Here is a 230,686-nt window from a genome sequence, read left to right as displayed (position 1 = left end):
TTGTGACAATAGCGATGGCTGCAAATAATCCGACGATCGCCACCAGGAATATGATGATTTTCTTCAATCTAGTTTTCCTCCTTTATTGCTTTTAATACGATAACACTTGAAATGAAGATGATGATGAACCCCAAGAGCGCAAGGAACGGAATCGTGATAAAACCAAACAGGTTGATGTATTCACCTGTACAAGGAACGCGTCCGCAGGCTGGGGCATTTTCAGACAGGATTGAAACTTTTTGGATAGAGTAGTGATAAATGGAAACGAGAAGGCCGATGCCGGAAAAAATCGTAGAATATAATGCCGCTTTAAAATCTTTGCGTACATAAGCCACTCCTAATAAAATCACCATCGGGTACATTAATATACGCTGATACCAGCATAGTTCGCATGGCTCGTATTTCATGATTTCAGAGAAGTATAAACTCCCCATCGTGGCAATCAGGGAAGAGGCCCAAGCCAGGAATAACAGAGAATCTGCTTTTTTATTCATATAGAATTCCTTTCTACGTATATTCTATCAAATTATAGTATGATATTATTATAAAAGTAAAATGAGAAAACTTTATGAAGAAATGTGATATTTTTTTAACGATTTGTGCAAGCGATTGCAGAAAGCATTTGCTTGATACTGGCAGATTCAACAGGAGGAAAACATATGACAAAACAATGGTGGAAAGAATCGGTCGTCTATCAAATTTACCCTCGCAGCTTCATGGATAGCAACGGTGATGGCATCGGGGATATTAAAGGAATCATCTCTAAATTGGACTATTTGAAAACACTGGGCATTGATGTGATATGGTTATCCCCTGTTTATGAATCCCCGAATGATGATAATGGATATGATATTAGCGACTATAAAAAAATCATGGATGAGTTCGGCACGATGGCTGATTGGGAAGAAATGCTTGGAGAAATGCATAACCGAGGTATGAAGCTTGTGATGGATCTTGTGGTGAATCACTCTTCCGATGAGCACGGCTGGTTTGTGGAATCGAGGAAAACAAAGGATAATCCATATCGTGATTATTATATATGGCGTGAAGGAAAAGACGGTAAAGAGCCGAATAACTGGGAATCAGTATTTAGCGGTTCTGCCTGGGAATATGATGAGGCGACAGAAGAGTATTTCTTACATCTCTTCTCGAAAAAGCAGCCGGATCTCAACTGGGAAAATCCGAAGTTGCGCCGGGAAATCTATGACATGATGAAATTCTGGCTGGATAAAGGAATCGACGGTTTCCGCATGGACGTCATCAACTTTATATCGAAAGTGCCAACGTTACCAGATGCACCGAACCCAGAAGGCAAACCGTATGCTTCCGGTCATGAGTACTTTATGAACGGTCCACGCATTCATGAATTTCTCCAGGAAATGAATCAGGAGGTCCTCTCCCATTATGAGGCGATGACGGTTGGTGAGATGCCGGGTGTGACACCGGAGGAAGCCGTGCTTTATACAGGTGAAGACCGCAATGAAGTCAATATGGTATTCCAGTTCGAGCATATGGATGTCGATTCGGGTCCGGGAGGAAAATGGGACGTCATTCCATTCGATCTTGTGAAATTGAAATCAATCCTGACTAAATGGCAAACAGAACTTCACGGTAAGGGCTGGAACAGTCTGTATTGGAACAACCACGATCAGCCAAGAATCGTCTCAAGACTTGGACAAGATGGGGAATATCGAGTGAAATCTGCGAAAATGCTTGCGACCCTCCTCCATATGATGCAGGGGACGCCTTACATTTATCAAGGGGAAGAGCTTGGTATGACGAATGTCCGTTTCTCTTCCATTGATCAATATAAGGATATCGAAACATTGAACATGTATCGGGAAAAAACAGCCCAAGGTATGGACCCGGAAGAAATCATGAAATCTATTTACGTAAAAGGAAGAGACAACGCAAGGACTCCTATGCAGTGGGACGGCACGGAACACGGTGGCTTCACAGAAGGGGAGCCATGGATCGCCAGTAACCCGAACTACAGAGAAATCAATGCCGAAAAAGCCTTAAACGATCCGGAATCCATTTTCTACTACTATCAAAAGTTGATCACCATCCGCAAAAAGCATGCCATCATTCCATACGGATCGTTCGAGCTTCACTATGCAGATCACCCTTCCGTCTATGCCTATACGAGAACATATGAGAATGAAAAGATCCTCGTTCTTTGCAATGTGTCAGGAGAAGAGCAAATCATCGACAACATCGCTTCCTTTGATATCACTCAAGCAGAAGTCCTCATATCAAACGAAGGGCTGCATGAAAAAGATGCATTTACTTTAAACCCTTGGGAAGCAACGGTGTATTATTTTAAAGGATAGCATTAAATGCAGCATCCATATGAATGGGTGTTCCTGTTTCAAAAGTTTTTGTTTAGTGCTAAAGATCTGTGAAAAATGATAACCAGGTTGATTGAAGCGAGCACCTGGAGCGGAAATCCACCACTACTGGCTTTACAAGAATATATTAAGATAAATCATATTTCTTCAAAAAATCCTCCCCCCTTTGCTAAAATAAAAGAAATGCACTGTCATGAACTTCGTTTCAACAGTGCACTATAAGGGTATATAATTCAGGTATTTTATGAAGGAGTAGATCATAGATGGCAGAAAAACTGGACTTATCACAATTTGAAAAGAAAATGATCATCCGTCCAATGGAACATAAGGACATTCAAGATATCATCAATATGCAGTCTGTCTGCTTTCCGGGGATGGACCCATGGAAAGTGGAGCATCTGGAAAGTCACCTGGAAGTGTTCCCGGAAGGTCAGCTCGTAGCAGAATTAGATGGGGAGATCATCGCATCATGCTCGAGTCTGATCATCAACTTTGATGAGTACGACGACCGCCATACATGGGATGATGTAACGGATAATGGTTACATAACGAACCACAATCCCGATGGCTATAACCTATACGGGATCGAAGTGATGGTGCACCCTGATTACCGGCGCATGAAGGTAGGCCACCGTTTGTATGAAGCCAGAAAGGACCTTGCGAGGCAGTGGAATTTAAAAAGTATCATCATCGGGGGACGTATCCCGAATTATCATAAACATTCTGATGAAATGTCTCCAAGGGAGTATGTGGATTCGGTAGGGCGTCACAAGATTTACGATCCAGTCCTTTCGTTCCAGCTTCTGAATGGATTCACCCTGATGAGGATCAATCCGAACTACCTGCCGGATGATAAGCGGTCCCATAAATACGCCACATTGATGGAATGGAATAATGTCGACTACCGTCCATCCAGCAAACGTCATTTCAAGACGAGCTACCCGGTCCGGATCTGTGTCGTTCAATATATGATGCGGAAAATCAACTCCTTTGAAGAGTTTGCCAATCAGGTGGAGTACTTTACCGATGTGGCTTCCGATGCGAAATCAGATTTTGTGGTGTTCCCTGAGATTTTCACCACCCAGCTCATGTCATTTTTGAACATTCAATCACCAAGCCTTGCAGTAAGACGGTTGACTGACTTCACAGAGGATTATATTGAGTTATTCACGGACCTTGCTGTTCGGTACAATGTCAACATCATCGGGGGTTCACACTTCGTCAAGGAAGAAAACGATGAGATCTACAATATTGCCTATCTCTTCCGTCGTGATGGGACGATCGAGAAGCAATACAAAGTTCATATCACACCGAATGAACGGAAATGGTGGGGAATCAGCCCAGGGGATTCTGTCAGGGTCTTCGATACGGATTGCGGGAAGATCGCGATTCAAATATGCTATGATATTGAATTCCCAGAGCTTGCCCGTATCGCTACAGACAAAGGGGCGAAGATCATCTTCACCCCATTCTGTACAGAGGACCGTCAAGGTTATCTTCGCGTCAGATACTGTGCCCAGGCCCGTGCAGTGGAGAATCAAATCTATACAGTCATTTCCGGTACGGTCGGAAATCTTCCACAAACGGAAAATATGGACATCCAATATGCCCAGTCCGGCATTTTTGCACCGTCCGACTTTGAATTCGCACGTGACGGAATCGTGGGCGAGACCAACCCGAACATCGAAATGGTCATGATCGGAGACGTCGACCTCGAAGTCCTCCGCCGCCAGCGCCAATCAGGCACCGTCCGTCAGCTCAAAGACCGACGCCATGATGTCTATGGAGTGAATTATAAGAAGTAATGCACATCAAATGGCCCTGCTGAATTGTTCAGCGGGGCTTTATCTATGAAAGCATTTTTTACCATTCATCTATAAATATATCGTGGGAATATGATCATTCATGATATTTCTAATTGTACACTTATAAAGGGAAGGTGCTCAACTCACGCCCCGCGGAAAGCGAGCACCTGGAGTGGAAATCAACCAGCACTCGCTTATTAATCAACAAAACATACTAATTCTTTCAAATGAAAATTATGCTAAAATAAGGATTAAACGAATCTTGTCGACATGTGACGGATTGTTTTAGAAGGAATTCTACAATATATGATAGAATTCATTATTATACAGCATTAGGAGGGGATCGTTTTGAGTTGGAAAACATCTTGGGAAAAATGGAGCAGCTACTTACATCTGGACAAAGAAGTCAATGAACTTCTAGAGTCAATGAAAGACGACGAAAAGTCCTTGGAAGACGCATTTTACAAAAACCTTGAATTCGGTACGGGTGGAATGAGGGGAGAAATCGGTCCCGGAACCAATCGGATGAACATCTATACAGTCAGAAAAGCCTCTGAAGGACTGGCGCGATACATAGAAGAACAAGGTCAGGAGGCTAAAAATCGCGGAGTTGTAATCGCTTACGACTCCCGTTATAAATCACCTGAATTTGCCATGGAGTCAGCGAAGACCCTGGCAACCCATGGCATCCAAACATATGTCTTTGATGAATTGAAACCGACACCGGAGCTTTCATTTGCCCTGCGGCAGCTAAATGCCTTCTCCGGGATCGTGGTGACTGCTAGCCATAATCCGCCTGAATACAATGGGTATAAAGTGTACGGGGAAGATGGTGCTCAACTTCCTCCACATGTAGCGGATGCAGTGATCGGGAAAGTGAATGCCGTTGAAAACGAACTGGAAATCCAGGTTCAGACCGAAGAAGAATTAAAAGCAATAGGCCTGATTAAAATGATCGGGGAAGACATCGATCAATCATATCTGGAACATTTGATTTCGATTTCCGAGAAGCCTCAAATCGCCAAGGAAACCGATTTGAAAATTGTCTTCTCACCACTGCATGGCACTGCCTTGAAGATGGCAGAAAAAGGTTTGAAAGCATTAGGATATGAGCAAGTTCACATTGTAAAGGAACAGGCAATCCCTGATCCTGAATTTACAACAGTGAAGTCTCCGAACCCTGAAGATAAAGCGGCATTTGAATACAGCATCCGTGACGGGAAGGAAATCGACGCGGATATCCTGATTGCGACGGATCCCGATGCAGACCGCTTGGGTGTAGCAGTAAAAGGGGAAACTGGCGAGTATATCCTCCTTACCGGGAACCAGACAGGTGCCATCCTCTTGGATTATATTCTTGCCCGCAAACAGGAAAAGAATATGATCCCTGAGAACGGCCGGGTATTCAAAACCATCGTGACATCCGAATTGGGCCGTAAAGTAGCTGAGCATTATGGAGCTTCAGTCGAGGATGTACTGACAGGTTTTAAATTCATCGGTGAAAAAATCAAGCAATACGAAGAAACAGGTGAGTATTCATTCTTATTCGGATATGAAGAAAGCTATGGATACTTGATCGGCGACTTCGCCCGTGATAAGGATGCCATTCAAGCAGTATTGATGGCGGCGGAAGCGGCTGCATACTATAAAAAAGAAGGCAAGACGCTATACAATGTCTTGCATGATTTATTCGAAAAACACGGATTCTACCAGGAAGGACTGAAGAGTCTGACCCTGAAAGGAAAAGAAGGGGCCGAACAAATTCAGGGGATCCTGAAGGACTTCAGGAACGAACCGTTAAAAGAAGTGGCAGGCTTACGTGTGGTTTCTTCAGAGGACTACAAAACAAGTAAGAAAATGGATTTGGTATCAGGTGAGGAATCCTCCATTCATCTGCCTTCTTCCAATGTGTTGAAATATCATCTTGAAGATGGATCTTGGATCTGCCTCCGTCCATCAGGGACCGAGCCGAAGATCAAGTTCTATTTCAGCGTGATCGGTGAGACTGAAACTGATAGCGATGATAAATTGCAAGCTCTGCAGGATGCCATCATGGCGAAAGTCGAGACGATGATCCGTTCGTCTGTAGGGAAGGCGTAAACCTTTTCATCCTTCTAAAACAAGAGATGTGTTCCTGCATCTCTTGTTTTTTGGATTGTGATGGGAACGTGTGTTTTCGGTCAATGGTCGTAGAATGGTATCATTCTTTTTGATAATACCGGATTTATGTGAAATCTATATAATAGTAGTATAGGATCGGAGAGGACGATGAACATGAATTCTGAATCCCTTTCAAATATCGGACTTTTGAAAGAGATAGCCGAGTTGCTGAACAACGAAACAGAGCTTGATTCCATGCTTTCAGGTGCACTGAAGAAGCTGATCAGGGGTTCAAGCTTTACAACAGGGTGGATCTTCTTCATTGATAAAGAAGGAAGCCACGAACTTGTTTCTTATGAGAATCTGCCGGAATCCCTCTCAGACCGTCAATGTGAGCCGATGAAAAAAGGCGGGTGCTGGTGTGTGAATCGATTTCGAAAAGGTAAACTCACCAAAGCGTCCAATATTATTGAATGTCAGCGGATCGAGCAGGCCATCGAAGAGAACAGGGAAGACACAGATGATATTACACATCATGCGACGGTCCCCCTCCAGTCCGGGGATGAGTCCTTTGGGTTATTGAATGTCGCAGCACCGAACAAGACTCACTTCTCCACAGACGAACTGGCGCTTCTTGAATCGGTTGCCTTCCAAATCGGGTCCGCCATCAAGCGCATCCTGCTCACGAAAAAAGAGCAGGAAGTCGCGTTGATCGGAGAAAGGAACCGACTGGCAAGAGACCTTCATGATTCGGTCAATCAATTGTTGTTCTCCCTTACGTTGACGGCAAGGGGAGGGGCAGAAATGACCGGGGATGAAGAGGTAAAGGATACGTTCAGAACGATTCAAGGGTTGGCTCAGGAAGCCTTATCGGAAATGAGGGCCCTCATCTGGCAATTGAGACCCCATGGACTTGAGAATGGAGTCGTAGAAGCTTCTAAAGGATACGCAGAGATGCTTGGATTGACCTTGGAAACGAAAGTGGAAGGAGTCATCTCCTTAAGCTCTAAAATAGAAGAAGTGTTGTGGCGTGTCAGTCAGGAAGCACTGAATAATTGTAAAAAGCATTCCGGGGAGAAACGCATCCTCTATACATTGAAAAGTGAGTCGCAATCGATCCATCTGACGATTGAAGATAGAGGATACGGATTTCAATATGACGGAAAGCAGTCCCTGCCTTCAGTAGGGATCCAAAGTATGAAGGAACGTGTGAAAAGCATTGGTGGTACGCTGAAGATCGACAGTCAGCTTGGAAGGGGAACGGTCATATCAGTTCGATTACCGTATTAGGAGGTGCCGGGTAAATGATTAGAGTATTGATAGCAGATGATCACCACGTCGTGCGGAGGGGATTGGTTTTCTTTTTGAAAACACAAAAGGACTTTGATATCGTAGGTGAAGCGAAGGATGGGCAAGAGGCCGTTCGGATGGCTGGAGACTTGAAACCCGACATCATCCTGATGGATCTGATGATGCCGGTCATGGACGGCATCCAGGCGACCAGGGAAATTAAAAAGAAGTATCCAGACATTCAAATTCTGATGCTGACGAGCTTTTCCGACCAGAATCACGTGATTCCCGCTATAGAAGCAGGAGCGGCTGGATATCAGTTAAAGGACATTGAACCCGATGAATTAGTGAGCGGGATCCGAAAACTCCTATCAGGTGAAAATTCTCTTCACCCGAAAGCAACCAATCATTTACTGACAAGGATCACGAAACGAGAGCCTCCCCATAAAATTCATGAGCTCACCAAACGGGAGAAGGATGTTTTGATTGAGCTGACGAAAGGGAAGAGTAATAAAGAGATTGCTTCAAGCCTCTATATTACGGAAAAAACCGTCAAGACCCATATTTCGAACATTTTTTCCAAGCTGGAAGTGTCAGATCGGACACAGGCGGCACTTTATGCCGTGAAACATCAATTGACAAAAAATTAATCTGGAAAGGATTTTTATGACATGAACATCGTAATCATCAATGGAAGCCCGAGAAAACGCGGACGCACTGGAATTGCGTCAAGATTCATTGCAAGGACATATGATTGTGATCTTATTGATTTGAGTGATGGCTCCCTTCCACTCTACACGGGAGAACAGGAGCAATCGGAGGTCGCCGCCGTTCAATCTCTCAAGAAAAAAGTGAAAGATGCGGACGCCGTCATTTTAGCTTCCCCGGAATATCACAGCGGTATGAGCGGGGCACTCAAAAACGCACTCGATTTCTTAAGCAGTGAGCAATTTGCCCATAAACCTGTTGCGCTTCTTGCATGCGCAGGCGGGGGGAAAGGCGGTATAAACTGCTTGAATAATCTTCGGATCGTCGGTCGGGGAGTGTATGCAAATGTCATTCCGAAGCAGCTTGTTCTTGATCCCCACTGCTTTGATTATGAAAGTGATGGGCTATTGGAGGAACCTGCAAAGTTAGTGGATGACCTGATGAGGGAACTAAAGGTGTATGTAAAAGCAGCTGAACTGGTAAAAACTGAAATTTCGTCACAATGATGAAAAATCGGCATTTTGCCGGTTTTTTTTATGATGTTGTACGTGAAATAAATGATGCAACTCGAAATAAATAAAAGCTGATCCAATAGCGCATACTAATTGGATCAGCCGTAGGTGGAATTCTCTTTTTGTTACATCTCTGCAAAGGTTTCCTGGAGTGGTTGCTCGACACTAAAGGTGAAGTTTGCATGTTCGATATATCGTAAAAGCGTATAGAGATTACGCTCTACAACCGTGTAATCATTAGAAAAATGATACGCATGTAAGAAATGTTCAATTCTTTTTGAAAGAAGGTCATCCTTCGTTCTCACCATAAGGATCAACAGGTTATCCCATTCTGATCGGTGAGTGTAATACAAGGCCCGATCGTAATCGACTTTGTTCACTTGGTTTCCCTCCTTCTGAAGGGGTACTCCTATTGTGCACGAGAAAACGATATTAATTTCTCTGTAAAAGTTGGTACTGTTGCAAATGCTCGTTTTCCTTCTATTGGGTGTATAAAAACGACTGATTAATTCATCCTATGTAATGAAACGTAAATAGAGGTGATGAAAATGAAGAAAGCAATCGTGATGTTATCAACTGTATTTTTTCTGGTATTTTCAAGTCAGGCGCATGCCGAGCAGTCGGATTATAAGAAGTTTGGACGCATTGCGACAGCAGTCATCAAAGAGGACTATCCCGGGCAGCCTGTAAAGGATTATCAGTACCAGGGGCGCAAGAAAATGACGGAGAACAAAGTATCCGATGCCTTTGAATTTACCGTGCAGGAAAACAATGCAGAGAAAAAGGTCGTTGTAATCGTAGTACACGATCTGGACAATGAAAAGGTACTCAACATCTCGGTGAAGGAATAACGGGAACAGATGAAGTCTTCTTTGACTAAGGAGGCTTTTTTTGTTATAGGTGAGACTGGCCATTTCCCCATAAAACCTGCACCCGCATACCCATATGATGATAAACTAAAGTATTACTGCAAACTCACCACCAATTTGCTAAAATGAAATCATACATAAATCGTTTTGATTCTGAAAGGGGATCTTTGTTCCGATGTGATGCTGCTCTTTTCTTACCTATATATAAACTGAATAGAGGGAGGAAGAGATATGCATTCCAATGCATTTAGAAATCTGTGGTTCGGTCAGTCATTGGCCAATATGGGGGATATCTTCTATATCGTAGGGTTGATCTCCCTTGTATACAACATGACCGGTTCTGCTGTTTACATGACGGCTGTTCCTTTAGTGATCACCTTTTCACGATTTATCAGCAGCATGGCAGCACCTTTGTTGTTGAATCGTACACAGATGAGGAGCTTGATCGCGTATTCGCAAATGGGGAAGACATTTTTTTTATGCGTGTTCCTCCTAATGATAGTACTTAATATCGGGAATATATGGATATATCTCGTTTGTGCGAGTATCATTTCCTTTTTGGATGGTTGGGCACTGCCGGCGAGAAATGCATATGTGCCATTTCTGGTTAAGAGAGAGGAGCTTATGGGGGCGAATGGCTTCCTCTCAACCGTCGATCAGACGATTCAATTCTCAAGCTGGGCTTTGGGCGGAATTCTTTTAGCTGTCCTGAATGCAACGAATCTTTTTATTGTGGTGATCATCTTGTTCCTGGCCAGCACCTTTTTTATGCTTAAGCTGCCGGTCATTCCAAGCAGCACGCTGGAAGTTCGCAAGGTTTGGTGGCAGGAGCTTTTAGAGGGATGGTCTCAGGTTAAAAGTCGGAAAGGGCTGGTTCCCGTTTTTTGGATATACGGGCTGGAGTCGATTTCAGGGACCGTCTGGATTGCCGCCGTTCTTTATTTATATGTGGATCTCCTGCTTCAGCGGGGTGAAGAATGGTGGGGATTCATCAACTCAAGCTTCTTTGTCGGATTGGTCCTTGCCTCATATCTCATATTTAAGCTGCATGGCATCTTTTCAAAACACCGGCATAAGTGGCTCCCTTTCTGTATGGTCGTCACTTCAGGTGTCACCCTTGTATTTGCCTGGAATAAAGTTGCCGTGATGGCACTAATCTTGTCGTTTGTGTTCGGGTTGTTTGATCAAATAAAGAATGTAGTGCTTCAGACGTATCTACAGGAGAGTGCGCCACCTGAAGAGCTCGGGAAGATTTATGCTGCACAAGGGGCGTTAACCACTCTCTTGTTCGGCTTATCGTCAGTGGGGGTCGGACTTTTGCTGGAAGTCATGAGTGTTTCAATGGTTTTCACATGGTCTGCACTCCTGCTGCTCACTACACTCATCCCAGTAAAACTATTGCAAAAGAACCTGAATACGTAAGGTTGATAAGAAGGCTGTTCCCTGGATTGGGGGAACAGCTTTTTTAGGGTTATGCTTGTCGCCTCTGCCCAACCCGGCTCCGCTTTTCTATTGTCCAGCTCCAGGGGCTTGGGGCTCGAGGTCATAAGTCAAGCTGTCAAGAAGGTGAAAAGCACACCTTCATGCCACCTCGCCTTATGCTTGTCGCCCCAGTACGAGCCCCTTCCGCTTTTCTTTTCATCAAATCCCTATTCTTTTCATACATTTAGATAAGAGTATAAAGAGGGGGATGAAGATGAATTTAGAGGAGCAGAAGAATTTGCAGAATGCGATAGGGGAAATTACTGAGATAGCAGCCGGGTTTGGTCTGGATTTTTATCCGATGCGTTATGAGATTTGTCCTGCTGACATTATATATACATTTGGGGCTTATGGGATGCCGACACGGTTTTCGCACTGGAGTTTCGGGAAGCAGTTCCATAAGATGAAGCTGCAGTATGATTTGGGTTTGAGTAAGATATATGAGCTTGTGATCAACTCGGATCCTTGTTATGCGTTTTTGCTGGATTCCAATTCCCTCATACAGAATAAATTGATTGTGGCTCACGTTCTGGCACACTGTGATTTCTTTAAAAACAATGTCCGGTTCCAGAATACGAAACGGGATATGGTGGAAAGTATGGCGGCTACGGCTGAACGTGTGCGCAGGTATGAGATTGAACATGGGAAGCAGGAAGTCGAGAATTTCCTTGATGCGGTCCTTGCCGTGGATGAACACATCGATCCTTCCCTTATGCGCCCGAAGCTGTCGTGGACGCTGGATGATGTGGAGTGGGAAGAAGAAGAAGTGAGCCATGCGTCTCCTTATGATGATCTATGGTCCTTGGATGAAAAGCCAAAGAGCAGGGAAAAGAAGAAAGTGAAGAAAAAGTTTCCACCGCAGCCGGAAAAGGATATCCTTCTTTTCATCGAGCAGTATAGCAGGGAATTGTCGGACTGGCAGCGGGATATATTGACGATGATGAGGGAAGAAATGCTGTATTTCTGGCCTCAGCTTGAAACGAAGATCATGAATGAAGGGTGGGCCTCGTATTGGCATCAACGGATCATTCGTGAAATGGATCTGACAAGCGGGGAATCGATCGAGTTTGCCAAGCTGAATGCTGGCGTCGTACAGCCATCCCGTACACAGATCAATCCATATTATCTGGGTCTGAAGATTTTCGAAGATATTGAGGATCGGTTCGATAATCCGACAGAAGAAATGAAAAAACGGGGGGTAAAGCCTAATTCCGGTCGTGAAAAAATGTTTGAAGTGCGTGAAATAGAATCGGATATTTCCTTCTTACGAAACTATTTAACGAAAGATCTGGTGACGAGGGAGGATATGTATCTGTTCCAAAAGCAGGGGAAGGATTATAAAATTGTCGATAAAGAATGGACCCATGTCCGGGATCAGCTCGTGGGCATGAGGGTGAATGGCGGATTCCCTTACATCACTGTGAATGACGGGGACTACATGAAGAGCGGAGAGCTCTATCTTAAGCACTGGTTTGAGGATGTTGAGCTTGATATTAAATATTTGGAAAAGGTTTTACCTTATTTGCACCAGCTCTGGGGAAGACCGGTCCATATCGAGACCCATGTGGAGAACCGGGATATGCTATTTACGTATGACGGAAGGAGCGTCCAGCGAAAATATCTTTAATAAACCGGGAGTCGCATCAGGGAGAAGAATCCTGAGGCGGCCCTTTTTTGTTCTAAACATGGTGGACGGGTTTATACAATGTAGAGTAGACACTTATTGATTGAGGAGGAGATAGGATGGCGGATGTTGAAGTCTTTATCGGTGATTTGACTGACCGGACATTCCATTATGAGGGGGGAGACTGGAATCATAATTATCCGAAGCGGATCAGTCCGTTCTTTCCTAAAGGGTATGAACTGTTTTTTGCCCTGTTGGATGGCATTTACTATAAAAAATTCGAAGGCAGGCAGACAGACTGGGGGAGCCATACCTGCCTGATGTATCCTGATGAAATGCTGTCGGTGCTGGAAGACTACTATAAGAGAGAGCAGGATAATGATGAGGTGCAGCAATTGTTTCAATTCATTAAGAAGCTGGATCATGGACGGCAATACGGATTAGTGGCATGCGAAATGTCATGACGTGAAAAGGACAAACTGCGATTCTGGCAGTTTGTCCTTTATTGATTCAGCCCCTTCCGCTTTTCTTTATGCCCAGCTCCAGGGGCTTGGGGCTCGAGGTCATAAGTCAAGCTGTCAAGAAGGTGAAAAGCACACCTTCATGCCACCTCGCCTTATGCTTGTCGCCCCAGTGCGAGCCTCTTCCGCTTTTCTAAATTACATACTAATATTGCTCCGATCCGGAAACCGGGTATGGAGTCTTTCGGTAAAGTATAAAAACGATTTTTGGAAGATGGGACTTTGGATGAACGTATAAATAAACGTGAAAACGAAGACGGGACCGGAGAGGAGTAGACCGATCAGTAAGACGGTACACTCGCATATGATCCGGACTCTGCTGATGGAAAGATTGGTCAGGTCTGAAATGGTCAGCATAAATCCATCCCTTGGCCCCGTTCCAAGATGTGCAGCAGAATACAACCCGCCTCCAACCCCCATCAACAAAATGGCAGACAGGAGAATCAGGATGTCTGTAACCGGACCCGTTTGTGGAGGAAGCAAATCATAAAAAAGAAAAAAGTCAACGAGCATGCCGACCATTACTCCATTCAGGATCGTTCCGATTTGAATATATTTCCCCTTCAAGATAAGCGTGCCTGCTATGAGAGTGGCACCGACAATGATATTCCACGTTCCGATGGTCAGCCCGAACTTATCGAACAAAGCGATATTTAAAACATCCCATGGGTGGATGCCTAAGTATTGTACTTTAATGGACATGCTGATGCCATAGCTGAAAATAAGTAACCCGATTACAAAATAGCTGATCTGCCAATAGATTTTCATACTTTCTCCTTTTATCTGCCCGTCATCTTTACTCTAACATTATTTTACAATGAAAAGCTTTATGATGAAATGGTCCTTTTTTCATTCTGTTTATGATAAGTGAGGAATGGGACAATCTTACAAATTGTGGTTGATTCTTGTTTATACCGGTTTCTCCAAGGGGTATGGTCCAGTATGACAAGAAAAGGGGGAATAAGATGCAAACAGTGAAGTATGCTTGGAAAACGCTGTGGGGGTGGCATGATGATGTATTGGAGACGTTCAGGTTTTTCACATCAGGAAGTACTCCAGCCGGGGTAAATGGAGGGGTGCAGACGGATCGTTCTCCAGAACCTTCTGCAAATCCCGGACAGAAAGTCGGGTTTGTCTTAGGGCCGCTTTTATTCTTTCTCATCATCCTGTTCTTTTCTCCTGAAGGATTGTCCAAAGAAGCAGTGGCTGTCCTTGCAGGTACAGTCTGGATTGCGATCTGGTGGATTACGGAAGCGATCCCGATACCGGCTACATCCCTGCTACCGATCATTCTGTTTCCCGTTACCGGGGCACTGCAGTCAGGGGATGTCACATCTGCTTATGGGGATGGGACCATCTTTTTGTTTATGGGCGGGTTTATCATAGCGATTGCCATGGAAAAATGGAACTTACATAAGCGCATCGCCATGAACATCATCCTGCTGATTGGGACGAGTACGGAACGGATTGTCCTGGGGTTCATGCTTGCCACGGGGTTTCTGTCCATGTGGATTTCGAACACGGCAACGGCCATGATGATGCTGCCGATCGGAACCGCCGTGATTTACCAGGTGAATGAAAGCTTAAAGAAAGAGGGAGCGAATAGGACAGGGCACTTCAGTAAAGTCATCATGCTGGGGATTGCCTATAGTGCATCGATCGGAGGGTTGGGGACATTAATCGGAACGCCTCCGAACACCATATTCGCTGCAGTGGTGAAACAGCTCTATGGTATCGATTTCTCCTTTGCCAAGTGGATGCTGTTCGGAGTCCCTCTTGCCGTCATTCTTCTCATCGCTACGTGGTGGTATCTCATTAAAGTGGCGTTTCCTTTGAAAATAAAAGAATTACCGGGGGGAAGGGAAATCGTCGAAAAGGAAAACCGCTCCCTCGGTCGCATTTCATTTGAGGAAAAACTCGTTCTAACGGTCTTTACAGTCACTGCCCTATGCTGGATCACACGTTCCTTCTTATTGAACCAGTGGATCCCTGATTTAGATGACACGATCATTGCCATGACGGGGGCACTTGTCCTTTTCCTTCTTCCGGGAAGAAAAGAGACAAGGTTGATCAATTGGGAGGATGCGAAGAAGCTGCCGTGGGGAATCCTGCTTCTATTCGGGGGAGGTCTTGCCATTGCCAAAGGGTTCAAGGAAACGGGCTTGGCGGAATGGATCGGAAAGCAGTTGACGGTCCTTGAAGGTGTCTCCTTCATTATCATCCTTGCAGCTGTGACAACCTTTGTTATATTCCTGACGGAAATCACGTCCAATACGGCTACAGCTACGATGATGTTTCCTATTATGGCAGCGTTGGCTGCTGCTTTGAACGTTCATCCCTATAGCCTGATGGTAGCCGCCGGGCTTGCTGCATCCTGTGCTTTCATGCTGCCGGTTGCAACTCCTCCGAATGCCGTTGTCTTCGGGTCTGGCTATATCAAAATGGGGGATATGGTGAAAGCCGGAGTCTGGTTGAACTTGATTAGTATTGTGTTTATCACTCTATTGATTTATTTTGTGATGCCGCTCGTGTGGGGAGTGGACCTTGGTGCATTTCCTGAGCATTTAAAGTAAAAAAATCGGATCAGGTTTCTGATCCGATTTTTCTGTGCAGAATTACTGGGCTGTATATCCACCATCCAACACTACGGCTTGACCGGTTACGCCCTTTGCTTTGTCACTTGCAAGGAAGATGGTGTAGTCCGCAATTTCTTCTACTGATAGCAATCGTTTTTGTGGAACAAGGGGATAAATGACATCCTCCAATACTTTTTCAAGCTCAACACCACGGGTGGTGGAGATGTCTTTCAGCTGGTTACGGACAAGGGGGGTATCCACGTAACCGGGACACATAGCATTGACTGTAATCCCGTGTTCAGCTCCCTCTAAGGCCGAGACTTTGGTCAATCCGATGACACCATGCTTCGCGCTATTATAGGCAGCTTTTCCGGCAAACCCTATCAGGCCATTAATCGATGCCATATTGATGATCCGTCCGAACTTCTGCTTTTTCATATGTGGAAAAGCAAATTTTGTTGCGATGAATGGGGCGGTCAGCATGATCTTGATTAATAGTTCAAACTTTTCAATCGGAAAGTCCTCAATGGGTGAAACATGTTGAAGCCCTGCGTTATTGATCAGGACATCTATCCGTCCGTAGTGTTCCACGGTCTTATCAATTCCGGCCTTCACGTCTTTTTCACTGGTTACGTCACATTTTATGCCAAGGCATTCAAACCCTCTGCTTTTTAGTTCATCTACTGCTTCATCCAATCCTTCTTGATTGATATCGGACAGAACGACCTTTGCACCATTTTGGGCAAAATGTTCCCCGATTTCAAATCCAATCCCTCTTGCAGCACCAGTAATAAATACCACTTTGTCATTGACCATTTTGATTTCCTCCTCGAATTAGTAAATTCCCAGATTGGCTAAGATGATTGAGACGATTTCCGCGATTGTCGGAATAAGCAGCCCGACAACGGCAACATCTAGATATGAATCTTTATGAGTAAGTCCTGTGACGGCAAATAGGGTAAGGAGAGCGCCATTATGAGGCAGAATCGATGCGCCGGAAGAGATGGAAGCAATTCGGTGGAATGCTTCTGCGCTGATTCCGCTTGTCTGTGAAAGCTCATAGTATTTATCTCCCAACGCTTCCAGGGCAATTCCCATCCCTCCGGAAGCAGAACCCGTTATGGCAGCCAATGTTTGAACAGCGATTGCTTCTGAAATCACCGGATTCCCTTTGATGCCCAGGATGAGTTTCGTTAACGTCTTGAAACCGGGTGCCGCTGTAACGACAGCCCCAAACCCGACTGCGGCACTTGTATTGATCACGGCCATAACCGATCCTTTGGCCCCTCCATTGACAGCAGGAATGAATTTCTTATAATGTTTGAAATTAATGAGTAAAATTGAAAGGATTCCGACAAGAAGGGCAGTCAGGATGTTCCACTTGAACACATTCAATGTAACGACGACGATGACAAGGGGCAGAAACGAGAGATAGAAGTTCGGAAGCTCCGATTCTTTAATCTCTTTCACATCATTCCCGCCTTTGGGTTCAGTGAAAGCATCTCCCTTCCCCGTAAACTGCTTTTGACGCCATCTTAAATAAAAGTACCCTCCAACCGCCATGATTAATCCCCCTGTGATCCCAATGATTGGAGCGGCAGTAGGTGATGTCTTGAAGTAATCGATCGGTATCAGGTTCTGAATCTGGGGTGTACCCGGGATTGCGGTCATGGTAAAAGTGAATGCACCTAATACAAATGTCGGCGGCAGTAATTTTCGTGTAATATCCGCCTCTCTGAACATGGCGATCGCCAGTGGATAGATGGCAAACACCACCACGAATAAACTGACACCGCCATATGTCAATACCGCTGCAGCAATCAATACTCCCAGTATGGCCCGGTCTTTTCCGATAATGTTGGTGATTTTGTATGCAACGGATTGGGCGGCACCTACATCTTCCATCAACTTACCGAAGATGGCCCCAAACAGGAAGACGGGAAACCATTCTTTTGCGAAGTCCACAAATCCGGTCATATACGTTTCTGTATAGGCCGGCAGCAGATCGAGACCACTCATTAATGCAACTAAACCTGCAACCAACGGCGCGATCCAAATGATCGACCAGCCTAAATACGCTAAAACCATAAGCAGGATTAATCCAACGATGATGCTAGTCATAGTTCACCTCTTAACTATCTATTTCCGCTTATTTTTCCATTTATGAAAAGATTTATTCTTTGCTATCGTCTTGTGGAACATAAAAAAAAACGAACGGGCTCTTAGTGAGACTCGTTCGTTTCAGACGTGTTCTTTCTCATTTTGGTGACTTCCAGGTACTGAATATGGTGGCCGTCGATTTCCTTGACTTTAAAGCAATAGCCTTGTTCTTCGATCTTATCTTCAGGCATGACTTCATATTTTTGAGTGAGGAACCATCCTCCGATTGTATCGACTTCTTCCTCTTCAATCGAGATGCCCAGAAGATCATTCACATCTTCAATGAGCATGACGGCGTCGAAAATATAATGATCTTCTTTTATCTTCTGGACTTCAGGAATTTCATCGATATCAAATTCATCCCGGATCTCACCGACGATTTCTTCAATGATATCCTCCACGGTAACCAGGCCTGCCGTTCCGCCGTATTCATCAAGAAGGACGGCCATGGGGGAGCGTTCCTTCTGCAACTTGAGGAGCAGGGCTTTAATCGGGATGGTTTCAATGACGCGGATGACGGGCTTAATGAAGGAGGTCACATCCTCATGCTCGCTTTTATGATTCACGAGGGTCGTTAAGAGTTCCTTCACATTTACAACCCCAAGGATATTGTCCTTATCCCCATCCACGACAGGATATCTCGTATACCGCTCTTCCTTAATGACCGATAATACTTCATCAATGGTGGATTCTGCGGATAGAGTCACAATGTTTGTCCGGGGGACCATGATTTCCTTGGCGATTCGCTCGTCGAATTCAAATATCTTATTCACATACTTGAATTCGGAAGAGTTGATTTCACCGCTCTTATAGCTATCGGAAAGAATGATTCGGAGCTCTTCTTCCGAATGGGCGATTTCATGCTCTGAGGCAGGTTTTAAACCGAACATGCCCGTAAACACGCGTGCCGAACTATTCAAGGTCCAAATAAACGGATAAGCAATCCGGTAGAACCAAATGAGAGGCTTGGCAAATAATAAAGTGATTTTCTCAGCTTTTTGGATGGCAAATGTCTTCGGAGCCAATTCTCCTATCACCACATGCAAAAAGGTAATGACAGAAAAAGCCAGGGCGAATGAAATGATGTTTGAAATGGACGGATTTATATCAAACTTTTCAAATAGTGGGTGAAGCAGCGTTTCAATGGTTGGTTCTCCTAACCACCCAAGTCCAAGGGAGGTGATGGTAATCCCCAGCTGACAGGCAGAAAGGTATTCATCCAGATGGGAAATGACCCTCTTCGCAGCAACGGCGGTTTGATTTCCTTCAGAAACCAATTGATCGATTCTCGAACCCCTCACTTTCACAATGGCAAACTCAGAAGCGACGAAGAACGCTGTCAATCCGATTAACAGGGCAACAAGTAGTAAATTAATGAAAATATCCAAGTAGTAGAAGTCAAAAGAACGGGAAGTTGTCCCTTTCTTTCGCTTCAATCACCTCCTGTATAAAATAGTCATGATAACGTAAGAATTGAGGGACGTATGCCACTTGAAATCCTTTCGCATTGAGTATATCCTTTTAACGTATTACATTCCTATCCAATTTCGTTTGTCCGTTTATCATTGAAATGCAACACGCATTGGGTTATTCTGAAATATAACGATTAACCGGTTTGATTCATGATTTCATCATAATGAATATTTATGAACAAAACAATCATTTAGGATTCAAAACACTGGATAGTTGGAAAGGAGGACGATCATGGCAGACGTTTTTAATCAAGAGTTTGTTGTAGCCCTTATCATTGCCTTTTCGGTTTATATCATTTTAAGAGGAGTAGCCATTTTCTTTGGCAAAGCAGGAAAAGGGTATCTTGAAAACCTTCAATCCCAAACAGGACGGTTATACCTGCAATTAATTGGTGGCTACTATATATTATCAGGTGTATTGGGCCTGCTTATTCCTCGATTAGACTGGAAAACTGAAGACATCTACTTCGCCATCGCCATCTTCGCCATTACATCCGTTGTGTTCTGGGTAACACTTGACCTCTTCATGAAGCGCGAGCGGAAAAAGCTTCAACAAAATTAATCCTTCAGCGAGCCCCGGATTGAGTGTCCGGGTTTTTTTATGTTCGAAAATCGGCTTCCGGAGCCTTCCTGGCCATGCGTGTTTCCCATATTTTTGCTTAATGGGAGCGACGGTACGTATAATAGTATGTATGTTCTTAGAAGAAAATTGAAAGTGAGGGATATCATATGGGTCACGATCACAGTCATGGCCACAACCAAAATAAAAAAGCATTATTAATCAGCTTTCTTTTCATTTTTACTTTTATGATTGTTGAAGTGGTGGGGGGAGTGGTGACAAATAGTCTAGCCCTTCTTTCAGATGCAGGGCATATGCTCAGTGATGCAGCGGCACTTGGTCTTAGTCTGGCCGCTTTCTATATAGGGGAGAAGGCGTCGGATATGGGGAAGACTTACGGGTACAAACGTTTTGAAATCGTAGCTGCTTTTCTGAACGGCATCACCCTGATATTGGTTTCCCTTTACATTTTCTGGGAAGCTTACCGTCGCTTCATCGACATTCCCACTGTATCTCCCGGCATGATGATCATCGCCGTAATCGGCTTGATTGTGAACATCATTGTCGCCTGGATCCTGATGAAAGGGGACAACGAACATAATTTGAATGTCCGCAGTGCATTCCTTCATGTACTGGGGGATATGCTCGGATCAGTCGGGGCCATCATAGCGGGTCTTCTCATTTACTTCTTTGATTGGAATCTGGCAGACCCGATTGCTTCTGTCATCGTAGCGATTCTTATTGTCATCTCCGGATGGAGGGTGACGAAGGATTCCATTCATATCTTAATGGAAGGTTCTCCGGGAGATGTTGATATGGAAAAGGTGTCCAAGAGCCTGTCTCAGGTACCGGGAGTCATGGAAGTCCATGATCTTCATGTATGGTCCATCACTTCGGATTTTAAAGCTTTAAGCTGCCATGTCGTCGTAGGGGATGAAGTGAATCGGGATAGGATCTTAGTACAGTTATCAGCCCTTCTTGAACATGAGTTTGACATTCATCATTCTACCATCCAAGTTGAAGGGGAAAACGTGCTTGAAGGGCATCATCATAGTTGTACATGATCAGTTGGGAATATTATGCAGTATCCCTCTCATGATTGCAGTGACGGGGTTTTTTATAAGGTGATTCAAGTAAAATGGAAAACGAATGTTTATGTCTCTCCATGATTGGGGTATATCCTCAACTGGAGGGATGAACATGCTACATCAAGAAACGAAATCAGAACAGAACAAAACACCCGAACTTAAAAAAGACTTTTATATACAACAATTATTGAGGATCGGCGTCTATAAATCGTTCGGTAAGCAGCTCTATGAACTTTCAATGGATGAATTGCAGGATGTTTACCTTGAATATTATGTTGGTGGAGATATAGCTCAATAAAAAGACGACCCTTTAGAGAAAGGATCGTCTTTTTTCATGTGCGGTTATCGTTTAAGGTACATCATGTCCCATGGACGTCTGCAGGATTTCAAACCATTGATCATGGTTCAATTGGATGGAAAGAGAGTCGATTGCATGTTGGATCCGTTCTTTTTTACCTGAACCGACGATTGGCATGATGTTAGCCGGATGGTTAAGCAGCCATGCATATAGAACCTGGTCGATCCCCTTAGCTCCAGTTTCCTCCTGCACTTTCTTTAATGTATGTTGAAGACGGACGGCTTTCTCATCTTCGCCCTTGAAGATCGCTCCGCCTGCAAGTGGTGACCAGGCCATGGGAGCCACACGCTTTTCCTGACAGAGGTTTAACGTGCCGTCTTCAAAGTTTTCCAGGTGATAGGCGGATAATTCAATTTGGTTGGTAATCAATGGAAACGGCAAATAAGATTGAAGCATATTCCACTGATGACCTTTAAAGTTGGATACTCCAAAATGACGGACTTTCCCTTCTTCTTTTAATTGAGTGAAGGCTTCAGCTACCTCTTCGCCGTTCATGAAAGGATCCGGCCTGTGAATCAACAATAGATCAATGTAATCCGTCTTTAATTGTTGGAGAGAATGTTCAACCGAGGTGAGAATATGTTTTTTACTGGTGTTGTAGTGATGCGTCTTATGCTCCGGGCGATTGTCAGAAGGGAGGACAATGCCGCATTTTGTTACGATCTCCATTTTCTCCCGTAATGATGGTTGGAGGGCAAGCGCCTCACCGAATAAGGTTTCACATGTATAAGAACCATAAATATCGGCATGGTCAAACGTGGTGATTCCGTTTTCAATATTGTGTTGAATCAATGATAACGTATCTTCCTTGGACTGCTTCCAATCTGATAGTCTCCATAATCCATGAATGATCCTCGAGAATGATAAGTCTTCTGTCATTTGTATTCTTTGCATAGGTGAAACCTCTCCTCATATGGTATGTAGATATTCTTTCATAGTCATACTACATGTATATTACTATGTATTGAAAGGAAATAGAAATGATTGAACCTCTTCAGGATATTATTAGTCATTGGGGAATGGATCCCACTTCCATGAAAACGCTTCTTCTTCATCCTTATGTTACGGAAGTGAAGGCGGAAGGAAAGACCTTCTATTTGAAAAGAAGAGTGGATTCTTCCATTGAAAATCGAATGGAGGAGCTCTATCTAACCTCTTATTTAATGAGTCATCACCTGAACGTTGAATCTCCTATATTAACTTCCTCACAACTTCCATATGTAAAAGAAGGAGAGCAAATCTATTCTCTTTATGAGGCACTTGAAGGAGCGCCGTTGACGGATTTTTCTACCGACTCCCTGACAAATGCAGGAGCATACCTTGCAACCCTGCATCTCATCCTTAAAGAATATCGGTGCCATTATGAAGCGAAGGGCTGGGAGATTGAAAGGCATGTAAGAGAATGGGTGAAGGAGCTTGGCTCTGAGTCGATCGGCAGAAGGGGGCAAGGGATCCTATCAAGGATGAAGGGGTGGGGGTCTGTCTATGAGTGTTTGCCCCATCAATTCGTTCATAGCGACTACAATCCGGGGAATATTTTGATGAAGGGGTGGGAAGTGAGCGGGCTCATTGATTTTGAACGAATCCGTACGGCACCCCGGATTACTGACATCGGCTACTTCCTAGCAGGGATGCTCAAAGCGGTCCAAGTGGAGAAAAAGGACCATTCTATTAATTGGATCCTGGCGTTTATGAAAGGCTATGAAAGGCATGACCTTTTGACCGAAGGAGAGAAAAGAATCTTGCCATCAATAGTCATACTCTTTCTCCTGCAATATGCCTTTTTTACTTATTATAAGGGATATTCAGAAGCTGGTACTTCGTGTATGGGTTTCATCGAGGAGCTGTTTGCATCCGCTCAATTCCATGGAGTCTTTCAATATGAGAAGGAAAAGCTTGAATAACCTTTCATTCTATGGCAAAGTAGGGAGGAAGATAACGTTTAATTTCATATTCCAAGTGTAGGGGGACCGGAGTGGCCGGTTGAGATTGTATCCTTTAGATACTGACCCTTTGAACCTGAACTGGCTGATACCAGCGTAGGAAACATACTCTTAAACGATACACAACCTGTTTAACGATGCGTCCCGCGGCTGAAGCTTGGGGCGTTTTTTTATTGTATCCCGGACTTTAAGCCTCAAACAGCCATTGGTTTACATTCATTCTCAAGAATAAGCGAAGAATAATGGAATGAAACGTTACGACCGCAAAAGATCGAAGGAGGAATCATCATGAAAAAATGGATGTTCCTCATCTGCTCTGTACTTCTTTTATCCGCCTGTAACGGGGGAGAAGATGCAGCCGATGAGAAAAAGGACAATCTTAAAAAAGTAAGTGTCGTACTCGACTGGACACCGAATACCAACCACACCGGATTATATGTAGCGAAAGAAAAAGGCTACTTCAAGGATCAGGGATTGGATGTAGACATCATCCTGCCCGGAGAAGCGGGTGCCGATCAGCTCGTTGCATCGGGGAAAGCCGAGTTCGGTGTTGGATATCAGGAAGGTGTCACTCAAGCGAGGGTTCAAGATGTACCCATCGTATCCATAGCTGCCATCATTCAACATAATACGTCGGGGTTTGCTTCCCCGAAGAGTAAGGGTATTACAAAACCAAAGGATTTCGAAGGGAAAAGCTATGGCGGCTGGGGATCACCCGTGGAAAAAGCCGTTATGGATTCAATCATGAAGCAAGAAAACGCGGATGTGGAAAAAGTGAATTTCATAAACATGGGAGACACCGATTTCTTTACTGCCGTTAACCGAGACGTAGACTTCGCCTGGATCTATTATGGATGGACAGGAATTGAAGCTGAACTCCGCGGTGAAGAGTTGAACATGATGTATGTTAAGGATTATTCCGATAAACTGGATTACTACACTCCAGTCCTCACAACGAATGAAAAAATGATCGATTCAGATCCTGAAACGGTCAAGTCATTCATGGCAGCTGCTTCCAAAGGGTATCAATACACAATAGACAACCCGAAAGAGGCGGGGGAGATCCTATTAGATGCAGCTCCAGATCTTGATAAAGAATTAGTCATGAAGAGTCAGGAATGGCTCGCACCCAAATATAAAGATGATGCTGACCGATGGGGAGAGCAGAAACTGGAAGTCTGGGAGAACTATGCGTCATGGATGTATGAAAATGGTTTATTAGATAAGAAACTCGAAAGCAAGAAAGCATTCACAAACGAATTCTTACCAAAATAAGAGGTGAACAAAATGGGGAACGCACTTGTAAGCATACAAATTATCCCGAAGACAAAGAACGGTGAAGACGTGATTCCGTATGTGGATGAAGCGATCGCAATCATTGAAAAATCGGGAGTACGATATGAAGTCCATCCTTTGGAAACGACGATGGAGGGGGATCTGTCACAATTATTCAAGGTGATTGAACAGATGAATGAACGGATGATTGAAATAGGAAGCAAAAACGTCATTTCCCAGATTAAAGTATTGTACCAGCCGGATGGGATCGAAATGAACGATTTAACGGAGAAATATAAAGGATGAGGACTTGGATTTCAAAAGGATGGAGACCCTTCTTGGTCCTCATCCTTTTATTCATCATTTGGGAAGTGGCCATTAAACTCTTTGAGGTGCCAGCCTGGCTGATGCCATCGCCTTCAGAGATATGGGAAGAAGGAATCGCTTCGTGGTCTGAGTTCAAAGGGCATTTCTCATCAACGGCATTTCTGACGATCGCAGGGTTTGCGATTGGCTGTTCAATCGGGCTCGGGACAGCGGTGGTACTGCATCTCCTCCCTAAGGTAAGGGAAGCGATCTATCCCCTCATGATCCTGTCTCAGAATATACCCATTATTGTCTTGGCCCCTCTCCTTGTCATTTGGTTCGGATTTGGACTCCTGCCCAAAATCATCGTCATTACCTTGATTTGTTTCTTTCCTGTGGCGGTTTCGGCGATGGATGGTTTCAGGCAGACAAACGGAGAGTATATTCTTTATATGAAAATGTCCGGTGCAACCAAAGGACAGATTTTCCGGAAAGTGGAGTGGCCCCATGCACTGCCTTCTATCTTCTCCGGTTTGAAAATTTCCGCAACCTATAGTGTGATGGGTGCGGTCATTTCGGAGTGGCTAGGAGCTCAAAAAGGAATTGGCGTCTATATGACACTTGCATCCTCTTCCTTCAGGACCGACAGGGTGTTTGTCGCCATTTTCATGATCATGCTCCTCAGCCTGCTGTTTTTTGGACTCATCGTACTATTAGAAAAAATCATGGTGAAGTGGAATCGAAAGGAGGACAAATAACATGACGACGTTATCGATTCAAAATATGTCCAAATCCTTTGATGGTGAATTGATTCTCGATGATCTTTCCATTCAAGTGGGGGAAGGTGAATTCGTTTCCATCCTTGGTCCTTCAGGAAGTGGAAAGAGTACGTTATTTCACGTGATCGGTGGATTATTTGCACCCGATTCAGGAGATATAAAGCTCGATGGAGAGTCGATCAATGGCCGTAGAGGGTCCATTAGCTATATGCCGCAAAGTCCGTCCCTCTTACCGTGGAGGACGGTGATCGAGAATGTGATGCTTGGTCAGGAGTTGCACGGAAAGAGGGATAAGGAAATGGCGATGGGGATGATTGAACGCGCCGGTTTGAAGGGCTATGAGGACGCTTACCCTGAAGATCTTTCAGGAGGGATGAAACAACGTGTCGCATTTATTCGTGCACTGGTCAGCCCTCAATCCTTTTTATGCCTGGATGAACCATTTTCTGCCCTTGACGAATTTACCCGATTGGATATGCAGAGGTGGCTCCTTTCAATATGGGAAGAAGACTTAAGTTCGGTCCTGTTTGTCACTCATAATATCGACGAAGCCCTCTTCCTGTCGGACCGTATCATTGTGTTATCAACCAGACCGGCACGCGTGCAAAAGGAGTTCAACGTACCATTCCCGCGGCCGCGAGACAAAGAAATCCTTCTAACCGAAGAGTTCCTGAAATGGAAAACGGATATTTTTAAGGAATTATCTCAGTATGTGTAAACGATCTCTCATCGATGCTCATATTCACCTGGACTTATATAAAAAGGAAGAACGAGAAAAAATCCTGAAGGAGCTCGATCTCTACTCAGTAGAGGCTCTCATCTCTGTATCCTTTCACCTTCAATCATCCAAACAAAACCTTGCATTTGCGAAAGGGGACGGACGGATAAAGGCAGCTGCTGGTTATCATCCGGAACAAGAGCTTCCTTCGGATAGTGGGGTGGAGGGACTTTTAGCTTTCATTCGTAAGAATCATAAAGATCTGGTTGCAATCGGGGAAGTCGGGCTGCCCTATTACAAAATGAAAGAAGATCCCTCACTGGTCCTCGCTCCTTACATAGAGCTGTTGGAACGCTTTATCATTGAATCGAATCGGCTGAATAAACCCATCATCCTTCATGGAGTTTATGAGCATGCTCCCATCATCTGCGATTTATTGGAGAAGCATTCCATTTCAAAAGCTCATTTTCATTGGTTTAAGGGAGATAGTGAAACGATCGAAAGGATGATCCGTAATGGTTACCTCGTTTCTGTTACGCCTGATGTCCTGTATGAAAAGGAAATACAACAGCTGGTCAGAGCCTACCCGATCGAAGGGCTGATGGTGGAAACAGACGGTCCCTGGAGGTTTGAAGGAGTCTTTCAAGAAAGAATGACTCATCCTGGCATGATGCACCGCTCCATTGAAAAAGTGGCCGAATTAAAAAGCATGACAGAAGCAGCTGTATATAAACAATTGGTCAAAAATACAACTGAATTTTATGGTTTATAGAACAAACTTCTCCTGCGGTTAGTCAAGTGGGGGGAGTTTTCTTTTTGGGCTGTTGCTAATTAAACATCTTTTACCATCATATTTCTATCTCGATTGACAAAAAATGAAAGTAATGAATGATAGGAAAAGGTGAGAAAAATGGAATTGAACGATCACTATACGCCGTATCAAGCTGGAGATGTTGTTTACGTGATTTACCGTAACCCCCATACTCAAAGTGTAGCCAATATACAGGAAGCAGCTTTTGTGCACGATCCGGAAAACCCAGACGAATTAGCATTATTTTTATATGAAACCTATTATCCGTTAACGCACGAAGTAGCCGTCTATTCTTCAGAAGCAGAAGCAGAAGAGGCCTATTCACAATCATTTGGAGACCTTTAGGAGGGGATAATATGGTAAAACCGTTCGTGCCTCAATTGGTCTATTTTGAACCCAATGCACTGGATTACCCATTAGGGAAGCAATTAAAGGAAAAGTTTGAGAAGATGGATGTGGAAATCCGTTATACCACTTCCCACAATCAGGTTCGAAATCTGCCTGGGGATAATCATTTTCAAAAATACAGGATCGCCAAATCAACGTTAGTAGTGGGGGTTCGGAAAACGCTGAAGTTCGATACCTCCAAGCCGTCAGCTGAGTATGCCATCCCGTTTGCGACAGGGTGTATGGGGCACTGCCATTATTGTTATCTTCAAACCACGATGGGTAGTAAACCTTATATTCGCACGTATGTGAATGTAGATGAAATATTTGAAGCGGCAGATCGGTATATTGAGGAAAGGGCGCCTGAATTCACTCGTTTTGAAGCAGCGTGTACTTCTGATATCGTCGGTGTGGACCATCTCACACATACGCTAAAGCGTGCGATCGAACATTTTGGTGAATCGGAGTATGGTAAGTTACGTTTCGTCACCAAATTTCATCACGTGGATCATTTGCTGGATGCGAAACATAATGGGAAGACAAGATTCCGCTTCAGCATCAACGCAGACTATGTCATCAAGAATTTTGAACCGGGTACATCCCCACTGGATAAAAGGTTGGAAGCAGCCGGTAAGGTCGCCAGGGCAGGGTATCCACTTGGCTTTATCGTAGCTCCCATCTATATACATGAAGGATGGCAGGAAGGATATAAGCAAATGTTCGAACACCTCGAAGCCCACCTTCCGGAAGAAGCAAAGAAGGATTTAACATTCGAATTTATCCAGCACCGTTTTACGAAGCCTGCTAAAAGGGTGATCGAGAAGAATTATCCGATGACGAAGCTTGAATTAAATGAAGAAGAACGTCGATACAAATGGGGGAAATACGGAATCGGTAAGTATATATACCAGAAGGATGAAGAGCAGGAAATCAAGGATCATCTGTATGCTTATATGGAGAAGCATTTTCCGAAAGCGAAGCTTGAGTATTTTACGTAAAAAAAAGGGACTGACTACTTTTAACGTTCCGTTGTAATCAGTCCTCTTAATGTAATTGTGGGAGTAAATGCTCCAAATCCTTAACCCGCATAGCAATTTCGTCACAAATTTCCTGGTAGTGCACCCATTCTTCAATCAATGTCGCAGAACGTTTTCGTGGATTCGGTAAGTTCCAATAAATGACTTTTTCTTCTAATTCAGAGGGGAGTTCGATCTTATCATCATATTCTGTATCCTGAATCGCAACGATAACCGAGGCCTCACCAAGTTCCTTCATCTCAATGCGCGAAAGAGGAAATGAACTGATATCGATACATAATTCTTTCATTGCCAGGACGCTGAATTCTTCACGACTATCAGCAACCCATCCGGCACTTTTAAAAGACCAATCCGACACTTGGAGCTTCTCTGCCCAGCCCTCAGCCATCAAGCTGCGCTGTTGACTACTTGAAAGAAAATAGACTGTTTTATTCATAATCGTATGTTCCTTTCTATTTCATGCTGTTATTACTATTTACCCAATCACGTAAAAGATAATCCATGAAATGCGAAAAGAAATTTTTGGAAAGGCTTTCTTGGTAGAATGGATTCATTGAACTTCCTGAAATTATGAAATCCAACACCGGAATTCTAGTAAATTCGATGTGAATATCCGTCAACCTTCTTTCATTTTATAAAAAATCAGTATAATGGGGGAAGGAGAATGAAGTTCTGGGACGAACAAAGCAGCCGGGGGATGACAACAGAGAAATTCATTCATTAAAAGTTCTAAAAATTTTTGGTTTTATAAAAACGATATAAGGGTAATATCTTTATATTAATTGGAAGATTATAGGGAGGTACATCTATGAAATTTAATTTGACAACAAAGATTATTACTGCCTTGATATTAGGGGCCGTAGTAGGATTGATCCTGAACATTTTTGCAAAAGATTTATTCGATATATTAGATCCTTATCTGTTTACACCTCTAGGAAAGATTTTCCTCAACCTGATCAGTATGCTTGTCGTGCCGATTGTGTTTCTTTCCATCGTCCTTGGATCGGCAGGATTAGGGGACCCGAAGAAGCTTGGAAGAATCGGATTGAAGACGATCGTTTATTTTCTATTGACAACCTGTATCGCCATTGTGATCGGTTTGGCACTGGCATACATCATCGATCCGGGATTGGTGGAAGGAATCGACGCCTCCCAATCAGAGGGCTTTAAAACAGAAGAGGCTCCGCCTGTAGGCGAAACACTTATGAACATCATCCCTAAAAATCCCTTAACGGCCATGACTGAAGGCAATATGCTCCAGATCATCGCGTTTGCCATCTTCATAGGATTCGGATTAACGGCACTGGGTGATAAGACAAAAGGAATCCTGAAACTTGTGGAGCAAGGAAACGACCTGATGATGTATCTCGTGACCCTTGTGATGAAATTCGCTCCATACGGAACATTTGGATTGATCGCTTCGGCAATCGGCAGTCAGGGTTCCAGTGCCCTGAAAGCGATGTGGCTTTATTTCGTAGTCGTATTGGCGTCTTTACTCGTTCATGCAATTATTACGTATGGCGGAACGATACTCTTTCTTGCAAAGAAAAGCCCAATATGGTTCTTCAAGAATTTCAGTCCTGCCATGAGCGTTGGATTCAGTACATCAAGCAGTAATGCGACCCTCCCGATTTCAATGGACGTTGCCCAGCAGCGACTGGGGGTCTCTAAATCGGTAAGCTCCTTCGTCCAGCCACTGGGAGCCACGATCAACATGGATGGTACTGCCATCATGCAGGGGGTGGCCACTGTGTTCATCTCCCAGGTATACCATGTGGATTTATCCATGGAACAGCTGGTGACCGTCGTCCTTACGGCTGTACTTGCCAGTATCGGTACAGCGGGGGTGCCGGGAGTCGGGTTGATCCTCCTGGCCATGGTCTTAAGCAGTGTCAATCTTCCTGTCGAAGGGATAGGTTTGATCCTTGGGATAGACCGTCTATTGGACATGGCCCGTACATCCATTAACATCTCAGGGGATGCTGCATGTGCCCTGTTTGTATCCGAATCAGAGAAAAAACGGACCATTAAGATCCAGAGGGGCGAATCATAAACGTTCGCTCACTCATCGTCAAGCTGCAAGAAAAAAAGGTGAAATCAATCGATTTCATCTTTTTTTTGTAAAAAGAAGCGGGTCGTATTGGATAAGTATTTTCTCCATACGGATCCGACAGAATATTGGAGACGGACTTGGTGAAAAATCGGGTATGTTATCCTGGATAGTGAAAACCGCACAGTGATCACTGAAGTCCATTTAAGGAGTTGTTTTTCTTGAAAGTACTGATGATTGTTGCCCATCCGCGAACGAATTCCCTCACTTTTTCCATTACAAAGCATATTCAGAAAGGTCTGCATGACAAAGAATATAAGTCATCCATTTTAGATTTGTACAGGGAGGAATTTAATCCCCTGCTTGATGAAAAGGGTGAAGAAGAGTGGGATAACCCTATGAAAGGGAGGCCCTCCCATATTGTTGAGAAGGAAAGGAAGAAATTAAAGCGGTATGACGCCCTGATCTTTGTGTTCCCGATTTGGTGGTATGGTTTACCAGCCATTATGAAAGGGTATATTGATCGAGTCTTCACATATCCGGCATTCACTCAGGTCAATCCTCAGAAGGTTCTTTGGGTTGGGCTCGCAGGTGAAACGAAAGAGGAATTTGTTTCTAATGGTCATGATGAAACGTTGAGGCACCAACTAATAAAGGGAATTTCCGAAAAGATGGGAGTCATTGACAAAGAAGTGGAGATCTTTTTTGACACAATGGACAGGGATAAAAAATTTGATTATGAAAAAACTATGAATAAAGCGTATCTGCTTGGTACGTTATTTTGAATAGGGTGAGAAAAAAGTACTGTTTTTCAATAAATTTAAATAATTTTTTGTGAATAAATATTGAGTAATATTTGATATAGGACAAAAATATCGAATATTTACGTATATTTATTCATGTATTTATCCCTGTCAGGAGCAGATGACTTTAAAAAATTCTCGTTTATGGTATGATAATTCTTGTGTCTATAACAGCCGGGAAGTTAAAAATTAAAAAGTAAGTGTATAAAAAATACACTTAAATGCATAAGGAGGAGGTACTTGAGATGGGTGAAGAATTAACATTGGGAACCTGGTTATGGTTATTAATTCCGATGCCAACATTGATCATTTTATCAATCATTACTTTTTTTACAGAAAAAACAAAGGAGTAGATTATGGATATTAATATTCAAACGTTAACATCGATTATTATTTATTTAATTGGAATGGGTATTATTGGTTACATGGCAGCCAAGCTAACCAGCAATTTATCCGACTATGTGCTTGGAGGCAGGCGATTGACTGCCGGTGTAGCTGCCTTGAGTGCCGGATCTTCCGACATGAGTGGTTGGTTGATGCTGGGTCTGCCGGGTGCCGTTTATGCCAGTGGTATGGGGTCAATCTGGTTAGCGATTGGTCTATCAGTAGGTGCTTACTTGAATTGGCAATTCGTTGCAAAGCCATTCCGGGTTTATACAGAAGTGGCGAATGATTCAATTACAGTACCTGATTTCTTTGAAAATCGTTTTCACGATTCAAGCAAAATTCTTCGAGTTTTCTCTGCTATCATCATCCTGATCTTCTTTACGTTCTACACTTCATCGAGTTTAGTGGGTGGAGCAATCTTACTTGAAGAATCATTCAATATGGATTACCGATTAGCTTTATGGGTTGGTGCAGGGGTTATCCTATCTTACACGTTCTTTGGCGGATTCCTTGCAGCGAGCTGGACAGACTTCATTCAAGGGATCCTGATGTTCCTTGCTTTGATCATCATTCCTGTTGTAGCCGTTTACGAGATTGGCGGCTGGGATGCGACGGTAAGTGCCGTATCAAGCATCGATCCATCTTACTTGAATGTTTACACAGGAGCGACGTTTGTTTCAGTCGTATCGCTTCTTGCATGGGGCTTGGGTTATTTCGGACAGCCTCATATCATTGTACGTTTTATGGGAATTAAATCAACGAGAGAAATACCTAAAGCACGCTTGATTGGTATGGTATGGATGATTGTCTCCCTATTTGGGGCCATTTTCATCGGTTTCTCTGGGATTGCGTATTTTGCTGATTCACCGTTGGAAAACTCGGAAACGGTGTTCATTATGTTCTCACAAGTATTATTCAATCCATGGGTAGCAGGTTTCTTACTTGCGGCCATCCTGTCAGCGATCATGAGCACAGTGGATTCACAGCTTCTTGTTTCATCAAGTGCCCTGGCTCAGGATTTCTATAAAGCCATTTTCCGAAAAGAAGCAAGCCAAAAAGAAGAAGTATTGGTTGGTCGTATTTCGGTAGTGGTCATCGCCATCCTTGCCATTTTCCTTGGATATGACCGCGATAGCAAAGTGTTGGAATTAGTCAGTTATGCATGGGCTGGTTTCGGTGCTGCCTTTGGACCGGTCGTGATCTTGAGCTTATTCTGGAAACGCATGACACGTAACGGTGCCCTTGCAGGTATGATCACGGGTGCAGTAACGGTCATTGTATGGAAGCAGTTGTCTGGAGGACTCTTCGATGTGTATGAGCTCCTGCCTGGATTCATCTTGGCGACCATCGCAATCTTCATCTTCAGTTTTGTTGGTAACCCTCCTGCCAAAGAAGTTCAGGAAGAGTTTGAAACTGTTAAGTTGCGTTTAAAAGAATAACCAATGATCCAGAAAAGGACCCGATACGCTCGTATCGGGTCCTTTTCTTTGCATTATTTTATTTCCTCATAGTGTTCCAATGCTCTCTTTCTGGCTGCTTTATGATCGACGAGGGGATATGGATAATCTACTCCAAGGGTGATGTTTGCCTTTTTCAACACATCTTCGGGAGCTTCTGAGGGTTTGTGTATATACCGATTAGGAAGTTGACTTAGTTCAGGGACCCACATTCGTATATATGTCCCGTCTTCATCAAACTTTTCACTTTGAAGGGTCGGATTGAAGATCCGGAAGTAAGGTGCTGCATCGAATCCTGACCCTGAGACCCACTGCCACCCCATAGAGTTGTTGGCAAGGTCTGCGTCGATCAGTGTATCAAGAAACCACTCTGCTCCCCTTTGCCATGGGATGAGCAGGTGCTTCGTGAGGAAGGATGCCACAATCATTCGCACCCGATTATGCATGAAGCCGGTTGCCCACAATTCCCTCATCCCTGCGTCGACGATTGGATAACCGGTTTTGCCCTTTGTCCATTTCTCCCATCCTTCTTCATCACGTTGCCAATGGAATTCGGCAAACTTTTCATTTAGTGGACGTGTCGGTGACTCGGGATAATGGAAGAGGACTGAATAGGAGAATTCCCTCCATATAAGCTGCTTAATAAATGGTTCGATCAGTTTATCCTCCGTATCGAGGAGGGTATGATAGATTCTCCTGACGGAAATGATCCCGAGAGCCAAATAAGGTGACAAGGTGGAATGCAGTCCCTTGCCCGGGAAATCTCTACCTTCTGAATAATCATCTAATCTTTTAGTGAGGAATGAGTTCATTCTTTTGAATGCAGCTTCTTCACCAGGGTCCCATATGCTTTCCATGATGTGATACCAAGGGATGGCCGGAAGGAGATCCAAATCGTTTAGGACCATCCCCTCGTCTTGCAGCTGTGGAACCTCCATCTGTTTAAGAGCTTGAAGGGGTTTTGGGATTTCTTCTTTCCTGAGTGATCGGTAATAAGCTGAATACACCTTATATGGAGTGCCGTCATCCTTTTTAATTTTCCAGGGGGGAAGAAGGAGGGTTCCTTCGAACGTCTTGACCTGGATTCCTTCGGAGGATAGGGACTCGGCCATCGAACGATCCCTTTGGTAAGTGTCAGGGTCGTATGTCCGATTCCAGTAAACAGCTTTTGCGTTGGTGTTCTTCACCCATTTGGAAAGGACTTTTTCCACGTTCCCCTTATCCAGCCATAGTCTGCCGTTAATCGATTGAAGGCTATGTTGGTAGGCCTCGATATTCCGGTGCAGCCACCACTTCTTTGCTTCGCCCAGGGTGGTTTCCTCATCCAAAATATAAAGGGGGATCACGTCCCCTTCCTGGCAAGCTGCATAGAGAGCAGGGTGATCGTGAATCCTTAAGTCCTCCCTGATCAGAACGATGATGGGATCCTTCACCTTGATTCCTCCTTTGAAACGATGCTGGTGTTAGCGCATGTTTATAACATTATTAAATGCATTCTAAGTAAAAGTATAATGAATCAATGATTTGTATTCAAAATTCAATGGGTTGGATAAATGATGTTTGATTGGGATTGAAAACAGGTATGATATAGGTGTAATATTACACTATAAACAATTAAGGTGTGAAACCATGACAAAAGAAGAAATTATATTGATCATCTCTGATAAATTAAGGTTGGTACGGACAGAGGCGGGGTATACGCAGGATAAGATGGCTACTGTCATAGGGCTGTCGAAAAAAACACTCGTGCAGATTGAAAAGGGTAGGGTGATGGCCAGCTGGACCGCAGCCGTAGCGATTTGTGCGTTATTCAAGGATAGTGAAACGTTAACGACCAGTCTTGGTGGAGAACCCCTCGAAGTCATCGAGACCATCGCCCGGGAAGGCATTGATTATCGGAAGGAAAAAACACTTGGTGGAAAGATTTGGTGGAAGGATATCAAAAAGACCGACGAATACATTCTTCAACAAAATCTATTCAGCAAACATTATCGAATACTCGATGCAGAGGCCTATCGGATCTTTAGCAGCTTTGATGAGGAAAGCAGCTGTAAGCGATTGGAGGAATTAACGACTGAGCAGGATACATAACAAAGAGGAGGGACGGACCTTTAAAGGTCCGTCCCTCCTCTTTGTTGAATGCCTACTTTACCACCAGGACACTGGATTCACAGTTTTGTGTGACTTTTTCGCTTACACTTCCGAGTACCCATTTCTTCATGCCGGATTTACCGCTGCTTCCGACGACAACCAGATCGGCTTGTATTTCCTTGGCGTATTCACAAATGCGTTTCGCTTCGGAACCCGACAGGTGAATGTAGTTGGCATCCACTCCATGAGGAGACAGTTTTTCCCTGGCATTTACTAAATAGGGGTGAGTGGAAGAAGGTGTCTTGATTTCATGTCTATCTTCCTCACGAACTTTGTTGTCAGGAGAAACCGATAGATTCCCCATGTACTGGTTATCGAAACCGGGAGACGTATCAGCGAGTGCGTGAGTCGGTGTAAAATTGTCACGGGGTTCATTCGCTGTCTTTTCGTCTGAAATATGAAGCACGGTCAGTTTAGAGTCTATGGAACTTTTCATTAATTTCGATACTTCGTCTAATGCTTTTTTGCTGCCATCTGTTTCATCGTAAGCTAATAGAATATGTCTATACATAGTAATCACCTCAACATTGGGATATCTGTTGTTTACCCGTTTCAAGAATTTTTAATCTTCTTTGGCAGATTTCCGAGATGGGGCGGGGATTAAGTTGAAAAGCTCTTTTCACCAAGATTATGGTTATAATTACAAAATAATCTTAATACATGCTCTGACAATAAGCGTGAGCTACAGGGTGAGGAGAGCTGCTCCGCTTTCCACGGACGTCCGGCCGAGCCTCCTCAGCACAGTTCGCTTCCGGGGTCTCGGCACGACCGTTTTTCCATAGGAGTCTACGCACTTCTTCAGACAGCAACAAAGCCATTCGAAAAAAATAAGGAGCAGAATGGGGGGAAGATCCATTCTGCTCCTTCGCGTTCAATAATATAACTCAAATAATTGCAAGAATAATGTTTGGCTGATAGGGTCTCTCTTAAAGCATGCTGATGATCCAGCCAATAACAACAATTGCGCCAATGACCATTAAGATCGTACGTACCATGAAAATCACCTCGACTTATTGTATCGTGAAGAATGTTTTTTGTTTCTAACCGGTTAAAGTAAAGATACCCCGTTATCGAATGGTTAAAACATTCTCCCTCTGTTCGTTTAGCCAATTTACTCCTGCAGGTGTTATTTCAGTTCCGATTCTCCCTCTTTTGATGAACACGTATCCTAAATCCTGTAATTCATTCAATCTTGTCCTGATCTGTTGAACGGAGAGCGGGGTCGGACTTTGTTGGAGTGAAGAATGGATCTTAGCTCTGCTTGCCCTCTCTCCATTTTCAAAGAACCCCGCTAATGCAGTCAGGATATTGATATACTCTCGGGATTTAGTCATGGTGACCTCCGCCGGAGAATGGGTACCGTTAGTTTGCTCTTTTTCAGTAAAATTATGATCATTTCTCGGTAATTCTTGCAGTGTCAGCCTGTTGTGCCCGGCGACGGTCATCATATATAGAAGTGTATTTTTAAGTTCCCGAATATTTCCCTTCCACGGAGCTTTCTTCATGGCTTCCAAAACGGCACGGTCGATAGTGGTGATTTTACTATGTTCCATCCCGAGGAAGTGTTTGATAAGGAGTGGGATATCTTCACTTCTTTCCCTGAGGCTTGGAAGCTGCAGGGATAACACTTTTAATCGATGGTAGAGGTCTTCCCTGAACGTGCCATCAATGATTAAGGCTTGAAGTTCCTTGTTTGTAGCAGCGATGATCCTCACATCCACAGGAATATTTTTGTTTCCTCCGATCCTTCTGATTTCCATTTCCTGAAGGACCCTTAGGAGTCTCGCCTGAAGCTTTAAGCTGATATCGCCTATTTCATCAAGGAACAGGGTGCCTCCATCGGCTTGTTCGAATAAGCCCTTTTTGCCGCCCTTTTTAGCACCCGTAAAGGCGCCTTCCTCATACCCGAATAATTCACTTTCTAATAGATCTTCCGGTAAGGCACTGCAGTTAACAGCGAGGTATGGACTGTTCTTACGGGAAGAATCATTGTGCATGGCGCTGGAAAACAGCTCTTTCCCAGTCCCCGTCTCACCGTAAATCAAAACCGGCAGCTCACTTTTTGCGAGTTTTTTTGCATCAATTTAGTATCGTAAATAAGATGGCTGTTTCCTAATATACTGTCGAATGTATACTTGGCGACATACCCCCTTCGCTGGAGCTCGCGTTTCCGTATTTTCTCCATTTCTATGGTCTCTTCCATATCCTTGAAAGTTGCTACAATGACACCTTCAGCCTCCAAGCGGAAGCGATATACCAGGACATTCTGCTGCCGGAGCGTGAAATATTCCAAATCTTCATCCTGCTCTGAGGTGAGGAAATGATTAAGCTCGATGTTTTTGAACACCCTGCTCAGTTTCTTCCCTTTTGCGTGAGCGGCTGTGATCCCGGTCATTCTTTCGAGCACTTCATTGAAGACGGTGATTTCCCCATCCTCCTGAAAGGCGAGAATCCCGTCGTTAACTCCATCGACCACTTTATTTAAAAACTTGTTTAATGTTTCCGCCCGTCTGTTGATGGCACCGAGCTTCTGGCTGAGCTCAATGATTTTCCTTGTATAACGATCGGTCACGTCAAAGGTCAATCTCTCTGATAATTGAAAGTGGTGGATGATTTTCAAAATCGTATTCAAATCGATCAGTCTGACACCTATATCGATTTTTTTCGGGATGGAAGTGGGGATGCTCGCCATTTCGCCGGGTGAAACAGCTGTATCAATTTGACTCGTATCTCCTCCTCCTGATGGGGAGTAAGGAATATAGTCCACATGATCAATACCGAGGCGTTTTAAAGTAGCGACGGCTTCTTGAGCCGTTTCGATGAAGTCATTGACATAAAGGATCTTCTTTCCCGGAGGTAATTCAAATATGCGGTCTATATATTCATAATTAACCGTTCTGCGGGCTTTTATGATGGCACAGGAATCGAAATCGATATATTCCTGTACTTCGGAGGAAATGAGGGAAGAAGAATACACGATCAACGCATTCGTAAAATACGTTGGGATTCCCTCATCGCAGGCATAGCTTGTAATTTGAATCAGGTCGCCGAAAACGGATTGCAGCTGTTCTTTAAGGGCTATTTCTGTTTGTTTGGTACCGGCTAATAGAATGAATTCGCGTTTCATTGGATCCCTCCTAATGGTTAATAAAAGTTTAATGGTTATGAATAGTCTAACCCATATCAACCAATGAAGGAATTAAAGTTTATATTTTTCAGACAATTGAAGGTTGGCACGGAACTTGCATTTAAGGAAATGAAGCACATCAAAATGTCATATGGGGGGAAAAGAAATGGAGAGAGAACAAAAAGCATGGAAGGTGCCGCATACGTTTATCATTGTGTTTTTCGTCGTGCTGGCTGCGGCCATATTAACGTATGTCATACCTAAGGGACAATTTGTGACGGAAGAAATCACGTATATGCAGGATGGGGAGGAACAAACCAAAACGGTTTTAAATCCGGATTCGTTTAGTTATTTGAAAGATGAGGACGGAAATCTGATCAGGGAAGGAACAAGTCTTTTCGAACCGGGCGGGGGGATCGGTTTCCTGAATTATGTATTTGAAGGTTTGGTATCAGGGGATAAATGGGGATCTGCAGTCGGAGTGGTAGCCTTTATCCTCATTATCGGGGGAGCCTTCGGGATCATCATGAAGACAAGGGCGATCGAAGAAGGGATTCTCAAGGTAATCGATCGGACCAAAGGGAAGGAGTCCCTTATCATCCCGATCATGTTCTTTTTATTCTCATTAGGTGGGGCCGTCTTTGGAATGGGGGAAGAGGCCATCGCCTTTGCCATGATCCTCGTTCCAATCATGATTGCTATCGGCTATGATGCCATCACGGGGATCATGATCACGTATGTGGCGACTCAGATCGGATTTGCCACGTCATGGATGAATCCATTCGGGGTGGCCATCGCACAAGGAGTGTCGGGGGTACCTGTGTTATCAGGAGCTGGATTCCGAATCGTGATGTGGACAGTCTTTACACTGGTCGGGATTCTCTACACATGGAGATACGCCAACGCCATCCGAAAGGACCCCAAACGGAGCCTTTCATATGCTTCGGACGAATATTTCCGTAAAGAAGGTAAAGTGGAAAATTTACATGCAAGATTCACATGGGGGCACTCACTGGTCATCCTGACGGTAGCAGTGGGAATTGCCTGGATCATCTGGGGTGTTGTGGAGCATGCGTACTATATTCCCGAGATTGCGAGCCAATTCTTTACGATTGGTTTAGTTGCAGGGGTCATCGGAGTCCTGTTTAAATTAAATGGAATGACATGGGACGATGTCGCGAATGGTTTCATCGACGGTGCGAAAGATCTGCTGCCTGCAGCACTTGTGGTAGGTATGGCGAAAGGGATTGTTATCATCCTTGGGGGAGACGCGCCGGACGCACCTTCTGTGTTGAATACGGTATTATATGGAGCGGGACAAGTGGTAGGGGATTTCCCTGAGGCCATTTCTGCCTGGTGCATGTATGTCTTCCAGTCCGTTTTCAACTTCTTTGTGGTTTCCGGTTCTGGTCAAGCTGCCCTCACGATGCCATTAATGGCACCACTTTCAGATATCGCCGGCGTCACGCGTCAAGTATCGGTTCTTGCATTCCAATTGGGAGATGGACTGACAAACATCCTTGTTCCGACATCAGCCGCCCTGATGGGGACGCTCGGGGCAGCACGGGTCGATTGGGGCGTATGGGCTAAATTCATTCTTAAATTCATGCTTATTCTATTCGCCCTTTCATCCATTTTTGTCATAACGGCCACTCTCATCGGATATTTAATTAACCGTCCGGGTCATTAAAGAGACCCGCTGCTGTCATTAAAAGTATTGAAAGGAGCACCAATCATGCTGACATTAATTCAAAATGGGGAAGTTTATGCTCCGGCATATTTAGGTAAAAAAGATATCCTCCTCGTGGGGGATAAGATCGGATTCATTGAAGACAAAATTGAACTTCCAGAAGCATTTGTGGATATAGAAGTCGTGGATGCAACAGGGAAATTTATAGTACCAGGATTCATTGACTCCCATGTACATATCATGGGTGGTGGTGGTGAAGGGAGTTTCCGTACAAGAACCCCCGAAATTCAGCTTACCCAGGCTACAATGGCCGGGATTACCACGCTTGTCGGGGTCATCGGAACAGATGGGACAACGAGAACGATGGCGAGCCTTATAGCCAAGGCGAAGGGACTCGAGGAAGAAGGCATCACCTGCTATACGCAAACGGGTTCCTACCAGGTACCATTAAAAACGCTCACCGGCAAGATCGAGGACGATATCATCCTCGTGGACAGAATCATAGGAGTGGGTGAAGTGGCGATTGCCGATCATCGCTCCTCTCAACCGACGGTCAACGAATTAGCAAAAATTGCATCCGCTGCAAGAATCGGAGGAATGCTGTCAGGTAAAGCCGGCATTGTGAATGTCCATGTGGGGGATAGCTTTGATCATTTAGATTTGCTGGAAGAAATTGTTGAAACAACGGATATTCCGATCAAACAGTTCTACCCGACACATATTAACCGGAATGCCCATCTTTTTGACGCGGGGATCCGATACGCATTAAAGGGTGGATATGTGGACTTTACAACGAGTACCATCCCTCAATTTCTTGAAGATGGGGAAGTGAAATGCAGTCGGGCCCTTAAACGCATGCTGGATGCAGGTGTACCGGTGGAACAGATCACCTACACTTCCGATGGACAGGCTAGTCTGCCGGATTTTGATGAGGATGAAGAACTGATCGGTCTGCAGATCGGTCAGGTATCGAGTCTCTACAGTGAAGTGAAGGATGCTGTTTTGGTGGAGGGGATTCCGCTGGAAACAGCTATCAAGGTCATAACCTCAAATCCTGCCAAAATCCTGAAACTGAAAAATAAAGGCCGTGTGGAAGTGGAAAGGGATGCTGATCTCGTACTATTAGACAACCAAAGTCTCGAAGTGAGCTCGGTTTTTGCAAGAGGGAAGTTGATGGTTGAGAACGGAGAGGCCCTCGTGAAAGGGACGTTTGAATGAAGGCTGACTTTAAGAAAAGCTTGGAGCATTTGTGCTTCAGGCTTTTTTAATTGAATGAAGGATGGAGAAAATACCCGACCCCCATCCGACGCGAGACGGAGGAAAATACCACCAATGGACCCTCCTCCCCATAAGTGAATTTCTATATGATGGAGATAGTTAATCATTGATGGGAGACGGTATGTATGAAAAAAATGATAGAGATTTTTAAGAATCCGATATTTTTAAAATTATTTTTCGCAAACTTCACTTCGCATATGGGAAGTGTGATCGGCCTGACGGCGTTTATGTTTTATCTTTTGGATCGATTTTCTGATCAGCCCATGTATGCGTCTATTACAGAAATGATGTATTCAATCCCCACTCTTGTGGTGTTTTTCCTGGTGGGGGTGTTCGCGGATAGGATGGACCGTCAAAAAATCGCGTATCACTGTGATACGATCAGTGCGTTTCTCACACTGTTATTATTCGGAGCCATATTCATCGGGTGGCTACCACTGATCTTTGCCGTTCTTTTCCTTAGAAGCGGCGTGCAGAAGTTTTTCTTTCCGGCGGAACAAGGCATCCTGCAGGGGGTCCTTTCAAAGGATGATTATTCTACAGCAGCCGGATTGAATCAGATGGTGATGAGTTTGTTTATGCTGCTCGGAAATGCCGTTGCCATCTTTGTCTATTGGACCGCCGGGATTTACGGTGCCATAGCGGTGGATTTCGTTACGTTTATGATTTCAGCGATCTTGATTAGAAAATGTGTCATTCCAGAAGCAGTCCGGCTTCCGAATGGGAAGCATTCCTGGAAGGATTTGAACATTCAATCTGTCGCAAAAGATTTTACAGCTGGCATGAAGTATATCCTGAACCATAAGCTCCTTTTATCGTTGATAGGCGGGTTTATTGTATTCGGAATCGTGAATGGCGGATTCTCAGTGATTCCTATCTTTATATTGAAATATAAGCTGGCACCCGATTCTTATGAAGAATATTCGATTCTATTAGGTGTTGCATTCGGGGCCGGAGTGCTGATCGGAAGTATCTTCTCATCGATGCTGACTCAGAAATTCAAGCTTCATGTCCTGATTGTGGCAGGTCTGGTGATTTCGGGGACATTCATCATCGCTGCATCCTTTGCTCCGACCACGTGGATCTTCCTCGCGATCATTTTCTTGGCCGCACTCGGATTGCCACTCGTAAACATCGCGATTGGCGGGTGGATGCCGAGCATCATCGATCCTAAAATGATGGGAAGGGTTCAAGGGTGGATCAATCCACTCATGATGCTGTCTCAATCGATTACTCTTGGAGTCATAGCCGTCACATTCCCATCCACCGTCACCGTAGAAATGCTCTACTGGCTCGTAGGAGGCTGCCTCCTCATCGTAGCCGTATTCTATACCATCATCCTTCCGAAATACGTAAAAGAAGAAACACAATCAGCAGTGGTGAATGGATAGAAATTCAATCCCCTCTATTGAATAGGTAAGACTATTCGATAGAGGGGATTATTGTGCCAAAAATAGAATGAAAAATATTTTAAAAAAGTATAATGATTTTATGAACGATTTTTCTGTGTTTACGTCTTATCAATGAACTCACCGGATGGGGTGGATAGAAAGGACAGTAATGGATGGATGAGAGAGAATGGATTAAACTAGCGAAAAAGGGGAATCACGAAGCCTTTGCTCAGCTCTTTAGAGAACATTATCCTTTTCTAGTGAAATACTTGATCAAAGTGACGATGAACCGCGATCAGGCAGAAGATCTTGCCCAGGATACGATGGCTAAGTGTGTTGAGAAAATCCATCAATATAACGGGAAATCCAAATTTTCCACCTGGCTGATTTCAATTGCGACCAATCGGTATATCGACCTTCAGCGGAAAAAGAAGAGAGAAGAGACGTGGCAAAAGGAAGAAATGAATGGCAGGAAGCTGAAATGGGAATTGGAGTCAAGAAATGAGGAGTGGAATGATGTGTTAGCCGCATTGTCCACATTATCTGAAGATATCAGGCTCCCGATCATCCTGAAACATTACTACGGATATTCTTATGATGAAATCGCTCATATGACGGAAATTCCACCAGGCACAGTTAAATCGAGGGTTCATCACGGAATCACCCGGCTGAGAAAGGAGTTGAAAATAGATGGACAATGATCGTGAACAAGATGAATTAAAGAACTTACTTGGGGACGGTTTCCGGTCTATTGATGAGGACGTCGATCAAAACACGCCGAATCTGCAATGGTTTGAGCAATTCGTCGAGGAGAGGCAGGCGCAGCTTAACATTAGATTCAGACGGGATCTCATCATTTTTCTTCTTCTAGCCGCCTGCATCCTGACTTTATTTTCCCTTGCATTATTACAAATGCCCGTTTTATTTCTTCTTCTTCAAATCATCATCTTTCTGGGAGCATCGATTTTTACAGGGATTACCTATATGAAAAAGGTGAAGAGGACATGACGAAAGAAGAACTCTATATTTTACCCCTTGTCATCCCCATTCTTTTGACACAAAGCATTTATCTGTTCATCGATGCCCGTAAAAACGGCCACAATTACTGGTTCTGGGGAATTTGGGGATTGATACAGTGTCCATTCCCCATCATCTTTTATTTATTATTTGCTAAAAAAGTATGGAGGAAATTCAAAAGAATAGAAAAATGATGGTTCACGAAAGCTTAAGAATGTCATATAGTGTATAGAAAATTACTAATAAAGATAATATTGACACAATTCGTGTCATATAGTATGGTTATTAATGGAATAAAAAACATTAAATGAAATGGAGGGTTTGTGATGATGAAAGCGTATAGAGTTAAAGGAGCACCATCGGCTAGTCCAATCAATTTCATATCATCACATGACCAGTAACTCCTCACGATTTTATATGAATCAATGGGCACAGGTTATGAATGTAATCTGTGCTTTTATATGTCCAAAAACGAAGACGGACGTTCTAAAGGCGCAAATGATCCGGTTGGCCCACCTATGGGCTCTCCTGTATCTTGACCACCTTTGGACGTCCGTCTGTTTTATTTTCGGTGTATCCAGGGGGAATCCTTGATCACATATATATTCAATTTATTGAGGAGGAAATGAAGATGGTAATGGTTCAAATGAAGAAGAGGATGACGGCTGTGGAGACAGAAGGCGGATAGATGAGAAAGTTAACTTGAGGAGGTAGAGTGGGATGTTTAGTATTTTTAAGAAATTATCATGGTTTTTTATTGAAAATTGGAAAAGGTACACAGTCGCGATTGTCCTATTGACGATAGTCGGGATCCTTGATGTGATTCCGCCGAAGCTTGTGGGGAATGCCATAGATGACATTCATCTCGGTGCGATGACCTGGGATGTGGTTGGAAAGTATCTTTGGATGATAGCCGGGATTGCCATCATCTCGTACGGGATGACGTATGTGTGGATGTATAAACTGTTTGGCGGGGCCTTTCTCGTCGAGAGGCAGCTGCGCAGTAAATTCATGGGTCACCTCTTAAAAATGACCCCGACGTTCTTCGAGAAGAATCGGACGGGTGATTTAATGGCGAGGGCGACGAATGATTTGAAGGCGATCTCGATTACGGCGGGTTTCGGTGTGCTGACGTTGATCGATTCGAGCGTGTTCATGTTAACAATCCTGTTTACGATGGGATTTCTCATCAGCTGGAAACTGACGTTAGCGGCCGTTTTACCACTGCCGATCATGGCTCTGTTAATGAAGGTATATGGTGCAAGGATCCATAAGCGGTTCACCGAAGCGCAGGATGCATTCGGAGACATGAATGATAAAGTTCTTGAGTCGATTGCGGGGGTCAGGGTCATCCGGGCTTACGTACAGGAAAGGGCAGATGAAAAGCGATTCGCTGATATGACGGAAGATGTGTATAACAAAAATATTGGTGTGGCAAGGATCGATTCACTCTTTGAACCGACCATAAAAGTCCTCGTCGGATTAAGTTACTTAATCGGATTGGGCTATGGGGCCTACCTGGTATTCCATCAGAACATTACCTTAGGACAGCTGGTATCCTTTAATGTGTATCTCGGGATGTTAATCTGGCCGATGTTTGCGATTGGTGAATTGATCAATGTGATGCAACGGGGGAATGCGTCCCTTGATCGGGTTCAGGAGACACTCGATTATGTCCAGGACGTACAGGATAGAGAGAATCCTAAATCAATCGATTCTCCCGAACAGATCGGATTTAAGGATGTGGACTTCAAATATCCTTCCTCACAGGTACTGAACCTATCCAACATCAATGTGAACATTCATCAAGGAGGAACCCTTGGGATAGTCGGAAAGACAGGAAGCGGCAAGACGACTTTCATCAAGCAGCTTCTTCGTGAATATCCAGCGGGAAGTGGTTCCCTATCGATCGGAGGAATCCCGATTGATGACTTGTCCATTCAGCAGGTAAGGGATTGGATTGGCTATGTACCACAGGATCATGTTCTTTTTTCCAGGACTGTAAAAGAGAATATATTATTCGGGAAGCATGATGCAACAGAGGAAGATTTGGAAAAGGCGATAGAATTGGCTGATTTCAAGAAGGACCTCGAAATGCTGCCTGACGGGTTGTCCACTCTAGTAGGGGAGAAGGGTGTGGCTCTCTCGGGTGGGCAGAAACAACGGATTTCGATTGCAAGAGCACTCATCAAAAACCCTGAAATCCTGATCCTTGATGACTCATTATCGGCCGTCGATGCCAAGACAGAAGCAAAGATCATAGACAATATACGAACAGAACGTGAAGGGAAAACAACGATTATTACGACTCATCGTCTATCGGCGGTTCAGCATGCAGATTGGATCATCGTATTCGAGGATGGGAAAGTGGTAGAAGAAGGGGTCCATGAAGTGCTCCTCGAGAATGGCGGTTGGTATAAAGAACAATTTGACCGCCAACAAGTTGAAGATTCCTCACTAGAGGAGGTGGGCTCATGAAAGTCGGAAGAAAACTAACCGAATATGCGCTTGTTTATAAAAAAATCATCATAGCTGCCCTGCTGATGCTAAGTGTATCAGTGGCGGCGGAACTTGCTGGTCCATTCATTGCCAAAAAACTGATCGATGATCATATTCTCGGGATTGAATCGACCTGGTATGAAACGGTTGAGGGGAAAGAAGCTGTACCTTATGAGGGAACTTGGTATAAGCGTGATCAGTATTTCAGTGATGGAGAAACAAAAGGGGAAGACGTCCGTATCCTCCAGGTTGGCAGAGCGTTTTATTTCATTCCTGCCACCATTTACTTTGACGGGGAACGATCGGTGTCATCTGGGGAGATGACGATTACTAAAGGCGGTGAATCAGAAACCTATCCTGCTGAGAAGTTAACAGGGGATGAGCTTCTCAAGTTCTATAATCCGGAAATACCAAGGATCATCCGATTGATTGCCTTTTATTTCGGTTTGCTTGTCGTCGCGGCCTTTTTCCAATACGGTCAGCGGTTCTACCTTCAGAAGGCGGCAAACCGTGTTATACAAAAGATGCGTAATGATGTGTTTCAACACATCCAAAAGCTTCCGATCCGTTATTTCGATAATCTGCCGGCAGGGAAGGTCGTTGCCAGGATCACAAACGACACGGAAGCAATCAGGGACCTGTATGTAACCGTACTATCGACGTTCTTCTCCAGTACGATTTATATTATCGGGATTTACATTGCACTCTTTATTCTTGACGCTAAATTAGCGGCCATTTGCTTGATCCTGATACCGATCCTGATTGTGTGGACGTATCTTTATCGTATTTATGCGTCGAAATACAATCATATCATCAGATCGAAAGTGAGTGATATCAATGCCATGATCAATGAATCAATACAGGGCATGAACATCATTCAGGCTTTCAGCAGGGAAAAGAAAACGAACGAAGAATTCGAAGATCTGAACGAAACCCACTTCAAATATCAAAATAAACTATTAAGCTTAAATTCAATGACCTCCCATAACCTTGTAGGGGTATTAAGGAATATCACGTTCGTAGCGTTCATTTGGTATTTCGGTGGAGCATCGATCGGAGTGGGATCTGTTGTCACGCTCGGGGTCCTTTATGCCTTTGTTGACTACATCAACCGGTTGTTCCAGCCGGTGACAGGGATTGTGAACCAGCTTGCCAACCTTGAACAGGCACTCGTGGCGGGAGAACGGGTTTTCCAGCTGCTTGAAGAGACGGGGATCCCTGTGGATGATGGGAAAATGAGCAGATATGACGGGAATGTAAGCTTTGAGCATGTATTCTTTGGATATAAAGAGAATGAATATGTGTTGAAAGATATTACGTTTGAAGCAAACAAAGGGGAAACTGTTGCCCTGGTGGGACATACGGGTTCAGGAAAAAGCTCGATCATGAATCTGTTGTTCCGTTTCTATGATAGCAATGAAGGGAAAATCCGGATTGATGGAAAAGACATTGTCGATATTCCCTATCAAACGATTCGGGAGCATATGGGAATCGTCTTGCAGGATCCTTATTTGTTCACAGGGACGATTGCTTCAAATGTCAGTCTTGATGATCCAAGGATTTCAAGGGAGCAGGTAGAGGCGGCACTCAATGCTGTAGGGGCGGAAAAAGTGTTCAAAAACCTGGAGAATGGATATGATGAACCGGTGATCGAGAAAGGCAGCACCCTTTCATCCGGTCAACGCCAACTGATATCCTTTGCACGTGCACTGGCCTTTAATCCAGCGATCCTGATTCTCGATGAAGCGACATCAAGCATCGATACGGAGACTGAGGCCATCATCCAGGAAGCGATGGAAGTCCTGAAAAAGGGCCGGACGACCTTCATCATCGCTCACAGATTATCCACGATCAAGGAAGCCGATCAAATCCTTGTATTAGATCGAGGGGAAATCGTTGAACGTGGGAATCATGATGAATTAATGAAAAGGCTGGGCCGATATTATCAAATGTATCAGCTTCAGCAGGGATCTAAAGATAATCTGGCAGGATAGAAGAGGAAGGGCATCTGACGATAGTAGTCGGATGCTTTTTCTTTTAGGACTTGAAGATATACTGGTATGACGGGGAATCATCCATGTGTAAATACAATTTCCTGTTAAGAAAACAGGACTTTCGTGGGATTTTGTCGTTTTAAATCGAATTTCTCCCATTATCAATGTATAATTTAATTGATAAAAAAGTTTCATAAAGGGAGGATCCTATGATGGGATGGGCAATCGCCATTTTATTTGGGTCAGCAGTTGTGCTGCTCATTTTATCGTTTATTAAAACGACACAAACCAACTCGAAGCTTGAGCAACAGATAGAGCATGTATCCATTTCTGTATTGAATGACGTTCATGAACTCGAGAAACAGTTACGTAATATACAATTGGATGCAGAGATTACAGCCCAGCAGGCAGGAGCTGCACCTGCAGCATCCGAGGAGCGCGAATTGCTCCGTGAGATGCTTGATTTGTATAAAAGAGGTTATTCTGTTGAAAGTATTGCAGGGAAAACAAAGCTCAAGCCTAATGAAGTGGAGCATATGCTCGCGCCATTTATGGCTCAAAAGGGTGAAAGGGGCTTAGTGGCACAATGACAGTGACATCGAATTCATTGCGGAGCTTTGCTGGAGGCATCTTGATTGCCACCTCTTTAATTGGGGCTGTGTATCTTTTCGGTCCTTCGGAAGCAAGTAGTACCGGGAAAGAAGAACCTGCTGAAGTGCAAAAGCTGTCAGAGGATGAAATGGTGAATAAGCTGACTTCAAAAGGCTATGTCATACATACTGAAGATCAGTGGAACAAGCAGCTGAAAGCCATGAATGAAAAGCAGGAAGAGAATGCATCATCGGATAAGAAAGATGACGGTAAGGTGGTTTACAAAACGATGCTCACCGTTTCTACGGGTATGACAAGTATCGACGTAGGAAATGCTCTGGAACAAGCCAATATCATAAAAGATGGGTTGGATTTCTATAAAGAGGTAGAAAAGCGGGGGCTTGAGAACGAGCTGCGCCCAGGTACCTTTGACGTCGAAAGTGGAATGAGCACGGACGAAATCATTTCTGCCATCTTTAAATAATAGGAAAACGGGACTGATATTCAGTCCCGTTTTTTTATCCCATACTCTTAATAACAGATGCCAACCCGGCTTTTGATGAAGGACAGGTCTGACAGTTGTTTGTATATGAAGTCTCCTGTGTCATAAATGGAAATGCTTCTACCGCCTTCAGGAAGGACGTCTTGTTCCGTTCGGTAATTCCCGAGCCGTTCTCCATCCGGCAAATAGGTGGGACAAACGATGGTCCACTCCATTTCAGATGCCTGAAGCATGAGAAAGGCCCTTAGATGGTCTTCGGCCGCGGCTGTGCTCCTCCGTTTCGATTCACTCGACTGAAAACGGTAAAGACCATCACCCCTCCGCGCCTGGAGGATGCCCGCCGTCCCGCACGTAATGATCCGTTTCACCCCATAGGTTCTCATGGCTTTTAACAGGATTGGCATGCTATTTGTCAGGACATCCTGTTTATCTGTATTCAGGCAGCTGATCACGGCCTCTGAGCCTTCGATGGTCTTCATCACATCTTCTTCATTCAACACATCCCCGACAATTTCCGTACCTGGCGCGTCTTGTCCACTGCCTCTCCGTACTAATCGATTTACTTCATATTCTGACATAGCCCGTTGAAAGACTACGGAACCAACGCGGCCAGTACTCCCGAATAAAGCAATTTTCATATCGTGCCCTCCCGTTCCCTTATGAAAATAGTGTAACGTATAATCGGAAATTTTTACATGTTTGAGTATCCAGGGATACATACTAATGACGTGAAGAAAAAAATCTCGATATGAAACTTTTGTGTTGACTTATTTCTGGTAACGTTTTATGATGACATTCGTAACAAATTCAAATCCGATAAGAATAGTGGGGGTTTTACGATGAAAAAGTGGAAATTATCCATCATCATGCTGATCGCTTTATCCATGGTATTAGCTGCATGTGGTCAATCTAAAGATAAAGAGGAATCAAATGGTGATTCAAAAAAGACATCTCTTTACGATAAAGTAAAGGAAGATGGAGAATTACTTATCGGGACGGAAGGTACATATCCTCCTTTCACATTCCATGACGAATCAGGAAAACTGACCGGGTTTGATGTAGAAATCGCCCGTGAAGTAGCGAAGCGTCTCGGTGTCGAAGCGAAATTCCAGGAAACGCAATGGGATGCGATGTTTGAAGGCTTGAACTCCAAGCGTTTCGATATGATCGCAAACCAGGTGGGGATTCGTGAAGACCGTGAAAAGAAATACGATTTCTCTAAACCATATATCGAATCCAGTGCCGTAGTGGTCGTGTCAAAAGACAACAAGGATGTCAAATCATTTGAAGATATTAAAGGGTTGACTTCAGCTCAGTCCCTGACAAGTAATTATCGGGATATCGCTGAAAAGAACGGTGCCAAGATCCAAGGTGTAGAAGGTTTATCACAATCAATCCAGCTACTGGAACAAGGCAGGGTGGACGTGACTGTGAACGATAAAATTTCCATTCTTGATTACTTAAAGAAACAACCGAACGCCAAAGTGAAAATCGCTGCTGAAGCGGAAGATGCAGGTCAAAGTGGTTTCATGTTCCGTAAAGGGAATGACAAACTGGTTGAAGAAGTAAACAAAGCGTTAGAGGAAATGAAGGAAGACGGTACGTACAAAGAGATCTCTGAGAAATGGTTCGGAGAAGATGTATCTCCTAAGTAGCATATACCAGGATCCTGAAGCAATGATTGATATTTTACAAAGCTCCCTGCTTCCAATGTTAGAGGGAGCTTTGTATTATTCTATCCCTCTGACGCTGATTTCTTTTGCTTTAGGTATGATTCTGGCTGTACTCACTGCTCTTGCACGTCTATCAAATATATCGATTTTGCGGGGAATTGCCCGATTTTATGTTTCAGCAATACGAGGCACGCCTTTACTCGTGCAATTATTTATCATTTTCTATGGGTTACCTACCCTCGGAATCAAATTTGATCCATTCCCATCAGCCATCATTGCCTTTTCATTGAACAAAGGTGCGTACTCATCGGAAATCGTCCGTGCGGCAATTCAATCGATTCCGAAAGGCCAATGGGAAGCTGGATATTCGATCGGCATGACCTATTCACAGGCGTTGAAAAGAATCATCCTGCCGCAGGCGACGAGAGTATCGATTCCGCCATTATCCAACTCATTCATCAGTCTTGTGAAAGATACGTCCCTGGCATCCTTGATCTTAGTAACGGAAATGTTCAGGAAAGCCCAGGAAATCGCTGCGACGAATTACGAGTTCCTGCTCATGTATATGGAAGCAGCCGTGCTTTACTGGATCATCTGCTTTATATTATCCATCATACAAGGCCGCATCGAGAACAGGCTGGATCGATATATTGCCAAGTAATTTAAAAGGAGATTGAATATGATTTCCATAAAAGGATTAACAAAACGATTTGATCAGTTAGAAGTCTTAAAGGGGATGAACGTAGAAGTTGATAAAGGGCAGGTCATCGTCCTGATCGGCCCTTCAGGCTCCGGGAAGACAACTTTCCTCCGTTGTTTGAATGCCCTTGAAATCCCGAATGACGGGACCGTTTCAATAGGAGGAACGGCGGTTGACTTCACTAAGAAAGCATCCAAGCAGCAGCTTCTTCAACTAAGAAGAAAAACGGGGATGGTATTTCAAAATTATAATCTGTTCCCCCATATGACAGCCCTTGAGAACGTCATGGAGGGGCCTACGGTCGTCCAAAAGCGGAACAAGCCGGAAACAAGAAAGAAAGCCATCCAGCTCCTTGAAAAGGTGGGACTCGGTGATAAGGTCGATTACTATCCATTCCAGCTTTCTGGTGGGCAGCAGCAGAGGGTCGGCATCGCAAGGGCCCTTGCTATCGAGCCGGAAGTGATGCTCTTTGACGAGCCCACTTCAGCACTTGATCCCGAACTGATTGGCGAGGTATTGAAAGTCATGAAAGACCTTGCCGAAGAGGGGATGACGATGGTCGTCGTCACTCATGAAATGAGATTTGCCCAAGAAGCGGCGGATAAGGTCATCTTCATGGATGGGGGCTATATCGTCGAAGAAGGCTCCCCTCAGAAAGTGTTTGAAAATCCAAAGAATGAACGTACGAAGCAATTCCTTAACTTAATACAATAAGATCAAAAGATGAATGGGCGTGGGCTCATTCATCTTTTTTCATATCGTCAGCTAATACTAATAAACTTTTCAGAAAAAGGTTAGAAGAAACGTTTTAGTGGAAATATGGTAGTAGTTGGATCATTTACAGGGAGGAATGACAATGGAATACCGCATTGAACGTGACACAATAGGAGAAATGAAGGTGCCAAAGGAAAAATATTGGGGGGCCCAGACTCAACGGAGTAAGGAAAACTTCCAGATCGGTACAGAGAAGATGCCCATCGAGGTTACATATGCCTTTGCACAGTTGAAGAAAGCGGCTGCAGTCGTCAATCATTCACTTGGAAAGCTTTCTCAAGGGAAGATGAAGGCGATTGGTAAGGCCTGTGATGAGATTTTGGAAGGGACGTGGGATGACCATTTTCCCCTGGTCGTCTGGCAAACGGGAAGCGGTACACAGTCCAATATGAACGTAAATGAAGTAGTGGCTTATCGTGCCAATGAACTTCTCGGTGACAATGGCTCGGAGGAGAGGGTCCACCCCAACGATGACGTGAACATGTCTCAAAGTTCCAATGATACATTCCCGACGGCCATGCACGTAGCGGCGTATCAGGAAATTGAATCCAAGCTGTTTCCCGTGCTTCAGGAATTCATTGGAACACTGAAGGAGAAAGAAGATCTATTCCAGGATATTATAAAAATCGGCCGTACCCATCTCCAGGATGCCACGCCGTTGACTCTCGGGCAGGAAATCAGTGGATGGCGCTCCATGATGGAAAAATCCTATAGCATGACAAGAGAAAGTGTACAGCGTTTGGTCAACCTTGCCATCGGGGGAACGGCAGTCGGGACCGGGATCAATGCAGATCCGACTTTTGGCAGTAAGGTTGCGGCACAATTAGAGGTACAGACAGGCATCAAGTTCGTTTCCTCTGATAATAAGTTTCATGCCCTGACATCCCATGATGAAATCGTGTACGTCCACGGGGCCATAAAGGCATTGGCAGCGGATCTTATGAAAATTGCGAATGATGTCAGATGGCTTTCAAGCGGTCCCCGAAGCGGCATAGGGGAAATGACGATACCTGCCAATGAACCAGGCAGCTCCATCATGCCGGGTAAAGTGAACCCGACACAAAGTGAAGCCGTGACCATGGTCGCGACACAAGTATTTGGGAACGATGCAGCCATAGGCTTTGCCGCCAGTCAGGGAAACTTCGAACTGAATGTATTCAAACCGGTCATCATCTATAATATGCTGCAATCCGTAAGGCTGCTTGCAGATGGAATAAAGTCCTTCGATGATAAATGTGTGAAGGGACTAGAGGCGAATCGGGATGTCATCGAAGACTTTGTGCAAAGATCCCTCATGCTCGTCACGGCTTTAAACCCGCACATTGGATATGAGAAGGCGGCAGAAATTGCGAAGAAGGCCCATCAGGACGGGTCCACGTTAAAAGAAGCAGCCCTCGATTCAGGCTATTTGACAGAGGAACAGTATGATAAATGGATCGATCCGGCAGCAATGGTTCATAATAAATGATGGGAAAGCAAGGACTTAAATTTATCTAAGACATAATGAAACTCCCGGCCTAAAAGACCGGGAGTTTTATCCAATCATATTAAATTGGAGATTATTTTTGGTACCCGCCACCGATTTGTTGTTCAGCCATTTGAACCAGGCGTTTAGTGATTTCTCCACCTACAGAACCGTTAGCACGAGCTGTTGCATCTGGTCCTAATTGTACGCCGAACTCAGAAGCGATTTCGTACTTCATTTGGTCGATTGCTTGTTGAGCTCCTGGAGCTACTAGTTGGTTAGATGAATTGCTGCGAGATTGTTGCTGTTGCATAATCTGTCATCTCCTTAGAATGTATGAGTTTTTTTGGTTGGGTTAGCTGGAATTGCACCAGCCCGCTATTCCATGAGCGACCATCTTCCTATGGTGTAACCCATCGTGTGGGATTTAGAGAAGGCTTGTTGCTGCCTTGTTACTAGGTATTATGGTTTCTCTGAAGGATTATATTCAAGGTGATGACAGGGAATTTATTCCTATTAAATCCCTGCAAGTTTTCTACATAAATCACCATGATTGTAAAAAGGATAACACTATACAAAGATTTAGATTGAAAGTATGGTGACACATCATGAAAGCTTGCGCGTTATGTAACGGGATCGTTGAATACAGGGGACTTTGCAAGAAGTGTGGAGACTCGACAACGGATCAGGGGAGATATTATGATTTTTACGATGAGTATAGTGCGTATATGGAAATTCAGCACGTGCAATTAGCCGACGGCATTCCGAACAGCAGCTGCTCTGATACTTGTCTTCATCTTTTTACATGCATCAGGTGCGGGGAAGAAGAAGGGAAAAGTATAGACCTGACGGAATTTTAATAAAGAATGAGGCTGGGACAAAACCCTCCTCTGAAATGAAAAAGCCGGTAAAATTCTACGATGAGTAGAATTTTACCGGCTTTTAATTATTATTTGAATTAAAATAAGGACCTCTTCTGATAAAATAAAGTTACCACACCAAATCTCATCGGAAAGAAGGGTCCTTATGTTTAAAGATTATACCATGAATCAAATCGTTTTGCCTTTAGATGTGGAAATGAAATTACAAGAAAATGATATTGCCTTCCATGTCCATCATTTAGTGGAAAGTATCCCTCACAAAGTGTTCGAGCCATTTCTTCGAAATGAAGGGTGTCCCGCCTACCATCCTCGCATGATGCTTAAGATTATCTTATGTGCTTATTCACAATCGGTCTTTTCAGGACGCAAAATTGAAGCACTCTTAAAAGACAGTATCCGTATGATGTGGCTAGCACAAGGGTATGAACCAAGTTATCGCACCATCAACCGTTTCCGTGTTCAACCCGAAGTGAAAGAAGTCATTCGCGAATGTTTCGTCCAATTCCGTTGCCAATTAGTTGAAGAGAAACTGATAGATCAAGAAGCGATATTTATTGATGGCACAAAGATTGAAGCGAATGCGAATAAATTCACGTTTGTATGGAAGAAATCCATTGAGAAATATCATACAAGTTTAATTGAAAAATCAAATGAGCTATACACTGAGCTGCTTAAAAGTGAAATCATACCTGAAATTGAACGGGAAACCTCTGAACAATTGTCTGTGGAAGAACTCGCTCAATTGGTTCAAAAAGTAGACGAAGTCGTAACCAAATATGATAAACAAATTGAGTCCACCTCAGACATTCCAGAACGAAAAGCTTTAAGAAGTGAGCGTAAACATCCAAAACAAGTCCGTAAAAAACTGGTTGATTTTCTCTTGCGCAAACAGAAATACCAACAAGACTTAGAGACCTTTGGAACACGTAATAGCTAATCTAAAACAGATCCTGATGCGACTTTCATGCGAATGAAAGATGATTATATGAAGAACGGGCAATTAAAAGCTGGTTACAATGTACAAATCGCCACTGAAGGTCAATACACTTTAGCCTATAGTTTATTTTCAAACCCAACAGATACCCGTACCTTAATTCCATTTCTAGATAAGATTGAGCAGAATTATTTCGACTTGCCAAAACACATCGTCGCAGATGCAGGATATGGTAGTGAACAAAACTATAATGATATCCTTTCAAACAGAAAACGAGAGGCACTCATCACCTATAACTTATATCTAAAGGAACAAAAGAAGAAATATAAACAAAACTTATTTAACCCCGATAATTGGGAGTATGAAGAAGAAACGGATACATATACATGCCCTAATCAAAAACGTCTTGAATTTCAGCATTATTCTACTCGCCATGACCGTACAGGCTTTGAACGGAAGTTCAAAATCTATGAGTGCGAAGACTGTTTGGGGTGCCCTTTTCGTTCATCATGTACCAAAGCAAAAGAAGGTAATAATCGAAAACTGATGGTGAATGAAAAGTGGGAGCAGCAAAAAGAATATGTAAGGTCGAAGCTTTCAGAGGAGAAAACAGGAGCCATCTATCGAAAACGCAAAATCGATGTGGAGCCAGTTTTTGGATTCTTGAAGGCTAATTTACGTTTCACTCGATTTTCCGTTCGAGGAAAATCGAAGGTCGAAAATGAAATGGGCATCGCATTATTGGCAGTGAATTTGAGAAAATTCATTGCCAATAGCTAATCTGTAGAAGAATTTATGCGAGAAAATTAAAAAAGGTGAATTTGAGCACGCTCAAATTCACCTTTTTTTCTATTAGAGACTAGTTTTGTCCCAGCCTCATTTTCTTATCTACTTATCGGATTCTTGACTCAGACTCTGAATCAAAGAAATGAGCTTTATTCATATCAAATGCCAGGTCGATCGTTTGACCTGCAACGATATCTGTACGGGAGTCGACGCGGGCTACAAATTCTTGACCTTCTAATTGAGAATACAGCATCGTTTCAGCACCCGTTAATTCGGATACTTCAATCTTCGCCGTGATTTTCGCACCTTGAGCGGTATCCAGGAAAAGAGGTTCGTCATGGATGTCTTCAGGACGGACACCAAGGATGATGCTCTTTCCTACATGACCTTGTTCGCGAAGCACTTTCATTTTCCCTTCCGGTACAGACACTTTTGCATTGCCGATGACGAATTTCCCATCTTCCAGGGATCCGTGGAAGAAGTTCATGGCAGGTGATCCGATGAATCCGCCTACGAAGACATTTTCCGGTTTGTCGTATACTTCTTTAGGAGAACCAACTTGTTGGATCACACCATCTTTCATGACAACGATACGTGTGGCCATCGTCATCGCTTCTGTCTGATCATGTGTTACGTAGATCGTTGTTGTTTGTAAACGTTGGTGAAGCTTGGCGATTTCAGCACGCATCTGTACACGAAGCTTAGCATCAAGATTGGATAAAGGCTCATCCATCAAGAATACTTTCGCATCACGGACGATGGCACGGCCAAGTGCTACACGCTGACGCTGACCACCTGATAAAGCTTTCGGTTTACGATCCAGCAGTGCTTCAAGACCGAGGATCTTAGCCGCTTCCTGTACACGGCGGTCAATTTCCTGTTTATCGAACTTCCGCAGTTTAAGACCGAATGCCATATTATCATACACACTCATATGAGGGTATAGGGCATAGTTCTGGAACACCATTGCGATGTCACGGTCTTTAGGTGCCACATCGTTCACGCGCTTTCCATCAATGGAGAAATCCCCTTTGGATATTTCTTCGAGTCCGGCGATCATACGAAGGGTAGTGGATTTCCCACAGCCCGATGGTCCGACAAATACGATGAATTCTTTATCTTGAATGTGAAGGTTAAAGTCGTTTACCGCCGTTACCTTACTATCATAAATCTTGTGGATATTTTCTAATTTTAATTCAGCCACTTATTTTCTCCCCCTTAAAATGCAATCGTTTTCATCTATAGATTCATTGTAGAGAAAGCGGATTCAAAACGATATGGTCAACCTGCACAAAGTTGCCTAAACATTATTGGGCAGGTTGTCAGATTGGAAGCTTAAACAGGCAAAGTAGGCAAGGATCCCGCCTTGAAAGCTCTTAATATCTATATTTGTTTTTTCGATAAACTTATCAATCCGGTACTGGACGCTGTTCCGATGCATGAATAATGTCTTGGCCGTCTGACTGATATTGGATTGATTTTCGAGGAATGCCCTAATGGTGTGTATTTGTTCAGGATCCTCAGAAAAGGCGTCGGCGACCTTTTTAAAGAAATGCTCCTCCCACTCATGTGGAAAGTGGTGGAGGGCGAATTCAGGCAGAACCGTCACAGCGGACTGGATGAATGCCTGCTTATGAATGGTTCTGGAAAACGAAAATAACTCACGCTCACGGGCAAAGAATGCCGGGAGATGTGAATCGGCATCGTGAAACTGCCCTATGTAAAAAGAAGGACTGACGAAGAAGTCCGATTCAATGACATGGGAAATCGACAGCAGCTGTTCCTCATCCATGATCCACTCATGCTTCTTTTCTATGAGCAGTCCCATGTGATCAGCCAGGAAAACGAGGATGGTCCCGTGAGGTAATAAATGCTGGAACGCTTCTCTCAGTTGAAGCTGATCCCTGCCTTCCTTCAGGCTGAATTGAATGATGCGGAATTCTCCCTCATTCATTGAGGGGACCGGCCCGCTTTCCAATAAGTAAAGGTACCACTCGGCGGCACCGGGAGAATCATTCACGATTCCCGGTGAAGGGGTGATCTCTTTAAACAAGCAATATAATAAATCCAATTCCGACTGGGAAATCTCTGATTGATCGATCCCTATATATTCATCTTCTTGTTCGTTTGTAAACCAGACTTTCGTAGATTCAAGGCTTGTGGGATAATGATGCTGAATGATGGCACCAGGATATTTTTTACGTAAAGATGTAAACATGTGATCCCTCTTTGTTCATTATTATAGTAAAAAAGGTTATAATGACATTGTACTGAAATAGCTGGATTAATCAAAGAGTGCATAATTGCAAAAGTACAATAATTTTAATACTATTGTACAATGAATAATTCTTATGGGGTGTCCTGAATGGAATATACGAAAGAAGTAACGAATCGAATGAAACGTCTTGAAGGTCAGGTCCGTGGTGTATTGAAAATGATGGAGGATGAGAAACATTGTAAGGATGTTGTGACTCAACTCTCAGCCGTTCGTACTGCTGTTGACCGCACAATCGGCCTCATCGTGGCAAAGAATCTGGAAGCGTGCATACGCGAGTCAGAAGAAGAGGGCATAAAGGCAGAAGATGCGATCCAGGAAGCTGTCAATATGCTCGTTAAAAGTCGATAAAAGGTAAAAAGCTGCCAAGGAAGAATCCTGATTGGCAGCTTTTTTTGTCTAGCTCCGGCGGCTAGAGGCTCGAGGTCATAAGCCAGAAATGCCAAAAAGGCAAAGAGCGCCTTTCCGGCATTTCCGTCTTATGCTTGTCGCCTCTAAGCAAGCCGCCTCCGCTTTTCTAGTTGTCCAGCTCCGGCGGCTAGTCCCTCGAGGTCATAAGGCGAACCAACCAAAAAGGCAAAGAGCGCCTTTCCGGTTGGTTCGTCTTATGCTTGTCGGGCCTGACCAAGCCGCCTCCGCTTTTCTATTGTGGTGGTTCCTCATGATTGGTGATTTCGATCGCTTCTTCGATGTTGGTCGTGTTTTCCCTCATGTGGACGGAACCTCCGGACATCCCTTCGTTGATGAAACGGTCGACATCCAGGAATGCTTTTTCTTTTCCTTCGTAATTCGTATCAGGAAGGAATTGATCGTTCTTATTGTCTTTGTTCATGCTCATCAGCCTCCTTTCTTTAGTTTTAGAAAGGAAGCTGAAGTTATGCATGGAGCAGGATTAAATTCTTTCGGACTGGGGTATTATGTAATTTGCATCACTCATAAACATGGAAAAGCATCAGTTCATGCAGCTGCTTCTTGAGCATCTCTTCCTTGTCAGCCGGGGGATTGGGGCCGGTCCATTCGATTCTTCCGTCTTTATGGTATGTTCCTGTATATTTCGTCCCGCTGAAATAAAAGGAAAACGTCCAGCCGGGGAGCTGTTTATTTTCGTACATGTTCTTAAATTGAAAATGTTGGATCATCATTTGTCACCTCCATTCATATTGTAAACGTTTTAACCCTGGCTGTGTAGGACCGGCCGTGAAATGTATCATAAATGGAAGGCCTCTCTAATAGAATTTACTGAAGAGATAGGGGAGGGACGAAGAATGAATTCGTTTATTCGTGATTTAGAGAAGGCGATCAGTGATGAATGGACAGGTTATTATTTCTATAAAGAGCTAAAAGCGCGGACCAATAATCCACTGTATGTGGAGTTTATTGAACACGCTCAAAAAGACGAAAAAGAACATTATGAAATGTTTCAATATCTTCATTATTTATTGACGGGAGAGTATTATGAGCACAAGAAAGAAAAGGTGGGGTTCACCACTTTCAAAGAAGGGGTGCTCAGGGCGCTGAAGGATGAACTGGAGGGGGCGGAGTTTTACAGGGATATGCTCCTGGAGATTCCCAATCAGCAGGCATATAAACCGCTTTTTATTGCCATGACAGATGAACAGGAACATGCAACCAGATTTTCAACCATCTATAATTCCTTACGATAAGCGATAAAGAAAAGGTTGAACCTTGTGTCATTCACGAAGATTCAACCTTCAATGTTTTGTGCACTGAGTGTCATGAACGTACGGACAAGCTGTTTTCTCCGCTTCGTCTCAATCTCTGTCTCATCGAAACACATCGGCTTTGAATTAATTTCGAACAAAACGAATCCCCCTTGTTCTTTGGGAGCAAGGTCAATGGAAAACTCCCCTACATAGCCGAACGATTTGGCCAGTTCTTCCCCGCATGTTTGAACAATCCTCGAGATTTCCTTTTTTGTTTCAGCATCTGCTACATCCTTCAGGGAAATGATTTTGCCACCCGCAGGTACATGAGTGGTGACTTCCTGACGCTGGGACATGCGTACCCCGATACCGATCAAACGGAAACCATCACCTGTGTGAAGGACTAATATGCGAAAGTCGAAACGGTGTTCGTGCACTGCTTTACACGGGACCGCTTCCTGCATGATCCACTCATTGCCCATAAACCATTCGTTATACGTTTGATGAAGGCGGGAGATCGATACGAACCTCTCTATTTTCTTAATGCTTTTACATAGGACACCGCCTCTGTCTTCAAGTTCAATCAGTCGAATTCCTTTTCCTTGTGAAGCGAGAGAGTGTTTAACATATACTTTCTGATGAGTGGTCAGGAAGCGTGAAAGGGAAGCTTCATCGGTAACCAGCTCGGTTTGTGGAAGATATGCTTTGAGTTCATCATTTTTGGATAATAGCTCGTAGATTTCCCATTTATTAAAGAAATGGGGATTGAAGAATGGAATCCCATGCTTCTTAATAAAACGAAGAAGCTTTTCGTAGGATATATTTTGCTCCGCGTGCCTTGATGGGACCCGGTTGTAAATGACGTTGGGAACCGGGAACAGGCATCTTACCCATTTGTGTAAAACATGATTATACATGATCCCCTCTATCGAATCACCCAGAACATCCTGTGGTGAAAAGACGAAACAAATTCCTCCAGACTGCTCGACGTCCTGTTGTATCGACCGGAATAATTCAAAGTTTCCCTTATATTTGTTTCTTCCTTCTTTACTTGAGACGATGCCGACTAAGGGGATCGCGGGGCGATTCCTCTTTCGGGGGGAGATGGTAAATGTATAGCATTGATTGGAAGCTTTAGAGGATAAGAGAAAGGAATCCTTTGCAAATCCATAAGTTGTAATGGGTTCTTCCCCGTGAAAAAAGGTCTTCTTCATCCGGTCGTAAAGGATGATCATGGTATCATTTCCTCGGGATGATCCAAGCTTTGGTGGGTTAGGAAAATGCCAAATGATAAGGCGAGTTTCCTTGTTAATAAGTCAAACCTTTTTAAGTCGGGATGTGAGAATATTGATCTGCCAGGTTTTGAATTTGCTTCAAACATCCAAATGCGATGTTTGTCGTCCACGCCGAAATCGAAGCCTATTTCACCGATGAATCCTTCAAGGTTCCTCTCAATGGCGTGTGACAATAGTAAAGCTGCGTCCTTTAAAGCCTCTTCGATGGTTTGTCTTTCATTTTCTTCCGGGAAAAGTTCTGAAAGGATCCTCACTTCCCCACCATTGTTTGCATGTGTCGTCACACTTCCTGTTCCGGCCACTTTTCCCGCCATTGCACTGACTTGCCAGTTGCCTTCTTCGTCTTTATTCGTATGGACCCGGAAGTCGATGGGACGATTATTCTCTTTCAGTAAGGAGATTCCCTGTTGGACGATAAAGGAGTCCAGGTTCCGGCCTTTGAACACTGTACTTGCCAGCTGCTCCAGTGATTTAAACTTAAGTAAACGGTTCTTCTGATCACCGTCCCTGAAACGGCAGTAATACTCTTCTGTGGACCGGTTATACGTGATTTTGTGTATTCCATTCCCGAGACTCCCGTTTTTCGGCTTCAAATAAATATGGTTATAGGAGGAAAGCATTCGTTCCATTTCCTCAAATGATTGGAATGGCCTGGTTTCTGGAAGGAAGTGATGAACAGTCATATCATTTTCCAATCTCTCGAAGAGGTCGAGTTTATTGAAGAATCCTGGATTATACCATGGAATGCCGTATTCTCTTTCCAGTCTCTCCTTCAGGCCCTGATAGGTTTTCCGCTTTTCACTCTGCCTGTTCGGAAGTCTGTCATAAATCACATTGGGGAAAGGGATTTCTTCCATTTCCCAACCTTCCCCAAAATGAAAGAATCCTTTAATGAGTCCATTCTCCCAATCAATATGCTGCTCTCCAAATACAAAGGGGATGACTCCCAAGGAAGATTGAACCGATAATAGCTTCTTGAAGAAATGGGAGCGTTGTCCGATGGGACTTAATCGGAAACTTGTGAAACCCGCAGTGAATATTCCAATCAGTACCCCTGCGTGTACACATTCATCTTTACAATAGAGGGAGAGGGAATCCACTTTTGATGGAAGGTGCAGCCTTTCCGCTAAACCTGTGCTTATCCCCATTACGTTCCGTCCATTCGGATGGCGTCTGCAGCTGGCAGGTTGTCTGCTGGTCCCAAGTATCACGGTATGTGGAAGGGTGTCTTCCCCGGTTTTGAACCCGGACGGAAGGTAGAGGATGCTTTCTTCATCTTGGAAGTATTCGACTTTATATGCATGGAGCATTAGAAATCACCTCGCCTTATGGATGAAAGAGATTGTGAGGATAGAAAGTCACAATAATCTAAAGGTGCCTGATATAATGTTGATAGCTTCCCGGGATGTAATGAATCCACTATCTTATGCCCCGGCTTAGAGTTCAAATCCAGGATCCACAAGGAATGATCATCCCCGATAATGAGGTCCACACCAATTTCAAAAAGAGGGGAAAAATGTTTTTCAAGAAGTATAGGGACTTCTTCCAAAATGGAAGTAAGTTCTTCGTCGATAAAATCCCATGCATGTGAATCCCGGCTATCCTTCCACTCCTTGTATGAAAGATAGGAAGCACCACGGCTGATATTTGTCAGAATCCCATTCTCTTCGCCTTGACGGATCGCACGTTGAAATTCCCTCCATTCCCCCTTATGATCTTTGTTCATGAGAATGCGCATATCGAAAGGGGCATTTCTATTCGTCAGGTTTGGCAGCCTTTTTTGACAAATGAACGTGTGAAGCTTGAGCATGTGGTCAACCCATTTTAGAAAGACATCTTCATTTGGAAATGATTGTTCTATGATTCCTTGCTTTTTAGTGGTACGAACCACAATTTCATGTGGCTTGGAAACGAGATGGTAAACGGCAAACCCATGAGCCCCGTCGACAGGTTTGATTATTATATCTTTATGTTTGAGGAGAAGATTTAATAAATGTTTTCCATCGGCTACTAAGGATGTTGCAGGGATATAGGGGGCGAGGGAGGTCTGTTTCAGCTTTTCATAAAGATGCCATTTGTCTGGTAATCCGTAACCAAGGAAACGGATATGCTTTTGGTTCTTTAACCATTGAACGACGGCTCTCGCCTGCCGGGACTTCATATCTTTCTGGTAATACGTTCTGTCATAGATATACTCGGGGATTTCAAAGGCATCTTTTTCCCATTCCCCCGTCACCCTGTCGAAATGAAATCCTTCCACGGTTTCGTTTAAAGGGGATATTCCCTGTGGAGAAAACAGGTAAAGGTCGATTGGATATGAAAGGGACTGCTTTGCGATTTCAGTAAAGTATTCATTTGTCACTTCCGGTGTGAGGGTCATGATGCCCAATGAGTGATTCATCGTACTATTCCTCCTTATTAGTCCAGTTGGCCAAACTATATTCATAAAGTGCTTTAACCGAAGGACGAATCCTGTCGTTTTCTAAGTAGGTCCGTTTAGAAGGCTTGGAATTGATTTCGATCAGCCATGGTTTTCCCGACTGATCAATGCCGATATCGATGCCAAGTTCTGCGAAATGTCCTTCAATGCTACCGGCAAGAAGCGTTGAAGCGTGTATACATAATTCTTTCATTCCTTTCATGATAGCCACGCTCTCCCTGGGGGAAAAAATAGTTTGCAAGACCGCGAGAGGCTTTTCGATCCGGCCGCCCTGGTCGACATTTGCCACGAATTGATCTTGTGAAGCAATTCTTGCAACCGACGAGACCAGCTCCCAGTCTTCATTCCGATTCTGATGACAAAGAAAGCGAAAGTCCAAAGGCTGTCCTTCGATCGTTAGAAAGGGGATCGTCTCCTGAACCAGATAAGAACTATTGCACCAGGCTTTAAGCTGTTTGTATAGAGCAGGGTAGGTCGGAAAGGTGAGAGGATTCTCAGGAGAAAATGAATTCTGCTGCATATGATATCCATCGTCTCTTTTTTGAATCCTCATGATATAGCGTCCTTTGCTCCCATTGATCCCTTTCACGAAAACATCGTGATGCAAGGTAAGCATCTTCTCCAGGGAATGAAGTCCCTTTAAGGTGTCGGGCAGGTGAGGAGAGAGGACAGGGCTGTCTTTTAATGCATTGTAGACCTCATCTTTGGACAAAAAGCCGGAATTGAAAACCTGAATGCCCCGATCCAGAGTGCGGACAAGAGCCTTTTGAAAGGAAGATGACCGTTCTATTTTTCGTGAGTGACACCGATTGTATAGGACATGGGGATCAGGTAGAGGACCGGTTTCCCAATCCTTCCCGTTATAATAAACACCTTCCCCTTTATTCCCGACGAAGGACGAAAGGGGAAGCAGGTAGAAAAATCCACCTTTTCGTTGAAACCATTCCTGACACTCTGTAAAATATTCTTTTAAAGAATGGGAATGGATGGTCGCGAGCGAAGATTGATTGAGCAAGAGAGCCGCAACCGGTCCCATATGGATCAAGGCATTCCTTGTATCGATGGAAAACCATATATTTTCCAATGTCGGGATGGATGCGAATAATGAATCGGATGTATCCAACATAACCTGTAAAGAATCTGTTTTTGTTCCCATGCATGTCACGTCAAGAAGGGAGCTGCCACATTTCAACGTCATATGTCGCTGAAAAGGGAAGCGTTCCATCCATTTTTCTGGAATATATAAATGGTGATGTTCCTTCGTGTGACGCGAGATAAATGAACATTTTATCTTCATCCGGCATTCCCCGTTTGCATAACCCGTTCGATTGACTTTATAATAATTTATTGGGCTAATGTTGATATAGCATTCTATGTAAACATAGGCAAAATGTTCAAACGAGAGAAGTAGAAAAGGAAGGTGCACTCATGCTAGATGCTTTCATCCTGGTATTATTCATGGTAATCGTTGGGGCCCTTATTGGGGGAGTCACCAATTCACTCGCAATAAAAATGTTATTCAGGCCTTATCGGGCATACTATATCGGAAAATTCAAAGTCCCATTCACACCGGGACTGATCCCGAAACGCCGGGGAGAATTGGCGGAACAACTCGGGAAGATGGTGGTGGACCACTTAATCACCCCTGAAAGCCTTCAGAAAAAAGTGATGAATGAAGACTTCCAAAAGGATGTGACCCTTTGGCTATCCGAAGAATTGCAGCCGGTATTCACATCCGACAGAACGGTGAATGAGTGGCTCGATACCCTTCAAATCCCTGTTTCCTCTGATAGACTCAATGAATGGCTTGAGGACTGGATTGCAGTAAAGATCAAGGATACGAAGATGTCCTATACTTCTATGAAACTGGAGGAGGCACTTCCTGAGAGGTGGCAGGAAAAGGTTTCAGAAGGTATTCCGAAGCTTGTCGACTTCATTGCAAACAGGGCGGAAACGTATTTCACAAGCCCGGAAGGAAAAATGAAAGTGAAGATCATGATCGACGATTTCCTGAAAGAACGCGGCATGCTCGGAAACATGCTGGGCATGTTCCTCGGTAATACGTCGGTTGCGGATAAAGTGCAACCGGAAATCGTCAAGTTCATCAAGCATGAAGGTACACAGGAGATCCTCTTTAACCTATTGTCGAAAGAGTGGGCCAAGCTGAAACAAATGAAACTGGAGGAGTTCATCGACAGATTGCCGGAAGAGGAGCTCATCCACACAGTCCAATCGTCACTTGTCAAACTCGTCAACATTGACGGTCACCTCTCCAAACCGCTCAGGTCCTGGCTCGAACCGCACAAGGATTCCTTCTTCGATATCCAGCTGCCGAAATGGGTGGATAGAGGGACGGACCTATTATCCGGGAAGATTCCGAACCTCATGGAGAAGATGCACCTTCAGCATATTGTCCAGGAGCAGGTTGAAACCTTCTCTGTCGGCAGGCTCGAGGAACTCGTCCTCGGCATTTCGAGGCGGGAATTCAAAATGATCACGTATCTCGGTGCTTTGCTCGGCGGCGTGATCGGGATCATCCAGGGAATTATCGCCCTTTTCATATCCTGATAAGGGTCCTGCCTAGAAATCAACCCCATTGTTTGTTATAGTGAGGGAGACTGAAATTTTAGGAGGTACGTATTTTGGCTATTAACTTATACGATCAAGCGAACGAACTGGAAAGCGCATTGCGTCAGAGCGATGAATTCCTGCAACTGAAAAAAATGTATGATGAAGTAAACAATGACGAATCTGCTAACAAGATGTTTGAAAACTTCAGAAACATTCAAATGACTCTACAACAAAAACAAATGAGCGGTGAAGAGATTTCCCAGGAAGAAGTGGAGCAGGCACAAAAAACGGCTCAACTTGTTCAGCAACATGAAAAGATTGCGAAGCTTATGGAAGCTGAGCAACGCATGAGCATGGTGATCAATGACTTAAACAAAGTCATCATGAAGCCGCTTGAAGAACTTTACGGTTCTATGCAAAAATAATCGTGATGAAGAGGGTCCGACTTCCTGATGGGAGTCGGTCTTTTTTTGGGTGTGTGCTAACTGAGTGGCTTTGGTGTATTGAATCGATTTACATTTATTGTTAAATAACGCAATTACGATTGGAAATGACGCAATAAATGAGATAATGACGCAATTAATAAAAAAATGACGCAATCAAGCCCATAAATGACGCAATCATCGTTCCGCTAAAGACATATAGATGCTTGAAACGTCCCAATAAATGAAATATTTATCATTTCCCCCCTAATTCTAAGCTACAGAGCACCATATCTCTTCATGCACAAGAAATAGTCATCATTCCATTCCACCCCCTTGGCATATTTGTCTCCCCACCTTCATAAAAGTAGAGAAAGGGAGTAGACAACATATAGGGGGGACACCAATGATGATCTATCGAATGCTGGCTTTGAATATTGATGGCACGATTGTAAATGAAAACGGAAAAATTGCGAAGGAAACGAAGGAAGCAATTGAGTACGTTCAAGATAAAGGGGTTCCGGTCACATTGGTTACAAGCCGGAGTTTTGCTTCTGCTAAGAAAGTAGCCAAAGCCCTGAAGCTTGAAAGCCCGATTGTTACACACAGCGGTGCCTATATCGCAGGCGAGCTTGAAAAACCGATGTATGTGAAAAAAATTGCGGAAGACATTACGTATGAAATCTCTCAATTCCTTGAAGGCTTTTCATGCCAGGTACACTTGTCCCATGAAAAGCGATCTATCGTAGGCAAAACCAGTACCGGGGCACGTGAGATGGCAAAGGTCTCATGGCAAAGAGAATCCAAATTACTTTACAGCAAACAGTTTGTAGACCGGGTGAGTGATCACCTGTTGGAGAATCCGATGGCGGTCCCGAAGATTTCGGTTGTGATGGAGCACAGGGAAGACGTATGGGACGTTGTCGCTTCGTTAAAAGGAATGTATGAAGAAGTGGACGCGATCCCGACGTCAGACTATAAACTGGATATCGTGCCAAGGGGTGTTTCAAAGCTCAGGGGATTGATGTATCTGTCTGAGCGTCTCGGAGTGAAGAAGCATCAAATCGTAATGGTCGGATCCGGCATAGATGACATCGATTCCATGGAGTGCTCGGGCCTCGGTGTCGCCATGGGAGACGCACCACGTCAAGTACGGGAAGCGGCAGACTGGGTTACACGCAGTCAGGTTGAAAAAGGGATTCCGTACTTTGTCACTGAGTTATTCCGTAAACAACATCCCATCCCATTCTTGAAAAAAATGAACATCATAAAATAGTAACTCAAGGAACACCCCGTCATTCCAACAGGAATACGGGGTGTTCTTTTGTTGGGAGGGTTTGTACCATTGACCATTCCCACCCCTTTCTGTACACTTATAAAAGCTTATTAGTTTTATGAAAGGTGATTAGAACGTGAATGTTTTGATAAAAGGAATCGAGGATGAGCGTTTCGAACGTCCCCTGCGATTGATAGCGAATTTATTCTTTGAAGAGTCTGCCATTCACTTCGGTGATTGTGATGAGGCCGATCTTCAAGTCCATATAGAACTTTCTTCAGTCGAAAAGATAGAGGCGGAAGCCGTATTAACGAACTCAAGCGAACAATCATACACTGCACGCTATGAGCATGACTGGGTGCCTTATGAAAATGAGAAAGAACGGTTCAAACAGCTGAAAACGGCTGTTTCCCATGTGTATTTAAATGTTCTTCAGGATTTGACGGGGATCAGGCAGAAGTGGGGCATCTTGACGGGAATCCGCCCCACGAAGCTCGTTCATAAGCAGATGCAGCTTGGGATGCCCAAAGAAGAGATTCATGAGAAATTAAAAAAAGAATACCTGATTACGGATGAAAAGATCCAGCTGATGCAAAACATCGTCGACCGTCAATTATCCGTCGTGCCGGACCTTTATGATCTTCAGCATGAAGTGAGCATTTATATCGGCATACCGTTTTGTCCAACCAAATGTGCTTATTGCACATTCCCTGCCTATGCCATTCTCGGTAAACAGGGGAGGGTCGATTCCTTCCTTGCGGGACTCCATTACGAAATCCAGGAAATGGGACGCTGGATGAAAGAAAACAATATCAAGATTACGACCATCTATTATGGCGGGGGTACTCCGACGTCCATCACAGCTGAAGAAATGGATGCTCTTTATGAAGAGATGTACCGCTCCTTCCCGGATGTTGACAAAGTAAGGGAAGTAACGGTAGAGGCAGGGAGACCGGATACGATATCCGAAGATAAACTCGAAGTGCTCAATAAATGGAACATCGACCGTATTTCCATCAATCCTCAATCGTACACCCAGGAAACCTTAAAAGCGATCGGGCGACATCACACGGTGGAGGAAACGATTGATAAATTTCACTTATCCCGTGGTATGGGAATGAATAATATCAATATGGACCTCATCATTGGTCTTCCAGGGGAGGAGCTTCCGGAGCTGCAGCATTCTTTGGACGAAACAGAGAAGCTTATGCCTGAATCCTTGACGGTTCACACATTATCCTTTAAGCGGGCGTCTGAAATGACGAAGAATAAGGACAAGTATAAAGTGGCGGACAGGGTGGAAATCGAGAAGATGATGAATCTTGCGGAAGAATGGACCAAGGAGCACGGGTATGAGCCGTACTACTTATATCGTCAGAAGAACATTCTCGGCAACCTTGAAAATGTTGGATACGCCCTTCCCAAGCAGGACAGCATCTATAACATCATGATCATGGAAGAAGTCCAGACCATCATTGGAATCGGCTGTGGGGCGGCAAGTAAATTCATCGATCCGAAAACCGGAAAGATCACGCACTTCGCCAATCCGAAAGAACCGAATGCCTATAACCTTGGATTCAAAGAGTACACAGAAAAGAAAATCAAGATCTTGAATGATTTATTTTCATAAACTGAAACACGCCACTTCAAATTCGAGTGGCGTGTTTTTTTATGCTTCCGTTTCCTTGCTCATTACAGGAATAATTCATCCCCGCTTAAAGGATAAATCATCATGAAAGGAGAATTAGTAAGATAGACATAGAAAATCAGACAGTCAATGTAAACGCTTACTATTTTGAGGGGAGAGATCGAATATGATGCAAACACCTCTGCTATTGACACAAATGATTGAACGAGCTGAAAAGTATTTTCCTAAGAAAGAAATCGTATCCCGGACAGAGTCGGGTATCAACCGCTTCACATACAAACAGTGGGGTGAGAGAACGCGGAGGCTGGCAAGCTCCCTGGCGAAGCTCGGTGTAGAAGAAGGAGACAAAGTCGGTACACTCGCTTGGAATCATCATCGCCATCTGGAAGCGTACTTTGCGATTCCGTGTAGCGGAGCCGTATTACATACGATCAATATCCGCTTATCGCCCCAACACATCGTTTACATCATCAATCATGCCAAGGATCAACTATTGCTCATCGACCCGGACATCGTCCCGCTCATTGAAAAGGTGAAGGACCAGATTCCGACGGTAAAAGCCTTCATCGTCATGACCGACGGAGAGTTGCCCGAGACGACCCTTGAGCCTGTGTATCATTATGAAAGCTTGTTGGAAGAAGGGGATCCCTCGTTCCAATTCCGCAACGACATTGATGAAAATGCTCCTGCGGGAATGTGTTACACGTCGGCCACGACCGGAAATCCTAAAGGAGTCATTTATTCCCATCGGGGCATTGTGCTCCATGCAATGGCACTCGGGCTGGCAGATACTACAGGCGTCAGTGAGAGGGACGTTGCCCTTCCGGTGGTGCCGATGTTCCATGTGAACGCCTGGGGGCTCCCGTTTGCGTCGGTCTGGTTCGGTAGTAAGCAGGTTCTGCCGGGACCATATTTCACTCCTGGACTGCTAGCCGGGCTCATGCAGGATGAAAAGGTGACCATTTCCGCAGGGGTACCGACGATTTGGCTTGGATTACTCAATGAATTGGAGAAAAATGAGTATGATCTCTCAAGTCTTCGTTCCGTTCTGTGTGGGGGATCAGCAGCTCCTAAAGGGATGATCCGGTCATTTGAAGAGAAGTTCGGCATTCCGTTCATGCATGCTTATGGCATGACTGAAACGAGCCCACTCGCTGTGATCGCAGCATCCAAAAGCTATCATGACGACCTTTCTGCCGAAGAGAAGCTCGACTTGAAAGCGAAGCAGGGGATCCTCGTACCTGGATTGGATATGAAGATCGTCGGAAAAGACGGGGAAGTGGCATGGGATGGTATCGAAATGGGTGAGCTTGCCTTAAGGGGTCCCTGGATCGCTTCTGAATATTATGAAGATGAACGTACCGAGGATGCGTTCAGGGATGGCTGGCTCTATACGGGAGATGTCGTCACCATTGATCAAGAGGGCTATATCAAGATCGTTGACCGCACGAAGGATCTGATCAAATCCGGTGGGGAATGGATTTCTTCCGTAGATCTTGAAAATGCCCTCATGGCCCATGAGCATATCTTCGAAGCGGCTGTGGTGGCAGTTCCCCATGAGGAGTGGCAGGAACGTCCGATTGCCTGTGTCGTTTTAAAGGAATCGGGAAAAGGCAGTGTGACCAAGGAAGAAATCATGGACTTCCTGAAGCCTCAGTTTGCGAAATGGTGGCTGCCGGATGAGATACTGTTCCTGGATGAAATCCCGAAAACCTCTGTTGGGAAATTTTTAAAGAGGGCTCTCAGGGACCAGGTTCAGGATCAGATGAAACAAATCTAAATGAGACGGGAGATCGGCTCTATGTCGATCTCCATTTTAAATTATTGTACTTTTCTAAATAATCATTCTGCGCTATGCTAATAGAAAGGGGAGGGATTTTTTTGACAGTGTCAAATCAATACGAAACAGTAAAATTACATAAAGATGGGAAGGTGGCGAGGGTTCACTTGAACCGGCCGCAGTCCCTGAACGCATTGGATGACCGGCTTATGGAAGAGTTGCTGGCTGCTTTGAAGGAAGTGAAAAATGATCCATCGATTTCTTTATTGATCCTGACAGGAGAGGGTAAGGGATTTTCCTCCGGGGGAGATATTAAGTCCATGCTTTCATTAAGTGGAGAGGAGCAGTTTTCACGGATCATGGATACGATCAGTGAACTGGTGATGACCTTGTATTCCATGCCGAAAGTGGTCCTGACAGGCATTCACGGGGCAGCGGCGGGGCTTGGGTTGAGCCTTGCTCTCGCTTCTGACTATATCCTTTGTGAAGAAGATAGTAAGCTCGCCATGAATTTTATCGGAATTGCTTTGATCCCGGATGGAGGAAGTCATTTTCTTCTACAGGAACGTCTGGGTACGCATAAGGCAAAACGGTTGATCTGGAATGGGAAAGTATTTGAAGGACAGGAAGCCCTAATGAAAGGACTCGTCGATGAAGCCATTCCTTCAGGGAAATTGGAAGAAGGCATAGCACGCTATACCAAACAGGTATTAAGTGCGCCGACGAAAGCAATGCTGAAAACGAAAGAAGTATATGTGGAGTTGAACAAAGAAAGATTGCAGCATGCACTTGATCTTGAGAAGGAAGGTCAGTGGCTCATGCGCCAAACCTCCGATCACCAGGAAGGCATCCGCGCATTCGTGGAGAAGAGAAAACCTGAATTCAAGGGTGAATAATGAAAAACGGGAATCAGTCTTAAAGGCTGGTTCTTTTTTGTACATGCAAAAAAAAATGCATTACAGCCATCGAGGTCTGTAATGCAAGAATTCATCCTACACATGAAACAGCAGGAGTTTCCCAAGTGGGGACGTACAGCGATGCGTATGTTCAGCATAGCCTTTTTCCTCAAGCATTGTTTCTCCCATTTTCTTTGCTTCGCTGTCAGAGGAAGCTTCGAAAGATTCGTCCAGGATTTTTTTGCCGTCACGCTCAAATACCGTCAGTTTATATACTTTCATTATGTAATACCCCTTTGTACTTAAAATATGTTCTTCTTTATTTTTTCATATTATCATTTTTTTGGGAAGTCAAAATAGTTTGATAACGAAAAAATAATGGAAAATGAAACCTTTTATGAATAGAATCGTAGAGTACTAGAGAGATAAGAATGCCGGATTTCATTATTGGGCAACAGGAGGGAAAACAAAGGATGAGTTTGAAATTACAACAGGTCACCAAAAGGTTTGGGGACTTCACAGCGGTAGATGAGCTGTCACTTGAAATTCCACCAAGTGAAATGTTCGGGTTCCTCGGGGCGAATGGAGCCGGAAAGACGACAACCTTCCGAATGGTGTTGGGATTGTTGGATGCAACAGAAGGAAGGATTACGTGGGACGGCAAGGGGATTGATTATTCCACAAGTCCGGAAATCGGGTATCTCCCGGAAGAAAGAGGACTTTATCCGAAAATGAAGGTGAGTGATCAAATCGTCTATTTGGCACGCCTCCGTGGAATGGAAAAGAAGACGATCCTGAAAGAATTGGATTATTGGCTGGAGCGATTCAATGTTCCTCAATACCTCAATAAAAAAGTGGAGGAACTCTCCAAAGGGAATCAGCAAAAAATTCAATTCATCGCATCGGTCATTCATAAGCCGAAACTATTGATCCTCGATGAACCATTCAGCGGTCTTGACCCAGTGAACGTGGAGCTGTTGAAGGACGCCGTCAGGGAAATCAAGAAGAACGGAACGACTATCGTGTTTTCAAGTCATCGGATGGAGCATGTGGAGGAGCTCTGTGAAAGCTTGTGCATCATGCATAAAGGGCGTCCCGTGGTACATGGCGGACTGAAGGAAATCAAACGTTCATTTGGAAAGAAGAATGTCGTGATACATGCAGATTTTGATCTTACCTACCTTAAGGACATGCAGGGAGTGACAAAGCTCAAAGAAACGACGGAAGGAGTCCTGCTTCAGGTGGAATCCGAGGCTGCCGCCCAAGGAGTATTTCATGATGTCGTCCAAAAGGGGTTCCTTCGTAAATTCGAGCTTGAGGAACCTTCACTGAATGATATTTTTATAGAAAAGGTGGGAACCTCTTATGAATAATTTCTTCTTGATCCTCGGTCATTCCTATATGTCAAAACTGAAAGCCAAGTCCTTTATCATATCCACCATCATCATTGCCGCAGCACTTGTCCTGCTGGCCAATTTCGACAGCGTCATTTCGAGTTTCACAGATGATGAAGGAAGCAGGGTAGCGGTTCAGGATGAAACGGGCAAATTATATGAACCACTCCTGGAGCAGCTGGAGACGATGAATAGTGAGATTCAATTAAAGCCTGCCTCGGAATCAACTAAGGAAATCGAGGAAAAAATAGAGTCGGAAGAATATAAAGGTTTATTGGTCTTAAGTGAAAGCAGTGATGGGCTGCCACAGGCTCTGTATAAATCAAACTCGTTATCGGAGTCTGCCGTGGCAGGGGAATTGCAGGCAGCCCTGCAAAATGTGAAATCCTCCCTTGCTGCAGGTAAGTTGGAGCTGTCCGGAGAAGAGCTATCCTCGCTAAGTGCCCCCGTTGATTTCAAGAAGGAAGCACTGCTTGAAGGGGCCAAATCCGAAGAAGAGCTGAGTCAGGCAAGAGGCATTGTCTATGTCTTATTATTCTTTATCTATTTCTCGGTGATTGCCTATGCCAATATGACGGCGATGGAGGTCGCCACAGAGAAAAGCTCACGGGTCATGGAAATCCTCATATCAAGTGTGTCACCGGTAAAACAAATGTTTGCCAAAATCATTGGGATCGGTCTCGTTGGTTTGACTCAATTAGCCGTTATCCTTGGTGTAGGTTATTTTACCCTGATCCGTAAGAAGGATGAACTGGTAGGTGGATTCTTTGAAGGATTCGGATTTGAATCCCTATCACTTAGTGTCATCATTTATGCTATCATCTTCTTTCTGCTTGGATATTTCCTGTATGCAACCCTTGCAGCTCTACTAGGATCACTTGTGAGTAGAATTGAAGATGTACAGCAAATGATCATGCCGATGACCTTCCTGATCATGATCGGGTTCTTCATTTCCATGTTTGGTCTCGGAAGTCCGGAATCGGGCTTTATCACGGTTACGTCGTACATCCCCTTCTTCACACCGATGGTCATGTTCCTTCGTGTCGGGATGCTGAACCTGCCGGTGTATGAGCCGGTCATCGGGATACTCGTCCTGATTGTTTCCATCGCTTTGCTGGGAGTATTCGGTGCACGTGTCTATCGTGGAGGAGTGCTATTATACGGTAAGTCCAATTCATATAAAGATATTAAGAAAGCCATCGATTTAACATCAAAGAAATAAGAGGAAGGCTGTCACCTTTGAAGTGGCAGCCTTTTTATGTATGAATGTGATAAATTGTGATTACATACTGAAATCTTCCACGGTTTTAGGATATAATGAATGAATAGCAGAACGTATATTCGTAGTGTTGAAGGAGGGGACTTCATGGAGAACATACGGTTTTTTCATGTAGCAGACTTACATTTGGACAGTCCGTTTACAGGACTGAAGCATTTACCGACAGAAGTATTTGAACGAATACATAATAGTACTTTTGCTTCTTTTGAAAAAGTGGTGAAAGAAGCGATTGCAAGAGAAGTCGATTTTATGATTCTCAGTGGGGATTTGTTTGACGAAGAAGACCGAAGCATCCGGGCCCAGGCCAAACTGGTGAAACAATTTCAAATCCTTCATTCACATGATATCCCTGTATACGTCGTCCACGGAAATCATGATCATCTCAGCAGCCGTCGAGTAGAACTGGATATGCCGGATAACATACATATTTTTCACGAGAAAACCGAAGTGAAACAGCTTACCACTAGGAATGGTACCCTAGTTGATATTGTGGGGTTCAGCTATGGAACAAGGCATATCCGGGAAAGAAGGATCGGGGAATATCCTAAAGGAGCCGCAGGGCGTTATACGATCGGGATCCTGCATGGAAGTGAAGGGAGCATGAATTCTTCTCATGAAACATATGCCCCTTTTACGCTAAATGAATTATTGGAAAAGAAATATCATTACTGGGCACTCGGGCATATTCATCAACGCCGGATTTTGCATGAAGAGCCATTCATCGTCTATCCCGGAAATATCCAGGGCAGGCATCGAAAGGAGACCGGTGCAAAGGGATGCTATGAGGTCTTACTTGGTGAGCATCAGACAGAGCTGACGTTCATTTCCACCCATGACTTGCTATGGGAAACATGCAATGTATCCCTGCATGGTATAGTCCGGTTTGGTGAGGTGTTTCAGCGCATCCAACAGGCGATGGAAACCTTAATTGAAGATAGCTTGATTGAAATCGTCCTAACCGATGAAGATTCGCTCCCTGAAGATTTGATGAGGAAGGTTGAAAATGGCGATCTCCTGGAGGCGCTGCAATCCGATTTAGAAAGTCATGGGCAATTGAAATGGGTTCACTCCATACGCCGGTCTCCCGGTACCACAGTGTTAAAGGAACGGGATCCCTTTCTTCAGGATATGATTTCAACCCTTGAAAGCTTGGAAGGGGATGAGTGGAAAGAAGTTCTGGCAGAGCTGTATGAACATCCGTCGATCTACAAATTTCTTGCACCTTTGGAGGACGAAGAGAAGAACGATCTAATAGAAGAAACAAAGCACTTACTGAAAAGTGGGGGTGAAAGAAATTGAAGCTGATGGAACTTCATGTATACGGATATGGGAAGCTTGACAACAAGCATTATACGCTTAGAGACCTTCAATTATTCTATGGGGAAAACGAAGCGGGTAAATCGACGATCATGTCATTCATTCATAGCATCCTGTTCGGTTTTCCGACAAAACAGCAATCTTTGTTGAGGTACGTTCCGAAATCATCGACCGAGTATGGTGGGAAAATCCTTTGTCAGATGGAAGATCAGGGGATTGTGAGCATCGAGCGGGTCAGAGGGAAGGCTGCGGGAGACGTAACCGTCCAATTTGAAGATGGAAGGGTGGAGGGAGAAGAAACCCTCCAACAATTGTTGGGCAAAATGGACCGGTCCACCTATCAAAACATCTTCTCATTCAACCTGGACGGCCTTCAAAACATCCAGCGACTCAAAAAAGAGGAACTGAACCGGTATTTATTCACAGCGGGATCTACAGGGACGGACCTTCTATTGAAGCTTTCGCAAGATTGGCAGAAAGAAAGGGAACTGCTGTTTAAGAAATCAGGTAGAAAACCAAAGATTAATGTAGTGCTTTCCCAACTAAAGGACCTTGAAAAACAAGTGAAGGAAGGGAAAGAGAAAAACGATCAGTACCTGCCGCTCATAGCGAGACGAAAATCCCTGGAGTCGGAAATATCAGCCTTGGAGAAGGAAAAGGAGCTTCTTTCTGATAAGAGAGAAAATCTTGTTTCCGTAAATGAAAATTGGGATACCCTTGTTCAATTCAATGATGTGAAAAAGCGCCTCTCCCAGCTGAAAAACCTCGAATTCCCTTCAAACGGATTAGAACGAATGAACGAACTGAAAATCGAAGAAAGACAAACGTCAGCCTATCTTGAGACCGTGAAGAGCAAACAAAAGAATTTACAGGAAAAGTTGGAATCAAAAGATCTGGATCTTACATTAAGAGAAGATATTCCGTTTATAGAGGAACTATTATCCCGGCAATCCTCTTACTTGAAATGGAAAGAAGAGAGCGGGGAGCGAAGCAGAGAATTAAAAATGGTTCAAAGTAAAATCAGCGACATAATCAGGGAATTAGGGCTGCAGATTGAAATGGAAAATATCCCGTCATTGAATACGAGCCTGATGATGTCTGAAAACATCCAGCAGGCTTTGGACCATCAGACCAAACTCCTTCACGAACGGGAAAGCCTGGAAAAGCTTCAAGAAGAGGAAATGGAAGAACTTCAATCCATTGAAAGAAAATGCGAAAACTTAGAACAACGATTAATGGAAGAGGATGAATATCAAGAATTACAACGAAAGGTCAAGGTTCTAACCGGCAAGCATTCCACTAGGGAGCAGATGGAATGGGTGAATCTGCAAGTGAAGGAGGCAGAGGAAAACTATACCCGAAAAAAAGCTTCATATTCGTATCAGATGCTGATCAGTGGTGGAGCATTCCTGATTGCAATGGGATTCGGTTTATGGGGGGTGTTCTCCGGCAATTGGATCATGGCAGGTATGAGCTTGCTGTTTCTGATGGTTATCGGTGGAACCATCTTTCAATCGAGGATGAATGTCAGGAATGAAACCGACACCCTACAAAAGCTCAAGGCAAGAGCGAAAGAAATTCAACCGGAGAAAACCGGGAATCTGGATACAGCAGAACAAAGCCTTATGGAACAAATGGAATTTCGCAACGAGTGGAAGCAGCGGGTCCTATCGTTAGAAGAACAGGAGCTGAAGATACAGAAGCTTCACGAGAGAAAGGAAGAGCTTGAGAAAGCGATCGTCGGGGGAGAGGGAAGGATAGAACGCCTGAAAGGGGAATTATACTTACCTGCCGATTTTCATTGGAAGTGGCTGCGAGATGCATTTGCCAAGATGAAAGAATTAGTCTATTTATATGAAACATTTACTCATTTATCCGATGAAGAGGCTTATGCAGAAAAGAAAGTGAAAGAATTCACTGAAGAATGCAGGGATTGGTTCCACCTTCATGACCTCTTGTTCACGACGGTGGACGAAGCGCTGCTTCAATTGAAAGGGATGCTGCAGGATCTGGAGAAACGCCGGCTGGTAGTCGAAAATATTGCTGCAGAATTAGAGCCTTTATCTTTGGATATCAAAAAACACTCCATAGAAATTGAAAAAATCCGCCATGATATACATGGCCTAATCCATGCAGCTGGCTGCACCGGGGAAATGGATTTCCGGGAGAAGGCTATGAAGGTTCAGGAACGAAGTGAACTTTGGTCTCAATATAAGGGGATGAAAACGAGATTGACCCAAAAAACCCTTGATACGTTCCTTGAGTTTAATTCGTTGGAAGAAAGCAGGAGGGAATCGACCCGGGTCATACAATCCATCGATGAGTTGTCAAAAGAGCTGTCCTCTCTGCAAAAAGAACTTGCCTCCCTTTCGTATGAAATCAAAACGTTAGAAGAAGGGAAGAGCCATTCGGCCCTCCTTCAAGAATTCCAAAGCAAAAAAGCCGAGCTGGGGGAGCTTGCCTTCGAATGGTCTACATTCACATTGGCAGGTGTCTCGTTAAGTAAAACGATGGAGCTATATCAGAAAACCAAAATGCCGAAAGTCATAGAGCTTGCAGAAGAAAACTTCAGGGAACTGACAGAAGAGCATTATAAGCGCATTTTCTTACTGGATGATGAAATGATCAAAGTGGAGAGGATGGATGGGACCACCTTTCATGCAATCGAACTCAGTCAAGGGACGAAAGAGCAGCTTTTTATTTCGATTCGCTTTGCACTCATTCAGTCGATGGGTGATAAATATCCATTGCCTGTTTTGATTGATGATGGGGTAGTCAACTTTGACCTGGCAAGGACAAAAGCATTTCTCTCACTCCTAAGGAAAGTGGCAAGGGACCATCAAGTGTTATTCTTTACCTGCCACCCCCATATCAGACAATCGTTCACCGATGAAGAGATGATTGTGTTAAAGAGGGAGGAGTCGATCCGGACTTCCTGAGTGCAAAAATATGATATACTGAAACTACTTTTATAGTTGAACGGAGGAGAACAGATGTCAGGTATTACACATTTCAGCGTAGGTGAGACGATCGACCTGCCTTTATTAATCAAGCAAATGACCAAGGGTACCACAAATACAGGAAAGCCGTTTCTCACGCTGATCCTGCAGGATAAGAGCGGAGATATGGAAGCGAAGCTCTGGGATGCATCTGACCAGGATGAGAAGGCTTACCAGCCTGAAACGATTGTCAGGGTCGTCGGGGACATACACAGTTACCGAGGGAAGAATCAGCTGAAGATCAAACAGATCAGGCCAGCTTCCCCGGCGGATGGCTACGCCATTTCAGACTTCCTGGAAACGGCGCCGGTGAGCATAGATGAGATGACGAGCAAGATTACACAGTATATCTTTGAAATGAGAAACCCGAACATCCAGCGCATCACAAGGCACCTGATCAAGAAATATCAAAAGCCTTTCCTTGAATATCCGGCAGCTACAAAGAATCACCATGAATTCGTATCGGGCCTTGCCTATCATGTGGTCTCGATGCTGGATCTTTCGAAAGCCATTGCCGGACTGTATCCTTCCCTGGATTCGGATCTTCTCTATGCCGGGGTGATCCTTCACGATTTAGGGAAAGTCATCGAGCTGTCGGGTCCTACTTCGACAACGTACACGATTGAAGGGAATTTGATCGGACACATTTCGATCATGGTGAATGAAATCGGGAAAGCAGCGGATGAACTGGGAATCGAAGGCGAAGAGGTCATGATTCTTCAACATCTCGTGTTGAGCCATCACGGGAAAGCCGAGTGGGGAAGTCCTAAGCCGCCACTCATCCGGGAAGCTGAGATCCTTCACTACATCGACAATGTCGATGCAAAGATGAATATGCTTGATCGGGCACTCGAACGGGTGAAGCCGGGAGAGTATACGGAGAGAGTATTTGCACTCGACAACCGTTCATTCTATAAACCAACCTTTCATAAATAATAAAAAGAATCCGGTCCATGGACCGGATTCTTTTTTTCTATCATGCTGTCATGTTTTCTTCCCGGCCCTCATATAGTGTAAATAAAAGAGGACAAACCTATAAGGAGATGAAGCAAATGACCCTGCCTATTTGGATGTACCTGGTTGTAGCAGGAATTTTCGGGAGTGCCTTTATGACGATCAAATCGGCGAAGGAAGAAAAGACGCTGGAAGATGAATGGATTGAGAAAGAAGGAGAAGTATATATTCATCGAATGGAAGAGGAAAAAGAAAAGAAGCGTCAATTGACGTCTTGATCAAATCATAAAAAAGGACTGACGGCTTACGATAGCCGTCAGTCCTTTTCGATTATTCCTGTTTTTCTGTTGCCGGAGCTTCGCCTTCAGGTGCTGGTGTTTCTCCGCCTTCAGGTGCTGCAGGAGGATTCAGTACTTGATCGAATGATTTTTTTAGATCTTTATCTTTGATGTTCAGATCAGCTTTTTCGATTTCAGCTTTCATCGCTTCCTGGATTTTCTGAGGATCCACTTTGGAAAGCTTCAATTCTTTTTCGATCTTCTTTTTCATTTCGTCAAAGGATTTCTTTTCTTTTTTATCAGTCACTTCGATGATGTGATAACCATATTCTGTCTTGATCGGCTCACTTACTTTGCCCTTTTCAAGAGTATCCAGTGCCTTTGAGAATTCTGGGACAAAGTTTTGACGACCAGCGTAGTCTACCCATCCTAAGCTTCCGCCGTTTTCAGCAGAACCGGGATCTGTGGAGTACTCCTTGGCAAGATCTTCGAATTTCGCTCCATCAGCCAATTTTTGTTTTACTTCTTTAGCTGTTTTTTCATCTTCTACAAGGATATGGCGGACTTTAATTTCAGGCTTCCATTTCTCGTAGTATTCTTTGACTTCTTTATCCGTTACTTTTACATCGGAAATGGCAGCTTTTTCTTGAAGCAATTGAAGCTTCAAGTATTGTTTGAACGACTTTTCGTCCAGATTATATTGTTGTAAGAACATATCGAATTGAGGTCCTAATTGATCTTTCGCTTCGTTCAGCTTTTCATCCACTTCCTCTTTTGACACATCATACTTGTCCTCAAGGACTTTCGTATATACCAGTTCCTGAAGGGCCTGTTCCATTTGTGGAGTGAATTTTTGTTTCATTGATTTGTAAAGTTCATCTTTTGTTACATCCCCGGCTTTCGTTGTTGCAACAACGTCACTGTTTCCTTCAGCACCGTCACCGCTGCACCCTGCAAGTCCTACGACTCCCGCAGCCAGTGATACTGAAATGATCCATTTTTTCATGGTGACCAACTCCTACAATAATTTCGTTTGATGGCTTGTCAAAATCTACAAAACATACTATAACACACTTCTTCCATTTTAAAAAATATTTTCCAAACTAATCTTCAGAAAAATGGGCATTTTACACACCCATTTCCTAGGTACTTTCATATGATAAGAGCGAAGAGAGAAAAGGAGGTAATAAATATGAGCTGTGGATACAATTCCGGATTCGCGTTAATCGTAGTGCTGTTCATCTTATTAATCATCGTTGGTGCCGCATATATTTACTAAAAAAAATAAATTTATGACATTAGCCTAAAACAAATGGCAGCTAACTTGAATAAGATAAAGTAGCGCTTCAAAGGAGGTGGAAAGTTATGGGTCACGCATACGGCGGAGGTTTCGCGTTAATCGTAGTACTGTTCATCCTGTTAATCATTGTAGGTGCAGCATGGCTATAATTTAGCCTCAGGGTTTAGGTTCACCGGATAAAGACTGTAAGAGGGGGCAATACCTTAAGAAAGGCTGGCCCCTTTTGCTTCATATTCATATGTTTATGCTTTTCATACATGAAAGGAGGAAGCGCATATGTCAGGTGCTTGCGGCGGGTACGGCGGAGGTTTCGCGTTAATCGTAGTTTTATTCATTTTGTTAATCATCATTGGTGCAGCATACGTTTGCTAATATAAATAGATAAAAAAGCAGATCCGGTTTTCCGGATCTGCTTTTTTCACATTTCATGTTCTATGTAAATAGTATCTCTATGTAAGAAGAAACCAGCAGTATGGTGATTAGGATATTGATGGTCCTAAATACCTTAGGTTGGCGTTCTTCAGGTATTTCTTTTTGTAAACATAATGCGTTGGTCATTTTATTTATATAAAATAAGATGAAGACAGCAAATACTAAAAACATGGAGATCATCCAAACCCCTCCCCGTTATCTCCTATAGACTATACATTACCAAATTATTTCCCTAATTGGTAGCAAGAGTGTTGCCATATTCATGTAAATGAAGCTTTTTTCGTATATGAGGCCCTTCCGGTATGAAGAAAAGGTAAATGAAAGCAGTGAATCATCCCGAAAATATGAGAAGGATGATTTCATCCATCGAGTGTATGCTTCAATGGCCATCCATCATCCTTACTGATAAATCAATATTTCGTATCCATCTTCATTTTCTTCGATTAAAGCATTCTTTGGTGAATCCATCAACTGTTTCGCATAAATGAAATCAATGGCACAAATCCCTGAATGAAATGCAAGGAGCATGGTAAAGTAATGCGAATAATGTGGGAAATGGAAGCACCCGTATAATAAAATACTGTTTAGTACAAAGAATGGGGCCACAAGGGCGACCAAATAACGGTATTTTGAAATTGGCTGATCCACCCGCAAAGAAAGTATCGGTAAAAAATACATTTTTCTGTTGCATTTGCATTTTATTTTTCTCACGAAAGGCAAGATGGGCACAATGTGAAAAAATTTATGCAATGGATAGATACTGATCAGTCCCACGAAGAATCCCAGGAAATGCTTATCGTAAAAAGCACTCGGAAATAGTAAGTTGATTGGTACGTATATTAATGAGAATACCATCATCATTATGATGGATGAAAGTAAAAAGACTCGGTAAAATCCAAATTGTTTTTCCAGATTGATTGTTTTCCAGCAATGCATAAAAAAAATCGCCTCCATTAGACGAATAGTGGTTAATTAAGTGCTTTACATACTTTATTACGATTGCCGGAAAAAATCAATACATTTTAGAAGGATTTTTCTTATTTTTTGGAGGAAGTTTGGGGCGACATGTATGTTATAGTTTTGTACAATAAGAGTATGAGATAAATAGCGGGTGATAAAGATGCACGAACTAATGAAGCGAATAGAAAAACTTGAATACCATCAGAGGTTGATGGCTGAGATGTGCCCCAAAAATGGATTTCCCTTTTATCGTCAGATCATTCGAAATGGGTTGTCAGAGAGGGAAGTAAAGGAGTTCTTTCAAACTTGTGATAGATTGAGCATGAAACTTGAAAAACAAAAAGCGGAAGGATTCGTATACAATACTCCGCTTTTTAGAGAATTTGAAGATGAGCTTCATGCAAAGCTGAAGGTGCATGAAGTCGTGGAAAGTTGCCTGGTTCAGGATATTTATCCAGCTTTGATGAAACAATTACAGAAGAGCTTGTAGATCAGGCAAGTTCTTCCTCATCTTCAAATAGTTCACCGAGCTTACCGTTATCATCAGAAAAATCATTTTCAATATTGTGAAATGACTTTTCGAATATTTCCATAAAATCATTTCCATAAATATTGCGGACGACGGTCATCATTTCGATCATTTCAGGAAACTTCCCATATAATTCCCTTAATGGAGCCACTCCCTGGAAGATAGAATGACTTTCCGGCTGATAGTTCTTCATTAGATCGAGAAGGATATTCTCCCCCTTGGCCGTCAGTTGAATATACGTATTCCGCTTATCATTCTCCCGTTTAGAAAATTCAAGAAGTTCACGTTCCTCTAATTTCTTCGAAAAGTTAAATGCCGTTGAAACATGCATAACACCGAATTTGGCAACATCCGAAATGGATGCACCCTTTAAATGATACGCAATCCAGAGAATATGATGTTCATTGATATTTAAGTCGTATGGCTTGATCCATTGCTGCCAGTCCTTTTCTATGGCCTTCCACAAAGCTTTACTAAGCTGAGCCATCCTTTGACTGAAGAGCATTGCCTCTTTCAAAGTAAATTCTCTTTCCTTCATCTCATTCACCCACTTTGCTAGAAAATCTTTTTTACTATTAGCTGTTCTTGAAATGGTAGCGTTGTAAGCAGTTCCAAAGGATTCACTAAAACAACGATCATCAAAAAAGAAAGCGCTTATATTTTATTATGCCAATAAAGTAATAATTAATAAAGGCTAAATTGACAAAATTTTTCGAAGTATATAATTTCTGGTTGGTTTACCGGCCTCAAATTAGAAAGATAAGAGGGTTTGAACCCTGTAATGACGGGATTTATATTGGAAATCACTATTCTGAAAGAAATCGGGGTGGAATTAAATTTTATTTTATATAAAATAGAATCCCCGTAAGCCATAACCCACAAATGGGTGTAAGGCAAAACGGGGATAGGGTTATTGATTGGTTGTGTTGGCTGAGTTGATCGATTTTTCCAGCTCTTCGATGGTACGTTGGATGGATTGGATTTCTTCCTGAAGGCGCTGGTTGTTCGGCTCGGTTGAAGCCTGCCACTGCTTGAAGGAGGCTTGAAGGTCCTTTGAAAGTTGAAGGACCGTTTCCTTTCCTTCCTGTGACAGGGTGCCGATTGACTCTTTCAATTCACCGATGTGGCCTTTCATCTCCTCGATGACCACTGTCCAATCGTCTTTCTTGTCTTTGATTTGTGCACGGATTTCTTTACCTGATGAAGGGGATGTCAGCAGGGACGCGACTCCTCCGACCACTCCACCGATCAATAATCCGTATGCAAGAGATTTTTTATTCATTATGTTCACCTCGTTCTTCTATTTCTATAATACTATATTTCTCCAATCAGTATGTATTCTCCTTTTCCCTTTTAGAACAGATTGAAACAAGTCGGTTCATATCTTTCTCTTCAAACGCATAAAAATAAGATAAGAGGTGGGGAAGAGGGGGAGGTTCTAACAGAATGGACGGAATAATCTTTGGTTTCTTTGCTCTCAGTACTGTTTTGTTTCTAAGTATGGTATATAACTTCATTAGCATTCAAAGACCTGGAATGTATCCTCCTAAAAATATATTAAAAAAGCGTGCGACCATATTGGGTTCAGGTGGATTGATCACGTTTCTCATAGGGATACTGCTCTGGTTTGCAGTCAGTTAATAAAAAAAGCCCCCCATTTTGTGACGGATCACAACTCATGGAGGGTGTTTTTATTATTTCGTTTAGGATAGCTGTTCTGTTGTGACAGCTTCTCGAATGGTTGAACGTTTTAGGATACCGTTGATGATCGGATACACGACGAACATCGCGCCGGCGTTTACAAGTGTTGCCGGAAGTACGACTGCTGCGAATAGAGCGAAGAAAGCTCCAGGCAGTCCTACGATCACATATGCAGAAAGCAGGAATACGCTTCCTGATACGAGGGTACCGATTGCGGTTAGAACAGAAGCGCCTAACAGTGAACGAGTGATTTTCTTTGTTGCCAGGAATAATCCGTAAAAGACGAATGCCGTGACCGGTTTATCGATCAGGTTTGGTAAGAATCCACCAGGGAATTGTGTTGTCAATCCTGAAATGACTCCTGTAAGTAAACCTAGCAGCAAGACGTTTTTCTTTGCAGGAAACAGAATGATTCCCAAGAACATCATCGTCAGCATCATGTCCGGTTTCATTCCTAAGAATATGCCCGGGATCACTGTGTGCAGGACCGCTCCGATCCCCACTAATAAAGACAGGGATACAAGTGTTTTTGTATTCATTTCTCATCTCTCCTCAACTAAACTATACTTTGTATTCTGCTTCTCCCAATGTGCACTGTTGCCATTAGCGAAAAGATAGGTACATTATAACATAAAGAGAATCCGTGTCAAAGACCAATATTTCTGAAAAAAGCCCGGCCGCTTTACTCACAAAGGGCCGGGCTTCCAAGACTATGACAGATGACGTGCGATAGAATCGGCGATTTCTTTTAAATCTTCGTGGCTGTAGTCGTCGTTATGGGTTTTCCATACAGCTCCGAAACCATCCCCTTTGCCGTAGCGCGGTATGAAGTGCATATGGAAATGGAAGACGGATTGTCCTGCTTCTTCACCTGCATTGCTTAAAAGGTTCATTCCTACAGGGTTAAATTCAGCCTTGATGCTGTTTGCGATCTTTGGTGCAACAGAGAAGAGGTGGCTTGCCACATCAGGGGTCAGCTCGTAGACGTTTTCTTTATGTACTTTCGGAATAAGGAGTGTATGACCTTTCGTCACTTGGCTGATATCAAGAAACGCAAGGACATGGTCATCTTCGTACACTTTCATTGCCGGGATTTCTCCATCGATGATTTTACAAAAAATACAGTCGCTCATGCTCATTTCCACCTTTCAGTAAGAGTGTAAGTATTTTACCATTAAAGTGAAAATAAATGAAGAAGAGACAGGAACGATTTTCCTGCCTCTCTTCTTAGAAGGGGTAATACTGTAAAGGTTTATATGTCAGGCTTCATTCTCTTTGATAAACACCTCATTCGTTAGTAGCTTCGAAAAGTGTACCATTCTTGGGTAGAATGAACTTTGTTCAATGCGACCATCCCCTTATCTTTTTGCTATTTAAGCATTTAGACAATAGAAACTGTTAGCCGTCTTGGACAAACACCTCATTTGCTATAAAGATGATATGTGTAAATCGTTAGAAACATGAATGACTCTGTGCAAACTGACCATCCCCTTATCTTGTAGGCTAAAGAAAGCTTAGTAAGAAAGTTGATTTAGTCAAAATGTGCTTTAACAAACACCTCATTTATCAAATTTTTGATGAAATGAATTGGGTGAGTGTGTCATTCACTAAAGAAGACGACGAATCCTTCAAGTCGCAAACAATAGTGAAATCGGTTAGCTGGTCTTTAACAACCATCCCCTTTTTCTTATTGCTGGCCCCTTCTGATAATATATTGTGCATTCTTGGGGATGGTTATGAATGCTAAAATGTGGAAGTGTGCTATTTAACCGGTTGTCTTGAAAATTTCCACCTGAGAAGTGAGTGCTGGTTGATTTCCGCTGCAGGTGCTCGCTTTCCGCGGGGCGTGAGTTGAGCCTCCTCGGGCTTTGCCCTGCGGGGTCTCAACTTTCCCGCTATTCCCGTCGGAGTCGAGCACCTTCCGCTACAATCAACTTTCCAAGTGAAGTGTTTAACTAAAACAATGTAATGGCGTGATTGATATGAATACACCATTCTTATCCTTTTAGTTGCAGTAATAACTCATCCTGCTAATACTTCCAAACGACCGAACATTCGAAAACTAAAGTCTGTGTATGAATAACCAAAGCCCGGTGAAACGGACTTTTTGCAATCTAAAGCACATTCAGTTACAGCAGGATCTAGCTATTGATTGGAGTGCAAGACGAAGACTCCTGCGGGAAAAGCGGAATAGGTAAGACCCCGCAGGAGCGAAAGCGACGAGGAGGCTTGCCTTCCGCCCCGAGGAAAGCGAAGTCTTGCACGGAAATCAATAGCGGTGTAACAAGTGATCCTAATTAATAATTTGATTATTCATCATTCCAGCCTCTAGGGGGAAAAAGATCCATATTCAAAACATGCCTTTGCTTTAAAGTTTTGATAAAATAGAAATAATACATATAGAAGAGAAAGGACGTTGCTGCTCGTGTCGTTATTAGAAATTAAGCATCTTGTCGGCGGGTATACAAGGAAGCCGGTTTTGAAGGATATAACATTCTCCATTGACTCTAATGAAATTGTCGGGTTAATCGGATTGAATGGGGCAGGTAAGAGTACGACCATCAAGCATATCATCGGTTTGATGGAGGCGAAACAAGGGGAGGTATCCATCAATGGCCATACGTTGAAAAAGGATGCCGATCAATATCGCAAGCAATTCTCATACATACCGGAAACACCGATTTTATATGATGAACTAACCCTGGAAGAGCACCTGAAACTTACGGCCATGGCCTACGGATTATCAGATGCGGAATATAAGGGAAGAATCGATAAATTGTTGAAAGCGTTTCGCATGGAGAAGAAGATGAGCTGGTTTCCTGCCCATTTTTCAAAAGGGATGAAACAAAAAGTGATGATCATGTGTGCCTTTCTTATCCAGCCCAGTCTGTACATCATCGACGAACCATTTGTCGGATTGGACCCACTCGGGATCCAGTCGTTACTTGATTGGATGCAGGAGATGAAACAAAATGGGGCGGGCATCCTGATGTCTACCCACATATTAGCTACTGCCGAAAGATATTGCGATTCATTCATCATCCTTCATGAAGGGGAAATCCGGGCAAAGGGGACTTTAGAAGAGCTTCGCAGGGAGTTTACGATGCCTGAAGCCACCTTAGATGATATTTATATCCAGCTGACAAAGGAAGAATCCCATGATGAATAACGTGGAGGGCATCTGGAAAAAGAGGATTGTAGAGTATAACCAGGAACTTCAAAAGTATTTGAAGTACATGTTCAACGATCATTTATTATTTGTCCTGATTTTCGCTTTGGGGGGCGCGGCATTTACGTATAACCAGTGGGTGAAGACACTCGAGCCCACATTCCCGGCCCCTCTCATCATGTCAGTCGTACTGGGTCTCTTATTGGCGTGGAGTCCTGTTTACACATTCTTCCGTGAAGCGGATGCTGTATTTCTTCTACCTTTAGAAGAACGTTTATCAGGTTATTTCAGGAAATGCATTTGGATCAGCTTCATGTTTCAATCATACATTCAACTGCTTGTCCTGGCTGCCCTTATGCCTATGTATGTAGCTGTATCCGGAAACAGTTTCAGAAGCTTCTTTCCGTTACTTGGCTTAATATTGATCATGAAAATATGGAATCTCTATGTTCGCTGGTTCATGTTGAGGTTTCAGGAGAGGGAAGCTCACCTGACGGACTACCTTGCCCGTTTTCTATTGAATGCGGCTCTTTTGTTCCTTGTTTTATCAGGAGCCGACCTTTGGATGACACTCGTCGTGGCCGCCTTGATGCTCGGCTATGCATTTTATTTCCATCAAGCAACAAAGGGTAAGAACCTTAAATGGGATTTATTGATCAATCTTGAAGAGCAGCGCATGCTGATCTTTTATCGCATCGCCAATATGTTCACGGATGTTCCAAAGCTGAAAGGGAAAGTGCACCGGAGAAAATGGCTGGACTGGCTTGTGAAGGCTCCTTTCTCGCAAGCATCAACATATCGCTATTTATATCTTCGCTCGCTTGTGAGGACAAGTGAATATTCAGGTCTGTATATACGCTTGACCCTGATCGGTGTGTTGCTGATTTATTCCAATTCATCTTTCGTCTTCAGTATCCTGACAGCTATGGTATTTCTTTATTTGACAGCTTTTCAGATGATTCCATTATTCAAACGCTTTGACTATAAGATCTGGGTACTCATTTACCCCGTTTCAAGGGAATTGAAGACATCATCTTTTCAGAAAATCATGAGCCAGTCGATGATGATTCAGGCGCTTGTGTTTTCCCTGCCCCTTTTTGTAAGGGGAGAGTGGCTACCGGGATTGATCACGCTGCTTGCAGGCTTAACCTTCTCCATCTTTTTCAGTCAGTTCTACCTGGTTCAAAGGTTGAAGAAGATGGAAGAAACGCTTTTTTAATGAAACAGGGAAGATTAACATAATATGAGTAAAGGCTGACGAAAAAGGATGGTGGTTCTAAAGTGAACCATGAGAGAGAAGAGCTTGAACAGTGGAAACGAAGATACACCAGGAAATCGTCCATATTTAAGAGGGTTTCCAAACAGGCCCAAACGAAAGTGAATGAGTGGATACCTGAGAAAGCGCATAAAGTTGTCACGGAAAGCATCAAGAAAATGGTGGAGGTCACTCTGAACGGCAGCGAATGGGTGTCCCTTCAGACAATTCCCTATAGACCTGAGCTACAGGAACGGGAAGTCGTGATGAAGGAACGAATGGAATTTTACCGAAAAGCTGCCACCATCGAAGGGGCGGGAACCGGGGCCGGGGGGATCTTCCTTGGTCTTGCGGATTTCCCATTGCTTTTGTCCATTAAGATGAAATTTTTAAGTGAATGCTCCCTGATCCATGGTTATGACCCAAAACAATATGAGGAACGTCTATTTCTTCTGTATGTTTTTCAACTTGCATTCTCAAGTGATACTCATAAGAAGAAGGTCCTCTCCATCATTGAGAATTGGGAGGATGAAAAAGAAAAGCTGAAGGAACTTGACTGGAAAACCTTTCAACAGGAGTATCGGGATTACATCGATTTGGTGAAGATGCTCCAGCTCATCCCGGGAGTCGGGGCTGTTGTGGGTGCCTATGCGAATTATCAGCTATTGGATCAGCTTGGTGAGGTGGCAAAATTTGCTTATCGGATTCGCTACTTTCATGCATTAGAATAGTAACGTATGAAGGTCGATCGTCATGATCGGTCTTTTTTTGTTGGGGTCATTGTGATTACAAACCCATTTTTTTATTTCAGCAATGACTTCATGTATAGTGATAAAGGTAGGGTAAATTGTGTTTAGTGAGGAGTGGAATAGATGAATAAACGGAAAAAAGCATGGAAGATGGTCGGGCTCATTTTATTCTCCTTCTTCTTCTTTCTGGCAGGGGTCTTTCATTTCATTGAAGCTCAAGGATTTGCGGAAATGGTCCCTGCGTTTATTCCTTTAAGGGAAGAGCTTGTTTATATTACAGGAATCATTGAATTTATTCTGTCAGTCTTGCTGTTGATTCCGAAGACCCGGGAAAAAACCGGGATCATCACCGCGATTTATTTAGTTCTTGTATTTCCTGCAAATATCTACGCAGCCATTAAAGGAATTCCTGCCCCGGGACAGGAAGATGCCAATCAACTGCTGCTTTGGGTAAGGCTATTGTTTCAGCCCCTCTTGATCTGGTGGGTGTTGGTGGTCAGTAAAATTGAAAAGAATCATCGCTTTTATTAAAAAAGAAGGATGGGACGCGAGCGTCCGATCCTTCTTTGCGTTATTTCGGAACGGCTTCCGAAACGGAATGTTTATCCTGGTAGTGAATGGTTGCACTTGCCAATGATTTTGCTGCAATGAGAAGCGCTTTTTCGTTAAGATCGAACTTGGGGTGGTGGTGTGGGTAGGCCGTTTCCACATTGTCGGGCTTGGCTCCCGTAAAGAAGAAAGTGCCTTTTACATGTTCTAAATAAAAGGCAAAATCCTCACCGCCCATTTGCATTTCGATTTCTTCCACTGTATGTACTTCATCCACAGTATCTGCACTTTGAATGAACAGGTCTGTCTCCTCAGGGTGATTGACAACGGCTGGATACCCCCGCTCATATACATATTCATAATCACAGCGGCCGGAAAGGCAGGCCCCCTTCAGGATCTGTTCGATTTCTTCTTCAATAAAGTCCCTGACTGCTGGATTGAAGGTCCGTACCGTTCCAATCAATTTAGCTGAATCGGCTATGACGTTGAACGCATTATCAGCTATAAAGGAGCCGATCGTCAAGACGGCTGGATCAATCGGGTTTACTCTTCTGCTGACGATTTGTTGAAGTTCTGCAACAACTTGGGCTCCGATCACGATGGAATCCTTCGTCTTGTGAGGCTGTGCCCCGTGCCCACCGGATCCTTTAATGACAATTTCAAACCGGTCCGCAGCGGCCATGATCGGACCTGTTCGGTGAAGGACCTTCCCAAGCGGTTCGGTTGCCCATAAATGGGTGCCAAAGATCACATCCACATCTTCGAGGCAACCCGCTTCGATCATGGACTTAGCTCCTCCCGGTGCATATTCTTCAGCGTGCTGATGTATGAGAACGACCGTGCCTGAAAGGGTTTCGCGCATTTCATGAAGGGTTTTCCCTAATACCAGAAGTGACGCGGTATGGCCGTCATGACCACAGGCGTGCATGACACCTGGAACGGTGGAACGATATTCCACTTCCTTTTCATCCTGTATGGGAAGGGCGTCAAAGTCTGCACGGAGAGCTACGGTCTTACCGGGGAGAGCACCTTCAACTCTCGCTACCACACCATTGCCGCCGACTTGTTCTTGAACGGGGACCCCGATCTTTTTGTAGTAATCCGCAATATACTTTGCCGTATTTCTTTCTTGGAAGGATAACTCCGGATGTTGATGAAGAAATCTCCTGATTTTAACCATTTCTATCCAACAATCTTCTAATTTCTGATATAATTCATTCAGCAAGTCCCCAACCTCCTAATGTTTGGTGAATATTACGAATATTATAACACTAAATATGTACTGGGAAGAGGGATTAGTGAAATTCAAGGAGGGATCCGATGAATAAAATCTTTACCATTACAGCAATCATTTCATTTGTACTTTTTATGACTATTGCACATTTTGTTTATCATGACATGGAGATTTTCGGAGAGGATTATCTTCTGACAAACATGGGCGGCTTGAATGTATTAGAATCATTTTCTGTGATAGGGACGGAACTGGTAATCGGAATTGCCACAATCGCATTGATCCTGTTCCTTTGGTGGGTTAAAAAAGATTACGCAGGGATCATCACTGTCGTGGTATTGGTTGCGGGAAGTAACGTCCTGAATAAAGCCATCAAAGCTTTAATGGAACGTGAAAGACCACCATTTTCCCATGGAGAAGAAGGATTCAGCTTTCCCAGCGGTCATGCCATGGTGGGAATTGTTTTTCTGCTGGTCATCGCTTATTTCATCAGTAAAGAGATATCGACCCTGGGAATAAAAGTTACGATCTTCACCTTGGCCGTCATCCTTTCCCTGTTGGCAGGATTCAGCCGTGTAGCGGAACAGGCTCACTATCCTACTGATGTTGCTGCCGGTTTCCTTCTGGGTTACTCGTTTTTCGTGCTATCTATCTTCCTATATGAGAAGCGCCCTGCAAAATAAGAGGGACGGACCTTCGGGGAAGGTCCGTCCCTCTGTCTTTAGATTAAAAACATCGCTACGATGGTAGTTGCGATCAGTCCGATGACGACTGGGAGCATATTTCGCCTGGCAAGTTCGAATGGGTCGACGCCGCAGATGGCTGCTGCCGGAATGAGTGCCCATGGTACAAGGGTTCCGCCACCGACCCAGATAGCTGCCACCTGACCAAGGGCCGTTAGGGTAGCGATGCCGGATCCGATACTTTCAGCAAATAAATTTGCCACGGAACCGGCAAGTGAAATCCCCGAGAAGCCTGATCCATCAAGTCCAGTGATGGCACCGACCGTCGTAAGGGTAATTGCACCCACCGCCTTGGAAAGCGGAACGGCGGCAGCAAGGGATGCACCCAGGTCATTGACGATTCCATGTGATGTTGCTGGAAGAAAATCCCCAATGATCGTTTGAAACCCTGAGTCACCTAAATAGAAGAAAGCAGCAATTGGTATGACCGGACCGAATACCTTAAACCCGAACTGAAACCCGTCAATCATGAAACTGGTCGTTTTCTCTAATCCTTTTCCTTTATAGGCGGCCAATGAAATCAATAAGAGTATGATGATGGAGGTTCCCCCTATAAGTGCGGTTGCATCCCCACCTTGCAGATCAAATAGAACCATTGCCGTAATATCAGCAGCGAATAAAATAGGGATGAGAATCGCAATCGCCTTTTTCCAACGGGATGATAAAAGGTCATGTGAAGGATCCTGCTCAGGATCAATGGCAGCAAGGGAGCTGGAATCGACCGTAAGGATCCCTTTTTTCATATCTCGCTTAAGGAAGATGAATGCAGTAACGGTCGTGACCACTCCCATGACGATGATGAGGGGAATACTTGCCGAAATAACTTCAGAGACAGGGATACCTGCAGCGTCTGCCGTCAGCTTTGGAGCAGCCTGGATGACAAAGTCACCTGAAAGGGCGATTCCGTGACCGAATAAGTTCATGGCCATGGCGATGCCGAGGGCGGGCAATCCGACCCGTAAGGCAACGGGTACCAACACGGCTCCTAATAGGGCCACTGCGGGGGACGGCCAGAAAAACCACGAAATGAACATCATCACAAGACCTATTGTCCAGTACGCAAGGGCAGGGGTGCGGATTAACTTAGTGAACGGTCGGATCATCACATCATTAATCCCTGTCGACGTCAGTCCTTTACTCATGGCAACGATGATGGAAATGACGAGAATGGTTGAAAGTAATTCAGTGATGGCAAAGATGAAGCTATTAAATATACTACTGATCGACCCACTGATCGATCCCGTAGCAATCAAAGCGATACTGAAGATCCCGAGAATACATACGATGGTCGTGTCCTTTCGGAAAATCATAAATAGGATGATCAACCCTATGAAAACTAAATAAATCCAATGAAGAGCAGTCAAATCAATCCCCATTAGAATACCCCCTCAATGTTTCAAACTTTGGGCATTTGCCCTGATCTGTACTATAGATTATGAAAATGCAAATAAGGTGTGATACAGGGTAGAAACATTTTTTCAGCCTCTGGACTGAGGGTGAATCATTCCGATGCTCGTCAAACAACCATGGAAATTAATCTATAATGAAAGAAGCAACAGGAATAGACGTTGTCAATAGCGAAAGCTATAAGTGATGTGAAGGTGGTGCCAGTATGAGATACAAAGGAAGAAAGCAATGGTTTTTCTCATTTTTGCTGATGGTGATAGGATTGTGGCTATTATTACTGAATATAGGTGTCATTTCCTTGGAAATAACGCAGATATTTGTCAATATTATTCCTATTTTGTTATTGCTGCTGGGCTTGAAGTGGTCAGGAGACAGCTTTTTGAAAAAAAGCTTCGGCAAATTACTATTCGGCCTTTTCAGCCTGGCGCTTGGGGTGCTGATCCTCTTGGATAAATACGATGTGTTGGTTTTCGATTACGGGAACTGGTGGAAGTTATGGCCGGTTATCATTATTTCCATTGCGATTCATCGGATTGTGAGGAATAAACCGATTCAAGTGAGTATAAGCAGTGATTATCCTTTTGATAAGTCAGCTGAACCGGCTCGTGAAGGACAACCGCTGAGTGAAAAGATACTCCAGAAGAAAAACAAGATAAATAGAGGGTTTATCGTCGGGGATATCCGTTTCTCAGAACCGAACTGGCCCCTGGAGAATATGAAACTTTACAATGCCATCGGAGATTACTATTTTGATTTCAGTGAAGCCTTCATTCCTGAAGGGGAAACACCTATTGATATCAAAGGTTGGATTGGCGATGTGAAGATGATCATTCCGGAAAATGTCCCTGTGGAAATCACTTTGAAGGTGCAGGTGGGGGATGTGAAGTTGTTTGATCAGAAATCTGCTGATATCCGTTCTGAACTGTATTATCGATCACCAGGTTATATCGAGGCAAGTAAAAAAATTAAACTGACGATTGATGTGAAAATCGGTTCGATCCGGATTACCAGGATATAAAGGTAGCGTTAAAGGAGGAATGAGATTGAATAAAACCTCAAATATCCGAAATTGGATCTTCAAGAGCTTTTTGATGATGGCTGTCATGACCATTCTACTTTTTTTTATCGTTTTGCAAGTCTATCTGTTCCTTTCAGAGGATCCCAGTATCTCTCTTAAACTTTCCATTTATTTAACCACGTGGTTGGGCCTTATTTTATTCCTATTAAGCATTTATTTCGGTTTTCGTACAGGGTATACATTCAAAGGCAGAATCGATGATATATCCACCTTCGTCACCTTACTCCGAAGTGGAAAGTTCTCTGCCAGGGTGGACAGATATGAGCATGATGAGCTCGGGATTTTATCGGATGAATTGAATCAGCTTGCGGTATTCATTCAGGAACAGGTGAAATCACTTCAGAGGCTGGCAGATGAAAAGTCGGAGCTTGCCGATCAGGCTCACCAGGCTGCGGTCATGGAGGAAAGGCAGAGGCTTGCCAGGGATTTGCATGATTCTGTCAGCCAGCAATTATTTGCACTGAATATGCTTTCTTCCGCGGCGCAAAAAAGCATAGGGACTGATTATAAAAAGGTTGAAATCATCGTGAAACAAGTAGCCGACATTGCAGGGAAGGCCCAAGGTGAGATGAGGGCCCTTCTTCTTCATCTGCGACCGATCGACTTAAGGGGTGAAAGTCTTCGTGAAGCGTTAACCATCTTAATCAGAGAATTGAAGGAAAAAACACAAATTGAGATCGATGCCACCCTGGATGGTATGGAAGACTTATCGAAAGGTACTGAAACTCATATGTTCAGGATCATCCAGGAAAGTCTTTCAAATATCCTCCGTCACTCGGAAGCAACGAAAGTAAAGATTGTGACGGAGAAAAAAGGGGGCTTTGTCACATTGTATATCAGTGACAACGGTAAGGGATTTAACCTAAAGGAAAATAAGATGACCTCGTATGGACTTCAAACGATGAGAGAGAGGGCGGAGGAAATTGGAGGACTATTTCAGATTCGCTCCAAAGAAAAAGAGGGAACGTATATCGATCTCCGCATCCCGGTCTAATTCAAAGGGGGAAGACAATTGGATAAGATAAAGGTAATGATTGTAGATGATCACGAGATGGTACGGCTGGGCATGAAAACCTATTTACTGACAGAAGATCGGATTGACTTTCTTGGAGAAGCGAAAAGTGGAAATGAAGCGGCTCGACTTGCCAAGCTGTATATGCCCGACGTCATATTAATGGATTTATTAATGGAGAATGGGAATGGCATCGAAGCCACAAGGAAAATCCTATCCTTTCATCCTCACTGTAAAATTATCATCCTTACAAGCTACTATGACGATGAAAAGGTGTTTCCTGCCATCGAAGCAGGTGCTCATAGTTACTTATTGAAGACGGCCAGTGCAGAAGAAGTAACCGGGGCGGTTTATAAAGCGGTTAAGGGTGAATCGGTCATAGCATCCAAAGTTGCCGATAAGATGCTGAACCGATTCCGCCCCCAGGAAAAAAAGCCTCATGAAGAGTTAACGACAAGGGAAATGGATGTGTTGAAATGCTTGGGTGATGGGCTGACGAATCAGGAAATTTCTGAAGAATTATTTATCGGGATCAAGACCGTCAAGACCCATGTGAGTAATATCTTGAGTAAGCTTGGAGTCGCAGACCGGACCCAGGCGGCCATTTATGCGAATCGAAACGGGATACTCCATAAAGCCGGAAGGAAAGAGTAGAGAAGTTATATGAAAGGCAGAAAGCAGAATGGGCTTAGTCAAAAGGAATGAAATCATTCCTTTTGACTAAGCCCATTCTGCTAAAAACGAAAATGATGATTAAAAAATGACCGGCTTAGTTAATTTCAATTTTGATGATAGCAGGGAATCCGTTGAAGAAATGGAAGCAAATTCATGATGAAGATTTGCCAGAGACAAGCCATGAACAATTTCAGCGGAAAATAGGGAACCGTCAAAGGAATAGGTTTCAAAGCATGCAGTGGCATCATAAGGAACCGTCACTTCATATCCCAGATCCGCAGCCATACGGACAGTAGTGGATATACCGTGATTCGTTGTGAACCCCATTACAACAAGGGATTTATATTTTTCCCGTTTTAAATATAAATCCAGATCTGTATCGATAAAAGCGCTATTGCCGTGCTTAATGATGTGTTTTTCCTTTTGTACAGGACGGAAAGACTCTATAAAATCAAAACCTCTTGAACTTGAATGAAGTGGTGATTCCATATCGAAAGAAGAATGTTGCACGTGTACAACCGGCCAGGCTTTTTCTCTCCAACCGTGCAAAAGCTGATAAGCGTTCTTTTCCATACAGGGATTATTACGCTTTCCCCTTGAAGAATCACTATATGCCTTTTGAAAATCAATCAAAAGCAAACATGTTTCACTCATCGGAACTCCTCTCCTTTCATTCAGGATGTCTGTAACCAATACGATTAAGTATACTGTTAATCATTTGTAATTATGTATGTACACCTTCACTGCAATTGTAAAGATTGAAAAGAAAAAAGCTGCCTGAATTTAGGCAGCTTTTCTTCAGGATTGACCCGAAACATAGTATTTACTTACATAGGAAGCGCGTGGGAAGATATCCTTTTGATTATCGATTCCTTCTTCAGTGCCCCTCTTTGCATGGGCCTTCTCGTATTGCTTGGATTCCTGCCAGCCAAGGAAGCTCCGTTCATCCTCCCAAAGGGTCATGATCACATATGTATCGTTGTCCAGTGGTCTAAGAACCCGAATCGCGGTAAACCCTGGTACCTCTTCAATCAGACCGGCACGGTTTTTAAAGCGGTATTCAAAAAGCGGCCTGCCTTCGTCTGATACGGGGATGTTGTTGAATACCACGTATCCTTTGCTTTCAAGTTCACCTGATTGATCAACAATTTCATAGCTGCGAGGGGATTCAAAGACACTTTCCCCGCTTGTTTCATGTAAAAGCAGTGCATCTTCGCCCTGCATTAAGATCATCTTTTCACCTGCATGCTGATTCATTAGTTTCTGTAGGAAGTCATGTGTTCCCGTCGTCATATATAGCTTCATCCAAATCACCTCAATAAAGTAGTCACTTCTACTATACTCTTCCCTTTTCTTTCTCTCTTGTAACATGAAAGATGGATATTTTTTCACCACCCTTCAAAAATCGGCAAATTTATGACATTTTCCCTTGATAACTATACAATTCTCCCTAAAACGTCTATAGTTTAAAAGGGTTACAATCTGTACGTTCTCTAACAAACTTTGAATTTGCTAAAGGCTCTGTCAATCAGAGTGTGGTAGATGGTGAGGGGAACCGCTTCGCTTTCCGGCGGACGAACGGCCGAGCCTCCTCAGCTTTCGCTTCCGGGGTCTCGACACGCCCGTTTTCCGCGGGAGTCTACGCAGTTCCCCTCACCATCTTAATCGGGAAAGACTTGACAGAGCCCTATAAATGACACGACAGTCAAAAAAGTATCTCTACTAAATTATTTGGAAATGACAATAAGGAATAAATTGGTTTTGTTAAATTGGTCAAAGAATTGTTTTTAGTTTGAAGTAAAAAACGATACTTAGAAAGTTGATTGAAGCGGAAGGTGCTCGACTCCTGCGGGAAATGCGTGAAAGTTGAGACCCCACAGGGCTTTAGCCCGAGGAGGCTCAACTCACGCCCCGCGGAAAGCGAGCACCTGCAGCGGAAATCAACCACTACTCGCTTCATTAACAGCAACAACGTTTGAACATACAGCTAATAGAAATGACAATTTTAGAATCTACTCAAATTAGTTTACAATAGGGTTAATGGAGTTACATAGAAAGGTGGACGAACAAAGGTATGAAACAGATGAATGATACTTTTTTACGAGCGGCAAGGGGAGAGAAAACGGAGTATACTCCGGTTTGGTATATGAGACAAGCGGGTCGTTCACAGCCTGAATACAGGAAGATCAAGGAGAAATATTCCCTATTTGAGATCACGCACCAACCTGAACTTTGTGCATATGTGACTAGGCTTCCTGTGGAACAATATGATGTCGATGCAGCAATTCTTTACAAGGATATCATGTCACCGCTTCCTTCAATTGGAGTGGATGTCGAGATTAAATCAGGCATCGGCCCTGTGATTGATAATCCTATCCGTACGACTGCGGATGTTGAAAAGCTTGGGGAAATCAATCCTGAACAGGATGTTCCTTACGTATTGGACACAATCAAATTACTGACACAGGAACAATTGTCGGTCCCATTGATCGGATTTGCCGGTGCTCCGTTTACGATGGCAAGCTATATGATTGAAGGCGGCCCTTCTAAAAACTATAATAAAACAAAAGCGTTCATGTACGCAGAACCACAAGCTTGGTTTGCTTTAATGGATAAATTGGCAGCGATGACAATCACCTACGGAAAAGCCCAAATCAAAGCAGGGGCGTCTGCCTTCCAAATATTCGACTCCTGGGTAGGCGCATTGAATGTACAGGATTATCGCACATTCATCAAGCCGGTCATGGAAAGGATCTTTAATGAACTGAAGGAAGAGAATGTACCATTGATCATGTTTGGTGTCGGAGCAAGCCACCTTGCGAATGAATGGCATGATCTCCCCATCGATGTAGTCGGACTTGATTGGAGATTGCCGATCAGGGAAGCAAGGGAAAGAGGCATCTCCAAAACGGTGATGGGTAATCTGGATCCTGCGATCCTGCTGGCACCATGGGACGTAATTGAAGAAAAAGCCAAAGAGATCCTGGATCAAGGGAAGGACCTAAGCCACATTTTCAACCTCGGACACGGAGTATTCCCTCAAGTCAATCCAGATACATTAAAGCGATTAGCAGCCTTTGTACATGAATACAGTGCCAGGTAGAGAACATTCACACATATCTATAAATGGATTCTATGAAAGAAACATGGCACAATAATGTAATGTATGAAACTGACAATGAGGTGAAATGGGATGTCAAAGAAGAAAATGGGTCTATTGGTGATGGCCTATGGTACACCATATAAAGAAGAAGATCTGGAACGCTACTATACACATATCCGCCATGGAAGAGTCCCTTCCAGTGAACTGCTTGAAGACCTGCGGGGACGTTACGAGGCGATCGGGGGGATTTCCCCACTGGCGAAGATCACCCTTGATCAGGCGAAAAGCCTGGAGGAACGTTTAAATGCGGTTCAAGACAACATTGAATTTAAAATGTATCTTGGGTTAAAGCATATCGAACCATTCGTAGAAGACGCAGTGGAACAAATGCATAATGACGGCATTGAAGAAGCGGTTTCCATCGTACTCGCCCCTCATTTCTCAACGTTCAGCGTCAAATCGTACAATGGACGTGCGAAAGAGACGGCGGAAAAGCTTGGCGGTCCAAAGATCACATCGATTGAAAGCTGGTATGAGGAACCTAAATTCATTCAGTACTGGGTGGACAGGGTGAAGGAAACGTTTGCAGAAATGAGTGATGAAGAGCGAAATAAAGCGGTACTCATTGTTTCTGCACACAGCCTTCCTGAACGCATTCTGCAGTCCGGCGATCCTTATCCGAAGCAATTAGAGGAAACGGCGAAGATGATCGCTGAGGGAGCCGGTGTCACGGAATATGCAGTTGGCTGGCAAAGTGAAGGGAATACTCCAGACCCATGGATCGGGCCTGACGTCCAGGACCTGACAAGGGATCTTCACAAGGAAAAAGGCTACACTACTTTTGTTTATACACCGGTAGGCTTTGTGGCTGATCACCTTGAAGTACTCTATGACAATGATTATGAATGTAAAGTCGTCACAGATGATATCGGAGCTACTTACTATCGTCCGGAAATGCCGAACGCCAAACCGGAATTCATTGATGCCATGGCAGATGTCGTGTTAAAACACCTTAAAAAATAGTTTCCCGTTTTTGGCTTTACAGGAAGGACTGAAGCGAGTGGGTTCACTCTCAACGCTTTAGTCCTTCTCTATTATTGGATACGAAGATATTTTGTTAAAGAAGGCGATGAACGTGTTGGAACAACAAAACAAAAAGATTGTAGTCGTAGGCGGGGGGATCACCGGTTTAACCACGGCCTACTATCTGCAACAGAAAATCAAGGAAGATAATCTCCCCATCGAAGTAAAACTGGTAGAAGCCACCCACCGATTGGGCGGGAAGGTCCAAACCCTTAAAAAAGACGGCTATATCATCGAAAAGGGACCGGATTCTTGTTTGTCAAGCAAAACGGAAATCTCCCGTTTAGCGGAAAAACTGGGTATGGAGGACAAGCTCGTCCGAAATCGGAAAGGCACGTCCTACTGTATAGCCGGTGGTGAACTCTATCCAATTCCCGGGGGATCCATCGTAGGGATTCCAACCCAAATCGCCCCTTTCATCACAACAAGTTTATTTTCACTATCAGGAAAAATGAGGGCTGCAGCGGATTTTATCCTTCCGCGCTCCCAGGAAAGAGAAGACCAGTCATTGGGTAAATTCTTCAGGAGGAGAATGGGGGATGAAGTTGTTGACCATTTGATCGAACCGCTCTTAACGGGCATATTCGCCGGGGACATCGATCAATTAAGCTTAATGTCTACATTTCCGCAACTCTATGAATTGGAACAGAAACATCGCAGTTTAATAGCCGGCATCAAAAAGAGCGGACAATCCGGGGAATCGAACGAAGAAGGGAACTTCCTGACTTTTACAGAGGGTCTCCAATCATTGATCGATGCCATGGAAGCAAGTTTGGAACCAAATACCGTATACAAAAGCATGAAGGTAACCAACATAGAAAAAGAAGTCAGCAATGATTATACAGTCACTTTCACGAACGGGGATCAAGTGGAAGCAGACAGCGTCATCGTCACGACTCCCCATCACGTATTGCAATCCATGTTTCCCTCCTATCCATTCTTACATTTTTTAAAGGAGATGCCTGCCACCTCAGTGGCGACGGTTGCAATGGGATTCTCACAGGAGGCCATAAAAAAAGATATCGCAGGAACAGAATTCCTGGTCTCCAGAAATAGCGATTACTCCCTGACTGCGGGAACGTGGACACATAAAAAATGGCCACACACGGCTCCGGAAGGAAAAGCATTATTGCGCTGCTACCTTGGCAAGTCCGGTGATGAAACCATCGTGGATTTATCCGACGACCACATCGAGCAAATCGTGCTCGATGATTTGAGTAAGATCATGGAAATTGAAGGTCAGCCTGATTTCACGATCGTCTCACGTTATAAAAACTCCATGCCTCAATACACGGTGGGGCACAGGGAACGTATTCAAAGTATGTATGATCAAGCAGAGGCCGCTTTGCCGGGAGTATTCATTGCTGGGAGTTCATACGATGGATTGAGTATTCCCGATTGCATCGGGCAGGGGGAGAGGACCGTAGCGAAAGTGCTGGATTATTTGAACTAATCATTTTGAAGGCTGCCGGGAAACTGGTGGTCTTTTTTTTGAGTGGCATGCGGAGTGTTCTCTATGCCTCACTCTCCAGATGAAACAAAGCACCCTCTAATGAAGGTGCATCCTACTTCACTACCCGATATCTTGAATGCTGAAGCACCCAATTCTGTGGAAAGGCAGAACCCAGAACCCAGTAGCTCAGCCCCCTTAATCTATAGTCGTCCACGACCATTTGCTTTGCCAGCATGCTTCTTGCATCTTCGAACCAGACTTCATGCTGCTGCCCGGTTTCATCCCAATACTTGAAGAATGGAGACTGATACTGGTCATTGTATTGAATGCGGACCCCGTATTTGCTTGCAAGGTCTATGGCACCCTGGGGAGAAACGGATTTCGCAAAGGTCCCGTCCACCCATGGTACTTTCCAATCACGGCCATATAAGGGAGCCCCCATGAGGATTTTATTACGGGGTATGACCGTCACGGCGTAGTCCAGTACTTTTTTTACTTCATTAATGGGTGCGATCGCCCATGGTTTCCCCCCTGCCCATCCCCACTCATAAGTCATAAGGACAACAAAGTCAACAATTTCGCCGTGAGCCTTATAGTCATGGGCTTCGTATAATAAGCCTTTTTGATCTCCCCTGATTTTCGGTGCGAGTGCCGTTGAGACAGAATAGCCTTTTGGTTTTAATGCTGAGACGGTCCTCTTTAAAAAGGAATTATAATTTTCCCTGTCTTCGGGGTAAACGTATTCGAAGTCAATGTTCAAGCCTTTATAACCTTTTGTCTCCAGTTTCTTCTGAATGGAAGAGATTAACGTATTTTGCAGTGAATCGTTTCTTAAGATCGTTGCAACAAGATCGGAGTTGAATTTGCCGTCTACATAATTGGTCAGAACCAATAGGGGGTCGACATGTTGATTATCCGCAGCCGAAATAAGGCCGGTATCGTTCAGTTCGGTAATCGTTCCTTCTTTTGTGATGGAGTGGGTAAAAGGAGCAAGGTATGTGAAGTAGCTTCCCAGCCCATTCACTTCGGCAACTCCTTGACTGTCAGTCCTCGTGGTGTATGCATTTACCTCGATCAACGGTTTCGTGTTCGGGATCCGAATCTGTTGGTTAGGGTAGATAAGGGATGGATTCGAGATGGCATTCGCATTTAAAATCTCTTGCATGGGAACTTTATAATTATAGGAAATGGTATAAAGGGTATCGCCTGTTCGAACCCTGTGAATGAAAGCAGGCATTACGATCAACTGACCGATAAATAGTGTGGAAGGGTCGGAAATCTGGTTGAATGTCTGTAGTTCATTGGGATCCATATGATACTTTTGACTGATTTTATACAACGTATCACCTGGCTGAACGATATATTCTTTTAAAGGTTCCGGGATGAGAAGACTTTGTCCGATAACGAGTATATTTGGGTTCTTTAATTGATTTCCATAAGCGATCTGGTTCATCTCAACCCCGTACCTCGATGCGATCGACCAGAGTGAATCCCCGCTTTTTACTGCGTAAATATTCATATGACACCTCCTGAACGGTATTATACCTATAGCCTATTCAAGAGGGCTTATTCGATATGAAAGAACGGGGATAAAGAAAATGAAAAATATCACTTGTGTAATGATCGAAGATGTGATAAATTTATCAATGTTAACAGAATGACTAAATTACAAATATAGTCAAACGGTCAAATGGAAGGAGCGAGTTCATGGCGATTGATCGAAGGAAACAGATCCTCGAGGCAGCTACCAATTCTTTTTCATTGTTTGGGTATAAAGCCACGACGATGGATCAAGTAGCTAAAATAGCGAATGTGGGAAAAGGAACGATTTATACGTTCTTTAAGAATAAGGAAGAATTATTCGACGAGATTGTATCATCGTTAATTAATGAAATGACCCTTGAAGCAGAAGAAGTGATTGATCCGGAAGCTACATTTTCTGAAAATGTCCACCGTGCGTTGTTTCGTCTTCTCGAATTTCGCAAAGAGCATAAGCTGACGATCAAGTTATATCAGGAAGCCCGTGAAATGGGAACACCTGCTGTATCCGAGGTCATTGACCGCATGGAAAAAGTGGTCATAGAATTCTTAAGTCACCGAATTGAAAAGGCCATTCTCTCAGGAGCGATTAAGCCCTGCAATCCGGAAATGACAGCATTCGTCCTGTTGAAGCTATACGTTTCATTGATCTTCGATTGGGAACGTGCACATGGTCCACTTGATAAAGATGAAATAGCCCATCTGTTTGAGCTATATATTATTAAAGGGTTATCAAATTGATAGTCCTTCATTTTTAGGAAAAAATGACCAATTGAATGAAATAGTCATTTATTTTTTGCCTTTCAATGACCGTTTGGGTTTATTGGTCAATAGTTCAATTATTTGAATAATAATAGGAGGATAATATGAAGAAATCATTTATTGGTTCAGAATTCAAAGCGATTTTTCGCAACAAGAAGCTGCTCATTCCAATACTAGCCGTGCTCTTTATTCCTGTACTGTACAGCGGAATGTTCCTTTGGGCATTCTGGGATCCATACGAGCAGCTTTCAGATCTTCCTGTAGCTGTTGTGAACAGTGACCAGGGAGCAGAGTTTGACGGTAAGGAGTTGCACATCGGATCGGAGCTTGTTGATAAGCTGAAGGAAAGCGATCAGTTCGATTTTCATTTCGTGGATAAAAAAGAAGGATACAAGAATCTGGAGAAACAAGACTACTATATGCTTGTAGAAATTCCAGAGGACTTCTCTGAAAATGGCACAACATTGTTAGAAGATAATCCTCAAAAGCTTTCTCTGAAATATGTCCCGAATGAAAGCTTTAACTTCTTATCTGCTCAAATCGGGGAAACGGCCATGAAAGAAATCAAAGCGAGTCTTTCTAAATCCGTTTCAGAAACGTATGCAGAAACAATGTTTAGTAAGATTCAGGAAATGGGAGATGGTTTCCAGACCGCCAGTGACAAAGCAGGGGAAATCAACAACGGGGCCATTGATCTCTCTCAAGGTGCCAAGAAGCTAAAGGATAATTTAGCCGTCCTTGCTGAAAAGAACGTGGAGATGACAGACGGTGTGGCCAAAACCCGTGCAGGTGCCGAGAAACTCGCAAAAGGTTCTCAGGAACTATCTGACGGTGTCGGGGTCATGACGGATAAATCACAGCAACTATATAAAGGGACGCAGGATGTTCAAACCGGGTTGAATTCCCTTGCGGCCGGAATCGATAAAAGCAAGGCCGGTTTGGAACAGGTGGACGCTGGTCTCGATAGTGCTGTGGACAATACGGCTAAATTGCAGGCAGGTTCACAGACCCTTGCAGAAAAAATCGGTGCTTTGAAAGGTGGAGCCGATAGCGCTCAAGCAGGAGCTCAAGCGATTGGTGCCGGAGCTTCAAAGCTTGAAGAAGAATTGGCTCCATTCATGGGAAGCCTTCCGGAAGAAAAGAAGGCTGAACTTCAGGCAGCTATCGACCAGATCAAGCAGGGTGCATCCGGACTTCAGACAGGTACCGGGGCTTTAAGTAATGGTGCTGTTGAACTTCAAAAAGGAGCGAACTCTCTTGCCGGTGGAATCGGGGCATTAAATGATGGCCAGAAGAAACTCCAGGGTGGCGTCGATCAGCTCGTGGCCGGTTCAGCACAGCTTGACGAAGGTTCCAATCAACTTGTGGCAGGTCAAAACAAAGTGGTGGAAAACTACGGATTATTAAATCAAAAACTTGGAGACGTATACCAGGGAACGGTAGGTCTTGCTTCAGGAGCGAATGAACTCAGCTCAGGCCTTAACCGGGTATATGATGGATCCAATCAGCTTGCAGACGGATCCAGGAAACTCGCCGATGGTTCCACTGAGCTCGCAACCGGTTCAACGAAACTATCAGACGGGACAAAGGAATACGACTCGAAATTAAAAGATGCAGCAAAAGAAGCCAACAGTGTCAAAGCGGACGACGATACGTATGACATGATGGCGGGTCCAGTCGACGTGAAAAATGAGAAAATCAATCATGTTCCAAACTATGGAACAGGATTTGCTCCATATTTCTTATCTCTTGGACTATTCGTAGGTGCATTATTAATCTCGATTGTGTATCCACTCCGCGAACCATCCGGCCGCCCATCAAGCGGGATGAGCTGGTTCATGGGTAAATTCACAGTCCTGACGACAGTCGGGATCATCCAATCACTGATTGCAGCAGCGATCTTACTCTTTGGATTGGGTCTTGAAGTGGAAAGTGTACCATTATTCTTACTTTCTACTATTATTACAAGTCTTACATTCCTGGCATTGATTCAAATGCTGGTTACAATCCTTGGTGATCCGGGACGATTCGTCGCCATCATCATCTTGATTCTGCAATTGACAACGAGTGCCGGTACATTCCCACTTGAATTGATACCGACTGCACTTCAGCCAATCAGTGCACTGTTACCGATGACGTACTCCGTGTCAGCGTTCAAAGCGGTCATTTCAAGCGGAGATTTTGCCTTCATGTGGCAGAATCTATACATCCTGCTGGGATACTTCATTGTGTTCGTTGCATTGACAGCAGTGTTCTTTGTGGGATTATTCAAGAAACAATATTCGAAAACAGCAGAAGCATAAGGAAAAAAACGGCAGATGTCACACACATCTGCCGTTTTTTCTTCATAAAATGGACAAACCCCGGGTAAATATGAAGGTGTATACTAAATGGTGAGACGTACATAATGGTGATACATGAAAAGAGAATGCCTAAAGGAGAATGTGGTCATGAAGAAAATAAGCTTATTTATGCTGGTGGGTTTCCTTGCAGTGGTAATCGCGGCATGCGGAAATTCAAAAGATGATAACGGAGCAAAAAAGGATGAAAAACTGGAAGCGATCGACGCAAAGTTAGACGTTCCTGAAAAAGGAGAAAAAGGTAAACCCGTTTCCCTTTCCACGAAAGTCACTCAAGGTGATGAGAACGTCGACGATGCCGGTGAAGTGAAATATGAGATCTGGAAAAATGGTCAGAAAGACGAAAGCGAAATGATCGAAGCCAAGCACGAAAAAGGCGGGCTTTATAAAGCGGAAAAGACGTTTCAAGAAGATGGTCTGTATACAGTACAGGTCCATGTAACCGCAAGGGACATGCATACGATGCCGAAAACGGAAATTGCAATTGGAGAAGTAAAAGCCGGCGAACATAAGGAAGCGGGTGAAGATCACCACCATGGCGACCATGAAAGTACCGTTTCCATCCATTTGATGAAGACCGACAGGATTACCGCGGGTGAAGAAGCGGAAATGATGGTGCATGTAGAAAATAAAGAAGCTGCACTGGAAGACGCCAGAGTCCGTTTTGAAATTTATCAGGATGGTCAAGAAAAGCATGAATGGGTGGATTTGACCCAAGGTGAAAGCGGAGAATACAAAGGATCCTATACATTTCCGGAGAAAGGTTCCTATAATGTACAGGTCCATGTCACCAAAGGAGAAGAAATTCACGAACACACCATGGAAACAGTGGACGTACAATAATCATAAAAGGATGCTCTTCATTTTGAAGAGCATCCTTTTTAGTACCCCTTGATTTTCATACGCTTAGTATTCGTAGTCAGTCGTACATTTTTCGCAATAAATGCCGTAGCATTCATGCTGCTCCTCAATTGTATCTCCACATTGTGCACAAGACTTAGGCGGCAAATTTCGAAAGAACTCAACAATATTTTTTACCATGTTCATCACCCTCCGTAAATTTGTATTCACCCATCAATTGTTCGTGTTATATAACTGATGTGTTAATTTATTTTATTGTATTATAACAGTATGAGTTTCGTCAACAATTAATTCTAAAATGGGCGGAAAAAATGAAAAAATAGGCACAATGAAGTATAGTAGGGGTACAGACTAAAGTGAAAGGCGATGTTCAAACATGAAGTTAACCGTTATTGGTCAATGGGGCGGATATCCGAAAGCAGGTGAAGCGAGCACCGGGTATTTACTTGAATCCAATGGCTTTAAACTGCTGATTGACTGTGGAAGTGGTGTACTATCCCATCTTCAGCACCATATAGAAGCAACAGAGTTGGATGCAGTCCTTCTGTCCCACTATCATCCCGATCATGTGGCAGATATAGGTGTATTACAACACGCTTTATTGATTCAATACTTCCTGGGTAAAAACAAAGGTACACTGCCTGTATATGCCCATAGGGAAGATCAGCAAGGATACAATTCCCTTACATACAAAGATTTAATGACAGCCCACGAGTATACTGAGGACTCTTCTTTATCCCTTGGTCCCTTCACGGTAACGTTTGTGAAATCCAAGCATCCCGTTCCATGTTACGGAATGAGAATCGAAGCAGATGGGAAATCCCTCTTTTATACAGCAGATTCCGCCTTCAGGGAAGAATTTGTTTCATTCGGGCAGGATGCTGATGTGCTTCTGTGTGAGTGTAATTTCTATGGGGAGATGGATGCCTCGAACGCTGGTCATATGACTAGTCTGGATGCCGGGAAACTCGCTCAGAAAACCGGTGCACGGAATCTCATCCTCACCCATTTGCCTCATTTCGGCGACTTGGAGCAGTTAGTTACAGAAGCGAAAACGATTTATGGCGGTAATGTATCATTAGCAAAAAAAGATATGGTAGTAGAAATTTAGGAGGAAAAACGATGTTATTTATTGATAATAAAGGAATCACAGATCCGCGGATCAATCTTGCTATAGAAGAATATGCACTGAAGAACTTAGATATTAATGAGAGTTATTTATTATTTTACATCAATGAACCTTCCATCATCATCGGAAAGAACCAAAATACAATCGAAGAGATCAATACAGATTACGTAGAAAAACAGGGACTTCACGTCGTACGCCGCCTTTCCGGTGGGGGAGCCGTGTATCATGACCTGGGGAACCTGAACTTCAGCTTCATCACGAAAGATGATGGGGAGAGCTTTCACAATTTCAAAAAATTCACTGAGCCTGTTGTAACGGCCCTCCATAAACTCGGGGTGAAAGCAGAGCTGAGCGGTCGCAACGATATCATCGCAGAAGGCAGAAAGATCTCCGGGAATGCCCAGTTCTCCACTAAGGGTCGGATGTTCAGTCACGGAACGCTGCTGTTCGATTCCGAAATGGAAAACGTCGTGTCCGCTCTCCGGGTAAAAAAAGACAAGATCGAATCAAAAGGAATCAAATCAATCCGGAGCCGTGTGGCCAATATTTCCGAATTCCTGACGAAACAAATGACCATAGAAGAGTTCCGCTCAACCCTCCTTGATTTTATTTTCGACGGAAGCGACGTAGAAGAATATGTCCTGACGGAAGAAGACTGGAAGAATATCCATGAGCTTTCAAAGGAACGCTATCAGAACTGGGATTGGAACTATGGGAAATCACCAAAATTCAATCTCCAGCATTCCCACCGCTTCCCGGTCGGTTCCATCGATGTCCGCCTCGAAGTGAATAAAGGGAAGATCGATAATTGTAAAATCTTCGGTGATTTCTTCGGGGTGGGAAATGTAGAAGACATTGAAGAGAAGCTTTCTGGTACACGGTACGAGCGGAAAGACATTGCCGGGGCACTGGAAGGTGTTGATATCCAACACTATTTCGGTAATATCACGAAGGATGAATTCGTTGATTTGGTGTATTGATATAAATGGAAGAACCGTCCAAATTGGGCGGTTTTTTTACATCATTATACTTGTATTAATACTATTCTTTATATAGAATATATTTTGAATACTTTTAATAGTTTGATGAATGACCATTCATTCAGTTTATTGAAAAGGGGAGGGATACAATTGAATATTGCTGCACGGTTAGACCAAATCGCTCAAGAGAAAGCAGATAAGACAGCCTATCATTTCTTGAATACTTCAAGTACATACGGGGAATTAAATGGAGCTGTATCGAAATTTGCAAGCGGCTTAGAGCAATTGGGTCTGAAAAAAGGAGATCATATCGCGCTTGTATTGGGAAATTCACCGCATTTTGTCATCGGATTATATGGTGCACTGCGTCTTGGATTAAAGGTCATTCCGGTCAATCCGATCTACACTCCGGATGAGATTGGCTACATTCTGAAAAATGGTGATGTGAAGGCCATTCTCACACTTGATCTGCTCGTGCCATTAATCGGGAAAATGCAGCATCTGTTATCGGATGTGGAGCATTTCATCCTGTGTGAATCAGGAGATGAACGGGCGAAGGATATTGATTTAGAAAAAATATCTCTTGCTTACCCTAAAATGAAATCGTTTACAAGTGTCTTGGGGAAAGGGGACCCCGGATTCAAAGGTGAGACGGTGGATGAGAATGAGGTGGCCATCATTCTTTACACGTCCGGAACAACAGGGAAACCAAAAGGTGCCATGCTCACTCATAAGAATATTTATTCCAATGCGACCGACGTCGGCAGTTATTTACGAATGAATGAAGATGATACCGTCATTACCGCCCTTCCAATGTTCCATGTTTTCTGTTTAACAGTGGTCCTGAATGCACCTCTTTTGAGAGGAGCCACCCTGTTAATCGTTCCACGCTTCAGTCCTAAGGCCATTTTTGAATTATCAAAGGCGTATCAACCAACCGTATTCGCCGGAGTACCGACCATGTACAACTTCCTGCATCAGTATCCTGATGGAAACCCGGAAGATCTATCCTCTCTTCGTCTCTGTATTTCAGGCGGCGCTTCCCTGCCGGTGGCTCTCTTGAAAAACTTTGAGAAGAAATTCAATGTCATGATTTCTGAAGGATACGGATTATCCGAGGCGTCACCTGTGACATGCTTCAACCCGCTTGATCGACCAAGAAAACCGGGATCGATCGGAACATCAATCATGAACCTGGAGAATAAAGTCGTCGATGAAATGGGAGAAGAAGTCCCTGTAGGACAGGTCGGTGAACTGATTGTCAAAGGACCGAATGTCATGAAAGGATATTACAAGATGGAAGAAGAAACCGCCGCAACGATCCGTGACGGCTGGCTATATACCGGGGATCTTGCCCGCATGGATGAAGATGGCTACTTCTACATTGTGGACCGTAAAAAAGAGCTGATAATTGTAGGGGGCTATAATGTTTATCCTCGTGAGGTGGAAGAAGTGCTATACAATCATCCCGGTATCGTGGAAGCTGCCGTCATCGGTGTTCCGCATCCCGAACTGGGTGAAGCCGTCAACAGCTATGTTGTAAAAAGCGATCCATCCCTGACAGAACAGAGTGTGCTGGAATATTGTAAAGAGCACCTTGCCAAATACAAGCTTCCGGCTTCCATCGAGTTCCTGGATGAACTGCCGAAGAACACAACAGGAAAAATCTTAAGAAGAGCGTTAAAAGAGCAAGTCCTACAGTCATAAAAAAAGAAGATGTTCAGTGGATCACTGAGCATCTTTTTGCTTCATTTCATAGCTTTACTAGCCTGTAATAGCTTGGATTCACCTTTTTCCCAGGTCTCGACCTGCTCAATTGCCTGCTCCGGAGTGAATCCCTGCCCGACCAACACGCCGGATAAGATAAATTCCTGGAAGAGGTGGGTCAGATTGATGCCTTCTTCCACTTCAGATAAGGCACGGGTTACAAGTGGTTGAATATACTCAACCCACTGATCCGGAAGGCTCTTCGTTTCACGGTGGTACGGATTGAAGCTTTGACTGGCCTGTTGATGCTGGAAGTAAGGGTTTTGATTATACGGATGATGCATAATATCTTACAACTCCTTTATGGGTAGATGTCACGAATAGTCTATGCATTAGCCCGCGAAGTGTTCAGCCCTTTTAAAAAATGAAAGGGTTTTCTCGATTCGTGTCGAATCATACATAAGGAGGAAACACTTAGACAAAGGGGAGAACAAACATGGAATCCATTTTACTAGAACAAAAGGGCAACGTCGCAACGGTCACCATTAACAGGCCGGATGCAATGAACGCCTTTAATTACGATACACTGAACGAACTGCAGCAGGTAGTCGAAGCACTCCGCATCAATCCGGACGTCCGGGTCGTCATTTTTACAGGAAGCGGGGAAAAAGCTTTCTCCGTCGGAGCGGATCTTAAGGAACGAAAGACCTTGACTGAACAGCAGGTCATCCGTAACGTTTACAAGATCGGAGAAGTCTTCCAATCTGTCGCCACCCTTCCGCAGCCGACCATCGCCGCCATGAACGGCTACGCATTCGGTGGAGGGATGGAACTTGCTCTCGCCTGCGACTTCCGGGTTTCTGTAGCAGGTACGACAATGGGGCTGACCGAAACAAGCCTGGCCATCATACCGGGAGCAGGAGGGACTCAGCGTTTGCCGCGACTGGTCGGTGAATCCAAAGCCCTCGAACTTATCCTGACGGCTAAACGTTTAACTTCAGAAGAAGCATTGGAAATCGGACTTGTTACAAAGGTAGTAGAAAAAGAGAATTTCATGGGGGAAGTCCATGCATTTGTTGAACCGATGTTAGCGAATGGCCCGGTTGCCCTGCAGCAGGCTAAATTTGCCGTTAAGAATGGGATGAACGTGGACCTGCAGACAGGGTTGCAGATTGAGAGAAAGGCATATGAAATCACAATCCCCACTGAAGACCGGGTGGAGGCTTTACTGGCATTCAGTCAGAAGCGGAAGCCGGAGTTTAAGGGGAAGTGAATCGAACGTTTTGACTGATTGAGGTTTTATGTGAGTAGCAGATCTGCTGTGGAGCCAGCTTGGCTCTCGTGGCGGATCTTTTTTATGGTAGGGGACTGGTGGAGATTCACTTTTGAAAATAAACCTGTCATATATAGACTTCTTTTCCTTACGTCTCAAGTCTCACTATAAGTTAGTCCTCTGGTCGTTAGTATGATGATGTATTTATTGGTAAATTTATGAAAATATCATTATTCTTCTGGCGATTCATTAAGAAAGGGGACATCGACCTTGAAAAAAATACTTATTTCTATATGTTTGATTTGTTGCATCGTGCTTCCTATTGCTTCACATGTTCGTGGTGAGGTGACCAAAGCAGAACTCATTAATGAATTTATGAAAGATTCAATGAAAAAGTATAAGATCCCAGGTGCTTCATTAGCCATTGTCCAGGACGGCAAACTCATATATGAAGCGGGGTTCGGGGTACAAAGCAATGGGGCACCAGTAACAAAGGACACCATGTTTACGATTGGTTCGGTCAGCAAGCCCATAACCAGCCTCGCTATCATGAAATTAGTAGATGATGGAAGGGTGGACCTGGACCAAGAGATATCTCAATACTTACCACACTTCTATTATAGGAAAGATAGCTCCGATCAGGAAGTGACCATTAGGCAGCTGCTGACGCATACTAGCGGGATTAGCTCGTATGACGGGATGGTTCTTGCAGACCGCAATCTTCGAGGAGAAGATGCAATAGCTACAGCTGTTCAGGAACTGAGGGGTGTTTCTTTAAATCATGAACCAGGGGAAGTGCATGAATACAGCCCTGCGAATTATTTACTGTTGGCAAAAGTAGTAGAGAATGTATCGAATCAGTCGTTTACTACTTTTATGGATGATAAAATTTTTAAAAAAATCGGAATGACCAGGACTGTAACAAATTTTAGGGATGCAGAAGAATTAGGGTATCAGCCCGGGTTTCAAACATGGTTCGGCAAGCCGATAAAAAGTAAAGGGTTTATGGATGATAGCGGTGCTTCTTACGGGTATATGGTCTCCACTTCAGATGATATATCGAAGTTCATAAGATTTATGATGGACGGAGGTGGAGAATTGCTCTCAAAGAAAACCTTTTCTACGTATACTTCTCCACAAGTTCATAGAAAAGAAGATATGTATTACGGTCATGGCTGGAGAATCTCAGCAAGTGCAGATGATTCGTACTATTTTCATGGCGGTGAAACACCCGATTCCCGGTCAGAACTATTCATCAATCCCAATGGGAACTATGGGTTTATCCTACTCACAAACAAAAACAACTTTTCAGAAGCCCATTCAACCATCTGGATGAGGGGTGGTATCAAGACGATTCTTGAAAATGGGACAATGCCGGAAGTGAAGGCGGTTAATCATCACTTACTATGGCTTGTCTGTTCCATCACAGTTTTCCTTTTTTTATTATGCTTTTGGAATATATCCCGACTCAGACCGAAAGCTGTCATTAAGAAGAGAGTATGGATATTTATCGGATCACTCTCCTTACTTCTTGCGATCGGAATCATTCCACTATTGTCTTATTTCTTCTCTACTCCCTGGCATTCAATCAATCTATACGCACCCGACATTGCATTCATCATAAAACTTCTCGTTGGGACGTTTACATTAAATGGTGTACTTCTGTTAATGATTTCATTGCTGAAACGAAATGAAGCGAGACACAGATAGTCTCTTTACCCGAGGGTAATAAAATTCTATTAAGAGCCAGGCGCAAAGACTATCAGATAAATTGGCGAAAATATTTGAATGAAAGGAAAGGCGACATGATACAAAAATCACTTGAACTAACAGCGAAAAGCACATTGCAGTGGACGACACAAACCATACCTCCTCTCAATGAAGATGAGATTCTCATTAAAACCGTTGCCGGAGCCATCAGCATCGGGGCAGAACTTCCTCAATACAATGAAACCGATCCCACTGACCTTCCGCCGACTTACCCGAAAGAGACAGGATATGAAAGTTTTGGGGAAGTGATAGCCACAGGTGAGTCAGTCAGAGGCTTTAAAGTAGGGGACAGGGCTGTTGCATTTTATGGGCACAAGGATTATGGGATCGTAAAAGAGAGTAAGGCCATTTTCGTTCCGGGAGATGTTCCCCATCAAGAGGCATTGCTCGTGATATTGTCATGTGATGCAGCAAAAGGTGTGCTTAAATTGAATCCGAATGAGAACGATCGGGTGTTGGTTACAGGTGCCGGGACGATGGGTCTATTGACCATTCATTATCTGAAGGAATATATGAAGGTCAGTCACATTGATATGGTAGAACCTCATAGCGTCAGAGGCGAATTGGCAAGGGGATTGGGGGCGGAAACCGTCTATAAAGATCAAAGTGAGTGCCCAAGTGATTTCTATGATTATGCAATAGAGTGCTCGGGGTTTAACGATGCATTTAAGATACTGCAAAAGTCGCTTAAGTATGAAGGAGAAATGTGCATATTATCCGACGGGAATAAGGAATCTTTTATCCTGCAACCTGACTTTTTCCGCAAAGAACTTAAGGTTGTAGGGTCAAGTGATGGATGGGATTATGAACAACATTCTAAATGGTATTTTAAGCAGATCAAAGATAAGGAATCGGGCTTACGCGGGCTGTTTGAGAAAACGATCACATTTGAAGAGCTGCCACAGTGTTTTGAAGAGCTGGGTAAAGGAAAGATTTCTCCCATAAAGGTTTTTGGAACTATTTCTAACATCATTTCTATCAAAAAGAGGTTCCCATGGAGCCTCTTTATTTACGCAGGTCTATCATAAAACCAAAATTCATGTAAAATAAACAATCATACCAAACTGCACTGGAGTGACTCCCGTGAAAAAGAAAAAGCTTAAACTAAGTACCATCATCATTCTTTTCGTCTGTGTCGTTGTCCTCATTTCCCTTGTCATAACCGATCTGCTGATTACAAGGACGATCAATGATAACATTGAAGCGAATATCGAAGAAAAAGCAAAGATTGTTTCAAGTACGGTTGCTCATTCCACGATTGTGAAGAGCGGCCTTCAGAATCAAGAAAATGAAGACAGCATACAAGAATACGCCTTGGATATCCAAGAATCAGCAGAGGTCCTGTTTGTTGTGGTGATGGATATGGAGGGCATACGGAAGTCACATCCCGATCCTGATCGGATTGGCAGGCACTTTGTCGGTGGGGACGAGAAAAGTGTGTTGAAAGGTAAAGAAAGCCTGTCCATTTCTGAGGGCACGCTTGGTAAGTCTGTGAGGGCTTTTTCTCCCGTTTACAATGAGAAACACGAACAGATCGGGGCAGTGTCTGTCGGGATTTCCCTGAAAAGTGTAGAGGAAGCGCTGAATCAAAGCCACTACAATATTTTATTGGGGTCGGCTCTTGGAATCTTTGTGGGGATTGTAGGCGCTATTATCATTGCCCGGTACATAAAGAAAATTTTATTTGGGCTTGAACCCTTTGCGATTGCGAAGATCTTAGAGGAGCGGAATACAATGCTCCAGTCGGTCCATGAAGGAGTGGTGGCTGTGAATAAGGATACCACCATTTCCCTTGTGAATAAATCAGCACTGAAAATTTTTAATAAAGCTGGACTGAGCTCCGATCCGATAGGTATGCCCATTAAGGAATACATGCCGCACACCCGTCTTGAACGGGTGATGGAGACGGGGAAACCCGAGCTTGACGAGGAGCAGACAATCAACGGGGTATCGATACTCGTGAACCGGGTGCCATTAATCGTCAATGATGAAGTAGTCGGAGCGATCTCTACCTTCCGTGATAAGACGGAAGTGAATCAATTAGCGGAACAACTGACCGGTGTAAAATCATATGCGGAAGCTCTCCGGGCTCAGTCACATGAATTCATGAACAAGATGCATGTCATTTTGGGGCTCGTAAAGATGAAGGATTACAGCCACTTAGGCAGGTATGTGAAAGAACTTGTTTCCTTCCGTGTCGACGAAGTGAGCATGGTGACCTCGAAAGTGAAAGACCCCGCCCTTGCCGGTTTTATCATGGGGAAACTAAGCTATGCGAGGGAAAAGAACGTTAGGTTAACCATTGAATGCCACGACTTTCTTCCGGAACCAAGGGACCCTGCCGTAACCCATGAGCTGATCACCGTCATTGGAAACCTATTGGATAACAGTATTGATGCAACGATGGATTGTGAGGAAAAGGAAGTGTTGATGGAGTTATTTTATCAGGATGGTCAGCTTGAAATCGTAGTGACGGATACAGGAATAGGGATGCCGGATGATATGGTAGAGGATATTTTTATCAAGGGGTATTCATCTAAGGGAGAAGGACGCGGCTACGGTCTTTTCCTGGTGAAAGAGACTATCGGTAAGCTTAATGGGACCCTGCATGTTGAATCGAAGGAGGGTTCGGGAACGACCATAATTGTTCAGGCTTCATATAAGGAGGGGATGAAGGGTGATTAATGTATTAATTGTAGAGGATGATCCAATGGTAGCCCGGTTTAATCAAAGGTATCTGGAAGAAATCAGTGGATTTCATTTAATCGGCATTTCGAATTCTATTGAAGATGCCATGGAAAAGGTAAATGAGCTCAAGGTCGATTTGATATTATTGGATGTTTATTTGTCCGGGAAACAAACGGGAATGGACTTATTGGAGCAAATACGATTGGAACAGCGGGAAATAGATGTCATCCTCATCACAGCGGCATCAGAAGTCGAAAATATTCAAAGTGCCCTCAGGATGGGCGTTGTGGACTATTTAATCAAGCCTTTTGAATTTGAACGGTTTAAAAAAGCATTGACGTCTTACCGGGAGAGTAATCACATGCTTCAAAAGCACTCTACCATCGAACAGGGCGAACTGGATTTACTTTTATTACGGGATGTACAAGAAAACGGGGAAAAGATGTCCCTTCCTAAAGGGTTGGCGAGAAGTACATTAGCGTCTATTTATCAAGAGCTTGTCAGTTTCGAAGAAGAGTCATTTTCAACAGATGATATAGCGGAGGTGACGTCCATTTCACGGGTATCGATCAGAAAGTACCTGAGGTTTTTGAAAGAAATCGGGGTTGTGGATGAAACCTTGGTCTATGGAATCGGAAGGCCGGTATTTCAGTATTCGTTGAAGAAAATGAATATCAAAAGAATCGAAAGTTATTTATAAGCAGCTTATGGCTGCTTATTTTAATTTCAAAAAACAAACAATAGTTTCATAATCTATGAAAGCGTAAACTATTTTCATACAATGAGTATAATGTAAGCGGTTGCTAAAGTGCGATTACAGGGGTGTAAGAAAGAGAGTGCTGGAAAGAGCGGTACAGCATTCAGTTCGTACTAATAAATCGACAAAGGGGATGAACAAAATGGGACAAGCAGCATCAACAATTTCATATGAAAATGGGAAAACAAAAGAGGATGTGACGGATACGAAAGATCGTTCTCTAAAGATTTTTAATATGCCGATCCTATGGTTCCTGGTCTTCGCAGGGATCACGCTGGTCAGCATGTACACGGGGAATCTGCCGGGAGGGATGATTGGAAGCCTTCTCGTCATGATGGTCCTTGGTGAATTATTTGGATGGGCGGGAGGATTCTTGAATTTTTATATTGCGGCGTTAATTACCGGAAGTATATTGGGGATGAATTCGAAAGTGTTGGTGAAGGTGGGCCTTCGCTACTTTCTCCCAATCTTCGGTGCAGTGGCCGGAGCGATCATTGTAGCAGGTATATTTGGTTCTCTTGTAGGCTTTACTCTTAAAGAAGCCATCCTTGTCATTACCATGCCAATCATGGGTGGTGGAATGGGAGCCGGTGCAGTGCCGATGAGTCAGATCTATTCAGAAATGATGGGGAATGATCCGAGCTATTATATATCGATGCTTGTACCGGCACTTGCGTTGGGAAATGTATTTGCCATCATTCTGGCATCGGTTCTTGATATTATCGGAAAAAAGGTCCCTTCCCTGAGTGGAAACGGCCAGCTCATGAAAGGTTTTACCTATGAAAAAACAAAGCAGAAGTATCATATTGAGAAGATGGGAGTAGGCCTACTCGCTGCACTGACATTCTTTACGGTTGGTACCCTGCTGGGATCCATTCTTCCTCTTCATCCTTATGCAATCATGATCATTCTAGTGGCAGTGGCGAAGATTTCAAATATCATTCCTCAAAATGTAGTAGAGGGAGCGAGTCAGTGGTATCAATTTGTAGCGGGTAATTGGACCTTCGCTTTATTATTCGGGATCGGAGTTGCGTACACTGATTTGAATACGGTTCTTGAAGCTTTGACTCTTCAATATATACTGACTGTACTCGGAGTGGTCCTGGGGGCGATCATCGGTGCGGCAATCCTTGGGAAACTGGTTGGTTTTTATCCAATCGAAGCAGCCATCACCGCGGGACTGTGCATGGCGAATATGGGAGGAACAGGGGATGTCGCCGTGTTGTCAGCATCCAAACGAATGGAGCTTATGCCATTCGCACAGATTTCTTCACGACTGGGCGGCGCATTGATCCTGCTGTTAGCGGGATTAATTATTCCACTCCTGTAAATATGGTACACTTAGGCTTGACTCTAGTAGTCAGGCCTATCTTTCATTTTAATAGATTGTGGTGACATAAATGGACGTAATATTGATTGTACTGCCTGCATTATTGGTCTTTGCTGTTGGATACATAGGCCAAAAGAAACTTGGCTTTGAAATCAATTCGATTTCGAAGATGGCCATATACTTAATGTATCCATTCCTGGCGTTCAAGACCTTTTACGAAAATGAACTGAATATGGACTATCTTTATATTTTTCTCTTTTGCATCGCACTTTGTGTAATATTGATTCTTTCCATTAAAATAGTGGCTGCGATCAGGAATTATTCAAAACCGAAAGAGTCGGCTATGATCCTTTCCGGAGTTTTCATGAATTCGGGTAATTACGGTGTACCTATCATTCTGTTCGGGTTTGGTGAGCTCGGTTTTCGCTATGCCGTCATCATGATGGTGATTCAGTCATTCCTTATGAATACGATCGGATTGTATTATGCCATAAGTGGAAGTGACAAAGCGAGTGGTCCAAAGGAAATCTGGATGAAGATTGTCAAAATGCCGATTTTGTATGGTGCATTTATCGGGCTTGCCTTTCAGGTATTGCACCTTCACGTTCCATTATTTTTAAATCAAACGATCGACTTGATCTCACAAGCAACGATCCCTACGATCATGGTCGTTCTCGGGATGCAGCTGGCCACTCTTGGAGGGAAGAAAGTGGAGAGAAGCTCATTATCCTTCATCGTGATCATAAGAATGGTCGCTTCGCCCATTCTGGCATTGGCGATCGTCTCCCTGCTGCCGATTTCATCGACACTTGGTTCGATTCTTATTATTTTGGCAAGCATGCCGACTGCTGCCAATACAACGATGTTTTCACTGCAATTCAATACAGAACCTGATCTCGTATCAGCAAGTACGTTGGTCACGACGCTTTTGAGTATCGTGACGATTCCGGTTATGTTAGCACTGGTTTAAATGTAAAACCACTTGAGTGTTCTCGCTCAGGTGGTTTTTTTATGGAATCTCATCTTTTGACAGAAGCCGAAGAATCCATTACTATTGTAAAATGAATTCCAACCAAATCAATGAGATTAAGGAGGATTTGTTATGGCTGAATATGTTCAACCAATCAATGAACAAAAAGGTCCGGAGAAAAAGAGTACCGAATTGAACTCACCACAGAAGTCATTAGTGGCTGGTGGGCTCATCGTATCAGCGGTTCTTGGTCTATACCTGCTCTTTACACAGGAAATCGCCCAAACCGTACTTCTCGTTCTCGGACTTCTGTTAGGATATACATTATTTCATGCACGATTCGGCTTCACTTCTGCCTTCCGCAGGGTGATGTCTGTCGGAAACGGGCAGGCGATGCGTGCCCATATGGTGATGCTCGCTGTTGCGGTTACCTTGTTTGCGCCGATTCTTGCTACAGGGTACACTTTTTTTGGAGGGGAAGCGACAGGGTATGTGTCACCAGTCGGTGTCAGCCTGATTGTTGGTGCCTTTCTGTTCGGGATCGGGATGCAGCTGGGGGGAGGATGTGCTTCCGGAACCCTTTATGCCATTGGCGGAGGGCGTTCCGTCATGTTCATCACGCTATTATTCTTTATTGTAGGTGCAACAGTCGGAGCGGCTCATCTTCCATTTTGGACAGAGGAGCTTCCTTCCTTTAAGCCGATCTCGCTGGCCACGTCCACCGGATTAGGTTATTTTGGGGCATGGGTCGTTTCCATCTTATTCTTCGCACTCGTTGCGTGGGTCACCCTTCGAATCGAAAAGAAGAAGAATCCCCCGCGTATGGCAGTTCTTCCGTCAGCAAAAGGGTGGAAGCGGGTCTTCCGTGGATCCTGGCCACTTATCGCAGCTGCCATCGTTCTTGCGGTATTGAATGCCCTCACTCTCATGACGAGGGGAAATCCGTGGGGAATTACATCGGCCTTTGCGTTATGGGGATCAAAGGTAGCCGGAATGTTCGGTGTAGATGTTGCCAGCTGGGGCTATTGGTCTGGCGCCAATGCAGAGGCCCTTCAAGCGTCAATCTTTGCTGATTCCACAACCGTATTGAATTTCGGTGTCATTCTTGGAGCGTTCCTGGCCTCTGCAGCCGGAGGATTGTTCCGCTTCAATAGGATCACTGGTAAAAATGCCATGGCTTCGGGCATCGGCGGACTGTTGATGGGATATGGTGCCCGCTTGGCATTTGGATGTAACATCGGCGCTTACTTCGGAGGAATTGCTTCCTTCAGCCTTCATGGTTACATCTGGGGAGTTCTCGCCCTTGCCGGTACGTTCCTTGCACTCTATCTTCGTCCTCTGTTCGGCTTGTCCGTTCCAAAACCGAAAGATACGTTCTGTTAATGGAAAGCGTGGGAATTTCTTGTTCCCACGCTTTATTTTTTTCTAGAGATACTTTAATTCCTGTCTCAGGTAAGCACCTCGATTTTCAATGAACTGAAGGATGAAGGAAGGTTCCCGGTCATACAAATCAATATCTTTCTGAAAATGGGGGTCCATCAGGATATAGGGTCTCAGGGAAGAGTGTAAGCTCATCACTTTGTCTTCAAGGTATGTCACATTGAAAGTCGTATCGAGAATTTCCTCCAATATATCCTTATATAATTTTCGGAACCCGGATCGTTTCATCAACTGTGTGGTTAGTTTGTTTTTGGTTTTCCCCGTAATCGGCACATAATCCCATTCCATAACGTCCCCGTTCACCCGTCTTCCAAACGTAGCGTCGTAATCCCACGGAATGATGGAAAATCGTTGATCCCTCCGGTTCAGATACAAAGCGTAGTTATGGGTGAATCCATCATTATTCATTGTACAGACAGCTCCGGCAAGCCACCTCAAGTAATTTTCAATGTGTAAGAGCTGAGTGATTTCATGTTGGAAGGTTGAAGGTGAATTGATTCTCTTGATGAAGTGGATGAGAGTATGATCATCTTCCATATTTCCGAGTTTTCGCTGGTATCCTGATGTCAGGCCCCGTTTTCCCTTTAGTGAGAAATCAGCTTTGTCGCTGACTGCATAATAGATCGTTCCCGGGGGAAGATTTCTCTTTTTCAGGTAGATTTCATCCACCGATTCCAACTGAAGGTATAAACCAAGAGGCTCTCCCTCCTGGGTAACGAATACATGCTGACTTTCCGGTGTATGGATGCCTGCTTCCCTCATGAAATCAAGGGAAAGTTTATTCCGGAAATGGGAGGGGTCAAGGGACTCTGCATTCAGGTGCAGTTCTGAGGATTCATCCGGGCCGGGTTGATTGGCAAATTCTATGTGATACGACTTTTTTTCCAATTCCCGTGTATAGGATCCCCTGTACCGGATATGGATGTCATGTACGGCCCCTTCTACTTTCAATCGAGCCGGCACAGGCGCGTTGCTCCATACATCACGTTCCAGCTCCCGTAAATCAGCATGATCGAATTGGAGGTCAAATGAGGGCAGGGAAGGAGTCATGTTCATTATTCTCCTCTCAACTTAAAGATGTAATAGTATATTGGTGGGTTCCAAAGTTTGACACGACGTGAGAAAAAAAGCAGTCATGAAATGGAGATTCCATTTCATGACTGCTTTACTCTTCCCCGTAATAGATGACCATTTGGCAGACAGCTTCCTGATTCGACTCATTGGAGTATTCATGACCGGAGTCAGCGGCAAATCGAATCGAACTTCCGGCCGTCAATGCATACTTTTCCTCTGCAATCTTCAAGGAAATCTCTCCTGAAAGAACGGTGATGTATTCCTCCACACCCTTCGTATGTCCTTCATTCCGATAGGTGCAATCCGGTTTCATTTCCACCCGATAGCTTTCCCATTTCTTTAAGGGGTCAAAAGGGAAGATGGGATACACAATGTAGTTGCCGTCATCTTCAAGCACAGGCTGGACGTCTTCATAATGAATGATGGACACCTGGTTGCTCGGCTTTTCAATGAGGGAAGAAAAAGATACCTTCAAGCCATTGGCAATCTTCCACAGAATGGCGACGGTAGGGTTCGAATCACCCCGTTCAATTTGACCGATCATTGCCTTGCTGACCCCTGTCCGTTCAGCCATTTGTTCAAGGCTGAACCCCCGTTCTCTCCGGATCTTTCTAATATTATCACCAATTTGTATCGGGAAATTTTCCATGCTCAAAACTCCTCTTGTGTATTATAACGTCTATATGTATAATATAATAAATTATCGAAAAATTAAAATAGTGAATAATACTTATTATAAAGGATGTGAGGGGATGGAAGCACTTCTTTCTACGAAAAAAGTGAGTGACTTTCGCTATGGCCTGCAGGGTGGCATCAGCATTGCCATTGGATATATGCCTGTGGCCCTGACGTTTGGCTTGTTGGCACGTACAACCGGGCTTACAGTGACGGAGACAATCCTGATGAGCATGCTCGTGTTCGCAGGGGCTGCTCAATATATATCCTTGAGTCTTATTGCGGTGGGTACCGGGATGATTGAAATCATTCTCACAACGTTCATTGTAAACATCCGTCACTTTCTGATGTCTGCTTCGTTAAGTGAGAAGGTTGAGGAAGACCGTTTGTTTAAAAAGCTTTTCTATGCGTTTGGCATCACGGATGAAACCTTCACGGTCATCAGTGTCAAAGAGGGGAAAGTACGGACGGGGTTTATCGTTGGCGTTATGCTCATTTCCTACGGCAGTTGGGTCGTGAATTCCGGAGTGGGATATTTTATCGGAGAAATCCTTCCTGAATTTCTCCAGGCGAGTATGACCATTGCTTTGTATGCCATGTTTGTCGGACTTCTCGTTCCTTCTATGAAAAAGAGCGTCAAAGTCACATTTTTAGCCGTGGTGGCAGGGGCTCTGAATAGTACCCTCATGTTTACGACTAACCTTTCAAACGGCTGGTCGATTGTGACGGCTACGATTGCCTCTGCCGTGATCGTCGAGGCAGCCGGCATGCTAAAAGAAAGGGGGAAAACCATATGAATCCCGCCATTGTGTGGATGATCATTGGAATGGCCGTAGTGACCTACATACCCAGAATGCTCCCTTTCCTCGTATTTAAGGGAAAGGAGCTTCCTCCTTTTTTTCAGGGAGTGCTGAAGAATGTCCCTTTTGCTGTCTTGGGAGCGTTGATTTTCCCGAGCATTCTTCTGATACAGGAAGGGAACCTCCTGTTTGGGGCAGTGGGTACGGTAGCTGCCTTTGCCATTGCGTTTTTGGGAGCCAACGTGATCCTAGTGGTGATCGGGGCGATTTCCGTTTTGTCTTTGTATTCAGTCTTCTTAATGTAGAAGGTTATTGGTCACGATTTGAATCGTGGCTTTTTTTATTGAGCATGGACGTGGACGTTGTATGTTGGAGCATGGCAGATAAATTTTAAAAATGGCAGATAAAATTTTATCCTGGCAGATATAATGAAGATATGGCAGGTAAATTCAAAATGTGGCACGTAAATCACCAGAACGGCAGATAAACGATTTTCCCTTCCCGGACGGCACCATTTTACTCACCGTCCGTGTTTAGGTTCTAAAACTTTGGACAGGGTATTACATATAGTAGTGAAGACGAAGGGAGGAAGTATGTTGGCTAGAAAATGGGCGCTCAGGTCAATACTGGCTTACTTGCTATTAGGCTTATTTTTATATGTGTACTTATTTTTCCTGGCGGATTCCACTTTACCTGAAACGTATAAGGGAAGCAGTGCGGACCCGGCCACCTTTATGAATAATAAAGAAATTCTGTTGAGTGAGGACTTTTCAAAAATCAAGAATCTGTTGTTCTTCTTATCCACTCCGTATGAATGGTTATTCTATTTCCTGATCCTGATTTTCGGAGTATCCCGTGTGTTTGAGAAATGGGCGAGAGGGACGGTGAAGAACGGCTTCCTTCAAACGGCCATTTTCTTATTCTGGTTATCGATCACTTCTTTTGTGGCCATTTTCCCCTTGCAGTACATTTCATATAAGATTTCAAAAAGCTACCACATTTCCACTCAGACGTTTTCCATGTGGATGAAGGACGAACTCACGGATTTCTGGGTGAATTATCTTCTCATGTTCATCATCGTCTCGGTCCTGTATGCCTTGATGAAACGCTTTAAACAGCGCTGGTGGCTTGCGGCCTGGGCTTTGTCTGTTCCATTCACGATTTTCATGATGTTTGTACAGCCTGTACTGATAGATCCCCTCTATAATGATTTCTATCCATTGAAGGATAAAGCATTGGAGGAGCAGATCCTCTCACTTGCAGACAGGGCCGAGATCCCTGCTGATCACGTGTTTGAAGTAGATATGTCAGAGAAGACCAATTCCCTTAACGCGTATGTCACCGGAGTAGGGTCCAATTCAAGGATCGTCTTATGGGATACGACCCTTGAAAAGCTGACAGACAAGGAAATCCTCTTTGTCATGGCCCACGAAATGGCGCATTACGTGGAAAAGCACATCTACATCGGGATCGGGATCTATCTTCTTCTGTCCTTCTTCGGACTATTCCTGACGGCTAAGCTGATGAGGGGGATCGTGGCGAATCACAGTGATGGTTTGAAAGTATCGAGAGTCTCAAATTTGAGCTCACTTCCATTATTCTTAATGATCACATCCATGCTGTTGTTTACGATCAGTCCACTCAGCAACTGGATTTCCAGGTATCAGGAAACAAGGGCGGACCGCTACGCCATTGAAATGACCGGTGATAAGGAGTCGGCCATCTCGTCCTTCCAGAAATTATCGAAGGTGGGATTATCCCAAGTGAATCCGCCCCTTTTGGTGAAAATCTTCCGTTACGGACATCCTACTATGCTTGAACGACTGTCGATGCTTGAGGAATATGAAGCGGAGAAGAAAAAAGAGTAAAGAGAAAAAACCGAGTCTAGCTAAATTGACTTGGTTTTTTTATTTTTGAATGAACGGAGAAAGGATCAACCAGCTAAAACATGATAACAGAAAGATTATGTAAAAAATATTTTCTCTAAATTATAACTTTTATGGTAAAATAAGTAATATATCTTAAAGCTGGCTCATGTAAATTGAATTGAGAGGTGGTAGGGGATGGAAGGAATCATAAACCAAAAACTGTTGTTGTACTTTAGCAAGATTTCTTTTACTATGTTGGTGTTAGTGGGATTGCCATTTTGGAGTTATCTTGAAACTGGCCGCCCAATGATGGAATGGTCATTAATCATTGGAATATTGATCACTTTGATCATCATTTATGCTTACGGTGGTGGTTATCGGTATCAAAGAATCCAACACATTTTAAAAGGGAAAAAGAAGAAGAGATTCTATCACTCGATATCATTTTGGACAGCCTTAATTTACACTGCAGTCGTATTCTATTTAACGATAAAAGCTTATGGGGATATTTTTAATTGAAATCTTGAAGCCATAAAGAAAAAGGCCTGGTCATCCACTAGGCCTTTTCTCTTTTGCTGATGACCAGATTTTTCGCTTTTTCCGTCATATAGGCGAAGATTACATCTTTGTGGTGCAGGTTGGAGTTGGTTAGCTGCGTTTCCAGCCATTCCTTCGATTTTCCCAGGAGCTTCAAATTCCTGGTTTGGATTTTACCGTCCACTATGACTGAAATCGGCAGACCTTCGTCGTCAATTTTCAACTTGAGATGCTCAACTGTAACCGGCGTATTTTCTACCTTGGGAATGATGCTCACTTCACCGATTGGCTCGAGCATCGCATAGTCCACATCTGAAATCTTGGGGTATCCCTGAGATCTGAGGATGGATGATAATTGAATAAGTGAGATTTTCGACTTCTCCAGATTATCCTCCAATATCTCCCCGTTTTTAATTAACAAGGTCGGCTCTCCCAGGAAGAACCGGTTTCCCCATTGACTTAACGTAAGGAATGAAAACAGCACATGGAGCCCGACAAGAAAGACGAGGGCTGTGATGGTCGGCCAGAATTTTGTTGAAATCAATGGTTCAGAGGCAATGGTCCCGACGATGATGATGGCCACCAGGTCATAAGGGGTCATCTGGACGATTGTAGACTTACCCATCAGCCTCATAGCCGCTATGGTGATCAGGTAGAGGACCAAAACTTTTATCAATAGGATCATGATGATTCGCTCCATCGTGTATAGATTCCCCATTAGGATTAGCCAATGGGAAGGAAGTCATGCACGTGAAGGTGCCAAAGGCCCGTCCGATAAAAAGGGAATGGCTGACTCAAAGGTGGAGTCAGCCATTTATGATTATCCGTAACTTACGTTCAATTCATTTAATTCCTTTGTTAATTTCATGAAAAGTACTTTATCCTTAGTATCCAGGGCGGCATCAATGTCAATTAGGAGTTTGGATTTCTGTGTCATTAAAATGCTCTCATGGAGGACCATATCGATATAGATTTCCATTACGCTTCTTTCAGCGGCTTTCTTCCGGGTCATGGCAGCGGCTTTCATCATTTCTGTATAGGACTTTTTGCTTTCCATATACGTCACCCCTGAATTCTTTTTATTAGTATATGGGGTAAGTAGTAAAAATTCAACCAAAAAATTAAATATTCTGATAATTTTTTATTCATAAATCAGTAGAAGGGAATAAATATCAGAATTTTTAAAAATATGAGAGACAACCCTCGAAATTTATGGTATTATTTTGGTGAAAAATGTAAATGGAGGCGATGAAATGAGAGAAAAATCTCGAATTATAGAAGAATATGAAGTAAATCCCCATACGATGATCCTTCAGCCTATGGAATATGGCGCCAGGACATTTACGAAAATAATAGAGGTGGATGACGTATTGATTTCTCCGTTCAAACCCTTTGAAATCCTCAAGAAAAGTTGTGAATTCTTTGGCTGTTCATATGAAGGCAGGAAAGAAGGTACGAAAAAACTTACGGGTATCATCTACAAAGCCCCCATCATGGTCAACCCTGATATGTCCATTTATCTATTTCCGACATCATCTCCAGTAAAGCAGGAATGTGCATGGATCTCCCACTCCCATGTACGGGGATATGAACGGTTGACAAATGGGTCAACACGAATCTTCCTACAAAACAATGAATCCTGCACGGTTCCCATTTCTTACAGTTCTTTTGAAAATCAAATGCTCCGCACCTCGGATTTACGCATTGCCTATACACAGCGGATCGCCGAAATGGAAAGTAAATATAATACGAAAGTCCAGACTGGAATGAATAATGTAAAAACGTTCTATTTGAATCGACATATACACAAAACCGATGCGTGAGCCACTATCACGCTTCTTTTGTTGTATCGGTCTTTGTTTCCGTGAAACGGCGGAACAGATAATGTCTCATTAAATCCTCCACCCGGTTCCGGAGGCGTGGATTGAAGTAATTATGATGCTCTTCATATCCCTTATACAAAAACATATACATCGTGAAAGCATCATCAGATTGAATCCGTTCCACCTTCATCTTATTCGTCCTCATATACTTTTTAACGGTTGCCAGTTCTCCCTGAATGATCTTCATCGTCTCCTCGATCATCTCTAAATACGGTCTCTTTAATTTAAAAGGGCTGCTGTCGACGACTTGCAGGTCGCGATTCAATATCGTCAGCACCATGGGCAGATAGATTGCCTGCTCCAAAATATTCCGATCGGTCTCCGGTATCCTTGTCATATGAAAAGACTCCTTTTCACTTTGGTATAGAACGTATGTTTGTATTTAATATTTTACGTTGATTTCAATTTACTTTCAATAGGGAAAATTGTAGAATTTGAATTTGTTTCTATTATGAAGGGGATCGCAGGTTTTTATCCGTGAAGGGATTCGTATTTTCAGTGTCGAAAATATTAAGGGTACAGAATGAAAGGAAGGTGCCGTAGCATGAAGAAAAGCATGACCATAAAAGACCTTTACGAATTAAAGGCTGTATCGGATCCAAGGCTCTCACCGTGTGGAGAAGAAGCTGTTTTTGTTCAAACGGTGATGTGTAAAGAAAAAGATGAGTATTTCTCAACCTTACATAGTATTCACCTGAAAGAAAAATCCATTCGTCAATGGACGTTTGGGGAACAGAGAATTTCGTCACCAAGATGGTCACCTGATGGAAGAAGGATTACTTTCATCTCCAACCGTTCCGGTGTCAATCAGCTTTATCTCATCAGTCGGGATGGAGGGGAAGCAGAGCGAGTCACGGACTGTCCGACTGCGGTCTCGAATCCTGTGTGGTCTCCATGCGGTGAAAAGATTGCCTTTTCCATTCGCTTAGAGAAAGGCGGAACGTTCGATCATAAAGAAGAAAAAGAGGATAAACCACAGCCGTTTGTTACAACGAGCATGAAATATAAAAGTGATGATCGCGGTTTCCATAATGATTCATATTCACAGATAGCATGTGTGAATATAGGAACGAAGGAAATGAAAAGGCTCACGGATGATGAACATGACTACACGCTTCATTCCTGGTCCCCGGACGGAAAGTACCTTGCCGTATCGACAGACAGGAAAGAAGACAGGGACTTTTCATTCCAGTCCGATTTGTATCTTTTTCACCTTGACACTGGAGAGACTAATCAAGTGAACGGAGAGCCGGGATACTACGGAGAAGCAAGCTGGTCCCCGGACGGCATGCGCCTCGCCTATATCGGTCATACTCGTGAATTTGAAAACGCAACTCAAAGTAAGATATGGATTCACGAACTTGAGACCGGACACTCCGTTTGCCTGACTGAAGGGATGGATGTTCCGGTAGGGGATTACCTTAACAGCGACAGCATCCAGGGCTCGTCACGGACGGGGATACAATGGTCAAATGACAATGAAAGCTTTTATTTTCTGGCATCGGACTCGGGAAATACGGTCCTCTATTATGCTCACATCGAGGGGGCCATTTATCCAGCACTCTTACAGGAAGAGCAGCATGTCTACGGATTCGACCTGGATTCGGACCGCCAAACCATCCTGTTGGCAATGAGCAGGCCGACAGAGCCCGGAGAATTGTATACACTGCATGTCCCGACCGGAGAACTGACCACCCTCACCCGTTTAAATGGGGACCTGCTTACCGGCCGGGAACTGTCCTCTCCGGAATCGTTCATGTACATTGGGACAAAAGATTGGCCGGTCCAAGGCTGGATCATGAAACCTGCGGGATATGAGGAAGGAAAGAAGTATCCCCTTATCGTCGAAATTCATGGCGGTCCTCATACGATGTACGGAAACACGTTCTTTCACGAGTTCCAGGTCCTGACAAACTCCGGCTATGCTGTCTTATACGTCAATCCCCGTGGAAGTCACGGCTACGGTCAGGAGTTCGTCGATGCCGTAAGGGGTGATTATGGTGGCGGGGATTACGAAGATATCATGAAGGCAGTGGATTACGCGCTGAAGGAATTTCCGTTCATTGATGAATCCCGCCTTGGCGTGACCGGTGGGAGCTATGGAGGCTTCATGACCAACTGGATCATCGGCCACAGTGACAGGTTCAAAGCAGCTGTGACCCAGCGATCGATCAGTAACTGGATCAGCTTTTATGGAGTAAGTGATATCGGTTACTATTTCTCCGAGTGGCAGATCCAAAGCGACCTTGGGGACGTTGAAACTCTGTGGAAGCACTCTCCCCTCGCCTACGTGAAGGATATGAACACTCCTCTATTGATCCTTCACAGTGAAAAGGATTACCGCTGTCCGATCGAGCAGGCAGAACAGTTATTCATCGCATTAAAACGGAGGAAGAAAAAGGCGAAGTTCGTCCGTTTCCCGGAATCCAACCACAACCTCTCCCGTACAGGAAAGCCATCCATGAGGGAAGCCCGTTTACAGGAGATTGTGGACTGGTTCGGGGAGCATTTATAGAGGATTGGGAGAACTGTCATTCCGGTGGGGATGGCAGTTTTTTTTGAGGAATCGGAGTAGGAAAAGGGGGAATGGCCATCTTTAGACGTTCGACAGATCCGCATAAGGGGCCCCTCTTGAAAAAATTCCCCTTCCACATGAGGTTTACAATCCTCCGCTTTAGGAAAACGTGTATTAATAAAAACGACGCGTGAAATTGGAATATGGAAATCCTGTTCCGGTGTGATATGATGAAAGAGTAAGTAGTGAAGGCGAAGTTCATGGTCGTTTAAGGGGAAACATATAATATGAATATCAATTCGATAAAAAATTGGTTTACGCTTGAAAATATGATGGATTTGATTCAGCAATATCGTTCATTTGGACCGATTCCGGGAATCCTTCTCCCGTTACTGGAGGCATTTCTTCCGTTCCTGCCCCTGGTGGTGTTTGTGACGGCCAATGCCAATGCATTCGGTTTGTGGTGGGGCTTTTTGTTCTCGTGGATCGGTGCTACGCTTGGTGCCCTGATCGTCTTTCTGTTGGTAAGGAGATACGGGGAGGCACGGGTCTTTCGCTTCTTGAGGAAGAATAAGCAAGTGAATCGATTGACAAAATGGGTAGACAGGCATGGGTTTGGACCGCTGTTCATCCTATTATGTTTCCCATTTACTCCGTCGGCGGTTGTAAACGTGGTGGCAGGTTTATCCTCCATCAGCATCGCTCAGTATATGCTGGCGGTGATAACGGGGAAAATGGTGATGATATTCACCATAAGTTTTATAGGATATGATATTATATCATTAGTTAAACAACCAATTCGTACAGTAATCGTTGTGGCTATTATTTTTGTGTTATGGTTTGTAGGAAAAAGGATTGAAATACATCTGAATAAGAAAATGGAATTAGACCAACGAATAGAACGGAAAAAGCAGGAGGAATCAAATTGAGAGAAGAGGTAAAAAGAGAAGGACTTGAATGGATCAAAGCCTTGGGAATTGGATTAATCATATTCATCATCATTCGGACCTTTCTCTTCTCCAACTATGTGGTGGAAGGCGAATCCATGATGCCGACACTGCAGGATGGAAATAAACTCGTTGTCAATAAAATCGGTTATCATATAGGGGAACTGGACCGCTTTGACGTAGTGGTGTTCCATGCAAATGAAAAAGAAGATTATGTGAAGAGGGTCATTGGTTTACCTGGTGATAAAATCGCGTACAAAGATGACAAACTTTATGTGAATGGGGAGTACTACCCAGAACCCTATTTAGAGAAGTTCAAGCAGGAGTACATCGGGAGTAAGCTGACGGGTGACTTTACCCTGCAGGAAATCACAGGTGAAAAAACAGTTCCTAAAGGTAAGATATTCGTTCTAGGGGATAATCGCCGTGGAAGTATGGATAGCCGCTATTTCGGATTTGTCGACCGTGAGCAGATTGTCGGGAAAGTGGACCTTCGCTATTGGCCGATCAATGAATGGGATGTACAATTTAGAAAATAGAACGACAAAGAAGGCGCCTCATTATGGGGACGCCTTCTTTTTTTGCCGATTATGAACTAGTTATCCTCCTTTGGTCATTATGAATGTGATAGAATAGTAAGAAAATTCCTTCGTTTTAAGGGTGGTTGCTGCAGCGAAGGCAGCGGTCTTGGGATGACGAAAACGTGGGCAAAAAACAAAAGGGAAGTGACAATATGAGAAACGTAGTAATCACATCGGCTCTTCGTACGCCGGTTGGCGCATTTGGGGGAGCGTTCAAGGATCTGCTTCCGACAGACTTGATCGTACCTGTAATGAAAGAAGCCGCAAAGGAAAGCGGGTTATCGGCAAGTGACATTGATGAAGTGATCCTTGGGCATTGCATCCAACGGACCGATCAGCCTAATACGGCCAGAACGGCTTCACTACTTGCCGGTTTTGATGACACAACGACAGGCTTTACGATTCAACGTCAGTGCGCAAGCGGCATGCAGGCCATCATATCTGGAGCCATGCAAATTCAAACGGGCTTATCCGATATCGTCATGGCTGGGGGAGTGGAAGCGATGAGCTCCAGCCCGTATATATTAAAGCAGCACCGATTCGGCCAAAGACTGCAGCACGGAGAAATCCGCGATTCGGTTTGGGAGGTGCTTGAAGATCCCATTCATGGCATCATGATGGGGGAAACCGCTGAAAACCTTGCGGAGATCCATTCCCTTTCCCGCGAAGAGCAGGATCAATATGCGGTGATGAGTCATCAGCGGGCAGTGAACGCAATGGAAAAGGGATACTTCGATACGCAGATCGTACCGATTACGGTCAAGGAGCGAAGAGGCGAGAAAATCATTGAGAAAGATGAAAGCCCACGTGCAGGGCTGGAAATCGGTAAACTCGGGAAATTGAAACCGGCGTTCCGCGAAGGGGGATCTGTTACAGCAGGGAACTCGTCCAGCTTGAATGATGGTGGGGCGGCTTTAATCTTAATGAGTGAAGAAGAAGCCGACAGGAGAGGATTACAGCCACTTGGTAGAATCGTCGGTTATTCAGTGGCGGGCGTCGATCCCAAAGTGATGGGAATCGGTCCGGTACCTGCCATTCAAAAAGGATTACATACAACGGAAAACTGGTCCCTGAATGAGGTCGATCTATTCGAAATCAACGAGGCGTTTGCTGCTCAGTACCTAGCGGTGGAGAAAGAACTTGGACTGGACCGGGAAAAGGTGAATGTGAACGGAAGCGGGATCAGCATCGGTCATCCCGTCGGTTGTACAGGAGCCCGACTAGTCGTGTCATTGCTTCATGAAATGAAGCGCCGTGAATTGAAAAAGGGAATTGCGTCATTATGCGTGGGCGGAGGCATGGGTGCTTCGGTTTTCGTGGAAGGAATGTAGAGGGAAAGCTGCCGGTCCATGAGTGGGCCGGCCCTTTTTGCGTTGCTGAAATGTACCATAATCACCAGTTTCACCTTGTGAGATTTGACTCATTTTCCCTTTTTTACATAAAATTTACCCTATAAGGACAACCGATATTGTACGCTAAATGTGTAATGCATTCAAAGGAGGCGAAGCAATTTGAAGTCTATACACAGAAAAGTCATCGGTATTTTTGCCATTGTATTTATTTTTACGATTGCGTGCAGTCAGGTATCCCCGAGTCAAATGAGTGCTGCAGGAAATGGGACGTGGAATTCCCCTTATACGGTGGACCAGGCCATCTCAAATCAAAATGGATCCACACAGTCCGTAGAAGGATATGTGGTTGGGCAGCCGACTTCAGATTCATCGGTTGTTACAAATCATTTTCCGAACGATTATGCATTGGCATTAGCGGATTCCCCGTCAGAAGCCAATACAGATCAAATGGTGTACGTCCAAATTCCATCTTCTTACCGTTCAAGCTTCGGCCTTCAGAGTAACCCGGGACTGATGGGTGAAAAAATCAAGGTGACGGGCAGCTTGACGGCCTATTTTTCCCATCCGGGAGTGAAGTCGACATCGGCGTTTGAATCGATGGAAGGCGGGGAAACCGACCCGACCGATCCTCCAACGGAACCGACCGACCCACCGGCTTATGAAGAGTATTACAACACAGCTGAAGGGAAAACGGGTGAAACACTGAAAACCGCACTACATAACATCATCGATGACCATCAAACCCTTTCATACGATGCTGTATGGGGGGCGTTGCGAAATACGGATGAAGACCCGGACAATCCCAATAATGTCATTCTCCTCTACTCAGGACGTTCACAATCGAAAACGACAAACGGCGGCGGTGTGAACGACTGGAACCGTGAGCACGTGTGGGCTAAATCCCATGGTGACTTCGGAACGGCACAGGGGCCGGGGACGGACCTTCATCATTTAAGACCGACGGATGTGACGGTCAACTCTACAAGAGGGAACCTAGACTTCGATAATGGTGGAAACGAGCAGAGTGAAGCACCGGGAAACTATTATGATAGCGATTCATGGGAGCCTCGTGATGAAGTGAAAGGCGACGTGGCACGAATGATTTTCTACATGGATGTCCGCTATGAAGGGGACAGTGGTGAAGTGGATTTGGAAATGAACAATAACGTCAACAACGGAAGTGCCCCTTATATGGGCAAAATGTCTGTACTCCTTGAATGGAACGAAGAAGATCCCGTTGATGAAAGGGAAATCCGCAGGAATAACATTATCTTTGAACAATATCAAGGAAATCGAAATCCATTCATCGATCACCCCGAGTGGGCAGAAATGATTTGGTAAAGAGCTTGTGCCCGGAGTCTTCCGGGTCTTTTTTTTTTCGAAAACCGATGTGGAAGTCAATAAACAGCTATTGACAAACCTTTTACAGGGGCAATAAAGGAAAAACAACGGAACATCCCGAAATACATATATCGAGGTGAAAATGATGAAACGGTTATTATCCGGTACAAGAATATATCTATCAGGCTTTCAGGAAGAAGACGTTTCGGCAATAAGGGAATGGAATCAAAATGAAGAAGTGCAAAGACTATTGGATGCCCTCCCCCATAAACCGAAATCAGAAGAAGAAATCAAGAAATGGATGGGTGATCCGGGTGACAATGCCTATCGTTTTGCGGTCCGTCTGAAGGATGACGGCAGGATCATCGGGTTTGTTGAATTGGACGGAATTCTTTGGACACATCGAGTGGGATGGGTCTCGATTTCCATCGGTGACGAGCAGTCATGGGGGAATGGATTCGGCAGGGAAGCCATGCAGTGTCTCCTGGCGTATGCCTTTCATGAGTTGAATTTACACCGTCTTCAGTTAACGGTATTTTCGTATAATGAGAGAGCGATCCGTTTGTATGAATCACTGGGGTTCACGAAAGAAGGAAGCTTCCGTCAGTTCCTGCAGAGGGACGGGAATCGATATGACATGATCCTGTATGGGTTATTGGTGGATGAATGGAAAGAAGGATAAGGGTGTCCTTCTTTTTTTTGTGGGGAGAGGGGTGGAGCGAGCGCTCAGTCACTTTCCTTTATTTGTTAAATGACGCAATTACTATCAAGAGTGACGCATTAAAATTTAAAACGACGCAATTAATCAAAAAGTGACGCAATCCCCGTCCAAAACGACGCAATTAACTCCCAATCGAATGCTGAAGTACCAATTATACCCAGGTCGAAGAAGCAATGAAGCTCAATCCCTCATATTCTCGCCATAAAAATCAAGGACGGGCGCTAATCTCCCGTCCCCCATCTCTTCCGCCCCGCATATAACAAGCCTCCCATCCAGGCATGAAATAAAAAGCATCCCACTAACAGAAACAGCGATTGTACATAAGTGAGATGCATGATGACTAACGGTGCCACACTGGTCCCTCCTAATAATAGGAAGGAGTAGAGGCTGAGTGCCTGGCTTCGCCCCTTTCCGCTCATATTTCCGATCAGGGTGATGACGGTGGGGATCAATAAAGAGATGGCCGAGACAAAAAGAATGGAAGAAAGAATGATGATGAAGGGTTCGTGACCATATGAATACATGAAAGCAGCCGCCACACTTATCAGCGATAGAGCGACTCCGATAAACAGAGTTTTGTAGATTCCGAGTCCCTCCATAAGACGGCCGGTGAAAAGGGATAAACCGGCTCCGATCAGACCCACTGCCCTGGTGAGGAAAAGCAGGCCGGGATCGTCTGACATGTAGCGGGTCAAGCTGTCATAATAGGCGATGAATGTAGCGAGAAGGGTGAAGACGATTCCGTAACAGTAAAGGAGTTCTTTTCTCTTAAGCAGCTTCACGATGGTGGCGAGTTGTTGTGAGGGTGAAACAGATACAACATTTGTTGGAGGAAGCGTCTGGTTTCCAATTAAGAAAAGGGAAGCGTACGCCATGGCGAAAAAGAAGAACACTGCAGACCAGCCGTAGAAGCGTGTGATTCCTTCACTGAGCAGCTGACCGAGGATACCGGCAAAGAGAAATCCTGAATTGATGAAGGCCAGAATCAGGGTCCGATGCTTTCCTGAAAACAAATCATACGTATAGGCAAACGCGACAGGTGCAAAGCTCCCCAGGCAAAATCCCTGTAATCCCCTCGTGATAAATAAACTCCAAAAATCGGCTGATAGCCCAACGAGCCCCGAAGAAACGGCAGATGCAAGCATCCCCCAGACGAGGACCTTTTTTTTGCCGAAGTGGTCTGCGGCATTGGCAAAAGTCAATAAACCGCATGCGTAGAGAAAGATAAATGAAGTTCCAGCCATGACGACTTCACTTTGCGGAATGGAAAGAGTGGCAGCGATGCTTCCGTAAATGGGGATGAAGGTGTAAATATTACAAGCGACCATCACGGCCATCACAACCAGGACAGCAGCGATTCTGTGGAAATATGGATTCATGATGATATCACCTACCTATCTTTACTGTATGCCGATGTTTCAAATATTTTCAATCAAAATTGAGACGGGAAAGATTCGTGGTTGTGTACTATAATGAACCTATACAAAAATTCATAAACCCTCTTGGTTAGAATAGATAGAATATAAGAAAAGGAGTGAGAGGATGTCTGTACGTTTTATTCTCGGACGCTCCGGTACGGGGAAAACCCATCGCATATTGGATGAGATGAAGAAGAGTTTGTTGGAAGCCCCGAATGGAGATCCAATCATCTATATCGTACCGGATCAAATGTCCTTTATATCTGAATACGAGCTCGTAAACACACCGGGATTGAATGGTATGATCCGCGGACAGGTGTTCAGCTTCACCCGTCTTGCGTGGAAGATCCTCCAGGAAACGGGTGGAATGAGCCGTTATCACCTATCTGATGTCGGTTTGAATATGATGATCCGGAAGATCATAGACGAAAACAAAGAGAATCTCCATATTTTCACCAAGGCATCGGACAAGCCGGGGTTCATTCATCATGTGGAAGCGATTGTCAAGGAGTTCAAACGCTACTGCATTTCGCCTGCAGACCTGCAGGGGTTCAAGGGAGACAATGATCGCTCCAAGGTACTGAAGGATAAGCTTCATGACCTTGAACTGATTTATGAGAAATTTGAGGAAAAGCTTTTCGGAAAGTACATTGATTCGGAAGATTATTTTCAACTGCTGGCTGATCATGTGAAAAACTCGGACCTCCTGAAAGAGGCAGAGATCTACATAGACGGCTTTCATAGTTTCACTCCACAGGAGTATCTCATCATCGATCAGCTCATACAACATACGAAAAAAGTGACGGTTGCCCTTACAACGGATCCTGAGCAGCCAATCGATGCAATGAACGAATTAAGTCTGTACCGGATGACAAACGAAACCTATCATACCCTTCAGGATATATGCAGGGTGGCAGGGGTATCGGTGAATGAAGAGGTCCTCTCTAAGCCGATTCGCTACAAGAGTGAAACGATGCTTCATTTAGAGCGTCATTTTGAAGAACGTCCGACGATCCCCTATGAGGGAGGGAAGAGCACCATTGAATTCCTCGAAGCGTCCAACCGTCGTGCTGAGGTTGAAGGAGTCGCCAGGGAGATCAGAAAGCTTGCCCGGGAAGAAGGGTACCGTTACAAGGATATCGCCGTATTGGTTCGGAACAGCCAGGATTATCGTGATAAGGTCGAAACGATTTTTCAAGATTATGCGATTCCCTTTTTCCTTGATCAGAAGCGGACGATGCTGAATCATCCTCTCATCGAGCTCATTCGCTCCACACTTGAGATCATGAACACCAACTGGAGGTATGAGCCGGTCTTCCGGGCAGTGAAAACAGACCTTTTATTTCCATATCAGAAGAATCCCACTGATTTGCGTGAAAAGATGGACCGGCTGGAGAACTATGTGCTCGCTTATGGAATAAAGGGAGACCGGTGGACGAAGAAAGACCGCTGGAAATACCGTCGCTTCAGGGGACTTGAACATGTGGACGCACCACAGACCGACCGGGAGAGGGAGCTTGAGCACGAGATCAATGAATTGCGGTTATTTATCTCGGCACCGATCATCCGACTGGGGAAACGATTAAAGAAGCGCGCCACTGGACGGGAATACTGTGAGGCCCTTTATCTTTATCTGGAAGAGCTGGATATACCGGCAAAGCTTGAACGGATGCGCATGGAAGCAGAGGAAAAAGGGAATTTGATCGCAGCAAGGGAACATGACCAGGCGTGGTCGGCAGTGATGGATCTGCTTGATCAATATGTAGAGATGCTTGGTGATGAAGAAACGACCATGAAGAAATTCTCATCCATCCTTGATGCAGGGATTGAAACGATGGAATTCTCCTTGGTTCCCCCTGCCATTGATCAGGTCATTATTGCAGATCTCGAGAAATCCAGGCTTGGGGATATCAAAGCCGCGTTCATCATTGGAGTGAATGACGGGGTTCTCCCTGCGAAAATGAATGAAGACGGAGTCCTGTCCGATGAAGATCGTGAGTCATTGATCACAAGGGGATTCAAGATCGCCCCGAGTAACAGGACGAAGCTGTTGGATGAAGAGTTTGTGGCGTATAAAGCGTTCACGACCCCGGCCGAACGCCTTTTCATCAGCTATCCCATCGCCAATGAAGAAGGAAAGGCGCTCCTGCCTTCCTCGTTCATTAAGCGACTGAATGAAATGTTCCCGGATGCACATACAAAGCTTCTCATCAATGAACCGTCGGAACTATCTGTAGAAGATCAGCTTCATTACGTCTGTCATCCGAATGTGACGATTTCCCATCTGACGTCGCAACTTCAGTTAAAGAAAAGGGAGTATCCGATCCATGACTTCTGGTGGGATGTGTACAATTTTTATACTGAGTCCAATGAATGGAAATGGCATGCCGGGCATATCCTGTCGAGTCTTTTTTATGAAAATCGCGGAAATCAATTGTCAGAGGATACGAGCAAAGATTTGTACGGGGACCATATCCTTGCCAGCGTTTCCCGGATGGAGCTCTTTCACAGCTGCCCATTTTCCCATTTTGCCAGTCACGGATTGAAGCTCAGGGAACGGGATTTCTTCAAATTAGAGGCACCGGATATCGGTGAGATGTTCCACTCGGCTTTAAAGTGGATCTCAGAAGAAGTCGAACGTCATGGACTGACTTGGGCATCACTCTCGAAATCCCAGTGTTTGCAGTTGGCGAAAGAAGCGGTCCTGATGCTCGCACCGAAGCTGCAGCATCAGATCCTATTAAGCTCGAACCGGCATTATTATATCGCTCAGAAGCTTGAGCAAATCATAGGCAGGGCAAGCCTCATTTTAAGTGAACATGCAAAGGCCAGCGGGTTTGTGCCTGTCGGGGTGGAACTTGGATTCGGTCCCCAGGCAACTCTGCCGCCGTTCCAGTTCCAATTGAGAAATGGGACGAAGATGGAGCTTCAAGGAAGGATTGACCGGGTGGATAAAGCGGAGGATGCAAACGGGGTGTATCTCAGAATCGTCGATTACAAATCGAGCGCCAGGGATTTGGATATGACGGAAGTCTATTACGGTTTGGCCCTGCAAATGCTGACGTATTTGGACATTGTGTTAACCAATTCGAAACAGTTCGTCGGAAAGGAAGCGAAGCCTGCCGGTGTACTTTATTTCCATGTTCACAACCCGATGATCAACAGCAAGAAGATCCTGACGATGGATCAAATCGAGAACGAAATTTTCAAGAGCTTTAAGATGAAGGGCCTCGTCCTTGGGGATTCCGACATTGTCAGATTGATGGACCAGACGCTCGATACAGGGAATTCCGATATCATTTCAGCAGGGATCAAGAAGGACGGTACGTTATCTTCCCGTTCGAAGGCGGCTTCAGGTGAAGACTTCCATTATATGCGTCAACATGTCAGAAAGCTCTATGAAGCCTCCGGGAACCGGATCATCTCAGGAGAGACGGATATAGCTCCATATAAGCTGAAGGACCGGACACCGTGTCAATTTTGTTCGTTCCGTTCCGTCTGTCAATTTGATCAGTCGTTGGAGGAAAACGAGTACAGAGTGCTGCCGACAGCGAAACCGGAAGATTTATTACGGAAAGTGAGAGAGGAGGCAGAATCCAATGAATAATGGCAGTATTCCAGTCAAGCCGGATCATGTTACATGGACGGATGATCAATGGAAGGCGATCTGGGCAAAAGGACAGGATATCCTGGTCGCTGCAGCGGCAGGGTCGGGTAAGACGGCTGTCCTGGTAGAGAGGATCATTCAGAAGATCCTCTCAGAAGAAGACAGGATGGACGTGGATGAATTATTGGTAGTTACCTTTACCAATGCTTCAGCGGCTGAAATGAGACATAGGATCGGCGTGGCGCTGGAGAAGGCAATCGATGAGGATCCCCATTCCCGTCATTTAAGGAAGCAGCTCAGTTTACTGAACCGGGCGTCCATTTCGACACTGCACTCCTTTTGCCTCGAAGTGATACGAAAATACTATTATCTCATTGATATCGATCCTGGTTTCAGGATCGCAGATGAGACAGAAGGAGACCTGCTTCGGGATGAGGTCCTTGATGATCTTTTTGAAGAGGAATACGGCAAAGAAGATAATCAGGACTTCTTTAGGCTCGTCGATACATTTACGAACGACCGGAGTGACGGGGCCCTGCAGGATATGATCAGGAAGCTGTATGATTTTTCCCGCTCCCATCCGAACCCCGATGAATGGTTGAGAAGACTCAAGGATCTGTATGAGGTGGAAGAGGAGAAGGAAATCGATCAACTCTCCTTTATTGAGCCTCTTCTGACAGATATCCGATTACAGCTTCATGGTGCAAAAAGCTTATTTCAGCGTGCGCTGGATCTCACCCGTGTGCCGGGAGGGCCTGGCCCGAGAGCGGAGAATTTCTTAAGCGATATCGAGATCGTCGAGAGCCTGGAGGGAAGTCTAGCCAAGTCCTGGAACACTTTATACGAAACGATTCAAACCCTGCCCTTTACGAAGCTGAAAGCGTGCAAGGGGGACGATTATAATAAAGAAATAGTGGATGAAGCGAAGAAACTCCGGGATCAAGGAAAGAAAACTTTGGAAAAGCTTCAGGAAGATTTCTTTTCAAGAAGACCCGGTACATTCCTTGAAGATATGCGGAAGATGAAGGACGTGATCCACACCCTGGCGGAAGTGGTGATCGAATTCGGTAAACGTTTCAGGACAGTGAAAGAAGAAAAGGGACTCGTTGATTTTGCCGATCTGGAACATTTTTGTCTCGATATTTTAAGAGACCCTTCATCTGATGCATTGGTTCCTTCAGAAGCAGCGAATCTTTACAAGAATAAGTTCAAAGAAGTACTCGTGGATGAATACCAGGATACGAATATGGTTCAGGAATCCATTCTCCTTCTCATTACCGAGGAACGTGAAGAAATTGGAAACCGGTTCATGGTGGGGGATGTAAAGCAATCCATCTACCGTTTCAGATTGGCGGAGCCGAATCTATTTTTAGGAAAGTATACCCGTTTCCTGCCGGAGAGAGGGGAAGCCGGATTGAAGATCGATCTTTCCCAAAACTTCCGAAGCCGGAAAGAAGTGTTAGAAGGGACGAACTTCTTATTTAAACAGATCATGGGTCCCTCGGTCGGTGAAATGGAATACAACAGGGAAGCCGAACTTGTAAAAGGTGCTCCGTATCCTGAAGAAACGGAGTATCCGATTGAAGTGGCCCTCATCGATCAGGAAACGGAGGAACCTTCTGGCGGTGGTGAAGAGGACGAGCTGTCCATCTTTGATGAAGGGGATATCGAGAAATCGGTCCTCGAAGCCCGTTATATGGCAAACAAAGTGAAAAAGATGATCGAAGAGCGGACACCGGTCTATGATGCCAAAACGAATACCGAGCGTCCGATACAGTACCGTGACGTCGTGATCCTCCTTCGCTCCATGCCTTGGGCGGCAGAAATCATGGAAGAATTCAAACGGCAGGGAATACCGATCTATGCAAATTTATCTACAGGATACTTCGAGGCAACCGAGATTGCCATTATGCTTTCCCTGCTTAAAGTGATCGATAATCCGTACCAGGATATCCCCCTTGCATCCGTTCTGAGGTCTCCGATTGTCGGACTCGATGAGCAGGGTCTTGCCAGTATCCGGATCCATTCCAGGGCAGGGACGTATTACGAAGCGTTGAAGACATTTGCCAGTGAAAAGCCGGGCAATCCCCGTGAAGAAGAAACATTCGAAAAGGTCAAAGTGTTCCTTTATCACCTCGGGAACTGGCGGACGAAGGCAAGGCAGGGATCTGTGACAGAATTGATCTGGCAACTGTACCGGGATACCAGATTCTATGATTATGTAGGAGGGATGGCCGGTGGGAAGCAACGTCAGGCTAATCTCAGGGCTCTCTATGACCGTGCCCGGCAATACGAAGAAACTTCCTTCAGGGGATTATTCCGATTCCTGCGATTCATTGACAGGATGAGGGAACGGGGAGATGACCTCGGAGTGGCGAGAGCCCTGAGTGAACAGGAAGATGTGGTACGGTTAATGACAATCCATTCAAGTAAGGGCCTTGAGTTCCCCGTCGTATTTGTCGCCGGGACCTCTAAACAATTCAACCTGATGGATCTGAATGCAGCATACTTATTGGATAAAGACCTTGGGTTGGCCGTGAAATATACCGATGCAGTTAAACGGATCAGCTATCCGTCCCTTCCCCAATTGGCGTTCAAGCGGAAGAAGCGGATGGAGGCGATCTCGGAGGAAATGCGGGTGCTATATGTGGCATTGACCCGGGCCAAGGAGAAGTTATATCTGGTCGGTACCGTGAAAAGCCTGGAGAAATCGCTGAAGAAATGGCGGGGGGCTTTAAGCCAGACAGATTGGTTATTATCTGATTATGACCGGGCCGGGGCGAGTTCTTATCTTGATTGGATAGGTCCGTCCCTCATGCGTCATCCTCAGTGTGGAGAGCTTGGCGCGTCAGGAGCTGGCTTGATGAATGAAGAGATTCTCAATCACCCTTCCTGCTTTCATATCACGAAAATTCATAAATCCGAGTTGATCGCAGACGAGGGTGAGGAAATGAATGAAGAAAAAACGTGGCAGGAGAAAGTGAAGAATGGTGAAGTGGTGGATATTGTGTCATCCCATCAAGAAGAGGTATTAGAACGCCTATCGTGGGAATACCCTCATATACGTGCAACAAACCTTCGTTCAAAGCAATCGGTTTCAGAACTGAAACGGATGGTTGAAATAAGGGATGAAGCCTCAAGTATAGATATCCTGAGGCAGCACCATAAGCCTGTGTATAATCGACCTCAATTCATGCAATCGAAGGAACTGTCCCCTGCTGAAAAGGGAACAGCCATGCACACAGTCATGCAGCATATTTCTTTTGAAGATGGGGTGCCGACAGAGGAAATGGTTGAAGATCTTTTATCGAGGCTCGTTCATAAAGAAATCCTGACGGAAGAACAGAAACTGGCGGTGTCAGTCGGACACATCGCAGGCTTCTTCAAGAGTGGAATCGGTCAGAGGATGGCAAATGCCCGGAATATAGAGCGGGAAATCCCATTCAGTATGAGCGTTCCCGTTAGTGAAATATCGGAAACGGGTGAAGAAGCACCTGAAGAAACCATTCTTGTTCAAGGGGTCATCGACTGTGTATTCAGGGATGAGTCAGGAATCGTCCTGTTGGATTACAAGACAGACGGTATCCATGACCGCTATCAGGGCGGGTTCACTGAAGCGAGGCCAGTCCTTGAAGAGAGGTATAAAGTACAAATTGAATTATACACCCGGGCATTGGAATCCATATGGAAGGAACCGGTATCAGAAAAGTATCTGTATTTCTTTGATGGAGGACATGTGTTGGAGTTATAAAAGGAAACACTTCGGAGCATTAGCTTCGAAGTGTTTTGTTAAAAGAATATCTGAACGATCATTCGAAATCGTTCGGATTAATCATTTAGCTGTTTACATAAATACTTTCACTTTTAGATGTAGCGAGTAGTGGTTGATTTCCGCTGCAGGTGCTCGCTTTCCGCGGGGCGTGAGTTGAGCCTCCTCGGGCTTTTGCCCTGCGGGGTCTCAACTTTCCCGCTATTCCCGTCGGAGTCGAGCACCTTCCGCTCCAATCAACTTTCCAAGTGTAAGTTTCCACTATAACAATATAATGTAAAGATTGCTTTACCCTCACATTCACCAACTCTTACCTATTACTGTCCAACCTGACGTGAATGACTCATTTTACTCCGACACATCTAAAATGAGGGAACATTCGAAACCTGCAGTCTGTGTATGTATAATATTCTGGTAAAATGTTCCTTTTATTATTATTGCTAAAGCACATTCAGTGTATAAAGCAGGTTCTAGCTATTGATTGGAGTGCAAGACGAAGACTCCTTCGGGAAAAGCGGAATAGGTAAGACCCCGCAGGAGCGTTAGCGACGAGGAGGCTTGCCTTCCGCCCGAGGAAAGCGAAGTCTTGCACGGAAATCAATAGCGGTATAATAAGTGATCCTAACTTTTATTGTTCGTCTTTAGAGGAAATGGAATTAGTTCTCTCCCAGCCCATTTTTTTGCTACTACAGGGAATACCTATACTAATCACTTATTGAGGGATGGTGAAAGATGAGTAAAAGAGCGATTGGTGCATGTGAATTATGTGCCAGGAAAAATGTAGAGATCACGATTCATCATCTAACACCCAAGGAGGTCGGGGGAACATTCCTCCCCACGGCACAACTATGCATTCCTTGTCACAAACAGATTCATTCCCTTTACACAAATGACGAGCTTGGCGCTAGATTGAACTCAATTGAAGAGTTAAGAAAAGATGAGAAGATTCATGCATTCATAAAATGGATCCGCAAGCAGCCGCCTACCAAATTAATCAAAACGAAGAAAAGCCACGAGCGAAGAAAGAAGAGATAGTCGATAAAAAAAACCAAAAAGCCTGATGATGGGCTTTTTGGTTTTTTAGTTATTTCCGGTTATTGGCTGGTCTACGACGTTACAATCAAACGTTGTATTCACACTGAAGACATTGTAGCTCAGTTGAAATGGTCCGGTATTGAATCCACCAGAACCACTGAACGTTTTCGATGTGGACTTAGGGGAGATAATACCAGTATCCCCGAACTGTACACTTCCTCCACCTACATTAAGAATAGCAATAGGACCTACTAAAGCGGGCATATTCAACATCCTCTTCATAAATATCTATACTGTTAACCTATGTGAAACGGAATAGAATGTTCATATTCCTATAGGCTTTTAGTTTGGCTGGTCTATGGTTTCGAAATTTTCCTGTTCTTCACGCTTTTTAGATTCAAGCTGACGGATGTGTTTCACTCTTGCTTCCATGGCTACATTCGACGTATTTCCAATATGGACAATGGATGAAAAAGCCGTAGCCTTGATAAATACTTGATCTACCTTGATCGGACATAGGTTTAGTCTATTGACCCTGACAGTGGGATCGACAGGAGGTTTTTTCAGTGGTCCTTGAAAGACACTGGAATCAAAGCTTCCTTCGCTCGTCAAGAAAAACTCTTTCTCCCGTTGAACAGCATAGGCAAAGGATACAGCGTTTATGTTTTGGGAATCGCCCAGTTGATAGAGAGAGCTAAAGGATAACGTAATGCCGTCTAATTTATTTACAATCGAATATCGCTTAAACATCTATTATCCCTTCGGTGTCAGAGGAACAAATGGGCCGATGATCAATGATTCCGGCGGTGTGTCGAATGCAGAAGTCAACTGAATGATATCGGCGTCCCCGATCAGGACGAGAGAGGAGCTTGCCACCCCTGCAATATCGATACTGCCGACTGATAATTCACGATTGATTACTTGGAGGTTCATGGTTATTCATCCCTTCCATATTTTCCGGCATCTGGGACATAAAGGAGAAGAGTGCCGTTTGAATATCTTGTTTGATTTTCGAAATGATTTTTCTTTCCCATTCCCCTTCAGATTGTTTGGACTCGACATGCGGTATGTTCTCCAGATAGAAATCGATTCTCTGAGGCATCTGATTCAGAAGGTCTTGCTGCACCATTTCATAGTAGGAAGGATCAAGGGATCGTTGGAATTGCATTTCATTGTCTTGAATCAGGGCAGGTACTTCGGTTTGAATGTACGCTTGAATTTCTTTCGTTATCCTCTCTTTATAAGGAGTAAGGTCTTTGATTGAATCGACATTCACATTCTGGTCTACGGCCAAATCTTCTATCGTATCCTTTAAGTTACTCGGGTTAAGACCGATGTTCAATGTACCGTCCAAGGACTCGACTTTAAGCTGATCGAACTTATATTCAATTTTTTCTACATTGATCTTGGGAGTTTCTTTGATCGCCGTCAATTCCTGTGAGAGCTCATCTACTTTTTTTTCTAACGCGACAATTCTCGAATTCAACATGTCGATATACTGATACAGTTGTTGGGGTGTCATATAGTAATTAGTCATCCTGCCACCTCTTTTCTTGTCGCGGACTTATTCAAGGCCTTTGAAGAGGAACTAAAGGAGATGCTGATGGTCCCTGTGAAACACTGCCGTTTTTTTCTGCTTCAGGAGCAGGTTCAGTGAAACCACCGGTATTGTACAGGTAGTCATTTGTGTTTATTTGTCCACAAGTACCGATCTGCAATACGGAAGAATTGGACATTCCCCCGATTTTAATGAAATGTATGTGGATGGATTGTTGAACATAATAATTCGTCATTTTCGCATCACACTCATAGGGTAAAGTTTATTCCTTGATCCATTCCATCGTCGTCCACCGTGTAGGTCAAGGAACTTTCATTATAGACGGAAATCCCTCTACCTGTAATAAATGAACCTGCACCGGCAAAGGTTTTGGCTGTTGATATCGGACTGATGTTAAAGACGTCCCCAATGTGAAAGACGGCACTGGAACCGACGTTTATGACTTGTGCTATTCCTACAATTGCAGGCATTTTGACTCACACCTTTAAGACAAAGTTAATTATTGTTATTCTATGTTAAGAACATGAATAGGTGATAATCGCCTAAATTCCAGTTTCGGGTTAAAATAGAAACAACACCAATGATTTCGGAGGAAAATGAATGAACAATTTGTCGCCAATTGAACAGTCAGAACGTATTGTAAGTCTCGATGTGATCCGAGGATTCTCTCTGCTCGGCATCTTTATCATCAACATGATCTCATTCCATTCACCATTTCTGTACTTTGATCCGTATACCTGGTGGAAAACACCTGAAGATATGGCATTATTTCCTTGGATTGATGTTTTGGTCCAAGCGAGTTTCTATCCCTTATTCGCCATGATGTTTGGCTATGGACTGGGGATTCAGCAGCAAAGGGCAACGATGAAAGGGACATCCTTCTACCTGTTTGGGGTAAGAAGACTCCTTATCTTATTGTGTATCGGCTGTATTCATGCCTTCCTGATCTGGTCAGGGGATATCCTGATAAATTACGCCGTATTCGGTCTGATCCTTCTTGGTTTCATGCGGCTTTCCGGGAAGGGCTTGATGTGGCTGGGAGGAATTCTATTTTTAATGCCGCAGTTGTTCTTCAGTATTTTACTAGTGTTAATGACATTCTCAGATCCGACGGGTGTGACCAATTATACGAACATTGCTGCATTGCAGGATTCGGTCGCCGCCTATGCCTCAGGCAGCTTCAGCAGTATCATGGAACAGCGCTTTCAGGACTGGTATATGGTGAACTCACCTGACAATCTTTTATTCTTGTTACTTTCGATTCTTCCTATGATGATGATCGGGGCAGGCGCAAGTAAACTGCAGCTGTTGGGCAAAGTCAGAAAGCATAAGAAGGTTTGGATGATAACAGGTGGATGTACGTTACTCGTTGGAATCATCATTAAATCTTTGCCGCTATTCATTGAGTCCAATTTCGCTTACAGCTATATACAGGACTTTTTAGGAGGTCCGTTCTTATCAGTATCTTATGCAATAATCCTTTCATTATTATTGTTGAATGAAAAAATGATGAAATGGAGCAAGCCACTCGCTTCAGTAGGAAAGATGTCCCTCTCGAATTACCTGATGCAATCCATCATCGGCACACTTATCTTCTATTCCTATGGATTTGGACTTTACGGAGAAGTGACTTTAACCACAGGGACGATGCTGGCAGTGGGGATTTTTGTGATACAGGTGATCCTATCTGAAATGTGGTTATCCAAGTTTCAATATGGACCTGTTGAAAAGCTTTGGCGAGTATTAAGTTATGGTAGACGCAATGTTGTTAAAAAGGGAGAAATGTAAAACTGGAAAAGGGGATGAATAAGGATGAAATTCGTTAGCTATGCAGTTGAGGGGAAAGAAACATATGGAGTGGAAGTAGAAGGCAGGATCCTTGATTTAGCGGAGGCGGATGAATTACCCGGGGATTTACTTCAGGGGATTGAAGCCGGGGAAGGTTTTCTTGAACGTGTGGAAGCGGTTCTTAGGGAGAAGGGTGAAGGTCTGCCATCTTTCGCAAAGGATGAAGTGAAATGGCTTTCCCCTATACCGAAAGTGAAGAGAAACATCATGTGTGTAGGAAAGAACTATCGTGAACATGCCATTGAAATGGGTGGTGAGCAGGATATCCCGAAGAATATCATGATTTTCACGAAAGCAACCCATACGGTCATCGGTCACGGGGAAACGGTGCTTCATCATGATGACATCACGGAAGAGCTTGATTATGAAGGCGAACTGGCCGTGATCATTGGAAAGAAAGGGAGAGGGATTTCTTCTGAAGAAGCGATGGACCATGTGTTTGGTTATTCGATCCTGAATGATATCACAGCCCGTGACCTCCAAAAAAAGCATGGCCAATTTTTCATCGGGAAAAGTCTGGATACAACATGCCCGATGGGTCCATTCCTTGTAACAAAGGATGAAGTGGATGACCCTCAGAACCTGTCCATCACCACGAAGGTCAATGGCGAAATCCGGCAGTCGTCCAATACGGGACAAATGATTTTCTCCATTCCGACGATTATTTCCACCCTGTCTAAAGGAATTACGCTGCTGCCGGGTGATGTCATTGCGACAGGGACACCTTCTGGAGTGGGAAAAGGCTACAAGCCCCCACGCTTTTTGAGAAAGGGAGATACAGTGGAAATCGAAATAGAAGGATTGGGAATTTTGACAAATCCGTTACAGGCTTAGTTAAAATTTCTGTTGGTGTACAGACTGTGGTAATATTATGAGCGTAAACTATCTACCTGTAGGAGGTTCAATATGTTTGATAATACACATGCCCATATTACAACGTGGGTCGTTGCCATCATTCTTTTCTTTGTAGCGGTCGGATTGCACAACGCAGGGAAGAAAAAAGGCATGAAAGTTGTACATATGATCTTGCGATTATTTTACTTGCTCATTATTTTAACCGGTGCCCTTTTATTCTGGAAGCATCAGGGAATCAATCCGGCCCTTTATGGCATTAAAGGATTGGTGGGAATAGGGGTGATCGGGATGTTTGAGATGATCCTGGTCCGCATGAATAAAGGAAAAAGTACGAATGTATTGTGGATTGTCATGGTGATCGCCTTACTCATTGTTCTGTATTTGGGACTGCGTTTACCACTTGGTCTTCATCCATTTGCATAAGGTGAAAAAGTCTGCTCATTTATGGAGCGGGCTTTTTTATTTGGCTCTTTTCATCAGATTAAGGAATTAGCTGCTGCCATATTCATATAAATGGATATCCAAATCTGTCGAATTGTGGTACTTTGATAGAAACGATGTCTTTCAAGTAGGTGCAGAAAATGGTTAAGTCCTTTCAATTCATATATAAAGACGAACACTCCTTGAACCAATTTATTCAAGAGCACGGTATAGATCAACATCCCTCCCTCCTGATCCAGGCATTTGTCGGCGATTCCCCTTTAGCTGTCATAGAGGATCTGCAAAGTCTCATTAACAGGATATTACCCAATGGGACCCTCATTGGCTGCAACTCGAACGGTCAAGTCATAGAAGGGGCGATTGTATCAGAAATCGTCTTATCATTTACGATATTTGAAAAAACCACGATAGAATCCCTTTTACAAGAAAAATCAGGCACAAGTAAGCAGCTGGGTAAACATCTGAACGAGGCTGTGGGGAAATCCGACACCAAAGCATTCATTATCTTTGCGAGCCATTTACAGCTGGGAATCCAGGAATTCATGGAAGGTGTAGCGGAGAGAGGGGATGAAGTCGCCATCGTCGGTGGTGTTTCTTCTGATTTGCCTCATAAAAGACCCTCATACGTATTCACCAACAACGAAATAACAAGCGAAGGCTTTGTGACGGCCTCATTGAGCGGGGAGGAGTTGAAGGTCCACTCCCATAGCATAGAAGAGTGGCAGGAAGTCGGCCCCGTCTTCAACATCACGAAAGCGCAAGGGAATATTTTGGAGGAAATCAATCATGTGAAACCGATCCGTATCCTTGAAACCTATTTAGGGAAGAGATTTGTGAACGATCTTCCTGACTCATCGATCGAGTTTCCTTTCCTATTGCAAAAAAAGAATGATAAAGTGGCGGTCTATATCGTTAATGTGCTGCCAAATGGAAGTGTTGAACTCAGTCAGGAAGTGACGGAGGGTGACACGGTGTCGTTTGGCTTTGTGGATGTGCAGGATTTAATCCGCTCCACAACAAAGCTCTTGTCCCGATTGAAACGCCATCCGGTAGAAACTCATTTTGTTTATAATTGTATAGCCAGAAGAAGGTATGTTCGCGATGTAACGAATCAGGAGCTATCCTATCTAAACCAGGTATCGCCCTTGGCCGGTTTCTTCTCTTACGGAGAGTTGGGAATCAGTGGGAGGAAGCCAAAGCTGATGGCTCATTCCCTTTCGTATCTTGGATTGTCTGAAGGTCTCCGTGAACCCATCAGGGAGATGAAAATCGATTTTCAATTAACGCCTGAAGCCGATGTCATGATGAGTTTGACCCATTTAATCAATACTGCAGAAAAGGATATAAAAGAATTAACACAAAACATCCAAATCTCTGAGGAGTATTACCGTTCCCTCTTTGATAATAATACGGATTTTGTCTACAGTACCGATCTGAATGGCCGATTTAATTCCCTCAACCCTTCTTTCATGAAAACATTTGGATTTAAGAGGGAAGAGGTTCTTGGGGAATCCGCCCTCAACTTTATCAGGAAAGAGGATGCGGTGCGGGTAAGGAGGCATTTTTACCGGGCCATGGATGGAAGGGAACAGTATTATGATCTTCCCATTGCATCAAAGGAAGGTGAGGTGAATTTCTTTCAAATCAAGAATATCCCGATTACCGTTGAGGGGAAATGTGTCGGGATCTTCGGGATAGGGCGAAATGTCACGAAAGAGCGTCAATTTGAGAAGAAAATCACCCAGCTCGCCTATTATGACGGTGAAACCGATCTGCCTAATAAGATGAAATTCAGGGAAATGGTAGATGAGCATATTCAGAGGGCGAAGAAGAAGAAACGGCAGCTTGCGGTTTTATTTCTGGATATGGACCGTTTCAAGATGATTAATGATACCCTTGGTCATTTTGTGGGAGATGTCATCATCAAAGAACTTTCCCAAAGGATTCAAGGCATTCTCCCGAAAGGAGCCTATCTCGGCCGATTCAGTGGGGACAAATTTACGGTACTTCTCACCAAAGAGGTGAATATTGCCACGATCTCAGATATCACCCATGATATATTGGAAACCATCCAAACGCCTTTTTCTTATCAGGGAAAAGAATTCTACATATCCGTCAGTATCGGTGCAGGCATATATCCCCAGGATGGGGAAGAAACTGCCGACTTGTTAAGAAATGCCGATTCTGCTCTAAATTGGGCCAAATCAAAGGGCGGGAATAATACCGTTTATTTTTCAAGGGATATGGAAGAAGAGATTACACGTAAAGTGGAAATGGAGGCCCATCTCAGACGAGCCGTGGAGAAACAGGAGTTGTTCATCGCGTTTCAACCCATCCTTCACATACAGGGTCAATCCCTGATCGGCTGTGAGTCATTGCTCAGATGGCAGCATCCCTCCTGGGGGTTGATCCCGCCGGGTGAATTCATTCCCCTGGCTGAAGAAACAGGGCTGATTCATGATATCGGAAAATGGGTCCTGGTCGAATCCTGTATACAGTTAAAAGAGTGGTTAGACCAAGAGGCAGGGGAGTTCTATATATCTGTGAACGTATCAGCACGACAATTCCAGCACCCGATGTTCCTGAATGATGTGGAAGAGGCGTTGGCAATATCCGGGCTGCCGGCGGAATACCTCTGCCTGGAACTGACGGAGACGATCATGCTTCATGACGCCGCTCATACAATCGACGCCATGAAATCACTTGCTGATCTTGGGGTGAAGCTTGCGATTGATGATTTCGGCACCGGTTATTCTTCTTTAAGTTATTTGAAGCATCTCCCTCTTCATATCCTGAAAATCGATCGTTCATTTGTACAGAATATGAGCGATCATACACCTGATGTGGCGATCGTTCAATCCATCTCCACCATGGGGAAGGGATTGAACATGAAAGTGGTGGCTGAAGGTGTGGAGACCCCCGGGCAATTAGAATTACTAAAGCAGCTTGGCTGTGATTTTGCACAAGGGTTTCTTATCGAAAGGCCGATGCCACTGGAGAAAATGAACACATTTATAAAGAAAATGCACCTCGTGAAAAGCTTGGATATATAAAAAGACAAATGCCTGTCGGGTACCTTACCTGACAGGCATTTGTCTATTTCATCCGATAATCAAATCAAATATTGAAGCTTTCAATTACAATTCGTCTACCAGTACTTAAAGTGAATTCAAAGCGGTCGCGTTTCTTTTTATAGTAGGTGAAGTGATGCTGGACAGCACATACTTCCACACCGTTATCAAATGTGATGAAGTTTACGCCTTCCTTGATTTTTTGGTTTCCGAGGAATACAAGGTGGTTATGGCAAAAGATACTGTCATAAATCGAATAGCCCAGGTTATTTAAGGCTGTTGTAAACTGATGAAAGGCATCATCCGAAATCTCTTCTAATAAATTCTCCAATGAATACAATATATTCTTCTTTATTTGAATTCGATCGCCATTTTCGATTCTTATTCGCTCATAGGGGGTGACGATGAGACCATCTTCTAAGAGAACGCCAGAAAGCCACTCTCCATCTCTATACACTTTCAGTTCATGATTGAGGTAAAATTCAAGCTCAGACTCTTCCTCGGCGTCGATCTCGAAAAAGAACCATGTATCTTCTTCAAATAAAGCAGTGCCTTCGGAAAAAGATCTTTTTTGGGATTTTAAAATGTTTGATCGAAATATGTTGCTCAAGTGAATATCCCTCCTTAACTACATTTCTTGTCATAATTATCATATTTCATTCATGTAAAGATTGATTGAGACAATTAACCATTTCTCTAAAAGGGGCATAGAATAATTTATGTGTCAGTGAGCCCAGTTTGTTTGACTAGAAAGTGAGGATGATCACTATGTGCGGAATTACAGGTTGGATCCATTATAAACAAGATATGTCGAATGAAAAAGAAGTTGTTGAAAAAATGGCGGAAACCCTTTCTAAAAGGGGACCTGACGAAACGAATGTCTGGGTTGACCGGCATGTTGCGTTCGGTCATAAACGATTAATCGTAGTCGACCCGGCAGGAGGAAGGCAGCCTATGAGCCTCCAACATGACGGACACCTTTTTACCATTTGCTATAACGGAGAGCTATACAATACAGAAGATCTTAGACAAGTACTTATAGAGAAGGGATATGCCTTTAAGGGGCATTCTGATACCGAGGTCCTATTAACCTCTTATATTGAGTGGAGGGAAGAATGTGTCCAGCACCTGAACGGGATCTTCGCCTTTGCCGTATGGGACAGTGAGAAGGAGCATGCATTTATAGGCAGGGACAGAATGGGCGTAAAGCCTTTATTTTATTTTGAAAAGGATGACGGGATCCTGTTTGCATCAGAAATCAAGGCTTTACTTGCTCATCCCGATGTTTTGCCGCAGGTGGACCTGCAGGGGCTTTCGGAAGTGCTCGGTCTCGGTCCATCCCGCACTCCGGGGAATGGGGTGTTCAAAGGGGTGAAGGAACTGCGTCCCGCCCATAACATGATCTTCTCCAAGGAAGGCTTGAATGTATGGAGATACTGGAATGTAAAAAATGAGGAGCATACGGATTCGTTCATCGAAACGGTCTCGAAAGTGCGTTTCCTGCTTACGGATGCCATAGAGAGGCAGCTTGTTTCCGATGTGCCGCTTTGCACATTCTTATCGGGAGGACTCGATTCAAGTGCCATTACGGCAGTGGCAGCAAATTCATATAAAGAAGAGGGGAAAGGGAAACTTCATACGTACTCCATTGATTATGAAGAAAATGAACAATACTTTAAAGCGAATGATTTCCAACCGAACTCCGATGCCCCTTGGATTGAAAAGATGACAGCTGAATTCGACACGATTCATCACAAATGTGAGATCAGTCAACAAGAGTTAAAGGACTACCTGATTGAAGCGGTCCATGTAAGGGACCTTCCGGGAATGGCCGATGTGGATTCATCTCTATTATGGTTCTGCAGGGAAATCAAAGAGGACTTTACCGTGGGGCTATCCGGTGAATGTGCAGATGAAATCTTCGGGGGGTATCCGTGGTTTCACCGGCCGGAAGATTTTAACCGCAGAGGATTCCCATGGATGCGTTCCACAGCAGAACGACAGGGTCTTCTCAAAGAAGAGTGGAGTAAGAAATTAAACCTCGAGGAATATGTCCTGGAGCAGTATGATCGCACGGTTGCCGAAACTCCGTTATTAGATGGGGAGAATGAAGTGGAGACCAAAAGGAGACAATTATTCTATTTAAACTTACTATGGTTCATGACGACTTTGCTGGATAGAAAGGACCGCATGAGTATGGGAGCGAGCCTCGAAGTCCGCGTCCCGTTTGCCGACCATAGACTTGTTGAGTATGTGTGGAACATCCCGTGGGAGATGAAAATGCACGAAGGAAGGGAAAAAGGCATCTTGAGGAAGGCGCTCGAAGGCGTACTTCCCCATGAAGTCCTTTACCGAAAGAAAAGCCCATACCCGAAAACCCATCACCCGGAGTATACAAAACTGGTCGGTGACTGGCTCAATGAAATCCTGGAAGACAAATCAAGCATCCTCTATGAATTATTTGACGAAGTGAAACTCAAAGAAATCGTCGCAAGCGGAGGAGCAGCCTTTGAAGTCCCCTGGTACGGCCAGCTCATGACCGGTCCCCAACTACTTGCCCACCTTGCCCAGATCCATGTGTGGTTCAAGGATTATAATATTGAAATTGTGGAGTAAAGCAATTGTGGAAGGGACTAAGAATTTAGAGACAGGTACAAACATAGAATGAAAGTATGAATGATTGAAATGGAGGCATAGTAAAAGGATAAGAATCCTTAACTATGCCTCCTATTTGTTCAGGTTTTGAATTTTGTTGCTAATTAGCAACAAATAAATGGAAAAGGGATCCGGTTGCGGTTTGAAAGGATTTATTGAGTGTGGGACAAGTCCAAAAGGGAGTAAAAAACAAATTTAGTTGGATTAATGAAGTTTATTGTTTTTTCATAGTGGAAAACAAATGTATAAGTGTTGTATAATAATTGTACAAATAAAATACATTGGAGGCTATAACGATGGCCGAAAAGATAATCGTCATCGGTGCAGGTCCCGGAGGCCTGGCCGCGGCAATGCTTCTTGCCAGTAAAGGGTACAAAGTAGAAATCTATGAGAAGCAATCATTTGTGGGTGGACGAAATGGTTCTGTCACGATGGATGGCTATACATTCGATATTGGGCCGACATTCCTCAGCATGCCGGAAATAGCAGAAGAATTATTCGAGGCGTCAGGAAGGGATCTTCATGATTATGTTGACCTGCGAGAGCTTTCCATGATGTATGAACTCATTTTTAAAGATAAAAAAGTCAAGATGTACAAAGATCCCGAAGCGTTATCCCGGGAAATCGAACGACATTATCCAGGGAATGCAGAAGGATATACGCGTTTCATGAATGATACACGTAAAAAAATGGAACGGTTGAAACCGATTTTACAGAGCCCGATGGATCGATATTATCAATATATCAGTTGGAAAGTGTTGAGGGCACTTCCCCAATTATCCTTGGGTAAATCCCTATACAGCGTGTTAAGTGATTACTTTACAGAACATGAATTGCGATTGGCGTTCACTTTTCAGTCTAAGTATTTAGGCATGTCCCCCTGGGAGTGTCCCGGCGCATTTTCCATACTGTCTTTCATGGAGCACGAATACGGTGTCTTTCACCCGATCGGTGGATTGAATCAACTATCCAAAGCCATGGCAAGAGTGGTGAAGGAGCATGGAGGTTCAATCCATCTCGGGTCTGGTGTCAAGAAGTTGTGGATTGAAGACGGAAATGACGTAAAAGGAATCATAACAGAAGATGGAGTGAGAATTGCAGCAGATGAAGTGATCATCAACGGGGACTTTGCCCATGTCATGACCAACCTGGTGGAAGATGGCGTTTTGAAAAAATACAGCAAAGAAAAGCTTAAAAAGAAAAAATACTCCTGTTCCACATTTATGATTTATCTGGGGCTTGATAAACAGTATGATCTCCCTCATCACAGTATTGTGTTTGCGGAGGATTACAGGCGAAATGTAGAAGAGATAACGAAAACATTTACCCTTTCGGAGGACCCTTCCATTTATATCCAAAATGCATCGGTGACAGATCCAACATTGGCGCCGCCCGGCCATTCAACGTTATACATCCTTGCACCGGTCCCTAATAATGTAAGCGGAATCGATTGGACAGAAAATCAACAAATGTTCCGGGATCTGGTATTGGATGCCGTTGAGAGCAAGACAGGTTTAGAGAATATCCGTGATCATATCAAGGTAGAAAAAATCATATCCCCCCATCATTGGGAAACTGATTTCAACATATACGAAGGTGCCACCTTCAATCTTGGCCACCAATTAACGCAAATGATGGCACTCCGCCCACATAACAAATTTGAAGAACTCGAACACTGCTGGTTAGTCGGCGGAGGTACGCATCCGGGGAGTGGATTGCCTACAATATTAGAATCTGCGAGGATCACGACCAATATGTTGATGAATGAAGACCCTTCGTACTCGTTCACTAAAGAACAAACGATGGAGGAAGCTCTATGAAAACAGCAGTCGTAGGGTCAGGGATCGGCGGATTGATTTCGGCATTGTTAATCGCGAAAGATGGTCACGACGTCACAGTCTATGAGAAAGAGCCGATAATCGGTGGACGTCTTGCCTTTGTTCAAGAAGGGGATTACAAGATTGATAAGGGCCCTACCATTGTTTTACTGCCAGACATGCTTATGTCCATTCTCCGAGAGGCAGGCATAGATACGGATGAAATAGAATTCGTTCGCTGCGATCCCCTCTATGATGTTCATTTTGCAGATGGGCAAACGTATACGAAATATGCAGATATCCAGAAGCAATATGAAGAGATCAAGGAGAAGTTTCCCGGTGATGAAGAAGGCTTTCTTCAATTTATGAGGGATATGGATGAACGATTTGCAATCGGGAAGCCGCAATTTCTTGAAACGTCTTTTTTGAAAACGAGGGATTATCTCAATCCCCAAACGCTTGGATCATTGCTTAAGCTTAAGGCATACCGCAATGTGATGGGGAACTTAAAGCATTATTTTCAACACGGGAAGTTGCAAACGGCCTATGGACTGCAAACACTGTATATAGGCGGGAATCCCTACACGACCCCGGCGATTTACAGCCTGGTGTCCTTCAGTGAACATAAGCATGGCATCTACTATATAAAAGGGGGGTATGCGGGCTTACTGGATCATGTGAAGGAAGCGTGCAACCTGCATGGTGTCACGATCAAGACCTCCTCACCCGTCTCGGAAATCGAAACGACAGGAGGCAAAGCGACTCATATCATCCTTGGGGACCAGAGGGAGCCGGTCGATTCGGTTATCATTAATGGGGATTTCCCTACAGCATCTAAATTAGTTAGGAAGAAAGCGCCTAAACCGTATAAGCCTTCTTCCGGCTGCGTGCTTTTATATATGGGGATCGACAAGAAGTATGATGATAAGGAAATGCATCAATTCTATTTAAATGAAGATTTCTCTGGGAATATGGAGGATATTTTCAAGAATAAGAGAATTCCTAAAGAACCTTCCTTTTACGTATTTAATCCTTCCAAGGTCGATTCTTCACTTGCCCCTGAAGGTAAGAGCGTGCTTTATGTCCTTATACCGGTTCCGGTGTCGGAGGAATTGGATTGGAAGGAAGCTTCAGAATTTCTTTCCTACCTTGTATTGGATACAATGGAAAAAAGGGGTTTCGAAGAACTGAGAAAACGGATAACATGGATGAAAATCAGAACGCCTGAAGAGGCGATGCAAGAAGGGTTATATTCAGGGGGAAGCTTCGGGATTGCGCCAAGCTTGGATCAATCCGGTCCCTTCAGACCCCAGGTACAACCCTTTCCGGAGAAGAACATCTTTGCTGTCGGGGCATCCATTCACCCTGGAGGAGGAGTACCGATTGTCATGCAGGGTGCGAAGCTCGTTGCACAAGCCTTTAAGGAACATTGCAAAACTGAATCAGAAAGGAAGGATGTGTCCTTACATGAACAAGATCTTGGAAGCATACGATCACTGTGAAAATATCATAAAGGTTCATTCCAAAACATTTTACAGAGCTTTTTCCTTACTGCCGAAAGACCAAAAGAAGGCTGTATGGGCTGTATATGCCTTTTGCCGCAAAGTAGATGATATCGTTGACGAGGGCACCAATCCTTCAGAAGAATTACGCCGGTTCGAGATGGAATTCGAATCGTTTTTAACCGGTTTTTATCCTCAGGATGAGGCAATGTGGGTAGCTCTGGATGATGTGTTTAAACGGTTTAACATGGATGTTCAAGCTTTCCGGGACATGATAAAGGGGCAAAGGATGGACCTTGGTGAAAGGGTCTACGTCAATATGGATGATGTTCTTGACTATTCCTATCACGTGGCGAGCACTGTGGGATTAATGCTCCTGCCGATCCTTGCCCCGGGGAAGGAACAGTCATTGAGGGAAGATGGAATCTATCTCGGGTATGCCATGCAGCTGACCAATATATTAAGAGATATCGGCGAGGATCTTGAAAGGGGTCGATTATACATCCCTCAGGATCTATTAGTAAAATATGAATATACCGTAACGGATTTAAAAGAACACAGAATCAACGACGCGTTTCAGTCGATATGGGAAGAAATGGCCCGACTTGCAGAAGATTACTATGAAAAAGCTTTTCGTACAATGAATCTTTATCCTGTGTATTCGAGGACCCCGGTTAAAGGTGCTGCCCTCTTATACCGTGCGATTCTGAACGAGGTCAGAAATAATCACTATAATGTTTTTTCCAAGAAGCACCATGTATCCAAAGAAGCAAAAGAAAAAATCATTTCATCCATTTCATAAATAAGCTCGTATGGAGGCTGTACGGATGCCTTCCATATGAGCTTATTGTTGTTTTGCATCCATTTTGGAAAAGAAAAAAGAGCCGCATAAAGCAGCTCTTACTGGAATCAGATTGTGTTCCGTTGATTCATGTCACTCACTTTTCCCGTTCCGATCGAGTTCAATCGCTCGACTAAGTCAGATCCGAATGGGGAAGCGGAGGAAACGTTCGATTCCAATACTGTATCCTTTAACTCATAGGCATTGGAGCCATGCTCCGTAAAATCGAGCCCTGATAGTTCTTCTTCACGGGAAACACGAATACTTGATATTCTCGTTACGATGAACAGGAATCCGCCAACGGTGACAGACGTCCAGGCAATGACGGCCAACACCCCGACGGCTTGAGTGGCAACCAGAGCAGCACCTCCACCATATAAAAGTCCGTTTTGAACGTCGAATAATCCCACGGCCACCGTACCCCATATCCCACAAATTCCATGAACGGCAATGGCTCCAACGGGATCATCGACTTTCAATTTCGAATCGATGAAGGTGACGGCCTCGACCAGAACGATTCCTGCAATCAGACCGATCAGGAGAGAGCCTGCGAGAGATACATTGGCACAGCCGGCAGTAATTCCAACCAGTCCGCCGAGGGCACCATTTAATGTAAGGGATGGATCAATTCGCTTAAATCGGATCAACGTGTAAAAAGCGGATGAAAGAATGGCGGCGGAAGCTGAAAATAAGGTCGTCGTGATGACGTGGGGGACAAGGGTGGGATCAGCGGCCAGGCTGCTTCCTCCATTAAACCCGAACCACCCGAACCATAGGATGAACACACCGAGTGCACCGATGGGGATATTATGGCCCGGGATGACATTCACTTTTCCTTTGCTGTATTTCCCAACCCGGGATCCAAGGAACAGGACTGTGATGAATGCGCCTGTTGCACCTGTTAAATGGACGACAGTCGATCCGGCGAAATCTACGAATCCAAGCTCCGAAAGCCAGCCGCCGCCCCACACCCAATGTCCGACGATCGGATAGATGATTCCTGTCATGGCAATGGTCAAAAGGATATAGCTTTTGAGTTTCATGCGTTCAGCCACAGCACCGGAAATGATTGTGGCACAAGTAGCGGCAAATACGGATTGAAATAAGAAGAAACCGATGTCTTCCCGTCCTGATAGGAAAAAGCTGTCCGATCCGATCACGCCACCTGATGACCCTCCGAACATGAACCCGAACCCTACAATGAAATAAAGAATAGAGGCAATGGCTACAGTTAAGAAATTTTTCATGAGGATATTAAGAGAGTTCTTGGCGCGGGTGAATCCGGTCTCGACCATGGCGAATCCCGCGTGCATGAAGAACACAAGGACTGCAGCAATCATCACCCACAGGGAGTCGACGGACGCTTGAACAGACTCTGCGGTAGGGGCAGCTGCGAAAGTGGTAGTGCTCATAAAAAGTGAAAGGAAAAGAAGCGACAAAATTTTTTTAATCAATGGAATCCCTCCAGTATTGGTTTGGTGTAGCGGCTTATGATTGAGTGTAGAAAGAAGTGACTTACAAAACGGCTTTTTTTCCTCGTTCGCCTGTACGGATACGGATGACATCTTCGACGGGATAGATAAAAATCTTCCCGTCGCCCACGGTGTCCGTACTGCAATGTTCAACGATGAGATCAATGATGTCTTCCACCTGCCCATCGTCGATGATCATTTCCACCTTTACGCGGGGGACTAACTGCAGTTCAAATTTATTTCCCCTGAATATTCCCTGCTTCCCTTTTTGTTTTCCGCATCCAGCTGCTTCTGATACTGTCAGGCCGCTGAATCCACGAAGACATAATGCTTCTCGCAGGGATAGAAATGCTTCAGCACGAATAATGGCTTCAACTTTTTTCATTGTAATTTCCTCCTTTTGTGAATTTCCTTTAAAAACGAAATCTTCATGTTAATTTTTATAACATGAGTAAGTTATATCATTTATCATATTCAGAAAATAACAAAAGTTCAAGTATTAATTTGCAATGAAAGCGTTTTTATGTTAAAAAACTTAACATTTATGAATGAGGGCGGTTTCATTTGAGAGTTTAGTTAAAAGTAAATCCGAACGATCATTCGAAATCGTTCGGATTTATCATATAGCTGTTTACGTAAACACTGTTGGTTTTGGATGTGGTGAGTGGTGGTTGATTTCCGCTCCAGTTGCTCGCTTTCCGCGGGGCTGGCGGTGAGCCCCTCGAAGTCATAAGCTAAATGGACCAAGAAGGCAAAAAACGCCTTCTTAGCCCATTCATCTTATGCTTGTAGGGGCTGGTCAAGCCGCTTCCGCTTTTCGGACTGTCCAGCGTTTCCCGCAGGAGTCGAGCAGCTTCCGCTTCAATCAACTCTCTAAGCGTAAGTGTTTCACTATAACATCGTAGTGGTCACCATTGCATACAGCAACTCTTATTCTATTAGTTCCAGTGATCAATTACCGTTACTTATACAAATACTCTTTCTTACCTGATGTGAATGACTCATTATGCTCCGATACACTCCAAATGATTGAACATCCGAAAACTATAAAGTCTTTGTATGAATAACAACAAACATGGTGAAACGGGAGTTTTAATATTATTGCTAAAGCATACACACTGTATAGGGCAGATTCTAGCTTATGATTGGAGTGCAAGACGAAGACTCCTACGGGAAAAGCGGAATAGGTAAGACCCCGCAGGAGCGTCAGCGACGAGGAGGCTTGCCTTCCGCCCGAGGAAAGCGAAGTCTTGCACGGAAATCAAAAGCGGTGTAACAAGTGATCCTAACTAATTTCTTGGTTGTTCGTCTTTAAAGACCATCTTGAAGGAAGGTCCGTCCCTCTAAATGGCGTTTCGATCATTTTGGACAAATCGTTTATGGATCCATACTTTGGATCGCCAGCGTTTGAGCATGATGATGCCCCGCAGCCATTCATCGGCAATGAAGGAGATCCAGATTCCGATAAGTCCGAGTCCGAACCAGATACCGAGAATGTAGGAAAGCGTGACGCTTACTCCCCACATAGATAATATCCCCATATAGACGGGGAAGCGCACATCACCTGTTGCCCTTAGTGCGTTAATGACCACTAAATTAAAGCTTCTTCCCGGTTCGAGAATGATGGTCAGGTAGATCAATATTTTACCAAGGGAAATGATTTCTTCGTTGCTCGTAAATATGCGGAGGAGAGGTTCTGCTGCAACGGAAAAAATTCCTGCCATGATGAGCGATATGATGATCGCGATCTTTAAACTTTTCAGGCATCGTTCGTAAGCACTGTCAAATTCCCTGGCGCCGATCATGTGCCCGATGATGATTTGTGTTCCCTGGCTGATCGCGACGCTGAATAAGAAAATGAACATCATCAGGTTTTGGGCATATACCTTCGTTGTGATAGCATTGGTCCCGATACTCGCAATGAAGTAGGTAATGACCATTTGAGACCCGTTATAGGAAAGATGCTCTCCGGCAGAGGGGATTCCGATCCGCAATAAATTTTTAACGTGAGAGACGGGAAGCTTGAACAGTCTTCTGAGCGGAAGAGCATTGGGAATCCGCTTCCGTATCACGATGATACTCACGATGAATCCGATCAGTCTCGAGGTAATGGTGGAAATCGCCACACCCTCTACGCCTAATACAGGGACACCGAATGGTCCAAAAATAAATAAGTAGTTTCCGATCACATTGACAATATTCATGCCGATTGTGATATACATGGCATCTTTTGTATAGCCATAGCTCCTCATGATGGCACCTGCAGTCATGATCAAGGCCTGGATGAAAGCAAAGCCTCCCACGATTTTTAAATAGGAAGAAGCTTCATCCATCAGAGAACGTGGGAGATCCATTGATAATAAGATCGGCTTACTGAAAAATACTAGAGCGATACTCAATAAGAGTCCGAATAGAAGATTGACAGCAATGGAAACGATTGACACTTCCCCTGCCATGCGATTCTCTTCCGCCCCGAGATGCTGGGCCACGAGGATGGCTGTACCCGTCGCGACAAATCCAAACATCACAATGATGAGAGAAAGGATCTGATTGGAGACCCCGACGGCTGCCACTGAGTCATCCGAGTACTGACTCAGCATTAACGTATCGGCATTTCCCATCAGCATATGAAGAAAGATTTCAATGAAGATCGGCCAAGTCAAGGCAAAGAGGGTCATGTTTTTTTGATTATTGCTCATAGATTTTCTCCTTTAAGTTGCCGGGGAGACGTGCACCTCGGCATACGATACATATTAAATAGATAAGGGGACTAACCGTAAAGGTTTAGTCCCGCTTTTTAGGAAGTAAGCATCATTAGAATTTCAAAATGGCAAATCCATACCCATCGAGTGCCACCTCGATGGACTCTGCTTCGGCGGCAAAATCTTCCCCGTTCCACAGATTGGTGATTTTCTTTCCTTTCAAGTCAAAAGGAAGGGAGTAGGTGGTCGATTCTTCACCGCAGTTTAATAGAACAAAGATTGTTTCCTCTCCGTTTGACTTGGTGAATGAAAGGCAATGCTCATGAAGGTCACCGGGTAAGAACGTCAGATTTCCTTCGTTGCTTAACAGTGGGTATTTCTTCCGAAGGGCGATATGTTTCTGTATATGCCCGAAGAGCTCCTTGTTATGAAGTTCCTGTTCCCATGGGAAGCATTTACGGCATCCAGGATCCTGTTCACCTGTCAGACCGATTTCATCACCATAATAAATACAAGGTGTACCGGTAAAGGTGAGCATGAATGTATAGATTTGTTTGGCGCGTCGTATATCCTCGCCGCACTCTGTTAATACACGTGGTGTATCGTGACTCCCGACAAGGTTGAAATTCACTTCGTTTACATTCTTAGGGTACATATGCACGACAGATGTCATGTTTTCTGCAAATTGAGAAGCAAAAATGGTTTGGTGCGCAAACAGATTCAATAGATTTGTCGTAAAAGGATAGTTCATGACAGCATCAAATTGATCTCCACGCAGCCAGGGCATGGAATCATGCCAAATTTCCCCTAAGATATACAGCTCCGGTTTTATACCTTTTACTTCTTTTCGAAATTCACGCCAGAAGTGGTGATCGACTTCATTGGCAACATCGAGACGCCATCCATCGATATCGAATTCCTTTATCCAGTAGCGGCCAACTTCCAATAGATAATTGCGCACCTCTTCATTCTCAGTATTTAACTTCGGCATGGAAGCTTCGAATGCGAAGGTATCATAATTGGGAGGCGAACTCTCTATATCCAGTGGGAATTCATTTACATGAAACCACTCTTTATAAGGAGAATCCTCACCCTTTTCCAGTACATCCTGAAACTGATTAAAGTAGAAGCCGCTATGATTAAAGACGGCATCCAGCATCACTTTGATATCATGCTCGTGACAGACCTTTATAAATTTCTTCAATGTTTCTTTCGTCCCGAACTGGGGATCGATTTCGAAATAATCGATTGTGTCGTATTTATGATTGGAATGCGCTTTAAAGATCGGGGTAAAGTAAATCCCGGAGATTCCAAGTGTTTTTAAATAAGGAATGTTCTGGATCACGCCTTCTAAGTCTCCTCCGAAAAAATTGGTCGGGGAGGGCTCTGCGCTATTCCAATCCAGTGTTCCTTCTGGATCATTCTCCGTATTCCCGTTTGCGAATCGCTCAGGGAAGATTTGATACCAGACCGTATCCTTCACCCATTCTGGTGCTTGAAAGACATCGATGGTATTCAGGAACGGGAAGCAGAAGTAATCACCTATATCAGCAGAGGGGGCTTCATTAAATCCTTTTTCTCCATAAAAGACTTCATCCGTTTCGTCATCGAGGAGAAAACCGTAGCGAAGCCGTCTGAAAGGAGGGGAGATGGAGGCGAACCAATAATCGAACAACTGATCCGTTCCGGTTAAAACCATTTCCTTGCGATCATATAGCCATTGTCCATTGTCCCATTGATAGGGATCTCCGTGCAGGAGCGTGACGGTTTCAACATCCTTTTTCTTCGTACGAATGCGTATGTGTAATTCATTATTTGTGCAAGCGTATGCATAATTATCTTTCGGTCTATGATAGATGGCTTCCAGTAGCATCTTTTATCCTCCTCTTATTCATTCCATTAAAGAGTATTCCAAACCAACAATGTTGTCAATGATAGGTAATCAAACTAGTAAAGCGTTTTCTTTTCTTTCAGGTAAAACGCAAAAATTTTCAAAAAAAGTATTGTCAAAGGAGATTTAGTTTGTATAATAAGAAGTAGGTTGTGCAATCGTTTTCACAAAAGAATGTAAGCGATATCTTTAGAGATTAAGTCATAGTGTGTGCAAGCGTTTGTTCAATCGAAAACATGAATTAATAGTTTCACCATACTTAGGAGGGGTCGAAATGAAGAAAGCGTTATCATTACTTATGGTAATCATGCTTGTACTAGGGGCGCTCGCTGCTTGTGGTCCAAACCGTGAGGAAGGATCAAAAAGTGACAGCGGAGAGAAAAAAGCTGACGATGCGAACAAACCTGAAAAACTGGTTGTCTGGGAAGATGAGAAGAAATCCGGATGGCTGGATGAAGTAGGTGCCAAGTTCGAAGAAGAAACAGGCATCAAGGTAGAAGTGAAAGAAGTCGAAATGGCTTCGAAAATGAAAGAACAATTACGTTTAGACGGTCCTGCCGGGACAGGTCCTGACGTATTGACATTACCACATGACCAAATCGGTGAACTAGCTCTTGCAGGGCATATCGCTCCTTTAGAAGTGGACGGGGACATTGAAAAGCGCTTTACTGAATCTTCCATGACAGCTGAGAGCTACGATGGTAAATTATATGGTCTTCCAAAATCTTCTGAAACGCCGGTATTCATTTACAATAAAGCGTTGATGGAAGAAGCACCAAAAACAATGGATGAAGTATACACATTCTCTAAAGATTTCACAAAAGACGGAAACTACGGTTTCTTAGCACTTTGGGATAACTTCTATTTCGCACATGCACCAATCGGTGGATTCGGCGGATATGTATTTGCTGAAAAAGATGGCGCACTTGATCCGAAAGATCTTGGCTTAAACAATGAAGGTGCTGTAGAAGGTACGGAATATATTCAAAAATGGTATAAAGAAGGTTTATTCCCTAAAGGGATCATCGGTGAAAACGGTGGATCGGCAATGGACGGTCTATTCAATGAAGGAAAAGTTGCTTCTGTCATGAACGGACCTTGGTCATTCCAAGGATATAAAGATGCCGGTATCGATATCGGTATTGCTGCGATGCCTAAACTTCCAAACGGAGAGCCAATGAAAACATTCATGGGTGTTAAAGGCTGGCATGTGTCGGGCTACTCTAAAAACAAAGAGTGGGCTCAAAAATTCATCGAATTCATCACTCAAGATGAGTATGCTAAATTACGTTTCGAACAAACACAGGAAGTTCCAACAAACCAAGGTCTGATCGACGATCCTGCGATCGCTGACAATCCTGGTGCAAAAGCGGTTGCTGAGCAATCTCAATATGCGGTTCCAATGCCGAACATCCCTGAAATGGGAGAAGTGTGGGACCCAATGGCTAATTCACTTCAAACGGTTGTAACAGGTAAGCAGGAACCAAAAGAGGCACTTGATGCAGCAGTGAAACAAATTGAAGAAAAAATTAAAGCTGGCCATTCCAACTAATCAATAAACAATAGCGGTACCTTCTTAACTATTGGAGGTACTGCTATCCTTTTAAAGACCTATTCAAGGGCTTTTTAAGGAAAAAAATCTTTCTTTTCTTAAAAAGCTCTTGAAGCTTATCAAAACTGTGAACGTAGAAAGGGGAATATAGGATGGAGCAACAATCCTATCAAACAAATCATAGAAAAACAGCGCTGACCCTTTCCCTAATCCCTGGTTTAGGTCAGATGTATCATAAACAGTTTCTAAAAGGCGGATTCTTCCTCATCATGACTGCCGCCTTTATTCTTGTCTTCAGAGACTTGATCGGCTACGGATTATGGGGGATTACGACCCTTGGGACAGATGTATCATACGGAGATCATTCCATTTTCTTAATGGTATACGGTATCTTGGCAATCATTGTATCTATTTTTGGAATCGGTTTTTATCTGTTTAATCTTCGGGACGCTTATAAAAATGGAGAAAAGAGAGACAGGGGAGAGAAGCTCAGCACGATCTATGAGCAGTATAGAAATCTAATTGATAATGGATTTCCATATCTCATCATGTCACCAGGATTCTTGCTTCTTGTATTCGTCGTTATCTTCCCGATTATCTTTGTCGTCTTATTAGCGTTTACTAACTACGATTTGTATCACTCACCGCCTGCCAAGTTAGTCGACTGGGTAGGGTTCCAAAACTTTGTTGATATCTTCAAGATTGATATGTGGAGAGAAACATTCATTACGGTGCTTGCCTGGACGCTCGTCTGGACGTTCGGTGCGACAACTCTTCAAGTGGCACTTGGAGTATTCCTCGCCATACTCGTTAACCAAAAGGACTTAAAAGGGAAAGCCATCATCCGTACTGTATTCATCCTGCCATGGGCCATCCCGGCTTTCGTTTCGGTCCTTGTTTTCGCCGGAATGTTCAATGAATCATTCGGAACGATCAATCGTGACATCCTGGGGTTCTTCGGCATTGAAGGATTACCTTGGATGACCGAACCGATGTATACACGAATCGCCTTGATCGGAATCCAGGCATGGCTCGGCTTCCCGTTCATCTTTGCCATGACAACAGGGGTGCTTCAATCGATTCCGGATGAACTTTATGAAGCAGCGACGGTCGATGGGGCATCAGCTTTCCAGAAATTCAAGAATATCACGCTGCCACTTGTCCTTTTTGCAACGGCACCGATCATCATTACACAATATACGTTTAACTTTAATAACTTCAACGTCATTTACTTATTTAACGGCGGTGGACCGGCCTTAACCGGACAAAATGCAGGTGGGACGGATATCCTCATCTCCTGGATCTACAGTCTGACGATGACATCCGCACAGTATTCGAAAGCCGCTGCCATTACGTTATTGTTGTCCATCATCGTCATCACTGTAGCGATCTGGCAGTTCAAGAGAACGAAATCATTCCAAGAAGAGGATATGATGTAATATGAATATGAAGAGACAGAAACTCATACGTTTAACACTTTCATACGCAGCCATCGGAATCATGTTTGCCATTATTCTTTACCCGGTTGCATGGATCATCGGATCATCATTCAACCCGGGTCAAAGTTTATCCGGTTCATCCATCATTCCTAAAAATGCAACACTGGCACATTATAAGGAACTTTTTGATCTTGGGAAAAGCAATTATATGCTTTGGTACTGGAATTCATTGAAGGTCAGTTTATCTACGATGGCCCTAACCGTCTTACTAGTGAGTCTCACCGCTTATTCTTTCTCCCGATACAGATTCGCCGGACGTAAGAATGGATTGATGATATTCCTGATCCTTCAAATGATTCCGAATTTTGCCGCGCTGATTGCCATTTTCGTATTAGCGCTGTTAACCAAATTATTAGATACTCACATTGGACTGATCCTCGTATATGTAGGAGGACAGATCCCAATGAACACGTGGTTGATGAAAGGATATCTGGATACGATTCCGAAAGAGCTGGATGAATCAGCCAAAATGGACGGAGCGGGTCATTTGCGCATTTTCTTCCAGATCGTCATGCCTCTTGCGAAACCGATCATTGCGGTTGTGGCACTGTTTTCATTCATTGCCCCATTCGCAGACTTCATCATTGCAAGTATCCTGTTACGTTCAGAAAAGATGTATACACTACCGGTTGCCCTTTATGATATGGTGGCCAAACAATTCGGGGCAGAGTTTACAACATTTGCTGCCGGATCAGTACTCATAGCCGTACCGATTGCCCTATTATTCCTGTTCTTCCAGAAATACTTCGTTTCAGGATTGACGGCAGGGGGTACAAAAGGATAATCTTATAGGCGTTACTAACATTTATAGGAGGAGCGGAGATGAAAAGAAGAGTATTATCTCTCATTTTAGTCCCGTTTCTTCTTTTTTACGCCCTTCCGGTAGGTGCAGTTGAAAAAGAAGAACGAAAATGGCAGGATGAGACCATTTATTTTTTGATGGTCGATCGCTTTAATGATGGGGATACAAGCAATGATAAAGATGTTAATTCGAAAGACCCGAAAGCCTATCAGGGCGGAGATTTCCAAGGAATCATCGATAAACTGGATTACATCAAGGATATGGGATTCACTGCCATTTGGCTGACCCCCATATTTGATAATCAACCGATGGGTTATCACGGTTATTGGATTACAGACTTCTACAAAACCGAAGAACATTTCGGCTCCATGAAGACATTCAAGAAGCTTGTGGAAGAAGCCCATAAACGGGATATGAAAGTGATGCTGGACTTTGTTGTGAACCATGTCGGGCCGGAACACCCCTGGGTCAATGACCCTGAAAAAGAGGACTGGTTCCATGAGAAACAGCCGATGAACTTCGATAATGAAGAAAGTCTTCAGAATGCCTGGTTATATGATCTTCCCGATTTAAATACAGAAAATCCCGAAGTGAAAAACTATTTATTCGATGCGGCAAAATGGTGGATCAAAGAAACCGATATCGATGGATATCGTCTCGACACTGTACGTCATGTCCCGCAGGAGTTCTGGGATGAGTTCAGCGATGAAGTGAAGTCGGTGAAAGAAGACTTCTACCTGTTAGGTGAAGTGTTCGACCGGGATCCGGAAAAAATCGCTGCCTACAATGGGACAGGGATCGATGGATTCGTCAATGTTCCCCAAGCGGAAGAAATGCGTTCCGTCTTCCAAAAGCCCGATACATCCATGGATCGGTTATTCAACTTTTGGAAATACAATGAAACGTTCTATGACAATCCATTTGTGATGGGAACGTTCATAGATAATCATGATATGGAACGATTTACGAGAATGATTGTTCAAGAGAAGCTCTTCCCTGGAACGAGATGGAAGCTTGCCCTCACGTACATGTATACAACCCCGGGAATCCCGATCGTTTATTACGGATCTGAAATAGCGATGGATGGGGGGAACGACCCTGACAACCGCCGCTTTATGAATTTCAGGGCTGATAAGGAACTCATGGATTATATCTCCCGGTTAGGTGAAATCCGTCAAGAATATCCGGCACTGACGAGAGGCGATATCACACCGATCTACAATCAAGATGGGATGGGAATCTTTAAGCGTACATACAAAGATCAGACCATCGTCATTGCCATCAACAACACGACTAAAACACAAAATGTTCAATTAACAAAAGACGATCTGGCGGATAACCATGAACTAAAAGCATTGATCAGTGATGACCTGGTCCGCAGCGACAAGGATGGAAATTATCAGCTTGTCCTCGATCGTGAAGAGTCGGAAATCTACTTGCTCAAAAACAAGAGCGGACTGAATTATCCTTACCTGATCGCTTTGGGAATCATGTACTTCCTTTTCTTCCTCTTCCTGTATCTTGTAAAGAAACGTGGAAAAGCGAAGAACAGATAATAGAGCAGGGCCCTTAAGAAGAGCCCTGCTTCCATTTTAACCATAATGAATTGGAAGCGTTTTAATTTTATGAATGAGCAGCCCGCCTAAGGGTCCGCATTTTTAATAAAGGGGGGTGGAATATATGGCTGTTACCATCAAGGATGTTGCAAAGCTTGCAAACGTAGCGCCATCCACGGTTTCACGTGTTATCGCAAACAATCCAAGAATAAGTGAAAAAACAAAACAAAAAGTCCGGGAAGCGATGGAGCAACTTGGGTACCATCCCAACTTCATTGCAAGGAGCCTGGCAAATCAGTCCACACAAGTGATCGGGCTTGTGTTACCGGGTTCCGCCAGTGCTTTCTCGCAAAATCCATTCTTTCCGACGGTCTTAAGAGGATTGAGTGAAGGGGCTCAGGAAAAACAGTATGCCCTTCAAATGTCCACCGGGCAATCTGAAGAGGAAATTTATGAAGGTGTCGTTCAGATGGTACAGGGTGGACGGGTGGACGGAATCATCCTGTTGTATTCAAAGGTAGAAGATAAAGTGATGAACTACTTGAAGAATCGTGATTTCCCCTTTGTTGTCGTCGGGAAGCCATATAAATATTGTGAAGAAATCACACATGTGGATAATGACAACTACCGGGCAACGAAAGAAGTGACGGACTACCTCCTCGGGCTTAAACATGAATGCATCGGCTTCATCGGAGGAGACTTGAATCTGGTTGTGACGGTCGAGCGTTTGTTAGGCTACGAGAAGTCCCTCCGTGATGCCGGGATCGATATGAAGGACGAATATATCATACACGAAGAATTCCTTCGTGAAGGTGGACGTGAAGCCATTAAAGAGCTCATGCAGCTGGATGCACCCCCGACTGCCCTGGTTGTAGCCGATGATCTGATGGCGCTTGGGGTCTTGAACACATTGGATGAGATGGGCATCCGTGTCCCGGAAGACATCTCCATTGTCAGCTTCAATAATGTTCTCCTGGCCGAAATGTCCAGACCCCCGCTTACATCAGTGGATATCAATATTTATAATCTTGGAAATGAGGCTGCGAAAAGCCTGATCCAGAAAATTGAGAATCCGAAAGAACCGATTAAGAGAATCATTGTTCCACATCATCTAGTGACGCGGTGTACCTGTGGTGAACGTAAAGAGAAGCAATAATAAAAAGAGACTGAAGTGATGACTCCCTCCAAAAGAAGAGGGGCATAAACTTCAGTCTCTTTTGTCTTATCCGTTAATGACGGTACCGCCATTAACATGAATCATCTGTCCCGATACGTAGCTTGAATCATCACTGGCGAGATACACATAGGCAGGTGCTAATTCAAACGGTTGTCCAGCACGTCCAAGGGGTGTATTCGCTCCGAATTCCGAAACTTTTTGTGAACTGAAAGTGGATGGTATCAATGGAGTCCAAATCGGTCCTGGAGCGACTCCGTTCACTCTGATGCCGTCTGATGCAATGTTTTCAGCCAGTGAACGGGTGAAGCTGACAATGGCCCCTTTGGTAGAAGAGTAATCGATCAGATCCTTGTTTCCTTTATATGCTGTGATCGAAGCAGTATTGATGATCGAGGCTCCCTTCTTCAGATGGGGGAGAGCAGCCCTCGTTAAATAGAACATGGAGAAGATATTCGTTTTGAATGTACGCTCTAACTGTTCATCGCTAATATCCACAAGCCCTGCCTGAGGATGCTGTTCGGCAGCGTTGTTCACGAGGATATCAAGTTTCCCGAACTCGGATATCGTCTTACTCACGATATCTTTGCAAAAAGTCGAACTTCCGACATCACCTGGTAATAGGATGCATCTGACTCCTTCAGCCTCTACAAGTTCCTTCGTTTTATTCGCATCCTCATGCTCATCCAAATACGAAATCGCTACATGAGCGCCTTCCCTTGCAAAATACCAGGCAACCGACCGGCCGATCCCGCTGTCGCCTCCTGTGATGAGTGCGACCTTTCCATCCAGCTTGCCACTGCCTTTATAGTTTTGATCCGTATGGATGGGCTGGGGGTTCATTTCATCCACCGTACCAGGCTGATGATCCTGGTGCTGAGGGGGAAAAGTTTGTTTCTGGTTTTGTTGTTGTTGAGACAATGAAAACACTCCTTTAAGGGTTTAGGTTATCTTAAGATAGTGTTTACCCGTAAAAAATAATTATTAACGTGTTTTTTGAGGATGGTGAGAAGAGGTTGGATGGAGTTGAAGAGGGGTTTAGCAGATTGTGAGGAGTAACCAGCCGGTTTTGGGGAATAGAATGTGAATGGTGAGGGGGGAATTGGCGATTCCTGGGGGTTCGGTCGAATGTGAGGAAGATTTAGCTTGGCTTATGGGGGATTGGAATAAATTTAAGGGAGATTTGGTCGGTCTTAATTGAAAATCCGGCCGATTTTGACTGGAATCCAGCCGATCCAATGAAAAATCCGGCTGATTTCACAGATAATCCAGCCGGAATGACCTAGAATCCAGCCGTTCTGAAACATAATCCAGCCAATTAACAAATTTATCCACCTCAAGATAAGCGACTCAGTACGATTTACATGATCAATAAGCAAATAAAAACACCCCACAAAAAGCAGGCTCCTCCCACGAGAAGCCTGCCTGTAATCATTTCTTTTTCAATAACCCTGCAGCTTTATATCCAATCATATTCAACAATCCTTTCGGTGAAGAGAAGGGAGGGGCGTAGCAGGTCTCGATTTCCTGTAGATCGGTGACCGAGAGTCCACCGTAGATGGCAGTGGCCAGGATATCGATTTGTTTATCGACACCTTCACCGCCTACCACATTTCCCCCGAAGAGCTTACTGGTCTCAGGACAGAAGTGGACGCGGACATATACGTTATGGGCATCGGGGTAGTAGCCGGCGTGGGACTTTCCTTCGTGCACGACGGTTTGATAAGTATAGCCTTTTTCCTTTAATTCTTTTTCTCCAAGTCCCGTTGAAGCGATGGAAAGATCGAATACTTTGGCAATCGCCGTTCCGAGCATTCCCTTGAAAGGGACAGGGTCCCCGGACACGTGCTTAGCGATGATATAGGCTTGCCGATGAGCCGGCCATGCAAGGGGGACTTGTTTCGGCGTATCGTCAACGAAGTCGATGGACTCGACGATATCCCCGACTGCATAAATGGAATCATCGTCGGTTTGCATGAACTCATTACTGACGACCCCTCCTGATTCCCCGACCGATAAACCGGCATCCTTCGCCAGTTGGGTCCGGGGTTTCACTCCGACTGAGAGAAGGATGAAGTCGGACTGTAACGTTTCACCGCTGTCGAGTTTTAACGTATTCTCCGGCAGTACTTCTTTCAGACCATCATTCGTATACAGCTTTACCCCTTTTTCCGTGATATGATTCTGCAATCCTTTAGCTGTCTCCTCATCAATGTTACTGATGACGTGTTCAGATCTTTCGACGATATTCACCCTCATTCCAAGATGGGTGAAGTTTTCAGCCATTTCGACTCCGATGAATCCACCGCCGATGATGGTGCATGAGTCAGGTTTGGATGTTTCTAAGAACTGCTTGATCCTGTCCATATCTTCGACGGTTCTAAGATGGAAAGCGGGGATTTGGTCGATCCCTGGAATGTCCGGTATAAAGGGGGATGCTCCGGTTGCAAGCACGAGATAGTCATATGTTTCATCGTAATCTTCATTTCGGTCATGATCCCTGATGAGTAAAGATTTCTTCCCGCGATCGATTTTTAACGCTTCATGATGCATTCTGACGTCAATATTCTTTTTTGTATGTAATTGTTCAGGAGTGGCGGCAAAGAGACTCTCCCTGTCTTTGATAATATCTCCCAAGTAATAGGGCATGCCGCAGGCTCCATAGGATAAGTAAGAGGTTTTCTCGAGGAGGATGATCTCGATTTCACTGTCGAGCTTCCTGATTTGAGAGGCTGTCGTCGCTCCTCCTCCGACGGCACCGATGATGATGACTTTTTTCTTCATGTTTTTCCTCCTAAATGAAAGAAGTCTAATGGAATTATTGTACCCATTAGACTTCGTTGGAAACCGTATTAACGGAAGTTTACGTATTGTACATCAATGGAAAGATCAGCTTCACGGATGGCTGAGATGATTTTTTGGAGATCATCTTTGCTTTTTCCGGTAACGCGGACCTGATCATCCTGAACCTGACTCTTTACCTTCACGCCGGAGTTCTTGATGATTGTGTTGATTTTCTTTGCATTGTCTTTGTCGATTCCCTGTACAAGCTTGGCACGCTGACGGACAGTTCCTCCTGATGCACCTTCAAGCTTACTGTAATCAAGGTTCTTAACAGGGACGTTACGCTTGATCAGCTTGCTAAGAAGGACGTCTTTTAACTGATTCATCTTGAATTCATCATCGGAGACGAGGACGATTTCCTCACCGTCCAATTTAATGTCACTCTTGCTCCCTTTGAAGTCATAACGGGTTTGAACCTCTTTCAACGCGATTTGAATCGCATTGCTCACTTCTGACATATCCACTTTGGATACGATGTCAAACGAACTTTCCTTTGCCATATGTAACCCCTCCATACTTTTTTCTCTTTTCATTATAGACAAGCTGTGATGGGACATACAACTTCTTTGGTTGAAATGATGCAGGTTTTTAGAAATAAAAACAAAAGACACCCCTTCATGAAAGAACGGGTGCCTTTTGGCCGGTCCATCCCTTACAGATGATCCGTTTTTTTGGAGTATTGATTTTTACCGGCTTTCCGGTTTATTTCTTTGATTTTATTCTTTTCCTGGCGCAGGGCATTGTTATCTCGCGCCTTTTTTTCGTTATCAGATGTATGTGGCATGATGATTCTCCCTTCCATATTGGATCTCGTTATTAGTATGGGGAAGGGGAGAGAAGTTTATGAGTGCCGGTTTAAGAAAAATATGGCTAAGGTCCCTGTACCTGTATGAGAACCTATGGCGCATCCAATAATACTGATGTAAACGTCCTTCGGTGAAAATTTTTCCTCTATGAGCTGCTTCATTTCAAAAGCGAATTCTTCGTCATCGCCGTGACTGATGGCGATCACCTGGTCAGAAAGGTTCTCACCGCGTTCTTCCATCATATCTAAAATGCGTTTAAGTAGTTTCTTTTTTCCGCGCAATTTTTCAAGCGGGACAAGCTTACCATCTTCCATGTGCAGAAGAGGCTTGATGTTGAGTAATCCACCCAGAAAGGCTGAAGCTTTTGAGACCCGCCCTCCTTTTGCCAGGTATTCAAGGTCTTCTACGGTGAAAAGGTGTTCCATATGTTCGGAGTTAAACCTGGAGGCTTCGATGATTTCTTCTTTTGTTCCGCCGCTGTTCAGGAGTTCGGCTGCTTTCATGACGACCAACCCATATCCGAGTGATGCACATTTCGAATCGATGATGGTCAAATCAAGATCAGGGTGATCTTCTTTAACCTGATCCCGGATCATGACAGCCGTTTGATACGTACCTGATAATTGGGAAGAAAAGGCAATGTAGACGCCGGATTGATTTGATTCTGCAAGCTGTGTGAACTTTTTCAGGAACAGGTCCGGTGAGACTTGGGACGTTTTCGGCATATGTCCGTCCCTGATTTTATTGAATACGGTTTTCGGTTCAATGGTGATCAAGTCCTCGTAGTCCTGACCATCTATATGTACTTTAAGTGGAAGAAGCTCTATGTTGTGTTCGTTGAAATAGGCAGCAGGAAGATCGCTTGCACTATCAGCAAATAATTTTACTGTCATCCTCATCATCCTTTGACTTATCTTTATAGCTTTAGTCTAGCGATTTTCAGTGAAAATAACAATCGATTGAACATGAATTATGATAAAAAGATGAATAGTGGAGGGAGTTTAGGTAAGATGAAATGTGGAACATAGAAAATAACAACAAGATGCAGGAGGTATGTGTATGTCGAGAGATCATGTTCAATTAGAGGCGAAGAAATTTGTCGTGGTCCTGGTGGGATCCCTTTTGGGAGCCATTGCCATGAACTTCTTTCTTATTCCCGCAAATGTGTATGCGAGCGGCTTTACGGGACTTGCCCAACTGCTGTCAAGCTTACTGAAAGAGTTTGCACCATTCAATATTTCAACAGGTATCTTATTATTCATCCTTAATATTCCCGTCACCATTCTGGGTTGGCTTAAGGTCGGCCGTTCTTTTACTGTGTATAGCTTTATTTCGGTGTTTCTGACTTCCTTTTTCCTGGAAGTGCTCCCGGTCATTAAATTATCACCGGATATCCTTCTGAACGCGGTATTCGGCGGGGTCATAGCCGCTGTCGGTGTCGGGATCACATTGAAATGGGGGGCATCCACCGGGGGAATGGACATTATCGCCATGATCCTGTCAAGAATGAAAGATAAGCCGGTCGGATCTTATTTCTTTTTGATGAATGCTGTGATCATCACGTCAGCAGGGTTCCTGTACGGATGGGAAAAAGCCCTGTATACGTTAGTGACATTATATGCTTCCACACGTGTAATCGACGCCATCCATACACGACATGAGAAGCTGACTGCGATGATCGTCACCAAGAAATCGAATGAATTGCGTGAAGCCATCCATTCGAAGCTCGTGAGGGGAATTACGACTTTGCCTGCTAAAGGGGCTTTTTCCGGAGAAGATAAGGAGATGTTGATCATCGTCATTTCCAGGTATGAATTGTACGAGCTTGAACATACGATCAAGGATGTAGACCCAAATGCGTTTACAAATATCGTCCAGACTACAGGGATATTCGGGTTCTTTCGAAAAGATTAGATTCTCACGTTTATCAAATACTATGGGTGAACCTAGATAGAAAGGGGCATCACCTTGAAAGCCATCGTGTATATACTGATCAGCTCAATCCTGTTATTGGGGGTACCCGTCAAATCGGGAGCAGAAAGTGTATTACCCCAGGAAAACCCTTCCTTTAAAGATGTGAAGGTAAGGAAGGTCAAAGGTCGCTTTACGGTCACTGGACAAGCCCGTGTCTCGAGTGGGAGTTTTTACTATTTGGTTGAGGATGGACATCGGGTTCTCCTCCCGGAAACGCTGATAGAAGTGAATAAAGAAGCTCCTGCCTGGACGGGGTTTTCCATCATACTCCCTGAGTTGAAAAGTAGAAATGGAAAGCTGTTCCTGAATTTATATGAGCGGGATGAAGGGGACGGGAAGATCATTCACAGTTATCTTGTCGTTCTTCCATAGAAATAAACAGGGTTGCCCTATTGCGGGCAACCCTGTTTGATCTTGCTTATGAAAGGCGGTTCAACTCGTCCTGAAGAGCATGAAGCTGCTTCTGCTCTTCGACATTCGAGTTAGCGTAAGCAGATGACAAAGCATTCTTCGCTTTATCAATGGACATTTGAGCGTTTTCTCCCGTACTGCATGCCTGTTTAGCTGAAGATACAGCGCTGCGTGCCTGTTGGAATAGTGGATTGCTCATTATTCCAGCCCCCCTGCACCGTCACCATGTGAAGCAAGCTTCTTAGCCTCTGCTTCTGCATACGTCAGATGATACGGGATACGTTCGTCATGTTTTGATACAGCAATTTTACCTTGTTGTACAAATCGTTTCGATTTTCTACCCATCACTTACCACCCCTTGTGCAAGTTGGAACGCTGGATGCGTTCTTTTCTAGTATGGCTCTCGGAGGCGGAACGTACAGTAAGAAGATTTACCCACCGTTACCATCAGATTTATAAGTCGAAGCGTTTTTGCAGATAACGGCCGATGCCATCCTCTTCATTCGAAAGTGTCACTTCATTTGCAATATCCTTCAGTGAATCGATGGCATTACCCATCGCCACACCTGTTCCTGCATAGTCGAGCATTTCCAGGTCGTTGTCCTCATCCCCGAATGCGATGATTCTTTCCTGAGGGATGTTCAAGGAAGAAGCCACACGCTCTATCCCTACCGCTTTATTCAATCCGGATTTAACGATCTCGATGATATGCCAAGGTGCAGCCCAGCGGCGATGGTCGATCAGTTCTGCATGTACATCATCGAGGTGGGCACGTATTTCGGCTACATCCTCTTCCTCAGCGTGAATGAGCATGGATGTAGGGTGATCAGATAATACGTTCCGGATATCACCTGTTGAGATGGATGGGTTACCCATCATGAATACATCGATGATCTTTTCATCATGATAATGAAGATAGACATCATCCATCACTTCAGCGACGATGTTACGGAATGGAAAATCATCACATGCATCGATGATTTGTTTGGCCACCTCGAGATCCATCGGTTCATGATAGACTCCCCATGATGGGTCAGTAGGGTGATGCACAAATGCTCCATTGAAATTGACAATGGGAGTGGTCAACCGTAGTTGTTGATAATACAATTCACTTGCTCGGAACGGCCTGCCTGTTGCAATCATCACTTCATGCCCTTTATGGCGCGCTTTTTTTAATATATCATGTGTTTTGGACGAGATTTTCTTCTCATCGGTTAATAATGTTCCATCGAGATCCAGAACAATCAGATGTTTTTCTTGTGAGTTCATGAATACAAATCCCCAATCTTATTGGTATGAAGGCTATTCTAGTGTAGCGTTACACGAAGAAAGTTGTCCACCACCAGCACATAGATTTTAAGAAATGTTTACATACGCCTTCAATTTAAATATTATACATACTACCAAATCTAGGATATCATAGTAAAGTGAAAAGCAATCAGGAGGGAGAGAACCATCATGATTCTTATTGATAAAACAAACATACAAAGGATCCCATTCCTTCATCTTGTGAGGGAAGAGGACATGAATAAACCGTTACCGACATGCTTCTTTATTCACGGCTTTACGAGTGCGAAAGAGCATAATCTTCACTACGCATACCTTCTTGCTGAGAAGGGGTTCAGAGTGATACTCCCGGATTGTTTAGAGCACGGAGAACGGTCTTCTGGAAAGTCAGAGTATCAATTAGGCGAAGTTTTTTGGAAGATCGTGTTGAATACCATTCATGAATTATCCATATTGAAAGAGCACTTTGAAGAAAAAGGGCTGATCGCACCAAATGGAATAGGTGTTGCAGGAACTTCCATGGGGGGGATCGTTACATTGGGTGCCCTGACTCAATATGAATGGATTTCTTCAGCCGTTTCACTGATGGGGAACCCTACATATGTAAAATTTGCACAGGCCCAGCTCGCTCAAGTGGAAGCGCTGGGATATGATCTGCCATTTAGCGAGGGGGAAATCGAAAGCATGATGAGTGAGCTTGCCCATTATGATCTTAGCCTTCAACCCGAGAAGCTTGGGGGCAGACCCCTCATGTTCTGGCATGGAAAGCGTGACAAAGTCGTTCCCTTCCATTTGACCAGGGAATTCTATGACAGCATATTGCCATATTATGAGGAACGGGAAGACCATCTGCTTTTCATAGAAGATGATAAAGCCGATCATAAAGTAACGAGAGAAGGCGTATTGAGGCTTGTCGAGTGGTTCGAGAAGCATTTATCAGCTTAACCTTTTGTTTTATACGTGGTTATTTGTTAAAATGAGTAATGAAAATGGGTAAGAGACAAGTATTAGCGTGAAGGAGTGATTAGCATGGATCAAGATCTAAAAGATAATATGATGGGTGCTTTAGAGCAGGTTGTCGACCCTGAATTAGGAATAGACATAGTGAATTTAGGTTTAGTGTATGATGTGGATCTCGATGAAGAAGGAAAAGCAACAGTCACCATGACCCTTACTTCAATGGGTTGTCCCCTGGCCGGAACCATTGTGGATCAAGTGAAAACAGCACTGAGTGACATTCCCGAAGTGAAAGAAACAGAGGTAGACATCGTCTGGAATCCACCATGGAGCAAAGACAATATGTCCCGCTATGCGAAGATCGCATTGGGGATCCGATAATACCCGATACAAGAGAAACCCCCTGAAGCAGGCTGGCTTCAGGGGGTTTTTTGGTTTTGATCAATCGATCCGGCAGATGGAGACCGGGCAATTCTCACAGTCAATTTCATTCTTCAAGTATTCCAGATCCAAAATTGTGATGTATCCTTTTTCCGAAATAAGTACGTTGTCTCTCTTCAGTTCGCTCAATAATCTGTTCACGACTTCCCTGGATGATCCGCAAAAATTGGCCAATTCCTGGTTGGTTAAGGGCAGGTCGATCAGGATACCGGTGTTCACTGCTTTTCCGTAGCTATTGGTCATGCGAATCAAGGTAGAATACAGGGCTCCTTTTTTTCCATGAAGGATGAGGTCGCGAAACTTTGTCTGATTCTGCTGATTTTGAAGCTGTATCCATTTCAGCCATTGTATGGTCAAATCACCGTTTTGGGAAAGAGTTTCTTCAAACATTTCTTTCGGTAAAACATAAACCGTCGTGTCCTCAAGTATTTTTGCGCTGAGCATGTAGTAGGCTTCTTTGCTGAATAAAGTCAATTCTCCGATGACATCATCAGTTGAACAGATGCGGAGGGATAATTCCCGTCCATCGGAAATGACTTTACTTATTTGAATCCGACCGTTTTTGATTAAATATAACTCGTGAGCCGCTTTTCCTTCTTGAAACAAAAAACTTCCTTTTTTTAAGGTTCTTACCGACTTTTTCTCGATGAACAATTGTTTTATCTCGGAAGGGACTTCAACATTCTCACTCATGAGATCACACCATTTCCATCAAAATGTCATATTCTAACAAGCTTACCAAAGATACCAGACGGATAGAAGGTTTAGGTGAAAATCAGGACTGCTGCTCCGACTGCGACACAATAAATAGCGAAGTATTTCAAGTTCCCTTTTGCCATAATATTCATGAACCACTTCAATGAGAAGTAAGAAGCAATCAGAGAAGCAATGAAGGCAACTGTATATGGAATCGCCATGGAAGCAAGGTTCGGATCACCCACCAAGTCGCTTATTCCAAATACCATGACGCCCACACTGACGGGGATATAAAGAAGAAACGAGAAGCGCAGGGCTGTTTCTCCCTTCATACCGCTTGCCATGGCTGCGACGATCGTTGCACCTGAACGACTGATTCCAGGGATGAGGGCAACTGCCTGTGCAAGACCGATGATGATCGCGTCTTTTACATTTAAGTCTCCATCATTTTTTCTTCCTCTCAGGTTACGGATCATCCAAAGGGCGATACCTGTAACGATGAGCGTGATACCTACCGTGATGACAGAAGTAAGATGTTCCTCAATGACATCGCCGAATAATATACCGATCACCCCTGCAGGGATCGTGCCGATCAGTAAGTATATAATGAAATGAAAGTCACGTTTGGTTTCGGGTGTTTTCTGTTTGAAATAACCGAGACCATTCACGATCAGTCGCATGATGTCTTCCCGGTAAATAATGAGAACAGCGATTAATGATGCCGTATTGACCAGAATTTCAAAGGTCAGTGTTGTGTCTTTGATTCCAAGGAAATGCTGTGCGAGCAGCAGGTGTCCACTGGATGAGATCGGAATCGGTTCCGTGAACCCTTGAAAAATCCCCAAAAATAAGTATTTCATAATCAAATAAAAATCCATTGTATATCCTCCAAGCATTATTTCTCCACATTTTTTAATTTAACACCATTAAGGGAAAGACTGTAAAGCCTTTTTCCGAATGTTAACCGAACCGTAACGTGATTATCATATTTATCCTTCATCTGGCATGCATGAAAGGTCACGCTTGTAGAAAAATAGGAAAGAAGCATCGCTTCGAAAAAGGAGGGGTAAGAATGGGACAGTCACGACAATTCAGGGCAGGCGAAAAGGCACCGAACAACGGTGAGTATATAGAAATCGGTGAAACCGGGAGCATGGTGAAGAATCCACAAAAACTGCGTTTGAAAGCAGGGGACAGGTTTCCTGAGAACTCCAACCACAACCGCCTATGGTCGTATATGAGAAAACCTTAACCATCCGGAACAAGGGTGCCCCGTTCAAGGCAATCCTTGTTCCTTTTTCTTTTCCTTTTTCTAATGAAAGGGATATAATGTCATTAAAGGTCAATGAAGGTCAAAATGTGAGGTGGCAAACAATGAATCTTGATAACATGACCCACAGCATCCAGGAAGGGTTGGCTTCGGCTGGTCAATTGGCCAAGGAAAAGCTACATACGGATATAAGTGCCCTTCATTTGTGGAAGGCGCTGCTCGGGCCGGAAGAAAGCTTCCTTCGAACCATATATGAACGGGCGGGGATAACCATTCAGTCTTTGACGGAATGGATAGATGAGAAGTTAGATGACATCCCTGCAGTAGAGGGGGAAGGGATCCAATATGGACAGTACCTTTCAAGGGATATCCATCAACTTTTCGCCGATAGTGAGAGTTTGAAACACAAATGGGAAGACGACTACATTTCCATTGAGCATCTTGCTCTTTCCCTGTGGAAGCAGAAACAGCATCCGATTACGCTGTACTTAACGCAGCAAGGAGTAAAGGAAAAGATCGTAAAAGAAATCATTGAAGAGATAAGAGGAGGGAGCAGGGTGACGACACAAAACCCGGAAGTGAAATATGAAGCGCTGAAGAAATACGGAAGGGATCTTGTGGCGGATGTGAGGTCAGGCAGAATCGATCCTGTCATCGGGAGAGATGGTGAAATCCGCCACGTCATTCGCATTCTTTCCCGGAAGACGAAGAATAACCCCGTCTTGATCGGAGAGCCGGGAGTAGGGAAAACCGCCATCGTGGAGGGTCTTGCCCAAAGGATTGTTCGTAAAGATGTTCCTGAAGGCTTGAAGGATAAGACGATTTTCGAGCTGGATATGAGCTCTTTAGTCGCTGGAGCGAAATTCAGGGGTGAGTTTGAAGAGCGGCTGAAGGCCGTACTCCAAGAGGTGAAAAAGAGTGAAGGACGCATACTTCTTTTCATAGATGAACTTCACACGATTGTAGGTGCAGGAAAAACGGAGGGGGCCATGGATGCGGGGAATATCCTGAAGCCCATGCTTGCCAGAGGGGAGCTTCACTGCATCGGGGCAACGACCCTCAATGAATACCGAAAGTATATTGAAAAGGATCCAGCCCTGGAAAGACGCTTTCAACAAGTGCTCGTACAGGAACCGAATGTGGAGGATACGATTTCCATCCTGAGAGGATTGAAGGAACGATTCGAAATCCATCATGGGGTCAATATTCATGACCGGGCCATCGTGGCTGCGTCCAGCCTTTCCGATCGTTATATATCAGACCGGTTCCTCCCTGATAAAGCCATCGACCTGATCGATGAAGCATGTGCGATGATCCGGACGGAAATCGATTCGATGCCGTCGGAGCTCGATGAAGTGACCCGTAAAGTGATGCAGCTTGAAATTGAGGAAGCAGCGTTAAATAAGGAGAAGGATGCTGCAAGCCTGGAACGGCTCGGACGTATACGCGAAGATTTAAGCAATCTGAAGGAAAAAGCGAATACCATGAAATTAAAATGGCTAAAGGAGAAAGAAAGCATCTCCGTCGTACAGGAGAAGCGGGAAGAACTGGAGAAACTCCGGCGCCAGTTGGAAGAAGCCGAAAGTGATTATGATTTGAATAAAGCCGCTGAGCTCAGGCACGGACGGATTCCTGCCATGGAGAAAGAACTTGCCGCGGTAGAGCAGGAAATGATGAAAGAACAGGAGGGGCGCCTGCTTCGTGAAGAAGTGACAGAAGAAGAAGTAGCGAACATTGTGGCGAGATGGACCGGGATCCCGGTCACAAAGCTTGTAGAAGGAGAAAGGGAGAAGTTGTTGAAGCTTGATCACATTCTTCATGAACGGGTGATCGGCCAGGATGAGGCTGTACAACTGGTCAGTGATGCCGTCATCCGTGCAAGGGCAGGGATCAAGGATCCGAACAGGCCGATTGGTTCCTTCATTTTCTTAGGCCCAACAGGAGTCGGGAAGACAGAGCTTGCGAAGACACTCGCCCAAACCTTATTTGACAGTGAAGAACAGATGATCCGAATCGATATGTCTGAATATATGGAGAAGCATGCGGTATCCCGTTTGATCGGTGCACCTCCTGGATATGTTGGGTATGAAGAAGGCGGTCAGCTGACGGAAGCGATCAGGCGTAAACCCTATTCAGTCATCTTACTGGATGAAATTGAAAAGGCCCATCCCGAAGTATTCAATATTCTTCTGCAAATGCTTGACGATGGCCGGATCACCGATTCTCAGGGAAGGACCATTGATTGTAAAAACACGGTGATCATCATGACATCCAATATCGGATCGGCTCATCTCCTTGAACGGAATAAGGGGGAGGAAGAGATTGACCCCGATACGAAAGATCTTGTGATGGGTCAGCTTCGTTCCGCATTCCGCCCCGAATTCCTTAACCGTGTGGATGACATTATTCTGTTTAAACCATTGAGCATTCAAAACATTAAGGAAATCATCGATAAACTCATTGAGGACCTTCAAAAGCGGGTAGAGGAACAGCAAATCATCCTAACTCTCACAGAAGGGGCGAAGGAGTTCATTGCGGAATCCGCCTATGATCCCGTGTATGGAGCACGTCCTTTAAAAAGGTACCTTCAGAGGGAAATCGAGACCAAGCTTGCAAGGGAGATCATTGCCGGAAACATACGACAGGGTCAAACCATCACGATTGATGCAGGTGAAAATGGTTTATCAATTCATTAAATGAAAAAAAGCAGCCGGGTTTGGCTGCTTTTTTTAATGGTTTTCTACAGGCTCGTTTGGAATAACAAGCGTGATAAGGAATACCAATACCGCGAAACAAACGGAAAGGATTAATCCTGTTTGAAAATGAAATTCGTTTCCATTCATAGAACTTACAACGTAAGTCAGCATTTCGGACAATGCAAAAGCCCAGAAGAACATCCAAAAAAATCTCACGCCAAGTCACCTCATTCCTATGTATTGAACACATTCAATCGTATGTTGTCACTCATTTCAATCTTTATTAGTTTACCACAGCTTCAACAATTAATAAATGACTAATCTGTGAAATGTAAACCCTGTCATCTGTTGGAGGAGAGGGACCAAAATTTATAAATAAAAGGTCTTCCTTGGGCTATCTCCCTTACATATGCAGTCTCTTTACATAAACTATAGAGACTTAGTATGTAAAAGGAGAAATTTAAATGTATCAACGATTGTTTCAATTAGAGCAAGAGTGGTGCATGATTCATTACCCTGAACGACCAAATGGATTCGCTGTAATGATTATAGGGGACTCCCATCACTATGTAGACGAAAAGAGCAGTTTCTGGGTGCAGCATGAGGCACGGTATAAGTGGATTCAAGAGCTGACATCCAAGGGGTACATTGTATATTATAGTAATCTTTATGGAGCGAATTGGGGTAGCGATCAAGCCGTGCAGTTGGCCAGGCGACTCTATCAGCATGTGAAGCGGAACGAAATCATCAATGGAAAGATCCACATCTTGGCCGAAGGAATGGGAGCATTAGTATTGAAAAATCTCTATCCGAAATTGGCACATGATATTAGAAGTGCCGTCCTGCTCTCACCCTGTGTATCGATGTATGACCATTTAGAACAAGAAAAGGAACAGAAATTCTTTTATAAAAAAGTGATAAAAGAACTTTCCTTTATGCTAAGGATGAAGGAAGAGGATTGTGAAGACTTCATCTCACAACAAACACAGGACTACAAAATATTCCAGGAGATCCCTATTCCCCTGTATATTGTTCAGTCAATGACTCTAAATCGTTATAAAAATCAATTCACTCTCATAAAAGATATATATACGGAGCGTTTAGCAAAAGGAATTTCAACGGATCTATTCTTTGTTCTTCCTGAGAAGCGGGGGTCTCTTGGAGGTAAGATCGCATCTTACTTTTCCCTGCATGAGAAGGAGTTATAACAAATAAATTGGAGTGATTGACTTGAACCATTCTGCATTTGTTTTTGCTGCACAACAGTTTTTGGGATTTGAACTCTGTCATGCCCTTCTGGAAAAAGGATGGACAGTGACCGCCATCGATGAGTACAAAGAGACGAAGGATAAATGGATGGAAATTGGAAGGAATGCAAACCTGGAGTACGTGCCTTATGGGGATTGGGATAAGAACGTACGCAAAGGGTCCAGTGTATTCCTTCCTTACTATGACCAGATAAGTGGTGATAGAGCCGGTTATTTATCAGAAGTGGATAAAATGCTTTCAAAAGTGGACCAACCCTTCCATGTGATTCGAATCTATTCCAACGGGAAAGGAAATAGAGATCTAGGAGAGGATGGAGCCGCCTTCTATCTTCCAACGTTATATGGTATCCATCAACCGGAAGAATTCCTGTTTGCACAGATTTTGACCGGCAGTGGGGAAGTAACGGATTATGTCGATGATCCCTCAGGGGCGATTTATGTGAAGGACGCAGCCAAAATGATTGTCAACCTCTCTTCAAAAAAAGACACCTTTACTTTGAAACCACTGTCAGACATGAGCTGGAAAGAAGCTCTATCATATATTACAAATGAAACGTTTTCAGCTGGTCATCGTGATGTCGATTCCGTTGGAAAAGAAGTGATAGTCAGACCATCCAAGTCTCACAAGGGCATCATTGATCAACAAGAAAAAGGGATACGCTTGCAAGAAATTGAGGAGTGAGAAAACTTTTCCTTTTCATGTCGATACAGGTGAGGGTAAAATAGGGATGATGTAATGAACCTTTTATAGATGCTGCATGGGCTTTAAAGGAGTTGCTGCACATGAGTAAGAAATGGTACACGGTTTTCCTGATTGTATTCCTGGTTGGACTAAGTGGTTGTTCAACAGGGAATAACGAAGAGATAGAAAAGGTTGGTTTACTTGTTCCGGAAGCAGTGAATGATGGAGTATGGGGAACAAAAGGATACAAAGGATTACTAAAAATACAATCCGATTATAATGCAGACGTCTTCTATAAAGAGGGAATGAAGGATGATACATCAATCAAGCAGGCAGTAGAGGAATTTGATGATAAGGATGTCACCTTAGTATTTGGACACGGAAGTGAGTATGCGGATGTCTTTAATGACTTGTCAGGGGAGCATCCCAATATGCATTTTGTCAGCTTTAACGGACATGCCACTGAGAAAAACACGACAAGCCTACAGTTCAAGGGATATGCAATGGGCTTTTTCGGAGGAATGACAGCAGCCCTTCACTCTAAAACGAAGAAGATCGGTGTGATTGCGGCCTTTGAGTGGCAGCCTGAAGTTCAAGGGTTTATAGACGGAGCGAAGTATCAAAACAGCGAGACAGAGGTTAACGTAGAGTACACCAATCATTGGGACGATCAAGGGAGGGCCCTTCAAGAGTTGGACACTTTACTTAACGAGGATATCGATGTTGTGTATCCTGCAGGTGACGGCTATAATGTAGCTGTAATCGAAAAGCTTAAGGAAAAAGGACTTTATGCCATAGGGTACGTATCCGATCAATCCGATCTAGGGGAATCAACTGTCCTGACAAGCACTGTCCAGCAGGCGGATAAAGTGTATGGAGTGGTAGCCGAGAGGTTCGCGCATGATGAGCTGGAGTCAGGCAACCTGGAATTTGATTTTGAAGACGGTGTGATCTCCATGGGGAAATTCAGTCCTCTCATTCCGAAAGATTTTCAATCTGAAATGAAGCAACATATCAAGGACTATATTGATACCGGCAAATTGCCGAATGGAAAGGAATCGAAGCAATGAATCAAGACAAAACAATGGAGTTTATGCAGATTGCCATGAAGTATTTCCCTCAAGCGAAGGAACAACTCGATCAAGCGGGAGTCGAGTTCTCTCCTGAAATGCTGCAGCCATTTATGACGCTGTTCACCCAGGTCATGAGTGAAGCCTATGAATTAGGCAAACAGGATGCCTTACATAAAGAGTAAGCGAATAGAAAGACGGGTCACCTGAATTTTAGGTGGCCCGTTTTTTTGTGTTGTGAGGTTGCACGAGTGTGGTCAGATTGTGTAGAAGAGGGAAGAAAGAAAAAATAATTGCAGAAAGTAGAAATCTTCGATAAAATTAGTACCAAGTCATAATAATTGATAATAACCATTTAGCATATGAAAAAAATTATAAACGAAAGTAGGGAACGCCAGTATGAATACAGGTATTATTGGAATTGGACGTTATCTTCCTGAAAAGATCTTAACAAACGCGGACCTTGAGAAAATGGTGGATACTTCGGATGAATGGATTCGTACGAGAACAGGCATTGAAGAGAGAAGAATAGCAAATAATGAAACAAATACCTCTGATATGGCTTTCGAAGCCGCAAAGAAGGCAATCGCAGACGCGGAGATCAATCCAGAGGACATCGACCTGATCATGGTTGCAACCGTCACCCCGGATCATCCATTCCCATCTGTTGCCTGCCTCCTTCAAGAACGCTTGGGAGCCAAGAAGGCTGCTGCAATGGATATCAGTGCCGCTTGTGCCGGGTTTATGTATGGTATGATTACGGCAAAGCAATTCATCGATAATGGCGCGTACAAGAATGTCCTCGTGGTCGGTGTGGAGAAACTATCCAAAATCACTGACTGGGAGGATCGTAACACAGCCGTCCTATTTGGGGATGCTGCGGGTGCCGCTATCCTTGGCCCCGTTCCAGACGGCAAGGGGATTCTTGCCTTTGAATTAGGATCGGACGGATCAGGAGCGAAGCATTTGTATCAGGATGAAAAATTGATCATGAACGGTCGGGAAGTATTTAAGTTCGCTGTTCGTCAAATGGGTGAATCCAGTATTAATGTGATTGAAAAGGCAGGTTTAAGTAAAGAAGACGTAGACTTCCTGATTCCTCACCAGGCCAACATCCGTATCATGGAAGCAGCCAGGCAACGACTGGAACTGCCGGTGGAAAAAATGTCTAAGACCGTAAATAAATATGGAAATACATCAGCGGCTTCTATCCCGGTTTCTTTAGTGGAAGATCTTGAAGCGGGAAGAGTGAAAGAGAATGATGTAGTCGTCATGGTAGGATTCGGTGGCGGTTTAACTTGGGGCGCGATCATTATGCGCTGGGGTAAATAATAGAGTAGCGGAAGCTTATCGACAACTTGCAGATAAAGGAGATGGATTAGAATGAATAAGAAGCGTGTAGTGGTTACAGGATTGGGGAGCGTCACGCCTTTGGGTAATGATGTTGAATCGACCTGGTCGAATATTTTGGCCGGAAAGACGGGGGTAGGGCCTTTGACGCGTTTAAATGCCGATGAGTACCCAGCCAAAGTAGCGGCAGAACTTAAAGACTTCAATATTGAAGAGTTCGGGGTGGAAAGAAAAGAAGCAAGGAAAATGGACCGATTCACTCACTATGCGATTGCGGCATCGTTAATGGCTGTAAAAGATTCAAAGCTTGATATCACAGACGAAAATGCACATCGCGTTGGCGTTTGGATCGGTTCAGGTATCGGGGGGATGGAAACATTCGAGCAGCAATACGAAACCTTCCAAAAACGTGGATACCGCCGGGTGAGTCCTTTCTTCGTGCCGATGATCATACCAGATATGGCAGCGGGACAAGTATCCATTATGCTCGGAGCCAAAGGGTTCAACTCTTGTACCGTAACGGCCTGTGCAACAGGTACAAACTCAATCGGTGATGCCTTCAAGGTCATTCAGCGTGGGGATGCGGACGTGATGGTTTCCGGTGGAGCAGAGGCACCCATCACGAAAATGTCCGTTGCCGGATTCTGTGCAAACACAGCACTATCCACGAATCCAGATCCTGAGAAAGCATCAAGACCGTTTGATTCCAATCGTGATGGCTTCGTAATGGGAGAAGGAGCGGGAATCGTCGTTCTGGAAGAACTTGAGCATGCTTTAAAACGTGGAGCGACGATTTATGCAGAAATCGTAGGGTATGGATGTACCGGAGATGCCTATCACATCACTGCCCCGGCCCCGGCTGGAGAAGGCGGCGCAAGAGCGATGAAAATGGCACTTGAAGATGGCGGAATCCTTCCGGAAGAGATGGACTACATCAATGCCCACGGAACAAGCACTCCATATAATGATAAATACGAAACGATGGCTGTGAAGGAAGTATTCGGGGACCATGCTTATAAACTGGCCATGAGCTCGACGAAATCAATGACGGGTCACCTTCTTGGTGCGGCAGGCGGCGTTGAGGCGATTTTCACCGTATTGGCGATGAAAGACAGTGTGCTTCCTCCTACGATCAATATTGAAACGCCGGATCCTGATTGTGATCTCGACTATGTAGCAAACGAAGCAAGGAAACAAGAAGTGAATGTAGCGATGAGTAATTCATTGGGATTCGGTGGTCATAATGCCACCATCGTATTTAAAAAATATCAAAATTAACAATTAAGGGCCTGTTACGTGTAGCAGGCTCTTTTTGTTGTGAATCTTCCCTCTTTCACATATACATGTTAAAAAACATGGAAAGAGGGATGAAGGTGGCAGTTGTACCTACAGATGATTGGTTGGCAGAGTGGATCGATAATCCCTTGGATCTACTCAAGAAAACGAAAAATGGCAAAGACGATCAGCAATCGTTTTATCAATACCTCACGAAGCACGGAATGTATCGTTCTGCGCGTCTCGCCGGAGATATTTACGAAAAAATGAAAGAAAAGAAACTTTGGGAACGATTTGCTCTCTTTGAAAAAAAATATAAGCGGAAGTGGAATGGACCGAGCGTCCCGATCTATCTATTCCCCGTCCAGGAAAAAAGGGGGATGTTTCAGTCATCCATGAAAAAATCAGGGGTATGCTTTAAAGATGAAATCTTCTTCTTCGTTACTGACCAGGAAGATCCAAAAGAGTATGAAGCATTATTTGTCCATGAATATCATCACTGTGTCAGAATGAAGCGGTTAAGCAAAAAGGAGGACCACTACACGCTCCTTGACTCCATCATCTTTGAAGGACTGGCAGAAAATGCTGTCAAAGAATACTGTGGAGAGAAATATGTGGCTCCCTGGACAAAAGCGTATGACGAACAAGAGTTGTCCCGCTACTATGAAAAATGGATAGAGCCCAATTTAGAAGTGAGGCGGAATAGTCCTCTTCATGATCAGCTGCTTCTTGGACAGAAATCCTTTCCGAAAATGCTCGGCTATTCCTCGGGCTACCGATTGGTGCAACAGTTTTTAAAGAAGCAGGATTCGTCAACCCTATCCCTCATAGGGGAACCGTCATCAATATTTTTGCCATAGAAATCCCGTGAATGGCTGAATCCATAGGGTTTTCCTGAAATAGGATGTCCTGTGCCGTCATATCTTCCTGTTCCTTTCATAAAATATACTAAGCATGGACGGGCTCCAATATCTAAATGCAAGGATAGAGGCGGAAGGTATGGTGGTACAATTGTTTGGGCTCTTTATAGGATTTGGACTGGCTGTTTCAGGAGGAGTAAGTTTAATCATGTATTTAAATCTGCTTACGACCGGAATGACATTTACAGACTATATAGTCTTCGTCTCAACACGTGTCGAATGTTATTTATTCCTTTTGGGAATCCTCATCATCACCCTCTCAATCTATATACCCCGCAGAAAAATATAATGTCTATCATAAAACCCCTTATGATAGGAATAAATTTACACGGATTAGCCTATACTGATTGACAAATAAGATTGAAGCAAAGCGAGGGGTCAATCATGTTATATCTTCATGATGTATGGGTAAATTGGTTCGAAGGCGAAGAAAATGGCTACAATGTCTGTCATTTTCATGAGTGGAGAAAAGAGGACGTTATTGAATTACTGGATCAGGTTCCTCTGATTAAAGTAGACACAGCACTGTTTCATTACATCGAGAATGATCTATCAGAGTTACCTCAACAACTGCTCCATCATGTCTATCAAAAAGCATATCTGCGAAAAAACCACGAACGGATCCAGTTGGATTATTGTTTCATTGTGACGGATGGCACTGGGATACTGGCAGTGGATACAATCGGATACACCGTTCCAATCAGAAAAAGCAGGCTCATACCAAGACAGGAACAACTGGTGTATGAAATGGTCGAAAGTCATGAAACGGTACAGTATTCCATCGAGCCGGATAGTAAAAGGGAGGATGCGTATCACATTCTTTCCCCGAATCCTTATATGATGAGCGGGCTGACGAGGAAGGAAAGACAATTGAAGCAGCTGTTATTCATGGCCCTTGATCAACTTCACAGTTCAAACAACACGGCGGAGATCCGCTATTGGTACACCGAATGGGCACCGGAGCGCTACCGCACCATACAGGAAATGGACTTCGAAGACATATGGCAGATGCTATATGAAGAAACCCAGTACGGCTGGTCGGACAAGCACCTCACCCTCTGTGAGAATTTGATAAAGGGACAACCATTTTTCGAAAAACTATGGGAAGTGGAGAACCGTCCTAAGGTAAATTGATCATTCGCAGTAAACCTTGAGTCCGGAGTGGGCTTGAGGTTTTTTTGTATGCAGGTGGGAATAAATCAAAAGAAAAGACCAGAAACCGCGCAAGCAGTATCTGGTCTTCCTTATTATTTCCTCTTTCTCTCTTTTCGTCCCAAGCCCATGGCCTTTTCCATCTTCTTCAGCATTTTGTTTGCTGCGAAGTTTGCCTTTTCTGCACCGCGATCAAGAATTTCATCCAATTCCTCTGAGTCGATCAACTCATAGTAGCGGTCCTGTACCGGCTTGATGGCGCCTATGACCATCTGTGCCAGGTCGCTTTTAAAGTCCCCGTATCCTTTTCCTTCATATTTCTGTTGTATTTCTTCTATAGAAGTACCTTCAAGGATCGAATAGATCGAAAGGAGGTTAGACACCCCGGGCTTGTTTTCTTTATCGTATTTCACGATGCCATCTGAATCGGTCACGGCACTTTTGATTTTCTTCTCGATCTGTTTTGGATCGTCAAGGAGTGTAATGAACGCTTTCTGATTCGAATCGGATTTACTCATCTTCTTCAACGGGTCCTGAAGGGACATTACACGGGCACCGACTTTGGGGATTCTTACTTCAGGCACAGTAAAGATATCATTGTATTTATTGTTGAACCGTTCTGCCAGGTTCCTGGTCAGTTCCAGATGCTGCTTCTGATCCTCCCCGACTGGAACAAGATCTGTTCCATATAACAGGATGTCAGCCGCCATAAGCGGTGGATACGTTAATAATCCCGCTGAAACGGCTTCTTTGCCATGAGATTTATCTTTGAATTGGGTCATTCTTTCAAGCTCGCCGATGTAGGTGACACACTGCAAGATCCAGCCAGCCTGTGCGTGTGCAGGAACTTCCGATTGAATGAATAATGTGGATTTCTCCGGATCGATGCCACAGGCGATATACAGGGCTGCAAGACTGCGGATGTTTTTACGCAACTCCATTTTATCCTGAGCCACCGTGATCGCGTGCTGGTCAACCACACAGAAATAACAATTATACTCTTCCTGGAGCTCGGTGAATTGCTTCATTGCGCCGATGTAATTACCGAGGGTGATCGTCCCACTCGGCTGTATGCCACTAAATATTGTCTTCATTTCATTTCCTCCTAATTTTATACAAAATAAAAACCCACCCGTCCTATAAAAAATAGGGACGAATGGGATGATTTCCGCGGTGCCACCCTAAGTGCCCGTTAGAGCCAGCTTAGTCCATGACGTGCATGGAACCTCTTTAACGTAAGGTCATCCCGTTACGTGCTACTCCATTTCACACATAAAGCTCCGAAGTCCATTCCTTTTCAAATGAATACTTGTTCGCACCAACCACAAGCTCTCTTTTAATCACCCTGAAAAGTACTCCTCTTCATCCATGCTTATACTTTCATTCATATGTAGATATTATATGAGAAAAAAAAGGTGAATTCAAGTGTACAGAAGGTAGGTCATGATAATCGAAAGGACGAGTGTCAGTCCTCCGGTCAGTAAAAAGGATTTCGTAATGGAGTAGGAACGTTGTGCTCCATATTCTTCGTGTGCTTCTTTCATCTCATCCAGGTCATCGAACTGGGAAATATACTTTCCCTGTTTCGTGCTGTTGCGAAACCTTTTAAGTGCATACACGATCCCGTTGAAAAATCCTTTTTCAAAAATATAAAGGAGGGCACCGATACTGATATAGGCAATCCCTATTACAAACAAACTGTCTATTATAGAAAGAAGCAGATCTTTTTCCTGCAGTGAAGCGACTACCACGGCAATGATAAATATAAGAAAGGTAAGTACGTTGAACAATTTCATTCGTTTCATAATGCTCCTTAAGATGTTTTTAACCAAAGTATACATGAAGGAAGAAGAATAATTCAATCCTCATTCATATATATACAATTCTTTCAAAAGTGTATAAGGAAAGACGACAGACATCCATGCAGGGCGTACATACGAACGGTATCTGATTTCTAATTATTATAGAAATATAAATAAGTATTAATTCTATTATTTATATTTAGTCTGATGTTTTAATATTTATAATAGAAGGGGAGCGTCAGATGATGGGGAATCATCGATATTGTAAAGTAGTTTCATCCAGAAGAAATTTACGTTTGTAACATTTGTAATGGGACAAACTCTCTAAAATGTTTAGAAAAAACGTTGATATACCGGGGTTTTAACAACAATATACCTACTAATCTGATAATTTACCAAAAAAACTGTTAAATTCATATTGCAATAATTTCTCTATCATGTATAATAAGTAACAAATCTTCTGAAAATTAGAAGATAAATAAATATGAGATTTACGAGGAGGTCAATTTCAAGATGAAGAAAAAGTTTTCATTCTTGCTGGTTCTTCTTCTGGCTCTAAGTACTTTCTTGGCTGCATGTGGCGGCGACAAGAAGACTGAAGGCAATGAAGAAGGATCAGGTGCAGGCGGTTCTGACGAAAAGAAAGAACAGGTACTTAATCTTATCGAGAGTTCTGAGATCCCATCAATGGACTCTACACTGGCTACGGATTCTGTTTCATTCAACGTAATGAACAACGTATTTGAAGGTCTTTACCGTTTAGGTGAAAATGACGAGCCTGTACTTGGTATGGCTGCAGAAGAGCCAAAAGTAAGTGAAGATGGCAAAACTTACACGTTCAAGATCCGTGATGCGAAATGGTCCAACGGAGATCCCGTTACGGCTAATGACTTCGTTTACGCTTGGCAAAAAGCTTTAAACCCTGATACTGGTGCAGAATATGCGTACATCATGTACGATATCAAAAACGCTGCTAAAGTAAATGCTGGTGAAGTTCCAGTTGAAGAATTAGGTGTTAAAGCGACTGATGACCAAACTTTAGAAGTACAGCTTGAAACTCCAGTACCATATTTCAAAGCTCTACTTTCTTTCGCAACATTCTATCCTCAAAACCAAAAATTCGTGGAAGAGCAAGCTGACAAGTTCGGTCTTGAAGCTGACACGGTTGTGTATAACGGTCCATTCACACTTTCTGAGTGGAAGCATGAGCAAAGCTTCAAACTTTCTAAAAATGACGGTTACTGGGATGCAGAAAACGTGAAGTTGAAAGAAGTTAACTTCAACATCGTTAAAGATACTGCTACTGGTGTTAACCTTTATGAAACAAACAAAGCGGATATCGCTGGTCTTTCAGCTGAATTCGTTGATAAGTACAAATCAGATGAAAACTTCAAAACAAGAGCTGAAACGTCTGTATTCTTCCTTCGTTTGAACCAAGGTAATGAAGTGTTGAAAAACGTTAACGCTCGTAAAGCAATCGATTCAGCCTATGACAAGCAAGGTATGGTTGACGTACTTCTTAATAACGGTTCGATCCCTGCGTACTACTTAGTACCAAAAGATTTCGTAACTGGTCCTGACGGAACTGAATACCGTGAAGCGGTAGGCGATTTCGGTGGATTCGACGCTAAGAAGGCTGCAGATTACTGGGCTAAGGCTAAAGAAGAGTTAGGTAAAGATTCTATTGAATTAGAACTATTAAACTATGACTCTGACAGCTCTAAGAAAATCGGTGAATTCTTAAAAGAACAACTTGAACAAAACCTTGAAGGATTAACTGTTAAAATCAAAGCTCAACCATTCAAGCAAAAGCTTGAATTAGAATCAAAAGGTCAATATGACTTCTCATTCGCTGGTTGGGGTCCTGACTATCCAGATCCGATGACTTTCGTTGACATGTTCGTGACTGACGGTGCTCATAACCAAATGGGTTACTCAAATCCTGAATATGACAAGAAAATCGAGCAAGCTAAAGGTGAACTTCTTGACGATTTAGATGCACGTTGGCAAGCAATGGTTGACGCAGAAAAGATCCTGTTTGACGATCAAGCGATCAGCCCAATGTACCAAGCTGGTGTTTCTTATCTAGAGCGTCCATATGTTAAGAATGTACTACGCCATTCATTTGGTGCAGATAATTCATACAAATGGGCTTCAATTGAGTAAGTATTAACTCAGTAGACACACCTTTAAAGGGAGAGCGTATGCATGAGCATATGCTCTCCTTTTCCAGTGAATGTCGATAATTATCAAAAAAGTAAAAATACATTGAAAATTTGTCGAAAATAGCTATAATTAAAAATGTAGAAAAAATAAGATAAAAAAGGGGGGCTAAAGAATGGTCAGATATACAATTCAACGTATCGTCTATATGATCATCACTTTGCTTATCATTGCAACCGCCACTTTCTTTCTGATGAAGCTCCTGCCTGGATCTCCACTGCAAAACACAGAAAGGCTGTCTCCGGAACAACAACAAATCATCCTGGATAAATACGGTCTCAACGACCCGCTGCCAGAGCAATATATCAACTATATGGTTGGACTGGCTAAAGGGGATTTGGGTTTGTCCTTCCAATATGATAATCGCCCGGTTACTCAAATTCTTGGCACTCGTATTGGGCCTTCCTCACTTTTAGGATTTCAAGCCATGGTATTAGGAACGTTTATAGGACTGTTAGTAGGTATAATCGCTGCAATTAAACACAATACTTGGTTAGACTATGGATCTACTTTTATGGCTGTATTGGGAATATCGATTCCGTCCTTTGTATTTGCAGCACTATTACAATATTTTATAGGGGTCAAACTCGAATGGCTTCCTGTAGCACTTTGGGGTGAATATAAGCATACCATTCTTCCTACACTTGCATTAACAGTTGGTGTGGTAGCTACGATTGCCCGTTTTATGAGAACAGAAATGTTAGAGATTCTAAACTCTGATTATATTTTACTCGCAACTGCCAAAGGTATTTCTAAGACAGGTACCATCGTGAAGCACGGAGTCAGAAATGCCATGATTCCAATTGTTACAATTCTTGGACCTATGACAGTAGCAGTTATGACAGGGTCTCTTGTGGTTGAAAGGATTTTTGCTGTTCCTGGACTTGGTGAACAGTTTGTATTATCAATTAACACAAATGACTACACAGTTATCATGGGTATTACCCTATTCTTCAGTGCTTTATTCATTGGTGTTATTTTCTTAGTGGACATTTTATACGGAATCATTGATCCGCGTATTCGCTTAGCTGGAGGGAAGAAATAATGGAAGCAAACAAAAAGATAAAAGAGCAACTCAGTCCAGACCTCTTCCAACCCCAAAAGGCTAGTGGGGACGAGGCAGAAAAAATTTCACGTCCTAGCTTGAATTTCTGGCAGGACTCATGGCTTCGTTTGCGCAAGAATAAGGGTGCACTTTTGGGGATCATCATCACTCTCATCATCGTATTCTTTGCTATTTTTGGACCTGGAATGAACGAATACAAGTTCAGTGATCAAAATATTCGCCATGCAAAGCTGCCTCCGAAAATTGAAGCGCTTTCAGGAATCAGTTGGCTCCCGTTCGACGGTAAAGATGCTGACGGATTTGATGTATATGAATCGAGACAAATCACAGATAATTATTGGTTTGGTACAGATGACCTCGGACGTGACTTGTGGACACGTACATGGAATGGAACTCGCGTCTCTTTATACATTGGGTTACTTGCTGCAGTGATTGATTTCCTTATCGGAATTTCTTATGGAGGAATCTCGGCATACTACGGCGGAAGAGTCGACGACATTATGCAACGTATCATTGAAATTTTAGTGGGGATTCCTAATCTGATTGTTGTCATCCTTTTCATCCTGATATTTGAACCGGGTATTTTCTCGATTACGATGGCGATGGTCATAACCGGTTGGACCGGTATGGCAAGGATTGTCCGCGGACAGGTTCTTCAATTAAAGAATCAGGAATTCGTCCTTGCTTCACGCACTTTAGGGGCAAGTAGTAATCGTTTGATTTTTAAACACCTGCTGCCGAACGTAATGGGACCTGTCATCATTACGACAATGTTCACGGTTCCTGCTGCAATATACACAGAAGCATTCTTAAGCTTTATCGGGTTAGGGATTGCTCCACCTAGGGCGTCTCTTGGGTCATTGGTTAATGATGGATACAGATCTATCCAATCATATCCACATATGATGCTTGTTCCATCAGCTGTCATTTCGTTAGTCATTCTAAGCTTCAACTTAATGGCCGATGGACTGCGTGACGCACTAGATCCGAAAATGCGTAAGTAATGGAAGGGAGATAATATTATGTCAAAAATTTTAGAAGTGAAAGATCTACACGTCTCCTTCAATACGCATGGAGGAGAAGTACAGGCAGTACGCGGTGTGGATTTCCATTTAGATAAAGGTGAAACATTAGCGATCGTAGGGGAGTCGGGTTCAGGTAAGTCCGTAACGACGAAAGCCCTAATGAGATTGATTCCGAATCCGCCGGGATTCATCAAGGGCGGGGAGATCCTGTTTGAAGGCAAAGATTTAGCCAAACTTCCCGAAAAGGATATGCAAAAAATCCGTGGGAAGGATATCTCGATGATCTTCCAGGATCCGATGACTTCTTTGAATCCAACGATGACAATCGGGAAACAGATCATGGAACCACTGGTGAAACACCAGAATATGAGCAAAAATGACGCTAAAAAACGCGCTGTTGAATTACTGAAGCTGGTAGGTCTTCCGAGCCCTGAAACCCGCTTTAAACAATACCCGCATCAGTTCTCTGGTGGGCAGCGTCAGCGTGTCGTCATCGCCATCGCTCTTGCGTGTAATCCAAAGATATTGATTGCCGATGAACCGACAACGGCACTGGACGTTACGATTCAGGCACAGATCCTTGAGCTGATGAAGGATCTTCAAAATAAAATTGAAACATCCATTATTTTCATCACCCATGATCTTGGAGTGGTGGCGAACGTTGCGGATCGTGTAGCGGTCATGTATGGTGGTCAGATCGTAGAAACGGGAACGGTAGATGAGATTTTCTACGACCCTCGTCACCCGTATACGTGGGGATTGATCGGTTCGATGCCGACAACCGACACAGAAGGTGAGCAGGAGCTTGTAGCGATTCCTGGTACTCCTCCGGATCTATTGAATCCACCTAAAGGAGATGCATTCGCTCTCCGGAGTGAATATGCATTGAAAGTGGATTTTGAACAGGAACCGCCATATTATCAAGTATCAGACACTCACTACGTTAAATCATGGTTATTACATCCGAGTGCTCCACAGGTAGAGCCTCCAGAAGCAGTGAAAGTTAGGCAAAGACTGATGCCTTCAAATTATAGAGAGCCGGTACTTGTTGAGGGGGTTCGTTCATAATGGCAGAAAAATTACTTGAAATTAAGAATTTAAAGCAGTACTTCAATCCGGGAAAACCGAATATGGTTAAAGCGGTAGATGATATCAGCTTTGATATTTACAAAGGGGAAACCCTTGGACTTGTTGGAGAATCCGGTTGTGGGAAATCAACGACAGGACGTACGATCATTCGTCTTTATGATGCAACAGACGGTCAGGTTCTTTTTAACGGTGAAGATGTTCACGGGAAGAAGTCACGCTCTCAATTAAAAAAATTCAATCGTAAAATGCAAATGATCTTCCAGGATCCTTATGCGAGTCTGAATCCCCGTATGAAGGTAGCCGACATCATTGCTGAAGGTATCGATATTCATGGATTGGCTACTTCTAAGGAAGAACGCCTGAAGAAAGTCCATGAGCTCCTTGAGACTGTAGGATTGAATAAAGAACATGCCGGCCGTTATCCACATGAATTCTCTGGTGGACAACGTCAGCGTATCGGGATTGCCCGTGCACTTGCAGTAGATCCTGATTTCATCATTGCAGATGAGCCGATCTCTGCCTTGGACGTTTCGATTCAGGCTCAGGTCGTCAATCTGATGCAGGAACTTCAAAAGGAAAAAGGGTTAACTTATCTTTTCATTGCCCATGACCTTTCCATGGTGAAGTATATCAGTGACCGGATTGGTGTTATGTATTATGGTAAGCTTGTAGAGTTGACAACAAGTGACGCCCTGTACAAAAATCCGCTTCATCCTTATACTCAATCGCTCCTATCTGCGATTCCGTTGCCGGATCCCGAGTATGAGCGCACCCGGAGAAGAAAAGAGTATAATCCTTCTGTTCATAACTATACAGAGGATGACCATCTTGAAATGCGTGAAGTGGTACCAGGACATTTCGTTTACTGCTCCGAGAAAGAATTTGCGCAATATCAAGCATCATACAAAAGCTAAGAGGATGACAAAAGCTCCCTTCGATGAGGGGAGCTTTTTCCGTTGATAAAGTCTAATTTTAAAGATCATTCATACTATATATTGAAGAATATTCATTTCCTTGGAAATTTCGACAGACTAGGTGGATTAACCCTTTTCTTTCAAGTTATTTCCTTGTTAGAATAGTATAAGGAGTTACATAATTTACTAGATAGCATACTTAATAGAGGAGAGGTTCATTTTGAAATGGAGTAAGGTAGCGACATCTTTATGTGTAGCCACAATGTGCGTCTTGCCCTTCCAGTCGGCAAGTGCCGCTGAAGATGGTCCGGTAAAGCATGAGAAGAGAACGTTTTCGATGAGTAAAAAAGAGATGACCAGCCCAGCGCCACGATTTGTCTATGATTCCGGTCTCAGCTTCGAGTATCCGGATGCGGTGAGAGGGGTATATGTCACGGCACATTCAGCTGGCGGAGCCCGTTTTGATTCTCTTACAAAATTAATGGATAATACAGATCTTAATGCCATGGTCATTGATATTAAAGATGACGTAGGGAATGTAACATATGAGCCGGAAGAGTCTTCCCCGTATGCCAAGGTGGGTCAGCCGTATATCAAAGATCCCAAAGCGATGTTAAAGACATTGGAAGAAAAGAAAATCTATCCGATTGCACGTGTCGTTGTCTTCAAGGATACGGTTCTTGCGAATCAGCGGCCGGACCTTTCGTTTAAGGACGGGGATAAGGTCTGGTCAAATGGAGGAGGGGACTCATTCGTCAACCCATTCCTCAAAGAAGTGTGGGATTATAACGTAGGCATCGCCATTGAAGCAGCAAAAATGGGCTTTCAGGAAATCCAGTTCGATTACGTCCGGTTCCCTGAAGGATTCGAGAAGCGTGATGATGAGCTCACCTATAACGGAGGGGAATATGCCAAAGAAGACAGTGATAATGTACAAAAACGTGTACATGCCGTCACTGATTTTGTGGAATATGCCCATAAGAAGCTCGAACCTTATGGCGTGAAAGTATCCGTTGATATCTTCGGTTATACGGCAACCCTTCCAGAGGCACCTGGTATCGGTCAGAATTTCTCGAAGATATCTGAAAATGTGGATGTCATTTCATCCATGATCTATCCTAGTCATTGGACACCTTACTTCGGAATTGCAAAACCGGATCTACAGCCGTACGAACTTGTGACGGAATACTCGAAGGTGGAGAAAGCTAAAATAGCAAAACTGAAAAATAAGCCGATCTCAAGACCGTGGCTTCAGGATTTCACCGCTTCCTGGCTTGGCAGTGGAAACTATAAACCTTACGGAAAAGCAGAAGTAGAGGCGCAGATCAAAGCGTTAAATGATCAAGGAATCAATGAATTCCTTCTGTGGGATGCAGGTAATTCCTATACGGAAGGCGTAGACTACACTCCATAATAGAAGAGACTGACCTCTGGAACGTGCAGGTCAGTCTTTTTTCTTTTAAGAGAAGCCGGGACCGAAGCATTGCTTCTCATTTGAAAAAGCGTTGAAATATTGTTATCATTAAAGTATTGGTAAGATTAACCGCTTTCAACCACATCTTCCTCTTCATGGGCATTACAGCCTGTGATTCCGTACGATTATCCCACGGATAAGACTAACATCTAACATAAACTTATTTTTTCTGAGAATGATAATGGTATCACGTTAGTCAAAGGCACTTAAAAATTCAATCGAAGGAGTAGATCCATGCACTGGTATGAAAAATTAAATCAATATTTCCCTGTAGAGGAAATGAAATCAAAGGAACATCTTGAATCACTTTTAAAAGAAAGAAGCGACATCTATCACAAAGATGAAGGGCCACACCATGTACTTATGTACGCCGAACTTGAAGATTTTATCTTTATTGATTATCTTTTCGTCTCAAAGGATGCCCGTGGACAAGGCCTGGGCCATAAATTACTTGATCAGTTGAAAGAAAAGAAGAAAGCCATCATTTTGGAAGTCGAGCCAGTGGACTATGATGACACTGACACTGAGAAGCGCTTGAAATTCTACAAACGTGAAGGTTTCGAACACGCCGTCAGCATCGGATATGCCCGCCGTTCACTTGCCACAAACGAAATTAATGAAATGGAAATCCTATACTGGGCACCAGAGGATGAATCCGAAGATCTTATCTTCGAATCCATGAAAAAAACATATGAGCTCATTCATACGTACAATGACCAAAAATTTTATGGTGCTTCTTATCAACCCGTAGATGAAGTGTTGAAGAAAGACGAAGAACGCGATGGGGATGTATTGAAAGATCTTTAAGCCGAGGAAAACCTTATTGCCTATTCGCAATAAGGTTTTCTAAATGAAAAAATGGAAATATACAATATCATGTTTAGGCTAAGAGTGTACCGGGTAAACCCTTAATAGAAACAGAATATATAGCTATGTTAAACCTCTGTACAGGAAATTTGACAAATTAGTTAAAACTATGTTCATGGGACTATAATTCATGTATAATACATAATAGAGATTTCTTATTTAAACTAATTTTAATTAACGGCGTTTAAATGAAATACTCTATATTATAAAAATTCCTAAAGGGAGTGTGAATGATTCGTGGTTACATTATTCACTTCACCTAGTTGTACATCTTGTCGCAAGGCAAAAGCTTGGTTAGAAGAGCATGAGATTCAATATACCGAACGCAACGTTTTTTCTGAACCATTAAGCATTGATGAAATCAAAGAAATCCTTCGCATGACTGAGGATGGAACAGATGAAATCATTTCAACCCGTTCTAAAACATTCCAGAAGCTTAATGTAGACCTGGAAACTTTACCCCTTCAAGAGCTGTTCGAATTGATCCAAAAGAATCCAGGACTGCTGAGACGCCCGATCATCCTTGATGAAAAGCGCCTTCAGGTTGGATACAATGAAGATGAGATCAGACGTTTCCTTCCAAGAAAGGTTCGGACATTCCAGCTTCTTGAAGCTCAAAGAATGGTAAACTAAAGTATCCTTTTCGAAGTATGGGAATATATAAGTAAAAGGGGCTGACCCTTTAAGGAACGTTGCGTCTCCTTTCGGGTCAGTCTCTTTATATTAGAATAAGTTTTATCACTTGAATTTTCTGCAAATATCCGCTAAAATGTCAAAAACGCCTAGAGGGATTTGTGAGAAAAAAATGGGTGTTAGTTTAATTCCATTTTCTGAGGTTTTATCATAAAATAGAAGTACAAGGTACAAACTAATCTAAATGTATCTTCAATCTTCACCAGCAATAGAGCGCTATGCTCAGAGGGTGTAGTCCCTTCACTAACATCATGCAAGAAGGGAGAGGTGTTAATTGGAAATCGAACGCATTAACGAAAATACAGTCAAGTTCTATATTTCTTATGGAGATATAGAAGATCGCGGATTTGACCGTGAAGAAATCTGGTATAATCGCGAACGGAGTGAAGAACTCTTCTGGGAAATGATGGATGAAGTTCATCAGGAAGAAGATTTCGGAATTGAAGGACCGCTTTGGATTCAAGTTCAGGCGTTAGATAAAGGGCTTGAAGTACTGGTTACAAGAGCTCAGGTTTCTAAGGATGGCCAGCGATTCGAGCTTCCTATTCCAGAGGATAAGCTCAAGGAACTTCCTGTCGATGAGCGCATAGAGGAACTATTGGATCAGCATTTCCAAATCAAGCAGGATCAGGATGGGGAAGCTGAAGTAGTTTTGGACTTCACGTTGAAATTCAATGATTTCGAAGATGCGATTTCTCTATCCCATCGATTGAAAGACATACCTATGGAACATTTAGAAACAAAGCTGCTTGCATTCGAAGATAAATATTTTATTTATGTTAAATTTTCTGAAGAACACTTTTCAGAAGAAGATATCGATAATACGTTAAGTATACTGCTTGAATATGCCGATGAATCACGAATGACCGTTCATCGCCTTGAAGAGTATGGCAAAGTGGTCATCTCTGACCATGTCTTTGAGACGTTAAGTGAACACTTTTCGTAAGGATCAATACCGGTTTCATATAGAAATCGGTATTTTTTATATCCACTCTCTGTATAAGGGTTATCAATTTTTGAAACATTAAGCCGGTGGAAGGTGTTACTACATATGAAGAATACAGTAAGGGTCCTCTTATTTTGTGCTGTCCTTGTATTAAGTTATATTTTTTATTTTGATCAGTATCTTTCGGGCATGGTGAAGTATTTCAGTATTGTCTTCACGTTCTCTGTCGTTGTCATTGGGTTTCTTATTTTCTTTGAAAATCGTCATCCGGCGCAAACCCTGACATGGCTAGTCGTTTTGGGGGCATTCCCGTTTTTGGGCTTCATTTTTTACTTGTTATTTGGACGGAATTACAGAAAAGAGAAAATGTATAAGGAAAAGTACATATTGGATCAGGAAACTTATAATAAATTCGAGCCCGGCCCAAAAGAAATAAACGCAGATATGTTTGGGTTATTTCAAGAGAAGCATTTTCAGCTTGCGCAAAGAATCGGGAACAGTGCCATATCCTTTTCCAGTGAAACAAAACTGCTGACCAATGGTAACGAAACGTTCGGTGAGATCCTAAAATGGTTAAAGACCGCAAAGCATCATATTCATATGGAGTATTATATTGTGCGTCATGACGAAATCGGAAATCAGATTAAGGACATTTTAATTGAGCGGGCCAATAATGGAGTCAAAATACGCTTCCTCTACGATGCAGTCGGTGCCTGGCAATTATCAAAGGACTATATAAATGATCTTAAAGATGCGGGTGTAGAAGTAGTCGCGTTCGGCCCTGTCAAAATCCCTGTGCTGAATAATAAATTCAACTTTCGTAATCACCGTAAAATCATTGTCATCGATGGGAGTATAGGATTTGTGGGAGGACTTAATATTGGTGATGAATATTTAGGTAAGAATCCTCACTTCGGTTTCTGGAGGGACACTCATCTGTTTGTAAGGGGAGAAGCGGTTCGGACCTTGCAGTTGATCTTCCTGCAGGATTGGTATTATATGACGAACGATGACTTCCTCACACCTGGATATTTAAGTCCTGACCCTCTTGAAAATGCGAACGACGGCGGTGTTCAAATGATTGCGGGGGGACCCGACAACGAATTGAGCGTTTTGAAGAACATATTCTTCTCGATGATCACTTCGGCGAAAAAGAGTGTGTGGGTGGCATCCCCTTATTTCGTTCCGGATGAAGATATTTTCTCAGCTCTGAAGATTGCCGCTTTAAGTGGGGTGGATGTGAGACTCCTGGTTCCCCATAAACCGGATAAAAGGATTGTATTCCATGCCTCCCGCTCTTATTTCCCTGATCTCCTGGAAGCTGGAGCCCGAATATTTGAGTATCAAAAAGGGTTCATGCATAGTAAAATCGTGATCGTAGATGAAGAAATGGCATCAATCGGAACATCGAATATGGATATGAGAAGTTTTCACTTGAATTTTGAAGTGAATGCATTTTTGTATAAAACAGAAAGCACTTCCTCCATTGTGAAAGAATATTTACATGATCTGGAGGAATCGGAAGAATTACAGCTGGAAGAATTTCAGAAGCGACATCTTGGATACAGGATCTTGGAATCCACTTCCCGACTGATGTCTCCATTGTTATAAAGTGAAGCCCTCAAGTGTTTTTTGCTTGAGGGCTTTGTTTATGCAGGATTTTCACTATTTATGTCGAATGGTAACAGAAGGAGGTGTTCTATGTTAACAGCATTATTAAACCAGCAAGTATTTACCACCATCCATTATTCCAGGGAGGAATTGAGAGGGTTAAGAAGGAGAGGTGCTTCATTCCTCTGTCCCTATTGTTCTTCACTGTTGACCATGAAAATCGGTAGCCGCAACATCCCCCATTTTGCCCATATGTCCCAAGCTGATTGTGAGTTGACGAGGGGTGAGACTCCACAACATCTCTTAAGTAAGCAGCTATTATATGACAGGGTCAGCTCCCTCCATACAAGGGTGAGTCTCGAGCATTACATTAGAGAGCTTAAACAGGTCGCAGATATTTATGTGAAAACAGATACGGAAGAGATTGCCATCGAGATTCAGTGTTCAACCATACCGATTTCTGAAATAGCGCGACGCACATATGGTTATCACCGACAGAGGATCACCCCCTTTTGGATCCTGACCCAGCCCCTTAAGTCCAAGAAGCTCCTGAGTCTAACGACCTTCCAACAAGCATTTATCCGATACTCTCCACACTTGGATTATTTTCTCCTTCAGTTTCTCCCGGATAGAAGCATCTTTCAACTATATTCCCATCTCCTTCCTGTTTCCGGCACGGCATTTATGAGTGCAGCACCCATCATCATCCCAGTTTCCGAATTCACACTTCCTCTTTCCATTCCGGATGTTTCCGATCTTCATCCCTACTTTTTATCTAATTGGTACGATTATAGAGCGAAATGGATATACAACAAAATTCAATATCATAATGCGAGAACAGATGTGTTCTTAAGGGAAGTGTACGGGGAAGGGGATACGTTTTTGTATTTGCCCCTGTATATTGGCATTCCTGTCATTCCCCATGGCATTCATATCAGAAATCACGAAGTGGAATGGCAATATTATGTATGGAAAGATTGTTTGAAAGAGAATCGATTCATTTCAGAGGAAAGGGTGTGCAGGGTGCTAAGTAGAAGGATTACAAAAGGCCATATCGAGCTTCGTTCCCTTCCGCTTCTAAAAAGCGATGAAGTGATCAAGAAAATCGCAAGCGGGTATTTAAGAATACTTGAAGAGGTGCAAGTTCTCAGAAAAATAAATGGTACTTATCGACTTACTGAACCTTGGAGGTGCCCGGATCATTTTTCAGCCTTTGAACAGCATAAACATGATTTTTTTCCTAAATGGAAGCATATATTAAAAAAGCTGTAAGAAAGAATGTATTGTTGCAGGAAATTGGTAGATGAGAGAGAATGTAACTATAAGGAATTTTCTGTAGATTTCAGAATGGAGGATGTATATGTCAAAAGATACAGCTACTAAAAGTCTGCCTGGAAGAAAAGAGGTAGATGAAACGTTAACGTGGAGATTGGAAGATATCTTTGAAAGTGATGATGCGTGGGAGAAAGAATATAAAGAAATCCAAGGAATGACAAAGAGAGCAGACGAGTTTAAGGGAACGCTGGGTGATAGTGCAGACCAGCTTTATAAAGCATTTGCCTTCCAGGATGAAATAATGGAACGTATGGGGAAGGTGTATACATATTCTCATATGCGCTATGACCAGGATACGACCAATTCCTATTATCAGGGTCTTGATGACCGTGCCAAAAGTCTTTATACCCAGTTAGGGAGTAAGTTTGCTTATTTGGTGCCGGAAGTTCTATCGATTGATGAAAAGAAGCTGAATGGTTTCCTTGAGGAGAAGGATGAACTGAAGAAGTATAAGCACGCTTTAGAGGAAATCAACCTTCAGCGTCCCCATGTCCTCTCCGCGGAAGAAGAAGCGCTCTTGGCCCAGGCGTCTGAAGTGTTCAGTGCTGCAAGTAATACATTCGGCATGCTGAATAACGCAGACCTTGAGTTTCCGAGCATCAAAGATGAAAATGGGGAAGAAGTGGATATCACACACGGTCGTTTTATCCGATTCCTGGAGAGCAGCGATCGCCGTGTCCGGGAAGAAGCCTTTAAAAAGGTGTATGAGACGTACGGAAAATTTGAAAATACATTCGCCTCGACTTTAAGTGGAGCGGTAAAGAAAGATAATTTCGTCGCCAACGTCAGACATTACGATTCTGCGAGACATGCGGCATTATCAAATAACAATATTCCTGAAGAAGTGTATGATAACCTTGTCGATACGGTGAATAAAAACCTTCATCTGCTTCAGCGTTATGTGAAGCTTCGTAAGAAAGTGCTGGGTCTGGATGAGGTTCATATGTATGACTTGTATACCCCACTCGTGAAGGAAGTCAAAATGGACTTAAGCTATGACGAAGCACAGAGCATGATCCTCGATGGATTAAAGCCACTCGGGGAGGAATATGCCAATGTGCTGAAAGAAGGCTTTGAGAATCGCTGGGTGGACGTCGTCGAAAATAAAGGAAAGAGAAGCGGTGCTTACTCATCCGGGGCATACGGTACCAATCCTTATATCCTGATGAATTGGCAGGATAATGTAAACAATCTATTCACACTGGCCCATGAATTCGGTCACAGTGTCCATAGTTACTATACGCGCAGTTCCCAACCATACACGTACGGTCATTATTCCATCTTTGTGGCAGAAGTCGCTTCTACTTGCAATGAAGCATTATTAAATGATTACCTGTTGAATACGATCGACGATGAGAAGAAAAGGCTGTACCTGTTGAATCATTATCTTGAAGGTTTCAGGGGGACTGTTTTCCGTCAGACGATGTTTGCTGAATTCGAGCATCTTATCCATAAGAAAGCCCAGGAAGGAGAGGCCCTTACTTCTGAGTTCCTCACCAAACAGTATTATGAACTGAATAAGAAATATTTCGGGGAAGACATTTCGATTGATGAAGAGATTGGATTGGAATGGGCTCGTATTCCACATTTCTATTACAATTATTATGTATATCAATATGCTACAGGCTTCTCTGCAGCAACGGCCCTTAGTCAACAAATCCTGGAAGAAGGGGAGCCTGCAGTGGAACGCTACATCGATTTCCTTAAAGCCGGAAGCTCCGATTACCCGATTGAAGTATTGAAGAAAGCAGGCGTGGATGTGACAACATCCAAACCGGTGGAAGATGCTTGTAAAGTCTTTGAAGAAAAGCTGAATGAAATGGAAGAATTGCTTGAAAAATTGCAATAAATAGACGTAACTACGGAACGAAACACCCCTCCTGAAGGGTTATCTTCAGGAGGGGTGTTATTTTTATGGAACCTGATTATATAGGTCCGTCCCTCATTTCATCGATTTGAATCCCCTGAAGCGGTTACGGTTTCCCAGTGAGTGGAAAAATAGGAGAAGTGAGAGAAAGAGGATGGGTGATGTGATATAAATCGGTACCAGGTGCATAAGGCCAAGGATATTTATGAAGAAACTGATCACGATCAGTAGAATGAGGATTCCGTATTTCATTTTTGCGAGCATAGCCATTCCCTCCGAACGTTGTCTTATAACCATGTATATGAAGGGGAAATGGGGAACATGAATCGATTTTGACAATATTGTGAAATACCATACAAACAACTTGCCAATACAAGTGGATACGTGATATATTATCAGTGTGAAGTTGATCACAAGCAAACATATACCCCTTTGTTTGACCGTGAAAAATTTCTCCCATCCCCTTTGTTCGTATTGAAAAACCGATGTTGGAAACAACATCGGCTTTTCTTGTTTATAAGGCTATTTAATTATATTAAAATAATTATTGACTGATATATTTCCAAAAGGTTCCGTGCTTTGCAGGGAGCTTTTTCACTTTTTGCTGAAGCGTCCATTTCTTCATTTGTTTCTCTACTTCTTCAACCGATAGATCGTACACAACAGCTATTTCCTTCGATGCGACAACCCGATAATACTTCATGAATACATCCAGTGGAGGCAACGGCTGTTTTTCCGGCTTTGTTGCAAGCATTTCTTCAATGATGTGTACGTATACCTCATAGGAATACAATCCTGTAATCTTTAACCCCTCATCTTCAATATTCTCATTGAAGAAGACAAGCGTCGGTATTTCCTCAACTTCCATTTCAGACGTGATCTTGACATCACATTGAAAAGCTTTGGATGCGGAAGAAGAGTTGATATCGTTCATGAATTCTGTGAGATCAAGCTTGGCTGCCTGTGCGCATTCCTTCAGTACCTCGATATTGGAGATGTCTTGTTTCTGAAGGAATAATCGTTCTTGTAAAAAACGTAAAAAGCGGATCCCCGAGTGCTTTCCTTGAAGTTCTGCCGCTTTAATGGCGAATGAAGCGAGATAGGGTGAATCAATCGGATTCTCGATCCACAGGCTCCCGTCACATGACATGCCGGAGCGACTCGCTGTTTTATCCCATTGCTGTGCCAGATCTTCCTTCTTCCGTTTCGTCGCCAGGTTTAAGGAGGCGAGCTGTCCACTTAAAATATAGCGGATCCGGAAGTATTGTCCATACTCAATGTGCAATTTCTTTAAGATTGGTTCAAGCGCCCAGCATTCCGGGCAAAGAGGGTCAACAAACATATATATTTCCAAAGGTTTCTTGTCACGCCCACACCCTTTAAGATGATGCCAGCTATTTGTTCTAGTCAATGGAAGAACCCTTAGGTGTTTCGGTATTCACCATATGATGGGCGGTTAATACGAGTCTGTGAAAAAAGTCATCCCTTACAGGACCCTCTAGGTTGACCTCATCCATTGCGTCATGCATACAACTTAACCAAGCCTTAGCCCGTGACTCTGTGATGGGAAAGGGGAGGTGCCTTGCACGCAGCATGGGGTGTCCGTGTTCTTCTGTATAAAGAGCCGGTCCACCTAAATATTGAGTTAGGAATTGTTTCTGTTTGCGAGCTGTCTCGGTTAAATCATCCGGAAAGATCGGTGTTAACTCAGGATGATTGGATACTCTATTATAAAAGGCTTCAACGAGCATGGAGAGTTTCTTTTCGCCGATAAGATTATAAGGCATTTGTGGTTTCTCGACCATAAGAATGACTCCTTTTTACTTAGATTGTATGTTTATTCTAGCAAGCATTCTTTCATATCTCAAACAAATCGCCTTACATCAACTGATTATTCCTAAATTAGTGTAGCCTGCTTTTGTCACTCTATTCCCAATTCCCATGAAATAGTGGGAATGATGGCTGAGGAGTCAAAGAGGGTCGATTGGACCATTTGTGTCATCAAAAAAAAGCGGGCCTTGTAATGAGCGGCCTGCTTTTTGAATGATGACGGGATCGTTAGGCAAAATAGCGATCCGTCACTTTTTTCACATAGGAGGTGGTTTCTTTGAACGGTGGGATACCGTTGTATTTATCAACGTTTCCGGGACCTGCATTGTAGGCAGCCAGTGCAAGGTGGATGTCCCCATTGTACTTATCGAGCATTTGTTTTAAATATTTTGTACCGGCAAATACATTCTCTTCCGGGTCGAATAGATTGTTGACCCCAAGCCCTCGTGCGGTGCTCGGCATGAGCTGCATCAATCCCGTGGCCCCTGCAGGACTGACGGCATCCGGATTGAAATTGGACTCCTGTTTAATGACGGCTTGAATCAACTTTTTTGGAAGGGCATATTGATCCGCTGCACGGCTGATGATTTCATCGATTTCCTGAGGGGCGCGCCCGTTCGACCTGTTAACATCCGAAAGGGATTGGAGGTTCAGTGGAACTGTTACGGAGGATTGGGTCAGAAGGCCTCCCCCCACGGCTCCAAGTGTTTGATTCAAATCTATATTTTGTTGGCTTGGTTGCAGGGCTTGAGCTAATAATTGTTGGAACAAATCATTCGATTGACCAGTTGTATCCTGGATAGAAGATACGGACCCGAGAGTATTCAAGGCTTGAAGCTCCATCATCGTTCTCAACTGTTGAACATTCATATATTTGACTCCTCTTTAATAAAACGCTTATTCCTATTCTATATCGGTCATGATTGATCCTGTTTTAATTTCTCCAAGTAAAAACGTTTGATTTTATTATCTGTCTGACGAAGTGGAATCTGATGCTGCTCGAGTAATTCCAAGAATATCGCTTCACCTGATTTACGTTCTTTCACTTCATATTCGAGTTCATAGTCTTCCTTTTGCAGGTAAGTGCTATGGTCGAAAACAAGGAGACCATCCCTATAAGGGATTTCCACCCTGCTGGTTGAGAGGGTCCCGAAGTGTTGCAGGGTTTCAAAAGAGATGGAAAGGGAGTTCAGCACATCTCTGACTTCGCCTTCCGGGAATAGTCCATCTTGTAAAAGGGAATACGATTGGTCTTTAGATAAAGGTTGATGTGTCTCCAGGAGATCTTCTTTCAACGGGGTCTTTAACGTCAATGTATACGTCCCGTCTTTCTCCCGGATCCGGAGGGCAGACTGCTTCTCTTTTAGCTGATAATCCGGAGTATCGAAATAATGATTATCCTGAGAAATGAAATCTTCCTCTTTTATATGAAAATGTGAAGTCAATCGGGTGAATTCTTCTTCCGTAACAAGATTCTTAAATTCAATTTCAATTTCCTGTGCCATCACAAGCATCCTTTCCTTGCATACTTCCTCTATTATCTCTTTAATAAAAGGGAACTTCAATATTTAGATGAAATGGTTTTCTTATGTTAAAATGATACTGATTGTTTAATGGAAGGATGAAGAAAAGCATGAGGAAAATTGTTCAATTTAACCACACAACATATGAAAATGGAACATTGTATTTACATACGGACCAGTCGGAGCTCTTAAAAGGTACAACGGCGGCAGGTCAGATCATTGCAGACTCAGATCGCTATGCTTTCGTATACTTAGCTGAAAATGAAGAGGAATATGTATACTTATATTTGGAAGAGTCAATCTGGCCGGAATTAAAAAAAGCCCTTAATGAAAAAGCGGCAGTCGTGGCAAAAAGTGATAATGATATACTGGAATTAACTCAATTCATAGAAGAGCTTGACTATCTTATAGATAATATAGAAGGAAACGGGAACTACGGTGACGAAATGGTTAAAAAGGTAGAGAACGTATTTCTTGAAAAGTAGGCATTTAGAGGTGAGGGGAATGAATGACTGGGAACAATTTTTGGCTCCCTACAAACAGGCGGTTGATGAATTAAAGATTAAGCTTAAGGGGATGAGGGGAGAATATGAACTTCATAATACTCATTCCCCCATTGAATTCGTGACTGGCAGAGTTAAACCGATTGCGAGTATTCTTAATAAAGCAGATCAAAAGGGAATCAAGTTATCAAACATCGGGACTGAACTGCAGGACATCGCAGGACTAAGAATGATGTGTCAATTTGTAGAGGATATTCATGTGGTGGTGGAAAAGCTCCGCGGGCGCAGGGATTTTACGATTATTGAAGAAAGAGACTATGTGACCCACAAGAAACAAAGCGGATACCGTTCTTATCATGTCGTCATTGACTATCCGGTACAAACGATCCACGGTGAAAAAAACATCCTGGTAGAAATTCAAATCCGTACGCTTTCGATGAATTTCTGGGCTACGATCGAACATTCATTGAATTATAAGTACAGTGGACAAATTCCTGAACAGATCCGTCACCGTCTGCAAAGTGCTGCCGAAGCGGCATTCAGGCTGGATGAGGAAATGAGTTTAATCCGTGAAGAAATCCAGGAAGCCCAGGTCATTTTCACAAACAAAAAGGAAAAAGACCAGCGTGGCCCTGAATCGAAACAGCAGGGGGTAAATGAATGAAGTTCGCTATTACATCAAAAGGTGATTCAAAGTCCAATACACTGATGCATAAAATGAGAACGTATCTCCAGGATTTCAACCTGATCTATGACGATGATCAACCCGATATCGTCATTTCTGTCGGTGGGGACGGCACGCTTCTATATGCTTTTCATCGATATAGATCGAGGCTTGATAAGACGGCCTTTGTGGGTGTTCATACAGGTCACCTCGGCTTTTATGCAGACTGGGTGCCTGAAGAAATTGAGAAACTTGTCATTGCCATCGCCAAGACACCCTATCAGATCATTGAATATCCACTGTTGGAAACGATTATCCGTTATCAGCATGGGGGAAAAGAAACCAGTTATCTTGCATTGAATGAATCAACGGTCAAGAGCGTCGAAGGGACCCTGGTGATGGATGTGGAAATCCGGGGGCAGCATTTTGAACGGTTCAGGGGCGACGGATTGTGCCTGTCCACTCCTTCAGGCAGTACGGCATATAATAAGGCACTGGGAGGGGCGATTATTCACCCGTCCTTACCTGCCATCCAATTCGCTGAAATGGCTTCCATCAATAATCGGGTATTCCGTACCATCGGATCGCCGCTCATTTTACCTGCACATCATACATGCATGCTGAAGCCTGTGAATGGACCGGACTTCCTGGTGACGATCGATCATCTATCCCTCCTTCATAAAGACGTGAAAAGCATTCAATATCGTGTCGCAGATGAGAAAATCCGCTTTGCACGCTTCCGTCCTTTCCCGTTCTGGAAACGGGTGCATGATTCATTTGTAGCGGATGAGTAAAGGGGAATGGTAAGGTGAAGGGATATACGCTAAAGTGGTGCATCCCATCAACCTATGAGGGGAAGCTGATGAGAGAGTTTCTGATCGATCAGCAATTGTCAAAGCGTACATTGACGGCAGTCAAGTTTGATGGAGGAAGGATTTCCCTCAATGGAAAGGAAGAAAATGTCCGGCATCCACTTACTGCAGGAGATCTTCTTGAGGTGAGATTTCCTGAAGAAAGAGCAAGTGAAACGTTGGTGGCAGAAAAGATTCCTCTCTCAATCGTTTACGAAGATGATGATGTGCTCGTTGTGGACAAACCGTGGGGGATGAAAACGATCCCCACGAAAGAAGAGCCGACAGGAAGTCTTGCGAATGCCATATTCGGGTATTTCAATCAAATGGACCTCGCTTCAACGGTACACATCGTTACCCGATTGGATAAAGACACGTCTGGACTGGTACTCGTGGCAAAACACCGCCACGTTCATCATCTGTTCAGCCTTCAGCAGAAGGGGAGGGAAATCAACCGGACATATGAAGCCTTTGCAGAAGGGGTAATGAATGGATCCGGTTCGATAGAAGAGCCGATCGGAAGGAAGTCCGACAGCATTATTGAAAGAGAAGTGCGGTCAGATGGACAATATGCCCTGACCCATTACAGGGTGGAAGATCAGTTCCCTGAATTTGCACACCTGGAATTGAAGCTTGCAACAGGCAGAACCCATCAGATCCGTGTTCATCTTTCCTACCTTGGCCATCCTCTCGCAGGAGATGATTTATATGGCGGAAGTGTTAAGCTGATAGGCAGACAGGCCCTTCATTGTAAAATGCTGCACTTTTTCCATCCGATTATGAAAGAATGGATGAACTTGGAGTGCCCCTTGCCCGATGATATGAGAATGCTGCTTGATAGGCAGTAAGAGGCCCCTTCAGTTAGACTGAAGGGACCTTTTTAGTATTATTTTGATATCTCCCCCATGAAAACTCATTCAACTTCCCGAAACTTCTCTGCCACGAAAGGCATACTTGATGCTACACTCACTACTTCGAGTTCAGGGTATCTAAATGCAGAAAGCATACCGCCAAACACGGCGCCTGTATCGATGTTGGCCGTTTTATTTATGAGGCGTGCTTCTTTCACCGGGGTGTGGCCGTATACGATCCATGCTTCGCCTTGATAGTCACGTGCCCAGTCTTTTCTGACAGGCGTGCCGTCATCGTTCTTTTCTCCAGTTATGTCTCCATAAAGGACGAAGGTTTTCACACGGTTCGATTGCTTTCCGATTAGTTCTTCCTTGATGCCTGCATGGGCAATGATCAGCTTACCTTTATCCAATGCATGGTATAGAGGGGAGTGTTCATATAATTCGATGAACATATCCCGATAGCGATTTCTTTCCTTTTGGGGGAGGGCACTCAGTTCCGCCACGGTTGTTTCCAGGCCGTGAAGGATTTTCACGTTGTTCCCTAAGAAATAACGGTAAAGCTTATTGCAATGGTTCCCGGGGACATAATAAACAGTATCTTTTTGAAAAAGACCGTATACGGTTGAGATCGTCTCCAGGGAGTGATGTCCCCGATCAGTCAGGTCTCCCACGAAACCAAGATTCCTTCCATGAGGATGAACAGGAAGGCCGCTGCCCCATTCATACCCAAGCTTCTTCGTCAACTCTCTCAATTCGGTAAAACAGCCATGAACATCACCGATAATATCAATTTTCATGGAAATCCCACTCCCTTACCTGCCTTTTTTCTTTTCTTTTCACGTATTTTATGACATATTAATGATTCAGTCTTTCAATTAAATCACTTAATTATTCATCGAGCATAATTATGGTCACTTATTTAATTTTTCATCAAAATAGCGAAGGCTGGTTGATTTCCGCTGCAGGTGCTCGCTTTCCGCGGGGCGTGAGTTGAGCCTCCTCGGGCTTTGCCCTGTGGGGTCTCAACTTTCACGCAATTCCCGCAGGAGTCGAGCACCTTCCGCTACAATCAACTGTATTGGTATGGAGAACTAATCTACTTCTGTACACCTCTAGAAAATATCAATTTCTATATGTGGAGTGGTCGATTTCACCTTGAATAGTAAAAATGCTGTTTCATTCGTTTTTCCACTGGTAAGCTCTGTCACGCTATCTCGTTTAGATGGGGAGGGGAACGGCGTAGACTCCTGCGGAAAAACGGACGAGACAAGACCCCGCAGCGAATGCGAGGAGGCTTGGCCGTTCGTCCGCCGGAAAGCGAAGCCGGGCCCCTCACCATCTATCCATATACACATAGACAGAGCCTCAGTAGTTCCTATATTAGAAAACAACAATCTTTGCGAAAAGAGCTTTTCGAAAAGACCCTTTCTATATTATAAAGCAAAGGAATACATAGATGGTTATGATTTCATAAGAGACAATTGTGTTGAGATTTGCTAGTATTATTACGACTATATTCAAGCAATTAATGAAGGAGGGTGTATTGGATGTCTGAGGTAACTCAAGAACAGGAGAATGAAAGAGATAAGCAGGAAAAGGAAATGTATGATGAAGACCTTCTCATCAGAGCCCTTCAGGAAGAAAATCTGGATTTATTTCGTTCAGAATTTGTTCAATTACACTCTTATGATCAAGCAAAGTTTTTCTCTAAAATAGATGAAGACTTACGAAGCCGGCTGTATCATTATCTTTCACCGGAAGAAATGGCGGAGCTTTTTGAAAGTCTGGATATAGATGAAGAAGATTATCAGGATATCCTGGCCGAAATGAATCCTACATACGCAGCCGAAATGCTTTCTAATATGTATGCCGATGACGCGGTGGATGTGTTGAATGAGCTGGATAAAGATCAGGTTGTCAGTTATTTGACAATCATGAATGATGAATCGGCTAAAGAGATTAAAGAGTTACTGCATTATGAAGAATACACAGCTGGTAGTATCATGACCACTGAGTTCGTGGCCATTTCAAAGAATCAGACGGTCAGGTCTGCCATGTATATATTGAAAAATGAAGCACCCAATGCGGAAACGATTTACTATATCTATGTGGTGGATGATGATAAAAAGCTTGTAGGGGTCATCTCCCTTAGAGATTTGATCATCAGCCATGATGATGTGATGATCGGTGAAATCATGAGTGGGCGGGTCATGTCTGTCGGTGTCAGCGAAGATCAGGAAGCTGTTGCACGACAGATGAAGGATTACGATTTCCTTGCCCTGCCGGTTGTTGATTTTCAACATCATCTACTTGGAATCATTACGGTAGATGACATCATGGACGTCATGGAAGAAGAGGCGTCCGATGACTACTCTAAACTTGCCGGTATCGCCGATTTGGATTCCATTGACAGAAGCCCTATAAATGCGGCCAAGAAGCGTCTCCCATGGCTCATCGCCTTACTATTCCTCGGAATGTTCACTGCAAGCCTCATCGGCAGGTTTGAAGATACCTTGGATAAAGTGGCCATCCTTGCCGTGTTTATTCCATTGATTGCCGGAATGGCAGGAAATACTGGAACTCAGGCACTCGCCGTTGCCGTGAGGGGGATTGCAACAGGGGACCTGGAAAAGGAAAACAAGATGTCCCTTGTGTTCCGTGAAGCGGGAACAGGGCTGATCACGGGGACCACTTGCGGGATTGTGGTCAGCATCATTGTGTACGTGTGGAAAGGCGAATTCTTTTTAGGGATCCTTGTCGGCGTCTCCGTATTGATTTCACTATTCGTTGCTACCCTTGCAGGTACATTAGTGCCCCTCTTGATGCACAAGCTAAAAGTAGATCCGGCCGTCGCTTCCGGTCCTTTTATTACGACGATAAATGATATCATCAGTACTTTAATATATCTTGGATTAGCGACGATGTTTATGAATTACCTAATATAGAGAGAACAGGGGGAAATATGAATGGAACAACATGCATCTGTTGCATCGCTTGTTATTGTGATTCTGGTAGCATTTTTAACTCCCATTTTGCTGCATCGACTCAAATTGAACTTCATCCCGGTCGTCATCGCAGAGATTATAATGGGATTGGTTATAGGAAAGAGCGGGTTTAATCTCGTCCAGCAGGACATGTGGCTTGAGACATTATCTACCCTGGGGTTTATTTTCCTCATGTTCTTAAGCGGTGTTGAAATTGATTTCAAGGCTTTTTCAGGCGGGAAAAAGAAAAAAGAGCTCTTGCCGAACGGGAAAGAAGAACCAAACCGCTTGAAAGTGGCGACTTTCATTTTCATCGGTATTTTCTTAGTATCACTGGGACTATCTTATCTGTTTGTCCTGTTTGGCCTCATTGATAATGCGTTCTTGATGACATTGATCATTTCCACGATATCACTTGGTGTCGTGGTACCTACACTGAAAGAGGCACATATATCGAAAAGTGCCATCGGACAGATCATTCTGCTGGTAGCCGTCATTGCAGACCTGGTGACCATGATCTTACTGGCTGTGTTCGTTTCTCTTTATGGAGAAGGACATGGGAATATGTGGCTCCTTCTAATCCTGTTCGGTGTCGGGGTTCTATTATACTTCCTTGCGAAGAGACTAAAGAACAATCCCTTTATTAAAAGTTTATCTACAGGGACCGTTCAAATCGGTACGCGGGCTGTCTTTACATTGATCATCCTACTTGTGGCGGTATCCGAGACGGTGGGTGCCGAGAACATTCTGGGGGCTTTCCTTGCCGGTGTACTCGTATCATTACTTGCACCAAATCAGGAGATGGTTCATAAGCTTGATTCTTTTGGATATGGTTTCTTAATCCCGATCTTTTTTGTGATGGTCGGTGTGGAGCTGGACCTTGGGTCACTGCTGAGTGACAAGAAAATGCTTTTACTCACTCCATTGCTGATTCTTGCCTTCCTTGTTTCGAAAATCATCCCGGTATATTTATTAAGGTACTGGTATGATACGAAAACGACGATCGCTTCAGCATTTCTCCTTACATCAACTTTGTCGTTGGTGATTGCTGCTGCAAAGATCGCTGAAAGAATTGAAATCATCACCCCTCAAATGAGTGGTACGCTCATCCTGGTGGCCGTGATTACATGTATTATCACACCTATCTTCTTTAAAAAGCTTTTCCCACGGGAAAGTGCTAAAGAGAAGAAGCTTAAAATTACGTTCCTTGGTGCCAATCAGTTAACCATGCCCGTTTCAAGGGAGCTTCAATCCTCCTTGTACGAACCCGTACTGTATCATACGAAACAGGATAAATCAGATCGGAGCATCGCTGATTCACTGTTCGATATCCATGAAATCGATGATTATGATCTCGGTACACTCCAAGAGAAGGAAATCTTTGAATCGGATATCCTAGTGATTTCAACTGGGGATGAAGAGGTGAATGCAACTCTGGCAGTGACGGCAAAAGAGTATGGGGTTGGCCGTGTGATCGTGAGGGTGGAGAGCCCTGATCTGCATGAAAGTCTTCGTGAACAGGATATTGAAGTATACTCTGTATTCTTATCAACGAAAGCTTTATTAAGGGCGCTCATCGAATCACCATCCGTCATGAGCATCTTGACCAATCAAGAAACATCCCTATACGAAATCCGCATGTTGAACAGTCAGTTCGAAGGAATGACACTCCGTAAATTCCCATTCACGGGAGATGTCATCTTTGTCAGGATCTTCAGGGGGAAGGATTCCATCGTTCCCCATGGGGATACAGAACTTCACATGAATGACCGCCTGATTGTGACAGGCTCAAAAGAATACGTCGATGAACTCAAACGAGAACTCGAATTCTGTGAATACTGCTAACATGAAACCTGCTTCCCAAGATACATTTTTCTTGGGAAGTTTTTACTTTATAAAGGAGTATCATCCCTAAATCCCTAATAGATAATATAAGGTAAGAAGGAGGAAACGAATATGTGGGAAACCAAGATTATAGAGATTCGGGAGTTGGTAAAGGAAAGTATAAAGGGTTTGTCTTATGATAAATTGAATCAAAAACCTTCCCCCGGGGAATGGAGCATCGCGCAGATCGTCCTTCATCTGGCCGGAGCGGAAACGCGCTTTTTGACTTTGGCCCTTGATTCTGCAGAAAGTGGAGGGGGGAGAAGCCATTCTGATGTGGATTTATCTGTATTTGATGATTCATCCCAAAAACTGATAGCGCCAATCGAGCCTTCCACTGACCCGCAAACGATGGACGATTTGATGAATGCATTGGATGAGTCACGTTCGGTCACCACACACTTTCTGGAGAAATACACGAAAGAGAGTTTGAATCGTCGATCCATGAACCATCACCGATTTGGAGACATGCCGATATGGCAGGTACTCGAGCTTCTCGGGAAACACGAACAGAGGCATCTTGTGCAAATGGAAGATGTGAAAAAGAGAATAAGGTAGAAATTTTCTTTTCTTTTAGGGGATAGTGCGGTAGAATTAGTAGCAGGTACTAATAACATGTATTAATTAGGAGGATAATAATGACTCTTTCATTAAAAGGTAAAACATATGTTGTAATGGGAGTGGCGAATAAGCGAAGTATCGCGTGGGGTATCGCCCGTTCGCTGCATCAATCAGGTGCGCGTTTGATCTTTACATATGCAGGTGAGCGTTTTGAAAAAGGTGTCAGGGATTTAGCCGGAACATTGGAAGGCGGAGAAGATTCACTCGTACTGCCATGTGATGTGACGAATGATGAAGACATCGAGAAATGTTTTGCCACGATCAAAGAAGAAGTGGGAACCATTCATGGACTGGCTCACTGTATTGCCTTTGCCAATAAAGAAGAGCTTGCCGGAGATTATATGAATACGACTAGAGACGGTTTCCTGCTTGCTCACAATATCAGCTCATATTCACTGACTGCAGTGGCAAAAGTGGCTAAGGACCTTATGACAGAAGGCGGCAGTATCGTGAGCATGACGTACCTGGGCGGAGAACGGGTCATGCAGAACTATAACGTCATGGGAGTGGCGAAGGCTTCTCTTGAAGCGAGCGTGAAGTATCTTGCGAGCGACCTTGGGAAACACGGCATCCGTGTGAATGCCATCTCTGCAGGTCCGATTCGTACCCTGTCAGCCAAAGGTGTCGGCGACTTCAACAGTATCCTGAAAGAAATCGAAGAGCGTGCTCCACTTCGCCGCAATACGACACAGGAAGAGGTCGGAGATACGGCGGTATTCCTTTTCAGTGATTATTCAAGGGGAATTACAGGAGAGAATCTTCACGTAGATTCAGGCTATCACGTACTGGGTTAATAATAGAAATAACGGCTATGGGATAAAATTCCCTAAGCCGTTTTTTTTATATTCCATAAACACGAAACCCCTGGGCGCTTTCTGCATACATATAAAAGTGGAGATCAATTGGGAGGTGTCTTAGTGAGAAAAGAGAAAAAAGCGGGGAGAGAACCCCTGCTGTATATAAACCAGCCGAGATTAGAAGAAGTGAAAGGCAATATGCAAGTTACTTACCGATCAGTCAAGAAACCCAAGCCGGTGGAAGAGAGGATTAAAAGTAATAGGATATCAGACCCGGAAACCCCATTAAGCCAAGGGACACAAGAAGATAAGTATGTAGATGAGCAGTTGTTTTTGGATCAGGGGGAGCACGAGGAAGAACCAAGTGTCCAACCGACCCGGGAGCTCCCTGAACGGAAAACGGCCGCTTCTGCGTTCAGGAAATTAAAGCCCTTCCGTGAATTGACAATCGAAGAAAAATTAGACTACATTTCTGCAAGTATTTCGGGCAAAGTACCCTTTCCATGTGAGTTTTCTAATGGTCAGGTGACGGTGAAAGGAGTCATTGTGGAGGATACGGGAGAAGACATCACTATCAAAAGCTTTCAAGGAGAAGAAGTGAAAATGAGGAAGAATGAGATACAATCCATCAAGATGATCGGGCTGCAATAAAAAAAGGAGCCAGGCGGGATACCCGACTGGCTTCTTTCATCTGAAATGTTGAATTAGTCTTCGCACTCAAGGAATACGTGTACGTCTTTGATGCATTGAATCGCACAGAAACAATCAAGGTCAACTGTGATACATTCGCCTGTGAATACCCATTCAGTGTTCGTACCCATAGTCTCCATATCAGAGCCGGAGCCGGACTTTGTGCCGGTAGCTTCAGCATAGTCAGGCTTTAACACTTGAAGAGTCGCACAGCAGTTATCGAATACTTCCTTCACCCGGAAAAATGGTGATTTCCAAGGGCATCCCTTGATATGCGCTTTGAACGTCTCACCGTTTTTAAGATATAACTTGAAGATACGAGTATTCAAGCGATTAGTAGGACTTACCATTGAACCTAGTGGCTCAAGGAAACAGTCATTTTTACAATCGTTACACTCTTGATTTGCTTCGTCTTGAATATCTTTAATAGCACGGACGGCTTGACATACGCAACCACGATTTTTTGAACTATTGTCTTTATCTCTTCCGCAACCCATATAGAAGTTCCTCCTTAAAATGAATTTCATTTACATTACTAACATATTGTCATGTAGGCAATTAGGTAACGGACATCTGCCCTCTTTTGTAAATTTGGGCTTGTATAATTTGTGAATTGAAGGGAGTCTTTCCATTGCAACTTACTTTTATTGAACTGATTGCACTTGGCTTAGCCATATTCCGGTTGACCCATCTCATTGTCTTCGATAAAATCACTGAGTTCTTACGAGCTCCATTTTTCGATGAGTATGTTGAAGTGGAAGAGAATGGGGAAGAGGCGATTTATCTTTCCCCTAAAAAAGGTGGTTTGAAAGGGTTTATCGGAGAATTATTGTCCTGTTATTGGTGTACGGGAATATGGGTATCCGGTTTTCTGTATGGAGGTTATTTCTTTTTACCATTGTACTTCGTGCCGCTCATCACGCTTTTAGCACTTGCCGGAATCGCCGCCCTGTTGGAAGCAGCGGTCCAAAGTTGGAAAACTGATTGAAGCCATAGGTAATTAGTGGAAACAAGCTCGGGTTTCTTCACATATAATAAAAAGGGAAACAGGATAAAGGAGGAAATAAAAAGTGAAGAAAACCTCTGCAAATACACAGAAACAAGGAAACTCATCCACTAAGAAAAAAGGGTGCGGTTGCGGATCAAAAGTGAAAAAAAGCTAAGACTGCTCAATTGGGCAGTCTTTTTTTTTTCATAAAAAACGACTTTATGAAAAAAATAAAGATGAGTACAAACAAAAGAGGGATCTGTCATGAATAAAAAAAGAATCATCATTCCACTTTCATTATGCGTTTTGATTGGATGTGCGAATAAGGAAGATGGAAGCGATAGTAAGATTGCACTTATGAAAAAAACCAATCCGCCACCCATTGAATTAGTGGATAATCCAGAGACAGACAGTTACGGTCATGCCATCAAAAAGGAAATTTCCAAAATGAAGGAACTTTACGATGTCGCTGTCATCCAGGGGAAGAAAGAAACGCTCGTTGTTTACAAAGTGAAGCATTTGCACAGATTCAAAATGAAAAGGATCGAAAAGAAAATGGATCGCTATTTGGAAGATAAATATCCTAAGGAAGATTTTATATTGTCCAGTGACTATAAAATCTTTCTCGAAACCATCCGCTTAAAAGAAAGGCTGAAAAATGGGTCAATCTCAAAAAAGGATGCTGAAAACAGATTCCGGGATATCGTGAAGCTGCAAAAAGAGAAAACGTAGGAGGAATGTTTCGTGGGAAAAACACAAAAAACACCTGAACAAAAGAAGTACGAGCAGTTAGAAAAACAATATGAAACGAAGCGGCCCCTCCTGAAAAATGTCATAAAAGCATTCTTTGTGGGAGGCTTCATCTGTCTGATCGGACAGGCGGTAACGTATATGTACATTTATTATTTCAACTTTACTGAGCAGACTGCAGGGAACCCTACGGTTGCAACGATGGTTTTTCTCGCAATGCTCCTGACCGGTTTCGGGGTGTATGACCACATTGGCCAATTTGCAGGGGCAGGAAGTGCCGTCCCTGTCACAGGCTTCGGGAACGCCGTGATTTCTGCCGCCATTGAGCATAGAACAGAAGGACTCGTCCTCGGTGTTGGAGGGAATATTTTTAAACTGGCAGGCTCAGTCATTGTATTCGGAGTATTTTCAGCCTTTGTCGTGGCATTAATCAAGACCATCTTAATCCAGCTGGGGGTGATCTGATGCTGCAGGGTACACGTTCGTGGCTATTTCCTGGAAATCCCGCCATCCTTTCAACCGGTGTCGTCGGAGGGCCTTTTGAGAAAAAAGGAAACCTCACAGCAGACTTCGATCAATTTTACGATGATGTATGGATGGGGCAGGAAACATACGAGAAAGCAAACCGCACTCTCATTGAGGACGCCGTTCAAATTGCTCTCGAAAAACAATCTCTGCAAAAAAGTGATATCCAATTTTTTTTGACAGGTGATCTGATCAATCAAATCACCCCTTCAAGCTTTGCGGCAAGAACCAATGGAATTCCTTATTTCGGTTTGTTCGGGGCGTGCTCGACATCAATGGAGGGACTTGCACTTTCAGCCTTTTTAGTAAATTATCATGGAGCCCGTCATGTGGTTACAGGTGCTTCCAGTCACAACTCGGCTACCGAGAAACAATTCCGCTACCCTACTGAATATGGTGGCCAGAAACCACCGACTGCCCAATGGACGGTTACGGGTGCCGGCTATGCTGTGATTGGAGAAGGGACATCCGTCACCACGCCGACTCCGAGAGTGACATCGGCAACGATCGGGAAGGTGGTGGATATGGGGTTGAAGGATCCATTTAATATGGGTGGGGCCATGGCTCCGGCAGCTGTAGATACGATTGTTGGTCATTTTCAGGATCTGGGAAGGGATCCTTCGTACTATGATCTCATTATTACAGGCGATCTTGCTGCAATTGGAAGGCAGACGGCTGTTGAAATGTTGAAACAAAAAGGCTACGCACTCCCTGATGGTCTGTTTCAAGATTGCGGGATGCTGATTTACGGTGAAAAGCAGCCGGTACAATCAGGAGCAAGTGGGCCTGGATGTTCAGCCACCGTACTTTACGGCCATTTATTGAATGAAATGAAAAAAGGAACGTACAAACGCATCTTAGTCATAGCGACAGGAGCATTGTTGTCACCCCTGACATTTCAACAAGGCGAGTCGATTCCTTGTATCGCTCACGCGGTGTCGATTGAAGTTATGTAGTTCTGAAAGGAGGAAACCAAGTGTTAGCGATGTTTTTTTGGGCCTTTACAATAGGTGGAATCATCTGTGTGATCGGTCAATTATTGTTTGATGTGGCGAAACTGACCCCGGCGCACACATTAAGTCTGCTGGTAGTCTCGGGAGCCATCCTTTCAGGCTTCGGGTTATACGAGCCTCTTATCGATTTTGCCGGGGCGGGAGCGACCATTCCCATTACGAGTTTTGGGAACGCACTCGTAAATGGGGCCATGCAGGAGGCCGGGGAACATGGATTGGTAGGAGTCCTTACCGGTATGTTCGAAGTCACAAGCTCCGGGATCTCATCCGCCATTATCTTCGGATTTATTGGTGCGCTCCTGTTCAAACCAAAGGGATGATAGAGGTGAACACAGATGCCTGAATACTTACAGGTGGCACTAAGAAGTATATTTATCCTGCTTTCCCTTTTTGCGATCACCAAATTATTGGGGAAGAAACAGCTGTCGAAATTATCCTTCTTCGAATACATCACCGGAATTACAGTGGGGAGCATTGCAGGGACTCTTTCTATGGATTTGAACCTGCCCTTGAGTGAAGGGCTGATGAGTATCTTATTATGGTTTGCATTTCCCCTCCTGTTTTCTTTCCTGTCCTTGAAGAGCATTCGCTTTAGGAGATTTGCTGAAGGCAAACCCACGGTATTCATAAAGGATGGAAATATCGATGAAAAAGCTTTGAAGAAAGAAAAGTATTCCGTTGATGAAATGCTTGAACAATTACGGAAAAAGGATGTCTTCCGCGTTACAGACGTGGAATTCGCATCCCTTGATACGAACGGTGATCTAAGTGTTTTATTGAAGAAAGAAAAACAACCCCTTGTCCGGGAAGATGTATTTGACATTTCACAAAAATCCACTCCGCCACAAGCCGTCATCACGGATGGGAAAATCGATCAAAAAGCCCTGTCTGAAGTGGGTTTTCCTTTGGCATGGTTGGTTCGGGAGCTGTCTAAGAGGAAACTGACGGTGGAGTCCGTCTTTTTGGCTCAATTGGATTCTGAAGGCAACCTGACCTTCGACCTGTACGATTGGACAAACACACAATAAAATATCCAAAAGCCCATACGTTCTCCTCTCTTAATACATATGTTATAAGAGACTAGAGGTAAAAGAGAGGTGAAATTATATGTATGGATATGGATACGGTGGCTGTGGTTATGGGTACGGAGGCGGTTATGGCTCAACGTTTGTATTGATCGTTGTGCTTTTCATCCTCTTGATTATCGTTGGAGCAAGTTTCTGTTAGAAAGGGGTACAAAAGGCAGAATCCTCATTGGAGAGATTTTGTCTTTTTGTTTTGTTTTTATATATTTCTTTTTTTCTAAAGAGTGACGTTACAGTTGATTTCCGCTGCAGGTGCTCGCTTTCCGCGGGGCGTGAGTTGAGCCTCCTGATATGAACGAAACTGTCAATGTCCGCACTCTACACCGATTTAAAAGCAGCTTTAATAACAGGAGCTCTTTTAGCTCCATTTTTCAATTGATTTTAAAGCCG

Annotated in this window: 231 protein-coding genes, 1 pseudogene, 1 riboswitch and 1 other annotated feature (1 of these 234 cut by a window edge); of the genes and pseudogenes, 156 read left to right on the top strand and 76 right to left on the bottom strand. The window is 43.8% G+C overall.

Features of this window, described 5'->3' with window-relative positions:
* Positions 1 to 67, bottom strand: the beginning of a protein-coding gene (locus V8G47_RS03630; protein ID WP_336198917.1) for a thioredoxin family protein. The gene continues 407 nt to the left of window position 1, outside the view; 67 of the gene's 474 nt are visible here — the first part of the coding sequence; its start codon is at positions 65 to 67; its stop codon lies off the left edge, out of view.
* Position 68: 1 nt separating this feature from the next.
* Positions 69 to 494: a disulfide oxidoreductase gene (locus V8G47_RS03625; RefSeq protein WP_336198916.1), complete on the bottom strand. Its 426-nt coding sequence runs from the start codon at positions 492 to 494 to the stop codon at positions 69 to 71.
* 165 nt (positions 495 to 659) lie between these two features.
* On the opposite strand from V8G47_RS03625, the gene V8G47_RS03620 reads away from it, so the two are divergent.
* The 6 genes from V8G47_RS03620 (at position 660) to V8G47_RS03595 (ending at position 8,760) form a co-directional block, all read left to right on the top strand.
* Positions 660 to 2,333 (top strand): glycoside hydrolase family 13 protein, encoded by a 1,674-nt coding sequence (locus V8G47_RS03620; RefSeq protein WP_336198915.1) that lies wholly within the window; start codon positions 660 to 662, stop codon positions 2,331 to 2,333.
* Positions 2,334 to 2,614: 281 nt separating this feature from the next.
* On the top strand, positions 2,615 to 4,156 hold the full coding sequence (locus V8G47_RS03615; RefSeq protein WP_061810936.1) for a bifunctional GNAT family N-acetyltransferase/carbon-nitrogen hydrolase family protein: 1,542 nt from the start codon (positions 2,615 to 2,617) through the stop codon (positions 4,154 to 4,156).
* 348 nt (positions 4,157 to 4,504) lie between these two features.
* Complete coding sequence (locus tag V8G47_RS03610; RefSeq protein ID WP_336198914.1) at positions 4,505 to 6,256, top strand: phospho-sugar mutase; 1,752 nt, start codon at positions 4,505 to 4,507, stop codon at positions 6,254 to 6,256.
* 174 nt (positions 6,257 to 6,430) lie between these two features.
* Positions 6,431 to 7,546 carry a GAF domain-containing sensor histidine kinase gene (locus tag V8G47_RS03605; protein ID WP_336198913.1) on the top strand — a complete coding sequence of 372 codons (1,116 nt, stop codon included), beginning with the start codon at positions 6,431 to 6,433 and terminating at the stop codon, positions 7,544 to 7,546.
* Between the two features lie 14 nt (positions 7,547 to 7,560).
* Entirely contained in the window at positions 7,561 to 8,196 is a 636-nt protein-coding gene (locus tag V8G47_RS03600; RefSeq protein ID WP_034763161.1) for a response regulator, read from the top strand.
* A gap of 21 nt (positions 8,197 to 8,217) precedes the next feature.
* Positions 8,218 to 8,760: an NADPH-dependent FMN reductase gene (locus tag V8G47_RS03595; RefSeq protein ID WP_336198912.1), complete on the top strand. Its 543-nt coding sequence runs from the start codon at positions 8,218 to 8,220 to the stop codon at positions 8,758 to 8,760.
* A gap of 131 nt (positions 8,761 to 8,891) precedes the next feature.
* Here the strand turns inward: V8G47_RS03595 and V8G47_RS03590 are convergent, their stop codons facing one another.
* Positions 8,892 to 9,146 carry a YhdB family protein gene (locus V8G47_RS03590; RefSeq protein WP_336198911.1) on the bottom strand — a complete coding sequence of 85 codons (255 nt, stop codon included), beginning with the start codon at positions 9,144 to 9,146 and terminating at the stop codon, positions 8,892 to 8,894.
* 168 nt (positions 9,147 to 9,314) lie between these two features.
* On the opposite strand from V8G47_RS03590, the gene V8G47_RS03585 reads away from it, so the two are divergent.
* From V8G47_RS03585 to V8G47_RS03570, 4 genes are all read left to right on the top strand, one after another.
* Positions 9,315 to 9,617, top strand: a complete 303-nt coding sequence (locus V8G47_RS03585; RefSeq protein ID WP_034763166.1) for a DUF3889 domain-containing protein — start codon at positions 9,315 to 9,317, stop codon at positions 9,615 to 9,617.
* Between the two features lie 249 nt (positions 9,618 to 9,866).
* Positions 9,867 to 11,057 (top strand): MFS transporter, encoded by a 1,191-nt coding sequence (locus V8G47_RS03580; RefSeq protein ID WP_336198910.1) that lies wholly within the window; start codon positions 9,867 to 9,869, stop codon positions 11,055 to 11,057.
* Positions 11,058 to 11,331: 274 nt separating this feature from the next.
* Positions 11,332 to 12,744, top strand: a complete 1,413-nt coding sequence (locus tag V8G47_RS03575) for a SpoVR family protein (protein WP_336198909.1) — start codon at positions 11,332 to 11,334, stop codon at positions 12,742 to 12,744.
* Positions 12,745 to 12,860: 116 nt separating this feature from the next.
* Positions 12,861 to 13,205 (top strand): hypothetical protein, encoded by a 345-nt coding sequence (locus V8G47_RS03570; RefSeq protein ID WP_336198908.1) that lies wholly within the window; start codon positions 12,861 to 12,863, stop codon positions 13,203 to 13,205.
* Positions 13,206 to 13,400: 195 nt separating this feature from the next.
* Here the strand turns inward: V8G47_RS03570 and V8G47_RS03565 are convergent, their stop codons facing one another.
* Positions 13,401 to 14,030, bottom strand: a complete 630-nt coding sequence (locus V8G47_RS03565) for a YczE/YyaS/YitT family protein (protein ID WP_336198907.1) — start codon at positions 14,028 to 14,030, stop codon at positions 13,401 to 13,403.
* A 197-nt stretch (positions 14,031 to 14,227) separates the two neighbouring features.
* On the opposite strand from V8G47_RS03565, the gene V8G47_RS03560 reads away from it, so the two are divergent.
* Positions 14,228 to 15,835 carry an SLC13 family permease gene (locus V8G47_RS03560; RefSeq protein ID WP_336198906.1) on the top strand — a complete coding sequence of 536 codons (1,608 nt, stop codon included), beginning with the start codon at positions 14,228 to 14,230 and terminating at the stop codon, positions 15,833 to 15,835.
* 42 nt (positions 15,836 to 15,877) lie between these two features.
* On the opposite strand, the gene V8G47_RS03555 is transcribed toward V8G47_RS03560, so the two are convergent.
* From V8G47_RS03555 to V8G47_RS03545, 3 genes are all read right to left on the bottom strand, one after another.
* A complete protein-coding gene (locus tag V8G47_RS03555) occupies positions 15,878 to 16,654 on the bottom strand; it encodes a 3-hydroxybutyrate dehydrogenase (RefSeq protein WP_336198905.1) in 777 nt (258 codons plus the stop codon).
* 18 nt (positions 16,655 to 16,672) lie between these two features.
* Positions 16,673 to 17,959 (bottom strand): GntP family permease, encoded by a 1,287-nt coding sequence (locus tag V8G47_RS03550; protein ID WP_336198904.1) that lies wholly within the window; start codon positions 17,957 to 17,959, stop codon positions 16,673 to 16,675.
* Between the two features lie 101 nt (positions 17,960 to 18,060).
* Positions 18,061 to 19,386 carry a hemolysin family protein gene (locus V8G47_RS03545; protein WP_336198969.1) on the bottom strand — a complete coding sequence of 442 codons (1,326 nt, stop codon included), beginning with the start codon at positions 19,384 to 19,386 and terminating at the stop codon, positions 18,061 to 18,063.
* Positions 19,387 to 19,702: 316 nt separating this feature from the next.
* Between V8G47_RS03545 and V8G47_RS03540 the strand changes: the two genes are divergently transcribed.
* The 3 genes from V8G47_RS03540 to V8G47_RS03530 all read left to right on the top strand — a co-directional run bounded on the left by V8G47_RS03540 (position 19,703) and on the right by V8G47_RS03530 (position 21,415).
* Positions 19,703 to 20,032, top strand: coding sequence for a hypothetical protein (locus V8G47_RS03540; RefSeq protein WP_336198903.1), 330 nt, complete (start codon positions 19,703 to 19,705; stop codon positions 20,030 to 20,032).
* Positions 20,033 to 20,199: 167 nt separating this feature from the next.
* A complete protein-coding gene (locus V8G47_RS03535) occupies positions 20,200 to 21,093 on the top strand; it encodes a cation diffusion facilitator family transporter (RefSeq protein ID WP_336198902.1) in 894 nt (297 codons plus the stop codon).
* Positions 21,094 to 21,229: 136 nt separating this feature from the next.
* Positions 21,230 to 21,415, top strand: coding sequence for a Fur-regulated basic protein FbpA (locus tag V8G47_RS03530; protein WP_336198901.1), 186 nt, complete (start codon positions 21,230 to 21,232; stop codon positions 21,413 to 21,415).
* 51 nt (positions 21,416 to 21,466) lie between these two features.
* Here V8G47_RS03530 and V8G47_RS03525 read toward each other — a convergent pair whose 3' ends face one another.
* A complete protein-coding gene (locus V8G47_RS03525) occupies positions 21,467 to 22,369 on the bottom strand; it encodes an aldo/keto reductase (RefSeq protein WP_336198900.1) in 903 nt (300 codons plus the stop codon).
* Between the two features lie 86 nt (positions 22,370 to 22,455).
* On the opposite strand from V8G47_RS03525, the gene V8G47_RS03520 reads away from it, so the two are divergent.
* From V8G47_RS03520 to splB, 8 genes are all read left to right on the top strand, one after another.
* Positions 22,456 to 23,379, top strand: coding sequence for a phosphotransferase enzyme family protein (locus V8G47_RS03520; protein WP_336198899.1), 924 nt, complete (start codon positions 22,456 to 22,458; stop codon positions 23,377 to 23,379).
* A 49-nt stretch (positions 23,380 to 23,428) separates the two neighbouring features.
* Positions 23,429 to 23,538: riboswitch (TPP riboswitch) on the top strand.
* 168 nt (positions 23,539 to 23,706) lie between these two features.
* Entirely contained in the window at positions 23,707 to 24,693 is a 987-nt protein-coding gene (locus V8G47_RS03515; RefSeq protein ID WP_336198898.1) for an ABC transporter substrate-binding protein, read from the top strand.
* Positions 24,694 to 24,705: 12 nt separating this feature from the next.
* Entirely contained in the window at positions 24,706 to 24,999 is a 294-nt protein-coding gene (locus V8G47_RS03510; RefSeq protein ID WP_034763192.1) for a thiamine-binding protein, read from the top strand.
* Positions 24,996 to 25,757, top strand: coding sequence for an ABC transporter permease (locus V8G47_RS03505; RefSeq protein ID WP_336198897.1), 762 nt, complete (start codon positions 24,996 to 24,998; stop codon positions 25,755 to 25,757). Before V8G47_RS03510 ends, V8G47_RS03505 begins: the two co-directional genes overlap by 4 nt.
* Position 25,758: 1 nt before the next feature.
* The gene (locus tag V8G47_RS03500; protein WP_336198896.1) at positions 25,759 to 26,496 is read left to right on the top strand and encodes an ABC transporter ATP-binding protein; all 738 of its coding nucleotides are present in this window, start codon (positions 25,759 to 25,761) and stop codon (positions 26,494 to 26,496) included.
* Complete coding sequence (locus tag V8G47_RS03495; protein ID WP_336198895.1) at positions 26,489 to 27,268, top strand: TatD family hydrolase; 780 nt, start codon at positions 26,489 to 26,491, stop codon at positions 27,266 to 27,268. Before V8G47_RS03500 ends, V8G47_RS03495 begins: the two co-directional genes overlap by 8 nt.
* A 138-nt stretch (positions 27,269 to 27,406) precedes the next feature.
* Positions 27,407 to 27,652: a transcriptional regulator SplA domain-containing protein gene (locus tag V8G47_RS03490; protein WP_336198968.1), complete on the top strand. Its 246-nt coding sequence runs from the start codon at positions 27,407 to 27,409 to the stop codon at positions 27,650 to 27,652.
* 11 nt (positions 27,653 to 27,663) lie between these two features.
* Positions 27,664 to 28,692 carry a spore photoproduct lyase gene (gene splB / locus V8G47_RS03485; RefSeq protein WP_336198894.1) on the top strand — a complete coding sequence of 343 codons (1,029 nt, stop codon included), beginning with the start codon at positions 27,664 to 27,666 and terminating at the stop codon, positions 28,690 to 28,692.
* A gap of 46 nt (positions 28,693 to 28,738) precedes the next feature.
* On the opposite strand, the gene V8G47_RS03480 is transcribed toward splB, so the two are convergent.
* Positions 28,739 to 29,167 (bottom strand): phosphatase, encoded by a 429-nt coding sequence (locus V8G47_RS03480; RefSeq protein WP_336198893.1) that lies wholly within the window; start codon positions 29,165 to 29,167, stop codon positions 28,739 to 28,741.
* Positions 29,168 to 29,539: 372 nt separating this feature from the next.
* Here V8G47_RS03480 and V8G47_RS03475 point away from each other — a divergent pair, with 372 nt between their 5' ends.
* The 3 genes from V8G47_RS03475 (at position 29,540) to putP (ending at position 33,410) form a co-directional block, all read left to right on the top strand.
* Positions 29,540 to 30,784, top strand: a complete 1,245-nt coding sequence (locus tag V8G47_RS03475) for a dicarboxylate/amino acid:cation symporter (protein ID WP_336198892.1) — start codon at positions 29,540 to 29,542, stop codon at positions 30,782 to 30,784.
* Between the two features lie 218 nt (positions 30,785 to 31,002).
* On the top strand, positions 31,003 to 31,566 hold the full coding sequence (locus V8G47_RS03470) for an NAD(P)H oxidoreductase (RefSeq protein ID WP_336198891.1): 564 nt from the start codon (positions 31,003 to 31,005) through the stop codon (positions 31,564 to 31,566).
* Between the two features lie 374 nt (positions 31,567 to 31,940).
* A complete protein-coding gene (putP, locus tag V8G47_RS03465; RefSeq protein ID WP_336198890.1) occupies positions 31,941 to 33,410 on the top strand; it encodes a sodium/proline symporter PutP in 1,470 nt (489 codons plus the stop codon).
* Between the two features lie 53 nt (positions 33,411 to 33,463).
* Here putP and V8G47_RS03460 read toward each other — a convergent pair whose 3' ends face one another.
* Positions 33,464 to 34,861 carry a cryptochrome/photolyase family protein gene (locus V8G47_RS03460; protein ID WP_336198889.1) on the bottom strand — a complete coding sequence of 466 codons (1,398 nt, stop codon included), beginning with the start codon at positions 34,859 to 34,861 and terminating at the stop codon, positions 33,464 to 33,466.
* Positions 34,862 to 35,057: 196 nt separating this feature from the next.
* Here V8G47_RS03460 and V8G47_RS03455 point away from each other — a divergent pair, with 196 nt between their 5' ends.
* Positions 35,058 to 35,519 carry a helix-turn-helix transcriptional regulator gene (locus V8G47_RS03455; RefSeq protein WP_336198888.1) on the top strand — a complete coding sequence of 154 codons (462 nt, stop codon included), beginning with the start codon at positions 35,058 to 35,060 and terminating at the stop codon, positions 35,517 to 35,519.
* A gap of 52 nt (positions 35,520 to 35,571) precedes the next feature.
* Here V8G47_RS03455 and V8G47_RS03450 read toward each other — a convergent pair whose 3' ends face one another.
* The 3 genes from V8G47_RS03450 to V8G47_RS03440 form a co-directional block, all read right to left on the bottom strand.
* Positions 35,572 to 36,090 (bottom strand): universal stress protein, encoded by a 519-nt coding sequence (locus tag V8G47_RS03450; protein WP_336198887.1) that lies wholly within the window; start codon positions 36,088 to 36,090, stop codon positions 35,572 to 35,574.
* A 556-nt stretch (positions 36,091 to 36,646) separates the two neighbouring features.
* Entirely contained in the window at positions 36,647 to 37,624 is a 978-nt protein-coding gene (locus tag V8G47_RS03445; RefSeq protein ID WP_336198886.1) for a sigma 54-interacting transcriptional regulator, read from the bottom strand.
* Positions 37,621 to 38,706 (bottom strand): PAS domain S-box protein, encoded by a 1,086-nt coding sequence (locus V8G47_RS03440; protein ID WP_336198885.1) that lies wholly within the window; start codon positions 38,704 to 38,706, stop codon positions 37,621 to 37,623. The genes V8G47_RS03445 and V8G47_RS03440 overlap by 4 nt, the downstream gene beginning before the upstream one ends.
* A 166-nt stretch (positions 38,707 to 38,872) precedes the next feature.
* Here V8G47_RS03440 and yfcC point away from each other — a divergent pair, with 166 nt between their 5' ends.
* The 10 genes from yfcC (at position 38,873) to V8G47_RS03390 (ending at position 49,650) form a co-directional block, all read left to right on the top strand.
* On the top strand, positions 38,873 to 40,396 hold the full coding sequence (yfcC, locus tag V8G47_RS03435) for a putative basic amino acid antiporter YfcC (RefSeq protein WP_336198884.1): 1,524 nt from the start codon (positions 38,873 to 38,875) through the stop codon (positions 40,394 to 40,396).
* A gap of 45 nt (positions 40,397 to 40,441) precedes the next feature.
* Positions 40,442 to 41,614 (top strand): beta-aspartyl-peptidase, encoded by a 1,173-nt coding sequence (iadA, locus tag V8G47_RS03430; protein ID WP_336198883.1) that lies wholly within the window; start codon positions 40,442 to 40,444, stop codon positions 41,612 to 41,614.
* Between the two features lie 185 nt (positions 41,615 to 41,799).
* On the top strand, positions 41,800 to 43,065 hold the full coding sequence (locus V8G47_RS03425; protein WP_336198882.1) for an MFS transporter: 1,266 nt from the start codon (positions 41,800 to 41,802) through the stop codon (positions 43,063 to 43,065).
* Between the two features lie 173 nt (positions 43,066 to 43,238).
* Positions 43,239 to 43,766, top strand: coding sequence for an RNA polymerase sigma factor SigY (sigY, locus tag V8G47_RS03420; protein WP_336198881.1), 528 nt, complete (start codon positions 43,239 to 43,241; stop codon positions 43,764 to 43,766).
* Positions 43,756 to 44,073 carry a YxlC family protein gene (locus V8G47_RS03415; RefSeq protein WP_336198880.1) on the top strand — a complete coding sequence of 106 codons (318 nt, stop codon included), beginning with the start codon at positions 43,756 to 43,758 and terminating at the stop codon, positions 44,071 to 44,073. The genes sigY and V8G47_RS03415 overlap by 11 nt, the downstream gene beginning before the upstream one ends.
* Complete coding sequence (locus tag V8G47_RS03410) at positions 44,070 to 44,276, top strand: hypothetical protein (RefSeq protein WP_060670544.1); 207 nt, start codon at positions 44,070 to 44,072, stop codon at positions 44,274 to 44,276. The genes V8G47_RS03415 and V8G47_RS03410 overlap by 4 nt, the downstream gene beginning before the upstream one ends.
* 526 nt (positions 44,277 to 44,802) lie before the next feature.
* A complete protein-coding gene (locus V8G47_RS03405; RefSeq protein WP_336198879.1) occupies positions 44,803 to 46,560 on the top strand; it encodes an ABC transporter ATP-binding protein in 1,758 nt (585 codons plus the stop codon).
* Positions 46,557 to 48,575 (top strand): ABC transporter ATP-binding protein, encoded by a 2,019-nt coding sequence (locus V8G47_RS03400; protein ID WP_336198878.1) that lies wholly within the window; start codon positions 46,557 to 46,559, stop codon positions 48,573 to 48,575. Before V8G47_RS03405 ends, V8G47_RS03400 begins: the two co-directional genes overlap by 4 nt.
* A 212-nt stretch (positions 48,576 to 48,787) precedes the next feature.
* Positions 48,788 to 49,165: a hypothetical protein gene (locus V8G47_RS03395; RefSeq protein WP_336198877.1), complete on the top strand. Its 378-nt coding sequence runs from the start codon at positions 48,788 to 48,790 to the stop codon at positions 49,163 to 49,165.
* On the top strand, positions 49,162 to 49,650 hold the full coding sequence (locus V8G47_RS03390) for a hypothetical protein (protein ID WP_336198876.1): 489 nt from the start codon (positions 49,162 to 49,164) through the stop codon (positions 49,648 to 49,650). The genes V8G47_RS03395 and V8G47_RS03390 overlap by 4 nt, the downstream gene beginning before the upstream one ends.
* A gap of 47 nt (positions 49,651 to 49,697) precedes the next feature.
* Here V8G47_RS03390 and V8G47_RS03385 read toward each other — a convergent pair whose 3' ends face one another.
* A complete protein-coding gene (locus tag V8G47_RS03385) occupies positions 49,698 to 50,306 on the bottom strand; it encodes an NAD(P)-dependent oxidoreductase (RefSeq protein ID WP_336198875.1) in 609 nt (202 codons plus the stop codon).
* Positions 50,307 to 50,507: 201 nt separating this feature from the next.
* Here V8G47_RS03385 and V8G47_RS03380 point away from each other — a divergent pair, with 201 nt between their 5' ends.
* From V8G47_RS03380 to fumC, 4 genes are all read left to right on the top strand, one after another.
* Positions 50,508 to 51,323 carry an amino acid ABC transporter substrate-binding protein gene (locus V8G47_RS03380; protein ID WP_336198874.1) on the top strand — a complete coding sequence of 272 codons (816 nt, stop codon included), beginning with the start codon at positions 50,508 to 50,510 and terminating at the stop codon, positions 51,321 to 51,323.
* Positions 51,307 to 52,002 (top strand): amino acid ABC transporter permease, encoded by a 696-nt coding sequence (locus V8G47_RS03375; protein WP_336198873.1) that lies wholly within the window; start codon positions 51,307 to 51,309, stop codon positions 52,000 to 52,002. Before V8G47_RS03380 ends, V8G47_RS03375 begins: the two co-directional genes overlap by 17 nt.
* Before the next feature lie 18 nt (positions 52,003 to 52,020).
* Positions 52,021 to 52,755, top strand: a complete 735-nt coding sequence (locus V8G47_RS03370; protein WP_336198872.1) for an amino acid ABC transporter ATP-binding protein — start codon at positions 52,021 to 52,023, stop codon at positions 52,753 to 52,755.
* 142 nt (positions 52,756 to 52,897) lie between these two features.
* Complete coding sequence (gene fumC, locus V8G47_RS03365; RefSeq protein ID WP_336198871.1) at positions 52,898 to 54,283, top strand: class II fumarate hydratase; 1,386 nt, start codon at positions 52,898 to 52,900, stop codon at positions 54,281 to 54,283.
* Positions 54,284 to 54,374: 91 nt separating this feature from the next.
* Here the strand turns inward: fumC and V8G47_RS03360 are convergent, their stop codons facing one another.
* Entirely contained in the window at positions 54,375 to 54,593 is a 219-nt protein-coding gene (locus V8G47_RS03360) for an alpha/beta-type small acid-soluble spore protein (RefSeq protein WP_034763234.1), read from the bottom strand.
* Between the two features lie 295 nt (positions 54,594 to 54,888).
* Here V8G47_RS03360 and V8G47_RS03355 point away from each other — a divergent pair, with 295 nt between their 5' ends.
* A complete protein-coding gene (locus V8G47_RS03355) occupies positions 54,889 to 55,140 on the top strand; it encodes a hypothetical protein (protein WP_336198870.1) in 252 nt (83 codons plus the stop codon).
* Between the two features lie 166 nt (positions 55,141 to 55,306).
* Positions 55,307 to 57,002: pseudogene (locus V8G47_RS03350) on the top strand (IS1182 family transposase).
* Here V8G47_RS03350 and V8G47_RS03345 read toward each other — a convergent pair.
* Together V8G47_RS03345 and V8G47_RS03340 are read right to left on the bottom strand one after the other, a co-directional pair.
* Positions 56,988 to 58,085: an ABC transporter ATP-binding protein gene (locus V8G47_RS03345; RefSeq protein WP_336198869.1), complete on the bottom strand. Its 1,098-nt coding sequence runs from the start codon at positions 58,083 to 58,085 to the stop codon at positions 56,988 to 56,990. The pseudogene V8G47_RS03350 and the gene V8G47_RS03345 overlap by 15 nt on opposite strands.
* 96 nt (positions 58,086 to 58,181) lie before the next feature.
* Positions 58,182 to 59,099, bottom strand: a complete 918-nt coding sequence (locus V8G47_RS03340) for a PucR family transcriptional regulator (protein WP_336198868.1) — start codon at positions 59,097 to 59,099, stop codon at positions 58,182 to 58,184.
* Positions 59,100 to 59,246: 147 nt separating this feature from the next.
* Between V8G47_RS03340 and V8G47_RS03335 the strand changes: the two genes are divergently transcribed.
* A complete protein-coding gene (locus tag V8G47_RS03335; protein ID WP_034763238.1) occupies positions 59,247 to 59,507 on the top strand; it encodes a metal-sensitive transcriptional regulator in 261 nt (86 codons plus the stop codon).
* 292 nt (positions 59,508 to 59,799) lie between these two features.
* Here V8G47_RS03335 and V8G47_RS03330 read toward each other — a convergent pair whose 3' ends face one another.
* Positions 59,800 to 59,988: a hypothetical protein gene (locus V8G47_RS03330; RefSeq protein ID WP_336198867.1), complete on the bottom strand. Its 189-nt coding sequence runs from the start codon at positions 59,986 to 59,988 to the stop codon at positions 59,800 to 59,802.
* Positions 59,989 to 60,085: 97 nt separating this feature from the next.
* The gene (locus tag V8G47_RS03325) at positions 60,086 to 60,295 is read right to left on the bottom strand and encodes a YheE family protein (protein ID WP_336198866.1); all 210 of its coding nucleotides are present in this window, start codon (positions 60,293 to 60,295) and stop codon (positions 60,086 to 60,088) included.
* 126 nt (positions 60,296 to 60,421) lie between these two features.
* On the opposite strand from V8G47_RS03325, the gene V8G47_RS03320 reads away from it, so the two are divergent.
* On the top strand, positions 60,422 to 60,820 hold the full coding sequence (locus tag V8G47_RS03320; RefSeq protein ID WP_060670520.1) for a ferritin-like domain-containing protein: 399 nt from the start codon (positions 60,422 to 60,424) through the stop codon (positions 60,818 to 60,820).
* Positions 60,821 to 60,861: 41 nt separating this feature from the next.
* On the opposite strand, the gene V8G47_RS03315 is transcribed toward V8G47_RS03320, so the two are convergent.
* From V8G47_RS03315 to V8G47_RS03300, 4 genes are read right to left on the bottom strand one after another with little or no spacing between them, the layout of a single operon-like run.
* Positions 60,862 to 62,055, bottom strand: a complete 1,194-nt coding sequence (locus tag V8G47_RS03315) for a YheC/YheD family endospore coat-associated protein (protein ID WP_336198865.1) — start codon at positions 62,053 to 62,055, stop codon at positions 60,862 to 60,864.
* Positions 62,052 to 63,425: a YheC/YheD family endospore coat-associated protein gene (locus V8G47_RS03310; RefSeq protein WP_336198864.1), complete on the bottom strand. Its 1,374-nt coding sequence runs from the start codon at positions 63,423 to 63,425 to the stop codon at positions 62,052 to 62,054. Before V8G47_RS03310 ends, V8G47_RS03315 begins: the two co-directional genes overlap by 4 nt.
* Positions 63,425 to 64,516, bottom strand: a complete 1,092-nt coding sequence (locus tag V8G47_RS03305) for a YheC/YheD family endospore coat-associated protein (RefSeq protein WP_336198863.1) — start codon at positions 64,514 to 64,516, stop codon at positions 63,425 to 63,427. The genes V8G47_RS03310 and V8G47_RS03305 overlap by 1 nt, the downstream gene beginning before the upstream one ends.
* Positions 64,517 to 64,520: 4 nt before the next feature.
* Complete coding sequence (locus V8G47_RS03300; protein WP_336198862.1) at positions 64,521 to 65,753, bottom strand: YheC/YheD family endospore coat-associated protein; 1,233 nt, start codon at positions 65,751 to 65,753, stop codon at positions 64,521 to 64,523.
* 230 nt (positions 65,754 to 65,983) lie between these two features.
* Here V8G47_RS03300 and V8G47_RS03295 point away from each other — a divergent pair, with 230 nt between their 5' ends.
* The 6 genes from V8G47_RS03295 to V8G47_RS03270 all read left to right on the top strand — a co-directional run bounded on the left by V8G47_RS03295 (position 65,984) and on the right by V8G47_RS03270 (position 73,148).
* Positions 65,984 to 67,123 carry a DUF445 domain-containing protein gene (locus V8G47_RS03295; RefSeq protein ID WP_336198861.1) on the top strand — a complete coding sequence of 380 codons (1,140 nt, stop codon included), beginning with the start codon at positions 65,984 to 65,986 and terminating at the stop codon, positions 67,121 to 67,123.
* Positions 67,124 to 67,197: 74 nt separating this feature from the next.
* The gene (locus V8G47_RS03290; RefSeq protein WP_034763247.1) at positions 67,198 to 67,551 is read left to right on the top strand and encodes a YlbF family regulator; all 354 of its coding nucleotides are present in this window, start codon (positions 67,198 to 67,200) and stop codon (positions 67,549 to 67,551) included.
* Between the two features lie 403 nt (positions 67,552 to 67,954).
* Positions 67,955 to 68,824 (top strand): Cof-type HAD-IIB family hydrolase, encoded by an 870-nt coding sequence (locus V8G47_RS03285; protein ID WP_336198860.1) that lies wholly within the window; start codon positions 67,955 to 67,957, stop codon positions 68,822 to 68,824.
* Positions 68,825 to 68,960: 136 nt separating this feature from the next.
* Positions 68,961 to 70,454: a coproporphyrinogen III oxidase gene (locus V8G47_RS03280; RefSeq protein WP_336198859.1), complete on the top strand. Its 1,494-nt coding sequence runs from the start codon at positions 68,961 to 68,963 to the stop codon at positions 70,452 to 70,454.
* Between the two features lie 184 nt (positions 70,455 to 70,638).
* A complete protein-coding gene (locus V8G47_RS03275) occupies positions 70,639 to 72,252 on the top strand; it encodes a long-chain fatty acid--CoA ligase (protein ID WP_336198858.1) in 1,614 nt (537 codons plus the stop codon).
* Positions 72,253 to 72,353: 101 nt separating this feature from the next.
* Positions 72,354 to 73,148 carry an enoyl-CoA hydratase gene (locus V8G47_RS03270; RefSeq protein ID WP_336198857.1) on the top strand — a complete coding sequence of 265 codons (795 nt, stop codon included), beginning with the start codon at positions 72,354 to 72,356 and terminating at the stop codon, positions 73,146 to 73,148.
* A 96-nt stretch (positions 73,149 to 73,244) separates the two neighbouring features.
* Here V8G47_RS03270 and V8G47_RS03265 read toward each other — a convergent pair whose 3' ends face one another.
* Positions 73,245 to 73,430, bottom strand: a complete 186-nt coding sequence (locus tag V8G47_RS03265; protein ID WP_336198856.1) for a YhzD family protein — start codon at positions 73,428 to 73,430, stop codon at positions 73,245 to 73,247.
* 191 nt (positions 73,431 to 73,621) lie between these two features.
* Here V8G47_RS03265 and V8G47_RS03260 point away from each other — a divergent pair, with 191 nt between their 5' ends.
* The 6 genes from V8G47_RS03260 (at position 73,622) to V8G47_RS03235 (ending at position 81,369) form a co-directional block, all read left to right on the top strand.
* Complete coding sequence (locus tag V8G47_RS03260; protein WP_079534389.1) at positions 73,622 to 74,521, top strand: ABC transporter ATP-binding protein; 900 nt, start codon at positions 73,622 to 73,624, stop codon at positions 74,519 to 74,521.
* Positions 74,514 to 75,764, top strand: coding sequence for an ABC transporter permease (locus tag V8G47_RS03255; RefSeq protein WP_336198855.1), 1,251 nt, complete (start codon positions 74,514 to 74,516; stop codon positions 75,762 to 75,764). Before V8G47_RS03260 ends, V8G47_RS03255 begins: the two co-directional genes overlap by 8 nt.
* Positions 75,765 to 75,908: 144 nt before the next feature.
* Entirely contained in the window at positions 75,909 to 77,120 is a 1,212-nt protein-coding gene (locus V8G47_RS03250; RefSeq protein WP_336198854.1) for a metallophosphoesterase family protein, read from the top strand.
* A gap of 5 nt (positions 77,121 to 77,125) precedes the next feature.
* On the top strand, positions 77,126 to 80,077 hold the full coding sequence (locus V8G47_RS03245; RefSeq protein ID WP_336198967.1) for an ATP-binding protein: 2,952 nt from the start codon (positions 77,126 to 77,128) through the stop codon (positions 80,075 to 80,077).
* Between the two features lie 54 nt (positions 80,078 to 80,131).
* The gene (gene yhaM, locus V8G47_RS03240; protein WP_336198853.1) at positions 80,132 to 81,073 is read left to right on the top strand and encodes a 3'-5' exoribonuclease YhaM; all 942 of its coding nucleotides are present in this window, start codon (positions 80,132 to 80,134) and stop codon (positions 81,071 to 81,073) included.
* Between the two features lie 116 nt (positions 81,074 to 81,189).
* On the top strand, positions 81,190 to 81,369 hold the full coding sequence (locus V8G47_RS03235) for a sporulation YhaL family protein (protein WP_034763298.1): 180 nt from the start codon (positions 81,190 to 81,192) through the stop codon (positions 81,367 to 81,369).
* Between the two features lie 52 nt (positions 81,370 to 81,421).
* Here V8G47_RS03235 and V8G47_RS03230 read toward each other — a convergent pair whose 3' ends face one another.
* Entirely contained in the window at positions 81,422 to 82,375 is a 954-nt protein-coding gene (locus V8G47_RS03230) for a peptidylprolyl isomerase (RefSeq protein WP_336198852.1), read from the bottom strand.
* Positions 82,376 to 82,561: 186 nt separating this feature from the next.
* Between V8G47_RS03230 and V8G47_RS03225 the strand changes: the two genes are divergently transcribed.
* The 3 genes from V8G47_RS03225 to V8G47_RS03215 all read left to right on the top strand — a co-directional run bounded on the left by V8G47_RS03225 (position 82,562) and on the right by V8G47_RS03215 (position 83,041).
* A complete protein-coding gene (locus V8G47_RS03225) occupies positions 82,562 to 82,648 on the top strand; it encodes a YjcZ family sporulation protein (RefSeq protein WP_034763301.1) in 87 nt (28 codons plus the stop codon).
* A gap of 86 nt (positions 82,649 to 82,734) precedes the next feature.
* On the top strand, positions 82,735 to 82,818 hold the full coding sequence (locus tag V8G47_RS03220) for a YjcZ family sporulation protein (protein ID WP_060670486.1): 84 nt from the start codon (positions 82,735 to 82,737) through the stop codon (positions 82,816 to 82,818).
* Positions 82,819 to 82,945: 127 nt separating this feature from the next.
* Positions 82,946 to 83,041 carry a YjcZ family sporulation protein gene (locus V8G47_RS03215; protein ID WP_079534381.1) on the top strand — a complete coding sequence of 32 codons (96 nt, stop codon included), beginning with the start codon at positions 82,946 to 82,948 and terminating at the stop codon, positions 83,039 to 83,041.
* Between the two features lie 60 nt (positions 83,042 to 83,101).
* On the opposite strand, the gene V8G47_RS03210 is transcribed toward V8G47_RS03215, so the two are convergent.
* Entirely contained in the window at positions 83,102 to 83,281 is a 180-nt protein-coding gene (locus tag V8G47_RS03210; protein ID WP_034763303.1) for a hypothetical protein, read from the bottom strand.
* An 88-nt stretch (positions 83,282 to 83,369) separates the two neighbouring features.
* On the opposite strand from V8G47_RS03210, the gene V8G47_RS03205 reads away from it, so the two are divergent.
* On the top strand, positions 83,370 to 83,507 hold the full coding sequence (locus V8G47_RS03205; RefSeq protein ID WP_336198851.1) for a hypothetical protein: 138 nt from the start codon (positions 83,370 to 83,372) through the stop codon (positions 83,505 to 83,507).
* Here the strand turns inward: V8G47_RS03205 and V8G47_RS03200 are convergent.
* Positions 83,501 to 83,956 (bottom strand): DUF3267 domain-containing protein, encoded by a 456-nt coding sequence (locus V8G47_RS03200; protein ID WP_336198966.1) that lies wholly within the window; start codon positions 83,954 to 83,956, stop codon positions 83,501 to 83,503. The genes V8G47_RS03205 and V8G47_RS03200 overlap by 7 nt on opposite strands.
* Before the next feature lie 265 nt (positions 83,957 to 84,221).
* Between V8G47_RS03200 and V8G47_RS03195 the strand changes: the two genes are divergently transcribed.
* On the top strand, positions 84,222 to 84,551 hold the full coding sequence (locus V8G47_RS03195; RefSeq protein ID WP_336198850.1) for a DUF1878 family protein: 330 nt from the start codon (positions 84,222 to 84,224) through the stop codon (positions 84,549 to 84,551).
* 1 nt (position 84,552) lies between these two features.
* Here the strand turns inward: V8G47_RS03195 and V8G47_RS03190 are convergent, their stop codons facing one another.
* Positions 84,553 to 85,128, bottom strand: a complete 576-nt coding sequence (locus V8G47_RS03190) for an HTH-type transcriptional regulator Hpr (protein ID WP_098441139.1) — start codon at positions 85,126 to 85,128, stop codon at positions 84,553 to 84,555.
* 372 nt (positions 85,129 to 85,500) lie between these two features.
* A complete protein-coding gene (locus V8G47_RS03185; RefSeq protein WP_261751489.1) occupies positions 85,501 to 85,872 on the bottom strand; it encodes a YtxH domain-containing protein in 372 nt (123 codons plus the stop codon).
* A 164-nt stretch (positions 85,873 to 86,036) separates the two neighbouring features.
* Here V8G47_RS03185 and V8G47_RS03180 point away from each other — a divergent pair, with 164 nt between their 5' ends.
* Positions 86,037 to 86,231 carry a hypothetical protein gene (locus V8G47_RS03180; RefSeq protein ID WP_034763309.1) on the top strand — a complete coding sequence of 65 codons (195 nt, stop codon included), beginning with the start codon at positions 86,037 to 86,039 and terminating at the stop codon, positions 86,229 to 86,231.
* A 62-nt stretch (positions 86,232 to 86,293) separates the two neighbouring features.
* On the opposite strand, the gene V8G47_RS03175 is transcribed toward V8G47_RS03180, so the two are convergent.
* The gene (locus V8G47_RS03175; RefSeq protein WP_034763310.1) at positions 86,294 to 86,830 is read right to left on the bottom strand and encodes a tryptophan transporter; all 537 of its coding nucleotides are present in this window, start codon (positions 86,828 to 86,830) and stop codon (positions 86,294 to 86,296) included.
* A 171-nt stretch (positions 86,831 to 87,001) separates the two neighbouring features.
* Positions 87,002 to 87,424 carry an HIT family protein gene (locus V8G47_RS03170; RefSeq protein WP_336198849.1) on the bottom strand — a complete coding sequence of 141 codons (423 nt, stop codon included), beginning with the start codon at positions 87,422 to 87,424 and terminating at the stop codon, positions 87,002 to 87,004.
* A gap of 1,292 nt (positions 87,425 to 88,716) precedes the next feature.
* Here V8G47_RS03170 and V8G47_RS03165 point away from each other — a divergent pair.
* The 4 genes from V8G47_RS03165 to V8G47_RS03150 all read left to right on the top strand — a co-directional run bounded on the left by V8G47_RS03165 (position 88,717) and on the right by V8G47_RS03150 (position 91,995).
* Positions 88,717 to 89,460: an ABC transporter ATP-binding protein gene (locus tag V8G47_RS03165; RefSeq protein ID WP_336198848.1), complete on the top strand. Its 744-nt coding sequence runs from the start codon at positions 88,717 to 88,719 to the stop codon at positions 89,458 to 89,460.
* Entirely contained in the window at positions 89,453 to 90,679 is a 1,227-nt protein-coding gene (locus V8G47_RS03160; RefSeq protein WP_336198847.1) for an ABC transporter permease, read from the top strand. The genes V8G47_RS03165 and V8G47_RS03160 overlap by 8 nt, the downstream gene beginning before the upstream one ends.
* A 62-nt stretch (positions 90,680 to 90,741) precedes the next feature.
* Positions 90,742 to 91,446 (top strand): EcsC family protein, encoded by a 705-nt coding sequence (locus tag V8G47_RS03155; RefSeq protein WP_336198846.1) that lies wholly within the window; start codon positions 90,742 to 90,744, stop codon positions 91,444 to 91,446.
* 141 nt (positions 91,447 to 91,587) lie between these two features.
* Positions 91,588 to 91,995, top strand: coding sequence for a DoxX family protein (locus tag V8G47_RS03150; RefSeq protein ID WP_336198845.1), 408 nt, complete (start codon positions 91,588 to 91,590; stop codon positions 91,993 to 91,995).
* A 40-nt stretch (positions 91,996 to 92,035) separates the two neighbouring features.
* Here the strand turns inward: V8G47_RS03150 and V8G47_RS03145 are convergent, their stop codons facing one another.
* Positions 92,036 to 93,238, bottom strand: coding sequence for a M20 family metallopeptidase (locus V8G47_RS03145; protein ID WP_336198844.1), 1,203 nt, complete (start codon positions 93,236 to 93,238; stop codon positions 92,036 to 92,038).
* A gap of 95 nt (positions 93,239 to 93,333) precedes the next feature.
* On the opposite strand from V8G47_RS03145, the gene V8G47_RS03140 reads away from it, so the two are divergent.
* A complete protein-coding gene (locus V8G47_RS03140; RefSeq protein WP_336198843.1) occupies positions 93,334 to 93,927 on the top strand; it encodes a phosphatase PAP2 family protein in 594 nt (197 codons plus the stop codon).
* Between the two features lie 38 nt (positions 93,928 to 93,965).
* Here V8G47_RS03140 and V8G47_RS03135 read toward each other — a convergent pair whose 3' ends face one another.
* Positions 93,966 to 95,363 carry a hypothetical protein gene (locus V8G47_RS03135; protein WP_336198842.1) on the bottom strand — a complete coding sequence of 466 codons (1,398 nt, stop codon included), beginning with the start codon at positions 95,361 to 95,363 and terminating at the stop codon, positions 93,966 to 93,968.
* Positions 95,364 to 95,599: 236 nt separating this feature from the next.
* On the opposite strand from V8G47_RS03135, the gene liaF reads away from it, so the two are divergent.
* From liaF to V8G47_RS03120, 3 genes are read left to right on the top strand one after another with little or no spacing between them, the layout of a single operon-like run.
* On the top strand, positions 95,600 to 96,412 hold the full coding sequence (gene liaF, locus V8G47_RS03130; RefSeq protein ID WP_336198841.1) for a cell wall-active antibiotics response protein LiaF: 813 nt from the start codon (positions 95,600 to 95,602) through the stop codon (positions 96,410 to 96,412).
* A gap of 19 nt (positions 96,413 to 96,431) precedes the next feature.
* A complete protein-coding gene (locus V8G47_RS03125; protein WP_442970789.1) occupies positions 96,432 to 97,466 on the top strand; it encodes a histidine kinase in 1,035 nt (344 codons plus the stop codon).
* 18 nt (positions 97,467 to 97,484) lie between these two features.
* The gene (locus V8G47_RS03120) at positions 97,485 to 98,138 is read left to right on the top strand and encodes a response regulator transcription factor (protein ID WP_336198839.1); all 654 of its coding nucleotides are present in this window, start codon (positions 97,485 to 97,487) and stop codon (positions 98,136 to 98,138) included.
* A 99-nt stretch (positions 98,139 to 98,237) separates the two neighbouring features.
* Here V8G47_RS03120 and V8G47_RS03115 read toward each other — a convergent pair whose 3' ends face one another.
* Positions 98,238 to 98,813 carry a cysteine hydrolase family protein gene (locus tag V8G47_RS03115; RefSeq protein ID WP_336198838.1) on the bottom strand — a complete coding sequence of 192 codons (576 nt, stop codon included), beginning with the start codon at positions 98,811 to 98,813 and terminating at the stop codon, positions 98,238 to 98,240.
* Between the two features lie 144 nt (positions 98,814 to 98,957).
* The gene (locus V8G47_RS03110; protein WP_336198965.1) at positions 98,958 to 99,464 is read right to left on the bottom strand and encodes an antibiotic biosynthesis monooxygenase family protein; all 507 of its coding nucleotides are present in this window, start codon (positions 99,462 to 99,464) and stop codon (positions 98,958 to 98,960) included.
* A gap of 769 nt (positions 99,465 to 100,233) precedes the next feature.
* Between V8G47_RS03110 and hemE the strand changes: the two genes are divergently transcribed.
* The 3 genes from hemE (at position 100,234) to hemY (ending at position 103,798) form a co-directional block, all read left to right on the top strand.
* A complete protein-coding gene (hemE, locus tag V8G47_RS03105) occupies positions 100,234 to 101,262 on the top strand; it encodes a uroporphyrinogen decarboxylase (protein WP_336198837.1) in 1,029 nt (342 codons plus the stop codon).
* Positions 101,263 to 101,352: 90 nt separating this feature from the next.
* Complete coding sequence (hemH, locus tag V8G47_RS03100) at positions 101,353 to 102,285, top strand: ferrochelatase (protein WP_336198836.1); 933 nt, start codon at positions 101,353 to 101,355, stop codon at positions 102,283 to 102,285.
* A gap of 115 nt (positions 102,286 to 102,400) precedes the next feature.
* Entirely contained in the window at positions 102,401 to 103,798 is a 1,398-nt protein-coding gene (hemY, locus tag V8G47_RS03095; protein WP_336198964.1) for a protoporphyrinogen oxidase, read from the top strand.
* Between the two features lie 112 nt (positions 103,799 to 103,910).
* Here the strand turns inward: hemY and V8G47_RS03090 are convergent, their stop codons facing one another.
* Positions 103,911 to 105,317, bottom strand: coding sequence for a LysM peptidoglycan-binding domain-containing protein (locus tag V8G47_RS03090; protein ID WP_336198835.1), 1,407 nt, complete (start codon positions 105,315 to 105,317; stop codon positions 103,911 to 103,913).
* A gap of 188 nt (positions 105,318 to 105,505) precedes the next feature.
* Between V8G47_RS03090 and V8G47_RS03085 the strand changes: the two genes are divergently transcribed.
* The 3 genes from V8G47_RS03085 (at position 105,506) to V8G47_RS03075 (ending at position 109,302) form a co-directional block, all read left to right on the top strand.
* Complete coding sequence (locus V8G47_RS03085) at positions 105,506 to 106,078, top strand: TetR/AcrR family transcriptional regulator (RefSeq protein WP_336198834.1); 573 nt, start codon at positions 105,506 to 105,508, stop codon at positions 106,076 to 106,078.
* A gap of 125 nt (positions 106,079 to 106,203) precedes the next feature.
* The gene (locus V8G47_RS03080; RefSeq protein ID WP_336198833.1) at positions 106,204 to 108,402 is read left to right on the top strand and encodes a YhgE/Pip domain-containing protein; all 2,199 of its coding nucleotides are present in this window, start codon (positions 106,204 to 106,206) and stop codon (positions 108,400 to 108,402) included.
* Between the two features lie 147 nt (positions 108,403 to 108,549).
* Positions 108,550 to 109,302, top strand: a complete 753-nt coding sequence (locus V8G47_RS03075) for a FixH family protein (protein WP_336198832.1) — start codon at positions 108,550 to 108,552, stop codon at positions 109,300 to 109,302.
* 63 nt (positions 109,303 to 109,365) lie between these two features.
* Here the strand turns inward: V8G47_RS03075 and yhfH are convergent, their stop codons facing one another.
* Positions 109,366 to 109,500 carry a protein YhfH gene (gene yhfH / locus V8G47_RS03070; protein ID WP_079533738.1) on the bottom strand — a complete coding sequence of 45 codons (135 nt, stop codon included), beginning with the start codon at positions 109,498 to 109,500 and terminating at the stop codon, positions 109,366 to 109,368.
* Between the two features lie 196 nt (positions 109,501 to 109,696).
* On the opposite strand from yhfH, the gene V8G47_RS03065 reads away from it, so the two are divergent.
* From V8G47_RS03065 to V8G47_RS03055, 3 genes are all read left to right on the top strand, one after another.
* Positions 109,697 to 110,431, top strand: coding sequence for an MBL fold metallo-hydrolase (locus V8G47_RS03065; protein WP_336198831.1), 735 nt, complete (start codon positions 109,697 to 109,699; stop codon positions 110,429 to 110,431).
* 11 nt (positions 110,432 to 110,442) lie between these two features.
* On the top strand, positions 110,443 to 111,429 hold the full coding sequence (locus V8G47_RS03060; protein ID WP_336198830.1) for a lipoate--protein ligase: 987 nt from the start codon (positions 110,443 to 110,445) through the stop codon (positions 111,427 to 111,429).
* Between the two features lie 150 nt (positions 111,430 to 111,579).
* On the top strand, positions 111,580 to 113,136 hold the full coding sequence (locus V8G47_RS03055; RefSeq protein ID WP_336198829.1) for a fatty acid--CoA ligase family protein: 1,557 nt from the start codon (positions 111,580 to 111,582) through the stop codon (positions 113,134 to 113,136).
* Between the two features lie 41 nt (positions 113,137 to 113,177).
* Here V8G47_RS03055 and V8G47_RS03050 read toward each other — a convergent pair whose 3' ends face one another.
* Positions 113,178 to 113,480 (bottom strand): hypothetical protein, encoded by a 303-nt coding sequence (locus V8G47_RS03050; RefSeq protein ID WP_218925524.1) that lies wholly within the window; start codon positions 113,478 to 113,480, stop codon positions 113,178 to 113,180.
* A 152-nt stretch (positions 113,481 to 113,632) separates the two neighbouring features.
* Here V8G47_RS03050 and V8G47_RS03045 point away from each other — a divergent pair, with 152 nt between their 5' ends.
* From V8G47_RS03045 to V8G47_RS03010, 8 genes are all read left to right on the top strand, one after another.
* On the top strand, positions 113,633 to 114,409 hold the full coding sequence (locus V8G47_RS03045) for an enoyl-CoA hydratase-related protein (protein ID WP_336198828.1): 777 nt from the start codon (positions 113,633 to 113,635) through the stop codon (positions 114,407 to 114,409).
* Positions 114,410 to 114,784: 375 nt separating this feature from the next.
* The gene (locus V8G47_RS03040; protein WP_336198827.1) at positions 114,785 to 116,119 is read left to right on the top strand and encodes a serine hydrolase domain-containing protein; all 1,335 of its coding nucleotides are present in this window, start codon (positions 114,785 to 114,787) and stop codon (positions 116,117 to 116,119) included.
* 95 nt (positions 116,120 to 116,214) lie between these two features.
* On the top strand, positions 116,215 to 117,207 hold the full coding sequence (locus V8G47_RS03035) for an alcohol dehydrogenase catalytic domain-containing protein (protein ID WP_336198826.1): 993 nt from the start codon (positions 116,215 to 116,217) through the stop codon (positions 117,205 to 117,207).
* A 55-nt stretch (positions 117,208 to 117,262) separates the two neighbouring features.
* Positions 117,263 to 118,864, top strand: coding sequence for a DcuS/MalK family sensor histidine kinase (gene dcuS, locus V8G47_RS03030; protein ID WP_336198825.1), 1,602 nt, complete (start codon positions 117,263 to 117,265; stop codon positions 118,862 to 118,864).
* Entirely contained in the window at positions 118,857 to 119,567 is a 711-nt protein-coding gene (locus V8G47_RS03025; protein ID WP_336198824.1) for a response regulator, read from the top strand. The genes dcuS and V8G47_RS03025 overlap by 8 nt, the downstream gene beginning before the upstream one ends.
* A 199-nt stretch (positions 119,568 to 119,766) precedes the next feature.
* Positions 119,767 to 120,954, top strand: a complete 1,188-nt coding sequence (locus V8G47_RS03020; RefSeq protein ID WP_336198823.1) for a 2-hydroxycarboxylate transporter family protein — start codon at positions 119,767 to 119,769, stop codon at positions 120,952 to 120,954.
* Between the two features lie 70 nt (positions 120,955 to 121,024).
* Positions 121,025 to 121,924, top strand: a complete 900-nt coding sequence (locus tag V8G47_RS03015; protein WP_336198822.1) for an AEC family transporter — start codon at positions 121,025 to 121,027, stop codon at positions 121,922 to 121,924.
* A gap of 132 nt (positions 121,925 to 122,056) precedes the next feature.
* Complete coding sequence (locus tag V8G47_RS03010; RefSeq protein ID WP_336198821.1) at positions 122,057 to 123,307, top strand: YeeE/YedE family protein; 1,251 nt, start codon at positions 122,057 to 122,059, stop codon at positions 123,305 to 123,307.
* A gap of 42 nt (positions 123,308 to 123,349) precedes the next feature.
* Here V8G47_RS03010 and V8G47_RS03005 read toward each other — a convergent pair whose 3' ends face one another.
* Both V8G47_RS03005 and V8G47_RS03000 read right to left on the bottom strand, forming a co-directional pair.
* Complete coding sequence (locus tag V8G47_RS03005; protein ID WP_336198820.1) at positions 123,350 to 124,420, bottom strand: CotH kinase family protein; 1,071 nt, start codon at positions 124,418 to 124,420, stop codon at positions 123,350 to 123,352.
* 109 nt (positions 124,421 to 124,529) lie between these two features.
* A complete protein-coding gene (locus V8G47_RS03000) occupies positions 124,530 to 125,087 on the bottom strand; it encodes a helix-turn-helix domain-containing protein (RefSeq protein ID WP_336198819.1) in 558 nt (185 codons plus the stop codon).
* A 103-nt stretch (positions 125,088 to 125,190) separates the two neighbouring features.
* On the opposite strand from V8G47_RS03000, the gene V8G47_RS02995 reads away from it, so the two are divergent.
* The 4 genes from V8G47_RS02995 (at position 125,191) to V8G47_RS02980 (ending at position 128,300) form a co-directional block, all read left to right on the top strand.
* Positions 125,191 to 125,910: an AzlC family ABC transporter permease gene (locus tag V8G47_RS02995; protein WP_336198818.1), complete on the top strand. Its 720-nt coding sequence runs from the start codon at positions 125,191 to 125,193 to the stop codon at positions 125,908 to 125,910.
* Positions 125,907 to 126,218, top strand: coding sequence for an AzlD domain-containing protein (locus V8G47_RS02990; protein WP_061811201.1), 312 nt, complete (start codon positions 125,907 to 125,909; stop codon positions 126,216 to 126,218). The genes V8G47_RS02995 and V8G47_RS02990 overlap by 4 nt, the downstream gene beginning before the upstream one ends.
* A gap of 291 nt (positions 126,219 to 126,509) precedes the next feature.
* The gene (locus tag V8G47_RS02985) at positions 126,510 to 127,781 is read left to right on the top strand and encodes a M48 family metallopeptidase (protein WP_336198817.1); all 1,272 of its coding nucleotides are present in this window, start codon (positions 126,510 to 126,512) and stop codon (positions 127,779 to 127,781) included.
* A 195-nt stretch (positions 127,782 to 127,976) separates the two neighbouring features.
* Positions 127,977 to 128,300, top strand: a complete 324-nt coding sequence (locus tag V8G47_RS02980; RefSeq protein ID WP_336198816.1) for a hypothetical protein — start codon at positions 127,977 to 127,979, stop codon at positions 128,298 to 128,300.
* 37 nt (positions 128,301 to 128,337) lie between these two features.
* Here the strand turns inward: V8G47_RS02980 and V8G47_RS02975 are convergent, their stop codons facing one another.
* Together V8G47_RS02975 and V8G47_RS02970 are read right to left on the bottom strand one after the other, a co-directional pair.
* Entirely contained in the window at positions 128,338 to 129,018 is a 681-nt protein-coding gene (locus V8G47_RS02975; protein ID WP_261751454.1) for a DUF421 domain-containing protein, read from the bottom strand.
* Positions 129,019 to 129,138: 120 nt separating this feature from the next.
* Positions 129,139 to 129,375, bottom strand: a complete 237-nt coding sequence (locus V8G47_RS02970) for an IDEAL domain-containing protein (protein WP_336198815.1) — start codon at positions 129,373 to 129,375, stop codon at positions 129,139 to 129,141.
* 196 nt (positions 129,376 to 129,571) lie between these two features.
* On the opposite strand from V8G47_RS02970, the gene V8G47_RS02965 reads away from it, so the two are divergent.
* Positions 129,572 to 130,141, top strand: coding sequence for a competence protein ComK (locus V8G47_RS02965; protein WP_336198814.1), 570 nt, complete (start codon positions 129,572 to 129,574; stop codon positions 130,139 to 130,141).
* A gap of 7 nt (positions 130,142 to 130,148) precedes the next feature.
* Here V8G47_RS02965 and V8G47_RS02960 read toward each other — a convergent pair whose 3' ends face one another.
* Positions 130,149 to 130,538, bottom strand: coding sequence for a hypothetical protein (locus tag V8G47_RS02960; RefSeq protein ID WP_336198813.1), 390 nt, complete (start codon positions 130,536 to 130,538; stop codon positions 130,149 to 130,151).
* A gap of 207 nt (positions 130,539 to 130,745) precedes the next feature.
* Between V8G47_RS02960 and V8G47_RS02955 the strand changes: the two genes are divergently transcribed.
* The 6 genes from V8G47_RS02955 (at position 130,746) to V8G47_RS02930 (ending at position 137,619) form a co-directional block, all read left to right on the top strand.
* Entirely contained in the window at positions 130,746 to 132,716 is a 1,971-nt protein-coding gene (locus V8G47_RS02955) for a S9 family peptidase (protein WP_336198812.1), read from the top strand.
* Positions 132,717 to 133,003: 287 nt separating this feature from the next.
* On the top strand, positions 133,004 to 133,645 hold the full coding sequence (locus V8G47_RS02950) for a TVP38/TMEM64 family protein (RefSeq protein ID WP_336198811.1): 642 nt from the start codon (positions 133,004 to 133,006) through the stop codon (positions 133,643 to 133,645).
* Positions 133,642 to 134,202: a signal peptidase I gene (lepB, locus tag V8G47_RS02945; protein WP_336198810.1), complete on the top strand. Its 561-nt coding sequence runs from the start codon at positions 133,642 to 133,644 to the stop codon at positions 134,200 to 134,202. The genes V8G47_RS02950 and lepB overlap by 4 nt, the downstream gene beginning before the upstream one ends.
* Positions 134,203 to 134,396: 194 nt before the next feature.
* Entirely contained in the window at positions 134,397 to 135,575 is a 1,179-nt protein-coding gene (locus V8G47_RS02940) for a thiolase family protein (protein ID WP_336198809.1), read from the top strand.
* Between the two features lie 267 nt (positions 135,576 to 135,842).
* Complete coding sequence (locus V8G47_RS02935) at positions 135,843 to 136,937, top strand: endonuclease (RefSeq protein WP_336198963.1); 1,095 nt, start codon at positions 135,843 to 135,845, stop codon at positions 136,935 to 136,937.
* A 145-nt stretch (positions 136,938 to 137,082) separates the two neighbouring features.
* Positions 137,083 to 137,619, top strand: a complete 537-nt coding sequence (locus V8G47_RS02930) for a GNAT family N-acetyltransferase (protein ID WP_336198808.1) — start codon at positions 137,083 to 137,085, stop codon at positions 137,617 to 137,619.
* Positions 137,620 to 137,879: 260 nt separating this feature from the next.
* Here the strand turns inward: V8G47_RS02930 and V8G47_RS02925 are convergent, their stop codons facing one another.
* A complete protein-coding gene (locus V8G47_RS02925) occupies positions 137,880 to 139,037 on the bottom strand; it encodes an MFS transporter (protein ID WP_336198807.1) in 1,158 nt (385 codons plus the stop codon).
* A 163-nt stretch (positions 139,038 to 139,200) separates the two neighbouring features.
* Here V8G47_RS02925 and addB point away from each other — a divergent pair, with 163 nt between their 5' ends.
* From addB to V8G47_RS02910, 3 genes are all read left to right on the top strand, one after another.
* A complete protein-coding gene (gene addB, locus V8G47_RS02920; RefSeq protein ID WP_336198806.1) occupies positions 139,201 to 142,683 on the top strand; it encodes a helicase-exonuclease AddAB subunit AddB in 3,483 nt (1,160 codons plus the stop codon).
* On the top strand, positions 142,676 to 146,434 hold the full coding sequence (gene addA, locus V8G47_RS02915) for a helicase-exonuclease AddAB subunit AddA (protein ID WP_336198805.1): 3,759 nt from the start codon (positions 142,676 to 142,678) through the stop codon (positions 146,432 to 146,434). The genes addB and addA overlap by 8 nt, the downstream gene beginning before the upstream one ends.
* Positions 146,435 to 147,184: 750 nt before the next feature.
* The gene (locus V8G47_RS02910; RefSeq protein ID WP_336198804.1) at positions 147,185 to 147,487 is read left to right on the top strand and encodes an HNH endonuclease; all 303 of its coding nucleotides are present in this window, start codon (positions 147,185 to 147,187) and stop codon (positions 147,485 to 147,487) included.
* A gap of 45 nt (positions 147,488 to 147,532) precedes the next feature.
* Here the strand turns inward: V8G47_RS02910 and V8G47_RS02905 are convergent, their stop codons facing one another.
* The 6 genes from V8G47_RS02905 to V8G47_RS02880 form a co-directional block, all read right to left on the bottom strand.
* Complete coding sequence (locus tag V8G47_RS02905) at positions 147,533 to 147,751, bottom strand: spore germination protein (protein ID WP_336198803.1); 219 nt, start codon at positions 147,749 to 147,751, stop codon at positions 147,533 to 147,535.
* Between the two features lie 78 nt (positions 147,752 to 147,829).
* Positions 147,830 to 148,237, bottom strand: a complete 408-nt coding sequence (locus tag V8G47_RS02900; RefSeq protein ID WP_336198802.1) for a spore germination protein GerPE — start codon at positions 148,235 to 148,237, stop codon at positions 147,830 to 147,832.
* 3 nt (positions 148,238 to 148,240) lie between these two features.
* Positions 148,241 to 148,420 (bottom strand): hypothetical protein, encoded by a 180-nt coding sequence (locus V8G47_RS02895; protein ID WP_060670356.1) that lies wholly within the window; start codon positions 148,418 to 148,420, stop codon positions 148,241 to 148,243.
* The gene (gerPC, locus tag V8G47_RS02890; protein WP_336198801.1) at positions 148,395 to 149,024 is read right to left on the bottom strand and encodes a spore germination protein GerPC; all 630 of its coding nucleotides are present in this window, start codon (positions 149,022 to 149,024) and stop codon (positions 148,395 to 148,397) included. Before gerPC ends, V8G47_RS02895 begins: the two co-directional genes overlap by 26 nt.
* Positions 149,025 to 149,055: 31 nt before the next feature.
* A complete protein-coding gene (locus V8G47_RS02885; RefSeq protein ID WP_336198800.1) occupies positions 149,056 to 149,280 on the bottom strand; it encodes a spore germination protein GerPB in 225 nt (74 codons plus the stop codon).
* A gap of 13 nt (positions 149,281 to 149,293) precedes the next feature.
* On the bottom strand, positions 149,294 to 149,515 hold the full coding sequence (locus tag V8G47_RS02880) for a spore germination protein (protein ID WP_224520486.1): 222 nt from the start codon (positions 149,513 to 149,515) through the stop codon (positions 149,294 to 149,296).
* A gap of 130 nt (positions 149,516 to 149,645) precedes the next feature.
* Here V8G47_RS02880 and V8G47_RS02875 point away from each other — a divergent pair, with 130 nt between their 5' ends.
* The 4 genes from V8G47_RS02875 to V8G47_RS02860 all read left to right on the top strand — a co-directional run bounded on the left by V8G47_RS02875 (position 149,646) and on the right by V8G47_RS02860 (position 155,242).
* Positions 149,646 to 150,833, top strand: a complete 1,188-nt coding sequence (locus tag V8G47_RS02875; RefSeq protein WP_336198799.1) for a DUF418 domain-containing protein — start codon at positions 149,646 to 149,648, stop codon at positions 150,831 to 150,833.
* A 24-nt stretch (positions 150,834 to 150,857) separates the two neighbouring features.
* A complete protein-coding gene (locus tag V8G47_RS02870) occupies positions 150,858 to 151,727 on the top strand; it encodes a fumarylacetoacetate hydrolase family protein (protein ID WP_336198798.1) in 870 nt (289 codons plus the stop codon).
* Positions 151,728 to 151,799: 72 nt separating this feature from the next.
* Positions 151,800 to 152,171, top strand: coding sequence for a YisL family protein (locus V8G47_RS02865; RefSeq protein ID WP_336198797.1), 372 nt, complete (start codon positions 151,800 to 151,802; stop codon positions 152,169 to 152,171).
* Positions 152,172 to 152,371: 200 nt separating this feature from the next.
* A complete protein-coding gene (locus V8G47_RS02860) occupies positions 152,372 to 155,242 on the top strand; it encodes a bifunctional diguanylate cyclase/phosphodiesterase (protein WP_336198796.1) in 2,871 nt (956 codons plus the stop codon).
* A 64-nt stretch (positions 155,243 to 155,306) separates the two neighbouring features.
* On the opposite strand, the gene V8G47_RS02855 is transcribed toward V8G47_RS02860, so the two are convergent.
* Positions 155,307 to 155,870, bottom strand: coding sequence for a DUF2777 family protein (locus V8G47_RS02855; protein WP_034763385.1), 564 nt, complete (start codon positions 155,868 to 155,870; stop codon positions 155,307 to 155,309).
* Positions 155,871 to 156,019: 149 nt separating this feature from the next.
* Here V8G47_RS02855 and asnB point away from each other — a divergent pair, with 149 nt between their 5' ends.
* The 4 genes from asnB (at position 156,020) to V8G47_RS02835 (ending at position 162,036) form a co-directional block, all read left to right on the top strand.
* Positions 156,020 to 157,876 (top strand): asparagine synthase (glutamine-hydrolyzing), encoded by a 1,857-nt coding sequence (asnB, locus tag V8G47_RS02850; protein WP_336198795.1) that lies wholly within the window; start codon positions 156,020 to 156,022, stop codon positions 157,874 to 157,876.
* A 335-nt stretch (positions 157,877 to 158,211) separates the two neighbouring features.
* Positions 158,212 to 159,735, top strand: a complete 1,524-nt coding sequence (locus tag V8G47_RS02845; protein WP_336198794.1) for a phytoene desaturase family protein — start codon at positions 158,212 to 158,214, stop codon at positions 159,733 to 159,735.
* A complete protein-coding gene (locus V8G47_RS02840; protein WP_336198793.1) occupies positions 159,732 to 161,234 on the top strand; it encodes a phytoene desaturase family protein in 1,503 nt (500 codons plus the stop codon). The genes V8G47_RS02845 and V8G47_RS02840 overlap by 4 nt, the downstream gene beginning before the upstream one ends.
* A complete protein-coding gene (locus V8G47_RS02835) occupies positions 161,200 to 162,036 on the top strand; it encodes a phytoene/squalene synthase family protein (RefSeq protein WP_336198792.1) in 837 nt (278 codons plus the stop codon). The genes V8G47_RS02840 and V8G47_RS02835 overlap by 35 nt, the downstream gene beginning before the upstream one ends.
* A gap of 107 nt (positions 162,037 to 162,143) precedes the next feature.
* Here V8G47_RS02835 and V8G47_RS02830 read toward each other — a convergent pair whose 3' ends face one another.
* From V8G47_RS02830 to V8G47_RS02815, 4 genes are all read right to left on the bottom strand, one after another.
* Positions 162,144 to 163,529 carry an ammonium transporter gene (locus tag V8G47_RS02830; RefSeq protein ID WP_336198791.1) on the bottom strand — a complete coding sequence of 462 codons (1,386 nt, stop codon included), beginning with the start codon at positions 163,527 to 163,529 and terminating at the stop codon, positions 162,144 to 162,146.
* A 61-nt stretch (positions 163,530 to 163,590) separates the two neighbouring features.
* Entirely contained in the window at positions 163,591 to 163,932 is a 342-nt protein-coding gene (locus tag V8G47_RS02825; protein WP_098441062.1) for a P-II family nitrogen regulator, read from the bottom strand.
* Between the two features lie 958 nt (positions 163,933 to 164,890).
* Positions 164,891 to 166,246: an MATE family efflux transporter gene (locus V8G47_RS02820; protein WP_336198790.1), complete on the bottom strand. Its 1,356-nt coding sequence runs from the start codon at positions 166,244 to 166,246 to the stop codon at positions 164,891 to 164,893.
* Positions 166,247 to 166,361: 115 nt separating this feature from the next.
* The gene (locus tag V8G47_RS02815) at positions 166,362 to 168,122 is read right to left on the bottom strand and encodes an alpha-glycosidase (protein ID WP_336198789.1); all 1,761 of its coding nucleotides are present in this window, start codon (positions 168,120 to 168,122) and stop codon (positions 166,362 to 166,364) included.
* Positions 168,123 to 168,414: 292 nt separating this feature from the next.
* On the opposite strand from V8G47_RS02815, the gene V8G47_RS02810 reads away from it, so the two are divergent.
* The 5 genes from V8G47_RS02810 (at position 168,415) to V8G47_RS02790 (ending at position 174,705) form a co-directional block, all read left to right on the top strand.
* The gene (locus V8G47_RS02810; RefSeq protein ID WP_336198788.1) at positions 168,415 to 169,692 is read left to right on the top strand and encodes an extracellular solute-binding protein; all 1,278 of its coding nucleotides are present in this window, start codon (positions 168,415 to 168,417) and stop codon (positions 169,690 to 169,692) included.
* Positions 169,693 to 169,844: 152 nt separating this feature from the next.
* Positions 169,845 to 171,131, top strand: coding sequence for a carbohydrate ABC transporter permease (locus V8G47_RS02805; protein ID WP_336198787.1), 1,287 nt, complete (start codon positions 169,845 to 169,847; stop codon positions 171,129 to 171,131).
* A gap of 1 nt (position 171,132) precedes the next feature.
* Positions 171,133 to 171,975 carry a sugar ABC transporter permease gene (locus tag V8G47_RS02800; RefSeq protein WP_336198786.1) on the top strand — a complete coding sequence of 281 codons (843 nt, stop codon included), beginning with the start codon at positions 171,133 to 171,135 and terminating at the stop codon, positions 171,973 to 171,975.
* A gap of 38 nt (positions 171,976 to 172,013) precedes the next feature.
* Positions 172,014 to 173,549, top strand: coding sequence for an alpha-amylase family glycosyl hydrolase (locus V8G47_RS02795; RefSeq protein ID WP_336198785.1), 1,536 nt, complete (start codon positions 172,014 to 172,016; stop codon positions 173,547 to 173,549).
* Positions 173,550 to 173,673: 124 nt separating this feature from the next.
* On the top strand, positions 173,674 to 174,705 hold the full coding sequence (locus V8G47_RS02790) for a LacI family DNA-binding transcriptional regulator (RefSeq protein ID WP_336198784.1): 1,032 nt from the start codon (positions 173,674 to 173,676) through the stop codon (positions 174,703 to 174,705).
* Positions 174,706 to 174,771: 66 nt separating this feature from the next.
* Here V8G47_RS02790 and V8G47_RS02785 read toward each other — a convergent pair whose 3' ends face one another.
* The 6 genes from V8G47_RS02785 to V8G47_RS02760 all read right to left on the bottom strand — a co-directional run bounded on the left by V8G47_RS02785 (position 174,772) and on the right by V8G47_RS02760 (position 179,266).
* A complete protein-coding gene (locus V8G47_RS02785; protein WP_336198783.1) occupies positions 174,772 to 175,644 on the bottom strand; it encodes an SDR family oxidoreductase in 873 nt (290 codons plus the stop codon).
* A 272-nt stretch (positions 175,645 to 175,916) separates the two neighbouring features.
* Positions 175,917 to 176,048, bottom strand: a complete 132-nt coding sequence (locus V8G47_RS02780; RefSeq protein ID WP_336198782.1) for a hypothetical protein — start codon at positions 176,046 to 176,048, stop codon at positions 175,917 to 175,919.
* Positions 176,049 to 176,154: 106 nt separating this feature from the next.
* Complete coding sequence (locus V8G47_RS02775) at positions 176,155 to 177,507, bottom strand: CoA-disulfide reductase (RefSeq protein ID WP_336198781.1); 1,353 nt, start codon at positions 177,505 to 177,507, stop codon at positions 176,155 to 176,157.
* Between the two features lie 68 nt (positions 177,508 to 177,575).
* Positions 177,576 to 178,067, bottom strand: coding sequence for a YajQ family cyclic di-GMP-binding protein (locus V8G47_RS02770; RefSeq protein WP_336198780.1), 492 nt, complete (start codon positions 178,065 to 178,067; stop codon positions 177,576 to 177,578).
* Between the two features lie 152 nt (positions 178,068 to 178,219).
* Positions 178,220 to 178,351 carry a DUF3941 domain-containing protein gene (locus V8G47_RS02765; RefSeq protein ID WP_094075248.1) on the bottom strand — a complete coding sequence of 44 codons (132 nt, stop codon included), beginning with the start codon at positions 178,349 to 178,351 and terminating at the stop codon, positions 178,220 to 178,222.
* Between the two features lie 57 nt (positions 178,352 to 178,408).
* A complete protein-coding gene (locus tag V8G47_RS02760) occupies positions 178,409 to 179,266 on the bottom strand; it encodes a DegV family protein (protein WP_336198779.1) in 858 nt (285 codons plus the stop codon).
* A gap of 166 nt (positions 179,267 to 179,432) precedes the next feature.
* Here V8G47_RS02760 and V8G47_RS02755 point away from each other — a divergent pair, with 166 nt between their 5' ends.
* Together V8G47_RS02755 and V8G47_RS02750 are read left to right on the top strand one after the other, a co-directional pair.
* The gene (locus V8G47_RS02755) at positions 179,433 to 180,287 is read left to right on the top strand and encodes a YitT family protein (protein ID WP_079534816.1); all 855 of its coding nucleotides are present in this window, start codon (positions 179,433 to 179,435) and stop codon (positions 180,285 to 180,287) included.
* Between the two features lie 54 nt (positions 180,288 to 180,341).
* The gene (locus tag V8G47_RS02750) at positions 180,342 to 180,719 is read left to right on the top strand and encodes a Gmad2 immunoglobulin-like domain-containing protein (RefSeq protein ID WP_336198778.1); all 378 of its coding nucleotides are present in this window, start codon (positions 180,342 to 180,344) and stop codon (positions 180,717 to 180,719) included.
* Between the two features lie 46 nt (positions 180,720 to 180,765).
* Here V8G47_RS02750 and V8G47_RS02745 read toward each other — a convergent pair whose 3' ends face one another.
* The 3 genes from V8G47_RS02745 to V8G47_RS02735 form a co-directional block, all read right to left on the bottom strand.
* Positions 180,766 to 180,957: a DUF3813 domain-containing protein gene (locus tag V8G47_RS02745; RefSeq protein ID WP_336198777.1), complete on the bottom strand. Its 192-nt coding sequence runs from the start codon at positions 180,955 to 180,957 to the stop codon at positions 180,766 to 180,768.
* Positions 180,957 to 181,103, bottom strand: coding sequence for a hypothetical protein (locus V8G47_RS02740; protein ID WP_167562130.1), 147 nt, complete (start codon positions 181,101 to 181,103; stop codon positions 180,957 to 180,959). Before V8G47_RS02740 ends, V8G47_RS02745 begins: the two co-directional genes overlap by 1 nt.
* Positions 181,104 to 181,211: 108 nt before the next feature.
* Positions 181,212 to 182,027, bottom strand: coding sequence for a Cof-type HAD-IIB family hydrolase (locus V8G47_RS02735; RefSeq protein WP_336198775.1), 816 nt, complete (start codon positions 182,025 to 182,027; stop codon positions 181,212 to 181,214).
* Positions 182,028 to 182,216: 189 nt separating this feature from the next.
* Here V8G47_RS02735 and V8G47_RS02730 point away from each other — a divergent pair, with 189 nt between their 5' ends.
* Together V8G47_RS02730 and V8G47_RS02725 are read left to right on the top strand one after the other, a co-directional pair.
* Positions 182,217 to 182,990 carry a prolyl oligopeptidase family serine peptidase gene (locus tag V8G47_RS02730; protein ID WP_336198774.1) on the top strand — a complete coding sequence of 258 codons (774 nt, stop codon included), beginning with the start codon at positions 182,217 to 182,219 and terminating at the stop codon, positions 182,988 to 182,990.
* 84 nt (positions 182,991 to 183,074) lie between these two features.
* The gene (locus V8G47_RS02725; RefSeq protein ID WP_034763420.1) at positions 183,075 to 183,383 is read left to right on the top strand and encodes a metal-sulfur cluster assembly factor; all 309 of its coding nucleotides are present in this window, start codon (positions 183,075 to 183,077) and stop codon (positions 183,381 to 183,383) included.
* Between the two features lie 60 nt (positions 183,384 to 183,443).
* On the opposite strand, the gene V8G47_RS02720 is transcribed toward V8G47_RS02725, so the two are convergent.
* Positions 183,444 to 184,136: a Crp/Fnr family transcriptional regulator gene (locus V8G47_RS02720; RefSeq protein ID WP_336198773.1), complete on the bottom strand. Its 693-nt coding sequence runs from the start codon at positions 184,134 to 184,136 to the stop codon at positions 183,444 to 183,446.
* Between the two features lie 71 nt (positions 184,137 to 184,207).
* Entirely contained in the window at positions 184,208 to 185,017 is an 810-nt protein-coding gene (locus V8G47_RS02715) for an undecaprenyl-diphosphate phosphatase (RefSeq protein ID WP_336198772.1), read from the bottom strand.
* 194 nt (positions 185,018 to 185,211) lie between these two features.
* On the opposite strand from V8G47_RS02715, the gene V8G47_RS02710 reads away from it, so the two are divergent.
* Together V8G47_RS02710 and clpB are read left to right on the top strand one after the other, a co-directional pair.
* Positions 185,212 to 185,391 (top strand): YjzC family protein, encoded by a 180-nt coding sequence (locus tag V8G47_RS02710; RefSeq protein ID WP_034763424.1) that lies wholly within the window; start codon positions 185,212 to 185,214, stop codon positions 185,389 to 185,391.
* Positions 185,392 to 185,513: 122 nt separating this feature from the next.
* Positions 185,514 to 188,105: an ATP-dependent chaperone ClpB gene (gene clpB / locus V8G47_RS02705; RefSeq protein ID WP_336198771.1), complete on the top strand. Its 2,592-nt coding sequence runs from the start codon at positions 185,514 to 185,516 to the stop codon at positions 188,103 to 188,105.
* Between the two features lie 33 nt (positions 188,106 to 188,138).
* Here clpB and V8G47_RS02700 read toward each other — a convergent pair whose 3' ends face one another.
* Positions 188,139 to 188,276 (bottom strand): DUF2929 family protein, encoded by a 138-nt coding sequence (locus V8G47_RS02700; protein ID WP_397545335.1) that lies wholly within the window; start codon positions 188,274 to 188,276, stop codon positions 188,139 to 188,141.
* A gap of 293 nt (positions 188,277 to 188,569) precedes the next feature.
* Here V8G47_RS02700 and V8G47_RS02695 point away from each other — a divergent pair, with 293 nt between their 5' ends.
* The 8 genes from V8G47_RS02695 to V8G47_RS02660 all read left to right on the top strand — a co-directional run bounded on the left by V8G47_RS02695 (position 188,570) and on the right by V8G47_RS02660 (position 195,804).
* Entirely contained in the window at positions 188,570 to 189,313 is a 744-nt protein-coding gene (locus tag V8G47_RS02695; RefSeq protein ID WP_336198770.1) for a hydrolase, read from the top strand.
* Positions 189,314 to 189,335: 22 nt separating this feature from the next.
* Positions 189,336 to 190,055 (top strand): hypothetical protein, encoded by a 720-nt coding sequence (locus V8G47_RS02690; RefSeq protein WP_336198769.1) that lies wholly within the window; start codon positions 189,336 to 189,338, stop codon positions 190,053 to 190,055.
* Positions 190,056 to 190,156: 101 nt separating this feature from the next.
* Complete coding sequence (locus V8G47_RS02685; RefSeq protein ID WP_336198768.1) at positions 190,157 to 191,125, top strand: BMP family ABC transporter substrate-binding protein; 969 nt, start codon at positions 190,157 to 190,159, stop codon at positions 191,123 to 191,125.
* The gene (locus tag V8G47_RS02680) at positions 191,122 to 191,310 is read left to right on the top strand and encodes a ComZ family protein (RefSeq protein ID WP_034763435.1); all 189 of its coding nucleotides are present in this window, start codon (positions 191,122 to 191,124) and stop codon (positions 191,308 to 191,310) included. The genes V8G47_RS02685 and V8G47_RS02680 overlap by 4 nt, the downstream gene beginning before the upstream one ends.
* Positions 191,311 to 191,524: 214 nt before the next feature.
* Positions 191,525 to 192,457, top strand: coding sequence for a beta-ketoacyl-ACP synthase III (locus tag V8G47_RS02675; RefSeq protein WP_336198767.1), 933 nt, complete (start codon positions 191,525 to 191,527; stop codon positions 192,455 to 192,457).
* 51 nt (positions 192,458 to 192,508) lie between these two features.
* Positions 192,509 to 193,753: a beta-ketoacyl-ACP synthase II gene (gene fabF, locus V8G47_RS02670; RefSeq protein WP_224520457.1), complete on the top strand. Its 1,245-nt coding sequence runs from the start codon at positions 192,509 to 192,511 to the stop codon at positions 193,751 to 193,753.
* A 95-nt stretch (positions 193,754 to 193,848) separates the two neighbouring features.
* Positions 193,849 to 194,610, top strand: coding sequence for a DUF2268 domain-containing protein (locus V8G47_RS02665; RefSeq protein ID WP_336198766.1), 762 nt, complete (start codon positions 193,849 to 193,851; stop codon positions 194,608 to 194,610).
* A gap of 444 nt (positions 194,611 to 195,054) precedes the next feature.
* Positions 195,055 to 195,804, top strand: coding sequence for a YjbA family protein (locus V8G47_RS02660; RefSeq protein ID WP_336198765.1), 750 nt, complete (start codon positions 195,055 to 195,057; stop codon positions 195,802 to 195,804).
* A gap of 113 nt (positions 195,805 to 195,917) precedes the next feature.
* On the opposite strand, the gene trpS is transcribed toward V8G47_RS02660, so the two are convergent.
* Both trpS and V8G47_RS02650 read right to left on the bottom strand, forming a co-directional pair.
* Positions 195,918 to 196,916, bottom strand: a complete 999-nt coding sequence (trpS, locus tag V8G47_RS02655; protein ID WP_336198764.1) for a tryptophan--tRNA ligase — start codon at positions 196,914 to 196,916, stop codon at positions 195,918 to 195,920.
* 51 nt (positions 196,917 to 196,967) lie between these two features.
* Positions 196,968 to 197,200: a binding site (T-box leader), on the bottom strand.
* Positions 197,201 to 197,243: 43 nt separating this feature from the next.
* Positions 197,244 to 197,627, bottom strand: a complete 384-nt coding sequence (locus V8G47_RS02650) for a DUF3899 domain-containing protein (protein ID WP_336198763.1) — start codon at positions 197,625 to 197,627, stop codon at positions 197,244 to 197,246.
* Between the two features lie 510 nt (positions 197,628 to 198,137).
* Here V8G47_RS02650 and V8G47_RS02645 point away from each other — a divergent pair.
* The 12 genes from V8G47_RS02645 (at position 198,138) to pepF (ending at position 212,716) form a co-directional block, all read left to right on the top strand.
* Positions 198,138 to 199,790, top strand: a complete 1,653-nt coding sequence (locus V8G47_RS02645) for a peptide ABC transporter substrate-binding protein (RefSeq protein ID WP_336198762.1) — start codon at positions 198,138 to 198,140, stop codon at positions 199,788 to 199,790.
* A gap of 172 nt (positions 199,791 to 199,962) precedes the next feature.
* Complete coding sequence (opp3b, locus tag V8G47_RS02640) at positions 199,963 to 200,892, top strand: oligopeptide ABC transporter permease (RefSeq protein WP_336198761.1); 930 nt, start codon at positions 199,963 to 199,965, stop codon at positions 200,890 to 200,892.
* Positions 200,892 to 201,917, top strand: a complete 1,026-nt coding sequence (gene opp3C / locus V8G47_RS02635) for an oligopeptide ABC transporter permease (protein WP_336198760.1) — start codon at positions 200,892 to 200,894, stop codon at positions 201,915 to 201,917. Before opp3b ends, opp3C begins: the two co-directional genes overlap by 1 nt.
* Before the next feature lie 18 nt (positions 201,918 to 201,935).
* Positions 201,936 to 203,006, top strand: coding sequence for an ABC transporter ATP-binding protein (locus V8G47_RS02630; protein WP_336198759.1), 1,071 nt, complete (start codon positions 201,936 to 201,938; stop codon positions 203,004 to 203,006).
* Positions 203,006 to 203,941 (top strand): ABC transporter ATP-binding protein, encoded by a 936-nt coding sequence (locus V8G47_RS02625; protein WP_336198758.1) that lies wholly within the window; start codon positions 203,006 to 203,008, stop codon positions 203,939 to 203,941. The genes V8G47_RS02630 and V8G47_RS02625 overlap by 1 nt, the downstream gene beginning before the upstream one ends.
* 220 nt (positions 203,942 to 204,161) lie before the next feature.
* Positions 204,162 to 205,355 (top strand): putative glycoside hydrolase, encoded by a 1,194-nt coding sequence (locus tag V8G47_RS02620; RefSeq protein WP_336198757.1) that lies wholly within the window; start codon positions 204,162 to 204,164, stop codon positions 205,353 to 205,355.
* Positions 205,356 to 205,649: 294 nt separating this feature from the next.
* Positions 205,650 to 206,222 (top strand): GNAT family N-acetyltransferase, encoded by a 573-nt coding sequence (locus V8G47_RS02615; protein WP_336198756.1) that lies wholly within the window; start codon positions 205,650 to 205,652, stop codon positions 206,220 to 206,222.
* 297 nt (positions 206,223 to 206,519) lie between these two features.
* On the top strand, positions 206,520 to 206,915 hold the full coding sequence (gene spxA, locus V8G47_RS02610) for a transcriptional regulator SpxA (protein ID WP_336198755.1): 396 nt from the start codon (positions 206,520 to 206,522) through the stop codon (positions 206,913 to 206,915).
* A 334-nt stretch (positions 206,916 to 207,249) separates the two neighbouring features.
* Entirely contained in the window at positions 207,250 to 207,921 is a 672-nt protein-coding gene (gene mecA / locus V8G47_RS02605; protein ID WP_336198754.1) for an adaptor protein MecA, read from the top strand.
* 105 nt (positions 207,922 to 208,026) lie between these two features.
* Positions 208,027 to 209,532, top strand: a complete 1,506-nt coding sequence (gene cls, locus V8G47_RS02600) for a cardiolipin synthase (RefSeq protein ID WP_336198753.1) — start codon at positions 208,027 to 208,029, stop codon at positions 209,530 to 209,532.
* Positions 209,533 to 209,622: 90 nt separating this feature from the next.
* On the top strand, positions 209,623 to 210,804 hold the full coding sequence (locus V8G47_RS02595; RefSeq protein ID WP_336198752.1) for a competence protein CoiA: 1,182 nt from the start codon (positions 209,623 to 209,625) through the stop codon (positions 210,802 to 210,804).
* Between the two features lie 88 nt (positions 210,805 to 210,892).
* Complete coding sequence (gene pepF, locus V8G47_RS02590) at positions 210,893 to 212,716, top strand: oligoendopeptidase F (RefSeq protein ID WP_336198751.1); 1,824 nt, start codon at positions 210,893 to 210,895, stop codon at positions 212,714 to 212,716.
* A gap of 93 nt (positions 212,717 to 212,809) precedes the next feature.
* Here pepF and V8G47_RS02585 read toward each other — a convergent pair whose 3' ends face one another.
* The 5 genes from V8G47_RS02585 to V8G47_RS02565 form a co-directional block, all read right to left on the bottom strand.
* Positions 212,810 to 212,998, bottom strand: coding sequence for a hypothetical protein (locus V8G47_RS02585; protein WP_442970786.1), 189 nt, complete (start codon positions 212,996 to 212,998; stop codon positions 212,810 to 212,812).
* A 280-nt stretch (positions 212,999 to 213,278) separates the two neighbouring features.
* Positions 213,279 to 214,145 (bottom strand): ClpXP adapter SpxH family protein, encoded by an 867-nt coding sequence (locus V8G47_RS02580; protein ID WP_336198750.1) that lies wholly within the window; start codon positions 214,143 to 214,145, stop codon positions 213,279 to 213,281.
* The gene (locus tag V8G47_RS02575; protein ID WP_336198749.1) at positions 214,138 to 214,539 is read right to left on the bottom strand and encodes a globin domain-containing protein; all 402 of its coding nucleotides are present in this window, start codon (positions 214,537 to 214,539) and stop codon (positions 214,138 to 214,140) included. Before V8G47_RS02575 ends, V8G47_RS02580 begins: the two co-directional genes overlap by 8 nt.
* 253 nt (positions 214,540 to 214,792) lie before the next feature.
* The gene (locus V8G47_RS02570) at positions 214,793 to 215,434 is read right to left on the bottom strand and encodes a lytic transglycosylase domain-containing protein (RefSeq protein WP_336198748.1); all 642 of its coding nucleotides are present in this window, start codon (positions 215,432 to 215,434) and stop codon (positions 214,793 to 214,795) included.
* A 47-nt stretch (positions 215,435 to 215,481) separates the two neighbouring features.
* Positions 215,482 to 216,069: a CYTH domain-containing protein gene (locus tag V8G47_RS02565; RefSeq protein ID WP_336198747.1), complete on the bottom strand. Its 588-nt coding sequence runs from the start codon at positions 216,067 to 216,069 to the stop codon at positions 215,482 to 215,484.
* A 128-nt stretch (positions 216,070 to 216,197) separates the two neighbouring features.
* Here V8G47_RS02565 and V8G47_RS02560 point away from each other — a divergent pair, with 128 nt between their 5' ends.
* The 4 genes from V8G47_RS02560 to V8G47_RS02545 are packed head-to-tail and all read left to right on the top strand — an operon-like array spanning position 216,198 to position 218,953.
* Positions 216,198 to 216,572: a hypothetical protein gene (locus V8G47_RS02560; RefSeq protein ID WP_336198746.1), complete on the top strand. Its 375-nt coding sequence runs from the start codon at positions 216,198 to 216,200 to the stop codon at positions 216,570 to 216,572.
* A gap of 19 nt (positions 216,573 to 216,591) precedes the next feature.
* Positions 216,592 to 217,254 (top strand): GTP pyrophosphokinase, encoded by a 663-nt coding sequence (locus tag V8G47_RS02555; protein WP_336198745.1) that lies wholly within the window; start codon positions 216,592 to 216,594, stop codon positions 217,252 to 217,254.
* Positions 217,251 to 218,048: an NAD kinase gene (locus V8G47_RS02550; protein WP_336198744.1), complete on the top strand. Its 798-nt coding sequence runs from the start codon at positions 217,251 to 217,253 to the stop codon at positions 218,046 to 218,048. The genes V8G47_RS02555 and V8G47_RS02550 overlap by 4 nt, the downstream gene beginning before the upstream one ends.
* Before the next feature lie 14 nt (positions 218,049 to 218,062).
* A complete protein-coding gene (locus tag V8G47_RS02545) occupies positions 218,063 to 218,953 on the top strand; it encodes an RluA family pseudouridine synthase (protein WP_336198743.1) in 891 nt (296 codons plus the stop codon).
* Positions 218,954 to 219,018: 65 nt separating this feature from the next.
* Here the strand turns inward: V8G47_RS02545 and prpE are convergent, their stop codons facing one another.
* Positions 219,019 to 219,756 carry a bis(5'-nucleosyl)-tetraphosphatase PrpE gene (prpE, locus tag V8G47_RS02540; protein WP_336198742.1) on the bottom strand — a complete coding sequence of 246 codons (738 nt, stop codon included), beginning with the start codon at positions 219,754 to 219,756 and terminating at the stop codon, positions 219,019 to 219,021.
* 804 nt (positions 219,757 to 220,560) lie between these two features.
* Between prpE and mgtE the strand changes: the two genes are divergently transcribed.
* From mgtE to V8G47_RS02515, 5 genes are all read left to right on the top strand, one after another.
* Complete coding sequence (gene mgtE, locus V8G47_RS02535) at positions 220,561 to 221,904, top strand: magnesium transporter (protein WP_336198961.1); 1,344 nt, start codon at positions 220,561 to 220,563, stop codon at positions 221,902 to 221,904.
* A 21-nt stretch (positions 221,905 to 221,925) separates the two neighbouring features.
* Positions 221,926 to 223,788 carry a monovalent cation:proton antiporter family protein gene (locus tag V8G47_RS02530; RefSeq protein WP_336198741.1) on the top strand — a complete coding sequence of 621 codons (1,863 nt, stop codon included), beginning with the start codon at positions 221,926 to 221,928 and terminating at the stop codon, positions 223,786 to 223,788.
* 111 nt (positions 223,789 to 223,899) lie between these two features.
* Complete coding sequence (locus tag V8G47_RS02525; RefSeq protein ID WP_336198740.1) at positions 223,900 to 224,385, top strand: DinB family protein; 486 nt, start codon at positions 223,900 to 223,902, stop codon at positions 224,383 to 224,385.
* 80 nt (positions 224,386 to 224,465) lie between these two features.
* Positions 224,466 to 225,242, top strand: coding sequence for an enoyl-ACP reductase FabI (gene fabI / locus V8G47_RS02520; protein ID WP_034763489.1), 777 nt, complete (start codon positions 224,466 to 224,468; stop codon positions 225,240 to 225,242).
* Positions 225,243 to 225,365: 123 nt separating this feature from the next.
* Positions 225,366 to 225,896: a CotO family spore coat protein gene (locus tag V8G47_RS02515; protein WP_336198739.1), complete on the top strand. Its 531-nt coding sequence runs from the start codon at positions 225,366 to 225,368 to the stop codon at positions 225,894 to 225,896.
* 53 nt (positions 225,897 to 225,949) lie between these two features.
* Here the strand turns inward: V8G47_RS02515 and V8G47_RS02510 are convergent, their stop codons facing one another.
* The gene (locus V8G47_RS02510; protein WP_336198738.1) at positions 225,950 to 226,432 is read right to left on the bottom strand and encodes a CotY/CotZ family spore coat protein; all 483 of its coding nucleotides are present in this window, start codon (positions 226,430 to 226,432) and stop codon (positions 225,950 to 225,952) included.
* A 134-nt stretch (positions 226,433 to 226,566) separates the two neighbouring features.
* Here V8G47_RS02510 and V8G47_RS02505 point away from each other — a divergent pair, with 134 nt between their 5' ends.
* From V8G47_RS02505 to V8G47_RS02475, 7 genes are all read left to right on the top strand, one after another.
* The gene (locus V8G47_RS02505; RefSeq protein WP_336198737.1) at positions 226,567 to 226,923 is read left to right on the top strand and encodes a DUF1360 domain-containing protein; all 357 of its coding nucleotides are present in this window, start codon (positions 226,567 to 226,569) and stop codon (positions 226,921 to 226,923) included.
* 264 nt (positions 226,924 to 227,187) lie between these two features.
* Positions 227,188 to 227,655 (top strand): sporulation protein, encoded by a 468-nt coding sequence (locus V8G47_RS02500; protein ID WP_336198736.1) that lies wholly within the window; start codon positions 227,188 to 227,190, stop codon positions 227,653 to 227,655.
* A 12-nt stretch (positions 227,656 to 227,667) separates the two neighbouring features.
* Entirely contained in the window at positions 227,668 to 228,138 is a 471-nt protein-coding gene (gene spoVAC, locus V8G47_RS02495; RefSeq protein ID WP_336198735.1) for a stage V sporulation protein AC, read from the top strand.
* A complete protein-coding gene (gene spoVAD, locus V8G47_RS02490) occupies positions 228,138 to 229,154 on the top strand; it encodes a stage V sporulation protein AD (protein ID WP_336198734.1) in 1,017 nt (338 codons plus the stop codon). Before spoVAC ends, spoVAD begins: the two co-directional genes overlap by 1 nt.
* Before the next feature lie 20 nt (positions 229,155 to 229,174).
* On the top strand, positions 229,175 to 229,531 hold the full coding sequence (gene spoVAE, locus V8G47_RS02485; protein WP_034763503.1) for a stage V sporulation protein AE: 357 nt from the start codon (positions 229,175 to 229,177) through the stop codon (positions 229,529 to 229,531).
* Between the two features lie 15 nt (positions 229,532 to 229,546).
* Positions 229,547 to 230,239: a DUF421 domain-containing protein gene (locus tag V8G47_RS02480; RefSeq protein ID WP_336198733.1), complete on the top strand. Its 693-nt coding sequence runs from the start codon at positions 229,547 to 229,549 to the stop codon at positions 230,237 to 230,239.
* Between the two features lie 79 nt (positions 230,240 to 230,318).
* A complete protein-coding gene (locus V8G47_RS02475) occupies positions 230,319 to 230,438 on the top strand; it encodes a YjcZ family sporulation protein (protein ID WP_336198732.1) in 120 nt (39 codons plus the stop codon).
* The last annotated feature ends 248 nt before the right edge of the window (positions 230,439 to 230,686 follow it).

The organism is Rossellomorea sp. LJF3 (assembly GCF_037046045.1).
Lineage (GTDB): Bacteria > Bacillota > Bacilli > Bacillales > Bacillaceae_B > Rossellomorea.
Note: the sequence above shows the minus strand (reverse complement) of the source record. Positions and strands in the feature narration are given on the sequence as shown.

Excerpts from the sequence above, each read along its gene's own strand:
- V8G47_RS03160 (WP_336198847.1), top strand. The coding sequence starts at position 89,453 with ATGAATAACGTGGAGGGCATCTGGAAAAAGAGGATTGTAGAGTATAAC.
- V8G47_RS02555 (WP_336198745.1), top strand. The coding sequence starts at position 216,592 with ATGAATGACTGGGAACAATTTTTGGCTCCCTACAAACAGGCGGTTGAT.
- V8G47_RS03385 (WP_336198875.1), bottom strand. The coding sequence starts at position 50,306 with ATGAAAATTGCTTTATTCGGGAGTACTGGCCGCGTTGGTTCCGTAGTC.
- V8G47_RS02680 (WP_034763435.1), top strand. The coding sequence starts at position 191,122 with ATGAATCAAGACAAAACAATGGAGTTTATGCAGATTGCCATGAAGTAT.
- V8G47_RS03135 (WP_336198842.1), bottom strand. The coding sequence starts at position 95,363 with ATGGGGATTGATTTGACTGCTCTTCATTGGATTTATTTAGTTTTCATA.
- V8G47_RS03335 (WP_034763238.1), top strand. The coding sequence starts at position 59,247 with ATGGAATATACGAAAGAAGTAACGAATCGAATGAAACGTCTTGAAGGT.
- V8G47_RS03000 (WP_336198819.1), bottom strand. The coding sequence starts at position 125,087 with ATGGAAAATTTCCCGATACAAATTGGTGATAATATTAGAAAGATCCGG.
- V8G47_RS03530 (WP_336198901.1), top strand. The coding sequence starts at position 21,230 with ATGCTACATCAAGAAACGAAATCAGAACAGAACAAAACACCCGAACTT.
- V8G47_RS03220 (WP_060670486.1), top strand. The coding sequence starts at position 82,735 with ATGGGTCACGCATACGGCGGAGGTTTCGCGTTAATCGTAGTACTGTTC.
- V8G47_RS03490 (WP_336198968.1), top strand. The coding sequence starts at position 27,407 with ATGGAATTGAACGATCACTATACGCCGTATCAAGCTGGAGATGTTGTT.
- V8G47_RS02725 (WP_034763420.1), top strand. The coding sequence starts at position 183,075 with ATGGATCAAGATCTAAAAGATAATATGATGGGTGCTTTAGAGCAGGTT.
- V8G47_RS02595 (WP_336198752.1), top strand. The coding sequence starts at position 209,623 with ATGTTAACAGCATTATTAAACCAGCAAGTATTTACCACCATCCATTAT.
- V8G47_RS02615 (WP_336198756.1), top strand. The coding sequence starts at position 205,650 with ATGCACTGGTATGAAAAATTAAATCAATATTTCCCTGTAGAGGAAATG.
- mgtE (WP_336198961.1), top strand. The coding sequence starts at position 220,561 with ATGTATGATGAAGACCTTCTCATCAGAGCCCTTCAGGAAGAAAATCTG.
- V8G47_RS03595 (WP_336198912.1), top strand. The coding sequence starts at position 8,218 with ATGAACATCGTAATCATCAATGGAAGCCCGAGAAAACGCGGACGCACT.
- V8G47_RS02905 (WP_336198803.1), bottom strand. The coding sequence starts at position 147,751 with ATGCCCGCTTTAGTAGGTCCTATTGCTATTCTTAATGTAGGTGGAGGA.
- V8G47_RS03405 (WP_336198879.1), top strand. The coding sequence starts at position 44,803 with ATGTTTAGTATTTTTAAGAAATTATCATGGTTTTTTATTGAAAATTGG.
- prpE (WP_336198742.1), bottom strand. The coding sequence starts at position 219,756 with ATGAAAATTGATATTATCGGTGATGTTCATGGCTGTTTTACCGAATTG.
- opp3b (WP_336198761.1), top strand. The coding sequence starts at position 199,963 with ATGGTCAGATATACAATTCAACGTATCGTCTATATGATCATCACTTTG.
- yhaM (WP_336198853.1), top strand. The coding sequence starts at position 80,132 with ATGTCAGGTATTACACATTTCAGCGTAGGTGAGACGATCGACCTGCCT.
- V8G47_RS02755 (WP_079534816.1), top strand. The coding sequence starts at position 179,433 with ATGTCGAGAGATCATGTTCAATTAGAGGCGAAGAAATTTGTCGTGGTC.
- V8G47_RS03010 (WP_336198821.1), top strand. The coding sequence starts at position 122,057 with ATGGCTGAATATGTTCAACCAATCAATGAACAAAAAGGTCCGGAGAAA.
- V8G47_RS02790 (WP_336198784.1), top strand. The coding sequence starts at position 173,674 with ATGGCTGTTACCATCAAGGATGTTGCAAAGCTTGCAAACGTAGCGCCA.
- fabF (WP_224520457.1), top strand. The coding sequence starts at position 192,509 with ATGAATAAGAAGCGTGTAGTGGTTACAGGATTGGGGAGCGTCACGCCT.
- V8G47_RS03355 (WP_336198870.1), top strand. The coding sequence starts at position 54,889 with ATGAAAGCTTGCGCGTTATGTAACGGGATCGTTGAATACAGGGGACTT.
- V8G47_RS03400 (WP_336198878.1), top strand. The coding sequence starts at position 46,557 with ATGAAAGTCGGAAGAAAACTAACCGAATATGCGCTTGTTTATAAAAAA.
- V8G47_RS03050 (WP_218925524.1), bottom strand. The coding sequence starts at position 113,480 with ATGCATCATCCGTATAATCAAAACCCTTACTTCCAGCATCAACAGGCC.
- V8G47_RS02525 (WP_336198740.1), top strand. The coding sequence starts at position 223,900 with ATGTGGGAAACCAAGATTATAGAGATTCGGGAGTTGGTAAAGGAAAGT.
- V8G47_RS03045 (WP_336198828.1), top strand. The coding sequence starts at position 113,633 with ATGGAATCCATTTTACTAGAACAAAAGGGCAACGTCGCAACGGTCACC.
- V8G47_RS03295 (WP_336198861.1), top strand. The coding sequence starts at position 65,984 with ATGCTAGATGCTTTCATCCTGGTATTATTCATGGTAATCGTTGGGGCC.
- V8G47_RS03570 (WP_336198908.1), top strand. The coding sequence starts at position 12,861 with ATGGCGGATGTTGAAGTCTTTATCGGTGATTTGACTGACCGGACATTC.
- V8G47_RS02650 (WP_336198763.1), bottom strand. The coding sequence starts at position 197,627 with ATGAAACGAATGAAATTGTTCAACGTACTTACCTTTCTTATATTTATC.
- V8G47_RS02895 (WP_060670356.1), bottom strand. The coding sequence starts at position 148,420 with ATGAACCTCCAAGTAATCAATCGTGAATTATCAGTCGGCAGTATCGAT.
- V8G47_RS03330 (WP_336198867.1), bottom strand. The coding sequence starts at position 59,988 with ATGAACAAAGACAATAAGAACGATCAATTCCTTCCTGATACGAATTAC.
- fumC (WP_336198871.1), top strand. The coding sequence starts at position 52,898 with ATGGAATACCGCATTGAACGTGACACAATAGGAGAAATGAAGGTGCCA.
- V8G47_RS03255 (WP_336198855.1), top strand. The coding sequence starts at position 74,514 with ATGAATAATTTCTTCTTGATCCTCGGTCATTCCTATATGTCAAAACTG.
- V8G47_RS03175 (WP_034763310.1), bottom strand. The coding sequence starts at position 86,830 with ATGAATACAAAAACACTTGTATCCCTGTCTTTATTAGTGGGGATCGGA.
- V8G47_RS03210 (WP_034763303.1), bottom strand. The coding sequence starts at position 83,281 with ATGATCTCCATGTTTTTAGTATTTGCTGTCTTCATCTTATTTTATATA.
- V8G47_RS03260 (WP_079534389.1), top strand. The coding sequence starts at position 73,622 with ATGAGTTTGAAATTACAACAGGTCACCAAAAGGTTTGGGGACTTCACA.
- V8G47_RS03125 (WP_442970789.1), top strand. The coding sequence starts at position 96,432 with ATGAGATTGAATAAAACCTCAAATATCCGAAATTGGATCTTCAAGAGC.
- V8G47_RS03215 (WP_079534381.1), top strand. The coding sequence starts at position 82,946 with ATGTCAGGTGCTTGCGGCGGGTACGGCGGAGGTTTCGCGTTAATCGTA.
- V8G47_RS03205 (WP_336198851.1), top strand. The coding sequence starts at position 83,370 with ATGAAGCTTTTTTCGTATATGAGGCCCTTCCGGTATGAAGAAAAGGTA.
- V8G47_RS02880 (WP_224520486.1), bottom strand. The coding sequence starts at position 149,515 with ATGCCTGCAATTGTAGGAATAGCACAAGTCATAAACGTCGGTTCCAGT.
- V8G47_RS03180 (WP_034763309.1), top strand. The coding sequence starts at position 86,037 with ATGGACGGAATAATCTTTGGTTTCTTTGCTCTCAGTACTGTTTTGTTT.
- V8G47_RS02500 (WP_336198736.1), top strand. The coding sequence starts at position 227,188 with ATGAATAAAAAAAGAATCATCATTCCACTTTCATTATGCGTTTTGATT.
- V8G47_RS02475 (WP_336198732.1), top strand. The coding sequence starts at position 230,319 with ATGTATGGATATGGATACGGTGGCTGTGGTTATGGGTACGGAGGCGGT.
- asnB (WP_336198795.1), top strand. The coding sequence starts at position 156,020 with ATGATCACTATGTGCGGAATTACAGGTTGGATCCATTATAAACAAGAT.
- V8G47_RS03225 (WP_034763301.1), top strand. The coding sequence starts at position 82,562 with ATGAGCTGTGGATACAATTCCGGATTCGCGTTAATCGTAGTGCTGTTC.
- clpB (WP_336198771.1), top strand. The coding sequence starts at position 185,514 with ATGAATCTTGATAACATGACCCACAGCATCCAGGAAGGGTTGGCTTCG.
- liaF (WP_336198841.1), top strand. The coding sequence starts at position 95,600 with ATGAGATACAAAGGAAGAAAGCAATGGTTTTTCTCATTTTTGCTGATG.
- V8G47_RS03395 (WP_336198877.1), top strand. The coding sequence starts at position 48,788 with ATGGGATGGGCAATCGCCATTTTATTTGGGTCAGCAGTTGTGCTGCTC.
- addA (WP_336198805.1), top strand. The coding sequence starts at position 142,676 with ATGAATAATGGCAGTATTCCAGTCAAGCCGGATCATGTTACATGGACG.
- V8G47_RS02560 (WP_336198746.1), top strand. The coding sequence starts at position 216,198 with ATGAGGAAAATTGTTCAATTTAACCACACAACATATGAAAATGGAACA.
- V8G47_RS03300 (WP_336198862.1), bottom strand. The coding sequence starts at position 65,753 with ATGACGTTGAAATGTGGCAGCTCCCTTCTTGACGTGACATGCATGGGA.
- V8G47_RS02720 (WP_336198773.1), bottom strand. The coding sequence starts at position 184,136 with ATGAGTGAGAATGTTGAAGTCCCTTCCGAGATAAAACAATTGTTCATC.
- V8G47_RS03615 (WP_061810936.1), top strand. The coding sequence starts at position 2,615 with ATGGCAGAAAAACTGGACTTATCACAATTTGAAAAGAAAATGATCATC.
- V8G47_RS02870 (WP_336198798.1), top strand. The coding sequence starts at position 150,858 with ATGAAATTCGTTAGCTATGCAGTTGAGGGGAAAGAAACATATGGAGTG.
- V8G47_RS02775 (WP_336198781.1), bottom strand. The coding sequence starts at position 177,507 with ATGAAGAAAAAAGTCATCATCATCGGTGCCGTCGGAGGAGGAGCGACG.
- V8G47_RS03075 (WP_336198832.1), top strand. The coding sequence starts at position 108,550 with ATGAAGAAAATAAGCTTATTTATGCTGGTGGGTTTCCTTGCAGTGGTA.
- V8G47_RS02990 (WP_061811201.1), top strand. The coding sequence starts at position 125,907 with ATGAATCCCGCCATTGTGTGGATGATCATTGGAATGGCCGTAGTGACC.
- cls (WP_336198753.1), top strand. The coding sequence starts at position 208,027 with ATGAAGAATACAGTAAGGGTCCTCTTATTTTGTGCTGTCCTTGTATTA.
- V8G47_RS03170 (WP_336198849.1), bottom strand. The coding sequence starts at position 87,424 with ATGAGCGACTGTATTTTTTGTAAAATCATCGATGGAGAAATCCCGGCA.
- V8G47_RS02845 (WP_336198794.1), top strand. The coding sequence starts at position 158,212 with ATGGCCGAAAAGATAATCGTCATCGGTGCAGGTCCCGGAGGCCTGGCC.
- V8G47_RS02925 (WP_336198807.1), bottom strand. The coding sequence starts at position 139,037 with ATGAATCCATATTTCCACAGAATCGCTGCTGTCCTGGTTGTGATGGCC.
- pepF (WP_336198751.1), top strand. The coding sequence starts at position 210,893 with ATGTCAAAAGATACAGCTACTAAAAGTCTGCCTGGAAGAAAAGAGGTA.
- V8G47_RS03370 (WP_336198872.1), top strand. The coding sequence starts at position 52,021 with ATGATTTCCATAAAAGGATTAACAAAACGATTTGATCAGTTAGAAGTC.
- V8G47_RS02960 (WP_336198813.1), bottom strand. The coding sequence starts at position 130,538 with ATGACAAGGATACCGGAGACCGATCGGAATATTTTGGAGCAGGCAATC.
- V8G47_RS03080 (WP_336198833.1), top strand. The coding sequence starts at position 106,204 with ATGAAGAAATCATTTATTGGTTCAGAATTCAAAGCGATTTTTCGCAAC.
- V8G47_RS03600 (WP_034763161.1), top strand. The coding sequence starts at position 7,561 with ATGATTAGAGTATTGATAGCAGATGATCACCACGTCGTGCGGAGGGGA.
- iadA (WP_336198883.1), top strand. The coding sequence starts at position 40,442 with ATGCTGACATTAATTCAAAATGGGGAAGTTTATGCTCCGGCATATTTA.
- V8G47_RS02675 (WP_336198767.1), top strand. The coding sequence starts at position 191,525 with ATGAATACAGGTATTATTGGAATTGGACGTTATCTTCCTGAAAAGATC.
- V8G47_RS02550 (WP_336198744.1), top strand. The coding sequence starts at position 217,251 with ATGAAGTTCGCTATTACATCAAAAGGTGATTCAAAGTCCAATACACTG.
- V8G47_RS02700 (WP_397545335.1), bottom strand. The coding sequence starts at position 188,276 with ATGCTGACTTACGTTGTAAGTTCTATGAATGGAAACGAATTTCATTTT.
- V8G47_RS02685 (WP_336198768.1), top strand. The coding sequence starts at position 190,157 with ATGAGTAAGAAATGGTACACGGTTTTCCTGATTGTATTCCTGGTTGGA.
- V8G47_RS02630 (WP_336198759.1), top strand. The coding sequence starts at position 201,936 with ATGTCAAAAATTTTAGAAGTGAAAGATCTACACGTCTCCTTCAATACG.
- V8G47_RS03480 (WP_336198893.1), bottom strand. The coding sequence starts at position 29,167 with ATGAATAAAACAGTCTATTTTCTTTCAAGTAGTCAACAGCGCAGCTTG.
- V8G47_RS02910 (WP_336198804.1), top strand. The coding sequence starts at position 147,185 with ATGAGTAAAAGAGCGATTGGTGCATGTGAATTATGTGCCAGGAAAAAT.
- V8G47_RS03040 (WP_336198827.1), top strand. The coding sequence starts at position 114,785 with ATGAAAGATTCAATGAAAAAGTATAAGATCCCAGGTGCTTCATTAGCC.
- fabI (WP_034763489.1), top strand. The coding sequence starts at position 224,466 with ATGACTCTTTCATTAAAAGGTAAAACATATGTTGTAATGGGAGTGGCG.
- V8G47_RS02730 (WP_336198774.1), top strand. The coding sequence starts at position 182,217 with ATGATTCTTATTGATAAAACAAACATACAAAGGATCCCATTCCTTCAT.
- V8G47_RS02930 (WP_336198808.1), top strand. The coding sequence starts at position 137,083 with ATGAAACGGTTATTATCCGGTACAAGAATATATCTATCAGGCTTTCAG.
- V8G47_RS03475 (WP_336198892.1), top strand. The coding sequence starts at position 29,540 with ATGAAATTTAATTTGACAACAAAGATTATTACTGCCTTGATATTAGGG.
- V8G47_RS03410 (WP_060670544.1), top strand. The coding sequence starts at position 44,070 with ATGACGAAAGAAGAACTCTATATTTTACCCCTTGTCATCCCCATTCTT.
- V8G47_RS03195 (WP_336198850.1), top strand. The coding sequence starts at position 84,222 with ATGCACGAACTAATGAAGCGAATAGAAAAACTTGAATACCATCAGAGG.
- V8G47_RS03305 (WP_336198863.1), bottom strand. The coding sequence starts at position 64,516 with ATGAATCACTCATTGGGCATCATGACCCTCACACCGGAAGTGACAAAT.
- trpS (WP_336198764.1), bottom strand. The coding sequence starts at position 196,916 with ATGAAGACAATATTTAGTGGCATACAGCCGAGTGGGACGATCACCCTC.
- V8G47_RS02480 (WP_336198733.1), top strand. The coding sequence starts at position 229,547 with ATGCCTGAATACTTACAGGTGGCACTAAGAAGTATATTTATCCTGCTT.
- V8G47_RS02715 (WP_336198772.1), bottom strand. The coding sequence starts at position 185,017 with ATGGATTTTTATTTGATTATGAAATACTTATTTTTGGGGATTTTTCAA.
- V8G47_RS02565 (WP_336198747.1), bottom strand. The coding sequence starts at position 216,069 with ATGGCACAGGAAATTGAAATTGAATTTAAGAATCTTGTTACGGAAGAA.
- V8G47_RS03380 (WP_336198874.1), top strand. The coding sequence starts at position 50,508 with ATGAAAAAGTGGAAATTATCCATCATCATGCTGATCGCTTTATCCATG.
- V8G47_RS03150 (WP_336198845.1), top strand. The coding sequence starts at position 91,588 with ATGAATAAACGGAAAAAAGCATGGAAGATGGTCGGGCTCATTTTATTC.
- V8G47_RS03510 (WP_034763192.1), top strand. The coding sequence starts at position 24,706 with ATGGGGAACGCACTTGTAAGCATACAAATTATCCCGAAGACAAAGAAC.
- V8G47_RS02835 (WP_336198792.1), top strand. The coding sequence starts at position 161,200 with ATGAACAAGATCTTGGAAGCATACGATCACTGTGAAAATATCATAAAG.
- addB (WP_336198806.1), top strand. The coding sequence starts at position 139,201 with ATGTCTGTACGTTTTATTCTCGGACGCTCCGGTACGGGGAAAACCCAT.
- V8G47_RS02805 (WP_336198787.1), top strand. The coding sequence starts at position 169,845 with ATGGAGCAACAATCCTATCAAACAAATCATAGAAAAACAGCGCTGACC.
- V8G47_RS02900 (WP_336198802.1), bottom strand. The coding sequence starts at position 148,237 with ATGTTTAAGCGATATTCGATTGTAAATAAATTAGACGGCATTACGTTA.
- V8G47_RS03535 (WP_336198902.1), top strand. The coding sequence starts at position 20,200 with ATGGGTCACGATCACAGTCATGGCCACAACCAAAATAAAAAAGCATTA.
- V8G47_RS03065 (WP_336198831.1), top strand. The coding sequence starts at position 109,697 with ATGAAGTTAACCGTTATTGGTCAATGGGGCGGATATCCGAAAGCAGGT.
- V8G47_RS02965 (WP_336198814.1), top strand. The coding sequence starts at position 129,572 with ATGAGAGAAAAATCTCGAATTATAGAAGAATATGAAGTAAATCCCCAT.
- V8G47_RS02760 (WP_336198779.1), bottom strand. The coding sequence starts at position 179,266 with ATGACAGTAAAATTATTTGCTGATAGTGCAAGCGATCTTCCTGCTGCC.
- V8G47_RS03605 (WP_336198913.1), top strand. The coding sequence starts at position 6,431 with ATGAATTCTGAATCCCTTTCAAATATCGGACTTTTGAAAGAGATAGCC.
- V8G47_RS03550 (WP_336198904.1), bottom strand. The coding sequence starts at position 17,959 with ATGACTAGCATCATCGTTGGATTAATCCTGCTTATGGTTTTAGCGTAT.
- V8G47_RS03115 (WP_336198838.1), bottom strand. The coding sequence starts at position 98,813 with ATGAGTGAAACATGTTTGCTTTTGATTGATTTTCAAAAGGCATATAGT.
- V8G47_RS03560 (WP_336198906.1), top strand. The coding sequence starts at position 14,228 with ATGCAAACAGTGAAGTATGCTTGGAAAACGCTGTGGGGGTGGCATGAT.
- V8G47_RS03020 (WP_336198823.1), top strand. The coding sequence starts at position 119,767 with ATGGGACAAGCAGCATCAACAATTTCATATGAAAATGGGAAAACAAAA.
- V8G47_RS03250 (WP_336198854.1), top strand. The coding sequence starts at position 75,909 with ATGGAGAACATACGGTTTTTTCATGTAGCAGACTTACATTTGGACAGT.
- V8G47_RS02770 (WP_336198780.1), bottom strand. The coding sequence starts at position 178,067 with ATGGCAAAGGAAAGTTCGTTTGACATCGTATCCAAAGTGGATATGTCA.
- yfcC (WP_336198884.1), top strand. The coding sequence starts at position 38,873 with ATGGAGAGAGAACAAAAAGCATGGAAGGTGCCGCATACGTTTATCATT.
- V8G47_RS03575 (WP_336198909.1), top strand. The coding sequence starts at position 11,332 with ATGAATTTAGAGGAGCAGAAGAATTTGCAGAATGCGATAGGGGAAATT.
- V8G47_RS02940 (WP_336198809.1), top strand. The coding sequence starts at position 134,397 with ATGAGAAACGTAGTAATCACATCGGCTCTTCGTACGCCGGTTGGCGCA.
- spoVAD (WP_336198734.1), top strand. The coding sequence starts at position 228,138 with ATGCTGCAGGGTACACGTTCGTGGCTATTTCCTGGAAATCCCGCCATC.
- V8G47_RS02810 (WP_336198788.1), top strand. The coding sequence starts at position 168,415 with ATGAAGAAAGCGTTATCATTACTTATGGTAATCATGCTTGTACTAGGG.
- V8G47_RS03505 (WP_336198897.1), top strand. The coding sequence starts at position 24,996 with ATGAGGACTTGGATTTCAAAAGGATGGAGACCCTTCTTGGTCCTCATC.
- V8G47_RS03245 (WP_336198967.1), top strand. The coding sequence starts at position 77,126 with ATGGAACTTCATGTATACGGATATGGGAAGCTTGACAACAAGCATTAT.
- V8G47_RS03565 (WP_336198907.1), bottom strand. The coding sequence starts at position 14,030 with ATGAAAATCTATTGGCAGATCAGCTATTTTGTAATCGGGTTACTTATT.
- V8G47_RS03450 (WP_336198887.1), bottom strand. The coding sequence starts at position 36,090 with ATGTATAGACATATTCTATTAGCTTACGATGAAACAGATGGCAGCAAA.
- V8G47_RS03320 (WP_060670520.1), top strand. The coding sequence starts at position 60,422 with ATGAATTCGTTTATTCGTGATTTAGAGAAGGCGATCAGTGATGAATGG.
- V8G47_RS03285 (WP_336198860.1), top strand. The coding sequence starts at position 67,955 with ATGATGATCTATCGAATGCTGGCTTTGAATATTGATGGCACGATTGTA.
- V8G47_RS03200 (WP_336198966.1), bottom strand. The coding sequence starts at position 83,956 with ATGGTATTCTCATTAATATACGTACCAATCAACTTACTATTTCCGAGT.
- V8G47_RS02585 (WP_442970786.1), bottom strand. The coding sequence starts at position 212,998 with ATGCTCGCAAAAATGAAATACGGAATCCTCATTCTACTGATCGTGATC.
- V8G47_RS03190 (WP_098441139.1), bottom strand. The coding sequence starts at position 85,128 with ATGAAGGAAAGAGAATTTACTTTGAAAGAGGCAATGCTCTTCAGTCAA.
- V8G47_RS03140 (WP_336198843.1), top strand. The coding sequence starts at position 93,334 with ATGAATAAAATCTTTACCATTACAGCAATCATTTCATTTGTACTTTTT.
- V8G47_RS02875 (WP_336198799.1), top strand. The coding sequence starts at position 149,646 with ATGAACAATTTGTCGCCAATTGAACAGTCAGAACGTATTGTAAGTCTC.
- V8G47_RS02955 (WP_336198812.1), top strand. The coding sequence starts at position 130,746 with ATGAAGAAAAGCATGACCATAAAAGACCTTTACGAATTAAAGGCTGTA.
- gerPC (WP_336198801.1), bottom strand. The coding sequence starts at position 149,024 with ATGACTAATTACTATATGACACCCCAACAACTGTATCAGTATATCGAC.
- V8G47_RS02815 (WP_336198789.1), bottom strand. The coding sequence starts at position 168,122 with ATGCTACTGGAAGCCATCTATCATAGACCGAAAGATAATTATGCATAC.
- V8G47_RS03495 (WP_336198895.1), top strand. The coding sequence starts at position 26,489 with ATGTGTAAACGATCTCTCATCGATGCTCATATTCACCTGGACTTATAT.
- V8G47_RS03415 (WP_336198880.1), top strand. The coding sequence starts at position 43,756 with ATGGACAATGATCGTGAACAAGATGAATTAAAGAACTTACTTGGGGAC.
- V8G47_RS03500 (WP_336198896.1), top strand. The coding sequence starts at position 25,759 with ATGACGACGTTATCGATTCAAAATATGTCCAAATCCTTTGATGGTGAA.
- V8G47_RS02820 (WP_336198790.1), bottom strand. The coding sequence starts at position 166,246 with ATGAGCAATAATCAAAAAAACATGACCCTCTTTGCCTTGACTTGGCCG.
- V8G47_RS03515 (WP_336198898.1), top strand. The coding sequence starts at position 23,707 with ATGAAAAAATGGATGTTCCTCATCTGCTCTGTACTTCTTTTATCCGCC.
- V8G47_RS02865 (WP_336198797.1), top strand. The coding sequence starts at position 151,800 with ATGTTTGATAATACACATGCCCATATTACAACGTGGGTCGTTGCCATC.
- V8G47_RS03585 (WP_034763166.1), top strand. The coding sequence starts at position 9,315 with ATGAAGAAAGCAATCGTGATGTTATCAACTGTATTTTTTCTGGTATTT.
- V8G47_RS02975 (WP_261751454.1), bottom strand. The coding sequence starts at position 129,018 with ATGGAGCGAATCATCATGATCCTATTGATAAAAGTTTTGGTCCTCTAC.
- V8G47_RS03230 (WP_336198852.1), bottom strand. The coding sequence starts at position 82,375 with ATGAAAAAATGGATCATTTCAGTATCACTGGCTGCGGGAGTCGTAGGA.
- V8G47_RS02795 (WP_336198785.1), top strand. The coding sequence starts at position 172,014 with ATGAAAAGAAGAGTATTATCTCTCATTTTAGTCCCGTTTCTTCTTTTT.
- V8G47_RS02980 (WP_336198816.1), top strand. The coding sequence starts at position 127,977 with ATGGAAGGAATCATAAACCAAAAACTGTTGTTGTACTTTAGCAAGATT.
- V8G47_RS03375 (WP_336198873.1), top strand. The coding sequence starts at position 51,307 with ATGTATCTCCTAAGTAGCATATACCAGGATCCTGAAGCAATGATTGAT.
- V8G47_RS03035 (WP_336198826.1), top strand. The coding sequence starts at position 116,215 with ATGATACAAAAATCACTTGAACTAACAGCGAAAAGCACATTGCAGTGG.
- V8G47_RS03540 (WP_336198903.1), top strand. The coding sequence starts at position 19,703 with ATGGCAGACGTTTTTAATCAAGAGTTTGTTGTAGCCCTTATCATTGCC.
- V8G47_RS03440 (WP_336198885.1), bottom strand. The coding sequence starts at position 38,706 with ATGAAACGCGAATTCATTCTATTAGCCGGTACCAAACAAACAGAAATA.
- hemH (WP_336198836.1), top strand. The coding sequence starts at position 101,353 with ATGTCAAAGAAGAAAATGGGTCTATTGGTGATGGCCTATGGTACACCA.
- V8G47_RS03620 (WP_336198915.1), top strand. The coding sequence starts at position 660 with ATGACAAAACAATGGTGGAAAGAATCGGTCGTCTATCAAATTTACCCT.
- V8G47_RS03090 (WP_336198835.1), bottom strand. The coding sequence starts at position 105,317 with ATGAATATTTACGCAGTAAAAAGCGGGGATTCACTCTGGTCGATCGCA.
- V8G47_RS03425 (WP_336198882.1), top strand. The coding sequence starts at position 41,800 with ATGAAAAAAATGATAGAGATTTTTAAGAATCCGATATTTTTAAAATTA.
- V8G47_RS03310 (WP_336198864.1), bottom strand. The coding sequence starts at position 63,425 with ATGCTCCATGCATATAAAGTCGAATACTTCCAAGATGAAGAAAGCATC.
- V8G47_RS03325 (WP_336198866.1), bottom strand. The coding sequence starts at position 60,295 with ATGATCCAACATTTTCAATTTAAGAACATGTACGAAAATAAACAGCTC.
- V8G47_RS03005 (WP_336198820.1), bottom strand. The coding sequence starts at position 124,420 with ATGAACATGACTCCTTCCCTGCCCTCATTTGACCTCCAATTCGATCAT.
- V8G47_RS02510 (WP_336198738.1), bottom strand. The coding sequence starts at position 226,432 with ATGGGTTGCGGAAGAGATAAAGACAATAGTTCAAAAAATCGTGGTTGC.
- V8G47_RS02825 (WP_098441062.1), bottom strand. The coding sequence starts at position 163,932 with ATGAAAAAAGTTGAAGCCATTATTCGTGCTGAAGCATTTCTATCCCTG.
- V8G47_RS03275 (WP_336198858.1), top strand. The coding sequence starts at position 70,639 with ATGATGCAAACACCTCTGCTATTGACACAAATGATTGAACGAGCTGAA.
- V8G47_RS02575 (WP_336198749.1), bottom strand. The coding sequence starts at position 214,539 with ATGGTCGAGAAACCACAAATGCCTTATAATCTTATCGGCGAAAAGAAA.
- V8G47_RS03360 (WP_034763234.1), bottom strand. The coding sequence starts at position 54,593 with ATGCAACAGCAACAATCTCGCAGCAATTCATCTAACCAACTAGTAGCT.
- V8G47_RS02840 (WP_336198793.1), top strand. The coding sequence starts at position 159,732 with ATGAAAACAGCAGTCGTAGGGTCAGGGATCGGCGGATTGATTTCGGCA.
- V8G47_RS02625 (WP_336198758.1), top strand. The coding sequence starts at position 203,006 with ATGGCAGAAAAATTACTTGAAATTAAGAATTTAAAGCAGTACTTCAAT.
- putP (WP_336198890.1), top strand. The coding sequence starts at position 31,941 with ATGGATATTAATATTCAAACGTTAACATCGATTATTATTTATTTAATT.
- V8G47_RS03390 (WP_336198876.1), top strand. The coding sequence starts at position 49,162 with ATGACAGTGACATCGAATTCATTGCGGAGCTTTGCTGGAGGCATCTTG.
- V8G47_RS02950 (WP_336198811.1), top strand. The coding sequence starts at position 133,004 with ATGAATATCAATTCGATAAAAAATTGGTTTACGCTTGAAAATATGATG.
- V8G47_RS02800 (WP_336198786.1), top strand. The coding sequence starts at position 171,133 with ATGAATATGAAGAGACAGAAACTCATACGTTTAACACTTTCATACGCA.
- V8G47_RS02935 (WP_336198963.1), top strand. The coding sequence starts at position 135,843 with ATGAGTGCTGCAGGAAATGGGACGTGGAATTCCCCTTATACGGTGGAC.
- sigY (WP_336198881.1), top strand. The coding sequence starts at position 43,239 with ATGGATGAGAGAGAATGGATTAAACTAGCGAAAAAGGGGAATCACGAA.
- V8G47_RS02885 (WP_336198800.1), bottom strand. The coding sequence starts at position 149,280 with ATGACGAATTATTATGTTCAACAATCCATCCACATACATTTCATTAAA.
- V8G47_RS03060 (WP_336198830.1), top strand. The coding sequence starts at position 110,443 with ATGTTATTTATTGATAATAAAGGAATCACAGATCCGCGGATCAATCTT.
- splB (WP_336198894.1), top strand. The coding sequence starts at position 27,664 with ATGGTAAAACCGTTCGTGCCTCAATTGGTCTATTTTGAACCCAATGCA.
- V8G47_RS02740 (WP_167562130.1), bottom strand. The coding sequence starts at position 181,103 with ATGGGTAGAAAATCGAAACGATTTGTACAACAAGGTAAAATTGCTGTA.
- V8G47_RS03625 (WP_336198916.1), bottom strand. The coding sequence starts at position 494 with ATGAATAAAAAAGCAGATTCTCTGTTATTCCTGGCTTGGGCCTCTTCC.
- hemE (WP_336198837.1), top strand. The coding sequence starts at position 100,234 with ATGAAACAGATGAATGATACTTTTTTACGAGCGGCAAGGGGAGAGAAA.
- V8G47_RS03455 (WP_336198888.1), top strand. The coding sequence starts at position 35,058 with ATGACAAAAGAAGAAATTATATTGATCATCTCTGATAAATTAAGGTTG.
- V8G47_RS03555 (WP_336198905.1), bottom strand. The coding sequence starts at position 16,654 with ATGGTCAATGACAAAGTGGTATTTATTACTGGTGCTGCAAGAGGGATT.
- V8G47_RS02570 (WP_336198748.1), bottom strand. The coding sequence starts at position 215,434 with ATGAATGTTCAACAGTTGAGAACGATGATGGAGCTTCAAGCCTTGAAT.
- V8G47_RS03525 (WP_336198900.1), bottom strand. The coding sequence starts at position 22,369 with ATGCAAAGAATACAAATGACAGAAGACTTATCATTCTCGAGGATCATT.
- V8G47_RS02660 (WP_336198765.1), top strand. The coding sequence starts at position 195,055 with ATGTTATATCTTCATGATGTATGGGTAAATTGGTTCGAAGGCGAAGAA.
- opp3C (WP_336198760.1), top strand. The coding sequence starts at position 200,892 with ATGGAAGCAAACAAAAAGATAAAAGAGCAACTCAGTCCAGACCTCTTC.
- V8G47_RS03235 (WP_034763298.1), top strand. The coding sequence starts at position 81,190 with ATGACCCTGCCTATTTGGATGTACCTGGTTGTAGCAGGAATTTTCGGG.
- V8G47_RS03185 (WP_261751489.1), bottom strand. The coding sequence starts at position 85,872 with ATGAATAAAAAATCTCTTGCATACGGATTATTGATCGGTGGAGTGGTC.
- V8G47_RS03520 (WP_336198899.1), top strand. The coding sequence starts at position 22,456 with ATGATTGAACCTCTTCAGGATATTATTAGTCATTGGGGAATGGATCCC.
- V8G47_RS03580 (WP_336198910.1), top strand. The coding sequence starts at position 9,867 with ATGCATTCCAATGCATTTAGAAATCTGTGGTTCGGTCAGTCATTGGCC.
- yhfH (WP_079533738.1), bottom strand. The coding sequence starts at position 109,500 with ATGGTAAAAAATATTGTTGAGTTCTTTCGAAATTTGCCGCCTAAGTCT.
- V8G47_RS03110 (WP_336198965.1), bottom strand. The coding sequence starts at position 99,464 with ATGAAGCTATATATGACGACGGGAACACATGACTTCCTACAGAAACTA.
- V8G47_RS02765 (WP_094075248.1), bottom strand. The coding sequence starts at position 178,351 with ATGCCACATACATCTGATAACGAAAAAAAGGCGCGAGATAACAATGCC.
- V8G47_RS03265 (WP_336198856.1), bottom strand. The coding sequence starts at position 73,430 with ATGAAAGTATATAAACTGACGGTATTTGAGCGTGACGGCAAAAAAATC.
- V8G47_RS02735 (WP_336198775.1), bottom strand. The coding sequence starts at position 182,027 with ATGAACTCACAAGAAAAACATCTGATTGTTCTGGATCTCGATGGAACA.
- V8G47_RS02645 (WP_336198762.1), top strand. The coding sequence starts at position 198,138 with ATGAAGAAAAAGTTTTCATTCTTGCTGGTTCTTCTTCTGGCTCTAAGT.
- V8G47_RS02970 (WP_336198815.1), bottom strand. The coding sequence starts at position 129,375 with ATGGAAAGCAAAAAGTCCTATACAGAAATGATGAAAGCCGCTGCCATG.
- V8G47_RS03340 (WP_336198868.1), bottom strand. The coding sequence starts at position 59,099 with ATGTTTACATCTTTACGTAAAAAATATCCTGGTGCCATCATTCAGCAT.
- V8G47_RS02710 (WP_034763424.1), top strand. The coding sequence starts at position 185,212 with ATGGGACAGTCACGACAATTCAGGGCAGGCGAAAAGGCACCGAACAAC.
- V8G47_RS02695 (WP_336198770.1), top strand. The coding sequence starts at position 188,570 with ATGTATCAACGATTGTTTCAATTAGAGCAAGAGTGGTGCATGATTCAT.
- V8G47_RS03015 (WP_336198822.1), top strand. The coding sequence starts at position 121,025 with ATGGACGTAATATTGATTGTACTGCCTGCATTATTGGTCTTTGCTGTT.
- V8G47_RS03085 (WP_336198834.1), top strand. The coding sequence starts at position 105,506 with ATGGCGATTGATCGAAGGAAACAGATCCTCGAGGCAGCTACCAATTCT.
- V8G47_RS02745 (WP_336198777.1), bottom strand. The coding sequence starts at position 180,957 with ATGAGCAATCCACTATTCCAACAGGCACGCAGCGCTGTATCTTCAGCT.
- V8G47_RS02530 (WP_336198741.1), top strand. The coding sequence starts at position 221,926 with ATGGAACAACATGCATCTGTTGCATCGCTTGTTATTGTGATTCTGGTA.
- V8G47_RS03315 (WP_336198865.1), bottom strand. The coding sequence starts at position 62,055 with ATGATCATCCTTTACGACCGGATGAAGAAGACCTTTTTTCACGGGGAA.
- V8G47_RS02995 (WP_336198818.1), top strand. The coding sequence starts at position 125,191 with ATGGAAGCACTTCTTTCTACGAAAAAAGTGAGTGACTTTCGCTATGGC.